Source organism: Bacillus daqingensis, assembly GCF_042654445.1.
Lineage (GTDB): Bacteria > Bacillota > Bacilli > Bacillales > Salisediminibacteriaceae > Alkalicoccus > Alkalicoccus luteus.
Map to the genome: position 1 here is coordinate 115,344 of NZ_JBHSGK010000011.1, position 168,811 is coordinate 284,154.

At 50.9% G+C, this 168,811-nt stretch carries 160 protein-coding genes, 1 other RNA gene, 1 pseudogene and 4 riboswitches (1 of these 166 running past the window's edge); of the genes and pseudogenes, 136 read left to right on the forward strand and 26 right to left on the reverse strand.

All coding sequences use genetic code 11. The features are described 5' to 3' along the window. The 15 genes from ACFO4L_RS10165 to ACFO4L_RS10235 all read left to right on the forward strand — a co-directional run. Positions 1 to 276: the 3' portion of a TIGR03826 family flagellar region protein gene (locus tag ACFO4L_RS10165; protein ID WP_377909564.1), read on the forward strand. The gene continues 159 nt to the left of window position 1, outside the view; the window shows 276 of its 435 coding nt (coding positions 160–435); its start codon lies beyond the left edge, outside the window; it ends in the stop codon at positions 274 to 276. Between the two features lie 106 nt (positions 277 to 382). After that, positions 383 to 637, forward strand: coding sequence for a flagellar biosynthesis anti-sigma factor FlgM (flgM, locus tag ACFO4L_RS10170; protein ID WP_377909565.1), 255 nt, complete (start codon positions 383 to 385; stop codon positions 635 to 637). Between the two features lie 12 nt (positions 638 to 649). After that, positions 650 to 1,138, forward strand: a complete 489-nt coding sequence (locus ACFO4L_RS10175; RefSeq protein WP_377909566.1) for a flagellar protein FlgN — start codon at positions 650 to 652, stop codon at positions 1,136 to 1,138. Between the two features lie 36 nt (positions 1,139 to 1,174). Next, the gene (flgK, locus tag ACFO4L_RS10180; RefSeq protein ID WP_377909567.1) at positions 1,175 to 2,806 is read left to right on the forward strand and encodes a flagellar hook-associated protein FlgK; all 1,632 of its coding nucleotides are present in this window, start codon (positions 1,175 to 1,177) and stop codon (positions 2,804 to 2,806) included. Positions 2,807 to 2,830: 24 nt separating this feature from the next. Continuing rightward, positions 2,831 to 3,982, forward strand: coding sequence for a flagellar hook-associated protein FlgL (gene flgL, locus ACFO4L_RS10185; RefSeq protein WP_377909568.1), 1,152 nt, complete (start codon positions 2,831 to 2,833; stop codon positions 3,980 to 3,982). Between the two features lie 6 nt (positions 3,983 to 3,988). Continuing rightward, entirely contained in the window at positions 3,989 to 4,552 is a 564-nt protein-coding gene (locus ACFO4L_RS10190; RefSeq protein WP_377909569.1) for a DUF6470 family protein, read from the forward strand. A 154-nt stretch (positions 4,553 to 4,706) separates the two neighbouring features. Then, entirely contained in the window at positions 4,707 to 5,150 is a 444-nt protein-coding gene (gene fliW / locus ACFO4L_RS10195) for a flagellar assembly protein FliW (protein ID WP_377909570.1), read from the forward strand. Next, positions 5,151 to 5,381: a carbon storage regulator CsrA gene (gene csrA, locus ACFO4L_RS10200; protein WP_168005357.1), complete on the forward strand. Its 231-nt coding sequence runs from the start codon at positions 5,151 to 5,153 to the stop codon at positions 5,379 to 5,381. A gap of 199 nt (positions 5,382 to 5,580) precedes the next feature. Then, on the forward strand, positions 5,581 to 6,279 hold the full coding sequence (locus ACFO4L_RS10205) for a response regulator transcription factor (RefSeq protein WP_377909571.1): 699 nt from the start codon (positions 5,581 to 5,583) through the stop codon (positions 6,277 to 6,279). Positions 6,280 to 6,841: 562 nt separating this feature from the next. Next, positions 6,842 to 7,720, forward strand: coding sequence for a flagellin N-terminal helical domain-containing protein (locus ACFO4L_RS10210; RefSeq protein WP_377909572.1), 879 nt, complete (start codon positions 6,842 to 6,844; stop codon positions 7,718 to 7,720). Between the two features lie 89 nt (positions 7,721 to 7,809). Further along, positions 7,810 to 8,850, forward strand: a complete 1,041-nt coding sequence (locus tag ACFO4L_RS10215) for a flagellin N-terminal helical domain-containing protein (RefSeq protein WP_377909573.1) — start codon at positions 7,810 to 7,812, stop codon at positions 8,848 to 8,850. A gap of 286 nt (positions 8,851 to 9,136) precedes the next feature. Beyond that, positions 9,137 to 9,283 carry a carbon storage regulator gene (locus tag ACFO4L_RS10220; RefSeq protein WP_377909708.1) on the forward strand — a complete coding sequence of 49 codons (147 nt, stop codon included), beginning with the start codon at positions 9,137 to 9,139 and terminating at the stop codon, positions 9,281 to 9,283. Positions 9,284 to 9,421: 138 nt separating this feature from the next. Continuing rightward, positions 9,422 to 9,634: a carbon storage regulator gene (locus ACFO4L_RS10225; RefSeq protein WP_377909574.1), complete on the forward strand. Its 213-nt coding sequence runs from the start codon at positions 9,422 to 9,424 to the stop codon at positions 9,632 to 9,634. A 168-nt stretch (positions 9,635 to 9,802) separates the two neighbouring features. Further along, positions 9,803 to 10,960, forward strand: coding sequence for a flagellin N-terminal helical domain-containing protein (locus ACFO4L_RS10230; protein WP_377909575.1), 1,158 nt, complete (start codon positions 9,803 to 9,805; stop codon positions 10,958 to 10,960). A gap of 133 nt (positions 10,961 to 11,093) precedes the next feature. After that, entirely contained in the window at positions 11,094 to 11,777 is a 684-nt protein-coding gene (locus tag ACFO4L_RS10235) for a hypothetical protein (protein WP_377909576.1), read from the forward strand. Here the strand turns inward: ACFO4L_RS10235 and ACFO4L_RS10240 are convergent. After that, positions 11,774 to 12,463 carry a helix-turn-helix transcriptional regulator gene (locus tag ACFO4L_RS10240; protein WP_377909577.1) on the reverse strand — a complete coding sequence of 230 codons (690 nt, stop codon included), beginning with the start codon at positions 12,461 to 12,463 and terminating at the stop codon, positions 11,774 to 11,776. The genes ACFO4L_RS10235 and ACFO4L_RS10240 overlap by 4 nt on opposite strands. A 220-nt stretch (positions 12,464 to 12,683) precedes the next feature. Here ACFO4L_RS10240 and ACFO4L_RS10245 point away from each other — a divergent pair, with 220 nt between their 5' ends. The 6 genes from ACFO4L_RS10245 to ACFO4L_RS10270 all read left to right on the forward strand — a co-directional run bounded on the left by ACFO4L_RS10245 (position 12,684) and on the right by ACFO4L_RS10270 (position 21,070). Continuing rightward, the gene (locus ACFO4L_RS10245) at positions 12,684 to 13,451 is read left to right on the forward strand and encodes an STAS domain-containing protein (RefSeq protein WP_377909578.1); all 768 of its coding nucleotides are present in this window, start codon (positions 12,684 to 12,686) and stop codon (positions 13,449 to 13,451) included. Positions 13,452 to 13,747: 296 nt separating this feature from the next. Beyond that, the gene (locus ACFO4L_RS10250; RefSeq protein WP_377909579.1) at positions 13,748 to 15,067 is read left to right on the forward strand and encodes an exo-beta-N-acetylmuramidase NamZ family protein; all 1,320 of its coding nucleotides are present in this window, start codon (positions 13,748 to 13,750) and stop codon (positions 15,065 to 15,067) included. Between the two features lie 59 nt (positions 15,068 to 15,126). Continuing rightward, positions 15,127 to 16,440 (forward strand): serine hydrolase domain-containing protein, encoded by a 1,314-nt coding sequence (locus ACFO4L_RS10255; protein ID WP_377909580.1) that lies wholly within the window; start codon positions 15,127 to 15,129, stop codon positions 16,438 to 16,440. A 2-nt stretch (positions 16,441 to 16,442) separates the two neighbouring features. Further along, complete coding sequence (locus tag ACFO4L_RS10260; protein ID WP_377909581.1) at positions 16,443 to 18,530, forward strand: glycoside hydrolase family 3 protein; 2,088 nt, start codon at positions 16,443 to 16,445, stop codon at positions 18,528 to 18,530. 269 nt (positions 18,531 to 18,799) lie between these two features. Then, complete coding sequence (locus tag ACFO4L_RS10265; protein WP_377909582.1) at positions 18,800 to 19,405, forward strand: YusW family protein; 606 nt, start codon at positions 18,800 to 18,802, stop codon at positions 19,403 to 19,405. Between the two features lie 60 nt (positions 19,406 to 19,465). Further along, complete coding sequence (locus ACFO4L_RS10270; RefSeq protein ID WP_377909583.1) at positions 19,466 to 21,070, forward strand: glycoside hydrolase family 127 protein; 1,605 nt, start codon at positions 19,466 to 19,468, stop codon at positions 21,068 to 21,070. A 338-nt stretch (positions 21,071 to 21,408) separates the two neighbouring features. Here ACFO4L_RS10270 and ACFO4L_RS10275 read toward each other — a convergent pair whose 3' ends face one another. From ACFO4L_RS10275 to yyaC, 3 genes are all read right to left on the reverse strand, one after another. After that, a complete protein-coding gene (locus ACFO4L_RS10275; RefSeq protein WP_377909584.1) occupies positions 21,409 to 23,508 on the reverse strand; it encodes an ATP-dependent Clp protease ATP-binding subunit in 2,100 nt (699 codons plus the stop codon). Between the two features lie 191 nt (positions 23,509 to 23,699). Then, a complete protein-coding gene (locus tag ACFO4L_RS10280; RefSeq protein ID WP_377909585.1) occupies positions 23,700 to 24,038 on the reverse strand; it encodes a hypothetical protein in 339 nt (112 codons plus the stop codon). Positions 24,039 to 24,290: 252 nt separating this feature from the next. After that, positions 24,291 to 24,917, reverse strand: coding sequence for a spore protease YyaC (gene yyaC / locus ACFO4L_RS10285; protein ID WP_377909586.1), 627 nt, complete (start codon positions 24,915 to 24,917; stop codon positions 24,291 to 24,293). A 425-nt stretch (positions 24,918 to 25,342) separates the two neighbouring features. Here yyaC and ACFO4L_RS10290 point away from each other — a divergent pair, with 425 nt between their 5' ends. Both ACFO4L_RS10290 and ACFO4L_RS10295 read left to right on the forward strand, forming a co-directional pair. Further along, positions 25,343 to 25,612, forward strand: coding sequence for a hypothetical protein (locus ACFO4L_RS10290; protein ID WP_377909587.1), 270 nt, complete (start codon positions 25,343 to 25,345; stop codon positions 25,610 to 25,612). A 143-nt stretch (positions 25,613 to 25,755) separates the two neighbouring features. Further along, the gene (locus ACFO4L_RS10295) at positions 25,756 to 26,121 is read left to right on the forward strand and encodes a DUF4870 domain-containing protein (RefSeq protein WP_168005377.1); all 366 of its coding nucleotides are present in this window, start codon (positions 25,756 to 25,758) and stop codon (positions 26,119 to 26,121) included. Between the two features lie 43 nt (positions 26,122 to 26,164). Here ACFO4L_RS10295 and ACFO4L_RS10300 read toward each other — a convergent pair whose 3' ends face one another. Continuing rightward, complete coding sequence (locus tag ACFO4L_RS10300) at positions 26,165 to 27,052, reverse strand: sulfurtransferase (protein ID WP_377909588.1); 888 nt, start codon at positions 27,050 to 27,052, stop codon at positions 26,165 to 26,167. A 122-nt stretch (positions 27,053 to 27,174) separates the two neighbouring features. On the opposite strand from ACFO4L_RS10300, the gene ACFO4L_RS10305 reads away from it, so the two are divergent. The 11 genes from ACFO4L_RS10305 to ACFO4L_RS10355 all read left to right on the forward strand — a co-directional run bounded on the left by ACFO4L_RS10305 (position 27,175) and on the right by ACFO4L_RS10355 (position 36,486). Next, positions 27,175 to 27,393 carry a hypothetical protein gene (locus tag ACFO4L_RS10305; protein ID WP_377909589.1) on the forward strand — a complete coding sequence of 73 codons (219 nt, stop codon included), beginning with the start codon at positions 27,175 to 27,177 and terminating at the stop codon, positions 27,391 to 27,393. A 167-nt stretch (positions 27,394 to 27,560) separates the two neighbouring features. Then, positions 27,561 to 29,135: a flagellar hook-associated protein 2 gene (locus ACFO4L_RS10310; RefSeq protein ID WP_377909590.1), complete on the forward strand. Its 1,575-nt coding sequence runs from the start codon at positions 27,561 to 27,563 to the stop codon at positions 29,133 to 29,135. 650 nt (positions 29,136 to 29,785) lie between these two features. Next, the gene (locus ACFO4L_RS10315; RefSeq protein ID WP_377909591.1) at positions 29,786 to 30,355 is read left to right on the forward strand and encodes a TetR/AcrR family transcriptional regulator; all 570 of its coding nucleotides are present in this window, start codon (positions 29,786 to 29,788) and stop codon (positions 30,353 to 30,355) included. A 13-nt stretch (positions 30,356 to 30,368) separates the two neighbouring features. Continuing rightward, positions 30,369 to 31,286 carry a cation diffusion facilitator family transporter gene (locus ACFO4L_RS10320; protein WP_377909592.1) on the forward strand — a complete coding sequence of 306 codons (918 nt, stop codon included), beginning with the start codon at positions 30,369 to 30,371 and terminating at the stop codon, positions 31,284 to 31,286. Positions 31,287 to 31,431: 145 nt separating this feature from the next. Continuing rightward, on the forward strand, positions 31,432 to 33,210 hold the full coding sequence (fliD, locus tag ACFO4L_RS10325) for a flagellar filament capping protein FliD (RefSeq protein WP_377909593.1): 1,779 nt from the start codon (positions 31,432 to 31,434) through the stop codon (positions 33,208 to 33,210). A 23-nt stretch (positions 33,211 to 33,233) separates the two neighbouring features. Next, positions 33,234 to 33,587 carry a flagellar protein FliT gene (fliT, locus tag ACFO4L_RS10330; RefSeq protein WP_377909594.1) on the forward strand — a complete coding sequence of 118 codons (354 nt, stop codon included), beginning with the start codon at positions 33,234 to 33,236 and terminating at the stop codon, positions 33,585 to 33,587. A 66-nt stretch (positions 33,588 to 33,653) separates the two neighbouring features. After that, positions 33,654 to 33,998: a flagellar protein FlaG gene (locus ACFO4L_RS10335; RefSeq protein WP_377909595.1), complete on the forward strand. Its 345-nt coding sequence runs from the start codon at positions 33,654 to 33,656 to the stop codon at positions 33,996 to 33,998. Positions 33,999 to 34,120: 122 nt separating this feature from the next. Beyond that, the gene (gene fliS / locus ACFO4L_RS10340; RefSeq protein ID WP_377909596.1) at positions 34,121 to 34,564 is read left to right on the forward strand and encodes a flagellar export chaperone FliS; all 444 of its coding nucleotides are present in this window, start codon (positions 34,121 to 34,123) and stop codon (positions 34,562 to 34,564) included. Between the two features lie 110 nt (positions 34,565 to 34,674). Further along, entirely contained in the window at positions 34,675 to 35,076 is a 402-nt protein-coding gene (locus ACFO4L_RS10345) for a DUF8042 domain-containing protein (protein WP_377909597.1), read from the forward strand. Next, complete coding sequence (locus ACFO4L_RS10350) at positions 35,063 to 36,031, forward strand: alpha/beta fold hydrolase (protein WP_377909598.1); 969 nt, start codon at positions 35,063 to 35,065, stop codon at positions 36,029 to 36,031. The genes ACFO4L_RS10345 and ACFO4L_RS10350 overlap by 14 nt, the downstream gene beginning before the upstream one ends. 140 nt (positions 36,032 to 36,171) lie before the next feature. Further along, positions 36,172 to 36,486: a DUF3243 domain-containing protein gene (locus ACFO4L_RS10355; RefSeq protein ID WP_377909599.1), complete on the forward strand. Its 315-nt coding sequence runs from the start codon at positions 36,172 to 36,174 to the stop codon at positions 36,484 to 36,486. 181 nt (positions 36,487 to 36,667) lie between these two features. Here the strand turns inward: ACFO4L_RS10355 and ACFO4L_RS10360 are convergent, their stop codons facing one another. Then, positions 36,668 to 38,440: a glycoside hydrolase family 13 protein gene (locus ACFO4L_RS10360; protein ID WP_377909600.1), complete on the reverse strand. Its 1,773-nt coding sequence runs from the start codon at positions 38,438 to 38,440 to the stop codon at positions 36,668 to 36,670. 203 nt (positions 38,441 to 38,643) lie between these two features. Here ACFO4L_RS10360 and manA point away from each other — a divergent pair, with 203 nt between their 5' ends. Beyond that, a complete protein-coding gene (gene manA / locus ACFO4L_RS10365) occupies positions 38,644 to 39,600 on the forward strand; it encodes a mannose-6-phosphate isomerase, class I (protein WP_377909601.1) in 957 nt (318 codons plus the stop codon). A gap of 68 nt (positions 39,601 to 39,668) precedes the next feature. On the opposite strand, the gene ACFO4L_RS10370 is transcribed toward manA, so the two are convergent. The 3 genes from ACFO4L_RS10370 to fdhF all read right to left on the reverse strand — a co-directional run bounded on the left by ACFO4L_RS10370 (position 39,669) and on the right by fdhF (position 44,480). Then, positions 39,669 to 40,952 (reverse strand): L-lactate MFS transporter, encoded by a 1,284-nt coding sequence (locus tag ACFO4L_RS10370; RefSeq protein ID WP_377909602.1) that lies wholly within the window; start codon positions 40,950 to 40,952, stop codon positions 39,669 to 39,671. Positions 40,953 to 41,035: 83 nt separating this feature from the next. Beyond that, positions 41,036 to 41,527: a helical membrane plugin domain-containing protein gene (locus ACFO4L_RS10375; RefSeq protein WP_377909603.1), complete on the reverse strand. Its 492-nt coding sequence runs from the start codon at positions 41,525 to 41,527 to the stop codon at positions 41,036 to 41,038. Further along, positions 41,520 to 44,480 carry a formate dehydrogenase subunit alpha gene (gene fdhF / locus ACFO4L_RS10380; protein WP_377909604.1) on the reverse strand — a complete coding sequence of 987 codons (2,961 nt, stop codon included), beginning with the start codon at positions 44,478 to 44,480 and terminating at the stop codon, positions 41,520 to 41,522. Before fdhF ends, ACFO4L_RS10375 begins: the two co-directional genes overlap by 8 nt. A gap of 191 nt (positions 44,481 to 44,671) precedes the next feature. Between fdhF and ACFO4L_RS10385 the strand changes: the two genes are divergently transcribed. Both ACFO4L_RS10385 and ACFO4L_RS10390 read left to right on the forward strand, forming a co-directional pair. After that, positions 44,672 to 45,118, forward strand: coding sequence for a DUF2243 domain-containing protein (locus ACFO4L_RS10385; RefSeq protein ID WP_377909605.1), 447 nt, complete (start codon positions 44,672 to 44,674; stop codon positions 45,116 to 45,118). Then, positions 45,108 to 45,548, forward strand: a complete 441-nt coding sequence (locus ACFO4L_RS10390; RefSeq protein WP_377909606.1) for a hypothetical protein — start codon at positions 45,108 to 45,110, stop codon at positions 45,546 to 45,548. Before ACFO4L_RS10385 ends, ACFO4L_RS10390 begins: the two co-directional genes overlap by 11 nt. Before the next feature lie 107 nt (positions 45,549 to 45,655). On the opposite strand, the gene ACFO4L_RS10395 is transcribed toward ACFO4L_RS10390, so the two are convergent. Together ACFO4L_RS10395 and ACFO4L_RS10400 are read right to left on the reverse strand one after the other, a co-directional pair. Beyond that, the gene (locus ACFO4L_RS10395; protein ID WP_377909607.1) at positions 45,656 to 45,898 is read right to left on the reverse strand and encodes a hypothetical protein; all 243 of its coding nucleotides are present in this window, start codon (positions 45,896 to 45,898) and stop codon (positions 45,656 to 45,658) included. A 6-nt stretch (positions 45,899 to 45,904) separates the two neighbouring features. Further along, positions 45,905 to 46,300 carry a single-stranded DNA-binding protein gene (locus tag ACFO4L_RS10400; RefSeq protein ID WP_377909608.1) on the reverse strand — a complete coding sequence of 132 codons (396 nt, stop codon included), beginning with the start codon at positions 46,298 to 46,300 and terminating at the stop codon, positions 45,905 to 45,907. Positions 46,301 to 46,669: 369 nt separating this feature from the next. Here ACFO4L_RS10400 and ACFO4L_RS10405 point away from each other — a divergent pair, with 369 nt between their 5' ends. Then, positions 46,670 to 46,867 (forward strand): cold-shock protein, encoded by a 198-nt coding sequence (locus ACFO4L_RS10405; protein ID WP_377909609.1) that lies wholly within the window; start codon positions 46,670 to 46,672, stop codon positions 46,865 to 46,867. A 197-nt stretch (positions 46,868 to 47,064) separates the two neighbouring features. After that, positions 47,065 to 47,619, forward strand: coding sequence for a ribosome hibernation-promoting factor, HPF/YfiA family (gene hpf, locus ACFO4L_RS10410; protein WP_377909610.1), 555 nt, complete (start codon positions 47,065 to 47,067; stop codon positions 47,617 to 47,619). Positions 47,620 to 47,742: 123 nt separating this feature from the next. Here the strand turns inward: hpf and ptsG are convergent, their stop codons facing one another. Together ptsG and glcT are read right to left on the reverse strand one after the other, a co-directional pair. Next, positions 47,743 to 49,770: a glucose-specific PTS transporter subunit IIBC gene (ptsG, locus tag ACFO4L_RS10415; RefSeq protein WP_377909611.1), complete on the reverse strand. Its 2,028-nt coding sequence runs from the start codon at positions 49,768 to 49,770 to the stop codon at positions 47,743 to 47,745. A gap of 173 nt (positions 49,771 to 49,943) precedes the next feature. Next, positions 49,944 to 50,792 carry a glucose PTS transporter transcription antiterminator GlcT gene (glcT, locus tag ACFO4L_RS10420; protein WP_377909612.1) on the reverse strand — a complete coding sequence of 283 codons (849 nt, stop codon included), beginning with the start codon at positions 50,790 to 50,792 and terminating at the stop codon, positions 49,944 to 49,946. A 224-nt stretch (positions 50,793 to 51,016) separates the two neighbouring features. Between glcT and secA the strand changes: the two genes are divergently transcribed. From secA to ACFO4L_RS10565, 29 genes are all read left to right on the forward strand, one after another. Beyond that, complete coding sequence (secA, locus tag ACFO4L_RS10425) at positions 51,017 to 53,557, forward strand: preprotein translocase subunit SecA (RefSeq protein ID WP_377909613.1); 2,541 nt, start codon at positions 51,017 to 51,019, stop codon at positions 53,555 to 53,557. 54 nt (positions 53,558 to 53,611) lie between these two features. Beyond that, positions 53,612 to 54,713, forward strand: a protein-coding gene (prfB, locus tag ACFO4L_RS10430; RefSeq protein ID WP_377909614.1) for a peptide chain release factor 2 whose coding sequence is annotated in 2 segments (ribosomal slippage) — positions 53,612 to 53,683 and positions 53,685 to 54,713 — 1,101 coding nt in all. Because the reading frame shifts where the segments join, the coding sequence is not laid out codon by codon here. Between the two features lie 190 nt (positions 54,714 to 54,903). After that, positions 54,904 to 55,800 carry a YitT family protein gene (locus ACFO4L_RS10435; protein WP_377909615.1) on the forward strand — a complete coding sequence of 299 codons (897 nt, stop codon included), beginning with the start codon at positions 54,904 to 54,906 and terminating at the stop codon, positions 55,798 to 55,800. Positions 55,801 to 55,879: 79 nt separating this feature from the next. Next, a complete protein-coding gene (locus tag ACFO4L_RS10440; RefSeq protein WP_377909616.1) occupies positions 55,880 to 56,254 on the forward strand; it encodes a c-type cytochrome in 375 nt (124 codons plus the stop codon). Positions 56,255 to 56,491: 237 nt separating this feature from the next. Beyond that, complete coding sequence (gene ftsE / locus ACFO4L_RS10445; protein WP_377909617.1) at positions 56,492 to 57,178, forward strand: cell division ATP-binding protein FtsE; 687 nt, start codon at positions 56,492 to 56,494, stop codon at positions 57,176 to 57,178. Beyond that, positions 57,168 to 58,061 (forward strand): permease-like cell division protein FtsX, encoded by an 894-nt coding sequence (ftsX, locus tag ACFO4L_RS10450; RefSeq protein WP_377909618.1) that lies wholly within the window; start codon positions 57,168 to 57,170, stop codon positions 58,059 to 58,061. The genes ftsE and ftsX overlap by 11 nt, the downstream gene beginning before the upstream one ends. Before the next feature lie 34 nt (positions 58,062 to 58,095). Then, entirely contained in the window at positions 58,096 to 59,670 is a 1,575-nt protein-coding gene (locus tag ACFO4L_RS10455) for a peptidoglycan DD-metalloendopeptidase family protein (protein ID WP_377909619.1), read from the forward strand. A 151-nt stretch (positions 59,671 to 59,821) separates the two neighbouring features. Next, on the forward strand, positions 59,822 to 60,190 hold the full coding sequence (locus ACFO4L_RS10460) for a DUF2500 domain-containing protein (protein WP_377909620.1): 369 nt from the start codon (positions 59,822 to 59,824) through the stop codon (positions 60,188 to 60,190). 188 nt (positions 60,191 to 60,378) lie between these two features. Beyond that, positions 60,379 to 61,869: a S41 family peptidase gene (locus ACFO4L_RS10465; protein WP_377909621.1), complete on the forward strand. Its 1,491-nt coding sequence runs from the start codon at positions 60,379 to 60,381 to the stop codon at positions 61,867 to 61,869. A gap of 235 nt (positions 61,870 to 62,104) precedes the next feature. Further along, on the forward strand, positions 62,105 to 63,379 hold the full coding sequence (locus ACFO4L_RS10470) for a hypothetical protein (RefSeq protein ID WP_377909622.1): 1,275 nt from the start codon (positions 62,105 to 62,107) through the stop codon (positions 63,377 to 63,379). Positions 63,380 to 63,575: 196 nt separating this feature from the next. Then, positions 63,576 to 65,570, forward strand: a complete 1,995-nt coding sequence (gene uvrB, locus ACFO4L_RS10475) for an excinuclease ABC subunit UvrB (RefSeq protein WP_377909623.1) — start codon at positions 63,576 to 63,578, stop codon at positions 65,568 to 65,570. 7 nt (positions 65,571 to 65,577) lie between these two features. After that, on the forward strand, positions 65,578 to 68,445 hold the full coding sequence (gene uvrA, locus ACFO4L_RS10480) for an excinuclease ABC subunit UvrA (protein ID WP_377909624.1): 2,868 nt from the start codon (positions 65,578 to 65,580) through the stop codon (positions 68,443 to 68,445). Positions 68,446 to 68,589: 144 nt separating this feature from the next. Next, positions 68,590 to 69,699 carry a DUF4097 family beta strand repeat-containing protein gene (locus tag ACFO4L_RS10485; protein ID WP_377909625.1) on the forward strand — a complete coding sequence of 370 codons (1,110 nt, stop codon included), beginning with the start codon at positions 68,590 to 68,592 and terminating at the stop codon, positions 69,697 to 69,699. A gap of 15 nt (positions 69,700 to 69,714) precedes the next feature. After that, positions 69,715 to 69,915, forward strand: coding sequence for a PspC domain-containing protein (locus ACFO4L_RS10490; protein ID WP_377909626.1), 201 nt, complete (start codon positions 69,715 to 69,717; stop codon positions 69,913 to 69,915). Further along, positions 69,912 to 70,268: a phage holin family protein gene (locus tag ACFO4L_RS10495; RefSeq protein WP_377909627.1), complete on the forward strand. Its 357-nt coding sequence runs from the start codon at positions 69,912 to 69,914 to the stop codon at positions 70,266 to 70,268. The genes ACFO4L_RS10490 and ACFO4L_RS10495 overlap by 4 nt, the downstream gene beginning before the upstream one ends. A gap of 137 nt (positions 70,269 to 70,405) precedes the next feature. Beyond that, complete coding sequence (hprK, locus tag ACFO4L_RS10500; protein WP_377909628.1) at positions 70,406 to 71,344, forward strand: HPr(Ser) kinase/phosphatase; 939 nt, start codon at positions 70,406 to 70,408, stop codon at positions 71,342 to 71,344. A 42-nt stretch (positions 71,345 to 71,386) separates the two neighbouring features. Further along, on the forward strand, positions 71,387 to 72,175 hold the full coding sequence (lgt, locus tag ACFO4L_RS10505) for a prolipoprotein diacylglyceryl transferase (RefSeq protein WP_377909709.1): 789 nt from the start codon (positions 71,387 to 71,389) through the stop codon (positions 72,173 to 72,175). A gap of 31 nt (positions 72,176 to 72,206) precedes the next feature. Beyond that, entirely contained in the window at positions 72,207 to 73,166 is a 960-nt protein-coding gene (locus ACFO4L_RS10510; protein ID WP_377909629.1) for a nucleoside recognition domain-containing protein, read from the forward strand. 15 nt (positions 73,167 to 73,181) lie between these two features. Next, positions 73,182 to 73,832, forward strand: coding sequence for a pyrophosphatase PpaX (ppaX, locus tag ACFO4L_RS10515; protein ID WP_377909630.1), 651 nt, complete (start codon positions 73,182 to 73,184; stop codon positions 73,830 to 73,832). A 13-nt stretch (positions 73,833 to 73,845) separates the two neighbouring features. Next, entirely contained in the window at positions 73,846 to 74,343 is a 498-nt protein-coding gene (locus tag ACFO4L_RS10520) for an acyltransferase (RefSeq protein ID WP_377909631.1), read from the forward strand. Positions 74,344 to 74,555: 212 nt separating this feature from the next. Next, positions 74,556 to 75,746 (forward strand): ATP phosphoribosyltransferase regulatory subunit, encoded by a 1,191-nt coding sequence (locus ACFO4L_RS10525; protein WP_377909632.1) that lies wholly within the window; start codon positions 74,556 to 74,558, stop codon positions 75,744 to 75,746. Then, on the forward strand, positions 75,743 to 76,390 hold the full coding sequence (hisG, locus tag ACFO4L_RS10530) for an ATP phosphoribosyltransferase (RefSeq protein ID WP_377909633.1): 648 nt from the start codon (positions 75,743 to 75,745) through the stop codon (positions 76,388 to 76,390). Before ACFO4L_RS10525 ends, hisG begins: the two co-directional genes overlap by 4 nt. Continuing rightward, on the forward strand, positions 76,387 to 77,667 hold the full coding sequence (hisD, locus tag ACFO4L_RS10535; RefSeq protein ID WP_377909634.1) for a histidinol dehydrogenase: 1,281 nt from the start codon (positions 76,387 to 76,389) through the stop codon (positions 77,665 to 77,667). Before hisG ends, hisD begins: the two co-directional genes overlap by 4 nt. Then, positions 77,664 to 78,254: an imidazoleglycerol-phosphate dehydratase HisB gene (gene hisB / locus ACFO4L_RS10540; RefSeq protein WP_377909635.1), complete on the forward strand. Its 591-nt coding sequence runs from the start codon at positions 77,664 to 77,666 to the stop codon at positions 78,252 to 78,254. Before hisD ends, hisB begins: the two co-directional genes overlap by 4 nt. Continuing rightward, on the forward strand, positions 78,251 to 78,877 hold the full coding sequence (gene hisH / locus ACFO4L_RS10545) for an imidazole glycerol phosphate synthase subunit HisH (protein ID WP_377909636.1): 627 nt from the start codon (positions 78,251 to 78,253) through the stop codon (positions 78,875 to 78,877). The genes hisB and hisH overlap by 4 nt, the downstream gene beginning before the upstream one ends. Beyond that, positions 78,870 to 79,601, forward strand: a complete 732-nt coding sequence (hisA, locus tag ACFO4L_RS10550) for a 1-(5-phosphoribosyl)-5-[(5-phosphoribosylamino)methylideneamino]imidazole-4-carboxamide isomerase (protein WP_377909637.1) — start codon at positions 78,870 to 78,872, stop codon at positions 79,599 to 79,601. Before hisH ends, hisA begins: the two co-directional genes overlap by 8 nt. 2 nt (positions 79,602 to 79,603) lie before the next feature. Beyond that, positions 79,604 to 80,362, forward strand: coding sequence for an imidazole glycerol phosphate synthase subunit HisF (hisF, locus tag ACFO4L_RS10555; protein ID WP_377909638.1), 759 nt, complete (start codon positions 79,604 to 79,606; stop codon positions 80,360 to 80,362). Further along, entirely contained in the window at positions 80,359 to 80,994 is a 636-nt protein-coding gene (gene hisIE / locus ACFO4L_RS10560; RefSeq protein ID WP_377909639.1) for a bifunctional phosphoribosyl-AMP cyclohydrolase/phosphoribosyl-ATP diphosphatase HisIE, read from the forward strand. Before hisF ends, hisIE begins: the two co-directional genes overlap by 4 nt. Before the next feature lie 384 nt (positions 80,995 to 81,378). Then, positions 81,379 to 82,170 carry an ion transporter gene (locus ACFO4L_RS10565; RefSeq protein ID WP_377909640.1) on the forward strand — a complete coding sequence of 264 codons (792 nt, stop codon included), beginning with the start codon at positions 81,379 to 81,381 and terminating at the stop codon, positions 82,168 to 82,170. 48 nt (positions 82,171 to 82,218) lie between these two features. On the opposite strand, the gene ACFO4L_RS10570 is transcribed toward ACFO4L_RS10565, so the two are convergent. Both ACFO4L_RS10570 and ACFO4L_RS10575 read right to left on the reverse strand, forming a co-directional pair. Next, positions 82,219 to 83,730, reverse strand: coding sequence for a phytoene desaturase family protein (locus tag ACFO4L_RS10570; RefSeq protein ID WP_377909641.1), 1,512 nt, complete (start codon positions 83,728 to 83,730; stop codon positions 82,219 to 82,221). Positions 83,731 to 83,828: 98 nt separating this feature from the next. Continuing rightward, positions 83,829 to 84,380 carry an isoprenylcysteine carboxylmethyltransferase family protein gene (locus ACFO4L_RS10575; protein WP_377909642.1) on the reverse strand — a complete coding sequence of 184 codons (552 nt, stop codon included), beginning with the start codon at positions 84,378 to 84,380 and terminating at the stop codon, positions 83,829 to 83,831. 217 nt (positions 84,381 to 84,597) lie between these two features. Here ACFO4L_RS10575 and ACFO4L_RS10580 point away from each other — a divergent pair, with 217 nt between their 5' ends. The 7 genes from ACFO4L_RS10580 to ACFO4L_RS10610 all read left to right on the forward strand — a co-directional run bounded on the left by ACFO4L_RS10580 (position 84,598) and on the right by ACFO4L_RS10610 (position 90,539). Then, entirely contained in the window at positions 84,598 to 85,596 is a 999-nt protein-coding gene (locus tag ACFO4L_RS10580) for a tetratricopeptide repeat protein (RefSeq protein ID WP_377909643.1), read from the forward strand. Between the two features lie 138 nt (positions 85,597 to 85,734). After that, on the forward strand, positions 85,735 to 86,694 hold the full coding sequence (gene trxB / locus ACFO4L_RS10585; RefSeq protein ID WP_377909644.1) for a thioredoxin-disulfide reductase: 960 nt from the start codon (positions 85,735 to 85,737) through the stop codon (positions 86,692 to 86,694). Between the two features lie 214 nt (positions 86,695 to 86,908). Then, positions 86,909 to 87,388 carry an NUDIX domain-containing protein gene (locus ACFO4L_RS10590; RefSeq protein WP_377909645.1) on the forward strand — a complete coding sequence of 160 codons (480 nt, stop codon included), beginning with the start codon at positions 86,909 to 86,911 and terminating at the stop codon, positions 87,386 to 87,388. Between the two features lie 12 nt (positions 87,389 to 87,400). Continuing rightward, complete coding sequence (gene rapZ / locus ACFO4L_RS10595; RefSeq protein WP_377909646.1) at positions 87,401 to 88,297, forward strand: RNase adapter RapZ; 897 nt, start codon at positions 87,401 to 87,403, stop codon at positions 88,295 to 88,297. Continuing rightward, positions 88,294 to 89,238 (forward strand): gluconeogenesis factor YvcK family protein, encoded by a 945-nt coding sequence (locus ACFO4L_RS10600; RefSeq protein ID WP_377909647.1) that lies wholly within the window; start codon positions 88,294 to 88,296, stop codon positions 89,236 to 89,238. Before rapZ ends, ACFO4L_RS10600 begins: the two co-directional genes overlap by 4 nt. A gap of 26 nt (positions 89,239 to 89,264) precedes the next feature. Continuing rightward, on the forward strand, positions 89,265 to 90,206 hold the full coding sequence (gene whiA, locus ACFO4L_RS10605) for a DNA-binding protein WhiA (RefSeq protein WP_377909648.1): 942 nt from the start codon (positions 89,265 to 89,267) through the stop codon (positions 90,204 to 90,206). Positions 90,207 to 90,281: 75 nt separating this feature from the next. After that, positions 90,282 to 90,539: an HPr family phosphocarrier protein gene (locus tag ACFO4L_RS10610; protein ID WP_168005468.1), complete on the forward strand. Its 258-nt coding sequence runs from the start codon at positions 90,282 to 90,284 to the stop codon at positions 90,537 to 90,539. 218 nt (positions 90,540 to 90,757) lie between these two features. Here the strand turns inward: ACFO4L_RS10610 and clpP are convergent, their stop codons facing one another. Further along, entirely contained in the window at positions 90,758 to 91,348 is a 591-nt protein-coding gene (gene clpP / locus ACFO4L_RS10615) for an ATP-dependent Clp endopeptidase proteolytic subunit ClpP (protein WP_377909649.1), read from the reverse strand. A 215-nt stretch (positions 91,349 to 91,563) separates the two neighbouring features. Between clpP and rpoN the strand changes: the two genes are divergently transcribed. The 15 genes from rpoN (at position 91,564) to ssrA (ending at position 107,188) form a co-directional block, all read left to right on the forward strand. Continuing rightward, positions 91,564 to 92,868 (forward strand): RNA polymerase factor sigma-54, encoded by a 1,305-nt coding sequence (gene rpoN / locus ACFO4L_RS10620; RefSeq protein WP_377909710.1) that lies wholly within the window; start codon positions 91,564 to 91,566, stop codon positions 92,866 to 92,868. A 21-nt stretch (positions 92,869 to 92,889) separates the two neighbouring features. Beyond that, complete coding sequence (locus tag ACFO4L_RS10625; protein ID WP_377909650.1) at positions 92,890 to 93,129, forward strand: glutaredoxin family protein; 240 nt, start codon at positions 92,890 to 92,892, stop codon at positions 93,127 to 93,129. 153 nt (positions 93,130 to 93,282) lie between these two features. Continuing rightward, complete coding sequence (locus ACFO4L_RS10630; RefSeq protein WP_377909651.1) at positions 93,283 to 94,308, forward strand: sugar-binding transcriptional regulator; 1,026 nt, start codon at positions 93,283 to 93,285, stop codon at positions 94,306 to 94,308. Between the two features lie 78 nt (positions 94,309 to 94,386). Then, a complete protein-coding gene (gene gap / locus ACFO4L_RS10635) occupies positions 94,387 to 95,394 on the forward strand; it encodes a type I glyceraldehyde-3-phosphate dehydrogenase (protein ID WP_377909652.1) in 1,008 nt (335 codons plus the stop codon). 246 nt (positions 95,395 to 95,640) lie between these two features. Continuing rightward, a complete protein-coding gene (locus ACFO4L_RS10640; protein WP_377909653.1) occupies positions 95,641 to 96,825 on the forward strand; it encodes a phosphoglycerate kinase in 1,185 nt (394 codons plus the stop codon). Between the two features lie 24 nt (positions 96,826 to 96,849). Then, entirely contained in the window at positions 96,850 to 97,608 is a 759-nt protein-coding gene (tpiA, locus tag ACFO4L_RS10645; protein ID WP_377909654.1) for a triose-phosphate isomerase, read from the forward strand. Then, positions 97,601 to 99,136, forward strand: a complete 1,536-nt coding sequence (gene gpmI, locus ACFO4L_RS10650; protein ID WP_377909655.1) for a 2,3-bisphosphoglycerate-independent phosphoglycerate mutase — start codon at positions 97,601 to 97,603, stop codon at positions 99,134 to 99,136. Before tpiA ends, gpmI begins: the two co-directional genes overlap by 8 nt. 109 nt (positions 99,137 to 99,245) lie before the next feature. Continuing rightward, positions 99,246 to 100,529, forward strand: coding sequence for a phosphopyruvate hydratase (gene eno / locus ACFO4L_RS10655; protein WP_377909656.1), 1,284 nt, complete (start codon positions 99,246 to 99,248; stop codon positions 100,527 to 100,529). Positions 100,530 to 100,861: 332 nt separating this feature from the next. Next, on the forward strand, positions 100,862 to 101,905 hold the full coding sequence (locus tag ACFO4L_RS10660; RefSeq protein ID WP_377909657.1) for a Gfo/Idh/MocA family protein: 1,044 nt from the start codon (positions 100,862 to 100,864) through the stop codon (positions 101,903 to 101,905). A 98-nt stretch (positions 101,906 to 102,003) separates the two neighbouring features. Further along, complete coding sequence (gene secG / locus ACFO4L_RS10665; RefSeq protein ID WP_168005481.1) at positions 102,004 to 102,234, forward strand: preprotein translocase subunit SecG; 231 nt, start codon at positions 102,004 to 102,006, stop codon at positions 102,232 to 102,234. Positions 102,235 to 102,368: 134 nt separating this feature from the next. Then, a complete protein-coding gene (locus ACFO4L_RS10670) occupies positions 102,369 to 103,133 on the forward strand; it encodes an alpha/beta hydrolase (protein ID WP_377909658.1) in 765 nt (254 codons plus the stop codon). Continuing rightward, positions 103,099 to 103,845, forward strand: a complete 747-nt coding sequence (locus tag ACFO4L_RS10675) for an alpha/beta hydrolase (RefSeq protein WP_377909711.1) — start codon at positions 103,099 to 103,101, stop codon at positions 103,843 to 103,845. The genes ACFO4L_RS10670 and ACFO4L_RS10675 overlap by 35 nt, the downstream gene beginning before the upstream one ends. Positions 103,846 to 103,885: 40 nt before the next feature. After that, a complete protein-coding gene (gene rnr, locus ACFO4L_RS10680; RefSeq protein WP_377909659.1) occupies positions 103,886 to 106,201 on the forward strand; it encodes a ribonuclease R in 2,316 nt (771 codons plus the stop codon). 75 nt (positions 106,202 to 106,276) lie between these two features. After that, positions 106,277 to 106,744 (forward strand): SsrA-binding protein SmpB, encoded by a 468-nt coding sequence (gene smpB / locus ACFO4L_RS10685; RefSeq protein ID WP_168005485.1) that lies wholly within the window; start codon positions 106,277 to 106,279, stop codon positions 106,742 to 106,744. A gap of 76 nt (positions 106,745 to 106,820) precedes the next feature. Then, positions 106,821 to 107,188: a transfer-messenger RNA gene (gene ssrA, locus ACFO4L_RS10690) on the forward strand. Between the two features lie 414 nt (positions 107,189 to 107,602). Here ssrA and ACFO4L_RS10695 read toward each other — a convergent pair. Further along, on the reverse strand, positions 107,603 to 108,964 hold the full coding sequence (locus ACFO4L_RS10695; protein ID WP_377909660.1) for a dipeptidase: 1,362 nt from the start codon (positions 108,962 to 108,964) through the stop codon (positions 107,603 to 107,605). Between the two features lie 194 nt (positions 108,965 to 109,158). Between ACFO4L_RS10695 and ilvD the strand changes: the two genes are divergently transcribed. The 10 genes and pseudogenes from ilvD (at position 109,159) to ACFO4L_RS10745 (ending at position 123,394) form a co-directional block, all read left to right on the forward strand. Further along, entirely contained in the window at positions 109,159 to 110,859 is a 1,701-nt protein-coding gene (gene ilvD, locus ACFO4L_RS10700) for a dihydroxy-acid dehydratase (protein ID WP_377909661.1), read from the forward strand. 58 nt (positions 110,860 to 110,917) lie between these two features. Then, a riboswitch (SAM riboswitch) is annotated at positions 110,918 to 111,025 on the forward strand. Positions 111,026 to 111,205: 180 nt separating this feature from the next. Beyond that, positions 111,206 to 111,322: riboswitch (SAM riboswitch) on the forward strand. 143 nt (positions 111,323 to 111,465) lie between these two features. Further along, positions 111,466 to 113,247: a PLP-dependent aspartate aminotransferase family protein gene (locus ACFO4L_RS10705; protein WP_377909662.1), complete on the forward strand. Its 1,782-nt coding sequence runs from the start codon at positions 111,466 to 111,468 to the stop codon at positions 113,245 to 113,247. A gap of 66 nt (positions 113,248 to 113,313) precedes the next feature. Further along, entirely contained in the window at positions 113,314 to 114,297 is a 984-nt protein-coding gene (locus ACFO4L_RS10710; RefSeq protein ID WP_377909663.1) for an aliphatic sulfonate ABC transporter substrate-binding protein, read from the forward strand. Between the two features lie 15 nt (positions 114,298 to 114,312). After that, positions 114,313 to 115,158: an ABC transporter permease gene (locus ACFO4L_RS10715; protein WP_377909664.1), complete on the forward strand. Its 846-nt coding sequence runs from the start codon at positions 114,313 to 114,315 to the stop codon at positions 115,156 to 115,158. 13 nt (positions 115,159 to 115,171) lie between these two features. After that, entirely contained in the window at positions 115,172 to 115,921 is a 750-nt protein-coding gene (locus ACFO4L_RS10720; RefSeq protein ID WP_377909665.1) for an ABC transporter ATP-binding protein, read from the forward strand. Further along, positions 115,918 to 117,585, forward strand: a complete 1,668-nt coding sequence (gene acsA / locus ACFO4L_RS10725) for an acetate--CoA ligase (protein WP_377909666.1) — start codon at positions 115,918 to 115,920, stop codon at positions 117,583 to 117,585. The genes ACFO4L_RS10720 and acsA overlap by 4 nt, the downstream gene beginning before the upstream one ends. After that, the gene (locus ACFO4L_RS10730) at positions 117,582 to 118,739 is read left to right on the forward strand and encodes a homoserine dehydrogenase (RefSeq protein ID WP_377909667.1); all 1,158 of its coding nucleotides are present in this window, start codon (positions 117,582 to 117,584) and stop codon (positions 118,737 to 118,739) included. The genes acsA and ACFO4L_RS10730 overlap by 4 nt, the downstream gene beginning before the upstream one ends. A 113-nt stretch (positions 118,740 to 118,852) precedes the next feature. Then, a pseudogene (locus tag ACFO4L_RS10735) lies at positions 118,853 to 119,392 on the forward strand (DsbA family oxidoreductase); the annotation flags it as partial. Between the two features lie 247 nt (positions 119,393 to 119,639). Then, the gene (gene secY / locus ACFO4L_RS10740; RefSeq protein WP_377909668.1) at positions 119,640 to 120,941 is read left to right on the forward strand and encodes a preprotein translocase subunit SecY; all 1,302 of its coding nucleotides are present in this window, start codon (positions 119,640 to 119,642) and stop codon (positions 120,939 to 120,941) included. 416 nt (positions 120,942 to 121,357) lie between these two features. Further along, positions 121,358 to 123,394 carry a bifunctional 2',3'-cyclic-nucleotide 2'-phosphodiesterase/3'-nucleotidase gene (locus tag ACFO4L_RS10745; protein WP_377909669.1) on the forward strand — a complete coding sequence of 679 codons (2,037 nt, stop codon included), beginning with the start codon at positions 121,358 to 121,360 and terminating at the stop codon, positions 123,392 to 123,394. A gap of 429 nt (positions 123,395 to 123,823) precedes the next feature. Here ACFO4L_RS10745 and ACFO4L_RS10750 read toward each other — a convergent pair whose 3' ends face one another. After that, on the reverse strand, positions 123,824 to 124,957 hold the full coding sequence (locus ACFO4L_RS10750) for a YibE/F family protein (protein WP_377909670.1): 1,134 nt from the start codon (positions 124,955 to 124,957) through the stop codon (positions 123,824 to 123,826). Between the two features lie 217 nt (positions 124,958 to 125,174). On the opposite strand from ACFO4L_RS10750, the gene ACFO4L_RS10755 reads away from it, so the two are divergent. Genes ACFO4L_RS10755 through ACFO4L_RS10765 form a run of 3 tightly spaced genes read left to right on the forward strand, consistent with a single transcriptional unit; the run spans position 125,175 to position 130,557 of the window. After that, the gene (locus tag ACFO4L_RS10755; protein ID WP_377909671.1) at positions 125,175 to 127,559 is read left to right on the forward strand and encodes a 3-hydroxyacyl-CoA dehydrogenase/enoyl-CoA hydratase family protein; all 2,385 of its coding nucleotides are present in this window, start codon (positions 125,175 to 125,177) and stop codon (positions 127,557 to 127,559) included. Between the two features lie 18 nt (positions 127,560 to 127,577). Next, entirely contained in the window at positions 127,578 to 128,759 is a 1,182-nt protein-coding gene (locus ACFO4L_RS10760) for an acetyl-CoA C-acetyltransferase (RefSeq protein WP_377909672.1), read from the forward strand. Between the two features lie 19 nt (positions 128,760 to 128,778). Beyond that, positions 128,779 to 130,557: an acyl-CoA dehydrogenase family protein gene (locus ACFO4L_RS10765; protein ID WP_377909673.1), complete on the forward strand. Its 1,779-nt coding sequence runs from the start codon at positions 128,779 to 128,781 to the stop codon at positions 130,555 to 130,557. 122 nt (positions 130,558 to 130,679) lie between these two features. On the opposite strand, the gene ACFO4L_RS10770 is transcribed toward ACFO4L_RS10765, so the two are convergent. Beyond that, complete coding sequence (locus ACFO4L_RS10770; RefSeq protein WP_377909674.1) at positions 130,680 to 131,813, reverse strand: FAD/NAD(P)-binding protein; 1,134 nt, start codon at positions 131,811 to 131,813, stop codon at positions 130,680 to 130,682. A 141-nt stretch (positions 131,814 to 131,954) separates the two neighbouring features. Between ACFO4L_RS10770 and ACFO4L_RS10775 the strand changes: the two genes are divergently transcribed. The 20 genes from ACFO4L_RS10775 (at position 131,955) to ACFO4L_RS10865 (ending at position 152,193) form a co-directional block, all read left to right on the forward strand. Next, positions 131,955 to 132,311 (forward strand): arsenate reductase family protein, encoded by a 357-nt coding sequence (locus ACFO4L_RS10775; protein ID WP_377909675.1) that lies wholly within the window; start codon positions 131,955 to 131,957, stop codon positions 132,309 to 132,311. A 91-nt stretch (positions 132,312 to 132,402) separates the two neighbouring features. Further along, a complete protein-coding gene (gene gcvH, locus ACFO4L_RS10780) occupies positions 132,403 to 132,786 on the forward strand; it encodes a glycine cleavage system protein GcvH (protein WP_377909676.1) in 384 nt (127 codons plus the stop codon). Positions 132,787 to 132,954: 168 nt separating this feature from the next. Then, a riboswitch (SAM riboswitch) is annotated at positions 132,955 to 133,063 on the forward strand. Between the two features lie 156 nt (positions 133,064 to 133,219). Continuing rightward, entirely contained in the window at positions 133,220 to 134,245 is a 1,026-nt protein-coding gene (locus tag ACFO4L_RS10785) for a methionine ABC transporter ATP-binding protein (RefSeq protein WP_377909677.1), read from the forward strand. Between the two features lie 7 nt (positions 134,246 to 134,252). Beyond that, on the forward strand, positions 134,253 to 134,921 hold the full coding sequence (locus ACFO4L_RS10790; protein WP_377909712.1) for a methionine ABC transporter permease: 669 nt from the start codon (positions 134,253 to 134,255) through the stop codon (positions 134,919 to 134,921). 19 nt (positions 134,922 to 134,940) lie between these two features. Next, the gene (locus tag ACFO4L_RS10795; RefSeq protein ID WP_377909678.1) at positions 134,941 to 135,891 is read left to right on the forward strand and encodes a MetQ/NlpA family ABC transporter substrate-binding protein; all 951 of its coding nucleotides are present in this window, start codon (positions 134,941 to 134,943) and stop codon (positions 135,889 to 135,891) included. Between the two features lie 675 nt (positions 135,892 to 136,566). After that, positions 136,567 to 136,698, forward strand: coding sequence for a hypothetical protein (locus tag ACFO4L_RS17580; RefSeq protein WP_465251174.1), 132 nt, complete (start codon positions 136,567 to 136,569; stop codon positions 136,696 to 136,698). Positions 136,699 to 137,087: 389 nt separating this feature from the next. Continuing rightward, on the forward strand, positions 137,088 to 137,867 hold the full coding sequence (gene sufC, locus ACFO4L_RS10800; protein ID WP_377909679.1) for a Fe-S cluster assembly ATPase SufC: 780 nt from the start codon (positions 137,088 to 137,090) through the stop codon (positions 137,865 to 137,867). Positions 137,868 to 137,892: 25 nt separating this feature from the next. Beyond that, on the forward strand, positions 137,893 to 139,200 hold the full coding sequence (gene sufD / locus ACFO4L_RS10805) for a Fe-S cluster assembly protein SufD (RefSeq protein ID WP_377909680.1): 1,308 nt from the start codon (positions 137,893 to 137,895) through the stop codon (positions 139,198 to 139,200). Positions 139,201 to 139,202: 2 nt separating this feature from the next. Beyond that, on the forward strand, positions 139,203 to 140,426 hold the full coding sequence (locus ACFO4L_RS10810) for a cysteine desulfurase (RefSeq protein WP_377909681.1): 1,224 nt from the start codon (positions 139,203 to 139,205) through the stop codon (positions 140,424 to 140,426). Continuing rightward, positions 140,413 to 140,859 carry a Fe-S cluster assembly sulfur transfer protein SufU gene (gene sufU, locus ACFO4L_RS10815; RefSeq protein WP_377909682.1) on the forward strand — a complete coding sequence of 149 codons (447 nt, stop codon included), beginning with the start codon at positions 140,413 to 140,415 and terminating at the stop codon, positions 140,857 to 140,859. Before ACFO4L_RS10810 ends, sufU begins: the two co-directional genes overlap by 14 nt. Before the next feature lie 129 nt (positions 140,860 to 140,988). Next, positions 140,989 to 142,386, forward strand: coding sequence for a Fe-S cluster assembly protein SufB (sufB, locus tag ACFO4L_RS10820; protein WP_377909683.1), 1,398 nt, complete (start codon positions 140,989 to 140,991; stop codon positions 142,384 to 142,386). Positions 142,387 to 142,510: 124 nt separating this feature from the next. Next, a complete protein-coding gene (locus ACFO4L_RS10825) occupies positions 142,511 to 143,377 on the forward strand; it encodes a DUF72 domain-containing protein (RefSeq protein ID WP_377909684.1) in 867 nt (288 codons plus the stop codon). A gap of 32 nt (positions 143,378 to 143,409) precedes the next feature. Next, positions 143,410 to 144,234 (forward strand): sulfite exporter TauE/SafE family protein, encoded by an 825-nt coding sequence (locus ACFO4L_RS10830; protein ID WP_377909685.1) that lies wholly within the window; start codon positions 143,410 to 143,412, stop codon positions 144,232 to 144,234. A gap of 14 nt (positions 144,235 to 144,248) precedes the next feature. Next, entirely contained in the window at positions 144,249 to 145,622 is a 1,374-nt protein-coding gene (locus ACFO4L_RS10835; RefSeq protein WP_377909686.1) for a bifunctional metallophosphatase/5'-nucleotidase, read from the forward strand. A 13-nt stretch (positions 145,623 to 145,635) separates the two neighbouring features. Then, positions 145,636 to 146,430, forward strand: coding sequence for a thymidylate synthase (locus tag ACFO4L_RS10840; protein WP_377909687.1), 795 nt, complete (start codon positions 145,636 to 145,638; stop codon positions 146,428 to 146,430). Beyond that, positions 146,427 to 146,930 (forward strand): type 3 dihydrofolate reductase, encoded by a 504-nt coding sequence (gene folA, locus ACFO4L_RS10845; RefSeq protein ID WP_377909688.1) that lies wholly within the window; start codon positions 146,427 to 146,429, stop codon positions 146,928 to 146,930. The genes ACFO4L_RS10840 and folA overlap by 4 nt, the downstream gene beginning before the upstream one ends. Before the next feature lie 45 nt (positions 146,931 to 146,975). Beyond that, positions 146,976 to 147,146: riboswitch (Lysine riboswitch) on the forward strand. Between the two features lie 74 nt (positions 147,147 to 147,220). Beyond that, positions 147,221 to 148,795 (forward strand): Na+/H+ antiporter NhaC family protein, encoded by a 1,575-nt coding sequence (locus ACFO4L_RS10850; RefSeq protein ID WP_377909689.1) that lies wholly within the window; start codon positions 147,221 to 147,223, stop codon positions 148,793 to 148,795. A 390-nt stretch (positions 148,796 to 149,185) separates the two neighbouring features. After that, positions 149,186 to 150,538: a sodium-dependent transporter gene (locus ACFO4L_RS10855; RefSeq protein WP_377909713.1), complete on the forward strand. Its 1,353-nt coding sequence runs from the start codon at positions 149,186 to 149,188 to the stop codon at positions 150,536 to 150,538. A gap of 411 nt (positions 150,539 to 150,949) precedes the next feature. Then, on the forward strand, positions 150,950 to 151,834 hold the full coding sequence (gene lipA, locus ACFO4L_RS10860; RefSeq protein WP_377909690.1) for a lipoyl synthase: 885 nt from the start codon (positions 150,950 to 150,952) through the stop codon (positions 151,832 to 151,834). Between the two features lie 47 nt (positions 151,835 to 151,881). Continuing rightward, positions 151,882 to 152,193 (forward strand): YutD family protein, encoded by a 312-nt coding sequence (locus tag ACFO4L_RS10865; protein ID WP_377909714.1) that lies wholly within the window; start codon positions 151,882 to 151,884, stop codon positions 152,191 to 152,193. Between the two features lie 43 nt (positions 152,194 to 152,236). Here the strand turns inward: ACFO4L_RS10865 and glpX are convergent, their stop codons facing one another. Further along, positions 152,237 to 153,208, reverse strand: a complete 972-nt coding sequence (gene glpX, locus ACFO4L_RS10870; protein WP_377909691.1) for a class II fructose-bisphosphatase — start codon at positions 153,206 to 153,208, stop codon at positions 152,237 to 152,239. A gap of 168 nt (positions 153,209 to 153,376) precedes the next feature. Between glpX and ACFO4L_RS10875 the strand changes: the two genes are divergently transcribed. From ACFO4L_RS10875 to ACFO4L_RS10885, 3 genes are read left to right on the forward strand one after another with little or no spacing between them, the layout of a single operon-like run. Next, a complete protein-coding gene (locus tag ACFO4L_RS10875; protein WP_377909692.1) occupies positions 153,377 to 153,832 on the forward strand; it encodes a DUF86 domain-containing protein in 456 nt (151 codons plus the stop codon). Next, positions 153,829 to 154,602, forward strand: coding sequence for a TIGR01457 family HAD-type hydrolase (locus ACFO4L_RS10880; RefSeq protein ID WP_377909693.1), 774 nt, complete (start codon positions 153,829 to 153,831; stop codon positions 154,600 to 154,602). Before ACFO4L_RS10875 ends, ACFO4L_RS10880 begins: the two co-directional genes overlap by 4 nt. Next, complete coding sequence (locus ACFO4L_RS10885; protein WP_377909694.1) at positions 154,599 to 155,579, forward strand: 2-hydroxyacid dehydrogenase; 981 nt, start codon at positions 154,599 to 154,601, stop codon at positions 155,577 to 155,579. Before ACFO4L_RS10880 ends, ACFO4L_RS10885 begins: the two co-directional genes overlap by 4 nt. A 56-nt stretch (positions 155,580 to 155,635) precedes the next feature. On the opposite strand, the gene ACFO4L_RS10890 is transcribed toward ACFO4L_RS10885, so the two are convergent. Continuing rightward, a complete protein-coding gene (locus ACFO4L_RS10890; protein WP_168007589.1) occupies positions 155,636 to 155,872 on the reverse strand; it encodes a NifU family protein in 237 nt (78 codons plus the stop codon). 129 nt (positions 155,873 to 156,001) lie between these two features. Between ACFO4L_RS10890 and ACFO4L_RS10895 the strand changes: the two genes are divergently transcribed. Then, complete coding sequence (locus ACFO4L_RS10895; RefSeq protein ID WP_377909695.1) at positions 156,002 to 156,304, forward strand: YuzD family protein; 303 nt, start codon at positions 156,002 to 156,004, stop codon at positions 156,302 to 156,304. A gap of 98 nt (positions 156,305 to 156,402) precedes the next feature. Here the strand turns inward: ACFO4L_RS10895 and ACFO4L_RS10900 are convergent, their stop codons facing one another. Continuing rightward, positions 156,403 to 157,485, reverse strand: coding sequence for an NAD(P)/FAD-dependent oxidoreductase (locus ACFO4L_RS10900; protein ID WP_377909696.1), 1,083 nt, complete (start codon positions 157,483 to 157,485; stop codon positions 156,403 to 156,405). A gap of 239 nt (positions 157,486 to 157,724) precedes the next feature. On the opposite strand from ACFO4L_RS10900, the gene ACFO4L_RS10905 reads away from it, so the two are divergent. Together ACFO4L_RS10905 and ACFO4L_RS10910 are read left to right on the forward strand one after the other, a co-directional pair. Beyond that, positions 157,725 to 157,961, forward strand: coding sequence for a YuzB family protein (locus ACFO4L_RS10905; RefSeq protein ID WP_168007583.1), 237 nt, complete (start codon positions 157,725 to 157,727; stop codon positions 157,959 to 157,961). 18 nt (positions 157,962 to 157,979) lie between these two features. Then, complete coding sequence (locus ACFO4L_RS10910; RefSeq protein WP_377909697.1) at positions 157,980 to 158,222, forward strand: hypothetical protein; 243 nt, start codon at positions 157,980 to 157,982, stop codon at positions 158,220 to 158,222. A gap of 47 nt (positions 158,223 to 158,269) precedes the next feature. Here the strand turns inward: ACFO4L_RS10910 and mqnE are convergent, their stop codons facing one another. Then, a complete protein-coding gene (gene mqnE / locus ACFO4L_RS10915; RefSeq protein ID WP_377909698.1) occupies positions 158,270 to 159,364 on the reverse strand; it encodes an aminofutalosine synthase MqnE in 1,095 nt (364 codons plus the stop codon). Positions 159,365 to 159,547: 183 nt separating this feature from the next. Between mqnE and ACFO4L_RS10920 the strand changes: the two genes are divergently transcribed. Further along, positions 159,548 to 159,898, forward strand: a complete 351-nt coding sequence (locus ACFO4L_RS10920) for a HesB/IscA family protein (protein WP_377909699.1) — start codon at positions 159,548 to 159,550, stop codon at positions 159,896 to 159,898. Positions 159,899 to 160,034: 136 nt separating this feature from the next. Here the strand turns inward: ACFO4L_RS10920 and ACFO4L_RS10925 are convergent, their stop codons facing one another. Then, complete coding sequence (locus ACFO4L_RS10925; protein ID WP_377909715.1) at positions 160,035 to 161,030, reverse strand: NAD(P)/FAD-dependent oxidoreductase; 996 nt, start codon at positions 161,028 to 161,030, stop codon at positions 160,035 to 160,037. Positions 161,031 to 161,388: 358 nt separating this feature from the next. Here ACFO4L_RS10925 and ACFO4L_RS10930 point away from each other — a divergent pair, with 358 nt between their 5' ends. From ACFO4L_RS10930 to ACFO4L_RS10940, 3 genes are all read left to right on the forward strand, one after another. Then, on the forward strand, positions 161,389 to 162,597 hold the full coding sequence (locus ACFO4L_RS10930) for an NAD(P)/FAD-dependent oxidoreductase (protein ID WP_377909700.1): 1,209 nt from the start codon (positions 161,389 to 161,391) through the stop codon (positions 162,595 to 162,597). A gap of 339 nt (positions 162,598 to 162,936) precedes the next feature. After that, positions 162,937 to 163,062, forward strand: a complete 126-nt coding sequence (locus ACFO4L_RS10935; RefSeq protein WP_377909701.1) for a YuiA family protein — start codon at positions 162,937 to 162,939, stop codon at positions 163,060 to 163,062. Between the two features lie 71 nt (positions 163,063 to 163,133). Next, on the forward strand, positions 163,134 to 163,454 hold the full coding sequence (locus ACFO4L_RS10940) for a YuiB family protein (RefSeq protein WP_377909702.1): 321 nt from the start codon (positions 163,134 to 163,136) through the stop codon (positions 163,452 to 163,454). 54 nt (positions 163,455 to 163,508) lie between these two features. Here the strand turns inward: ACFO4L_RS10940 and ACFO4L_RS10945 are convergent, their stop codons facing one another. Continuing rightward, positions 163,509 to 163,988 carry a divergent PAP2 family protein gene (locus tag ACFO4L_RS10945; RefSeq protein ID WP_377909703.1) on the reverse strand — a complete coding sequence of 160 codons (480 nt, stop codon included), beginning with the start codon at positions 163,986 to 163,988 and terminating at the stop codon, positions 163,509 to 163,511. A gap of 452 nt (positions 163,989 to 164,440) precedes the next feature. On the opposite strand from ACFO4L_RS10945, the gene ACFO4L_RS10950 reads away from it, so the two are divergent. The 3 genes from ACFO4L_RS10950 to ACFO4L_RS10960 all read left to right on the forward strand — a co-directional run bounded on the left by ACFO4L_RS10950 (position 164,441) and on the right by ACFO4L_RS10960 (position 167,575). Further along, positions 164,441 to 165,019: a TRAP transporter small permease gene (locus ACFO4L_RS10950; RefSeq protein ID WP_377909704.1), complete on the forward strand. Its 579-nt coding sequence runs from the start codon at positions 164,441 to 164,443 to the stop codon at positions 165,017 to 165,019. A 29-nt stretch (positions 165,020 to 165,048) separates the two neighbouring features. Then, complete coding sequence (locus ACFO4L_RS10955; RefSeq protein ID WP_377909705.1) at positions 165,049 to 166,323, forward strand: TRAP transporter large permease; 1,275 nt, start codon at positions 165,049 to 165,051, stop codon at positions 166,321 to 166,323. A gap of 64 nt (positions 166,324 to 166,387) precedes the next feature. Beyond that, positions 166,388 to 167,575 (forward strand): DctP family TRAP transporter solute-binding subunit, encoded by a 1,188-nt coding sequence (locus tag ACFO4L_RS10960; protein WP_377909706.1) that lies wholly within the window; start codon positions 166,388 to 166,390, stop codon positions 167,573 to 167,575. A 45-nt stretch (positions 167,576 to 167,620) separates the two neighbouring features. Here ACFO4L_RS10960 and ACFO4L_RS10965 read toward each other — a convergent pair whose 3' ends face one another. Next, the gene (locus ACFO4L_RS10965; RefSeq protein WP_377909707.1) at positions 167,621 to 168,202 is read right to left on the reverse strand and encodes a biotin transporter BioY; all 582 of its coding nucleotides are present in this window, start codon (positions 168,200 to 168,202) and stop codon (positions 167,621 to 167,623) included. Positions 168,203 to 168,811 lie beyond the last annotated feature (609 nt).

The window sequence follows — 168,811 nt, forward strand, 5'->3', positions numbered from 1 at the left end:
GTCGAGAGTACGGGCGTCACGAAGGAACGCATCTTTCAGTTTATCCGGGAAGGACGCATTTTACTTTCCCAGTTTCCGAATTTAACGTACCCGTGCGACGCCTGCGGGAAAGATATCCGCGAAGGAAAGCTTTGCTCAACGTGCCGGTCGAGGATCGAATCAGGCATCGAGCAGTCAAACCGCGAGAAGGATTTCAGCGACCGGAAGGCCGTTCGCGAAAAAAGCCGTTACACGACCTACCATTCCCTAGAAGGAAAAGTACGCAAAGACCGGTAAACATGCGTGCGCTTTCTGCCGATACTAGCCGTAGAAGCACGGAAGCGGATGACATGCTATCATGGAGGAAATGACTCTGCTGCGAGCAGAAGGAGGTGGCGCCCGAATGAAAATCAATCCGATGCACTCGGTTCAGGCTTATAAAAGCCAGCAGAACGTGCAGCGTCAGCAACAAGAGATCGTGAAAAAAGCGGATCAGCTGGAAATTTCCGCGCAGGCAAAAGAGCTTGCGAAGGCCCGTGAATTTACAGAAGCCCGTGAGCAGAAGGTGCAGGAGCTGAAAGCGCAGGTGCAGAACGGCACGTATAAGCCGGACGTAAATGAAACCGCGCGGAAACTATACGACTACTGGAATAAGTAAGGGGAGGCCTGTATGAAGGATAATTTATACACCATTCTGCAGGCACAGCTCAGCGTGCACGAAGAGCTTCTGACAGCTGCGGAAGAAAAGACAGCAGCCGTTCAGCAAAACGATACGAAAGCACTCGATGACCTCGTGCGTCAGGAAGCAGGACTCGCTGCCAGGCTGTCAAAGCTTGAAACGGCAAGGCGCACGCTGACAGCAGGGCTGCTGCGGGCAGAGAACCTGCCTCCGAAGCAGGCGACGCTGAGTGATCTCGCGCCGCTGTTAACAGAAGATGAGAAAGAAGCGTTCGGCGCGATGCGTACGAAGCTGATCGATGTCGTCGACAGGCTGCAGGCGCAAAATGACTTAAACCGGCAGCTGTTGGAGGATTCGCTTCGCTTTGTAAGCGTGAGCCTCGATACGATGAAGCCGAACCGGCAGTTCAGCAGCTATTCCGGCAGCGGCCGGGAAGAAGAGGAACAGAACGGGCGGTCCCTGTTTGATTCAAAAGCCTAACAGGGGCGGCCTTTTTCTGCAGGGAGGAGTAACGCAATGGTTTCCACGTTCAGCGGACTTGAAACAGCGCGCCGCGCGCTGAGTGCCAACCAGTCAGCACTGATGACGGTCGGCCATAATATCGCCAATGCCAATACGGAGGGCTATTCCCGTCAGCGGGTGAATTTTACCCAGACGGAAGCCTTCCCGAGCCCGGCCTTCAATAAGCCAGGTATTCCGGGACAAATGGGCACCGGTGTGAAAGCAGGGGAAGTGCAGCGGGTCCGGGAATCGTTTCTTGATATTCAGTACCGCGAAGAAAATCATAAAAACGGCTACTGGGGCGCCCGGCTTGATGCACTGACGAAAATGGAGGACATCATGAACGAGCCGTCCGATGACGGGATTTCCCAGGCGATGGACCGTTTCTGGCAGTCGCTCCAGGACTTGTCCGTTAATCCGGAGGACGCCGGAGCTCGATCCGTTGTGCGTCAGAACGGCGAAGCGCTTGCTGACACAATCGGCACGAATTACAGCGCAATCCAGGCGATTCAGCGCGACTACTTGAACGAAGTGGACGTCACAGAAAACAAGGTCAATTCCCTCATCCGCCAGATCGACGGCCTAAACAAGCAGATCGCATCCGTCGAACCACACGGTATGCTGCCAAATGACCTGTACGACCAGCGCGACGTGCTGCTGGATGAGCTGTCGGCCTATGTGAACATTAAAGTTGACCGCGTGCCGAGCGGCGGAAATGCGAAACAGATGGCAGACGGAAAAGTGACGGTGACGCTTGCCAATGAAAACGGCCGTGCGCTTACCGGCGCAGACGGCCAGCCGCTCACGCTCATCAACGGAACGGACCTTACATACGAGCAGATCTCGATGAACACCGTTCCGTCCGAAAGCGACGAGCTGGAGGACCCGCTCTATTCTATTTCCATCGGCGGTGAGGAAATCCGTTTAAGTGAATTCAGCTCTCCGGGCAAGCTGTTCGGTATCGCGGAAGCGTACGGTATTTATACAGGCGCAGCCGATAATCCGGCATCCGCTGCGGCAGCCGACATCCGCGGCATTTATCCGGATATGCTCAGAGAGCTCGACATGATGGTGAGCCAGTTCGCAAAAGCGCTGAACGACGTGCATAACAGCAACGCGAGCCTGAGTGAAATCGACTCCGGAGAAAATCAGGACATTGACTTTTTCGGAACCGGATCTGACGTGCGCTTTGCCAATCTCGGCGACGGGGAATACTTCGTCGGCGCAGCGAAAAACTTCCGCGTCAGCGACGAGGTCAGAAGCAGCCTCGATAACATTGCTGCCTCAAGCTTTGACGGTGGCCAGGCGTTTGCCGGAGACGGATCGGGAGCGCTTGCGCTTGCAAACGTCAAGGATGCGCGCCTGAACTTTGGCGGCAGTACGACGAACGTGCAGAGCTTTTACCAGTCGGTGATCGGCGAAATGGCCGTGGAAACGAGTGAAGCTGGCCGGCTCGAGCGAAACACGGCTTCGCTGCGGGAATCGGTGGAAAACCGCCGCCATTCGGTGAGCAGCGTGTCGCTGGATGAAGAGATGTCGCTCATGATTCAGTTTCAGCATTCCTATAACGCAGCGGCACGAAGCCTGACGAACATGGATGACATTCTCGACCGCGTCATCAATGGCATGGGCCGCGTCGGTCTGTAAGAAACGACTAGAGGAGGAAACGGCATGCGAGTAACCCAGTCAATGATGACTGCCAATTCGATGAAGCATTTATCCAGCGGGTACGGACAGATGATGAAATACCAGGACCAGCTTTCAAGCGGGAAGAAAATTTCCCGCGCCTCCCAGGATCCGGTCGTGGCGATGAACGGCATCCGCTACCGGACTCAGGTGACGGAAACCGGCCAGTTTAAGCGCAACCTGTCTGAAGCGCACAACTGGATGGATACGTCGGATGCGACGCTTGATAAAGCGACGAACTCGCTCCACCGCATCCGCGAGCTGACCGTGCAGGCGTCCAATGACTCCTACGAATCCGGACAGCGCTCCAATATCGCAAAAGAAGTCGCCCAGCTGCGCGAGCACCTGGCGTCGCTTGCGAACACGCGCAACAACAATAAATACATGTTCAACGGCACGGATACGACGAACGCTCCGGTTGATACGAGCCGCATGGATATCGGCTTTAACGGCCTGAGCGGCGTGTTGGAGGGAGATCTCCCAGAGGAAGCCGAGGACTTTCCGCTCGACGTGATGTATAAAGGAAACGCCTATACCTTTCAAGGCATGGAAGGAGACAGCGCGGTCTTCACAGGACCGGATAACGAGACGATTTCGTTTACGATCGAGGACGGCAGCGTAACGGGAGCCGTGCGCAGCTTTACCGAGGACGGCACGACCCGCACGGAATCGCTTCCTGAGCGGAGCGTCATCGTCTCTCATAAAGATGCTGTATCGACGAATGGGCGCACGGTGAGCGTGGAGCTGATGAAGGGCACGAACGTGGACATTAACGTGAATCCGCAGGCCGTCTTCGGCAACCAGCTTTTTGCGGATTTAAAGGCGCTGGAGAACGCGCTGGAGCATCCGGATACAACAGCCTCGGAGCTTTCCGCCATGCTAGACGTGCTTGATAAGCACGTGAACAATTCCGTTAATGAACGCGCGGAGCTCGGCGCGCGCATGAACCGGGTCGAGATGATCGACCGCCGCGTGCAGGAGCAGGAAGTGATCGCCAAGCGGATCATGTCCGACAACGAGGACGTGGAAATGGAGGAAGCGATCATGAACTTAATGGCCGCTGAAAACATACACCGCGCAGCACTCTCCTCCGGGGCACGCATCATGCAGCCGTCGCTCATGGATTTTCTCCGGTAACAGCTGATGCAGATTCAAATTGAGGTAACCCACGCGAAAACGGGCATGACGCATCACCGTCCGCCGATGCAGATTACGCAGCGGCCGGCAGAGCTGTCGATTCAGCAGAATCCGGGCAGCGTGCAGATGAGTAAGACGGACGGGAAGCTGACGATTGATCAGACCGAAGCGTTTGCAGATGCCGGATTAAAAGGCATTCTCCGCCGCAACAACGAAATGGCCGCTAAAGCGAATCAGCAGGTGCTCGCCTATATCGCGAAGGTGGCCCGGGACGGGGAGCAGCTGAAGCGGATTGAAGAGCCAGGTAATAAAATCGCCATGCTCGCCAAAGAGCGCGGCCGCATCTTTGAGCACGAGCTCGCCTACCGTCAGGTTCCGTCCGGGACGGAGAAGGTGCGCATATCCTATGAGCCGTCGCAGCTGTCGGTAACGGTCACTCCGGCTGACGTAGCCGTTAACGTGACGCCGCACCGGCCGCAGATCGATGCGCCTCGTTGGAGTGTTGACACATACGTCACACAAAAGCCGGACGTGCGAGTCACGGCCCCGCGTCTTGACCGGACTATATAATAGTAGAAACTGGGTGTTCCATTTGTCAGGGGACGCCTTTTTCATTATCACGAATCGCTACCAACATTTAGTAGATATAAGCCAAATTCCTTATCGAAATGCAGAAGCTTAATGCGGTACACTAAACGAAGTGAAGAAAAACAGGGGGATGATTATGCAAATTGAAACGAAGTATAGCGGCACAGTGGACATCAACGAAGCGAACATTACCGTCTTCCCGTCCGGTATCCCAAGCTTTGAAGCGGAAAAGCAGTTTGTGCTGCTCCCATTCGCAGAAGAAACGGGGCCGTTTTACATTCTGCAGTCCATCGCGACAGCGGAGCTTGCTTTTATCGTTATGAATCCGTTTACGTTTTTTCCGGATTATGAAGTGGAGCTGAGCGATCAGACGTTGGAAGCGCTCCACGTAAGCGCCGAAGAGGACGTGTCGCTGTTCGTCATGCTGACGCTGAAGGATTCGTGGCAGGACTCCTCTGCGAATCTGCGCGGACCGATCGTGATTAATCATGAGACACGTCTTGGACGGCAAATCGTACTGGCAGAAAGCAGCTATTCGACGAAACATGCGCTGCCGGTGCCGGCAAAGGAGGGGAAGTAAATGCTCGTTCTTTCCCGAAAGCAGAATCAGTCGATTAAAATCGGCGATGATATCGAGCTCACGGTCGTTTCGGTTGAAGGCGATCAGGTGAAGCTCGGCATTAACGCACCGAAGAACGTCGAGATCCACCGCAAAGAGGTGTACCTTGCGATTCAAGAGGAAAACGCAAGCGCTGCTTCTTCCAGTATTGATGTGCTGACAGCCTTCGCAAAAAATGATTCGAGTCACTAAAAACATCCAATAAGTGGAATAAACATGCAGGTGCGCCCGCAAGGCATCGATAATTGTCTTAGAATTGTCTGCGTCTTTTGCCTCTATAGCAAGCCTTTTGTGAACCGATGACTGACTGGAAAATACCTATCGAATCTTGTCGTTTTTTTTCTCAACGTGTATTCTTATGAGTAGACCAATAAAGGGAGGATCTTCATTCATGCAACAATCGTATACACCGACCCACACTGCAGCGAACGGCCAGGTCCTCGTCATCGATCATGACCGCTATCTCACCGGCAACTCGGAGAAGCGCCTGCAGGAAACCCTGCCGGGAGAGCGTGTCATTGTCGAACAGGGGGATGTCCAATCGTTTGATGACGCCTCCCATGTGTTTCTGCTGATCGAATCCCTGACGTCGGAAACGACAGACTGGATCGACGACGTGTTGGAACGGACGGGGGATGCCAAAGTGCTGCTTGTGACAGTCGGACGTCCGAGCAGTTCACTGATTCCATATTTGTCGAATCATCTGAGCGGTCTGTTGTCGTTACATAGCTTTTATACGTACGGAAAAACGATTATCAGCACCGTCGACGAATTCGGCTGCTACCTCGAGCAGGGCATGCATGACGACCTCGTCCGCCACCTGCACGAGCAGAAGCTGCGCGACCGGCCGATCAAGCGGCTCGTTCTGAGGCAGGAGGACGTACAGTACCAGCTCACGAAAAACGAGCGCGCCGTTCTTCAGCACATTTTGGACGGCCACAACAACCGTAAAATTGCCGAACTTATGTACCTTGCCCCATCCACCGTCAGCACCGTTATCAGCCACCTGCTGAAAAAGCTCGGCGCTAACGACCGCACCGACGCCATGGTGCGCATTATCCGCAACGGCTGGGTCGATGCAATGAGGTAAAGGTTTTGAAGCTCTCCGAATAGGAGGGCTTTATTTTGTGTACAAAGAAATGGGTCGTTCTCCGCTTTCGATCGAACGCTTTCCGGAGGGCCGGCCTCAGCTAACTGGCTTTGTGAAACAAAGCCAGTGGATCTTCGGCTCGTCCTAATCCTCCCGGAGTCGTCGATCTTCGCTACGAATAAAACGTTTGGCGGTTTTCAAGACTATTTATAGTTTATTGTTAAAGCTAATGGAATAAAGCCCAGTCCGAAAGTTTGCGACCGTTCTGTTTTACGGAAGGTATAAACACTTGAGCTCAGTCGGTTGCATAAGGGTAATTTATTATTTATCGATCATATCTGTTTGTACACAGCATACATTATTAATATGAGCGTATAGCCCTCCATACTGGAAAGCTTTTAATTTCAAAAGAAAAGTGACCTATTTCCTAAACATTAATTAACTTCCTCCGATATTAACCATGCAGGGCAGAGGAACCGGCGGCCGACGGAACCAACGCCCTAACTACGTACTTCCATCACAAGGATGTGACCGGGAGTTAAAATCAGGGAGGATACTTTTTATGATTATTAACAACAATATTTCAGCACTGAACACGCACCGTCAGATGGGTATGAACCAAAATGCAATGCAGAATTCCATGGAGAAGCTTTCTTCAGGACTTCGTATCAACCGTGCAGGAGACGATGCAGCAGGACTTGCGATCTCTGAGAAAATGCGCGCACAGATTAATGGTTTGGATCAGGCGAGCCGTAACGCTCAGGATGGAATTTCCATGATTCAGACCGCGGAAGGTGCTCTGGATGAGACTCATTCTATTCTACAGCGTATGCGTGAATTAGCAGTTCAATCTAGCAATGATACAAACACATTGACAGACCGTGTAGAAATTCAAAAAGAGGTCAATCAACTTATTTCTGAAATTGATCGTATTTCAACTGACACAGAATTTAATACGCAAAAGTTACTTGATGGTGAGGTTGATGTTAAGTTTCATATTGGTGCTAACGCAGAACAAAACATCGAAGTACAAATAGCAGATATGAGTGCTACTGGAGATATACTATCTCTTGAAGGTTTAACGGTGGATGATGAAGACTTTGCAGGTTTCATTAGTGATCCATCGACAGTAACGGTTGGTGACGGAATTCTTCATCAAGAGGGTGCAGATGCAGCTATTACAACCATTAATGACGCTATTGAAAGAGTTTCCGCAGAACGTTCGATGCTAGGAGCGGTTCAAAACCGTTTAGAACATACAATTTCTAACTTGGATAATGCGTCTGAGAATTTATCAGCTGCAGAATCACGAATTCGTGATGTTGATATGGCTGCGGAAATGATGGAAATGACTAAATCTAACATTCTTTCACAAGCATCTCAATCTATGTTAGCGCAAGCAAACCAACAACCACAGGCGGTCCTTCAACTATTAGGATAATACGTTAGGCATTGATTAATTCAATGCCTTATTTTAATAAAAATGCACACATGGATGTGTGAGGCTTTATAATTCAAGGAGGATATTAAATGATTATTAATAATAATATATCAGCATTAAACACACACAGACAAATGGGAATCAATCAAAACCAAATGCAAAATTCTATGGAGAAACTTTCTTCAGGATTGCGTATTAATAGAGCTGGCGATGACGCAGCTGGCTTAGCAATTTCCGAGAAAATGCGTGCTCAGATTAACGGTCTAGATCAGGCAAGCCGCAATGCACAAGATGGAATATCGTTAATTCAAACTGCGGAAGGTGCGCTTGACGAAACGCATAGCATCTTACAAAGGATGCGTGAACTAGCTGTTCAATCGTCCAATGACACAAATACTGACTCAGATCGAGCTGAAATACAAAAAGAGGTCGATCAACTAGCTCAGGAGATCACCCGAATTGCAGACAATACAGAATTTAATACTCAAAATCTTCTTGGGGGAGATTTTGAAGGTAAATTTCATATCGGAGCTAACGAAAATCAAAATATAACTTTGAATATTGGCGCTATGGATGCTCAATCACTGGGTGCCGGTATTGCTTATGATACTAATGATGATGGCGACACTATTACTTACGGACCGGAAGGGGAAACTTCTACTGCAACTTGGCAAGAAGCGATTTCTGAGGGAGACCTAATTTCTGGAACAGAAGGAGAAACCGATGCGGTTTATGCTGAGGCCGATCAAGTCGCAGGTTATTATGATGAAGAAGAACTTATTTTAGCTGCTTCAGAAGCGTTAGGTACAGAAACAGTTGGCGTAACGGGAATTAACGTTTCTACACAAGGTAATGCTGATGAGGCAATTACATCATTAAACAATGCTATTGAACAAGTGTCTGCTGAGAGATCTATGCTAGGCGCAACCCAAAATCGTCTTGAGCATACAATTTCTAACTTGGATAACGCTTCTGAAAATCTTTCTGCTGCAGAATCTAGAATCCGCGATGTAGATATGGCTGCTGAAATGATGGAAATGACTCGTGCTAACATCCTTTCTCAGGCTTCCCAATCTATGCTGGCTCAAGCTAACCAACAGCCACAAGCTGTACTTCAGCTTCTAGGATAATTGAATTCAGTATTAAAGGTTCCAGCTTAAGCTGGGCCTTTTTTATTAATTTTGATTTTATAAAGATTATATTATCAATAAAAGCTAAACAGCCGGAGGTAAGCGCCGATATATACATCAGAACAGTAAAAACCTCAAAAGACGGTAAACTCAGGACGAGTTTCGTGTGTTATTTATTGCAGGAGGCAATGGATGTTCATTCGTATCTCGTCTTTTTCGTACCAGCTTTTCCTGTGTCAAGCTGTTCGTTATCTTCCATGGAAGGAGGAGCTGTCCCGTGCTCGTAATGCAATGTAAAGCAGGAGACTGCATTGTAGTGGGTGACAACGTCACTCTGCGGGTCGTTCAAGGCAAACAAGGGCAGTTACGACTGGCGTTTGACGCGCCAAAAGAAATCGCCATTAAGCGCCAAGACACGAAGCAGACCGGTTAGTAAATGGTGTTTTAGCAGGAAAAGAATCGAATAAAAAAAGCTCAGGACGAGCAGACAAGCGAAACGCGCTGCAGGATGCAGTAGACGGTTTCTTAGTCTGCTCGTTTTTTGTTTTTTACATGCCAAGGAGGGTATAACATGCTGGTATTAGGAAGGAAGCCTGGGGAATACGTCGTTATCAATGAGGAAATCACAGTCAAGGTTGTTCGAGGTGCTGGAGGTCAGCTGAGACTCGCCATCGACGCACCTAGACATATGAGCATCACCCGCGGAGAAGTATACGAAGAGCAGCAACAGACGGCTGCATTCTTAGCTGCGCAGCAGGATACAAATCAACAGCTTCAAGCATAAAAAACACGAATGCTCAAGGACGAGCGGAGGAAGCTTCAGAACGGTACACGTTCTGACCCTTCCTCTGCTCGTACAAAAAAGTAAGAGCAGAATAGTTGACTGTTACTCTGACACGTTCGGCATAAACGGATGTATGCCAAAATACTATTACACGGAGGTCATGTAATCATGATTATCAACAACAACATTTCAGCGTTAAACACTCACCGTCAACTTGGAATGAACCAGAATGCAATGCAAAATTCAATGGAGAAACTTGCTTCAGGACTTCGTATTAACAGAGCCGGTGACGACGCAGCAGGCCTAGCGATTTCTGAAAAGATGCGTGCACAGATTAATGGTTTAGATCAGGCTAGCCGAAATGCCCAAGATGGCATATCTTTAATTCAGACTGCAGAAGGAGCGCTTGATGAAACTCATAGCATCTTACAACGAATGCGCGAGCTTGCAGTTCAATCTGCAAACGATACTAACGTAGAGAAAGACCGAGAAGAAATTCAAAAAGAAGTAGATCAACTGGCTCAGGAAATCAGCCGTATTTCTGGTAATACTGAATTTAACACGCAGAATCTATTAGGTGGGGATTTTCAGGCTAAGTTTCAAATTGGAGCTAATGCGAACCAGAATATATCATTAGGTATTAATGATATGAGCGCCACTGCTCTAGGTGTTATCGGTACAGAACCTGGGGCAGTAGTAGCGGTTGATGGATTTGATGTTCAGAACCTTACTCAAAATGAAATAACGATTAATTATACCCCTGCAAATACGGAAACTGACGGCGCTGCGAGAGAGACAACTGCTGTATTTGATGCAGAAGCTAATACAATTACAGTGACTCTTGGGCAAGCAGCAGGGGACAATACTGTTGCAGGAGCTATTACAGCAACAAAAAATGATGTTATTTCAGCATTGAATGCTACGGGAGCAGTAAGTGCTGTTGAAGGAGGAGCTACTGGTACAGATCTTGCTGCCGTAGCTACACCTGCCACAGTTGCAGCGGGTACTGAAGACGCTTCAAAGGGAATTAACGTTTCTACACAGGAAGCAGCTAACGCGGCAATCACAACAATCAACAATGCGATTGAAACTGTTTCAGCAGAGCGCTCCAAGCTTGGAGCTACTCAAAACCGCTTGGATCATACAATTTCTAACCTAAATAATGCCTCCGAAAACCTCTCCGCTGCGGAATCTCGTATTCGTGACGTGGATATGGCGAAAGAAATGATGGAAATGACGCGTGCCAACATTCTATCTCAGGCTTCCCAATCTATGCTGGCGCAAGCTAACCAGCAGCCACAAGCTGTACTTCAGCTTCTTGGTTAATACCTTCTCAAGACCTGTCCTTCGGGATGGGTCTTTTTTGTTTTTGACTTTCGAAAGTCCTTGTTTTACTCGCTATTAGCTGGTTATTATAGTGAAATATACATAGTTATTTTTATGCAGGGGAGTCGGTGTGATGAGGCGTCGGAAAAAGGAGCGGTACGTGATGCTTGGCGCGGTCGTTGTGCTGCTCGGGTTTAATGTGTGGTTTATGCCGCAGTTTCTGGATCGGGTGTACGGCGAGCCGGAGGAAGCGCTGGCGAACGAGGAGCTCGATGCAGAAGTGGAAATAGACATAGAAGAACCGCTGTCATCATTTGAAACGGACATCGGTGAAGAGGTTCCTGTTGAGGAACCGGAGTCGCAGACCGCTGCGGAGCGTGAGCCGGATCAGTTGCTTGCGGAAGCCGACGAGTGGGAGGCTGAGGTGTTGGTGACAGAAGCGGACGACCGGTTTGAGGTTGAAGTGAACGGAGCAGTGCTCTATGCGGGTATGGCGGAGGCTTCGCTCACAGAGGCGCTTGGCGCTGCGGAGTCGCAGACGCTGCATCACGATTTTCAGCCGCCTGGTCAGGAGCTGATCGTGAGCGCGGTGCATCACGCTTATGAGGATGTGGATGTGTACGTTCGCTCGCATACGGGCGACGTGTATACGATCGTCGTACAGCTGCCTGTGGAAGAGCTTGCCGAGAGCGACTGGGAGGAGCTGGACGGGACAGCAGACCGCCGGCTGGAGAACGACGGCGGCCTGCTGTTGCTGGATACCCGCCGTGCGGATGAAGGCTGGGTGACGCTCCTATTAACCTCGTCGGTGCGCTAGCGCTCCGGCAGGCGGTGAACGCTCGTCACCCAGTGGTGGCGAATCGCGTAGACGATGCAGCTCGTACGCTCGGTGCAGCCGGTTCTTCGCATCAGATTGCCGATGTAGCGCTTGATGGTTTTGAGCGAATAGTGCATCTCATCGGCGGTTTTCTGGGTGGAGTAGCCGTTAATCAAGTAGTAGAGCACGAGGCGCTCCTGTTTCGTAACCGATTCGGGGATCTGCTCGTGGTTCAATTCAAACGATTCGATCGGGCGCTGTGAAAATTTATATTGAAAGTTATGCTCGGCTATTTCAAAGCTGAGGCCGGGATCGGCGATAAAGTCGTATTCCTCAAGCTGCTGCAAATACAGCTCCGGGCGTTCGCTCATCGATTCGACCGAAATGAGTCCTTTAATCGGGTACTCGAGCAGCGTACGTGCTTCAGCCAGGTGTGCTTCATCGGTGAGGATGACCGGCTCGAGATCGTTCATGATAGTGGACGATTCTTCCGGAAAGTGTTCCAGCATGCGCGCAGCTCGCGGGTGGTAAACGAAAATATGATCAAACCGGGCGGCTTCTTTCGGATCAAAGCTCGTTAAAAATGAGCAGGAAATCGGTTCTGGAAAGCGGATCTGCTTCATTCTCTCGGATGTTGCCTGGGGGGCGTGCAAAATTGCAACGTCTTTTTCGGTCAGCATCGTCATAAACAAACCTGCCTTTTCGAATTGTGTCTATTTATATATGTATCATATTCAATTTGTAATATCTATGTAATATTCCGAAAACATTCCGATACTAGAAAGATTGATACTTTTGAAATAGGTCTTCGTTTAATAGATTATTCATGAAAAATCGGTCCTAACTCCCTTTTTGAACGTGGTGAATATGATATGATGATGAAAACAATCAGAAAGAGTGATCAACGTGCCCGCAATCGGAAATCTTCCGGACCAGATAACGTTACTGAATGCAATCGACAGCATTGGGGAAAACATTTTAATTGCAGATACAGACTACCGCATCACCTGGATGAATACCGAGGCAGTAAAGCTGTTTAACGAAATCGCCTTGCTATACGGATATGGGAGCGCTGAGGATCTGATCGGGATGCAGATGAATCACTTTCACGAGCAGCCGGAGCATCAGCAGCGTATCATGGCGTCACTTGAAAAAGGCCACCGGACCCGTATCACGATTAAGGATCAAATCATCACCGATATTGTCATCACGGCAATTCAGGCGAAGGACGCCCCGATTGAAGGATACGTTGTCATGCTGCAGGACGTGACACGCACCGCAGAACGGGACGCGGAGCGGGAGAAAATGCTTGAGGACCTGTCTGTTCCGATCATGCACGTCTGGGAAAACACAATCGCCGTGCCGATGGTCGGCAGCATGACCGAGGAGCGCAGCAGCCGGCTCGTATCGGCGGTACTGGAAGCGTGCACGGATTCCGAGACGGATTACGTGATTGTTGCGCTTTCCGGGATTCACACGTTCGACGAAACGCTTGCATCCGCAATCCGCCAGCTGTGCGAATGCCTGCAGCTGATCGGCACCGAATGCCTCGTCGTCGGCATCGGACCGTCGCTTGCGATGTCCTTTCGCGCGCTCGATCAGGATTTAAAAACGTACCAGACGACCCATCAGGCGCTGGAACAAATTATGGCGTCGCAAAGCGTCTATAAATAAGAAACACGGCCGTCCGATTCCGATCGGGCGGTTTTTTGCTGCGGACAAAAAGGCACCTGAATCTGTCCTGTTTTGAAGACTCGCAGACAGCAGGCGAACGAACCATACCAGTGAGGGGCACGTAAGCGGAAAGAAGGGATCTGGGATTTTTTACATAGTTCATTCCTATAAACCGTATGAAAAAGGGTGGTCAGGAAAAATCTAAAATGATAGATTGAAAATTATAAATAGTTGTAAAATTTTATTTCAAAAACAGGTTTGTTGTAAGCGCTTTATTAAATGAGGGAGGGGTTACGATGAAAAAGAAGGTGTCGATTTTACTGTCTGCAGCACTTGTGGCATCCGTGATGACGACTGCCGGCGCAAGTCCGGGAAACGCACCGGACAAAGGCGAGGACTTTAAGCTCGGCGTGGACGTGCTGATGGAGGATGAGCTGGAGCTTGTGGAAGGAAAAAATGTCGGACTGATTACGAATCCGACCGGTGTCGACCAGGAGCTGAACAACATTGTCGACGTGCTGTTTGAGCATCCGGATGTGGAGCTGACCGCACTTTACGGCCCGGAGCATGGCATCCGCGGCGATGCGCAAGCGGGTGAATACGTCGAGTCCTACATCGATGAGCAGACGGGTCTCCCGGTCTACAGCCTTTATGGTGAGACGAGACAGCCGACCGAAGAGATGCTGGAAGATGTGGACGTGCTGCTGTATGACATACAGGACGTCGGGACGCGATTTTACACGTACATTTATACGATGGCCTACGTGATGGAAGCGGCAGAGGAATATGACATTCCGGTCGTTGTGCTCGACCGGCCGAATCCGATCAACGGGGAGGCAGTGGAAGGGCCGGTGCTCGACCCGGACTTTGAATCGTTTGTCGGGCTGTATCCGATTCCGCTCCGGCACGGGATGACGAGCGGGGAGCTTGCTTACTTCTTTAATGAGGAGTTTGATATTAACGCTGATTTATCCGTCGTCGAGATGGAAGGCTGGGAGCGCTGGATGTACTACGACGATACGCCGCTGCATTGGGTGCTTCAGTCACCGAACATGCCAACCTTGGATACGGCACTTGTCTATCCGGGAGCGGCACTGATTGAAGGGACGAATGCATCAGAGGGGCGCGGTACGACGAAGCCGTTTGAGCTGCTCGGGGCGCCGTTTGTCAATTCGACAGAGCTTGCGGCTGAGCTGAATGCACTGGAGCTTCCGGGTGTGACATTCCGGGCGGCATCGTTTACGCCGACGATTTCCAAGCATCAGGGCACGCTATCAAACGGGGTTCAGATTCATATTGAAGACCGCGATGCGTTCCAGCCGGTCGAAACGGGACTTCATATCGTGCAGACGATGCTCGAGCTGTACCCGAATGAGTTTGAATTCCTTGGAACGAACTTCTTTGATAACCTGATCGGCAACAGCTACGTGCGGGAGAATCTCTTAAACGGCGTGCCGGCAGACGAGATCATTTCGAAGTGGCAGGATGAGCTGGACGACTTCATGGATGTGCGTGCGGACTACCTGCTCTATGAATCAAACGACGCACCGGGACGATCGCCGGGAAGCCCGGATCACCCTGGACGCGGAAATAACCCGCCGGGACACGGGAACTAAGCACGGATGACGGCGGGCTTTCAATGAAAGCCTGCCGCTGTTCTTAGAGGAGGAGCGCGATGAAGAAAACAGTGATCACAGCCGTTACGCTGCTGGCAGCGGGATCCGCGGCAGGAGCAGCGGAGCTGACCCCGTCGATGGAGCCGGAGCTCACGGAAGAGAGCCAGCTGGAGGGTCTGCCAGAGCAGGCAAATGCGCCGGACTGGGTGCCTGCCTGGGAACGAGCAGGCGAACCGTCCGTCACGCTGCAGGAAGGACCAGCGCAGCGCGTGCAGATGGATCCGCGAGTGCTTGAACAGATGGATGAGGAGCTGGAAGCAGGCATCGCCGAAGGATTCTTTCCTGGCGCTGTCGCCCTCGTTGCGAAGGAAGGAACGATCGTCAAGCATGACGCATACGGAGAAGCGCTTCGCTACGATGCGGCGTCAGCGCTTCTGCCGGAAGCAGAGCGGATTACAGCGGAAACCGACACGATTTATGATCTCGCTTCGCTCACCAAAACGTTCACCTCCACAGCCGCGGTGCAGCTGATCGAAGCAGGTGAGCTCGCACTGGATGATGAGGTGGCCGACTACATTCCGGAAGTGGAAGATGCGTTTACGATCCGCCAGCTGCTCACGCATACGAGCGGGCTGCCGGCCTGGATCCCGCTTGCCTTTTTAGAAGACGAGCAGACGAGATGGGACGCGATTTATAACACGGCACCGCAGGAGGAGCCGGGTGAGGCGTACATTTACAGCGATCTGAATATGATTTTGCTCGGTCAGGTGATCGAAGCGGTGTCCGGAGAAACACTTGATACGTACATGGAAGAAGCGATTTTTGAACCACTTGGCATGGAGGATACGATGTTTAATCCGCCGGCAGCGCTGCAGGAGCGGATTGCCGTAACAGAGCCACAGCCGGCACTGGACCGCGGACTCGTCTGGGGCAGCGTGCATGACGAAAATGCTTATTCACTCGGCGGAGCAGTCGGCCACGCCGGTCTGTTCAGTACGGCGAGTGACCTTGCGGTTTTCTTACAGGCGCTGTTAAATGGCGGCGTATATGACGGAGAACGGATTTTGGAAGCAGACACGGTCCGTGAGATGCTGACGGATCAAACCGGCGGCGATTTGGAGCAGGGCTTCGGCTTTAACGTCAACCGGGACTGGTTTATGGGAGAATTTGCCCCAACAGCCGCAGGTCACACCGGCTTTACCGGCACATCGTTTGTCATTGATCCAGAAACGAATATGATTGCGATTTTACTGACGAACCGCGTGCATCCGACACGTGACGGCGGGTCAATTAATCCGTGGCGGCTTGGACTGATGGATGCCGTGAGCGACTCGATCAACGCACATCCAGCAAATAGAAGGGGAGGAGAATAGCGATGAAAAAAGCAGCACTTTCCGTACTGGCAGGCACGATGCTACTCACGCACGCAGCGCCTGCCGCTGTGGCACAGGAATCAGACGGGGACTTGATTTTGTATCAAAACGTACCGGGTGTTGAAACGGATCTGGAGGAAGGACTGGATCTCCGGGCGCTCGCCGTGCATGAGGACGGACATTTCACCGAACGGGCAGATGGGCTTGAATGGAGCTCGACGAATGAGAACGTGGCAACCGTTGACGACAGCGGCATCGTTGAGATGACCGGCCAGCGCGGCCGTTCGTTTATTTCGGTGACGGACGGGGAGTACACCGACCGGATCGCAGTGGACTATAAGCCGAATCCAGATGCGCGAGACGGGGGAGGTCCGCCGCCTGTTGAAGCCCAGCTTGTCCCGCAGACCGGTGAGCGCTACGACATCGTGGACGGGGCAGTTGAAGGCATGACACTTGAAGAAAAAGTCGGACAGATGATGATGCCGGACTTCCGTCATTACGATGGTCAGGAAGTAACGGAAATGCTGCCGGAAATTGAGCAGCTCGTTGAAGACTATCATTTAGGCGGCGTGATTTTATTTGCAGAAAACGTCGTGGAAACGGAGCAGACGTACCAGCTCGTTCATGACTATCAGGAAGCAGCAGAAAAGTTCGGTATGCTCGTAACAATTGACCAGGAAGGCGGGATCGTCACCCGCTTACAGACAGGCACAGACTTGCCGGGCAATATGGCGCTCGGTGCAACCCGGAACCTGGAGCTTGCAGAAGCAGCAGGTGACGTCATCGGAGCGGAGCTGTCCTCACTCGGCATTAACACGAACCTCGCTCCGGTTGTGGACGTGAATAACAATCCGGATAACCCCGTTATCGGCGTGCGTTCCTTCGGGGAAGATCCGCAGCTGGTAGCGGACATGGGCGTCTCCTATATCAACGGCCTGCAGCAGAACGGTATTGCAGCGACGGCCAAGCATTTCCCGGGGCACGGTGACACCGCGGTTGATTCGCATCTCGGTCTGCCGGAAGTGCCGCATGATTTAGACCGGCTCATGGATGTGGAGCTGTATCCGTTCCAGCAGGCGATGGATGCAGGATTGGATGCGGTGATGACGGCACACGTCACGTTCCCGCAAATTGACGGAGATAAAGCAATTTCGGAAAAGGACGGAACGGAAATTTCGATTCCGGCGACGCTTTCCCGCACCGTGCTGACGGACCTGATGCGCGGCGAGCTTGGCTATGACGGTGTTGTCATGACCGATGCGATGAACATGAATGCGATTACGGATCACTTCGGCCCGGTGGATGCCGCGATTCGGGCGATTGACGCTGGTGCGGATATCATTCTCATGCCAGTCGGTCTGGAAGAAGTTGTCGACGGTGTGCTGGATGCAGTAGACGGCGGTGACCTTTCAGAAGCGGAGCTGGATGAATCCGTCGAACGAATTCTGACGCTAAAGGTCGAGCGCGGTATTTTCAAGCAGGAATCCCCGCAGGACCCTGCAGAAGGAAAGCAGGGTGCACTGGATACGATCGGACAGGACTCCCATCTGGCTGTCGAGCAGACGATCGCCGATGATGCGGTGACGATGCTGAAAAACGATGACGTGCTCCCGCTCACGCCGGATGCGGAAGAGCGCATTGCCGTCGTCGGAACGACCTATTTGAACAGCCTGGTTTCAGCTGTTGGCGAGCATCATGAGCACGTCGATGCAGTGAACCTTTCCGGGCAGAGCAGCCTGACAGATGAACAGCGCAGCACGATTGAAGCGGCAGACCACGTTGTGATCGGCTCCACCACAGCGACTGTTGCCCAGCGAAGCGCAGACAATGCGGTGATGCAGATGTATGCTGAGGTGATGGACATGAAGGACGATGTGGCGGCCGTTGCGATCCGCAACCCGTATGACATCATGGCCTACCCGGACGTCGATGCGTACCTCGCTCAGTACGGCTTCCGCGACGCGAGCTTCCACGCAACCGCAGCCGTTCTGTTTGGCGAAGCGAATCCAACTGGCACCTTGCCGGTCACGATTCCGGATCCGGACGGCGGCACGCTGTTTGAATATGGAAGCGGTATTTCTTTCGAATAAGCACACCAAGCCACGGTCGATACCCCCTCGGCCGTGGTTTTGTTTGATTGCACGAGGTAGGTCAACGTTTCACAGCGTCTCTGTCCATGATCAAAGGCTGGAAATGATGCGAAAGAATTTACCGAGGAAGCAGACAAAGTGTGATGATGGATACCAGGAACATGCATTGAACCATTCGCGCTTTATCCATCGACCTGGGTCATATGTTTACAACTCCCTCTTTCAGGAAATAATGACTGTGACTTAGTTATTTTGAGGAGGAAGCGATTATGAAAAAGACACTGCTGACAACTGGAACACTAGCTGCAGCGCTCGTATTGAGTGCGTGCGGAGAAGATAATAATGGACTAGATATTTCAGAGAACGAAATGGATGCGACAAATACGGGTCAGACCGATGACAACAGCCCGCAGAGCCAGACGGAAACTGAGGATGACGAAGAAGATGAGAACGACTTCGTAGGTGAAGGAAACGACGACGTCGACGGCGAGGTGGAAGATAACGAGGAAGAAAGCGATGAGGGAAATGAAGAAGCGGCCAGTGACTGGTACGAAGATCTGAATTTCTATGAATTTGATCTCGATGTCGACTACGGTGATCAGGAATATGAAGCCGAGTACGAATATAATGACGGAAATCCGGAAGCGCAGATCGAAGACAGCCGTGACGGTGATGAGCTGAGCCTGACCGGGGAAGGTGCGCTTGAAGAGCTGGAAGGTCCGCTGACAGAGCTTGATCTTGATGCAGACAGCTCGGATGATGAAGTTATGGATCAAGTCATGAACGCCTTCGGCATTGAAGAAGGCTACGAGGAGTTTGAAGTGGAAATTGAGTTTTTTGATGACGAAGAACTGGAAGTAGAAGACGAAGAATAAACGAGCAGCCGGTCCGGTTATTCCGGACCGGTATTTCTGCGTAGAGAAGGAGCGGGTTTTGTGAGCTGGGAAAAGCTGAAGCAGGTCGTACAGAAAGAAGCAGCGATCCAGGAGGACTCCGTCGTCCTCGTGTCGACGGATCATGGGGCGGGGCGGGCCAGCGTGCAGCCGTTCCGCGGACAAGCGTATCAGAAAGCGGCAGGGGCTGAAGCGATGAGAATCGACGTCGTTAAAAACGTGAAGCCGGCTTCCGGGGCGCAGGCGCTTACCTCTGTATCAAAAACGAAGATCATCTACACTCCGAGAAAGCACGGTCTTTTGATTGGCGAAGATTTGTATGTTCTCCCGGACGAAGTGGAAGCCTATGGCATGATCGTCAAAGGAAAGCTGAACCGCGAGGCGCTGCTCCATGCGCTGCCACGGCACGGCCGGGCAGAGGACTGGCATACATATAAAGAGCTTGTTACAGAAGAGTGGCTTCACGTGCACGTGTTTGAAACGGATGCATGGTACGGTGGCAAAGATGGCGTGCGTCCGCTGTTTCGCGGCAGAAGAACGCATGAAGAGCTGACTGAATCGGTGCTGGAAGACGCAGTGAGAGCGGCTGCGACGCATTACTTTCAGCACGCGGTGAGCAGTCAGGGACAGTTCGTCTACGCATTTAATCCGGTGACGAACGAGGTATCAACTGCTTACAATATGCTGCGGCACGCGGGGACCGTTTATGCGATGCTGCAGACGTATGCCCATACGAATGATGCCGGTGTCCTCCGGCACGCAGAAAAAGCGGTGCGCTTTCTTGCCCGGCACGTGGAGCCGATGACCGTATACGGACGAAGCGTGATGGCACTCGTTCATAAAGACGAAATCAAGCTGGGCGGGCACGGTCTTGCACTGCTCGCGTTAAGTCAGTATATCGATGTGACAGGAGACAAACAGTTCCTTCCTGTTATGCAGGGGCTGGCGGAATGGATGATTGCGACGCAGGATGAAACGAAGAAATTTGCCGTTCATAAGATGTCCTTTAAGACAGGGAAGGCTTCACCGTTTACGTCGGACTACTATCCTGGTGAAGCGATTCTTGGCCTGGTGCGCCTTTATCACCATGACGGCGATGAACGCTGGCTCGATGCAGCGGAAGACGAAGCACATTACTTAATCAACGACCGCGATCGTGACGCGGACAAACAGTCGATTCCGCACGATCACTGGCTGCTCTATGCGTTAAATGACCTGTATCCGCTGCGCCCAAAGCTGATGTACGTGGACCACGCGTATTTTATCGGAGAAGCGATCATGGATGCACAGCGGCTGAAAAAAGACGAAGACCCGGAGTGGCACGGGTCCTATGAAATGAAAGGGACCCCTCGTTCCACGCCGACTGCCTGCCGCAGCGAAGGCTTATCCGCACTGGCAGCACTCGCCGAACGCGTTAGAGATACGGACATGCAGCGGCGCTGCATAGAGGCAGCGAAGGCCGGCATCCTGTTTCAGCTGCGCATGCAGTATAGACGTGAGAGCGTCATGTTTTACGACTATAAGCCGCTCTGCATCGGAGCAGTGCACACGAGTCTCGACAGCTACGAAATTCGCAATGATTTTACGCAGCACAGCGTCTCCAGCTTTTTAGGCCTGCTGAAGCAGATGCATAACGGAAGGCAGTAGAAGCAGCTCGCACCGGGCTTTCGCGCATCAAAACGGCCCAGGTTCAGGCTGTAGACGGTTTTTGTGTATGTGAAGCTGCTGGAAGCTGTTTCTTCTAACACAATAGCGAGCGGTTAAAATGATTGAAGCAACTTAGCAGATAAAGCAACTTAAGACCTTGCAATTGTAACGTAACGCAGGGCAAAATGAACAATCGACTTGCATGCGCGAGCGAAGCCGGGCAGAGCTTCTCACGGGAGGTGGGTGCTGAAACGAAAAGCCCCCGGCTGGTCTGATCAGCGAAAAAAATAAATCATAAAGAAATGCCCCGGGTTTGATTTCAACCCGGGGCGTTTTGGCTATGCTTTTACGACGGTGATCGCCTCGTCTTTCACATCGACGCGGATTGTTGTCAGATCGTCGTGATCCAAAATCAGATCGGTGATGCGGTCTTCGACTTCGTGCTGAATCGTTCTGCGAAGCGGTCGGGCACCGAACGCGCGGTTGTAGCCCATCTCCGCAAGCTTCCGTTTTGCTTCGTCGCTGATTGTAAGCGTCAGCTCCTGGTCGGCGAGCGTTTCGTTCAGCTCGCTGATCATCAAGTCGACGATCGACACGAGGTGCTCCTGCTCCAGATGGTTGAACGAAATAATCGCGTCAAACCGGTTCAGGAACTCCGGCTTGAAGTAGCCGGACAGCTTTTCCATGAGGTTCTGCTCGCGGACAGAGTCGCTTTCTCCGAAGCCGATCGGCTCCTGCTGGGAAGCACCCGTTCCAGCGTTGCTCGTCATGATGATCACGGTATCCTTGAAGCTTACGGTGCGTCCCTGGCTGTCGGTAAGACGCCCGTCTTCCATGATCTGCAGGAACATATGCTGCACGTCCGGATGCGCCTTTTCAATCTCATCCAGCAAAATAATGGAATACGGATTGCGGCGCACTTTTTCGGTCAGCTGACCGGCTTCTTCGTGGCCGACGTAGCCGGGAGGAGAGCCGATCAGTTTAGAAACGGCGTGCTTTTCCATGTACTCGCTCATATCAAGACGGTGCATCGCCTCTTTCGTGCCGAACATTTCTTTCGCTAAGGTTTTTGTCAGCTCAGTCTTTCCGACACCGGTCGGACCGACGAACAGAAACGAACCGATCGGCCGGTGCTTGGATTTAAGACCGGCTCTGGAGCGGCGAATGGCTTTTGCCACCTGCTGCACCGCTTCTTCCTGGCCGATAACGCTGCCGCTTAACGATTCGGCGAGGTGCTTCATTTTGGACGCTTCGTTATCCTGAAGCTTGCCGACTGGAATACCGGTTTTTTCCTCAATAATATGCTGAATCACATCGGCGGTGATCGCTGTTTTTTCATCCGGCTCGGCCTGTTTCACGTGTTTTTCAAGCGCTTCCTCTTCGTCGCGAAGCTTGGCAGCCGTTTCGTAATCCTCTTTTTTCAATGCCTTCTCCTTTTCAGCTGCCAGCTGAGTGAGTCGTTCTTCGGCTTCGCTGAGCGTTATGCCGCCGTTCTGCAGGTTTGTTCTTGCGCCGGCCTCGTCCATCAGATCGATTGCTTTGTCCGGCAGGAAGCGGTCCTGAATGTAGCGGTCGGACAGCTTTACGCACGCCTGCAGTGCCTCATCGGTAAAGGAAACGGCGTGGTAATCTTCGTATTTTTCTTTTAACCCTTCTAAAATGGTCAGTGCTTCCTCCAGCGACGGCTCATTGACCATCACCGGCTGAAAACGGCGCTCCAGCGCACCGTCTTTTTCAATTTGACGGTATTCTTTCAATGTTGTGGCGCCAATAACCTGCAGGCCGCCGCGGGCGAGGGCCGGTTTTAAGATGTTTCCGGCATCCATAGAGCCTTCAGCTTTGCCTGCTCCGGCCACCTGATGAATTTCATCAATAAACAGGAGCACATCCTGGCGTTCCTGCACCTCATTGATCAGCTGCTTCATCCGCTCTTCAAACTGACCGCGGATGCCGGTATCAGCTACGAGCGATGCCATGTCGAGCAGGTACACCTGCTTGTTTTTCAGCTTAGCCGGGACATCGCCGGAAGCAATTTTTAACGCAAGACCTTCGGCAACGGCCGTTTTACCGACACCTGGCTCACCGATCAGCACCGGGTTGTTTTTCGTACGGCGGTTTAAAATTTCTGCGACTCGCTTCACTTCTTTGTCCCGGCCTATTACCGGGTCAATCAAACCGGCGCGGGCAGCGTCAGTGACGTTCGTTCCGAGCTCATCGAGCACACCCTGATCTTTCGCGGGTGCTTCCGGAGGCGCCTGAAATCCGGCGTCTGCCGGACCGCTGCCGGAAAACCCTCCGCTCATAGTAGGTGACTGAGGAGCCCGGGACCTCAGCTCCTGAAAGCAAACGTGGCAAAGGCGCATATCCTGAACGTTTTCGTTATGCTGTAATCTTACGTGAATGGCAGCTTGACGCTGTTGGCAGTGTTGGCATTTCATAATCGATAACCTCCTTCTAATATCATCAAAGTCTGACTTTGACTATCTTTGACTATATTATAGTTTGACTATCTTTGACTTTCAAGTATTTTGTTTGTTTTTACCCGTATTTTTTTAGTGACAGGTGACAACAGTGGATGACATAAAAAAAGCACGCCGGAAGTTCCGGCGCGCCTGGCTGGTGAAGCTGCTTACATATCATCGTCGTCATCGTCATCGTCGTTCATCATGTCGTCGTCATCATCGTCATCGTCGTTCATCATATCGTCGTCATCATCGTCATCATCATTCATCATATCGTCGTCATCATCGTCATCGTCGTTCATCATGTCGTCATCATCATCGTCATCGTCGTTCATTGCATTGTTATCGCCAGCATCGTTATCGATATCTGCGTTTTCTTCTGTACCGTTGTTGTTCAATCCATCACCGTTGTTGTCGATTCCGTTGTCGACATCGTTTCCGCAGCCTGCGAGTACCCCTGCTGCGATCATGCCTGTTGCTGCTGTAAGTTTAAGTGATTTTTTCATAAATAATACATCCTCCTAGTAATAAGTAATGATAGCACTTACGACAGGCTATTTCACTCTCACGGAGTCACTAAACATAAGTTGGTACTTTCTCATAGTTTTTCATATTTCAGCAGACAGCGATAGGATGCCATGCGATTAAACGGTAGCGTTATCTACGTAGTGATCAGCACAGAAAAAAGCCCGCGATGATTCTGCAATGATGACAGAATGATCCGGGCTTCATCAAGCTGTTAATACTGCAGCCGTTTGTTACACCTCGGCTGTTTTTTCGTTCCGTTTAAACAGAACGACGTTCGTATGCTCCTCGTGGACCGCTTCGCTTTCCCGGTGAAGCTTCCAGTCGGTATATTTGATCGCAGAGGCAATCAGCTTTGCGATGTTCATCACCGTGTGCAGCCGCGTATTTTGGAGCACAGACAGCTCCATAAAGCCGGCGACATTTACGATTCCGGTGATGTGCATGTTGCCGACCGGCGGCAGCTCTCTGCTCAGCGCCGAACCTGGATACAGCGGGCCGTCTCCGACCACGACCGTTCCTACATTTTGACGGCGGCCGAGACAGGCATCAACGGCGATGATAAAAGGGTCGTCGTATTCTGCTTCAATCCCGGCAATGACGCCATGCAGATTTTTGGCATGGACCGGTTCATCGAGCGTGCCGTAGACGTTCATTTGCTTTAAGTATCGCTCTTTCAGCAGCGTTCCCGTAAGCGGACCGAGTGAATCTCCGGTGGATCGGTCTGTCCCGATACAAACGAGAACGACAGGCCTGGTGCTTCCTGCAAGGCGGCGGATGAGAAAATCCGTCATTTCACGAAGTGCAGTAGGTGAATCCCATAAGTAGCGCATTTGTTCCCTGTGCAGATGTTCGCTCATTCGTACTCCTCCGTTCGTTATAAAGAATATGATTTAGTTCATTATAACGCACAGGTGAAAATAATCAAGTGTTTTCTGCAGAGAAAAAAAGAAGTGAGGAAATTACGCCTGCCGGTCTGGACGCAGTGTCCGGCGTGATCTGTATATATGGCGCCTGATAGTAGGTCTATGGTGTTGATCTGCGGCAGAAAATACGTTTTCCGATTAATTGTGTGCGTATCTATTACATACCTTTTTTGCAGAAAAGAAAACGCTGAATCCTGAAACATAATAGATTGTGTTCGTTTTAAAGAATAAATAAATGCAGCAGCACCGCGTTTCAGAGAAACAGGTCTATCCTTGTATTCTTTTTGATGAACATCTTTAGTATGATAAAGATGCGGTTCAGGCCGCACGGACGATTGTCCGCGAAAGGAGGGCTTATGTTGGATGTAGGGAGAATGTCGCTTGCCGTCAATCAGCTTCAGACGCAGCAGCAGGTAGAATCCATACAGCAGCATCAGCTTTTAGACAAGGCAGGGGAAGAACGGTCGGTTCTCCCGGTGGACGGGGCAGAACTGCCTGCGGAAGCCGGCAGCAGCCGGGAGGATGAAGCGGCGCGGGAGCAGCAGCGTCATTTGCTGCAGCAGCAGGTGGATGAGCAGCTTCGCAGCGTGCAGCCGTATCTTGGCGGTGTCGTAGACGTCCGGATTTAACCCCGCAGGTGGAAGAGGTGGCAGCACCTCTTTCTCTTGTTATCTGAATAGTCAAAATATAAGTGACAGTAGCGTTCGTTATATGATAAAATACAAGTAGCAACATGGTTTGCACGGAATCCAATTAGTTGGAGGGATCGATCATGTCCGAGAAAAATTCTCCTCCCGTCAGCAGCTCCGGCCTTACGCAAAACACAGCCGCAACGCTCAGCTATGTACTCGGGTTCATCACTGGTCTGATCTTTTTGTTTCTGGAAAAGGATAATAAATTTATCCGGTTTCATGCGATGCAGTCGATTGTCATTTCCGTTGCATTTCTCATTTTGAACACCGTCTTAAGCTTTATTCCGATTATTGGCTGGATTTTGGCACCGCTGCTTGCACCGGTCGGGCTTGTGATTTGGATCCTTTGTATGGTGAAGGCGTATAAAGGCGAATGGTATGAGTTTCCGTGGGCCGGCAAATTTGCTCGTGAACAAGTAGATAAAATGTCCGCACAAGGGCAGTAATCATGAAAGCCGTCCGAATTCGCCGGACGGCTTCTTTTTACATTCAGCTGTCTTCCGGCAGTGTCAGCGGATTGGCGTCATCACTCGTCCATTCCATCAGCGAACCGTCGTATACGGCAGGTTCACGGCCGAGTGAAGTAAGCACGAGTGCGTTCCATGTCGCGGCTACACCGCCGCCGCAATATGTGATCACGCGCTTATCCGCATCGAGCACGCCAGATTCCCGGAACTGTTCGTGCAGTCGTTCCGGGAGCGGCAATGTCCCGTCTTCACGGCTTAAGTCCCCAAAAAACACGTGAGTGCTTCCCGGGATGTGACCTTTACGCGGATAGCGGCCGGACTCCCCACGGAAATCCTCCAGCGACAGACAGTTCATGATAACGGTCTGGTCATCGTGCATCGCCCGTCTGACGTCGTTAATATCAGCGAGCAGCTCCGGACGATGGGATCCGGTAAATGTGCCGGCAGCAGCAAGCGGAATCTCATCGGTAAGTGGTCCGGCCTGCTTTTTCCACTGCGGCAGGCCGCCTGCAAGAACGTACACGTCTTCGTGGCCGGCCAGCCGGAACTGCCACCAGAGCCTCGAGGCCCAGTCGGAAGCGGTAAACGACGCATTCACGAGCGGTCCGCGGTCGTAAATCACAACGGTCGTATCATCGTGAATCCCGAGTCCACGGGCCAGCGTGACAAATGCTTCGTGACTGACAGCCGTGAGTGGAACGGTGGCTTTCGTGTCGGAAAAAACAGTCAGAAGATCGGCGAAAAATGCGCCGGGAATATGCTCCTCCTGATACGCCTCGGCGCCGGGATGGACACGGAATTCATCGGGTGTTTCCTCCGCCAGTACGCTGGCATCGAGAACGCGCACGTTGTCATCGTCCAAATGCTCCAGCAGCCAGTCGGCCGTTACAATCGGATGGTAAGATGTCATCTGATCAGCTCCTTTGTCTGATCGTATCATGTTTTCCGTGATGTTTTCCTTAAATTGGTCCTGCTCCTTAACGAGAAGGCGATCAGCGCCGATACGAGGAAGGAGGGAGAGGGGAGATAGCTGTGGAAAAAGAAATGCTCGAGATGCAGCTTGAAGAAGTAAAGCGTCTGGACCGCCACTATGAACAGCTGGAGCAGATGCTGTTGTACATGCGCTGTCTCGCTGAACAAGCGGCAGTTTCCGTTACATCAGCAGAACGGCAGGAACTGCAGCAGGAGTTCAACCAGGCGCTGGCGGCTTATGAGCAAATGGTGGAAGGTGCAACCGGGACTATTCATTGAATCACCCGCAGATGGTCAACGTTTCGTGAAAGAAACCGATAGAAGCACAAGCAGGGAAAACAGAAGACGGTGCCGGAAAGAGGCCTCGTGTTCTGTTTTTTTATTAAATGGAGCGGCTGATAGGCGCTTCTCGTTATGAATCTGGAAAGGGTGAGCAGATGGATGGCATGAACAGGATGACAGGCTTTGCTTCCGGCATGGATATCAATCAAATGGTGCAGGATTTGATGCGGGCAGAGCGGCAGCCGCTCGAGCCGATGCAGCAGAACGCAGCAGAGCTTCAGCTGAAAATTGATGAATACCGGACGATAAACCGGAGTTTTTCCGAGTTTCGAAACAACACGTTCGACGGCGTCCTGCGCAGCTCGAACATGCGCGCCATGGAAGCGGCAAGCTCCAATGAAGCAGCGGTGTCGGTTTCGGCAGGAGCCGGTACGCCGGAGGGTACCTACACGCTTTCCGATATTTCACTTGCCAGAGCTGAAACGCAGGCATCGTTTCTGGAAGGAAGCACGGACGGGTCGTTTATTCGCGAAGGGGGTTCTCTGGACCGGCAGCTTGCACTGGCAGATCAGGCAGAGGAACTCGCAGCCGGCTTTGAGACAGGTGCGTTTGCGATTGCCGTGACGGATGCGGAAGGAGAGGAGCATGTCCGCTCGTTCACGATTGACGATACGACGTCACTGGATGACCTGCTTCAGGATATCAACGGATCGGGGATCGGCGTGCAGGCGTTTTATGATGAGTTCTCCGGCCGGATGTCCATGCAGCGGACCGATACAGGCGTCTACAACGAAACAGGGGCGGAAATCAGGTTTGGTACAGGGGATGAAGAGACGTTTACAGAAACGGCTGAGAACGCCTTTTCCTCGATGTTCGGCTTTGATCCGGCACACGTGGTTATGGAAGAAGCGGAGAACGCCGTATTTACGATGAACGGACTGACGGAAATGGAGCGGCAGAGCAATCAGTTTGATATCAACGGCGTGCAGTTTTCGCTTCAGAACGAGACCGCAGGACCGGTGACAGTATCGGTCGCTTCTGACGGAGAGAAAATGTTTGATACCGTGATGGCATTTGTCGATGATTACAATGAAATGGTGGCAGGCGTGCAGGAAAAAACGTCCGAAGAGTATTTTCGGGACTACGCGCCCCTTACGGACGAGCAGCGCCGAGATATGACGGAATCGGAAATTGAGATGTGGGAGGAGCGCTCCAACAGCGGTCTCCTGCGCCGTGATTCGATTTTAACCGGTGCGCTCAGTCAAATGCGAATGCAGTTTTACGAGCCGGTGGAAGGCGGCGGGGAGCTGACCCAGATTACGGAGATCGGCATTACGACCTCGTCGGATTACCAGATGGGCGGACTGCTGGAAGTGGACGAAGAGCAGCTGCGCCGTCAGATTGCTGAAAATCCGGAGGGCGTGCAGCAGCTGTTTGCCGCAGACGGCGAAACGAATGAAGAACAGGGCATAGCCCGCCGACTCCGCGACACGCTGAGCGGGACAATCGGACAAATCGGTGAACGCGCCGGCCGAACTGACATTTCGTCTAACCAGACGTTTACGTTAGGGCGAGAGCTGGAGCAGCAGGGAGAGCAGATTACCAACTTCGAACGCCGCATGCAGCAGGTGGAAGAGCGCCACTGGAGACAGTTTACAGCGATGGAACAGGCGATGGCACGAGCCAACGCCCAGGCCGAGCAGCTGATGTCGTCACTCGGCGGCATGCAGATGCAGTAAATGAGAGTTTGCTGATTTTTGAAAACGATACGGATAAGATGAAACTATCTAAATGGTAGAATAGTTCAGTAGAGTTTGTATTTGCGGCAAAGATATTGAAGGATCTTGTAAAACGATAGCGAATCCTAAATGACTTTCAGTTGTTCGACGGTCATTTAGGGTTTGTTTTTTTTGCATTGTAATAACTGTAAATATCCCTCAATTAAATTTAGGATGAAGGGCAGTTTCGCGTGAAAATATTTCAAATGAAACGTAAGCCTCATTTGTAATGAAGCAATAGTAAGAGAACGTTAGATTCTAATTTAAAGCTTAGGTGCGATTCGTGTTTAGTTTGAGTGTAGTCGAGTGGAATTTATTAGCATAGAATTTCGAAGCGAAGGTCGTCGACTCCGAGAGGGTAAGAACGTGGCGAAGATCCAGCGCTCCCGACGTCAGGAGGAAAAGCCGGGCGCGTTCCCTCCGGAAAGCGTCCGACCGTAAGCGTAGAATATATACGTAACTAGAAACCGGGTTATTATTGCAAGCTTCTCTGAAGTTTGCATATAAACCATGCGTAGGATCGTTTGACGAAAAAATTGCGCCGTGCTACACTATAAACAGAAAGTGACTGACAGTCAGTCATTTATTCGGTTGAAAATCAGGAGGCGGATATGAAGCAGACAACCTATGACCAGCTGCTCGAAGCGGCGATGAATGTGATCCGCCGCGAAGGCTTTGATAAAGCGTCGGTGTCGCGCTTTGTGAAAGAAGCGGGCGTCGCTCAAGGCACCTTTTACAATTACTTTGCTTCGAAAAATGAGCTCGTGCCGGCGATCGCAGCACGCATTCTCGATGAGCAGCTTGCCCGCATGAAGGAGCGAGGGGATGCAGAAACGCTGGAGATGCTGATGGACACGATGATTGATGTGACGTTTACAATTACAGAAGAATTCCGGGATTATATCAGCTTTTGCTACAGCGGGATCTCGCTGTACTACTCGTTTGAGCGGTGGGATGAGATTTACCGGCCTTATTATGTTTGGCTCGAATCGCAGTTCTTAAGATTGCAGCAGGCCGGCAGCATCACGACAGAGCTGGAGCTAAAGGCGGCTGTTAATAATATGGTCGGCCTGATTGAGCATGCAGCAGAAGCCCACTACTTATCCCGGGCAGTAACAGAAGACCGGACGACTGCAGAAGCGGAACTGAAGCGGATGCTCGTTCGTGCGCTTACAACTTAATGAGGTGAAAAACGTGAGTTTGAAACAAGAAAAGAAGATTCTCTGGATGTCTGTGGCTGCAGCCATCCTTTTTTCTGGTGCCGGCATCGTACTTGGTATGCTGTTTCAGTCCCAGATGATTTTGTTTGACGGACTATACTCTTTAATCAGCGTGGCGCTTTCCTACGTGTCGCTCATGGCGGCAGCATTTATGGCAAAAAGCGACTGGAAGCGGTATCCGTTTGGGAAAGATATTGTGGAGCCGCTCGTCGTCCTGTTTAAATATACGGTCATTCTAATCCTGATCGCAGGCTCCGCTGCGGCATCAGTGACGGCGCTGTTTCAGGGAGGGCGTGACATGCAGGTTGGTCCGGCATTTGCGTATTCGTTTGTCGGGCTGCTCGCCTGCGGTGCGGTTACGATGTATTTGCAAAAGCGTGCGAAGCGGTCGGAGTCTGCTTTGTTGAAGGCGGAATCGAACCAGTGGCTCATGGATACGCTCGTGAGCACCGGTGTGTTTGCCGGATTTCTCGTCGCGTTCGTACTGGACCTCTTCCAGTGGTTTCCTGCTGTTATTCCGTACGTGGACCCGCTGATGGTGCTGCTCGTCTCACTCTACTTCCTGAAGTTTCCGCTGAAAGAAATGCGTGCAGCGCTGAAAGAAGTACTTGAGATGAGTCCGGACGGCGCGGTGCGCAGCCGGATGGAGGAGACACTCAAGGAGCTGGCCGACGAATACGGTGTGGAAGAAAGCTTTCTGCGAATGACGAAGGTAGGGCGCACCATCTGGGTAGAGATTGACATTGTTGCACCGGAAACGAGCCCCTTGAATTCGTTGACGAAGCAGGATGAAATGCGAAGCAAGCTGTCCTCGGTTTTGACCGGAGCTGCCCCGAAAAAATGGCTTACCGTTTCGTTTATGGCCGATCGTCACTGGGCACTTGATGAATAAAGGGCAGATAGTCCTGTTTTTACGAGAAGCGCTGAACGCGCTTCTTTTTTTATCCGATATAGTTAGAAGAGGATCGTACTGACAACAGTATAACAACAGCATAACAACCAAATAACAACCGAATAGAACATGAGGAGTGAGGCATATGCGGCTCAGCGGCTTTGCAACGGGGATGGATATCAATCAGATGGTACAGGATTTAATGAAGGCGGAACGAATGCCGCTCAATAAATTAGAGCAGCGTAAAACGCAGACGCAGTGGCGAATCGATCAATTCCGGGAGATTAACGTGAAGCTTGATCAGTTTCGCAACAATACGTTTGATAACGTGATGCGCCGCTCGACCATGATGGCGAATAAAATCGTCAGCTCGCAGCCGTCGCTCGTGACGGCAACGGGTAGCTCATCCACGATGGAAGGCTCCCTGAGGCTTACCGAAGTGAAATCATTGGCGACTGCAGCATCAAACGCCAGCACAAGCCGGGTAGGCCAGCAGCTGTCTGTTTCGGGAAAGCTGAGCGAGCAGCAGCTCGATGCAGGAGACGTGTGGACCCGGGGCGTCGTCAACCGTGAAACGATTACGGTTCAGCAGTCTCAGTCGTCGATCAGCCTGAACCGCGAGCTCGGAAATCCGGAGTCTACGGTCGTTCGGGTAAACGGTGTTTCATACAAGGTAGTGGAGGAAGACTTTGACGGCGAGCTGACCGCCACACAGGTCATGCTTGACCGGGAGACGAATACGCTCGTGTTCGGCCAGGAGCTTGCCCGGAACGCCCGTGTAGAGGTCGTTACTGCGCGCGAGGACGAGAACGGTACCGATCTGTTTTCTATGAACAGCATCGAAACGAAGGCGAAGGACGGCTCGACGGTGACGGACCGTTTTCTCATCACCGGTGACCAGTCGATGAACGACGTGATGCAGATGATGAACCGGTCAAAGGTCGGCGTTAGTGCCTTTTATGATACTGGTACAGACCGGGCGTCGATCGTCCGGGATGAGACCGGTATTTATAACGAGGGCGGCGCTGAAATGACGTTCAGCGGATCTTTCTTCCGCGAAGCGCTCAAGCTCGATGAAGCGAATGAGCGTGCCGGAACGAACGCTGTTTTCACGATCAACGGCCTGGAAACGCACCGGCAGTCCAATACATTCAGCGTAAACGGCATGGCGATCACACTTCATGAAACGTTCAGCGGCAGAGACGTGAGTCTAACCGTTCAGCGTGACACGGATGAAGTCATGGATACGATAAAAGCCTTTGTGGAAGAATACAATAACCTGATTGATCTCGTGCAGGGGCGTATTTCGGAAGAGGCATTCCGTGATTTTCCGCCGTTGACGGAAGAAGAGCGCCGCGATTTAACCGAGCGGGAAGCCGAGCTTTGGGATGAAAAAGCGATGAGCGGACTGCTGCGGAACGATTCTATTCTGCGTGGGGGGATGGATCGATTCCGAGTGCAGATGTATTCCAGCGTGCAGGGGACCGGCTCCGATTTCAGGCAGCTGGCGCAAATCGGCATCACAACAACATCCGATTTCCGCAGCGGCGGCAAGCTGGAAATCAACGAGGACCGTCTGCGGGCAGCGATTGAACAGGATGCAGAAGGCGTGTACCAGCTCTTTGCGGCAGATGGTGCGGCTGAATCGGAGAAGGGGCTTGCGCGGCGGCTGCGGGACAGTGCCAACGGCATGATTGAATCGATTTCAAGACGGGCCGGCGGACTGCGGGGCCGGACGGTGAATCAGCAGTTTACGCTCGGCCGGGAAATCAACAACATCGAAGACCGGATGTCCGCTTTTGAGCGCCGCATGCAGCAGGTGGAGCAGCGGTACTGGTCTCAGTTCACTGCAATGGAAAAAGCAGTCGCAAAAGCGAATGCCCAGGCAGAGACCTTCTTTGCGCAAATGTTTAGCGGCATGTAAACGGAAATAAAGGAGAGAAAGAGATGGCACAGCTGCGCAGCTTGTACGAAACATCAAAAGCACTTTACGATCACGTCCAGGTGCCGATGCCAAAGGACGGGGAAGCACGTGACACGTATATTGATACGGTCAACGATCTGCTGGAGCGACGGGAGCAGTTTACAAACGGTGTGAGACCGCCGGAAACAAAAGCAGAAACTCGTATTGCCCGGGAAATAATCCGGCTTTCCAAGCAGATTGCGAAGGAGCTGGAATCGGGCAAAGCAGCAATTCAAAAGGATATCCGCTCCCATGAACAGCGAAAGCGGGCAGTGCAGTACGAGAACCCATACAGTGGTCCCACTCCGGACGGTGTTTTCGTCGACTCTAAGAAATAACCCTTCACATATGAGCCTTTCGTCCGATATAAACGATGTACCATCGGAAAAGTGAGGTGTTGGCACATGGAAGTGCACACAGGCCGAAGCGCGGTGCCGGACCGCTCTGCCCTGATACATCAGGAGAAACAGCTGCCGCAGCAGCCCGTATCTGCTCCACAAGGACGTACAGAAGCAGGGCAATGGTCTCAGGAAAACCTGGACCGCAGCCTCGAGGGCATGAACGAGCTTTCGATCATGAAAGAGCGTTCCTTAAAGTTTGAACAGCACGACACGCTGGACAGGACGATGGTCAAAATCATTGACCGGGAAACAGATGAAATTGTCCGGGAACTGCCGCCGGAGGAATTTCTCGATATGATCTCCTCCATGCTGGAGTTTGCAGGCCTTTTATTTGACCGGAAAGTGTGAGGACAGGGGAGACTGCGGCTCCTCTTTTTCTTTCTGACAGGCAAATACATTAAACCTTTCCGCCGGATGTACCGATATGAACAGTGGAAGTCTATTACCAGAAAGAAAGGGTGTCATACTGTATGGCTACAAACAATCCATATGCTGCATATAAACAAACATCGATCGAAACAAAATCACCGGGAGAACTGACGCTCATGCTGTACGACGGATGCTTGAAGTTCATCAGGCGAGCCGATGCCGCGATGGAAACAGGCAGCACAGAGGACCGCCATACGAATCTGGTAAAGGCGCAGAACATTATCCGCGAACTGATGGTGACGCTCGATCAAAGTGTTAACGTCAGTCAGGGTATGATGCAGCTGTACGATTTTATTCTGGCGAGGCTGATTGATGCCAATACGAAAGACGACCGCGAGGCGCTCGCAGAAGCTGCAGGATTAGTGACGGAGTTCCGCGACACGTGGAAGGAAGTTATTCAGATGGACCGCCGTGCACGGCACGGATCCGGCGGTGTTTCAAAAGCAGCCGGCAATGCGTATGCAGCTGCAGGAGCAAAACGATAACCAGTACAAGCTTACAGAACACAGCCGCTCAGCCGGTTCGTGTTCTTTTTTTCTTACAAGGCAAGGCGTGCTAAACTGAAGAAGATGATGTCTGAAAGGGGAGACTCTTTATGCCAGCTCAGCTGAACGAGAAGCAGAAAGTGTTTTTAAAGCAGTATACGAGCCTGCTTCAGGAAGTGCAGGAATCGGCTGTGTACGCAGGAGAATGCTACATTCAAGGGGATGACGATATCGCAGACAGGCTGCTCGCCTCTGTGAGTACGGGACTGATCCCGTACAATCCGGAAAACATGACGATGTTCTCCATATTCGGATCTGAGGAGACCGCGCTCAGCCGGCTGACCACATTTCATCATGCGGTTACGGAAGCGGCGGCGATGACGGAAAACGAATGGACGACAGCTGAAAAAATGCATTTTTTACACGAGCAGTTTATCCCGGCGCTGAAAATGTGGCAGGATACAGCAGCTCTTTATTCTATTTCAGGAGATGATAGCGATGCCGGTCATTGATATGCCGCTTGAGGAGCTTTATACCTATCAGGGAAGAAATCCGAAGCCCGCTGATTTTGATGAATACTGGGAGCGGGCACTCGCAGAGCTTGACGCCATTGAGGCGGACGTAAAAGATGAAGAGGCAGCATTTCAATTTCCATTTGCCTCGTGCCGGCATTTGACGTTTACGGGCGTGCGCGGGGCGCGGATTCACGTGCAGGCGGTCATTCCGCATCAGCCCCCGGCTGGGTCAGAAAAGCTGCCTGCTGTTTTGGAGTTTCATGGCTACGGCATGAACGCAGGTGACTGGACGACGAAAGCAGCGCTTGCAGCTGCGGGACATGCCGTCTTTTCAATGGACATCCGCGGTCAGGGCGGACTGTCGGAGGATGCCGGCGGCGTGAGCGGTAACACGCTGCAGGGTCATATTACGAGAGGCATGCAGGACGGAGAGGACGAGCTGTTGTTCCGCCATATCTTTCTCGATACGGTGCAACTTGCCCGTCTGGTGATGGCGCGGGACGATATTGATGAAATAAACGTGTCGGTAACCGGCTGGTCCCAGGGCGGGGCGCTGACGATTGCCTGTGCAGCGCTGGAGCCGCGTGTGAGGCGGGCAGCGCCGGTGTACCCGTTTTTATCTGACTACCTGCGCGTCTGGGAAATGGATTTGGACGTGGAAGCCTATCAGGATGTCCGCCGCTACTTTCGCCGCTTCGATCCTACCCATAACAGCCGTGATGCGTTTTTCGAACGGCTCGGGTATATTGACATTCAGCATCTGGCTGACCGGATTCAAGCACCTGTCTTAATGGGAACCGGATTGATTGATCCGGTTTGTCCGCCGTCGACTCAGTTTGCTGCCTATAATAAAATCACGTCGGAAAAAGAGATTGTGCTCTATCCTGATTTTGCTCACGAAGCGCTTCCCGGCATGCGGGACCGGATTTTCACGTTTTTAACTGCAACGTAAAAGGAAGAGACAACAAGGGAGAGTGAGCGTCATCTTTTGGACTATGAAAAAGTTTTACATAAAATCCTGATTATGGGGTTTAGATTGTTTCGATTTGTGAAATAGTCTTCGTATACACTATATAGAGGAGGCGTTTTCACATGGATCCGAAACAACAGGCAGAAGAAAAGCTGGAGCATACGTCCGAAGAGAAGAAGCAGGAAATTCTCGACAGCTTCCAAGGGTTCCTCGACTATCTAAACAAGCAGGTCAATCGCGGTGAAAAGATTGGTCTTGGAGAAGAGCAGCTCGCAAAAGGTGCTGAGCGCGTCGCAGAATACTTGAAGAACCATGAAGAGCCGCGTAATTCGGAAGAGAAGCTGCTGCAGGAAATGTGGCAGGTCGCGGAAGAAGAAGAAAAGCGGCACATCGCCCGCACGCTCGTCCGTCTCGCGCAAAAAGAAGGCAACGCATAAAGCAGGAAAAAACTCCGGATCAATGCGATCCGGAGCTTTTTTTTCATGGAATGCTTTCGGTAATGGCATCCGTAATTTTACTTACGATCTGCAAACCGGACATCCAAACCAGCCAGTTGGGATCCAGGCTGATTCTGCTAAAATATCCGCATCTTCGTCAACGGAAGATGCGGATCAGTGGTTACTGCTCTTTCAGCACGACCGCCTGCAGCGGTTCTAGTGTGATGGTCAGCTTTCCTTTTTTAAGTTCGTAAAGCGTGTCGTCCTCCAGGCTTCGGAACGTTCCTTGACCGAGTCCATTTAACTCGATTTTCTCCTGCTTTGTGCCGGCGTTCGCTGCGATAACGAAGCGTGACATGTCATCTGAACGTTCATAGGCAGTGACGCTGCTGCCGGATTCCGCGGAGAGAAAGCGGAAGGAGCCGTCACGAAGCGCGCGGTGACTGCGCCGCAGTGAAATGAGCGTCTGATAAAACGAAAGCAGCTCCTGATCCTGGTGCTCTTCTTCCCAGACCATCGGACGCCGGCAGCCTGGATCAGCCCCGCCGTCCATGCCGACTTCATCACCGTAGTAAATGCACGGCGCTCCCATATACGTCAGCTGGAACAAAGCAGCGAGCTTCATCCGCTCTTTGTTGCCCTCTGCGATACTTAGAAGACGAGGAGTGTCGTGAGAATCGAGCAGGTTAAACGCAGCTTCATTTGCCTGGCGCGGATAGGAGATCAACATGGCGTCAAGCCGGCCCATAAAGTGCGCAGCGTCGATTTCTTCTTTCACAAAGAAATCGAGAATCGCGTTGGTGACCGGGTAGTTCATAACGGCATCAAACTGATCGCCGCCGAGCCAAGCGAGTGAATTATGCCAGATTTCACCGAGAATATAGGCATCCGGATTCGCCTTCTTCACTGTATCCCGGAACTCCCGCCAGAAGCGGTGGTCGACTTCATTGGCGACATCAAGGCGCCAGCCGTCTGCGCCGATATCCTCCACCCAGTAGCGGGCGACCTCCAGCAGATACGCTTTTACCTCTGGATGCTCGGTATTCAGCTTCGGCATTTGGGCGACGAAACCGAACGTATCGTAGTTGAGCGGATCGTCGGCTAGCGGATAGTCACGAATGTGGAACCAGTCGCGGAACCGTGATTTTTCTCCATTTTTCAGCACATCCTGAAACGGCGGGAAATAGTAGCCGGAATGATTGAACACTGCATCGAGCATGACGCGGATGCCGCGCGCATGTGCTTCATCGACCAGTCGTTTTGCCGTTTCGTTATCGCCAAACTGCGGGTCTACCTTTAAGTAATCGATCGTATCGTATTTATGATTGGAAAACGCTTCGAAAAACGGTGTGAAGTAAATGCATGTCACGCCCAGCTCTTCCAGGTAGTCCAGCTTGTCGATGACCCCCTGCAGATCGCCTCCGAAAAAGTTATCGCGTGTCGGAACAGCGTCCGGAGTCCAGGCTTCTGTTCCCGGCGGATTTAATGATTCGTCACCATTAGCAAACCGCTCCGGAAAAATTTGATAAAAAACGGCGTCCTTGACCCATTCAGGCGGCGTGAAAACATCAATGGTATTCAAGAACGGAAATTCGAACATGCCGGACGGCGACCAGAGCATGCCGACACCGCCAGAGTGCAGCGAGTCTTCTTTAAAGCCGGTCTCGTTCCAAAACACGGTTCTGTCGCCTTTCTCAAACTTAAAAGCGTAGGCAAAGCGTCGAAACGGCGGTTTGATTTCTACTTCATAATAGTCAAACATCGTATCCCGGGCAAAAACGTGCATAGCGGAAGTCCGGATCGTTTCTTCGTGGAAGTCGTATTTGTCTCCCCAGACGACCGAAACCCGGTCCATATCATCTTTCTTCGTGCGAACTCGAATGTGCAGTGTTTCATGATCGTACGCGTACGCATATTGCGATTTTGGCTGGTGGTAGATTGCTTCAAGCAGCATATCGGTTCCTCCCTGTCCGCAGAGCGGGTAGGCAGCGCCTCCCGGATCCGCTACAATAAGTGTCAGTGCACCTCGTCGTGCCGTTCATACACAACAAAATGAGTGCAATCGTTTGCACAAAAGCACGAATAAAAAAGCGATTGCACCGCCAGTATAGCATGGGTACAAAGGTGTGTCCATGGACATTCAATCAGGAGGCTGTTATGACACAATTGCTGAAGATGAAACCAGTATTTAAAGAGAAGGTATGGGGCGGATCTGCGCTAAAAGACCGTTTCGGATATGAGCAAGCGAAAGACAATACAGGAGAGTGCTGGGGCATTTCCGGGCACACAAACGGAGCAACAGAAGTGCAGGGAGGTCCTTATGACGGGATGCCGCTGTCTGTACTTTGGAGCGAAAAGCCGGAGCTGTTCGGTCATCCGGAAGGGACGTTTCCGCTGCTTGTCAAGCTCATCGATGCGGCAGATGATTTGTCGGTTCAGGTGCATCCGGATGACGAATATGCCAAGGAAAAGGAAGGCTGGCCTTACGGTAAAACAGAGTGCTGGTACATCGCGCATGCAGAGCCTGGAGCGGAGCTGGTGCTGGGGCACAACGCCAATTCCCGTGAAGAACTGCGAAAGCTTGCAGAGCACGGAGAGTGGGAGGAGCTGTTTCGCCGTGTTCCGGTGAAAGCAGGGGATTTTGTCTACGTGCCGAGCGGAACCGTGCACGCGATCGGCGGCGGAATCACGCTGCTGGAGGTCCAGCAAAGCTCTGACATTACGTACCGCTTCTACGATTATGACAGACCTGACCAAAACGGGCAGATGCGGGAGCTGCATCTGGAGGATTCGATCGCCTGCTCGATGGTGCCTCATGAGGATCAAACCCCTCCACGTACGACGGAACAGACAGCCGGCGCCACGATGGAAACGCTGATCGAAGCTCCGTACTTTACTGTTCGCCGAGTCCTGGTCGAAGCAGAAACTGCGCTGGCCAAAAAAGCGTCGTATCAGCTGATCTCGGTCATTGACGGAGAAGGCTATGTCCTGTTGAACGGCGGGAAAACGCCCGTCCAAAAGGGAGCTCACTTCGTCGTCACAGCAGGGGAGGAGCAGCCTGTTTTTACCGGTACGCTTGAGCTGATCGCTGCTGAGCCTGGTGAATCAGCCTGAGCAAGTAAAACGCTGCACGAATAAGAAGAGGTGCCTGGATCAGAAATTGATCAGGCACCTTTTTCGTATCAGCTGCTGCTTCCAGACGCTTCTGCGTACTCTTCGTTTTCCTGTTTTTCCTTCAGTTTCTTTATGTCTGCGCGGATGAGGATCGAGGCAAACAGCGCGACAACAAACATGCCGCCAAAAATGTACATCGTCAGCGCGTAGCTCTCCGTCACTTCACGGAGCCAGGAAACAACGACCGGCCCGACGAGACCTGCCGCGGCCCAAGCAGTGAGTATATAGCCGTGAATGGCACCGAGCTGCTTCGTACCGAAAATGTCGCCAATGTATGCCGGGATCGACGCAAATCCGCCGCCGTAGCACGTCATGATCAGGAACAGGACAGCCTGGAAAATAAGCGCATCGGTTAAGCTCGGAAGCGCAATGAATGAGACGATCTGAATCGCAAAGAAAGCGGTGTAAACGTTCGGACGGCCGATATAGTCGGATATACTCGCCCAGGCAAGACGTCCTGCTCCGTTAAAGAAGCCCATAATCCCGACCATCGTGGCAGCCGCTGCTGCAGAAAGACCGGCAATTTCCTGACCCATCGGCGAAGCAACGGACAGGATGGCAATTCCGCAGGTGACGTTAATAAACAGCATCACCCAAAGCAGGTAAAAGCGCCGTGTTTTAACCGATTCGTTCGCAGTGAGAAAGGCAAGGTCTTTTTTCTCAGACTGCTCGCCGCTCTCTTCTTTTTCCCGCATCGCCTTTGGCTTCCAGCCTTCCGGCGGTTTGGCGAGATACAAGGACGAAATAAGCATGATCACAAAATAAACGACACCGAGAATATAAAAGGTTGCCGCGATGCTGAAGGCACCAATTAAGTATTGCATAACGGGGCTTGCAATCAACGAAGCGAAACCAAAGCCCATAATCGCCATGCCGGTCGCAAGTCCGCGGCGGTCCGGAAACCATTTGACGAGCGACGATACCGGCGTGATATAGCCGACACCCAGACCGAAGCCACCCATTGCCCCATAAAAGAAATAGAGCATCCACAGCGATTCGAGCTGGACGGACAGACCGGATCCGATCATGCCGACTCCGAAAAAAGCGGTGGAAACAAGCCCGGAAACACGCGGTCCGTACTTTTCCACGAAGTGCCCCATGAAGGCGGCCGACAGACCTAAAAAGGCGATCGCAATACTGAAGGTAATCGAGATCGCCGTCAGGCTCCAGCCAAACGTTTCGTTCATCGGATTGGAGAAAACACTCCATGAATAAACGGAACCGATGGAAATATGAATACCTACTGCCGCGGCTGCGATGAGCCAGCGGTTTTTAGATGTTTCTGCTGCCATACTTATTCACTCCTTTGAACGGATTGACGAAAAAAGAACGAGCGGAAGGGAACGCGGTGTCCCTCCGCTCGAGATGTGCTGCTTTAATTGCGTTCCTGATCTTTTGTCTCCCGGCCCATGCCTTCCAAAAAGCGCATCAAAATGGTCAGAGAGCGGTTGATCTGCGGATCTTTCAGCTTCTTAGCGAGATCGAAATAGCCTGTTTTTTCATTCGGATCCGGATCTTCGGCCACGCGCTCGATACCATTGTTCAGCTTGAGCAGCAGCGGCTCGATTTTACGCATGTCGATCGTACCGAGCACGCCGACCATCAGCAGCATGTTGCGTAGTGCGTTCGTATTTTCATCTTTTGAAATCTCCTGCACGATGATCTCAAGAACTTTATCGCCTTCTGACACAAGACCGTTGGCGATCCGGGTGATGCCGTTTTTATGCAGATTATTCATTAAATCAATCGCCCCGAGGACGGCCTCCTTGTTATCGGCGAGCGCCTGTTCGACCTCCTCCAGGTCCTTTTGCCGCTGCGTTTCAGCTGAGAGCGGAGCAGGTTCAATGTCGCGGATCGGTCTAGCCATTCGGTTTCGCCCCTTTCCTTCTCACTATATCTCCAGGAAACACGTAGTCTTTACGCTGCCATTTGGCTTCAACATTGACCCCAATCTGCGGCTGAGGATTGCCGTAGCGGTGATTCGTGCGCGGAAGCGGGCTAGCGCCCTTCGGCTTCAGCACCTCCATTTTCGCAGACAGCTCCTTGTAGGCAGGCGTATCGGTATCCTTGTCGGCGTAACTGCTCGTAAGCTGGTTGACGGCCGCTTCACCGGAATCATTCATCGGCAGATACAGCTCCTTACCTTGCACGCGCTCCGTTACGATACAAGATACCTTCACCTGTCCATATGGAGACGTCAGTTTGACGAACGAACCGTCTTCAATCCCGCGCTCCTCTGCAAGCTCCGGAGAAACTTCAAGAAACGCGCCAGGCGTTTTGCTCGTAATGCCTTCCGCTTTGTACGTCATATTGCCTTCGTGAAAATGTTCGAGCAGTCTTCCGTTGTTAATGTGCAAATCATATTCCTCGCCGAAATCAAGCGGAACCGTCCAGTCTACCGGGAAGAGGCGGGCTTTTCCGTCCGGGAACGGGAATTCTTCCTTAAATAGAAGCGGCGTATCGGTGCCATCTTCTGCCACCGGCCACTGCAGGCTGTTATAGCCTTCCAGGCGTTCATAGGAGACACCGGCAAACAATGGCGCAAGAGAAGCGGATTCTGCCATGATTTCGGACGGATGGGAATAGGTCCAGCCCGCACCGAGCTCGTTCGCGAGCTCCATGATAATTTTCCAGTCCGGCTTCGAGTCTCCGAGCGGTTCCAGAACCTGATACAGACGCTGCACACGCCGTTCGGTATTTGTAAATGTACCTTCCTTCTCAAGACTCGGGCTTGCCGGAAGCACAACGTCTGCGAACTCAGCCGTTTTCGATAAAAAGACGTCTTGGACGACGAAGAAGTCGAGCTTTTCAAACGCTTCGTGCACGTAGTTAATATTGGAGTCGACGATCCCCATGTCTTCGCCCTTCAAATACATTGCTTTGAGCCTGCCGTCATGAACCGCTTCTACCATCTCGTGGTTGTTCCAGCCGGCTTTCTCCGGAAGAGAGGTGCCCCAGCCTTCTTCATATTTACGGCGGATCACGCTGTCCTCTACCGATTCATAACCCGGGAATTTATCTGGCATGCTGCCGAAGTCACTGGCACCCTGCACGTTGTTATGACCGCGGAGCGGATACGTTCCGGCGCCCGGCTTCATGTAGTTGCCGGTGATGAGCATCAAGTTGGAAATAGCGGTGCTCGTATCGCTTCCGCCGAGGTGCTGAGTGACGCCCATGGCCCAGAGAGAACAGACAGTGTCTGCTTCTGCAATCATCTCGGCCGTTTTCACGAGCTCGTCCTGGCTGAGTCCGGTATACTTCTCTGCATACTCAAGTGTGTACGTTTCGAGCGATTGGCGGAATTCATCAATGCCGTTCACATGTTTCTCGATGAACGTTTTGTCTTCCATGTTGTTATCCAGAATATATTTGGATACAGCAGAAAGCCAGACGAGGTCAGAGCCTGAGCGCGGATGAATAAACAGATCCGCACGTTCTGCCATTTCGTGGCGACGCAGGTCTGAGACGATAAGCTTTTGACCGTGAAGCTTTTGGGAACTCTTCACCCTGGTGGCAAGCACCGGATGGGATTCGGCCGTATTGGAGCCGATCACGAGTACGAGATCCGCCTGCTGAATGTCGGTGATGCTGCCGGAATCTCCGCCATAGCCAACGGTGCGGAACAATCCCTTCGTTGCCGGCGTCTGGCAGTAGCGGGAGCAGTTATCCACGTTGTTCGTTTTGAAAATACTGCGCGCGAGCTTCTGCATCAGGTAAGACTCTTCGTTTGTCGTTTTGGATGAACTGATGAAGGCAAGCGCATCGTTTCCGTGTTCTTTTTCGATCGAACGCAGGTTTTCAGCGATCAGCTTGTAGGCTTCCTCCCACGTTCCTTCTCTGAAGCGGGATCCTTCACGGATGAGCGGCTTCGTAATCCGTTCTTCGCTGTTCACGTAATCCCAGCCAAACTTTCCTTTCACACATGTGGAAATCCCGTTTGCCGGGGCCTCCTCCTGCGGCTCTACCTTTAGAATGTCTCTTCCCTGCGTCCATACATCAAATGAACAGCCAACACCGCAGTAGGTACAGACAGTTTTCGTCTTTTTGATTTTAGCGTCACGCATGGAAGCTTCCATGTCAGAGATTGCAAGAATGGAGCCATAGCCGGTTTCCACATTTTTCGTCAGCTCGATCATCGGACGAAGGGTTTTCTGATCCATCCCGGTCATATAGCCTGCTTTGCCTTCCATGCCTTTTTCCATCATCGCATTACATGGACAGACGGTCGAACAGTGGCCGCAGGACACACAGGAGGACTCATTGATGGCCACATCGTTATCCCAGATAACCCGAGGACGGTCCCGTTCCCAGTCAATGCGGAGCGTTTCTGTCACCTGCACGTCCTGACACGCTTCGACGCAGCGGCCGCACAAAATACACTGATCCGGGTCATAGCGGTAATAAGGGTGAGAATTGTCTTTTGGTTCCGGTTTCGGTTCAAACGGGATGGACTGATGCTCAATCTTCATGTCCTTAACGGCATTATGGACTTCGCAGTTACCGTTATTATAGTCGCACACTGTGCAGTACAGCTCATGGTTATGTAGAATGCGGTCCATTGCAATGACCTGGGCATCCTTCACATCCTGCTGAACCGTATCGATCCGGGAACCTTTCTTTACTTTCGTGTCACAGGAGCGGACGAGCTCGCCGTCGACCTCCACGATACAGGCATCGCACGTTTTAATTGGCCCGAGGGCTTCATGGTAGCAGACTTGAGGGACTTCCACTCCGCGTTCGTTCAAATGCTGCAGCACCGTCTGCTCTTCAGAAGCCTGATGGAGCTTTCCATTCACTTGTACGCTGACTTGCTTCGACAATGCAGATTCCTCCCTTAAAACAGAATTGTATGAAATTTTCAGATACTTACACAATTCCCCAGTCAGCGCTTGCAGGAAACCTCTTTTTCAACCGAATATATAACGTTTATAATAGTTCTTTCGATGACGTTTCGGAAATCGAAATCTCGTGTATAGAAGGACAACGAATTTTCTGGAGAGGAGATGGAGGTATGAAGGATCAAAAGAAGATGTATATCGGAAGTTTCCTGCTCGGGTTCGGATTTCTAGGAGCATTGGACGGCATCGTTTTTCACCAGCTGCTGCAGTGGCACAGTGTGATTCATGAAGCTCCGACGACGATTCAGATTATCAGCGACGGTCTGTTTCACTTTGCAGTAACGCTGACGATTATAGCAGGAGCCGTGCTGCTTTGGTTGAGTGGAAAGCCGCAGGAGCCGAAAAGCGCGTGGAAGTCCGCAGGCGGCTTGTTTCTAATCGGAGGGGGGACCTTTAATTTGCTGGAAGGGATCATCAATCATCATATTCTTCAGATTCACCGTGTGCATCCGGAAGCTGAAAACCCGCTTTTGTTTGACCTGGCTTTTCTTGCAAGCGGTGTGATCCTGCTCGGAGCAGGCTGGTTGCTGTTAAGGACGGTGAAGCAGCTTGATGTATAGGTCGATCAGCTTTGTGCTCATTTTCGGAACAGCAGCGCTGATGCTCTACGGTCATCTGGTCAACAGCCATTTTACTGGACATCTGACAGGGAGCCATGACCACGGATCGGTGGAAGCAAAGGAGCCCGCACCAGAGCTTGCCATTCGCTTAAAGGATACGGAAGGCGAATGCCTGCTCCATGCGGAAGCCGAGCATTTCCGCTTTACGAGAGAGACAGCGGTGACACGGGGAGGACACGCCCATTTATATGTAAACGGGGAGCGGGAAGCAAGAATCTATGACTTTCCATACGCTCTCAGCGAGCTTGAACCTGGAACCGAAATCAAGCTAGTTCTTGCTAATCACGAGCATCGTATCCTGACAACCGGCGGAAATGAAATCAGCAGCGCGATTACGGCAGAGAAGTGCACGAATGGGGAAAGAAGCTGAGGGCTTGTCTGCTGCATCGAAAGCCGACGGATCTGACACAATACGAAAGAAGCCGCGTGGGCGGCTTCTTTTGATTTTCCTGCGAACGGGTGGAAGGCAGGATTGTATCAGCTTCTGTCTGAGGTTTGCAGAATCGAGCGGAGCAGAACATCGTCTGAGTTGACGTTCTCCATATGATGGGAATCGACGAGTCCCTTCATTTCAGCCATGCTGTCGTGCAGATGACGAATGGCATCTGACTGATGATCAAGCTGTTCCGTAATCAGCTCCATATCATCCTTCGACGACAGCAGGTTTTCAAGACGCGACAGCCGGCGGATGATCACTTTCAGCAGGTCCAGTTCTGTCACGGCCGATCACGCACCCGTCTGTTCCTGCACAGCTTCCTCGGAAGACCCGTCCATCGTCTCTTCCTCGTATGTGCCGTCGAGTTTATTCAGCTTCAAAAACGTGACGGTGTCTGCAATCACGTCCGGCACCCATACTTGTTTTTCGTCATTGACGACGAGCTGGCGCATCTGAATTCGACCTTTTACAGACAGGAGGGAGCCCGTGCCGCAGTAGTCGGCGACACGATCAGCGAGCTTGTTCCAGCAGGCAATCTGTACAAAGTCTGTGTCGTAGCTGCCTTTGCTGTTGCGAAATGAACGTCTGACAGCGAGCGTGAAGCGGGTCAGGGAAGCACCGTTAGCAGTTGTTGTATGATGAGGCGTTTTAGCCACTCTTCCGATAAAAATAAATTGATTCAGCATAATAGTCGCTCCTTTAGCTTGGTTGATGTAGTAGGTTAGGATGCTGGATTGAAAACTGCGATTTGCGACTGCCCTCCTTTGCATATGGAATGTAACAGCATACGGGATGCCGTTTTACGCACCATAATGAATACTGAATCAGAAGTAAAATAATGGATCAAAATACGTACTAAAATAATAATATGACAAATGAAAGAGAGAAAAATGAGTCTAAAGAACCAAAAATGATAACGCTTTCTGAAAAATAAATCATCTCCCAAAAGATGATGAAATTATCTGACAAATAGCATTGACGAAGCGGAGGGAGGTTGATATATTGTAGGTGACGGAGCAGCCGCTCACTTTTTACGAAGGGAATGGGATCATTCTATGCTCGGAAAAGTAAAATGGTTTAACGCCGAAAAAGGATTTGGATTTATTGAAGTGGAAGGGTCGGAGGACGTGTTTGTTCACTATTCGGCCATCGATGAGGAAGGATACAAATCGCTGGATGAAGGCCAGGAGGTCGAGTTCGACGTTGTCGAAGGGGCCAGAGGGCCGCAGGCATCCAACGTTGTGAAAAAATAACGTATATAAGCAGACGTCCCGTAAAGCTTCTTTGACGGGGCGTTTTTTACCAGATGAACCTGCGGAAAGGAGGGCGGACCCGCTTCGGCGCCCAGCAGGTTTTTGTTAATTATTTATGAAGAAAATGAATGTTTCAGCAGGAGAAGCGCGAGGGTACAGCGAATAATGTACGTATAACCGAAAGGAGTTGTTAGCTTATGAATTTTAATATTCGTGGCGAGAACCTGGAGATTACGGATGCGCTGAGAGACCACGTGGAGAAAAAAGTCAGCAAGCTGGAGCGCTATTTCGATACAACACCATCCTCTGACGTACACGTGAAAATGAGCGTTCTTAATCAGGAGCAGAAAGTGGAAATTACGATCCCAATGCCGAAGCTCCTCCTTCGGGCAGAAGAAAAGCATGCGGATATGTATGCTGCCGTCGATCTCGTAATCGAGAAGCTCGAGCGGCAGATTCGTAAGCATAAAACGAAAGTAAACCGTAAATACCGCAACGGCGATGACAGCTTGAAGTTCATGTTTAAAAATGAACTGGAGCCGCTCGCAGAAGAAGAATTCCCGGACGACGATTTTGAAATCGTTCGTACGAAGCGCTTTGACCTGAAGCCGATGGACGCAGAAGAAGCGATTCTGCAGATGGACATGCTCGGGCACAGCTTCTTTGTCTTCTCCAATTCGGTTAATGGAGACACCAACGTTGTGTATAAACGGCGAGACGGCCGCTACGGCCTGATTGAACCAGAATCTTGATTGAAAAACGAGCAGAAGCTGCCTCCTAAGGGGCAGCTTCTTTACATTTAGAACCGATATTGATGGAGCGTGCCGGCAATTCGTTTGGAATCGCCGGTTTTTTCCAGCAGCGGATGCTTCTGATCAGTCAATTCGAACGGCGTCGGTGTCTCCACGGCGAACCGTGCCTTCCCGCAGAATCGCAATATGCTGCTTGTCGCTTAAGTTTGTAAAAATAACAGGAGTGATCGATGCTTTTGCTTCTTTTCTTACTTTCTCCAGATCAAAGCGGATCAGCTCGTCGCCGACGCGGACCGTATCGCCCTGCTCCACGAAAGCTTCAAAGCCCTCTCCTTTCATATTGACCGTGTCGATTCCAATATGAATGAGAATTTCTGTACCATCCTCAGCTTCAAGGCCGACAGCGTGCTTCGTATGGAAGAGCTGTACGACTTTCCCGTCAACAGGGGAGACCACCGTACCGTCAGATGGCTCGATTGCAAACCCGTCGCCCATCATTTTTTCAGCGAACATGTCATCCGGCACTTCTTCGAGCTTTTTCAGCTCGCCGTTCAGCGGCAGCGCAACGGCGGCACTCGAAAGAACAGGACCGCTTGAGGCTTCCGGAGCCGTTTCCGGTTCAGCAGGCGTTTTGCCGCTGATGATATCTTCCATCTGACTCTTAATTGTTTCCGAACGCGGGCCGAAGATCGCCTGAATATTTTTATCAACCTGCATGACCCCTGACGCGCCAAGGTTTTTAAGTTCATTTTTATCTACCTGATCGACGTCTTTTACGGTGATCCGCAGACGGGTGATGCAGGCGTCCAGGTGGGAAAGATTTTCTTTACCGCCAAAAGCCTTCAACACGGAATAAGGCAGTTCACTGACCGAACCGGACTTTTGCGTGTCGCCATTATCCACATTCTTTTCGCGGCCAGGTGTCATCAGGTTGAACTTCTTGATCATGAAAGTGAACAGGAAGTAATAGATGACAGCAAACACGAGGCCGACGATAATGACGATCCACCAAGGTTCACGTCCCGGCACAACCCCGAACAGGAAGAAGTCGATCGCACCTCCGGAGAAGGTGTAGCCCATGTTTATATTCAGCCAGTAAAGAATCACAAATGATATCCCGTCGAGCACCGCGTGAATAAAGAAGAGAAGCGGGCTGAGGAACAGGAACGAAAATTCAATCGGCTCCGTGATTCCGGTTAAGAAGGAAGTCAGGGCTGCGGAACCAAGCAGACCGCCGACGACTTTTTTGTTTTCCGGACGTGCCTGATGATACATCGCAAGTGCTGCAGCAGGCAGTCCGAACATCATGATCGGAAATTCACCGGCCATAAAGTGTCCAGCAGTCAGCTCCGTTTGATCCTGGAGCTGGGCGAAGAAAATGTTCATGTCACCGCGGACAACGTTGCCTGCGGCGTTCGTATACTGCCCGAATTCAAACCAGAACGGCGCATGGAAAATGTGGTGCAGACCGAACGGAATCAGGAGACGCTTAATGAAGCCGAAGAAAAAGACGGCAACGGTCATGGCTTCTTCCATTAAGAACTGGGACGCCGAGTTCATGCCTTCCTGAATCGGCGGCCAAATAAAGAACAGGGCGATCCCGACAAAGAATGACGCAAACGCGGTTACGATTGGAACGAAGCGTTTACCGGCAAAAAAGCCGAGAAATGCAGGCAGTTCGATCGTGTAATAGCGGTTATATGCCCAGGCAGCTAGTGCCCCCATAATGATCCCGCCGAACACCCCGGTCTGCAGCGTCGGAATGCCGAGGACGAGCGCATGCGCCGGGTCATCGGACTGAAGAACGCCTTCAACAGTCAACCCGCCCATAACCCCCATCGTCACGTTCATCACGAGGAAGCCGACGAGAGCTGCGAGTGCGGCAACACCGGCCCCATTGGCGAGACCGACGGCGACACCGAGTGCAAAGATTAACGCAAGGTTATCAAATACGATACCGCCGGCGTTTTCCATCATCGTTGCGAGACTGATGAAGAAGTCGCTCTCTAAAAACGGCATCAGATTGATCATGTTCGGGTTGCGCATCGCGTTACCGAACGCCAGCAGCAGACCTGCTGCCGGAAGAATCGCAACGGGCAGCATGAGCGATTTACCAATCCGCTGCAGCTGTCCAAAAAAACGTTTAAACATAGCAGGAAACCTCCTAAAAAGAATAATGAACTGAGAAAGCAGACAGCTGAACGCAAAAAAGGCATGAGAAAAAAGGAACCGAACCTCCGTCAGAAGATAGTCCTCCCCTGCCGAAGTGTTTCAGTCGTCCTTTTCTCTCATGCCTGCATCACCAGTAACACGGAAAAAGCCGATCAGCGTATGGAATTGGATTGGGCGCCGGATATCCGCTGAATGTGAAGCGTCAGATAGACGGCTTCTGCATCCGGTACGTGTTTATTCAGGCGCTGCTGCATCACTTTCATCAGTTTCCAGCTCAAATTATAGCAGAGCGGATACTCCGTTTGCAACACGTTTAACAATGGATCCTGATTTTCTGTATACGTTTCCGTTTCCACTCGTTCGATCGCATGATGCAAATGTCGGACGAGGCGCAGGTAATTGACATCCCGGCGGTCAAGCTCAAAGCCGAGAAACGTTTCGATCCGGCGCACAAGCTCGCTGACAAGCTGCGTATGGCGGTTTACTGCAGATAAATCACGGTTCGTCAGTGCACTGTGAATATGGAGCGTAATGAAGCCGATTTCACCCTCCGGAAGACGCACGTCAAGCTTGTTTCCCACCCGTTCCGCCATGGCAGCCGCCGCCTGATATTCCTTCGGATAGGCGAGCTCCGTCTCTTTTAGAAATGGATTCGTGATCCCATGACCATCCTGAATCCGTTTGACGGCAAAGTACAGGTGATCCGTCAAGCCGACGTGGATATGCTCATTCAAACTTGAAGAAAAGGTGACTTCAAGCCTCGAAATCTCTTCTTCCATCAAGCCGACGAACTCTTCATCGATGTAGGTCAGCAGCTGTTTATACTGTTCGCGTTCCGTTTCGTTCCGGAGTACGAAGAATTTTTCTGCCTGACTGCCGGCGATCTCGTCGCCGGGGCTGCGCCCGAATCCGAGTCCTTTGCCGATCAGCACAACCTCCTCATGATCCGGATGTGTAGCGATGACGACATTGTTGTTCAGCACTTTTTTTACCGCAAGCACCAGGAGCCCTCCTTCCTTCTAAAGGTATATCGCTGTGACGTTAGTGTTCCTATTATAGTCGTATCCGTTTTCAGGAATCAACCTGCAGCTTCTTCCGCATCCTGCCGCTCCTTGTAAGCTTATCAGCAACCTGATAAAATGAATAGCAGCGTGTAACAGCGGATCCTGCCCGGCACGGCTTTTTTGTGCAGGGAAGGAATTTAGCAGAAAGGGAGCAATGCCCGATGATTGGATTACTCAAAAAAGTGATCGGTGACTCAGATGCCCGCCATCTGAAAAAGCTGGATAAGCTTGTAGCCGAGATTGACGAATACGGAGAAAAAATAAAGCAGCTGAGCGAGAATGAGCTGCGAGGAAAAACGGTTGAATTTAAAAAGCGCCTGGCAGATGGCGAAACGATCGACGACCTTCTGCCGGAAGCATTTGCGGTCGTACGCGAAGCGTCGACGCGAGTGTTCGGCATGACGCATTTCCGCGTGCAGCTGATCGGGGGGATCGTACTCCACCGCGGCGATATTTCAGAGATGAAAACCGGGGAAGGGAAAACTCTTGTCGCAACACTCCCGGTTTATTTGAACGCGCTCTCGGAAAAAGGCGTTCACGTTGTCACGGTCAACGACTACCTCGCCCGTCGTGACGCAGAAGAAATGGGCAAGCTGTATAACTATCTCGGGCTGACAGTCGGCTTGAACGCGTCCGGCATGACGAAGGAAGAGAAGCGTGAAGCTTACGCAGCAGACGTCACGTACGGCACCAACAACGAATTCGGCTTTGATTACCTGCGAGATAACATGGTGACCTACAAGAGAGACATGGTGCAGCGCGACCTGCATTTTGCAATCGTCGATGAAGTCGACTCCATCTTGATCGATGAAGCACGTACACCGCTTATTATTTCAGGCGCTGCCAACCGGACGTCAGAGCTTTACAGCACGGCGAACCAGTTCGTGAAAATGCTTAAACTTGATGATGATTTCACGCTCGATGAGAAAACGAAGTCTGTCCAGCTGACGGAGAACGGTGTCGCAAAGGCAGAACGAATCTTTAACATCGACAATCTGTTTGATTCCGATCACGTGCAGCTGAACCATCACATTAATCAGGCGCTGAAAGCTCACAAAGTGATGATCCGCGATGAGGACTACGTTGTAGAGGATGACCAGGTTGCGATCGTTGACCAGTTTACAGGGCGTTTGATGAAGGGCCGCCGATTCAGCGACGGATTACATCAGGCGATTGAAGCGAAGGAAGGCGTCAAAATCAAGCGCGAAAGCATGACGATGGCGTCGATTACGTTCCAGAACTACTTCCGTATGTACAAGAAGCTTTCCGGGATGACCGGTACAGCGAAAACAGAGGAAGAGGAATTCCAGAACATTTATAACATGAATGTGTACGCAGTGCCGACGAATAAAGATATCGTACGGATCGATAAGTCCGATTTGATTTACAAATCGCTTGCGAGCAAACAGCGTGCGATCGTGGAGAAAATTGAAGAGCTTCACAAGGCAGGCCAGCCGGTGCTCGTGGGCACGGTCAGCGTGGATAATTCGGAGCTGATTTCCCAGCTGCTGAAGAAAAAGCGCATCCCGCACAATGTGTTGAACGCGAAAAACCACGCTCGCGAAGCGGAAATCATTGAAAATGCTGGCCAGAAGCATGCGGTGACGATCGCAACAAATATGGCAGGCCGCGGGACGGACATTAAGCTTGGCCAGGGCGTCTCTGATCTCGGCGGACTGTTCGTACTCGGTACAGAGCGGCACGAGTCCCGCCGGATTGACAACCAGCTGCGCGGACGAGCGGGACGTCAGGGAGACCCTGGTATGTCCCTTTTCTTCCTGTCACTGGAAGATCCGCTGATGCGCCGCTTCGGCTCTGAGAACATGAGTAAAATGATGGAACGGCTCGGCATGGAAGAAGACCAGCCGATTGAGAGCAAGATCATTACGAAAGCCGTTGAGCAGGCGCAAAAGCGCGTGGAAGGAAACAACTTCGATGCGCGGAAGCAGCTTCTGCAGTATGACGATGTCATGCGCGAGCAGCGCGACGTGATTTATGAGCAGCGTAATGAAGTGCTCGATTCCGATAATCTGCGTCCCGTCGTGGAAGATATGCTTCATAACACAGTAGAGCGTGTCGTCAATTCGTATACACCGGAAGAAGAGGTGCCGGAGGACTGGAACCTCAGCGGACTGGCAGAGTATATGAACATGACCGTCTTTGCTTCTTCGGAAGTGTCTGAGGATGAGCTGAAAAACCTCGATCCCGAAGAGATGACAGAGCTGATTGTCGAGCGCGTACAAAAGGATTATGATATGCGTGAAGAAGAGTTCACGCCGGAGCAGATGCGTGAGTTTGAGCGGGTTATTCTGCTTCGTACCGTCGACCAGAAGTGGACGGCTCACATTGACCAGATGGACCAGCTTCGTCAAGGGATTCATCTGCGTGCCTATGCACAGAACGATCCGCTGCGGGAGTATAAATTTGAAGGCTTCGAAATGTTTGAAACGATGGTAGCTTCCATTGAAGAGGAAGTATCCCGCTATATTATGAAAGCACAGATTCAGTCGAACCTGCAGCGACAGCAGGTAGCAGAAGGAAAAGCGGTTCACCGCACGCCGGGTGAACAGCAGCAACAGCAGCAACAGCAGGAGCAGGGGAAGACCCAGCCTTACGTTAAAGGCGATACGGTCGGGCGCAATGATCCTTGCCCGTGCGGATCCGGTAAAAAGTATAAAAATTGCCACGGAAAAGAAGAATAGCCGGCACCCCGCCGGCTTTCGCCGTGACGGGAATAACTAATGGAGTGATACACAATGGAAATGGCAGAAATCAGACAAAAGCTCGAAAATATGGCCGGTACGCTGGCGGACTTCAGGGGGTCTCTTTGACCTCGAAGAAAAGGAGACCCGCGTAGCAGAACTGGAAGAACGAATGGCTGATCCGTCCTTTTGGGACAACCAGGAGGAAGCGCAAAAGGTCATCGCGGAAAACAATGCGCTGAAGGCGATGACGGAAACGTACCGTGACCTGGCGGAAAAGCTGGATAACATGGACGTCTCCTACGAGCTCGTCAAAGAAGAAAACGATGAAGAGCTGAAAACAGAGTTAGTAGACGATGTGAAGGCCGTCGAACGTGACCTGCAGAAGTTCGAGCTGCAGCTGCTGCTATCCGAGCCGCATGATGCGAATAATGCTATTTTGGAGCTGCACCCTGGTGCCGGCGGAACAGAATCTCAGGACTGGGCATCGATGCTGCTTCGCATGTACACCCGCTGGGCCGAAGCGCAGGGCTTTCAGGTGGAAACGCTCGACTATCTGCCAGGAGATGAGGCCGGCGTGAAAAGCGTCACGCTTCTGATAAAAGGGCATAATGCCTTCGGCTATTTAAAGGCAGAAAAGGGCGTGCATCGTCTCGTGCGTATTTCTCCATTCGATTCCTCCGGCAGACGTCATACGTCGTTCGTGTCGTGTGACATTATGCCGGAGTTGGATGACAATGTAGAAATCGACCTTTCACCGGAAGATATTCGCGTCGACACCTTCCGATCAAGCGGAGCAGGCGGTCAGCACGTGAACACGACGGATTCTGCCGTGCGGATGACGCACATTCCGACGAATACGGTTGTGAGCTGTCAGTCCGAGCGCTCACAGATTAAGAACCGGGAAAAAGCGATTAAAATGCTGAAAGCAAAGCTCTATCAGCAGGAGCTGGACCGCCAGCGCGCAGAAGCGGAAGAAATCCGCGGCGAACAGTCTGAAATCGGCTGGGGCAGTCAAATCCGCTCCTACGTCTTTCACCCGTACAACATGGTAAAGGACCATCGAACGGATTCAGAAACGGGCAACACGCAGGCCGTTATGGACGGTGATCTGACGCAGTTCATCGATTCCTACCTGCGCTCGCGTATTCAATAAGCAAGCAGGAGAGCACCGGAGCAGATCGTTCCGGTGCTTTTTTATGTGCGCAGGATTTTTTAATAAGCAATTGAGCGCCTCTGATAACAGGCGCTGCTACAACGTGGTAAAGCGTTAGCGGAGCCGCGTTTACAAGCATTTCCACTGGTGATATACTACGGAAGGATTTTTCTGACGGGGGCGTTTACATATGATGAAAAAAATGAACCGGCGCGGTACTGCCAAGCCGGGAACTCCGTTTACAAGAGCGGTGTTCGAAATTGGCCACGTATTAGTCGGAGCGGCAATCGTCGCGATTGCGTTTAACTTATTCCTGCTGCCGAATCAGATTGCATCCGGCGGCGTAGCCGGTATTTCCACCTTGTTTCTGCACGTTTTCGGCTTTGAGCCTGCTTATACGCAGTGGGCGTTCAACATCCCGCTCTTTATTGCAGGCGTGCTTCTGCTTGGCGGGAGCATCAGCGGAAGTCTGTTTTACGGAGGCAAAACGCTGATCGGGACGTTATTTTTACCGTACGTCGTTTACTTAACGAGAAACTGGGAGCCGACAACAACGGATCCATTGCTCGCATCGATTATGGGGGGCGTCGGCGTCGGCGTCGGACTTGGCATCGTGTTCCGGTCGAATTCATCGACCGGGGGAACGGATCTTGCGGCTCAAATTATCAATAAATACACCGGGATGTCGCTTGGGGCGTGCGTCTTTGTTATGGACGGCCTTGTCGTTACATCGTCCGCGTTTATATTCGGATTTGAGTTTGCCCTTTATGCGCTGATTGCGCTGTTCATTACAGGGAAGACAATCGACATCGTGCAGATCGGCTTCGGCTATTCGAAGATGGTCATGATTATTTCTGAATATGAGGAAGAGGTCAAACAAGGATTGCTCACGCAGGTCGACCGTGGAGTGACTAAGCTTGCCGGTTACGGGGGATATACAAACCACGATCGTCCTGTACTCCTCTGTGTCGTCGGTCGCAATGAAATAACGAAATTGAAGCAGCTCGTACGGACTATCGATCCCAGTGCGTTTGTAATCGTAAGTGATACGTCGGAAGTTCTTGGAGAAGGTTTCAAAAGACGGTGAATCGGTTATAATGGTTAAGACGGGATTTCTATATCCTGCCAGTTCTTTTATGTATTTTTTAATTCGAGGAGGGGAATGTATGAAGAAAATGGTTGCAGGTCTTTTTGCTGCTTCTCTGCTGCTTGCAGCATGCGGAGATAACGGTGGAGACAACGAGCCTGCCAACGACCCGGCAGACAACAACGCGAACAACACGAATGAGGAAGCTGCTGACAACAACAACGGCGGAGACGATGGAGAGTACGATCTCGCAAACGGGGAAGAGCTCTACCAGGGTAACTGTGCTTCCTGTCACGGCGGTGAGCTGGAAGGCGGAACAGGTCCAGCACTTGAAGGATATTCCTTCGATGAGGTACTTAGTGCGATTCAGGAAGGCCCTGGAAGCATGCCGGCTGACCTCGTTGAAGGCGATGACGCTGAAGACGTAGCAGCATGGGTAGAAGACCAAGGATAATACAGGAGTCTGCAAACACATATGTGAAGAGAGCATCTGATTCAGGTTATTTAACCATGTCAGGTGCTTTTTTTCTTGCGTTTTGAAATGAAATTGTAAACTTTCTGTTGCTTTTTTTAAAAACGCTTCGTGGTATAATAGCAAAGTTGACGATTCGAGAAAATCGACAAAGAACGACAATCGTAGTGTTTTGTGATAGGGGAAAATGGGACTTTTTATAGTGGGAAGTGATGCATTTTGATCGAAATGAAAGACGTCTGGAAAACATATCCGAACGGCGTCATGGCGGTCAACGGATTAACGGTATACATACAAAAAGGCGAGTTTGTTTATGTAGTGGGACCGAGTGGCGCAGGAAAATCAACCTTTATTAAAATGATGTACCGGGAAGAGCGGCCTACCCGGGGAGATATTGTAATCAACGGCCAGAATCTGCGATTGATGAAGGAACGTCATGTTCCGTACTTAAGACGTGACATCGGCGTTGTGTTTCAGGATTTCAAGCTGCTTCCATCGATGACGGTGTTTGAGAACGTGGCGTTCGCGATGGAGGTTATTGAAGCGGGGCGCGACGATATCCGCAAGCGTGTCATGAGCGTTCTCGATATCGTACGGCTGAAAAACAAAGCGCGGTTTATGCCGCATGAGCTTTCCGGCGGGGAACAGCAGCGGGTCGCCATTGCAAGAGCAATTGTGAACAGCCCGGCCGTTCTCATTGCAGACGAACCGACGGGGAACCTGGACCCGGATACCTCGTGGGAAATCATGCACATTCTTGAGGAAATCAACGAGCGCGGCACAACGGTTGTCATGGCTACACATAACCGCAGCATCGTAAACAACATGCGAAAGCGTGTCATTGCGATCGAAGGCGGCCGCATCTCCCGTGATGAAGTAAGGGGGGCATACGGCTATGAAAGCTAGAACAGTCGGCCGGCACATGAAAGAAGGCGGAAAAAACATCGTCCGCAACGGCTGGATGACGTTTGCATCTGTCAGTGCCGTAACGGTCATGCTGCTCGTTGTCGGCGCCTTTCTCATGGTGATATTAAACGTAAATCATTTTGCAGATTCACTGGAGAGTGACGTGGAAGTCCGCGTCTTTGTTGACAGAGAAGCAGAAGAAGCCGAACAGGAAGAATTGGAGGCTTCGATTGGCACCATTCATCAAGTCGAGGACGTGGAATTTATTCCGCGAGATGAGGGGCTGGACAACTTCATTGAAAGCCTCGGCGAACAAGGTGATTATTTTGAAAACCTCCGGGATGAAAATCCGCTGAATGATGTGTTTGTCGTACAAGCTGTGGATCCTCAGGATACAGAACTTGTAGCTGAGGAAATTGATTCGTTAAGCTATGTAGATGATATTGAATACGGATCCGATATTTTTGAACAGCTGTTTGCAGCGACAGACTTTGTTCGTATCGTCGGTTTGGTACTGATTGTCGGGCTGCTCTTTACAGCCGTTTTTCTTATTGCCAATACAATTAAGCTGACGATCATGGCACGTAAGACAGAAATACAGATTATGAAGCTTGTAGGAGCGACGAACAGCTTTATCCGCTGGCCATTCTTTATAGAGGGTCTGCTGCTGGGCGTCTTCGGTGCAGCGATACCGATTATTCTGCTTACTTACGGTTATCAGCGCTTCTATGATTCAATCGGAACAGCGACCGGGCTGGAGTTTTTCAACTTCCTTCCGGCTAATCCGCTGATTCTGCAGACATCGATCCTCCTGCTCGTGATCGGAGCGGTCGTCGGTGTTTGGGGAAGCCTGATGAGTGTAAGAAAATTCCTTCGTATTTAATGCATACAATCTACTAGTGAAAGGGGCAGTGCAGATGTCGATTCGGAAGACACTGCTTGGTTTCTCTGCAGGCCTGCTCCTCCTCTCTCCCGGTGTTGCCTTCGCGGACAACACCGGTGATGAGCTGGAGGAACAGATCGAGGAGTACCGGGAACAGCAGCAAGAAACAGAACAGGAAGCGGAACAAACGGAAGAGGAATTGGATGAAGTCGAACGTGAAATCGGCGAAGTGCAGACAGACATTCGGGACCTCGATGAACAAATGAGTGAAACTGCAGGTAAGATGAACGAGAAGCAGGGAGAAATTGATACGACAACCGATCGGACAGAGGAGCTTCGGGAAGAAATCGAAGAAACCGAAATCCGGATTGACGAGCGGGATGACGTGCTCAAGGAGCGCGTACGCTCCATGCATCAGTCCGGCGGTTCTGTCCGCTACATTGAAGTGATTTTAGGCGCACAAAGCTTTGGCGATCTGCTTGAACGGGTGTCGACGCTTCATAACATAGCCTCCCAGGACCGGGAGATTCTCGATGAACACATAGCAGATATGGAAACGCTGGAACGTGCCACAGCAGAGCTGGAGGAGCAGCTGGAAGCGTTAGAAACGCAGATGGCAGAGCTTCAGTCTCTTCAGGCTTCATTGGAAGCACAGACAGCGGAGAAAGATACGCTTTTAGAAGAACTGGCAGAACGAGGGTATGTGTTGGAAGACAGTCTGTTCTCACTTGAAGAAGAAACAGAATTTCTTGCTGCCCAGGAAGCCGCTGCCGAGCAGGAGCTGGCAGAATGGGAAGAAGAGCAGCGTCGGATCGAAGAGGAACGACGCTTAGAAGAAGAGCGACGCGCACGTGAGGAAGAAGAGCGGCGCCAGCGCGAAGAAGAAGAGCGTCAGCGAGCTGCTGAGGAGCAGCGCCAGGCAGAAGAAGAGGAAGAAGCAGAACGCCAGCGCGAGCAGGAACGTCGTGAAGAAGAAGAGCGTCGCCAGCAGGAAGAAGAGGAAGAAACACAGGTAGCTGCTTCATCCGGTTCTGAAAGCTCGTCTAGCAGTTCAAGCAGTTCAAGCAGTTCCGGCAGTTCCAGCAGCTCAAACAGCTCAAACAGCTCCAATTCTTCTGAGAGCAGCTCTGAAAGCTCGTCCGGCTCTGGCTCTTCGGAAAGTACTTCATCGGAGCAAGCTGCACCATCATCCGGATCAGCGACGTTCCACCGCCCGGCAGACGGACGTGTTACATCAGGATTTAATCCAAACCGGCGCCATCCGGTGCACGGAGATGTCCGGCCGCACCGCGGAATCGATTATGGCAGTGACGGCGGCACAAATATTTATGCTGCAGAAAGCGGAACCGTATCTTCTGCAGGATGGATGGGCGGTTATGGAAACACCGTTGTCGTGACACATGTCATTAACGGACAGACGTACGCGACGCTTTACGCACATCTGGCTTCGATGAACGTGTCGGCAGGGGACCGTGTCGGCCGCGGCGAAGTGATTGCCACAATGGGAACTACCGGAGTTTCAACTGGTGTACACCTGCACTTTGAGGTTCACCCCGGGGGATATGCCGGCGGTTCATCTGCCGTCAATCCGGCATCGTATCTTCCATAACTAAACTTGAATCCACTATTTCGCCGTCCGGCTCTCATGCCGGGCGGTATTTTGTTGATTCTCTTCTTTCATTTCAAAGGGGCTCCCTTTTGTGTAAGCTGGTGAAACGTTAAAAAGCAGCTTTACGTAAATGTACGAAGGAGGGATATGCATGGATGGTATAATCATTGCCTTACTTGCTGCCATTTTCGCAGGAGTTGCTTTGATTAGGAATGGGAGTCGGCTGAAAGAGTGGCTGGAAAACAATAAACAGCCCGAAGAATCCTGGAACGTCCGCATAGTATCCAAACGAAAGGAATCGAAACGTCGATCAAGTCCGGGCCGGAGTGGAGGCGGTTTCTCAGTTGGAAGAAGCCAGGTGAAAAGAACGTATTTTGTCACATTGCAATTCAGTGATGAGAGCAGGCAGGAATATCGTGTAAGCAGCAGGCTCGATGCTCAAATGAAAGAGGGAGAGAAAGGAACGGCAGTTCTTCAAGGAACAAGAGTCGTTTCGTTCATGCATCATTTCTCTGCTTGATTCAGCTGAGAACGTCCCGATTATGGGATGTTCTCGTTTTTTAACATATGATTGCTTGCTTTCATCGCTGTGAAATATTATGTAACGGTTTTTGCTTTCTTTCAATTTTTAAGTGGATTCTGTTATGATTGTAGACAATACCTGATCGATCAGGGGGAAGACATTTTCGCTATGAATGGGGTGGGAATATGAACAATCGAATATTTCTGCCGGTCGTATTTGTTCTCGCACTGTTAATCGGTGCGGGCGGTATGTTTGCATATCTGTCTGTTTCAGACAATCAGGAAGCGGCACCGCAGGAAAATACATCCGAGCAGGCATCTGCCGAAAGTGATGATGACAGCAGCCAGGGCAGCACCGAAAGCACCGGTTCCGAGCCGGATGATGATCAGATACAGCGTGCGATGGAAATGATTCTTGACACATATCTGGAAGATGTAGATGAGCAGCAGCTTATCGAAGGGGCCATCTCCGGAATGATTGAAACGTTAGATGATCCTTTTTCTGACTTTATGAATGAATCAACCGCTGAGGAATTTATGAACTCACTGGAATCGTCATTTGAAGGGATTGGGGCAGAAGTCAGCATGACAGACGGCCGTGTTACGATCGTGGCACCATTTCGCGATTCGCCGGCGGAAGATGCAGGACTTCGGCCAAATGATCAGATTATCGAAATTGATGGAGAAGATATAGAAGGACTTTCGCTTTATGATGCCGTACTGAAAATTCGCGGGGAAAAAGGAACGACGGTCACGCTGACGATAGACCGTCCCGGAATGTCGGACTATATGGACGTCGATGTTGTGCGCGATGAAATTCCGGTGGAAACAGTATACGGAGACATTGTGGAACAGGACGGCCAGAGCATCGGAGTTCTTGAAATCCGTTCTTTCTCTGAAAATACAGCTGAACGGTTTGAAGAAGAGCTTGGTGAGCTTGAGTCAGAAGGCATCGATGGCCTGATGATCGATGTCCGCGGTAATCCCGGCGGATATCTGCAAAGTGTTGAAGACATTGGAGACCTGATTATTCCTGGTGGAGAAACAGTCGTTCAGATCGAGGACCGGGAAGGAGACAGAACCCGGCACGTTTCCAATCTGGAAGAAGAAAAGGATTATCCAATTGTTGGATTAATTAATGAAGGAAGTGCCTCTGCATCTGAAATTCTGGCAGCGGCTCTGCAAGAAGCAGGCGGCCACGATATCGTTGGTACGACGACGTTCGGCAAAGGTACCGTTCAGCAGACAATGCCGATGGACGACGGCAGTCAGCTCAAGCTGACACTTTTCCGTTGGCTTACATCAGACGGCAATGACATCAATGAGGAAGGTGTCAGTCCGACCGTAGAAGTTGAGCAGCCTGATTATTTCTACAGCACGCCGATTGATGCGGAAGAACCGCTCGTACTCGATATGTTCAGTGAGCATGTCGAAAGTGCACAGGAAATGCTGACAGGCCTCGGTTACGAAACCGATCGGACAGACGGCTATTTTGATGAAGCAACAGAAGACGCCGTCCGCTCGTTCCAGGAGGATGAAGGACTTGATGCAAGCGGCGAGATCAACGAAGAAACTGCTGATGCGATTCAGGAACGGATCATTGAATCCGTTCAGGATCAGGAAAACGATCTTCAGTATCAGGAGGCACTCAACCTGTTGCTGGAACAGGCTCAGTAAATAATTGTAAGGGAGACTCCGGATCCGCTTCCGGAGTCTCTTTTTCATGAACACATCACGTTGTGTCCCCGAATATCATGCGTTTGTTCACCTGATCGTATAAAGCGGACTATTATTGATAAAATATATGGGTATAATGGTGAGAAATGATACGAAAAGTTAATCGAAAAATGCTGTTCTTTTCCAATAATTCCTTTAGAATAGAATATACAGGTTTGTTTAGGAGGGAATCACCATGGGATCCGTTTTGCTTGAAGCGTTAACGGCGGTTGGCAGACTGTTTCTGCATCCGCTGACATACATATTTGTGCTTGGGCTGTTTCTTTATCATATAAAACGTGTAAAGCGGGAGAGGCGTCATTTTCATACGAAGGTGCATGACGTTGTCAGTGCGCTGCTTTCACCGGTACCTAAAGCACTGATCGCCGGATTCACTGCAGCGGTTGTTTTTGTCGTAACCGGGGTCGAGCTGTCCTATGCACTTCTGCTGCTGTTTACAGCAGTTTGGCTGCTTCAGCTTCCGCTCCGCCATGCTTCCTGGTACAGCTTTACGGTAACCGCAGCTGTTACCATGCTTCTACTGCCCTTTTTACCAGCCGGGGGCACCGATTCTGCCTGGCTGAACGGTATGCTTGCGTCTCTTCAGGAAGTGAATATGCTTCACTTGGGCGTGCTGCTCGTAACGCTTATGCTGCTTGAAGCCGTTTTATTCCGAACGGCGGCTTCTTCTTCTCCGCTTTTGCAGAATAGTCCTCGCGGCAAAATGGTCGGGGCTCACACCGTATCGAACCTTTGGCTGATGCCTGCGGTGGTGCTCGTTCCAGCGGGAGGAGCTGTTTCACAGGGATGGTGGCCGCTGCTGGACGGAGGGACCGGAACGTTTGGCTTTATGCTGATTCCGTTTCTGCTCGGCTATCAGGTGAAGGCGCAGTCTAGTTATCCAGATGTCGCATCGGAGCGAGTTGGAGCGAGACTGTTTGTGACGGCTCTTCTTGCCGGTGCTTTCTTCGCAGCCTCTTTCTTTATGCCGGTAATGATTTACGCAGCCGCCGCTGTTGTTCTCCTCGGCCGTGCGAGCGCCGGATGGGCGTTTGAGGCAGCAGACCGAAGAAGTGTCAGCATTTATACCGCACGGGAAAACGGGCTGACGGTGCTTGGTGTACTGCCGGGATCGACTGCTGAGAAGCTGAACATTCTGCCGGGCGAAACCATCGTCAAGACAAACGGTGTGCAGGTGGAAACGCAGGCCGCATTTTACGAAGCGCTGCAACAGAGTTCTGCGTATGCGAAGCTGGAAGTAGTAGACCGCGACGGCGAAAAGCGAATTGCGCAGGCGTCGATTTATGAGAACGATCATTATTTAATCGGATGCCTGTTTATTCCGGATGACGAGAACACAAATTTATCGCTGCGCGGACTCCGTTCTCTTGTCGTCCTTCGTCAGGATCGCAGAGAAACCGCAGGTGCTGACGAAGAGAAGGAAAATACTCACGAAGAAAAAAGCAGCTGACTGTGCTGCGCGGCTGTTCCGGAACATTTCCGGAACAGTTTTTTGACGTATAAGACCGGACGGACTGCTTCCAAATCAGGAACAGAATGTATGTTCGCACGGAGCTGCATTTCGTGATATAATGGGTGAATCAGGATAAAATCGGGTATTAGATGAGGAGAATAAAGTTTAATGAGGGAAGGCAAGGTGACAGAACGTGGCTGTTGAAACCTATCCATTTAAGTTAGAATCCAAATACAAGCCTGCAGGCGATCAGCCGCAAGCAATTGAAAAGCTCGTAGAAGGCATTCAGCAGGGAGAGAAATTCCAGACCTTGCTGGGGGCTACCGGAACAGGTAAAACATTTACGATGTCCAACGTGATCGAACGGGTGAAAAAGCCGACGCTGATCATTGCTCACAACAAAACACTTGCCGGACAACTGTACAGCGAGTTTAAAGAGTTTTTCCCGGAAAACCGGGTCGAATATTTCGTCAGCTACTATGACTATTATCAGCCGGAAGCATATATTCCGCAGTCGGATACGTTTATCGAAAAAGATGCCAGCATAAATGATGAAATTGATAAGCTGCGCCACTCCGCGACGAGTTCACTGTTTGAACGCGACGATGTCATCATCGTGGCCAGCGTTTCCTGCATTTACGGCCTGGGTTCCCCGGAGGAATACCGGGATCTTGTTGTGTCATTAAGGACCGGCGATGAGCGTGAACGCAATGACCTGCTGCGACAGCTCGTCGATGTGCAGTATACGAGGAACGATATCGACTTTCAGCGGGGAACGTTCCGTGTGCGCGGAGACGTCGTGGAGATATTCCCGGCTTCCCGCGATGAACACTGTTTACGAGTGGAGTTTTTTGGTGATGAAATCGACCGGATCACTGAAGTAGATGCGCTGACTGGAGAAGTGTTAGGCGAACGGCAGCACGCTGCTATCTTTCCGGCTTCCCACTTCGTTACACGGGAAGAAAAGCTGCAGCGTGCAATGAAGAACATAGAGGCGGAGCTTGAGACCGTTTTAAAGGATATGCATGACAGAGGCAAGCTGCTGGAGGCTCAGCGGCTGGAACAGCGGACACGCTACGATCTGGAGATGATGCAGGAGCTCGGATACTGTTCCGGAATTGAGAACTACTCGCGGCATCTGACGTTCCGGGAGGCCGGGGCAACTCCGTACACACTGCTTGACTATTTCCCGGAGGATTCCCTCATTATTATTGACGAGTCCCACGTGACGCTGCCGCAGGTCCGAGGCATGTACAATGGCGATCAGGCCCGTAAAAATGTACTGGTTGACCACGGCTTCCGGCTTCCTTCGGCAAAAGATAACCGTCCGCTAAAGTTTGAAGAGTTCGAAAAGCACATCCGGCAGATCGTGTTTGTATCTGCTACACCAGGTCCGTATGAGATTGAGCATACAAAAGAAATGGTAGAGCAGATCATCCGGCCGACCGGACTGCTCGATCCGACGATTGATGTGCGGCCGATTGAAGGACAGATTGATGATCTGATTGAAGAGATCCGGCTGCGGCGCGAGCGCGGTGAACGTGTGCTTGTCACGACGCTGACGAAAAAAATGTCGGAGGACCTGACGAGCTATTTAAAAGAGGTCGGGATTAAAGTGCAGTACCTTCATTCAGACATTAAAACGCTGGAACGCATTGAAATTATCCGTGAACTGCGTCAGGGAGAATTCGACGTCCTTGTAGGGATTAACCTGCTTCGGGAGGGACTCGACATTCCGGAAGTGTCACTCGTTGCGATTCTGGATGCGGATAAAGAAGGCTTCCTCCGGGCAGAGCGTTCGCTGATTCAGACGATGGGACGGGCGGCTCGTAACTCGAACGGTCACGTTATTATGTACGCAGATAAAATGACGAACTCCATGCAGGTGGCGATCGATGAAACGACACGCCGCCGTTCCATACAAAAAGAGTATAACGACAAGTACGGAATTACACCTACGACGATTCAAAAAGCAATTCCGGAGCTGATAAAGGCAACATTCGCTGCTGAGGAAGACGAAACATACGAAGCGCTTGAAAAAGCACCGAATAAAAAGCTGACGAAAAAGGAACGTGAAAAAGTAGTGGAGCGTATGGAGCTTGAAATGAAGCAGGCTGCTAAAGACCTCGACTTCGAGCGAGCTGCTGAACTGCGTGACGTCATCTTAGAATTGAAAGCGGAAGGATGAGACAAACATGGCTTTAGATAACATTGTTGTGAAGGGGGCCAGATCCCACAACCTGAAAGATATTGATGTGACGATTCCGAGAAACAAGCTCGTTGTCATGACCGGTCTCTCAGGGTCAGGGAAATCTTCGCTCGCTTTTGACACGATTTACGCGGAAGGGCAGCGGCGCTACGTGGAGTCCCTGTCTGCTTACGCCCGTCAGTTTCTCGGCCAGATGGATAAACCGGACGTTGATTCGATTGACGGACTGAGCCCGGCTATTTCCATTGATCAGAAAACAACGTCGAAAAATCCAAGGTCGACAGTGGGAACCGTTACGGAAATTTACGACTATCTTCGCCTGCTGTTTGCGAGAGTCGGAACGCCGATCTGCCCGGTTCACGGAGTGGAAATCACTTCACAGACGGTAACGCAGATGGCAGACCAGCTCATGGCATACGAAGAGCGCACAAAAATGCAGATTCTCGCACCGGTTGTTTCCGGACGCAAGGGAACGCATGCGAAAGTACTGGAAGATATAAAGAAACAGGGTTATGTCAGAGTCCGCGTCAATGGAGAGATGCGTGAAGCGGCAGAAGAGATAACACTCGATAAGAATAAAAAGCATAATATCGAAGTCATTATCGACCGGATCATGATAAAGGAAGGAATTGAAACACGGCTCACGGACTCGCTTGAGACGGCACTGAATTTTGCTGAAGGTCAGGTCATTGTCGATGTAATTGACCAGGAAGAGCTGCTGTTTAACCAGCACCACGCCTGTCCGCACTGCGGCTTTTCCATAGGCGAGCTGGAGCCGCGGATGTTCTCCTTTAACAGCCCGTTCGGCGCATGCTCGAGCTGTGACGGTCTCGGCCATAAGCTTGAGGTGGATGAGGAGCTGATTATACCTGATCCGTCGCTGACGCTGAACGAACATGCGATTGCGGCTTGGAAGCCGACAAGCTCCCAGTATTACCCTTCGCTCCTTGCAAGCGTCTGCGCTCACTATAAAATTGATATGGACAAGCCGTTTAAAAAGCTCTCAAAAAAGGAAAAAGCGATTATACTTGATGGAAGCGGCCGCGAAAAAATCCACTTTCGCTACGAGAATGAGTTTGGACGCGTCCGCGAGAAGGATATTTACTTTGAAGGCGTGCTGAAAAACGTCGCCAGACGCTACCGGGAAACTGGATCAGACTATATCCGCGAACAGATGGAGCAGTACATGGCTCAAAAACCATGTCCGTCCTGCGATGGGAACCGTCTGCGCGAGGAATCGCTGGCGGTAAAAATAGACAGCCGGCATATTGGGGAAGTAACCGATATGTCGATCTCCGAAGCAGATCAGTTTTTTGACAGCCTGACGCTGTCGGAAAAGGATATGACAATTGCCCGGATGATACTTCGTGAAATTAAGGAGCGGCTCGGGTTCCTGGTAAATGTCGGTCTTGAGTATTTGACGCTGTCACGTTCGGCAGGAACGCTTTCCGGCGGAGAAGCGCAGCGAATCCGGCTCGCTACTCAAATCGGATCTTCTCTCATGGGCGTGCTTTACATTCTCGATGAACCATCCATCGGGCTGCATCAGCGGGACAATCACCGGCTGATCAGCACGCTCGAAAGAATGAGGGATCTCGGCAACACGCTGATCGTTGTTGAACACGATGAGGATACGATGCTAGCGGCCGATCATCTGATTGATATCGGACCTGGGGCCGGAGTGAACGGCGGCAGCATTTGTTCAACCGGCACTCCTGAGGAAGTGATGAAAGACGAAAAATCGCTGACAGGCAAGTACTTGTCCGGTGAAAAGTTTATTTCCCTCCCCACTGAACGACGGAAGCCGACGAAACGCCGTCTGCAGATTAAGGGAGCGTCAGAAAATAACCTGAAAAACACAGACGTGTCTATTCCGCTTGGACTGCTCAATGCCGTGACCGGGGTATCGGGATCCGGGAAAAGTACGCTGATTAACGACATTTTGAAACGTTCCCTGTCTTTAAAGCTCACAACAGCGAAGGCGAAGCCTGGCAAAGTGAAGGAAGTAAAAGGAATCGATCAGCTGGAAAAGGTGGTCGACATCGATCAGTCGCCGATCGGCAGAACGCCGCGTTCAAATCCAGCCACGTATACAGGCATGTTTGATGATATCCGCGACGTGTTTGCAATGACGAACGAAGCGAAGGTGCGCGGCTATAAGAAGGGACGCTTCAGCTTTAACGTGAAAGGCGGCCGCTGTGAAGCCTGCCGCGGTGACGGGATCATTAAAATCGAGATGCATTTCCTTCCTGATGTCTATGTCCCGTGCGAGGAATGCCACGGAAAACGGTACAATCGAGAAACGCTTGAAATAAAATACAAAGGCAAAAATATCGCGGATGTACTCGATATGACGGTGGATGAAGCAGTCGATTTCTTCGAAAATATCCCGCGAATTAAGCGAAAGGTGACAACGCTGCAGGATGTCGGTCTCGGCTATATTAAGCTCGGCCAGCCGGCAACGACGCTTTCCGGAGGGGAAGCGCAGCGGGTTAAACTGGCTTCGCAGCTGCACCGGCGTTCCACCGGGAAAACCTTCTATATACTGGACGAGCCGACAACCGGGCTGCACGTTGCAGACATTGAGAAACTGCTTCACGTGTTGCAGCGCCTTGTGGAGAACGGGGATACGGTCGTCGTCATCGAACACAATCTTGACGTGATTAAAACGGTCGACCACGTCATTGATCTCGGTCCGGAAGGCGGAAACGGCGGCGGGGAGCTGGTGGCCGAAGGAACGCCGGAAGAAGTTGCTGAAGTAGAAGCCTCCCATACCGGACGCTTTTTGAAGCCGATCCTGGAGCGTGAGCGCAAGCGAATGAATGAGAAAGCAGAACCGGCAACCGCGAGATGAAACATCTGCGGCGCTGATCCGTAATACACCCGAATGCCGATGGAGAATACGCCTCCGGACGGAGGGAACTCTGTGGAGGCTGCTGTATTATGAAGGCAGGGGCGGGAAACTGGACCTGCCGACTATGGAAAGGGGCGTTTGATCATGCAGGAAGAACGGAAAATGATTCTGAAGATGATCGAGGACGGGAAAATTTCTGCCGAGGAAGGTATGCGTCTGCTGGAAACGATTAATGAGCGTGAAAAGCAGGCAGAGCCGGAACCGGAGCAGACTTCTTTTGAAGACGATTCTGCGCATTCGGACAGAAACAGCCAGGAGAGCGGCGATTGGAGCTATCGCCGTGCAGAAGAAAAGATGACGAGCTTTGCCAATAAGTTTTCCGGCTTTGTTGATGATGCTGTGCACCGGCTGAAGGAGTTTGATCTTGATTTTAACTTCGGAACCGCTGAGAAAATCGATCATGTGTTTCAGCAGCGCGATGTGTATGTAAAGGAAGCCGATATTCACGTGGAGAACGGTGCGGTTGAAATTCGTCCTTCCGACGAGAAGCAGGTGCGGATTGAATGCGACGTCCAGGTGTTTCGCGTGAAGGATGCAGAAACGGCCAGACGTGAATTTTTACGCGAAGCCCAGTTCAGCATTTCCAACGGCCGGCTCCGCTTTGATGTCCGTAAAAAATCGATGAAAGTGAATACGGTGGTGTATCTGCCGACCGGCGATCTGGAAAAGCTGAAAATATATGCGTTCAACGGACGTATAAATGCCGGGAGCCTGCCGGTTCATAAACTCGATATCCGGGGCGTCAACAGTAAGATCGCCGTTGAACGGATCGATGCAAAAGAAGCCAGAATTGAAACGACGAACGGCTCGATTACCGTGCGCCAATTTAATGCGATGGATGGAGAATTGAAATCCATGAACGGGACGGTAACAGTGGATGCCGGACGAGGCGACTTTCATCTGGAATCAGTCAATGGCACGCTGCATTTCCGTCTTTCGGAAGCGTCCCAGTCCAAGGCATACTTGAAAACGGTGATGGGCAGCGTCTATGTGGCAGTTCCGGACGGCGTAAAAGTGGAAGCAGACGTGAAGACCACTGTCGGCGGTCTGCATTGCCAGCTGCCGAATATGAGCGTGATTGAAGAGAAAAAGGATTATGCTCAGAAGCGGCAGACGTTTCTTGCGAACAAGGATGGAGACGGCCATTTCTATATTGAGGCCGAATCCACTACAGGTTCGATTCACGTTAAATAACCGGAGGTGTCATGCATGAAACAGCTGTCCCGGACGATTGAAGACCGCAAGCTGGCAGGAGTGTGCGGAGGACTCGGCAAGTATTTTGGAATTGATCCGACGGTCGTGCGTATTGCAGCGATTGTTCTGTTTTTCCCGTTTTCCCTGCTTGTCGTGTCACTCTATTTGATCGGAGTATTTCTCATGCCGAATGAGGGGGATGTGAGAGGACTATGAGCTGGCTGATACAGCTGATTGTGAACGCAGTCGTTCTCCTGATTATCGCGTATTTCTTCAACGGTATCGAGTTGACAGGCTTCGGTGCGGCTGTGATTGCCGCCCTGATCCTCGCCGTTGTGAACGTCATTGTGAAGCCGATTCTCGTCGTACTGACGCTGCCGATTACGATTTTGTCACTCGGATTGTTTTTATTCGTCATCAACGCCATTACGCTCATGCTGACCGCATGGTTTATGGGAGACAGCTTTGTCATTGACGGCTTTTTCAACGGTCTGCTTGCAGCGGTGATCTTTGCGCTGCTGAATGCGATCATATCGAACTTTATCATCGATCCGCTCACGAAGCGGTAGCGATGGACGTCTGCAGCGGTCCGGCATCAGCCGGACCGTTTTTTCGTGCGGAGAGCGGAGGCGCTTTCCGTCCGGGAGCTCCTCTGGTATGCTAGAATGGAAAAAGATGAAGCGAGCAGGAGAGGAGCAGATGCAGCATGGCAGAAGTGACAGCAGATCGACTGATGGAGGAATTTGACCTGACGCTGATGAATGACGAAGAAGCGGTGACCTACCGTCCTATTACAACAAGTGATATTTCGCGACCGGGCATGGAAATGGCTGGCTTTTTTACATACTATCCGGCGAAGCGGATTCAGCTGTTAGGGAAAACAGAGATGTCGTTTTATGAGCAGCTGGCGGAAGAGGACCAGGTGGACCGGATGCAGCGTCTTTGCACGTATGATACTCCGGCGATCATTCTTTCCAGGGGAATCGAAGCACCCGATACGTTAAAAAATGCGGCTAACGAAGTAGGCGTGCCCGTCTTCTCCGCTGAGATTGCCACGACGAGACTCAGCTCCAAGCTGACGACCTATTTGGAAAGCAGGCTCGCACCGATGACGGCGATGCACGGCGTGTTGATCGATATTTACGGAATCGGCGTGCTGATCACCGGCTCGAGCGGTGTTGGTAAAAGTGAAACAGCGCTGGACCTTGTCAGGCGCGGGCATCGGCTCGTAGCCGATGATTCCGTTGAAATCCGCGAAGAGCAGGACGGCGTGCTAGTTGGGCGTTCGCCGGATTTAATCCGTCACCTGCTTGAAATAAGGGGGCTTGGCATCATCAATGTGATGACGCTTTTCGGCGCCGGCTCTGTGCGAAATGAAAAACGGCTTGGACTTGCCATTGATCTCGAGGCGTGGGATCAGAAAAAACAGTACGACCGGCTCGGACTGGATGAGGATTTTATTCAAATATTCGAAACGAACCTTCCTAAAATTACGGTGCCGGTGCGACCAGGCCGGAACCTGGCCGTTATCATTGAAGTAGCGGCGATGAACTTCCGCCTTAAGCGGATGGGTATTAATGCAGCCGAACAGTTTTCCGAACGGCTTGCGACCGTGATTGAAGAAGGCGATCACGATCATGACTAAACAACAGTTGAGGTGACCATGTTGCTATATTCGATACAACCTATGAATCCAATCGCATTTGAAATTGGTCCAATCTCGATCCACTGGTACGGCCTGCTGATCGGACTCGGTGCCTTTTTAGGTTATCTGATTGCCAATCGCGAAGCGAAAAAACGCGGGATGCCGGATGATTTGCTAGCGGACTTGCTCATGTGGGCGCTACCGGCAGCAATCATTGGAGCGAGATTGTACTACGTGATTTTCCGGTGGGAACAATTTGCGGAAGATCCAGTGCGCGTCTTCTTTATTTGGGAAGGCGGGCTTGCGATTCACGGCGGTTTGATTGCAGCCGTGCTGACCGCTTATTTATTCTGCCGCGTGAAAAATGTTTCTTTTTGGAAGATGGCGGACATCACAGCGCCGAGTATTTTGCTCGGACAGGCTGTAGGCCGCTGGGGAAACTTTGTGAATCAGGAGGTTTATGGAGGGGAAGTCTCCCGTCAGTTCCTCGAATCTCTGTTTCTGCCGACGTTTATTATCGATCAAATGTACATTAACGGCAGCTATTATCACCCGACCTTTTTGTATGAATCGCTTTGGAGCCTGGCCGGGGTGGCGCTGCTGCTCTATTTACGGCGTGTCAACCTGCGCCGTGGCGAGCTGTTTCTGACATACGTGATTTACTATTCAATCGGACGATTCTTTATAGAAGGAATACGTACCGACTACCTCCTGCTCTTTGGAACCTTCCGAACCGCGATGGTGCTGTCTGCCGTCCTGATTGCAGGTAGTATTGCGTTGATTATCTACTGGCGCAAAGCAGGATATACGAAGCGTTATTTAGACGATTGACCGTCAAACGGGAAAGGATGCTAGTTTTCTTATGCAGACATTAAAAAAAGGCCTGCTCGCCGGACTTGCAACGACGTGGAAGCTCGGTAAAATAATCTTTCCGATCACGCTGATTGTGACGATGCTCAGTCAGACCGTTGTCATGGACTGGCTGACGCGGGTCCTTTCTCCGATGATGGGCTTGATCGGTCTTCCGGGAGAGGCAGCTATTCCGCTTGTCCTTGGCAATGTGCTGAATTTGTATGCGGCGATCGGAGCCATGCTGACAATGGACTTGACGGTAAAGCAAGTATTTATTCTTGCCGTTATGCTGTCGTTTTCACATAACTTGTTCGTAGAATCTGCTGTCGCAAAGCAGGTCGGCTTGCGGATCAGCGTTGTGCTTGCAGTGCGAATCGGGCTGGCGCTTGTGTCTGCCTGGGTGATTCATCTCATTTGGCGCGGCGGATCAGAGCAGGCGAGCTACGGCTTTGTGCCGGCGAGCCCCGAGGAAGTAAGCGGTACGGCCGATATCTTTTTCTACGGGGTGGAAGCTGCCTTTATCGGAATTCTGCAGCTGGCTGCGATTGTCATTCCGATCATGTTGTTTGTACAAATTATGAAGGACCTCGCCTGGCTGCCTGTGTTCTCAAGGTGGATGACGCCGTTTACCAAGCTGCTCGGTGTGAAACCGAACACATCGACGACGCTGGCATCCGGACTGCTGTTCGGGCTCGCGTATGGAGCAGGGGTCATGATCCAGGCGGCAAAAGAAGACGGCGTATCGAAAAAGGATTTGTATCTGGTGTTTATTTTCCTCGTTGCCTGCCACGCAGTGATCGAAGATACGCTGATTTTTGCACCGCTGGGTATTCCGCTGTGGCCGCTGCTGCTAGTCAGATTGGTAACAGCGATTCTGTTGACAGCCGCTGTGGCGTTTATCTGGAACAGGCTTGAGCGGCAGGAGCAGGAAGAAGAGCAGCCGGCTGCAGCCGCATCGTCAGACCGGTAGAAAGGACGAATCGACATGAAACAGAACGAACTGAATACCGTGCTGTTTGATCTGGACGGTACGCTGATCAATACGATTGACCTCATTGTCGCCTCATTTGAGCATACGTTGAACCAGTATTTCCCGGGAGTATACGGAAGAGAGGACATTGCCGGGTTTATCGGTCCTCCTCTATCGGAGACGTTCACGAGGCTGAATCCGGACTACGCTGACGACATGATCAGCGTTTACCGCCGCTTTAATCACGCGCACCATGATGAGCTGGTAAAAGGCTATGACGGGGTACATGAAACGCTGGACTATTTGCAGCGTCACGCTTATTCACTTGCAGTTGTCACAACGAAGCGAAGTGATACAGCACGAAAAGGGCTGAAGCTGATGAACATGGAGCAGTATTTTCCAGTTGTCGTGGCGCTCGATCACGTATCGAAATGGAAACCGGATCCGGAGCCGCTGCTAAACGCGCTTGGACAGTTGAACCGCCGGCCTGCGCAGGCGGTGATGGTCGGCGACAGCGAGCACGATATTCTCGCCGGAAAAAACACGGGAACGCGTTCAGCCGGTGTCTCCTGGTCTATTAAAGGCCGCGATCATTTGCAGCGGTTTGAGCCGGATGCGATGCTGGAGCAGATGACTGATTTGATTTCCTTTGTGGAAAAGCACTGAGAGGAGGAGCGCCATGCCCCGGAACACGACAAGCTACCCGGTGGAGACCGCCAACTCACTCTGGCACATCTACAAAACTGTTCCGTTCTGGAAGGTGGTGCGGAACTTTGCTGTTATTCAAACGGCGCGGTATACACCGTTTTTGCCTGTGAAAAACTGGCTTTACCGTACGTTTTTGCGAGCTAAGATCGGTCCGGAAGCTGCTGTTGCGCTGATGGTCATGTTTGATGTGATGTTCCCGGAGCGCATCTCAATCGGCCGGAACAGTGTAGTCGGCTATAACACGACGATTTTGGCACACGAATATTTGATCAGTGAATACCGGCTGGGTGATGTGATCATTGGCGACAATGTCATGATCGGAGCGAACTGTACGATTCTGCCCGGTGTTACGATCGGAGACGGGGCGGTAGTATCCGCGGCAACACTTGTGCATAAAGATGTACCGCCTGGAGCGTTTGTAGGCGGGAATCCGATGCAGCTGATCCGTCCAGGCGAGACGGAAAAATGAACAGAGCCGGAGAGGCGGTACTGATAGGGGATGCTCTGTCAGGCCGCTTTTTTAATCGATTCCGTTCCGGTTGACGGAGGCAGGGATGGCGTGTAATATATGTCATAAGATCTTTATTGCTCTATCACGTTAGCACATTAAAGTGAACGGAGAACAGGACGGTTCCGGGACCCGGAATCAATCGATACAGACAGGAAAGGAAGACTGATGACATGACGAAGCTGTTTATGTTTGAAAAACCGCAGGGAATGCGGGATACACTGCCTGAGCTATATCAGCTGAAGCAGCAGATTAAGCGGGGGGTGACGCAGGAAGTCACACAGTGGGGCTATGAGTTTGTGGAAACTCCCGCTGTTGAATTTAACGAAACGGTCGGCAGTGCATCTGCCATTCTTGACCGACAGCTGTTTAAGCTGCTGGATCAGGAAGGCAATACGCTCGTTTTGCGTCCGGATATGACAGCACCGATCGCGCGGATCGCTGCTTCTACGATGAAGACAGCGGAGCGCCCGCTGCGGCTGACCTATGATGCTCCCGTTTTTCGGGCACAGCAGTATGAAGGAGGACGTCCGGCTGAGTTTGAACAGGCAGGCGTCGAGCTGATCGGAGATGATTCGGTCAGCGCAGATGCGGAAGTGATCTCGCTGATGGTTTCCTCTATGAAAGCAGCTGGTCTTCCGACGTATCAAGTGGCAGTCGGTCACGTCGGTTTTGTAAATGCTCTTTTGAAGGAAGTTCTCGGCAACGAGGAGCGGGCTTCCGAATTCCGGCGTTATTTGTATGAGAAAAATTATGTCGGCTTTCGCAAAGCAGTTGAACAGCTTCCGCTTTCTTCGCTTGATAAGCGGCGGCTGCTGGAACTGCTTCGTCTAAAAGGGGACGCCTCCATTATTGAGCGTGCCCGCAGCATTACCGAATCACGTGCCGGTCAGAAGGCGCTTGATCAGCTGGAGAGCCTGCTTGATGTGCTTGCTGATTTTGACGTAGAGGACTGTCTCATTCTGGACTTGAACCTCGTCATGCACATGAGCTATTACACCGGTGTCGTCTTTGAAGCGTACAGCGAAGGACTCGGGTATCCGCTTGGAGGCGGCGGGCGTTACGACCAGCTGCTCGGTCGGTTTCATCACGAAGAGCCGGCAACGGGCTTCGGTCTGCGCGTCGACCGCATGACAGAAGCACTCGGCCAGGCGAAACAGTCGGTGAAAAAGGATGTCTGCGTGATTTACAGCAGAGAAAGACGGAAAGAAGCGTTCGCTGAAGCGCAGCGTCTCCGTTCCGAAGGCCGTTCCGTTGTGATTCAGGAAATCAGCGGAATTGCTAATATTGATGCATATTCCAAGCAGTTCGACCGCACGGCGTACTATGTTGGATCTAATGGAGAGGGGGGAGCGCAGTCATGAATCAGGAGCTCTTGACCGTTGCGATGCCAAAAGGACGGATATTTGAAGAAGCCGTCGGGCTTCTTCGCAAAGCAGGATATGATCTGCCTCCGGAATTCGATGACTCCCGCAGACTTATTTTGGAAGTGCCGGAGTCCGGCATGCAGTTTATTCTGGCAAAGCCGATGGACGTGCCGACATATGTGGAGCATGGGGTAGCGGACGTCGGAGTTGTAGGCAAAGACGTGATGATCGAAGAAGAACGTGACGTTTACGAAGTGCTGGATTTAAAAATCAGCGCCTGCTATATGGCCGTTGCGGCCCTCCCGGACTACAGTCCCGAACTCGATGTCGCACCGAAAATCGCTTCCAAGTATCCAAAGCTGACTTCCGACTATTTCCGTGAACAGGGAGAGCAGGTCGAAATAATTAAGCTGAACGGATCGATTGAGCTGGCACCGATAGTCGGTCTTGCCGACCGGATTGTTGATATCGTCTCCACTGGTCAGACGCTGAAAGAAAACGGGCTGGTAGAGCTCGAGACGATGATACCAATTACGTCGCGCTTCATTGTAAACCCGGTCAGCTACCGCACGAAAGCCGACCGGATCGATGACATGGTCGACCGGCTTGCAGAGGTCATCAACGGGGAGGAACAAGCATGAAACTGGAAGCACTAACGAGCGGCATGTCCCTGAAGCGTTCAATTGATCAGGGCACATCGGAGCAGCGCAGAGCGGTGGAGCAGATTTTAGAGGACGTCCGCACACGCGGAGACGAGGCCGTAGCTGAACTGACAAAGCGGTTTGATGGCGCGGTCATGGACAGCATGCGCGTGACACCTGAAGAGCTGGAAGCCGGCGCAGCAGCCGTTTCAGAAGAGACGCGCAGCATTATCCGGGAAGCAGCGGCAAATGTCCGCGATTTTCACGAACGGCAGCGACGGGAAACGTGGATCACTACGAAGGCAGACGGGACGATCCTGGGCCAGCGCATTCTGCCTCTCGATGCAGCAGGCGTCTACGTACCTGGCGGGAGAGCTGCTTATCCGTCCTCTATCATCATGAACGTCGTCCCCGCTCAAGTGGCAGGAGTCGATCGAATCGTCATGGTGAGTCCCCCGGATTCAGATGGAAAGCTGGCGCCGGTCGTTCTGGCTGTGGCGCATGAGCTGGGCGTTAAGGAAATCTATAAAGTCGGTGGCGCGCAGGCGGTTGCTGCGCTGGCGTTTGGGACAGAAACAATCGCACCGGTCGATAAGGTCACCGGACCGGGCAACATCTTTGTGACGCTTGCGAAGCAGCTCGTTTTCGGCCATATCGACATCGATATGCTGGCAGGACCGAGTGAAATTGTCATTTTAGCAGATGAATCGGCACATGCAGATTTCATCGCAGCCGATATGCTGAGCCAGGCTGAGCATGATCCGATGTCATCAGCTGTGCTTGTCACAACGAGTCAGGAGCTGGCTGAGGAGACGAAGCAGGAAGTGGAGAAGCAGCTGCAGACGCTTCCGAAAAAAGAAATTGCCGGTCCGTCGATCGACAATCACGGCGCGATCTACGTTGCGGCCGATTTGGATAAAGCATGTGCAGCTGTGAATGAACTTGCTCCGGAGCATCTCGAGCTCCATACTGCCAAGCCGTGGGACGTGATGGCTAAAATTCGCCACGCCGGCGCTATTTTCCTTGGAGAAAACAGCTCAGAACCGGTAGGTGACTATTTTGCCGGACCGAATCACGTGCTGCCGACGAACGGCACGGCACGCTTTTCAAGTCCGCTGAACGTGGATGACTTTACGAAGAAAACGAGCATTTTATCATACAGCGAACAGGCGCTGAAAGACAACGGCGCTAAAATTGCCGCATTTGCAAGGCTGGAGCAGCTTGAAGCACATGCACGAGCCATTGAGATTCGCATGAAGAAGGGAGACCGACCATGAGCCGGACTGCAGAACGAAAACGGGATACGAAGGAAACACAGATTGAGCTGGAGCTGAACCTCGATGGAAGTGGAGAAGCAGACTTGCACACGGACGTACCGTTTATGACGCACATGCTTGATCTGTTTACGCGGCATGGGCTGTTCGATCTGAAGCTGACAGCACGTGGTGATACGGAAATTGACGATCACCACACGACTGAGGACATCGGTATCGTGCTCGGGTCTGCACTTCAGGAAGCGCTCGGTGATAAACGGGGCATCCGCCGCTACGGCTCTGCATTTGTACCGATGGATGATGCGCTTGCTCACGTGGTAATTGATTTGAGCAACCGGCCTCATTTTGAGCTGAAAGGCACCATCCCGCATCAGAAGCTGGGGACATTTGATACCGAGCTGATCGAAGAATTTCTGTGGAAGCTCGCGCTCGAGGCCCGCATGAACCTGCATGTGAACGTACACTACGGAACGAACGCGCATCACATCATCGAAGCGGTATTTAAGGCGCTGGGCCGTGCGCTGGATGAAGCGGTTCAGCTGGACCCGCGTGTGAAGGGAATTCCATCCACGAAAGGAAGTTTGTCATGATCGGTATCATCGACTATGGAATGGGGAATCTGCACAGCGTCACAAAAGCGCTGGAACGAATCGGCCACGATCCCTTTCTGTCGGAAGATCCTGCCGAGCTGAAACAAGCAGACATGCTGATTCTTCCTGGTGTAGGTTCGTTTCGTGATGGGATGGCGGAGCTTGCGAAACGAGGGCTCGATACGTTTGTTATAGAATGGGCTCGTGACGGCAAGCCGCTGCTTGGTATCTGTCTCGGCATGCAGCTTCTGTTTGACGAGAGCGAGGAAAACGGATCGACAAAGGGGCTCGGCCTGCTGCCGGGCAAGGTCGTCCGTTTTCGGGAGAACGGTGTGAAAGTACCTCACATGGGCTGGAATAAGCTCCATTTTAAACAGCCCGCACACCCGGTGCTGTATCAGGTTGAAGAGGGGCACGTCTATTTTGTGCATTCCTATTACGTGGAGGCAGGTTCGGATGAGGTACTGGTAGCCGTAACCGATTATGCAGATGCAGAAGTGCCGGCAGTCGCAGCATCCGGATCGGTCTGGGCCACACAGTTTCATCCGGAAAAAAGCAGCAGTGTCGGGATGAGCATGCTGAAAAACTTTGTAGAGCAGAAGGGAGGCGTTGAAGTTGACTGATTTCACTATTTATCCGGCGATTGATATCCGCGGCGGCAAGTGCGTCCGTCTTTTGCAGGGAGACTACGATCAGGAAACAGTGTACGGCGATTCGCCGTTCGATATGGCAGCGGCTTTTGCAGAAAAAGGCGCTTCCTGGATTCATATGGTGGATTTGGACGGGGCAAAAGCAGGTAAACCGGTGAACGATGCACACGTTATTCGTGCTGCTAAAGAGCTGGACGCAAATATTCAGATCGGCGGTGGAATCCGTACAGAAGCAGACATAACCCGCTATTTGGGAGCCGGGGTTGCACGTGTGATTCTTGGCAGCTCGGCTGTCGCCGATCCAGAGTTTGCTTCAGAAATGCTGGAGAAATACGGGAGCCGGATTGCAATCGGAATTGATGCGCGTGACGGATACGCTGCTACACACGGCTGGCTGGAAACGTCACAGGTGAGAGCAGATGAGCTTGGTAAGCGGCTCGCTGAGGCAGGCGCAGAGACGTTTATCATGACAGACATTTCGAAGGATGGCATGATGTCCGGACCGAACGTCGAGGCCATTGCTTCTCTTGGACGGGCAACCGGCAAGCGCGTGATTGCATCGGGCGGAGTCAGCAGCATGGATGACGTAAAGGAGCTGGCCTCGCGCAGCGGAGACGGTATTTCCGGAGCGATCATTGGTAAAGCGATTTATACCGATGCTCTTACCTTGGAGGATGCGCTGAAGGAGGAGTCGTAAGCATGCTGACAAAACGAATCATTCCGTGTTTAGACGTAAAAGAAGGCCGTGTCGTCAAGGGGGTTCAGTTTGTGAACCTCCGCGACGCGGGTGACCCGGTTGAGCTCGCATCGTTTTACGATGAGCAGGGGGCCGATGAGCTTGTTTTCCTCGATATTTCCGCTTCCCACGAAGGAAGGGAAACGATGGTGGATGTCGTCGAAGAAGTGGCCGGAAAGCTTGCGATTCCGTTTACCGTCGGCGGCGGCATCAATTCTCTGGAAGACATGAAGCGGATCCTGCGGGCCGGGGCTGATAAAGTGTCGCTTAACACGGCGGCCTTAATGCGGCCGGAGCTGATCAGAGAAGGCGCAGACTTTTTCGGAAGCCAGTGTATCGTGCTGGCGGTGGATGCCAAATGGGATGACGAATTAGACTCATGGCGAGTGTACACGCACGGTGGTCGAAAGCCGACGGAGCGGGACGTCATCTCCTGGGTAACCGAGGCCGTCCGTCTCGGTGCAGGGGAAATTCTGTTGACGAGCATGGACGAGGATGGAGAAAAGAGCGGCTTTGCAGAAGAACTAACGAAAGCAGTCAGCGAAGCAGTTTCGGTGCCGGTAATTGCATCCGGAGGAGCCGGCAGTGCCGCTCACTTTGAATCTGTATTTGTAAATGGAAAAGCGGATGCAGCGCTTGCGGCTTCCATTTTTCATTACCGCGAAACATCTGTGGCAGAAGTAAAAGCGTATCTTAAAGAAAAGGGGATTCCAATCCGATGACAGCAGTCGAAGAACTAACGTTTGACGATCAGGGGCTGATCCCTGCGATCGTTCAGGATCAGGCAACGAAAGAAGTTCTCACGCTTGCCTATATGAATAAAGAATCATTGGAGAAAACGCTGGAAACACGTGAAACGTGGTTTTACAGCCGTTCCCGCCAGGAGCTTTGGCACAAGGGAGCGACATCCGGCAATACGCAGCGAGTGACAGATGTCCGTTTTGACTGCGATCAGGACGCTCTCGTTGTACTGGTGGAACCGGCTGGACCAGCCTGTCACACCGGTGCGGTGAGCTGCTTCAGCAAAAGCATGCTGCAGAAAGCGCCGGCAGCCAATCGCTTTGCCGTCATTGAAGAGCTCGAGCGGCTCCTGGCAGAACGGGAGCAGACGATGCCGGAAGGCTCTTATACGACGTACTTATTTGAAGAGGGAATCGATAAGATCCTCAAGAAGGTCGGCGAAGAGGCGTCTGAGATTATTATTGCGGCGAAAAACGGCGATAAGCAGGAGCTCGTTTGGGAAAGCGCAGACTTTCTTTACCACTGGCTCGTTCTTCTGCAGGAGCAGAAGCTTTCCGTCGACGATGTACTCAAGCGTCTTGAAGAACGGCACAGCGGCAAAAAAGGTGTCTAGTTAACAGAGCACTGAAAAAGGGGGAAAGCCTCCTTTTTCAGTGTTTTTTATAATCGGAGAGCAGGAAACCGGCTGTGAACGAAAGCTCCGCTTATGCGAACGTCTGCCGCTTTCCGGAGTTCTAAAGTCGTGTTTCAGCAGCTGAAGGGTTATCTCGATTTTGCTGCGTCAGGTATCGTTGCCCGCGCTTACGTGACCTGCGCTGGACGTTACGTAGTGTTCACAGGCCGGCGATTCACTCAGGACCCCTCGCTGGTTCCGTAGACTGCAGGTTGCGAAATTCGGGCTGATGGAGCCCCTTTAACGCTGTAAGATCGAGTCAAACAGCAGCATTCATGCTATAATCAGGAGCGTGATTATTTTAAAGAAGGACGGATTACATATATGCAGTCATCATTTCGTGATACCATCAGACGGCTGGTCGAGCACCGCCTGTTTCAGCCTGTCGTTATAGGGGTCATTCTGTTGAATGGTCTTGTCATTGTAGCGGAATCATATCGGCCGGGAGATTCAATTCTGCTGCTGCTCGATACGATTATCGTCTGGATCTTTGTCGTCGAGCTTGTGCTCAAGATAATCGGTCTCGGGGTTCGCGGTTATTTTTCTGAACGGTGGAACATTTTCGATTTTACGATCGTCGCCCTCAGCCTTATCTTTTATAACACACCGCTCGTCAGCGTGCTTCGTCTGATCCGCGTGCTGCGCTTGATCCGCATGATCCCGGCTATACCGGCTCTGCGGAAAATCATTGATTCGCTCATGCGCTCGCTGCCGGCATTGACGGGTATTCTTGGTCTGACGGCCCTGATCTTTTCGATTTATGCGATTATCGGAACGACGTTTTTCCGTGGAGTGCTGCCGTATGAATTTTTCGGAAGCTTTCATACGTCTTTGTTTACTCTGCTTCAGGTGGTAACGTTTGAATCGTGGGCGAGTCAGGTAGCGCGGCCGGTTATTGCCGAAATTCCATGGGCCTGGTTCTACTTCGTCTCCTTCATCGTCATCGGGGCCCTCGTGATTCTGAACCTTGTCGTTGCTGTCATTCTCGATTATCTCGGGCACGAAGACGAGGAAGCGCAGAAGGAAAACATGGAGCGCCTGTACAGAGAAAACGAGGCGTTGCGCCAGGACATTCAGGAAATCAAGGATATTTTGCTGCGCGATAAGGACCGATAACACGAAAAAAGACCGGTACGAGAATGCCTTGTACCGGTCTTTTGGTAGTTACTGTGCTTTTTTAGCCTTTGCTTTTTGGTCTTCTTTGATCAGATCAGCTGTCAGCTGGCCGGATAGGGTAACCATCGGCACTCCGCCGCCAGGATGAGTGGATCCGCCGCTGAAGTAGAGATTATCATACAGCTGGCTGCGTGCCGGAATTTTAAAGCCGCCGTTCGTATCCTTGTTGGCGGCGATCCCGTAAATGGATCCGCCGTTGGCACCGTAAAGCTCTTCCAGCGTATCCGGATTGAATTCATATTCGAATTCAATAGAACTGCGCAGTCCGGTCAGCCCCATTCGCTCCAGCTTGTCGAGGACGACTTCCCTGTAGCGGTCCCAGTCTCCTTTTTTCTTCATCGCGGTCTTTGGCGGGACGTGGGTGAGAACGAAGAGGTTTTCCTTCCCTTCCGGAGCCTGCGAAGGATCGGTTTTAGAAGAAACCCCAATATAAATCGTTGGATCATCAGCCGGCACCCCTTTTTCAAAAATTTGTTTGAATTCCTTCTCCGGATCTTCTGAGAAGAAGAAATTGTGATGCTCAAGCTGCGGGAACTCGCGGTCGGTGCCCAGCAGCAGGACAAGTCCGGAAACGGTCGGTTCATATGTTTTCGAGAGTGATTTCACTTCCTTTTTCGTGCGCCCGTTTTTCGGAAGAAGCGTCTCATAGGCCGGAATGACTTCCAGATTGGAGACGACGATATCAGCCGGAACGTAGTCGCCGTCTTCCGTAACAACGCCGGTAGCCGCATCATTCTCCAGGTGGATATGGGAAACGGGTGTATCGGTGCGGACGTCGACGCGCAGTTCGTCCAGCACGTTTTTCATGCCGCGTGCGATGTTGTACATGCCGCCCTTTACGTAATGAATGCCGAGTCCAAGCTGAACGTAAACGAGCTGGTTCAAAATGGCGGGCGACTGGTACGGATTAGAGCCGACGTACATAACGAAAAAGTTGAACAGCTGCTCCAAGTATTTGTTGTCGAAATGCTTTTTCGTGCTGTCAGCAACGGTATTAAATGGATCCATGGAAAGCAGCTCCTTCAGCGTATGCTGCTGCTTTAAATCTTTTAACCCCGTGATGCTCGTTTTGTAAAAGCTTTTCATACAAAGATCGTACATGTCCTGGGAATAGCTGAGGAACTTCATAAAGGAGTGTCCCGGATCGGGCTTCACTTTCTTCATTTCATTCAGCATATCCGGTATATCGGACAGCACGTTCAGTGTCGTACCGTCCTCGAAAAATGTTTTCCACTGCGGCTCGATACGGACAATGTCCATGTAATCATCGACATTGCGGTGGACGCTGTTAAACAGCTGCTCGAGCACCCAGGGCATCGTCAGAATGGAAGGTCCCGTATCAAACGTAAACCCCTTTCCGCTGCGCTGGTTCAGCTTGCCACCGATCCGCTCGTTTTTTTCGAGGATTGTTACGTCATAGCCGTCTCCGGCCAGTCTCATTGCTGCTGAAAGGCCGCCGAGTCCGGCCCCGATCACCACTGCTTTTTGTTTCACTGTCATCTTTCCCGCACCTCCATATTTACTAGTGTAGTCTGTCGATCGTGGATGTCTGCAAAAGCCGCCGTGCAGGGGACGTACCCAGCTGCTGCAGCCTAAGTTTAATAAATAAACGGTAAAATTCGATAGCGGCCTTCCAGCCACTCCTGATACGTGCTGCCAAACGAGCGTGTAAGCGCCGCTTCCTCATCGCGAATCCGCTTAAGCAAAAGCGGCAGAAACACAAACAGCACGATAGCAAGTCCGGGCAGGCTCGTCATGAACAGGGCAAAACCGGCTAACAGCAGAAGCAGGCCGGTATAGAGCGGGTGGCGGAGCAGCCGGAACGGCCCGTGACTGACGAGCTGATCGCCCTCCCGGACTTGTACACCGCGTGTGAACTGCCTGCCGAGCGCAAGAATGCCCCAGTAGCGGAGCGCGATCCCGGAAGCATAGAGAATGAGTCCAGCTGTCAGTACACCTGCACCGCCGAACGTAAGAAGACCGGCCTCGCGGCTCACGATGGATAAAATGACAGCAGAAACAGCAGCTGTCATGATCCACGGAAACGATCCGCGTTCTGACCGGTCAGTATTTCTGCGGCTTTTAAATAAGAGAAATTCGAGCACCCAGATAATCGAAAGGGCAGTGAAAATAATGTCATAAAGCGGCATGCGTCCCAGCTCCGTTCTGCCTGATATATGTAGGAAGCCAGTTTGCGGCTCTTTCCTCCCATACCCGTTATACAACGTGTCTAACCCATCTGCACCAATATTCAGAAAAAAATCCCAACCGCGAGAAAGAGTGGAAAATCACATTGTCCGCGTGTGCCGTGCATGTTATACTTCTTAAAGAAAAATGACCGATTTTCTGAACGGAGGACGTGTCTCCATGACGCAGACGAGAAACGCGCAAGTCATCCCTTTCATGAGGGATGGTAGTTTTTTTTATAAAAAGGGTATTGAAGCGTACCAGAATAAACAGACAGCTAAATCCATTCATCTGATCAAGCGTGCTGTGGACATGGACCCGGAAGAGCCCGTATTTCTTTGCCAGCTCGCCATTCTGCTAGCGGAGGAAGGCGACTACTCGTCCTCCAACCGATGGCTGCGGCAGATTATTGAAGACGTTGATCCGTCGATGAGCGAAAGCTACTTTTTCCTTGCGAACAATCTGGCACACAGCGGGGAGTTTGAAGAAGCGAAGGCCTATTTGGAAATGTACATGGAACTGGACTGCACGGGAGATTTCCGGGAGGATGCCGATGCCCTGCACTATTTGCTGAAAGTAGAGCTGGGCCAGGAACATACGGACCGGCACCGTACGGATCCATTTACCGCACACGCTGTTATGCTGCTGCACGAGGGGCAGTTCGCAGAAGCAGAGGAAGAGGCGCTCCGCTTCACAGCCGAACAGAGCCGCTGCTGGTTCATGTACGGTGTGCTGGCGGAAGCACAGATTCGGCAGGGGAAATTTGAAGAAGCGGCCGATATCCTGAACAACTTAATGGAAAAAGAAGGTGCGGATACGAGTGCGCGATGCCTGCTGGAGCTTGGGACGCTTATGCAGGGAAGCCGGACGAAAGAAGAGCTGGAAGCAGATCTTGCCGGTCTTTATCCGATGGATCGCTGGGAGCGCTACGTGCTCGCAAAAGTGCTGTTTGCGGCAGGGTGCTTCAAGCGGGCGTATCACCTGCTCCGCGAATCCGTGCCGGTCGAACGGGCGGTTTACCTGCATCAGCTTGCTGCAGCCGCAAAATATGCGGGCTATGAGAGCCGGGCGTCAAGACTTTGGGAGCAGGCGGCTTCGATGCAGCCCGAAAAACGGGAGCGGTTTATGAAGCTTCGTTCTGTAGAGGCAGATGCCTGGATGGAGGATTGGACGTATTAAAAACCTTGTCATGATCACGTTTTGTATGCCTGTGGGGGTATATGAGCAGATAAGTGGACACGCATCTGCAAATTCTTTAGGATGAAGACAGTTCATCAGAAATCCAGGGGAATTAATTACGTATAGGAGAGTGAAACAATGAGTGAAGAAACCATTTATGATGTAGTGATTATCGGTGCAGGACCTGCCGGTATGACGGCTGCCGTCTATACGTCCCGTGCAAACTTGTCCACTGTCATGCTTGAGCGCGGCATGCCTGGAGGTCAAATGGCCAATACAGAAGAAGTCGAAAACTATCCGGGCTACGATCATATTCTCGGACCGGATCTTTCAAACAAAATGTTTGAGCATGCAACAAAGTTTGGTGCGGAATACAAGTATGGGGATGTCCAGGAAATTAAAGATGGACGCGAGTACAAAACAATTGTTCTCGGAAACGGTGAAATTAAAACACGTTCCATTATCATTTCTACTGGTGCCGAATATAAAAAAATCGGTGTGCCGGGTGAAGAAGAACTCGGCGGACGCGGTGTTTCCTATTGTGCCGTATGTGACGGAGCTTTCTTCAAAGAGAAAGAGCTCTTTGTTATCGGCGGAGGAGATTCAGCGGTTGAAGAAGCCGTCTATCTGACGCGTTTTGCGAGCAAGGTTACGGTGGTGCACCGCCGCGACGAGCTGCGGGCACAGAAAATACTGCAGGACCGGGCCTTTAATAACGAAAAGATCGACTTTATCTGGAGCCACGTGTTAAAAGAAATTCACGAGGAAAACGGAAAAGTCGGCAGTGTGACGCTGATTAATAAAAAAGACGGGTCCGAAAAAGAGTATAAAACGGACGGCGTGTTCGTCTATATCGGCATGCTGCCCCTGAACAAACCGTTTATTGATCTCGGCATTACGAATAAAGAAGGGTACGTTGTCACAGACGGCGACATGCAGACTGACATTCCGGGCATTTTTGCAGCAGGCGACATCCGTGATAAGATGCTCCGCCAGATCGTCACCGCAACAGGGGACGGCAGTATTGCAGCACAGTCTGCCCAGCATTATATTGAAAACCTGATGGAAGAGCTGCAAACGGAAAAAGAGTCTGTCTAAATCGTAATGACTCTTTAATTGAGCTGTAACCAATGTGCAACAATGATTCGTTATACTAGGGATTGTAATTGACCCCCTTTTATATTGTTTTTCGGCACGGACGACCGCAGTCCGTGCCCTTTTTTTGTTTTCGAGGCCGGACCGGCTCAGCTGATTGCTTTTTAATCCGTTCGAATTTTGTAGTATACTGGAAACAGCTTAGGAAGTTTCGGAGGTGGAGACGTTGCAGCGGATTACGAATTGTATGATTGAGTATGAAGGACGGCTTCTCATGATCAAAAAGCCGAAGCGCGGCTGGTGGTATGTGCCGGGCGGTAAAATGGAGCATGAAGAACTGGCGCCGGAAGCGGCTGCCCGGGAAGTATACGAAGAAACCGGACTTACGATCAGACGTCCGGAGCTGCGCGGTATTTTAACGCACCTTGTGACCGATGGCGAAAGCTACGTGGAAAAACGCACGATGTTTCTGTTCTACGCAAAAGGATTCAGTGGCACGCTGCGCAGCCGGTCGCCTGAAGGAGAGCTTGATTGGATCCCGGTATCGGGATTAAGCGATATTCCGATGGACGAAGCGGACCGGAAGGCCGTCAGCGCAGTTATGAACGAACCGGGGCTCTTGTATGGCACGCTGATTTACAATCATCACCGGGAGCTGCAGGAAGCAGTGTTTGAATTGAATGGGAGACGACTTTAGAGGCAGAAGGGAATGGAAGACGTGGCTAAACATAATGAACTCGAACTTGTCATCATCACCGGCATGTCCGGTGCAGGGAAAACCGTCGCTGTACAGAGCTTTGAGGACATGGGGTATTTTTGTGTCGACAACCTTCCCCCTGCGCTGATACCAAAATTCATTGATCTTGTCGACAGTTCAGCGGGAAAAATGCAAAAGGCGGCGCTTGTGATTGACCTGCGCGCCCGTGAGTTTTTTGATCAGCTGTTTGAAACGATGAACCGGATCGGCGCAGAATCCAAGGTGACGCCGAAAATTCTTTACCTGGATGCGGATGATGAAACACTCGTTAAGCGCTACAAAGAAACCCGCCGTTCACACCCGCTGTCTGAACAGTCGTCTCCGCTGACCGGAATTCATGCGGAACGAGAGCTTCTGGATGAATTAAAAGGTGCTGCACAGGTGATTCTCGATACGACCGGTCTGAAGCCGCTGCAGCTGCGGGAACGAATTTTGCAGCAATTTTCATCGGAGGAGAAAGATACGTTTCAGGTAAACGTGCTTTCTTTCGGATTCAAGCACGGACTGCCGATTGATGCAGATCTCGTGTTCGATGTACGTTTTCTGCCGAATCCGCACTACATTGACCATATGCGGCCGCTGACCGGTCTCGATCAAGAAGTGTCCGACTACGTACTCAAGTGGGATGAAACGAAAAAATTCGTAGAAAAGCTGGACGATTTGCTTCAATATATGCTCCCCCACTATAAGCGGGAAGGAAAGAGCCAGCTCGTGATTGCGATCGGCTGTACCGGAGGCAAGCACCGTTCCGTTACGCTGGCGGAGTATTTTCAGAAGAGGCTCACAGAGCTCGACTACCAGGCGTATGTGTCGCACCGCGACGTGGAAAAAGGACGGCGCGAGAAATGAAACGGGCGAACGTCTGCGTGATCGGGGGAGGCACCGGTTTGTCTGTGCTTCTTCGCGGTCTAAAGACATTTCCAGTTGATATTTCAGCGATTGTAACGGTAGCGGATGACGGCGGCAGCTCAGGCAGACTGCGGGAAGAACTTGATATCCCGCCTCCTGGAGATGTGCGGAACGTGCTCGTAGCACTGTCAGAGGTAGAGCCGCTTGTAGAAGAATTGTTTCAGCATCGCTTCACCAACGGCGCTGGGCTTACCGGCCATTCGCTCGGGAACCTGCTGCTGGCGGGGATGAGCAGCATTACAGGAGACTTTGCCCAGGGTGTTCAGGAAATCAGCCGGGTTCTGAATGTGAAAGGGAAAGTGATTCCTGCTTCCAATGAGCATTTAACGCTCGTAGCTGAATTCACAGATGGAACCGTCTGCCGGGGAGAGTCAAATATTCCCACCGTCGGCAAGCCGATCAAGCGAGTGTACCTGGAGCCGGAGTGGCCGCGCCCGATGGCAGAGGCTGTTTATGCCATTGAGCAGGCGGATTTGATCGTTCTCGGACCCGGAAGTCTGTATACGAGCATTATTCCGAACCTGCTCGTGCCGGGCATGAAGGAAGCATTGATCCGGTCGGACGTGCCGAAGGTGTACATCTGCAACGTGATGACGCAGCCAGGTGAAACAGACGGGTATTCGGTTGCCGATCATGTCGAAGCGATACATGCTCATGTTGGCACAAACGTAGTAGATGCGGTATTATTAAATACACAGGAAATTCCCGAGACGTTTGCGGAAAAGTATAAAGAAGAAGGCGCATCGCACGTCGCTGTTGATGAAAACAGACTGAAGGACATGGATGTTACCATCATTTCCGACAGGCTGCTCACCATCTCGGGCAGCCTGCTGCGCCATGATGCAATGAAGGTCTCCCAGCGGCTTTTATCCCTGCTGTAGAGACTTCCCGAGGGGAGGGATGAAGCATGTCATTTGCATCTCAGACGAAAAAAGAATTAACCCAGCTTGAGGCCGACGCGTGCTGTTCGAAGGCTGAGCTTGCGGCGCTGGTTCGCATGAACGGAGCTGTATCGCTTCGCAACATGCAGATGTCACTTGATATTCAAACAGAAAATGCAGCAATTGCAAGACGAATTTACACGCTGCTCAAGAAGATTTTCGAGGTTCACGTGGAGCTTCTCGTCCGCAGAAAGATGCGGCTTAAGAAAAACAACGTGTACGTCGTCCGTATTTCAAAAGATGCACGGCGGCTTCTCGAATCGCTGAAAATTGTCGATGAAACGTTCAGCTTTACGCGATCGATCGACGAGGATCTGATCCGTGAAACGTGCTGCAAGCGGTCCTACCTGCGCGGCGCGTTTCTAGCCGGAGGATCGGTCAATCATCCGGACACCGCTTCCTATCATTTGGAGATATTCTCCTTCTACGAGGAGCATACCCGTTCGCTGATGGAGCTGATGCAGGAGTTTTATCTTCCCGCTAAAATGATCGAACGCAAGAAGGGCTTCGTGCTTTATTTGAAAGAAGGAGAGAAAATCAGTGACTTCTTAAACGTGATCGGTGCCCATCAGGCGCTGCTGCGATTTGAGGACACGCGGATCATGAAGGACATGCGAAATTCGGTGAACAGGCTAGTGAACTGTGAAACAGCGAACTTGAACAAAACCGTAGGAGCCGCCATGCGTCAAGTCGAAAACATCCGTTTTATCCGCGATGAGATCGGCCTGGAGGCGCTCCCGGATAAGCTGAGAGAAGTGGCCGAGCTTCGGATTGAGCATCAGGATATTTCCTTAAAGGAACTTGGCGAAATGCTGAAGGGTGGATCGGTCAGCAAGTCCGGAATCAATCACCGGCTTCGCAAGATCGAAGAATTTGCCAACAAGCTTCGTGCGGGGGAAAAAGTATAATCCCCCGCTTCTTTCTTACTCAGCGATGTAAGCGTTTGTAATGATCCCGATATGAATCAAAGGAGGAATCAGCCAATGATCGAAAAAAATGTAACAGTAAAACGAAAGACAGGTCTTCAAGCCAGGCCCGCTGCCCTGTTCGTGCAGGAAGCAAATAAATTTCACGCAGATATTTTTATTGAAAAAGACGGAAAAAACGTGAACGCAAAAAGCATCATGGGAATTATGAGTATTGCCGTAGGAGCAAACAAGGATATTACGATTAAAGCCGACGGTCCAGATGAAGAAGAAGCCCTCAGCGCCCTCAGCTCCTTTGTTGAAAAAGAAGAGTAGTCAAAAGCCGTCCAGCAGGGCGGTTTTTTTGTTGCTGCGAGAACAAAACGTGTTCCATTGGACGGGTTATCGTGAAAAAGCGCCCTAAGCGAATAAAGGCGGAGCTCCTGACGAGCAGAGTAAGGTGATGTCGGCGTTCAGACAGAACGTCACGCTTTCGCGGAGATGGTTCTCCATAAAAAAAAGCTGCCCCCCCTGTTAAGGAAGCAGCATGATCATTAAACCTTTTGAGATTTGTCCATTACTTCATCAATGAGGCCGTATTCTTTAGCTTCAACAGCGCTCATGAAGTTATCGCGGTCTGTGTCACGGCTGATCGTGCTGATATCCTGACCGGTACGCTCCGCCAGAATTTCATTCAGCTTTTCACGCATGCGCACGATACGCTTCGCGTGAATCTCAATGTCCGATGCCTGTCCCTGCGTTCCGCCGAGCGGCTGGTGGATCATGACTTCACTGTTTGGCAGCGCATAGCGCTTGCCTTTCGCGCCTGCAGCAAGCAGGAATGCTCCCATTGATGCAGCCATCCCAATGCAGATTGTCTGAACGTTTGGCTTGATGAACTGCATGGTGTCGTAAATTGCCATTCCGGCCGTGATAGATCCGCCCGGGCTGTTAATGTAAAGCGAAATGTCCTTATCCGGATCGTCTGCCGTCAGGAACAGCAGCTGACTTACGATAGAGTTCGCCACGTTATCATCGATCCCGGAACCGAGCATAATAATACGGTCCTTTAGAAGGCGGGAGTAAATATCATATGCGCGTTCCCCGCGGTTCGTTTGTTCAATAACTGTAGGTACTAGATTCATTACAATTCCTCCTTTAAAAATAATGATACTACGGGACGCTTGTTCTTCCGTATGTACCCATCTTACCGCTAAGGTCAATTAAGGTCAAACAATTCGCGTCATCATCCATTTCAGTATATCACTACTTTCCATTACCGTTCATCGGAAAACTCAAACACGATGGATTATGATAAAATAGACTGCAGAGTAAAGCGAAGGAGGAATGCCCGGTGAACATGGATTTTAGTATGATCCAGCAGCAGTCCATGAAGCTTGTCATGACGAATGAACTGCGACAAGCGATCACGATGCTGCAGTATTCGGTGCAGGACCTTCATGATTATTTACAGGAACAGCAGCTGGAAAATCCGTTGATCGAACTTGATGTCAGCAAAGCGGAAAAAGATTTTCACCGGCCTGTCAGCAGTGACGATGCTGGAATCTCCGCGCTGGACTTTGTTGCGGCTGGAGAAGAGGGGCTGCAGGACCACCTGCTCAGTCAGCTGCGGGAGCAGCAGCTGGATGCAAAGGAATACGCAGCTGCATCGTATCTGGCACTTAATGTCGACGAAAATGGCTACCTCGCCGGCAATGCTGCGCAGTTTGCAGAGGAGCTGAATGAGCCGGAAGAGCTTATTGCGGCTTGCCTTCGTTTGCTTCAATCGCTTGAGCCGGCCGGTGTCGGCGCAGGCTCGCTGCGCGAATGTCTGCTGCTTCAGCTCGAGCGGATGCCTGTACGTGACAGACTCGCAGAGGCGGTAGTCGACAGGCATCTGGACCGGCTGGCTTCAAGGCAGTTTAAGCAAATTGCCAAAGATGAAAACGTGACGGCTGCCGACGTGCAGTCAGCAGCCGATTTTATCGTAACGCTGAATCCAAAGCCAGGGGCAGCTTTTTATCAGGAGCCTGCTGAATATATAACCCCCGATGCAACGGTCACATTAAAGGACGGGGAATGGCTTGTCCAGCTGAACAACGATGCGCTGCCGGTTATGCGGATCAACCGCAGCTACGAGCAGCTTTACCGGCAGGACGAGCAGGAGGTCCAGTCTTATTTGAAACAGAAGCAGGAGCAGTTTCTCTGGATTCAGCGCAGCATTGCCCAGCGTCAGGACACGATCCTGCGCGTTACAAAAGCAGTTGTCGAGCACCAGCGTGCGTTTTTGGAACACGGGCCGGAACACTTGAAGCCGCTGACGCTGAAGACTGTTGCAGAAAAGCTGGATATTCATGAATCCACGGTCTCTCGTGCAGCAACGAAAAAATACGTACAGACACCGCGGGGGTTATATGAGCTAAAATTTTTCTTTAAATCCGGTGTCGTAACGGAAAGCGGGGCAGATCAGTCTGCAGACAGGGCGAAGATCTATCTGAAGAAAATGATTGACGGCGAAAATAAGCGAAAACCGTTGTCGGATCAAAAACTGTCACAGCTGCTCGCTGACGAGCACGGCATTGAGCTGAAGCGGCGGACTGTCGCTAAGTACCGTGAGGAAATGCACGTCCCGTCATCTTCAAAGCGGAAGCGGTATGAATCATAAAACAGAATCGGAGGGACGGTCATGAAGCTGTACTTTTATACAAAAGAAAATTGTCCGCTCTGTGATGAGGCAGAGGAAAAGCTCGAAATGGCGGCAGAGGAGACGGATATCAGCTGGGAAAAACGTGATATTTATCAGCGGGATGAATGGCTGGAAGTTTACCAGCTGCGCATACCGGTTATAGAAACGATAGACGGTAGGGTGCTTCAGGAGGGGATGGTCAGCTACGGCGAACTGCTGGCTGCAATGAAAACTTCCTAGTTGCGCACGGAAAAGGATACTGCTACAATAAAGGCGTAAGCGGGAGTATTCTTACGCCTTTCAAAAAGGTGATTTTTTTACACCTTGGTGGGACACAATTTGTCTACTAGGGACTACATATGTCCCGCATGTCTGGGTAAAAGGAGAATCCGCATGAATATGCTGCTTGATCTGCAGAAAAAACTGCTTCCTGATCTCGTGGAAGTCATGGGGCTCCGCTACAGGGTGCTCCGTTATATCCGGCTCATGCAGCCAATCGGCAGACGAACATTAGCTGCAAGCCTCGAGATGTCCGAGCGGGTGCTGCGTGCCGAGGTAACATTTTTAAAAGATCAGGGCCTTGTTGAATTTCATGCCACCGGAATGCTGCTGACAGATGAAGGTCAGACGCTGCTCGGTCAGCTGGAAGCTGTCATGAAAGAAGTATTCGACACGAGAACGATGGAAGAAGAGCTTCAAAAGCGTCTTAACGTGGAGGAAGTACATGTCGTTCCCGGCGACAGTGATGAATTCAGCTGGGTAAAAAAAGAGCTTGGCCGCTCTGCAGTCAGCGTAATGAAGCGGAAGCTGCTTCCAGATAACAACGTGATTGCGGTAACCGGCGGTACATCGATTGCAGCTGTTGCCGAAATGCTGGTGCCGGATGCAGACTTAAAAGAAGCACTGTTCGTTCCAGCTCGGGGCGGACTCGGTGAGCAAGTGGAGAATCAGGCGAACACGATCTGCTCCACGATGGCCCGCAAGGCAATGGGGTCGTACCGGCTGCTTCACGTACCTGACCAGCTGAGCCAGGAAGCATACGATTCCCTCATCAGCGAACCAAATGTACAGTCCGTGCTGAAGCTGATCCATGCAGCAACGATGGTCGTACACGGCATCGGAGACGCAAAGACGATGGCTGAGCGGCGGGATACACCGCCGGACGTATTGAAAAAGCTGGAGGACGGCAAAGCAGTAGCAGAAGCATTCGGTTATTATTTTGACGCAGACGGCGGAATCGTTCATAAAGTCACGACGATCGGCCTGCAGCTGGAAGAGCTGACGACGATCCCTGCAATCATTGCAGTGGCCGGCGGTTCATCCAAGGCAGATGCGATCGAAGCCTGTATGAAGCGGGCGCCTGGACAGGTGCTCGTCACCGATGAAGGAGCAGCAAGGCGGATATTAAACCGCGGCTGATCACCGGAGGAGATGACTACGGGATTTCAAGGGGAAGCCTTGAACTATATTTTACCTACTTTAAGGAGGAATTTTATCATGGCAACGAAGATTGGTATTAACGGGTTTGGACGTATCGGGCGAGTTGTATTCCGTCAGGCGCTTGAGAGCCCTGAAGTGGAAGTAGTAGCTGTAAACGACCTGACAGACGCTGACATGCTGGCACACCTGCTGCAGTACGATTCCGTACACGGCAAGCTGGATGTCGACGTTTCTGCAAAAGGCGACAACCTCGTCGTTGACGGCAAGGAAATTATCGTTACCTCTGAAAAGGATCCAGCTCAGCTGAAGTGGGGCGAGCTTGGTGTAGAAGTAGTAGTAGAATCTACTGGTATCTTCACATCACGCGACGCTGCTGCTAAGCACATTGAAGCTGGCGCTAAGAAAGTTGTTATCTCTGCACCTGCTTCAGGTGAAGATGCAACATTCGTTGTAGGTGTAAACGAAGATAAGTATGATCCGGAAAAGCATCACGTCATCTCCAACGCGTCCTGCACAACGAACTGCCTGGCGCCATTCGCTAAAGTACTGAATGACAAGTTCGGTCTGAAGCGCGGCATGATGACAACGGTTCACTCGTACACGAATGACCAGAACATTCTGGACCTGCCGCACAAAGACTACCGTCGTGCACGTGCAGCAGCAGAAAGCATCATCCCGACATCTACTGGAGCTGCAAAAGCAGTAGCACTCGTTCTGCCTGAACTGAAAGGCAAGCTGAATGGCGGCGCAATGCGTGTACCAACACCTAACGTTTCTCTTGTAGATCTCGTAGCAGAGCTGGACAAGAACGTAACAGCTGAAGATGTTAACAACGCATTTAAAGAGGCTGCTGAAGGCGAACTGAAGGGCATCCTCGGCTACAGCGAAGAGCCGCTCGTATCCAAGGACTACAACGGCAACACGTATGCATCTACGGTTGACGGACTGTCCACAATGGTTATGGAAGACAACATGGTTAAAGTAATTTCCTGGTACGATAACGAAACAGGCTACTCTCAGCAGGTTATCAACCTCGTTGAGTACATCGTATCTAAAGGACTTTAATCTGCTTATGCAGTAAACACCATCCTGAAACACCCTTTAGGAGGCGGGCCCGTGTCCTGCCTCCTTTTTACATGGTGCCGGACCGTGAATCTCTGTCAGAAAGAGTTGCGCAAAGGCAACGTGTTTAAAAAGGAACTCATAAGAAAAGCTGCTGAAAAGCAGGACTTTTCTCGGAGGCAGCGAAATGTAAGCTGACGTGCTTTTTTGACGCTGCCTGTCACATAAGTCTGAAGGAGGTTATATGCGATGAACAAGCAATCTGTGCGTGACATCGATGTAAAAGGAAAGCGTGTGTTTTGCCGAGTGGACTTTAACGTTCCAATGAAGGACGGGGAAGTGACGGACGATACGCGAATCCGGGCGGCTCTGCCGACGATTAAAATGCTGGCCGATCAAGGCGCAAAAGTGATTCTGGCAAGCCACCTCGGACGTCCTAAGGGAGAAGCGGTAGAAGAGCTGCGCCTGGACCCAGTCGCAAAACGTTTGAGCGACCTTCTGGAGCGGGAAGTAGTCAAAACGGATGCCGTATACGGCGATGAGCCGAAGCAGGCAGTGGAGCACATTGACGAAGGCGGTATCGTGCTGCTTGAGAACGTTCGTTTTGAAGCTGGAGAAGAAAAGAATGACGGCGGTCTGGCGAAGCAGTTTGCAGAGCTTGCAGACATCTACGTCAACGACGCTTTCGGCGCTGCACACCGTGCGCACGCTTCTACCGCAGGTATTGCCGAGCATCTGCCATCCGTTGCAGGACTGCTCATGGAAAAAGAGCTCGACGTGCTTGGTAAAGCCCTCGAATCACCGGAACGGCCGTTTACTGCCATTATCGGCGGCGCAAAGGTGAAGGACAAAATCGGTGTCATTGACAATCTGCTTGACAAAGTGGATAACCTCATCATCGGCGGCGGACTTGCGTATACGTTTGTGAAGGCGCAGGGCAAAGAAATCGGTAAATCTCTGCTTGAAGAAGACAAAATTGATCTAGCGAAGCAGTTCATGCAAAAGGCAGAAGAGAAGGGTGTCAACTTCTACATGCCGCAGGATGTGACAGTAGCGGATGACTTTGGTGAAGATGCGAATAAAAAAGTCGTTTCCATCGACGATATTCCGGCAGACTGGGAAGCACTCGATATCGGACCGGAAACGATTAAAACGTATGCAGATGTCATCAAGAATTCAAAGCTTGTCATCTGGAATGGTCCTATGGGTGTGTTTGAACTGGATTCATTCGCCAAAGGAACGATCGGTGTTGCAGAAGCGCTCGCAGATGCGGCTGATACGTATACCGTGATTGGCGGCGGCGACTCTGCGGCAGCTGTTGAGAAGTTTGGCTATGCAGATAAGATGGATCATATGTCCACAGGCGGCGGAGCTTCTCTTGAATTTATTGAAGGAAAAGAACTGCCTGGCGTTGCTGCACTGAACGACAAATAAGCTTAATTCAGGAGGAATGTCTCAATGCGTAAACCGATCATTGCAGGAAACTGGAAAATGAACAAAACGAAATCAGAAGCTGTTTCATTCGTACAGCAAGTAAAGAACAGCATTCCGTCAGCGTCTAAAGTTGATGCGGTCGTCTGCTCTCCGGACCTGTTTCTGGATGCACTCGTACAGGAAGCACAAGGCACTGACCTGAAAATTGCCGCGCAGAACATGCACTTTGAAGACAACGGTGCGTATACCGGAGAAACAAGCCCGGCAGCACTTAAGGATCTGGGCGTAGAGTACGTGGTCATTGGGCATTCGGAGCGCCGCGACATGTTCGGCGAAACGGATGAGTCTGTCAACAAAAAGGTAAAAGCTGCTCTCAGCCACGGTCTGACACCGATCATCTGTGTCGGAGAAACGCTTGAGGAACGCGAAGCCAACAAGACGAACGATGTCGTGACGACCCAGGTAAAAGGTGCCCTTGAAGGTCTTTCCGAAGCGGACGTGCAAAAAACAGTCATCGCCTACGAACCGGTATGGGCGATCGGAACAGGCAAAACGGCTTCATCTGAGGATGCCAACGAAACGTGCGGCGTGATCCGCGAAGTTCTGTCTAATACGTTTTCTGCTGATACAGCAGACGCTGTACAGATTCAGTACGGCGGCAGCGTGAAGCCTGCCAACATCGAAGATCTCCTCGGTCAGCAGGATATCGACGGTGCGTTAGTCGGCGGAGCAAGCCTGGAAGCAGATTCTTTCTTAAAACTTGTGGAGGCTGGAAATGAGTAAAGCACCAAAAGCATTGATCATTCTGGACGGCTTTGCCCTCCGGGACGAAACGAAAGGGAATGCGGTCGCCCAGGCAAATACGCCGAACTTTGACCGCTACTGGAATACGTATCCGCACGCCACTTTGCAGGCAAGCGGCCTGGCTGTCGGTCTTCCCGAAGGTCAGATGGGAAACTCGGAGGTTGGACATTTGAACATCGGTGCAGGCCGTGTCGTGTACCAAAGCCTGACGCGCGTCAACCTGTCGATTGAAGACGGCTCCTTTTTCGATAACGAGGAGTTCCAGGAAGCAATGGATCACGTCAAGCAAAACGGAACGGCCCTGCATTTGTACGGCCTCGTTTCTGACGGCGGGATTCACAGCCACATCAAGCATCTGTTTGCCCTTCTTGAAATGGCTCATCGTGAAAAGGTCGAAAAAGTGTACGTACACGCATTTTTGGACGGTCGTGATGTCGGACCGACGACAGCTCTGCAGTACCTAGAAGAGCTGGAGGATAAAATGAAAGAGCTCGGTACCGGACAGCTTGCGACGATTCAGGGCCGCTACTATGCAATGGACCGCGATAAGCGCTGGGACCGTGTGGAAAAAAGCTACCGGGCCATGGTGTATGGGGAAGGTGAGAAGTTCGCAAGCACGAAGGAAGCGATTGACGCTTCCTACGAAAAAGAAGTGCACGATGAATTCTTCCTTCCGTCCGTTATTACAGAAGACGGCGAAACGCCGGTCGGCACAATTCAGGATAATGACGCGATCATTTTCTTCAATTTCCGTCCGGACCGTGCGATTCAGCTGTCAGAAGTGTTTACGAAAAACGACTTCGATGACTTTGATCTCGGCGAACGTTTTCCGAAAAACCTTCATTATGTCTGTCTGACACAGTTCAGCGAATCGATTCAGGGCAAGGTTGCATTTAAGCCGACGAGCATGAAGAACGTGCTCGGAGAAACGGTATCTGACGCGGGCTTAAAGCAGCTTCGCATTGCGGAAACAGAAAAGTATCCGCACGTGACGTTCTTTTTCAGCGGCGGCCGCGAAAAGGAATATCCCGGTGAAGAGAGAATTCTGATCGATTCGCCAAAAGTGGCGACGTACGATCTGCAGCCTGAGATGAGCGCGTATGAAGTAACCGACGCGCTGCTGGAAGAAATCCGCAACGATAAGCACGATATGATCATTCTCAATTTTGCCAATCCGGATATGGTCGGCCATTCCGGCAAGCTTGAACCGACCATCAAGGCAGTGGAAGCCGTTGATGAGTGTCTCGGCAAAATTGTTGATCTGATCGAAGAAAAAGGCGGTAAAACGATCATCACCGCCGATCACGGCAACGCGGACGTTCTGGAAATGGAAGACGGATCTCCAATGACCGCTCACACGACGAACCCGGTGCCGGTGATCGTGACGGATAAAAACGTGACGCTTCGCGAAGACGGCATTCTTGGCGATTTGGCACCGACGATGGTCGAACTGCTTGAAATTGACCAGCCTGAAGAGATGACAGGCAAGAGCCTCATTAAAAAGTAAGCTGTGATTGACAAGCCGGCGAAACGCTCTGCTTCACCTTGTCCTGATCAGGGCGGCAGCCGGCAGCAAGTCTTCATTCAGTATCTAATTAAAAGGAGAGAATGCAACGATGACAATTATTACAGATGTATATGCACGACAAGTTCTCGATTCCCGCGGGAACCCGACAGTAGAAGTAGAAGTACACACAGAAAGCGGCGCATTTGGCCGTGCAATCGTGCCAAGCGGTGCGTCCACTGGTGAATACGAAGCAGTAGAGCTCCGTGACGGCGGCGACACATGGATGGGCAAAGGCGTTACGAAGGCAGTCGACAACGTCAACGATGAGATCGCTCCGGAACTGGTCGGCTTTGACGTTCTCGATCAGCTTGGCATCGACCAGCTGATGATCGACCTTGACGGCACGCCAAACAAAGAGAAGCTTGGCGCAAACGCGATTCTTGGTGTATCCATGGCAGCTGCACACGCAGCAGCTGACGCACTCGGCGTACCACTTTACGTGTACCTCGGAGGATTCAATGCGAAGACGCTGCCGACACCAATGATGAACATTCTGAACGGCGGCGAGCACGCAGACAACAACGTCGACATTCAGGAATTCATGATCATGCCTGTCGGCGCGGGCACGTTCTCCGAAGCGCTGCAGATGGGTGCGGAAATCTTCCACAACCTGAAGAAAGTACTGAGCTCCAAAGGCTACAACACAGCTGTAGGAGACGAAGGCGGATTTGCTCCTGACCTCGGTTCCAATGAAGAAGCACTGTCTACGATCATTGAAGCGATTGAAAAGGCAGGATACAAGCCGGGTGAAGAAATTCAGCTAGCTATGGACGTGGCTGCTTCTGAAATTTACGAGGACGGCAAATACAACCTGAAAGGTGAGGGCGTTGTAAAAACGTCTGAAGAAATGGTCGAATTCTACGCAGAGCTTTGCGATAAGTATCCGATCGTTTCCATTGAAGATGGACTGGATGAGAACGACTGGGACGGCTTCAAGAAGCTGACCGAGCGTCTCGGCGACAAAGTCCAGCTCGTAGGGGACGATCTATTCGTGACAAACACAGAAAAGCTTTCCCGCGGTATTGAAGAAGGCATCGGCAACTCCATTCTGATCAAAGTAAACCAGATCGGTACGCTTTCTGAAACGTTTGAAGCGATTGAAATGGCAAAGCGCGCAGGCTACACGAACGTGATCTCTCACCGTTCCGGTGAAACAGAAGATGCAACGATCGCGGACATCGCAGTTGCGACAAACGCTGGTCAGATTAAAACGGGTGCTCCTTCCCGTACAGACCGCGTCGCGAAGTACAATCAGCTTCTCCGCATTGAGGACGAGCTGCAGTACGTTGGCAAATACGCTGGTAAAACAGCATTCTACAACCTGAACAAATAAGTATGAGATAAAACGCCGCTCCAGAGTGACCTGGGGCGGCGTTTTTTTGGTGGATGTCAGCAGCCTGAAGGGGGATGGGTGTTATATGCAGAAAGCTGGACTTGGCTGGGTGAAATGAAAGTGTTCAACTTTTGACTTGAAATGATTAACTTGGCTAATGATGATTTACGGCGGGAAAACGTTCAACTTACTCCAGAAAACGTTCATCTTTTTTTGTACAAATTGATGTGCCATCCTATATTCATTTAGAAAGAGGAATTTCCAGCTTATAAAGCGAATGGTATTGAAAAGACTGTCTCAGGTTCCGCACCTGAAAGAAACGGAGGAACTCCATGACTTATCGTATCGGTATTGTTGGTCCGGGAATGATTGCGACATCTGCACACATTCCAGCGCTGCTGAAGGATTTCAGAGCGGAAATCGCTGCTGTCACATCGCGAACGCATGAAACAGCTCAGAAGGCAGCCGAGCGCTTCCATATTCCTGGTGTCTACACGTCGGAAGCAGACATGTATGAGAAGGAACAGCTTGACCTCGTTCTGATCTGTGTGCCAAATGCGTATCATGCGGCGTCGGTGCGGAGAGCGTTTGAAGCAGGTGTGCACGTGTTTTGTGAAAAGCCGCCGGCTATGAATGCTGCCGAGGCATCGCTGATGGAAACAGCTGCGGCAGACGCGGAGCGTCATTTGATGTACGGATTTCATCACCGGTTTCAACTGGAGACGATCGTCTTAAAAAAAGCGGTCGACAGCGGCGAGCTTGGCGACATCTATCATATGAACGTGCAGGCGGTGAGACGGCGCGGGATTCCCGGCTGGGGATCGTTTACGGACAAGGAAAAGCAGGGCGGCGGCCCGCTGATTGATGTCGGCGTGCACATGCTGGACCTTGCTGCCTACATCAGCGGGTTTCAAACGCCGGTGGAAGTGATGGGGGTGACGCATCAGCGGCTCGGGAGGAAACCTGGAGTCGGACTGCTCGGTGACTGGGATCCGCACACGTTCAGCGTCGAGGACTTCGCCTCCGGCATGATCCGGTTTGAGAACGGCAGCTCACTCGTGCTGGAAACGTCTTATGCGGCGAATACGGCTGAAGAGGAGCGGCTGAACGTTTCCTTTTTTGGTGATGAAGGCGGAGCGGATACATCACCATTTCGGATGTACGGGGAGAAATACGGTGCGCTGCTTGATACAACACCGGTCTTTCTCGATAAAATGGAAGAACGGGATGCCTACGATAGGCAGCTTGCGCATGTTCTTGATGTACTCGATAAAAAAGCTGCTCCTGCACCGGCCTCTCAGGGAACGTATATCCAGCAGCTGGTGGATGCTTTTTATGAGTCAGCAGCCACGGGCAGGGCCGTATCGTTCCGTTGAGCGAATACTGGCAGTTTCCGGGAAGCTCTTGCGCGAATCGACAGTTCGTGTTATATTTTCACAAGGTATTCATGTACGTTTAACAAGGGGTGTATTCCGTGGAACAACTTCTGTCAGTAGCGTTAGTCATTACATCGATTCTGCTCATTGCAGTCGTCCTGCTTCAGTCAGGCCGCAGCGCCGGTCTTTCAGGGGCTATCTCAGGCGGTGCCGAGCAGATGGTCGGCAAGCAGAAAGCAAGAGGACTGGAAGCAGTGCTCAGCCGTGCAACGGTTGTGCTTGGTATTCTTTTCTTCGTGTTTGCTCTCTGGCTCGGTTATTTTATGTAAACGCAAGGACAGAGGCTGTTCCGGAATTGAACCGGACGGCCTCTTTTTTTGTGGGGCCCGGGTTAACAGAGCCTTTTTTCGGGAATAACTGCTCATAACAGCAGGAAAAGACGAACCCGGGAAGGTGACGCATCATGATAGGCTGTCTGATTATCCATGGATTTACTGGAACACCAAAAGAAGTTGAAGATATACAACATTACATGAGGCAGAACAACTGGCTCGTATACACCCCTGAACTCCCAGGCCACGACGGGACCAAAAACGGCTTGAAAGAAGCGGACCACCGCGAGTGGATTTACAAAGCCAAGGTAGCATTGGAGGAACTGATGAACCGGTGTGACAAAGTGTATGTCATTGGTTTTTCCATGGGCGGTGTGATTGCAGGCTACCTGGCGGCTCATTATCCGATCGATAAGCTTGTGCTCGTCTCTTCTGCCGTCTTTTACTTAAATCCGCGTCAAATCGCGGAGGATGTAAAAGGATGGGTCATGGAAGGCATAAAGGGAGAACTTGACGGAAACGACATATACCATTTTTACCGCAATAAAATAAAGCGGACCCCGGCAACAGCTACACTGGAATTTGCACGTCTTGTCAAAAAGCTGCGCCATGCGCTGGCTGATATTACAGTGCCGACGCTCATCGTCCAAGGAGAGAAGGACGGGCTCGTACCGGCAAGAAGTGCTGACTATATTTATGAAAATATCCGTTCAGAAGATAAGGAAATATTCTTTTTTGAGGATGCTAAGCACTATATCTGGTTTGGCGATCAAAAAGAGGCATTTTTAAACAAGCTCGGCCATTTCCTGAACAATCCTGAGCTTGCAGGAACGGAAGACAAAAGGAGTAGAAAGACAGATGATGAAGATCGCTCAACCGAAACCATTCACGTTTAAAGGCGGACCGAGGGCGGTGCTGCTGCTGCACGGCTTTACCGGCAACTCAGCGGACACCCGCATGCTCGGCCGCTACCTGAATAAACGGGGCTATACGTGCTACGCGCCGCATATGACAGGACACGGCGTGCCTCCCGAAGAGCTGGTTAAATCCGGACCGGAAGACTGGTGGAAGGATGTACAGGCAGCTTATCAAAAGCTGAAAGACGACGGCTACGAAGAAATCGTGGCGGGCGGGCTGTCTCTCGGAGGCGTTTACTCCTTAAAGCTCGGCTATACGGTGCCGTTAAAAGGTATTTTTACGATGTGTTCACCAGTGGAAATACAAAGTGACGAAAAAATGTACAAGGGCGTGGAGGAATATGCACGCAAGTACAAGCGAAACGAGCAGAAGCCGGAAGAAGAAGTAGAAGCAGAAATGAAGGCATTTGACGGGACGCAGACAGAAACAATCAGCAAGCTGAGAGGCTTGAACAAAGAAGTAAAAGATAATCTCGATCAGATTTATACGCCGACATTTGTTGCGCAGGGCAAGAAGGACCAGATGATTGACATCAACAGCGCCAACATCATCTATGAAACGGTGGAAACAGACCATAAAGAACTGAAGTGGTACGAAGAATCAGGCCACGTTATTACACTCGATAAAGAACGAGACCAGCTGCATGAAGACATCTACGCGTTCCTTGAATCGCTGGACTGGACAGAATAATAACTCATGAGTGGTCTCGCATCATGAAAGGAGACCAATAATGCAGGATATAACAAAAGACCTCATTATGGACGAAATTAAACAGGCGGATAAACCGCTTGGAATGAAAGAATTAGAAGAGCTACTACAGCTCGAAGAAGCAGACCGGTTTAAAGAGGCAGTGAAGCTGTTGAACGAGCTGGAAGAAGAAGGACACCTCGTGCGTACGAGAACGAACCGGTACGGACTGCCTGAGCGGATGAATCTGCAGCGGGGCAGTGTGATCATGCATCCAAAAGGCTTTGCGTTTATTAAAACGGAAGGCGAAGGAGATGACATCTACGTCGCGCCGCGTGAAATGAACGGAGCAATGAACAGCGACGAGGTGCTCGTCCGCGTTCAGCCGGAATCTGGAGGAGACCGGCAGGAAGGCACGATCGTGCGTATTTTACGCCGCGGAACGACCCAGACTGTCGGCACGTATCAGGAGCAGAAGGGCTTTGGATTTGTCGTGCCGGATGATAAACGGATTCCTGCGGATATTTTTATTCCGCAGAATCAGGCGCTCGGAGCGGTAGACGGCCATAAAGTTGTCGTCGAGATCACTCGTTACGCGGAAGGGCGGGCGAGTGCGGAAGGGCACGTGACGAGAATCATCGGTCATAAAAACGACCCGGGTGTCGATATTATGTCGATTATTCACAAGCACGGGCTGCCGGGAGACTTTCCGGAGGAGGCCATTCGCCATGCAGAAAACGTACCGGATGAAATTGATCCGGAAGATTTAGAAGGCAGACGAGATCTGCGTGAAGAAACGATTGTCACGATTGACGGCGCAGATGCAAAGGACCTTGACGATGCCGTTCAGGTGAAGCGACTGGATAATGGCAACTACATGCTGGGTGTCCACATTGCGGACGTCTCGCACTACGTAACCGAACATTCGCCGATCGATAAAGAAGCATCTGACCGTGCCACGAGCGTCTATCTCGTTGACCGAGTCATCCCGATGATCCCGCACCGTCTCTCAAACGGTATCTGCTCGTTGAACCCGCAGGTGGACCGTTTGACGCTCTCTTGTAACATGGAGATCAACCCGTCAGGAGAAGTCGTGCACCACGAGATTTTCGAAAGCGTGATTCGTACGAATGAACGTATGACCTATACGGATGTGCGAAAGATTCTTGAAGACGAAGATGAAGAAGTCATGAATCGCTATAAAGAACTCGTCCCGTTCTTTAAAGACATGGAAGAGCTCGCTGCTGTTCTCCGTAAAAAGCGGTTTCAGCGCGGTGCGATTGATTTTGATTTTAAAGAAGCACAGGTTCACGTTAACGACGAGGGCCGGCCGACGGATGTGACAATTCGGGAGCGGAGCGTGGCGGAAAAGCTGATCGAAGAATTTATGCTTGCCGCAAATGAAACCGTCGCTGAACATTTCCACTGGCTGAAGCTGCCCTTTGTGTACCGGATTCACGAAGATCCGGATGAGACAAAGCTGGCGCAGTTCCTCGAAACCGTAGCCGGATTTGGCTATGTCATTAAAGGAACGGCTAACGGCGTACACCCGCAGGCGCTGCAAAAGCTGCTGAGAAGTGTGAAGGGTGAAGCAGAAGAGCCTGTGATCAGCACGATGCTGCTCCGTTCTCTGAAGCAGGCGAAATATGATCCTCAAAACGCAGGCCACTTTGGACTTGCTGCAGATTTCTATACGCACTTCACATCGCCAATCCGCCGCTATCCGGATTTGATTGTACACCGGTTGATCCGCACGTATTTGATCGAAGGCAAAACGGACGATCAGACCGTCGACCACTGGCAGGAGAAGCTTCCCGATCTGACAAAGCATTCTTCTGAAATGGAACGCCGTGCAGAGGATGCCGAGCGCGAAACGGATGACCTGAAAAAAGTGCAGTATATGGAGGATAAGATCGGAGAAGAGTTTACCGGTGTGATCAGCGGTGTCACGAACTTCGGGCTGTTTGTCCGCCTGCCGAACACGATCGAAGGGCTGGTCCACGTCAGCTACATGACCGACGACTATTATCATTTTGATGAAAAGCGTCTGGCGATGGTCGGCGAACGGAGCAAAGCCACGTTTCAAATCGGTGATGAGCTTGAAGTCCGGCTGGCGAATGTCAACGTCGATGAGCGGATTATTGATTTTGAAATCATCGGCATGAAAAAGCGTCGTCCGAAGCGGAAGGATACCGCTCAGGTGATTGACTCGTCCAAAAAGCGTGGCAGAAAGCCGAAGCGGGAAGGCGGACCAGCGCAGGATGATAAAAAAGGCGGCAAAAAGAAACGCGGCAAGAAAAAACCGTTTTATGAAAACCTGCCCAAAAAACAACGCCGTAAAGCAAAAAAGAAATCATAGCAGTCGTCATGCCGGAGCAGTGATGCTCCGGCTCAGCGGCAGTTTTGAAAGCAACGAAGAAAGGATGCACTGCCAATGTCCGATTTCAACAAACCAATTGCACAAAATAAAAAAGCCAATCATGATTACGCCATCGAAGAAACGTATGAAGCCGGCATGGTGCTCACCGGTACCGAGATTAAATCGATCCGCAACCGCCGGGTCAACATGAAGGATTCCTTCGCGCGAATTTCCAATGGAGAAGCCTGGCTGCACAATATGCATATCAGTGAGTATGAGCAGGGCAACCGTCATAACCATGAACCAGAGCGTCCGCGGAAGCTTCTTCTGCACCGCAAGCAGATCAATCAGCTGATTGGTCTGACAAAACAGAAGGGCTACACGCTTGTGCCGCTGAAGGTGTATATTAAAAACGGAGTCGCGAAGGTATTGATTGGACTCGGTAAAGGGAAGAAGAAGTTCGATAAGCGCGAAGACTTAAAGCGGAAGGACGCCAAGCGTGAAATTCAGCGCGCCTTCAAAGACGAGCAGCTCGGTCGCTGAACTTGACTATACAGCTGACTGTGTTATAATGGAAGTTACCGTTAAGGTCCACACTCCTTAACGTTCTCTCAAGCATGGGGACGTTCTGGATTCGACAGGGATAGGTCGGATTTGCGTGGCGAGTCGAGCTGAGTGTCCTCGTAAAAACGCTCACCTTGCCTATAGTTGGCAACAAAGAAGAAAACTTCGCACTAGCAGCGGCGTAAAAACCCTGCTTGCGGTTCCGCCCTTCATCGCCCATGTGAAGGATCCGGGACTCACTCTAAGTGGGCTACGGTCGTTTTCCTCCACCTGAGGAAAACGGCAGGAGATTAATCAGGTTAGCCCTGCGGAAGCCTGTTGATTGGCTGAAGCAGCGGCGAAATTCTAATAAATCAACTACACTCGTAGAAGCGTAAGTTGCGTTATCCCTGGACGCGGGTTCGATTCCCGCCGTCTCCACCAAATACATATTTGGTGGTTTTTTATTGGGTATTTTTAAGCAGGCTGCTTTCCCTGGAAGGAGAGCAGCCTGCTTTTTGCTTGGGATCGGTCTTTATAACAGGCGGAGTTGAAGGGAGATTAAAAGCGCCAGCCTGATTTCTGGAAACGTCAACGGTACCGGTAATGGCAGGCTGACTCAAACGTATCATCCGCAGCCCTGACGTTATTATCCTCGAACGTAATGTTTTCATTCTCATGCTGAATCTTTTCATTCTCGGGTCAAATCTTATTATTGTTATCATTCAGCGTACGTTATAACGAAAATCTTTTCATTCATGCGCCCGAACGTATCAACCGCAGCAGTCAAGTTATCATGCTTCCTTGGCAAAAAAACAAGCCGGTGCTCCCATGATGGATGCGCCGGCCTGTGCTCATTTATTCTGCTGCTTTCGTATAAAAATCGGCGAGGACTTCCATTCCTTTGGAGAAATGCTCGACTGGAAAGCTTTCATTCGGCGAATGGAGGTTATCCTCCGGTGTACCAAAGCCGAGCAGCACGACGGGAATGCCGAAGCCGCTGTCGATCGATTCGACCACCGGAATCGAGCCGCCAAGGCGTACGAAAACCGTTTCGCGCCCGAATGCGGCCGAGTAGCTTTCAGCAGCCTTCTGCAGAAGCGGGTGATTCGGGTCCACTTTGTACGCTTTCGCTGAAAGAGCCTCCCGTTTAATGTGAGCGCGTACGCCTTTCGGTACGTGTGCTTCAATATGGCGGACGAGGGCATCCTGAATCTGCTTCGGATCCTGACCGGGAACGAGGCGGCACGTCAGCTTGGCCGTTGCTTCAGATGGAATAATCGTTTTAGTGCCAGCACCCTGGTAGCCGCCGAACAATCCGTTTACCTCAAGCGTCGGCCTGGCCATTGTATGCTCTTTTGCCGTATAGCCTTTTTCCGGTGTTGTTTCCGGAACTCCTGTCGTCTCCGGGTAGTGTTCGCCCGGTGCTTCGTTCATGAGCTTTCGCTCTGCTTCCGGGAGATCCTCTGCGCTTTCATAAAAGCCGTCCACGGTCACTTGTTCATCCGTGTTTTTCATCGTGGCTAGCAGCTGTGCCATCGCCATCGCCGGATTTTTCACAGCGCCTCCGTAAAGACCGGAATGCAGATCGCGGTCTGGTCCTGTGAGCGTGACCTCAAGGCCGGTGAAGCCTTTCAGACCGTATAAAATTGTTGGAACTCCTTTATCGACCATGCCGGAATCGGAAATGAGGGCAAAATCACTCGCGAGTTCTTCTTTATTATTGTCCAGATACGTATACAGGTGTTCGCTGCCGATTTCTTCTTCGCCTTCGATCAGGACTTTTACGTTTACAGGCAGACGGCCTTCCGTTTTCATCATCGCTTCAAAGACGGCAAGGTGCATAAACACCTGTCCTTTGTCGTCGCTTGCACCGCGGGCGAACAAACGGCCGCTTCGGATTTCGGGACTGAACGGGGCGCTGTCCCATAGGTCATACGGATCGGCCGGCTGTACGTCATAGTGGCCGTAGAAAAGCGCAGTCGGTGCTCCTTCCGCACCGGTATATTCGGCGTAAACGAGCGGATGACCGCCGGTTTCACGGCGCTCAACTTTATCGAAGCCTATTTCTGTCAGATACTTCGTTAGAAAAGTGACCGCTTCTTCCATCGCTGGTTTCTTTTCAGGATCTGTACTGATGCTCTCAATGGCGAGAAACTGCTGAAGCTGCTCCAGCAGGCGCTCTTCATGATCCTGCAAATATTGCTTAACACGTTCCATATGTAATCTCCTCCTCCAGGTTAGGATGCTTCTTTAGTTTACTCCTTCTGCTGCTGAACGCGCAAATACGCGTGCCTTTCAGAATAACGGCTGAATTCTGAAAACTCATTGCAGAAACGCGGGAAAGTCGTTAAGATAAAGGTTATAGTTTTCGCGTGACAGGCGCAGAGGTATAGAAGAGAGGATGACAGGACATGAGTGAAGAAAAAGATTTGCGTATACGCAGTAAAGTAATCAGTGAAGGGGCAAACCGGGTGCCAAACCGGTCGATGCTGAGGGCGGTAGGATTTACCGATGACGATTTCAAAAAACCGATGATCGGCATCGCGAGCACGTGGAGCGAAGTGACGCCGTGTAACGTACATATTGACAAGCTTGCTGTGAAGGCGAAAAGCGGGGCTGCCGCGGGCGGCGGTGCACCGATGATTTTTAATACGATTACGGTAGCGGATGGAATTGCAATGGGGCATGAAGGGATGAGCTTTTCCCTGCCGAGCCGGGAAGTGATCGCAGACTCGATTGAAACGGTTGTCGGAGCAGAGCGGCTTGATGGCATTGTTGCAGTCGGCGGATGTGATAAGACGACTCCTGCCTGTCTGATGGCAATGGGACGGTTGAACCTGCCGGCTGTTTATGTGTATGGAGGAACGATTGCGCCGGGCAAGCTCGACGGCAGGGATATTGACATCGTATCGTCGTTTGAAGCGGTTGGGCAGTATCAGGAAGGCATCATCGACGATGAGCAGCTGCATAAAGTAGAGTGCAGCGCTTGTCCAGGAGCCGGTGCATGCGGCGGCATGTACACGGCGAATACGATGGCGTCTGCCGTGGAGGCTTTAGGCATGAGTATTCCTGGCTCCTCTTCGACGCCGGCAGTCAACGATTATAAAGAAGAGGAGTGCCGCCAGGCTGGCGAACTCGTTGTCGATCTGCTCCGAAACGACATTTATCCTCGGGATATCATGACGAAAAAAGCATTCGAGAATGCAATTACGGTCGTGATGGCGCTCGGCGGCTCCACAAATGCATTTTTGCATCTGACGGCTATGGCTCACTCTGCTGGCGTAGAGCTCGATTTCGACGATTTTGAGCGTATTCGCAAGCAGGTTCCGCATATCGCAGATCTGAAGCCGAGCGGCCGTTACGTTATGCAGGACCTGTATGAAGTCGGCGGCGTGCCAGCCGTGATGAAAGAGCTGCTGGAAGCAGGTCTGCTGCATGGGGACTGCCTGACTGTAACGGGAAAGACGATGGCGGAAAATCTCGCTGAAGCGCCTGCCCTGAAAGAAGGCCAGGACGTTATCCGGCCGCTCGACAACCCATTCAAGCCGACAGGACCGCTCGTCGTGCTGAAAGGAAACCTTGCGCCGGAAGGATCCGTTGCGAAGATGTCCGGTCAGAAAATCAGCCGCTTTGAAGGAACAGCGAAAGTGTATGATTCAGAGGCAGAAGCAACGAAGGCGATTGAAGCGGGTGAAATTGTAGAACACGATGTGCTCGTGATCCGCAATGTCGGTCCGAAAGGCGGACCGGGCATGCCGGAAATGCTGTCCATCACGGCGATGATCGTCGGGCGCGGACTGAACGGGAAAGTGGCGCTTATGACAGACGGTCGTTTTTCCGGCGGCTCACACGGATTCGTTATTGGTCATATTGCACCGGAAGCGGCAATGGGAGGTCCGATCGGTCTGCTTCAAACAGGTGACAAGGTGACCATCGACAGTGACACGCAGGAAATTAACATGCACGTCGATGAAGCAGAGCTTGCAGCACGAAAAGCGAATTGGAAGGCGCCTGAACCGCGTTACAAAACTGGCGTGCTCGCTAAATATGCGGCGCTTGTATCTTCTTCTGCCAAAGGGGCAGTTACAGATGCCGGACTCGATAAATTCTGATTCTGCTTTACAGACGGGAACGTCCCGTGATATGATACGTTCAACCAACTGAACAGATTACTTATCCAGAGTGGTGGAGGGACTGGCCCGATGAAACCCGGCAACCATCAGCGTATGCTGAAAGGTGCTACTTCCTGCAGAGAGGCGACTCTTTGGGAGATAAGTCCGTTTATTTTAACGAACTCTCCCGTGTCCTTTCTGCTAAGCAGTCAGGCCGGGAGTTTTTCTTTTTTCTGAAACCAGTTGACGGCGTATCAGAAGCGTGGTAAGATTCAAACTAATTCAATTTATCAGATTAATCAAAGTGAAAAACTCAAGATTAATCCTAACTTCATAATAACGATATCTCTTATCCAGAGAGGCGGAGGGACTGGCCCGATGAAGCCCGGCAACCATTCGGATCTGATTGACAGATTCGGGAAGGTGCCAATTCCACAGAGCATAAAGCTCTGAAAGATGAGAGAGAACAGACTGACTTCCTGTATCTCTCTATCTTTTTCAGATAGGGAGATTTTTAATGGCTTCAGGAGGGCAGAAGAAAGAGCTTTGCAAGCTTAAAACTAAGTTTTCCAATTGATTTACTTATAATAACAGGAGGAATGCATCATGAGTGAAAAATCATTTGCGACATATAATCCGGAAACGGTTATTTTACACGGAGGTCAGTCCCCTGACCCGACGACAGGGTCCCGAGCGGTACCGATTTATCAGACGACATCGTATTTGTTTCACGATACAGAGCATGCAGAGAGCCTGTTTTCCCTTGATGAGCCGGGCAACATTTACAGCCGTATCGGCAATCCAACTACGGATGTGCTCGAAAAGCGGATCGCGCTGCTAGAGGAAGGTGTGGCGGCTGTTGCTACCTCTTCCGGAATGGCTGCTATTTCGCTGTCAATTCTAAATCTCGCAAGTGCCGGTGATCATATCGTTGCGGCGACGAATTTGTACGGCGGCACGTATAACCTGTTTTCTGTTACGCTTCCGCGGTACGGGATCGATGTCACATTTGTTGACCCGCAGGAGCCGCAGCATTTTGCCGATGCGATTCAGGACAATACGAAAGCGGTTTTTGCGGAGACGATCGGCAACCCGAGCCTGCACGTGCTCGATATTGCGGCTGTCTCCGAGGTGGCACACGAAGCGGGTATTCCGCTTATCATTGACAATACGTTCGCGACGCCTTATACAGCGCGCCCGATTCAGCAGGGAGCTGACATCGTCGTTCATTCTGCGACGAAATGGATCGGCGGACACGGCACCTCCATCGGCGGACTCGTCGTGGACGGGGGCCGCTTTAACTGGCAGTCGGAGAAATTTCCGGTCTTCAATGAACCGGACCCAAGCTACAACGGCATCGTATACGCGAAAGATTTCGGCACGCTCGCCTTCAGCACGAAGCTGCGCGTACAGCTGCTCCGCGATTTTGGTTCTTGCCTGAGCCCGTTTAACGCATTTCAGCTGCTGCAGGGACTTGAGACACTACATTTGCGTATCGTCCGTCATAACGAAAACGCATTGGAACTGGCCCGCTATCTGGAAGTTCACCCGGCAGTCGACTGGGTTTCCTATCCGGGGCTTGAGAGTCATCCCGCTCATGAAAATGCGAAGAAAGTACTCGACTATGGTGGCGGAGCGGTTGTGAATTTCGGCATCAAAGGCGGAAGGGAAGCGGGAAGCAAGCTGATAAACTCGGTTTCTCTCTGGTCTCATCTTGCGAACGTCGGCGACGCAAAAAGCCTGATCATCCATCCCGCTTCGACGACGCACCAGCAGCTTACAGGGGATGAGCTCGAAAAGACAGGCGTTTTTGAAGATCTGGTCCGCTTATCTGTCGGAATTGAAAATGCGGAGGACTTGAAAAAAGATCTCGATCACGCCTTACAGATTGCTACAGGTGAAGGAACGTCAGAAGAAAAAACGGTCATTAATGACGAAGGCGTGATTCGCTGGGCGCTGGACCGTGCAACGGTGGATGACAATGGAGCAGTTCGTCCGAAAACGATCGCCGTCGTAGGACTGAGCGGCAAAGAGTCACGGCCAAGTTACCGGCTGGCACGAAAGATGCAGCGGCTCGGGTACCGCATCATCCCGGTTAATCCGAGGGAAACCGAGATTTTAGGCGAAAAAGCATATCCGGACATCACGTCTGTACCAGGTCCGATCGACATCGTGCAAGTGTTCCGAAGTCCGGAAGCGGCGATTGAGATTGCCGAGGAAGCAGCATCGGTTCAGCCGAAAATCTTTTGGCTGCAGGAAGGCGTCATTTCCGAAAAAGCAGCCGTGATTGCGAAAGAAGCAGGTCTTGAAGTCGTCCACAATCGCTGCACCTATAAAGAAGCCCAGCGCCTGCGCGGAACCATTTCTACGTTTGCGTGCGAGCTGTAACGACACGAGAAGCAGGGAGAGGCGCCTGTACCAACTGCCAATTTACATGAAAACGGAGTGAAGGTCATGAACAACTATTGGAAACTTGGAAGCATTGCAGCAGCGGCTCTTTTCGCCGCTGGCTGCTCCTCAGAATCAGAGGCAGACGGGTCTTCACCCGATACGATTACAGTGGACTACGCGTACTACTCCCCAACAAGCCTCGTATTAAAGGAAAAGGGATTTTTGGAAGAGGCGTTCGCAGATGAAGGAACGGAAATTGACTACGTGCTGAGTCAAGGCAGCAACAACGCGCTGGAATTTTTGTCCGGCGGCAGCGTAGACTTCGGCTCTTCAGCCGGAGCGGCGGCCCTTATGGCTAAGGGCAATAACGCTCCGATCAAAAATGTGTATATTTACTCACAGCCCGAATGGACAGCGCTTGTTACGGCGGAAGACAGTGATATCGATTCGGTGGAAGACCTTGCCGGTAAGCAGGTCGCCGCGACGCTCGGAACAGATCCGTATATTTTCCTGATTCGCGCACTTGATGAAGCTGGTCTTTCCGAAGAGGATATTGAAGTCGTGCCGGTTCAGCACAACGATGGCGCGAACCTGCTCGCAAACGGAGAGGTGGATGCCTGGGCTGGACTCGATCCGCACATGGCGAGACAAGAGCTGGAAATAAACGCTGATCTGTTCCACCGTAACAAAGACTTTAATACGTACGGCTTTCTGAACGTAACGGAAGATTTTGCTGAAGCGCATCCGGAAGCTGTGGAAACGGTCATCGAAGCATACGAGGAAGCTAGACAGTGGACGCTCGAAAACCCGGAAGAAACAGTGGAAATTATGGTGGAGGAGGCAGGCATCGATCCAGCAGTAGCAGAACTGCAGCTGGAGCGGAACACGTTTGATAATCCGGTGCCCGGTCAGGAGCATATCGACAGCCTAACCGCAGCAGGAGAAGTGCTGCAGAAATCAGGTAATCTGGACGATGAGCTGGAGGTGTCGGATCTGCTGGATGAGCTGATTGATCCGTCCTTTGCTGAGAATGTAATCAACGATTAACAAGGAGGAACTACGATGGCAGTAACGCATGATACAACCGCAGACAGAGCCTTGGCAGAGGTGCCGGGCCGTATAAAGAAGGAGCAGCGTGCGCTGCCGTCGTTTTTAAAAACAACCGGATTGGCCCTGTTATTCCCAGTGCTGCTGCTCCTTATCTGGGAAGGGACCGTCCGTTTTGAGCTCGTTGCAGGCCACCTGCTGCCGGCGCCCACTGAGGTTCTCGGCACGATCGGGGCCATGGCGGCAGACGGTTCGCTCTGGGGACACATCGGCATCACATTGTACCGGCTGCTCTGGGGCTTTTTCTGGGGCACGCTTGCAGCTGTGATTCTTGGCTCTGTTGTAGCGATGTCCCGTAATGCAGAAACAATGTTTGATCCGCTGATACAGGCATTCCGGGCGATCCCGTCCCTCGCCTGGGTCCCGCTCTTCATACTCTGGCTCGGTATCGGCGAGCCTTCCAAAGTGACGCTGATCGCACTTGGTGTGTTTTTCCCGGTTTATCTGAATGTCGTCGGCGGCATTCAGTCCGTGGATCGCAAATTAATTGAAGTCGGCAAAGCATACAGCCTGTCACAGTTTCAACTCGTGCGGCGCATCATTTTGCCTGCCTCGCTTCCGTCCTTTATCACCGGCCTGCGCAGCGGTCTCGGTCTCGGATGGATGTTCGTTGTGGCAGCAGAGCTTCTCGGTGCAAGTCAGGGCCTCGGCTATCTGCTAGTGTTGGGACAGAATACGCTGGCACCAAACGTGATTCTCGCGAGCATTGTCTTATTTGCGATCATGGGCAAGCTGACGGACTATGCGCTCAAAAAAATCCAGACACGCGCCCTGCATTGGCAGGACAGCCTGAAAACGTAAGGAGGATACCCGCATGAGCATACAAGTTGAACGGTTTGGACGTTCGTTTGACGGCGTTACAGCTGTAGAAGATATTTCGTTTCAGGCAGAACCGGGTGAAATCATCGGGCTGCTTGGTACATCCGGATGCGGAAAAAGTACCATTCTCCGCGGAGTAGCCGGACTGGACACCGATTACAACGGCACTATTCGCATCAGCGGAAAGGAAGTAAACGGTCCCTCCGGAGAACTCGGTATTATTTTTCAGGAACCAAGGCTGATGCCGTGGCTGACCGTACTGGATAACGTCTGCTTCGGCCTGGAAGGGCCGAAAGAGGAGCAGAAGCAAAAGGCACTTGAGCTGTTAAAGGTCGTCGGTCTGGAGGATTTTACAGGCCACTATCCGAAGCAGCTTTCAGGGGGAATGGCGCAGCGGACAGCCATCGCCAGAGCGCTTGTGACAGAGCCATCCACCCTGCTTCTGGACGAGCCGTTCAGTGCGCTGGATGCGTTTACGAAGCTGCAGCTGCAGGATATGGTACTGGAGCTTTGGGAGCGCTACAGCCCTACGATGATCATCGTCACGCACGATATCGACGAGGCGCTCACGCTCTGCGACCGGATTGTTATCTTAAAAGGGCAGCCGGGCGAGCTGCATGACAATGTAAAAGTGACTCCGGCCAAGCCGCGCCGCAAAAGCGATCCGCAGCTTGCTGAACTGAAGGAATATATTCTTGAGAGTCTCGATATGACGAGAAACGTACAGAGGGAGGTCCGTGCATGAACGTGTTGAATCCTTCTCCGCTTACGGCGGCGAATGCAAACATTACGATTGACCGGCAGCAGGGAAAAACGAGCTGGGAGGACGCCGTAAACCGTCTCGGTAAAGTACCGGAGGGAAAATGGAACGCAGCATATGAATGCATTGACCGCCACGTCGACGACGGCTACGGAGACAAGACGGCGCTGCTTTACACCGACGGAACAGAAGAAGCTATTTACACGTTTGAGCAGGTGAAGAATATCACCGATCACTATGCGCGCGTTCTGAAGGCGGAAGGAGTGCTGCCTGGGGACCGCGTATTTATTTTTCTGCCGAAGTCGCCGGACTGCTACTTTGCTGTACTGGCGGCTATTAAAGCTGGAGCAGTCGCCGGACCTCTGTTTGAAGCGTTTATGGAAGAAGCGGTCAAGGAGCGGATGCACGACTGTGAAGCGCAGTATCTGATTACCGACGAGGAGCTCGGCAAACGAGTTCCGGCAAGCGAATTGCCGCACTTGAAAAAAACGTGGCTGATCGATGAACTGCAAGCAGCAACGGTTCACGAGAACGAAGAAGAACCGGTCGTGTGGCGCGGGGAACAGGACGGGATGCTGATTCACTATACGTCCGGCTCTACCGGCAAACCAAAAGGCGTGCTGCATGCGCAAAAGGTGCTGCCGCATCATGTCATCAGCGGACGGTGGGTGCTTGATATTAAGGAAGATGATGTATACTGGTGCACCTCCCATCCGGGATGGGTGACAGGCAGCGTGTACGGCGTGTTCGCACCCTGGCTGAACAGGGCATCTGTCGTGATCCACGGCGGCCGCTTTGATGCCGCCGAGTGGTACCGTCTGATTGACCGCTTCGGGGTGACGATCTGGTACAGTGCTCCGACAGCGTTTAGGATGCTGATGAGTGAAGGGGATCTTCACAGGCAGTACAGCCTGAAAAGCCTGCGCCATATTCTGAGTGTGGGCGAGCCGCTGAATCCGGAAGTGATTCACTGGGCGTACAGAGAGTTTGGGGTCCGTATTCATGATACGTGGTGGATGACCGAAACGGGCGGACATCTGATCGTGAACCTGCCGTCTGATACGATTAAACCAGGATCGATGGGAAAAGCGTTCCCTGGTATTGAAATTGGGATTCTGGATGAAAACAACGAGCCGCTTCCTGCCGGCAGACAAGGGAAGCTTGCCGTGCGTTCCCCGTGGCCGGGATTAATGAAAGAGATATGGAAAAACGAGGCGAAGTTCCGCTCGTATTTCACGGAAAACGGCTGGTACTTATCCGGTGATACGGCACTGCAGGATGAGGATGGCTACGTCTTTTTCCAGGGGCGTGACGATGATTTAATTAAAACGGCCGGCGAGCAGGTCGGCCCGTTTGAAGTAGAGTCGAAGCTGATTGAGCATGAAGCCGTAGCGGAAGCCGGCGTGATCGGCAAACCTGATGAAATTCGAGGCCATATCATCAAAGCATTTATCACGCTTCGCGCAGGATATGAGGAGCGGGAAGGGCTGTCAGAAGAAATCCGGCAGTTTGTGAAACGGAATCTCGCGGCACACGCCGCTCCTAAAGAAATTGAAATTGTCGAGGAGCTGCCGAAGACAAAGATCAGCGGGAAAATATTACGGCGGGAATTAAAGCGCCGTGAGCTGGAGAAGGAGGCTGCAACATGAGTACGAGAAAATTAGGAATCCTTGGATTTGGAACGGTCGGGAGCGGTGTTTATGAAAGCCTGGAGAAAGAACGAAAGCGCGTTGAAACACTCGCTGGTTTTTTCACGATTCCAGTCGTCGTAGTTAAAGACGCGTCAAAAACCCGCACAACCGGACCGGAAACGCTCGTGACCGATCGGCTCGAGGCGCTGTTTGAAGCAGGGGTGGACACTGTGGTAGAGGCGGTGACGGATGCGGAGGAGGCCTATCCAGCCGTTCGGAAGCTGTTGCAAAAGGGGATCTCAGTGATTTCCGCCAATAAGGAGCTGATTGCCCGGCACGGGGAAGAGCTGCATCTGCTTGCTGCAGGCTCCGGCAGCAGATTATTTTATGAAGCGGCTGTCGCGGGCGGCATCCCAATCCTTTCCTCCATCCGCCATACGCTGAAAACAAACCGCATCCTGCGCGTAGAGGGAATTGTAAACGGCACTTCCAACTTTATTTTGACGAAAATGAGGGAGGAAGGTACCGCATTTGAAGCAGCACTGGAGGAAGCAACCGCACTAGGCTACGCAGAAGCGGTGCCGGATAAGGATATTGATGGGTGGGATGCCTGGTTTAAAACGACGATCTTGAGTTTCTGGATCAACGGCGCGGGACCTGAATGGACGGAAGAGCGTCCGCAGGGGATCCGCGGTATGGATGTACGCGATTTGCATTTAGCAGAAAAGTTAGGCGGACGAATCAAGCACGTTGCTTCATTAGAAGGAACGAAAGCCTTCGTCGGTCCGAAGCTCGTCTTAAAGGATCATGCCCTTTACGGCGTAGAGGATGTGAACAACGGCGTCTATGTGGAAGCATCCTTGAGTGGACCGCTGTTGTTTCAAGGACCGGGAGCCGGAAAATTTCCGACGGCAGGTGCGGTGATCGAGGACGTGATCAATCATTGGACGAATACGGCAGAGGAAGAGCCGCCGTTCACTGAGTCGGCTCCTTCTGAGGAGGAACCGTTCCCGTACTGGTTTATTACCGGCAGCGCCATTTCAGATGAACTGGAGCCTATCAGCCGGATTGTCGAGTCCGACGGCAAGTACGGAGCAGTCGTCCGCCGCAGACCGGAAGGGAAGGCGCTTGCTGTACTAGGCTGTCCCGAAGAAGTGCTGCAGCCGGTCTAAATTGCTGGCTGTCCCAGCCGCCTTCTGCTACACTACGTTCAAAAGCTGAAGGAGGCTGAAAGATGAGTATAAAAGTCCGTATTTACAGCGATTTCGTTTGACCTTTCTGCTATTTAGCGGAGGCTCCGCTTTTTCGTGCAATGGAAGGAAAAGATGTAGATATAGAATGGCTCCCGTTTGAACTGCGGCCGTATCCGCAGGAAACGCTGAGTCCGCACAGCGATTATATTCAGCAGGCATGGCACCAGCGCATACTGCCGATCGCCGACCAGCTCGGTGTTACGATGAATCTCAATATGACGGATCCGCAGCCGCACACCCATCTTGCTCATGAAGGACTGCTGTTTGCGAAGGAGCAGAACCTGGGCAACGCGTATGCGCACCGGCTGTTTAAAGCATTTTATGAAGAAGGACTCGATATTGGTGATCCGGATGTGCTGGAATCTCTGGCCAGGGAAACCGGCCTGGAGCCGAAAGCGTTTCGGGAAGCACTGGAGAAACGAGTGTATTCCGATGAGCGCGAAGCATCGCAGCGCCGTGCCTATGAAGAGGGAGTTCAGGCAGTGCCGACCTTTTTCATTGGCGGCCAGAAGTTAACCGGCCTGCAGGGGCAGCAGGCGTACGAGCAGGCACTGGCTGAGGAGATGGATTAGTTTTCCATAAAAGGAGGAAATCGTTCCGTTTTCGGGACGATTTTTTGCTGTTTTCTGCATTTTTTTTCGGTTCTAAGTAAAATTGTCCGCGCGCGGTCCGCATGAATATGATAGACTGATAAGGCAGTAATTTTGACGTGGAACGATTGTTTTTTGATAGGGGATGCACGACCAGCACAGCATCAGGATGCGTAGGCGTTTACGCAGGCATCTGAGATTTTTGAGATGAACAGAGGTGTTTAAGCGTATGTTTAGTACTTTAAGAGGGATGTTTAAGGCAGGCGATCTGCGGAATAAAATTTTGTTCACGCTTTCGATCCTTGTCGTTTTCCGTATTGGCGCTCATCTTCCCGCTCCGGGAGTGAACGCGGATGCGCTCAGCTTCGACGGACTTGCCGCACTAGGCTTTCTGAATACGTTTGGCGGCGGGGCGCTCGAAAACTTTTCGATATTCGCAACCGGAATCATGCCGTACATTACGGCTTCCATTATCGTCCAGCTCCTTCGCATGGACGTTGTGCCGAAGTTTGCAGAGTGGGCGCGTGAAGGGGACGCAGGCCGAAAAAAACTGGCCAACGTGACGCGGTACGGAACGATCGCTATCGCGTTTGTACAGGCGCTTGGGATGTCCATCGGGTTCAATAACCTGATGCCGGGTCTCGTACCGAATCCGTCTGTTTCTACTTACCTGATCATTGCGATCACCCTTACCGGGGGCACGGCCTTCCTGCTGTGGCTCGGTGAGCAGATTACGGCTAAAGGTGTCGGAAACGGTATTTCGATATTGATCTTTGCCGGTATCGCAGCAGGAATTCCGAACGGCGTGATGCAGCTGTATACGATCTATATTGCCGATGCAGGGGACCAGCTCTTCTTAAACATTGTCATTGTGGCCCTGATCGTACTGGCGATTCTGGCAGTAGTCGTATTCGTTATCTTTGTCCAGCAGGCTGAACGGAAAGTACCTGTTCAGTACGCGAAGCAAATCGCAGCCGGCGGCCGTGCAACCGGCGGACAGTCATCTCACCTGCCGATTAAGGTAAACGCAGCAGGGGTTATCCCGGTCATCTTCGCGATGTCGCTGTTTATCTTCCCGCCTACAGTAGCGAACTTTGTGGGGGAAGGCAGTCCGATCTCAACGTGGATCGTGCAGACATTTGACTATACGAACCCGATCGGCATGGTCTTTTATGCGCTGCTCATCATCGCCTTTGCGTATTTCTATACGTTTGTGCAGATGAATCCGGAGCAGATGGCGCAGAACCTGCAGCGACAGAATGGATTTATTCCAGGCGTTCGTCCGGGTAAAGCAACACAGGACTATATCGTCCGCCTGCTTTACAGACTGACATTCGTCGGCTCGCTCTTCCTGGCAACTGTAGCGATTTTACCGCTTATTTTCGGTACACTTGCCGGCCTTCCGCCAGCGGTGCAGATCGGCGGTACAGGTCTTCTCATCGTCGTCGGGGTTGCACTTGATACGATGAAGCGAATTGAAAGTCAGCTGATTGACCGGCGCTACACAGGATTTATGCGCCGCTCCTCTTAATAGCATTACAAAGAACGCATCGGCTGAGCGCCGGTGCGTTTTTCAGGTTGTCGATAACGTTTTACGGATGAATAACTTTGCATCTGCCTGTCGTGACGTCATTCTCCAATAAACAAACCTGTTTCCACCTTCGTCTCCGGCAAACTTTCACAGGTGTGTTTTTTCGACGTCAACACAATTTCAAAAATCTGTCAGACGTCTGATGTTTCAAAAGTCGCACAAAAAAAGTTAGAGTTCTGAAGAAAGTCTCATAATCGCACCAACTCCCTGCTGGTACTATCAATCGTTTTTGAAGCGATTTCACATACAGACGTATAGCACCAGCTGATTATGGTAAAATCTCAAACGTAACCCTTTTTCTGACTGTACGCTAAGCTGGTAAAAGGGGCCACATACTTCAGGGGAGGTAATACATAATGGCAAAACAGTTCTCAACTTGGATGAAGCGTTCGGCGCTTGCCGGGGCTGCGGGGATGATCATGTTTCCGGCTGCAGTGTCTGCAGAGGAACAGCACGACCTGACGATCATGACGACGACCGACATTCACTCGTACCTGATGCCGTACGATTACATGAATGACGAGGCGGTAGATGACTACGGCTTCGTGAAAACAGCGTCGCTGATTGAACAGGTTCGGGCTGAGAAAGAAAACACGATTCTGTTCGACAACGGGGATATTTTTGAAGGAAGCATGCTCGGGGAAATGGAAATTTTGATCGAGCCGGTTGAAGAAGGCGACACGATGTCTGTCATCAAGGCGATGAACGACCTCGACTATTCAGCAGCCGCAATCGGAAACCATGAGTACAATTTCGGTCTCGATTACCTGGATAACGTGATCGAATCAGCAGACTTCCCGATTTTAAGTGCGAACGTTTACAAAGCTGGCACGGACCGGGAAGAGCACTATCATGAGCCGTACACGGTCATTGAGCATGAAGTAGACGGAAAGCCGATTGATATCGGCGTTATCGGTTTTGTGCCGCCGCAGATCATGCAGTGGGACAACCTCCACCTGGAAGGCAATATTGAAGTGCGTGATATTGTAGAATCTGCTCAGCGCTACGTTCCGGATCTCGCGGAGCAGTCAGACGTAGTCGTTGCTCTGGCACACACGGGGGTTAATACGAGCGACCGTGAAACAGAGCATGCAGCCGTCTCGCTCGCTGAGTCTGTAGACGGTATCGATGCCCTTGTCATGGGACACGCACACCAGACGTTCCCTGGAAACTCCGGCTATGATGAAGTAGAGGGCGTTGATGACGAGGCTGGTACGATCCACGGAATTCCAGCTGTTATGGCAGGGTCATGGGGGAGCCACCTCGGAACAATTGACCTCAGCCTGACCGAATCCGATGGGGAATGGTCAATTCAATCCTCTGCTTCTGAAGTCATCGGGGTGGAAGGCGTTGAATCAAACGACCGCATCGTTGATTTAATTATCGACGTTCATGAGAAAACAGTCGACTACATCAATGAAGTCGTCGGCTCGTTCTCGGAAGGCATGAACAGCTTTTTCTCTCTCGTCATGGATAATGAAGTGACGCAGCTCGTAAACGATGCCCAGCTGTGGTACACCGAGGACTACCTGGAGGGCACCGAGTATGAAGAAAAGCCGCTTCTCTCCGCAGCAGCGCCATTCCGGGCCGGATACCGCGGCGGATTCACGGAAGTGGATGCCGGCGAAGTAACAATTGGTGACTTGGCGGATATTTACGTATATTCCAACACGCTGCAGGTCGTAGACATTGATGGCGCAGAGCTTGAGCAGTGGCTGGAGCGTTCTGCCGAAAACTTCGAACAGATTGATCCTGCTGCAACAGAGGATCAGGATCTGCACGCGAGCTTCTCCGCATTTAACTTTGACGTCATTGAAGGTGTCGACTATTATCTGGACGTGACGCAGCCGGTTGGCGAGCGCGTTACCGATCTGATGTATGAAGGCGAGCCAGTTACAGAAGATATGGAATTCCTAGTTGTGACAAATAACTATCGTGCAGGCGGCGGTGGCGATCACCTGGAAGACGCTGCGCTAGTTGAAGAACTTGTAGATGCGAACGTACAAAACCGACAGGTGATTGCTGAATATCTGCAGGCTCACGGTACGTATCATCCACACGCGACGTTTAACTGGGCACTGCTGCCGCAGGATATGGCAGGAGATGTTCTCTTTACGAGCTCTCCGGATGGAGTCGATCACCTGGAGCGTCTTGGTATTGATCAGGTGAGCTTCACGGGTGACTACACGGATGATGGAGACGGCGCTTACTTTGCCTACAATTTTGACGTAGACGGCACCGAATCCGATATCTATGCTGATCATCCAGGACAGACGGAAGGCGATGAAATGCCTGCTACAGCAACCGCTTATCCGTACTTGATCATTCTTGGTCTGACAGCAGCAGCAGCAGGTGCTGTGCTTCTGACCGTGCGCAGACGCGCAACCGTTTAATAGAGAACATCATGAGAGCCCTCCGGTGATGCCGGAGGGCTGTTTTATATATTGTCTGAAAAAAAAAACGGCTTAGCAGGGTCCTGCTTCTCGTTAACTGGAGACTGCCTTTAAAAGAAATGATGTTTTTACGTGAAAGTGTTCAACTTTTGAAGCAAAAGCATGAACACCATCTGTAATAAATTCAACTTTTTTCTTGAAAGGTTCAAGACTCTCTGTCATATGTTTACGAGCTTCAACTTAGAGCTGATATAACGAATAAACGTTCATCCTGTTCCGCCAAATCATTAACTTCTCAGGGAAAACGTTCAACTTTAGTCGAGTTCAGCTTTCTGTTTATGTGCCCGTGCTCCATCCCCAAGTCACCTGACGCAGCTATTGCAATGGCAATCAAAAACCCGCCGAACGCTGCCGGCGGGTGTTGGATCGTCATCCTTTTTTACGAAGCAGAACTCGTTTCCAAAGCGGCAGTTTTGCAGCCTGCTGCTCCAGTTTTTCAGAGTCAGCACGGCTGTAAAGAATACCAGCAATCACAGCGGTTAATGGAATCGCATAGATAAGTCCGATGCTTCCAGCAAGGATCCGTATAATCTCTGTTGCCATCGCTTCCATGTTGATAACTCGGTTAAACGAAACGTTATGTGCATTCAACACGAGCAGCAGCGTCATGGAAGCCCCGGTGTAGGCGAGAATTAACGTGTTCGCCATCGTCCCCATGATATCGCGGCCGAGGTTCATGCCGGATTTGATCAGCTGTCTGGCCGTTGCGGCCGGATTGGACCGCTTCACTTCATCTACGGCTGAAGCAATCGACACGCCGACATCGAGCACCGCTCCGACAGCTCCGATGATCATGCCTGCAAGGAGCAGCCCCTGAAAGTCGAATGATGTATTCGGCACGTACATAAGCATCTGGGCGTCATCTGCACCAAAGCCCGTCAGTCTCGTCACACGCGTCATCACCGAAGCGAGTACGCCCGCAAGGATGACCCCGCCGATGGTACCGAGGACGGCTGCCGCCGATTTCCGGTTCCAGCCGCTGATCAGCAGGACGGAAGCAACGGTAATAATAGAGGCAATGACGATCGTCGTAAAGACTGGCGGCATCCCGCCCAGGATCAGTGGAATGAGCAGCTGCATGATCAGAAAAATAGTAAAGGCAAGGGAAATGACGGTTTTTATGCCCTTCAGCCCGCCAATCAGCACGAGCGACAGAGCAAAAAAGATGCCGAGATACATTAAATAATGATCCCGCGCGAGCTCTCGAACAAGCGAGCGGGTGATCGTACCATCTTCGCTTTCTATGTATACGAGCACGCGGTCGCCGGTGCTGTAATAAAAATCCTGTGCAGGGTTGCCAGATAACGTCTGTTCTACCGTCACTGTTTCTCCGGAAAACTCGCCTTGGTCAATCAGGATTTCCATCCGCTGGAACCCGGGTGATTCTTCTTCCATCACGATGATTTCCCCGCGGACAGTCTCCGCTTCCTGTGCGTTCGTTTCAGCAGGCCAGACGGCAAATGCTGTTAAAAAAGCAAGTACGATAAGTAACGAATGTTTCAAACGTATCACGCTCCAACTTACGGCTGCTGTTATTGTATCATAGAGCTTGGCGGAACAGGAGGAGCTGGCGATTGAAAAAGAAAACAGACTTTTTTCAATTTTTAGTTGCATAAACGCCAATTATTTACTATAGTAAAAGTAGTGAAAGCGCTTCTTTTTTTTCATGTAAAAATGAATGAGTATTCATTCAAAAAAAGAGTATCCAGGGAGGTAGCTTATGACCCGTCATATTAAAAAGGCAGCAGTACTCGGATCCGGCGTAATGGGTTCCGGGATCGCTGCTCATCTCGCCAATATCGGCATTCCCGTGCTGCTGATGGACATTGTACCGAAAGATGCGGAGACGTCAGGAAGCCAGGTAGCCACATTAGAGAGAAAGAAAGTGCGCAATCAGCTGTCGCTTGAGGCGATCAAAAAGCTTAAAAAGCAAAAACCGGCACCACTTGCTCGTCATGAAAATGCGGATCTCATTGAAGCAGGCAACTTTGAGGATGACATGAACCGGCTGTCAGAAGTGGACTGGATTATTGAAGTAGTCGTTGAGAACCTCGATATCAAACAAAAAGTGTTCAGCCAGGTGGAAGAGCACCGTCGTCCAGGCACGATCGTCAGCTCGAACACATCCGGTATTTCGATTGAAGCAATGGCAGAAGGACGCTCCGAAGATTTCAAGCGCCACTTTCTGGGCACCCATTTCTTTAACCCGCCGCGCTACTTGAAGCTGCTGGAAGTGATCCCGACACAGCAGACGGATGAACAAGTGACATCGTTCATGAAACAGTTTGGGGAAGACGTGCTCGGTAAAGGCGTTGTGGAAGCAAAGGACACGCCTAACTTCATTGCGAATCGCATCGGCACGTACGGACTGCTCGTAACCGTACGGGAAATGATGAAACAGGGCGTGAGCGTTGGTGAAGTAGACTCCGTTACAGGTCCTGCTCTCGGGCGACCGAAAAGTGCGACGTTCCGTACGCTGGATGTAGTCGGACTTGATACATTCATGCACGTAGCGAAAAACGTGTACGATCAGGTTGAAGGAGATGAAAAAGACGTCTTTGACCCGCCGGCCTTTATGAAAAAAATGATTGAAGAAAACATGCTCGGCAGCAAAAGCGGAAAAGGTTTTTATCAGAAAGTAAAGACCGATTCCGGAAGTGACATTCAGGAGCTCAATTATGAAACGATGGAGTATGAGTCCCGCCGGAAAATGAAAGCGCCTTCCGTTCAGCAGAGCAAGCAGGCAAAAGGCAAAGCAGCCAAAATGCAGGCGCTCGTTTATGCTGACGATCAGGCAGGAAAGCTCGTCTGGAATATCCTGAAACCAACGCTTTTATACGCTGCTGAGAAAGCCTATGAAGTGGCTGACTCAATTTATGATGTTGATCAGGCAATGAAGTGGGGCTTCGGCTGGGAGCTTGGTCCTTTCGAAACTTGGGATGCCATCGGGCTTGAAAAATCCGCAGCGCGTATGAAAGAGGAAGGTGAAACACTGCCGGAATGGGTAGAAGAGATGCTTTCTTCCGGGAAAACGAGCTTCTACGACGGGCATGCGACTTACTACGAGAACGGCAGCTATCAAAAAGCTGCGATTAATGAGAAAGTGATTCATCTGAAGTCGTGGAAAAATGACAACACGGTGATCATGAAAAATACCGGTGCTTCTCTGATTGATATTGGAGATGACATAGCAGTACTCGAATTTACGTCGCCGAACAACTCGATTGGACTTGACGTCATGCAGATGATCAACAAGTCGATTGAAGAAGTAGAGAAAAACTACAAAGGGCTTGTCATTAACAACCAGGGTAAAAATTTCTGTGTCGGCGCGAACCTGATGATGATTTTGATGGAAGCACAGGACATGAACTACCCGGAAATTGATCTCGTTGTCCGCCAGTTCCAGCAGTCGATGGCCAACATCCGCTACTCGGAAAAGCCGGTCGTAACGGCACCGTTCCAAATGACGCTCGGCGGCGGAACGGAGATTGCACTGCCTTCAGCAGGACTGCAGGCGTCAATGGAGACGTACATGGGACTTGTAGAAACGGGCGTCGGACTTATTCCAGGCGGAGGCGGAAACAAAGAGCTGTACCTGCGCCACCTGAAGGCGATTCCAGAAGGTACGAAAGTCGATTTACAGGCTGTCAGCAACAATGTGTTTGAACTGATCGCAATGGCGAAGGTCAGCACGAGTGCTCATGAAGCACAGAAATACGGTTTTCTGCGTCCGCAGGATGACATCAGCATCAACGACGACCACCTGCTGCATGACGCGAAGCAGAAGGCGCTCTACCTGTATGAACAGGGCTACCGCGCACCGAAACGGGAGAAGATTCCTGTTGTCGGCGAGCGAGGATATGCGACGATGCTGCTCGGTGCAAAAACGCTGCAGTACGGCGGACATGTATCCGATCATGACGTGAAAATAGCACAAAAGCTGGCGTTTGTGCTCGCAGGAGGACGAGTTCCTTACGGTTCAGAAGTAGATGAACAGTACCTGCTTGATCTGGAGAGGGAAGCATTCCTGAGCCTCGTCGGCGAAGCGAAGACACAGCAGCGTATGCAGCATATGCTTACAAAAGGGAAGCCTTTGCGCAACTAGTCAAAAGGAGGGGTCGGAGTGAACGAAGCAGTGATTGTGGCAGGCTCGAGAACGCCTGTCGGTAAAGCAAAAAAAGGAACATTTGCCAGCGTGCGGCCGGATGATCTGGCTGCCGTTACGATAAAAGAAACATTGAGACGCGCTGGAGATTTTGATGCCTCGCGGATTGAAGATGTCATCATTGGCTGTGCGATGCCGGAAGCAGAGCAGGGCATGAACATGGCCCGCAATATCTCTGCTTTGGCAGGACTGCCGGACCACGTACCGGCGATTACGATTAACCGTTACTGCTCATCCGGGCTGCAAAGCATCGCCTACGGTGCGGAACGCATTATGCTGGGACACTCAAGTGCAGTGCTTGCAGGCGGTGCAGAATCGATGAGCCTGATTCCAATGGGCGGACACGTGATTGCCCCGAATCCGCATCTTGTTGAAGAAGCGCCTGAATACTATATGGGAATGGGCTTCACAGCAGAGGAAGTCGCCAAGCGATTCGGCGTTTCACGCCGTGATCAGGATGAATTTGCTGCAGAAAGCCACAAGCGTGCGGCAGCAGCAATTAAAGGCGGTAAGTTTGAAGATGAAATCGTGCCGGTACCCGTGACACTCCGCGGTGTTGATGAAAATCACAAGCTCGTTGAACGAGAAGTGACGCTTGCCCAGGATGAAGGCGTCCGGGAGGATACGACAGCGGATACGCTGGCAAAGCTCCGGCCTGCGTTCAATCAGCAAGGCGGCACGGTTACAGCCGGAAACGCATCGCAGATGAGTGACGGAGCAGCCTCTGTTCTCGTGATGGACCGGGCAGCAGCAGAGCAGGACGGCCTGACTCCGCTCGTGAAATTTCGCTCCTTTGCGGTTGCCGGCGTCGCGCCGGACATTATGGGAATCGGACCGGTGGAAGCCGTGCCGAAGGCTGTTAAGCAGGCAGGCCTGCAGATGGAGGATATCGGTTTGTTCGAACTGAATGAAGCATTTGCCTCGCAGGCTCTGCAGGTGATCCGGCATTTAAACCTGGATCATGACAAAGTAAACGTAAACGGCGGAGCAATTGCGCTTGGACATCCGCTTGGCTGTACAGGAACGAAGCTTTCGCTCAGCCTTATTCACGAAATGAAGCGCCGCGGTGAACAATTTGGTGTCGTAACGATGTGTATTGGCGGAGGTATGGGAGCTGCAGGAGTATTTGAGCTAGTCTAATCCAGAAAGGATGATCATCATGGCAACAACGGAAAAGGTAAAAGGCGGCGGATTTCTGCTCGACAGCCAGACAGCAGAAAACGTATTTACACCGGAGGATTTCAGCGAAGAGCATAAGATGATTGCGAAAACGACAGAAGATTTCGTAAAGAACAAAGTAGTGCCGGAAATCGAGCACATCGAGAACCACGAGTTTGACCGCTCCGTCAGATTGCTGAAGGAAGCTGGAGAATTAGGCCTTCTCGGTGCCGATGTACCGGAAGAATTCGGAGGCATTGGCCTCGATAAAATCAGCTCCTCGCTGATCACGGAAAAATTTGCGCTTGCAGGCTCTTTTTCCCTGACGCAGGGAGCACACGTCGGGATCGGCTCTCTGCCAATCGTGTTCTTCGGTAATCAGCAGCAGAAAGAGAACTATCTGCCTGCACTGGCTTCCGGTGAAAAAATCGCTGCTTACGCGCTGACAGAGCCGACTTCCGGCTCCGACGCGCTGAGCGCGAAAACGACGGCAAAGCTGACAGAAGACGGCAGCCACTACGTGCTTACAGGTGAAAAACAGTGGATTACGAACGCTGGTTTTGCGGATGTGTTCGTCGTATATGCTAAAGTCGACGGTGAACACTTCAGCGCATTCATTGTAGAGCGCGATTACGAAGGAGTATCGGTCGGACCGGAAGAGAAGAAGATGGGGATTAAAGGGTCCTCTACCCGGACGTTGATTTTAGACGAAGCAAAAGTACCGAAGGAAAATCTGCTCGGTGAAGTCGGCAAAGGCCACGTGATTGCTTTCAACATCCTGAACGTTGGCCGCTATAAGCTCGGCGTCGGCTGTATCGGCGGCGCAAAGCGTGCGATTGAGCTTTCAGCAAAATACGCGAATGAGCGCAAGCAGTTTAAAATGCCCATTTCCAAGTTCACGCTGATTCAGAAGAAGCTTGCGGAAATGGCAGCGAAAACGTATGCGATGGAATCGACGATCTACCGCACAGGCGGCCTGATTGACCAGGCGTTCGAAAACCTGTCCGAAGAAGAACAGAAGGACGGCGGCGCAATCGGAAAAGCGATCAGTGAATATGCGATTGAGTGCTCATTAAATAAATTCTTCGGTTCAGAGGTTCTGGATTTCGTCGTAGACGAAGCGGTACAGATTCACGGCGGATACGGCTTCATGGCCGAGTACGAAGTGGAAACGATGTACCGGAACTCCCGAATCAACCGTATTTTTGAAGGAACAAACGAAATCAACCGCATGCTCGTTCCGGCTACGATTATGAGAAAAGCAATGAAGGGCGAACTGCCGCTTCTGGAGCAGGCAGCAGGTCTTCAGGAAGAGCTCATGATGATGATGCCTCAGGAAGTCGGCGATGAGCCGCTTGAGCAGGAGCGTTACCTGCTGGAGAACGCGAAGAAAGTGTTCCTCATGATTGCAGGCACCGCTGCACAAAAGTACGGTGAAAAGCTGCAGAAGGAACAGGAGCTGCTTGCGAACGTAGCAGATATCGTGAACGAAGTATTCAACATTGAATCGATGATTCTGCGTACAGAAAAAGCAATGGCCCGCGATGGTGAAGACAAAGCGGCTCAAAAGCTTCTCATGACGCAGATTTATGCACAGGAAGCATTCAATAACATCGAAGCAGTAGCGAAGGAATCCCTTGTAGCACTTGAAGAAGGGGACAGCCTGAGAACGATGCTGTCTATTCTGAAAAAGCTGACGCGCCACAATCCGGTGAACCTGATCGCGAAAAAGCGTGAGCTTGCGCAGAAGATCATTGCAGAAGAGCGTTACGTCGTATAACTGTTAGCTACTTTAGGGCGGGATGCCGCCCTAAAATAATTATAATCTTCTTTCTGGCAGCAGAAAGACATTCTCTCAGAAAACCCCGGTCCTCCTGTCTCCCCACAGGCGGACCGGGGTTTTCACATGCAGACAGATGCAGCGATCCTTCTGGCTGCGCGCTGGGCACCGGCGATGTTTCTCGCTGACGGGCCGATTTCCAGCTCGGCGAGGGCACCGGTGACGTAAAGACGATCTGTCCACATAAGCGATGGGGAAAGCTTTGGATACCCGCAGTCTGCACAAGGAAGCGAATAAGCGTCAATCAGCGGCTGAATCCAGGCGGACCCGGGAAGCTCCTTGGAGAAGCCCGTGCACGCCGTTACGGAATCTGCTGACAGAAGGCTTCCGGACGCGAGCTCAAGCTCGACCATGCCGTCTTCGCAGCGCCGGGATCCGGCAGCTTCATCCTGCATCATCTTCAGTCGTCCATCCCGTTCGAGCTTTCTCAGCTTAAACAGCAGCTCGCGCGTCATCGTGCCAGTCCGTCTTTCTGTGTGAATACAGCGGCGCCGTCTTCGGTGATCCATACGGCTGAATGCCTGCATCCGTTTCGGTCCGAGCCAGCCGGGATCGCTGTCAAACTGGGAAACGCGAAGCGGTTTGCGATGCAGCAAAACGGTTTCGGTGTGACGTTGTTCGGCGAGATAAATCGCCGTATGCGCAGCAGAAATACCTCCTCCAACGACAACGGCGCGTCCGGTAACAGCAGAAGGGTCAAAGGACGGGTCGTAAACGTGCACTGCCTCAGGCTGGAGGGCAGCGGGAATCACAGGGCGGCTGCCGCCTCCGGGAGCTAACAAGAGATTGGCTGTCGTCAACGTGTTCTTTTTTCCATAAACGGTCCAGCCGGGTTGACTTTTTTCCACGTGAACGACCGTATCCTGCAGCCAGCTGTCAGCAATGCCTGTTTCCTGCAGCAGCTCTTTAGACGTGTCATAGAACATAGAACGGGAGGGACGCTTGTAGCGGCCGAGAAAGCTGTCGCCCCGCTTCACCAGCTCTAATGGATCCGGCGACAAATGGTGAACGAACGTGGAGCGTAAATAGGGCATTCTGATTTTTTCTGTACGTTCTTTCCAAACAGCAAGCGGCTCTGGATGAGGGTCTACCACAGCAATATCTGCAGCGGAGATGCCGGCCTGTCTGCAAAGATGAACCGCTGCCGTCATCCCTTGTATGCCGCCTCCAACGATGAGCCATGAAACGTCACGCATCTAAATCAACTCCTGAAAGAAATTGTAAAACGAAATAATTACGATTTATCGAAAGTATATCGAAATTGCTTCACCGGCGCAACAGAAGATAGAACAATGATGCGAGATGCGGTAAACTGAATGAGGAAAGGAGTGAGAGCGATGAGCGTAACGTTTTATCATTATCCGAAATGCACGACGTGTAAAAAAGCAAAAAAGTGGTTGGAAAATGAAGGGGTCGCATTAGAAGAGGTACATATTGTTGAACATCCGCCTTCTAAAGATGAGCTCAAAAAACTTCATGAACAGAGCGGGCTGCCGCTGAAGCGGTTCTTCAACACGAGCGGACAGAAATACCGCGAGCTTGGCTTAAAGGATAAGCTTGGGGATATGCCGGAAGAAGAGCAGCTGGAACTGCTTGCGTCAGACGGTATGCTGATCAAGCGTCCGATTGCTGCAAAAGATGGACATGTCACAGTCGGCTTCCGCGAAGCAGACTACGAGAAAACCTGGAAATAAGCTTCCGCCGGTTGCGGTGCCAGCAGCTGTTATATTATAGTGGAAGAGGAAGTGTTTGTTTACTTACTACGCAGATGGAGGGATCCGGAGCATGAGCCTGCCAAAGGATTATAAGTATTCAGAAGAGCACGAATGGGTAAAAGAGGAAGATGGAAAAGTACGAATCGGCATCACTGATTTCGCACAGAGTGAATTAGGCGATATCGTATTCGTAGAACTGCCGGAGGTTGGAGATGAGCTGAAGGCAGACGAACCATTTGGAAGTGTGGAATCGGTTAAAACGGTTTCCGAGCTTTACGCGCCAGTCAGCGGAAAAGTGGTGGAAATCAACGAAGAACTGGAGGATTCTCCAGAGCTCGTAAACGAGTCCCCATATGAGCAGGCGTGGATGGTTGTCGTAGAAGTGTCCAGCCAGGACGATGTCGACAAGCTGATGGACGCGGATGCCTACCAGAACATGATTGATCAGGAATAGAACAGCAATCTGAAACCGTTCGGCTTATCAAAAGCTGAACGGTTTTTTCTGGACAGGTGACCAGCGTCATGAACGTCATTGGCGGCTTTCAAGAAGCAGATCGTTTTTTGTTGACAAGCTTAAATCGCAGTGATAATATCCATATCAGACGAAAAAAAACGAATACTCTTCTTATCATGAGAGGTGGAGGGACTGGCCCGATGAAACCCGGCAACCACTGTACACGCGTACAGAAGGTGCCAATTCCTGCGGATGACGAACGTCCGGCAGATGAGAAGAAAGCTTTTCTTTTTAAACAAGAAAGCCTTTCTGCTCATCTGTATGGCAGAAGGGCTTTTTTCGTACGTTATATTTTTTTGCATGAACGCTTCTGTGCGTTAAATGGACTAAAGAGGTATGTTTAATTGCAAATAGATGGAAAGGAGTTTCTCTGTTGATTACGCTCTCGAAGCTAGCGAAAATTTTCCACACGAAAGACGGCGACGTCCGGGCAGTGGATGATATTGATCTGACAATTGATAAAGGAGAAATATTTGGAGTAATCGGGTACAGTGGTGCTGGTAAAAGTACGCTGATCCGCATGCTTAACATGCTGGAAGCACCGACTTCAGGAGAGGTCGATGTCGCCGGACGGCCAATGCACAGCTTATCTAAAGGAAAGCTGAGAGAGGCCCGGCAGGAGATCGGCATGATTTTTCAACATTTCAATCTGCTCTGGTCCCGAACGGTTGCGGAAAACATTGCATTTCCGCTTGAGATCAAAGGGGTGCCGAAGGAGGAGCAGAAGAAACGAGTCGATGAATTAATTCAGCTCGTCGGGTTAGACGGACGGGGCGGTTCCTATCCATCTCAGCTGAGCGGCGGTCAAAAGCAGCGTGTCGGCATTGCCCGTGCGCTGGCAAACGATCCGAAAGTGCTGCTCTGTGACGAAGCGACGTCCGCACTTGATCCTAAGACGACGGATTCGATTCTCGATCTGCTCGTCGACATCAATGCAAAGCTTGGGCTGACGATCGTTCTGATCACGCACGAAATGCATGTGATCCGGAAAATATGTCACCGGGTTGCTGTAATGGAAGCCGGGAAGATCGTGGAGCAGGGAGACGTTCTCGATATTTTCCGCCGCCCGCAGCAGGCGATGACGAAGGAATTCGTGAAGCAGGTGACTGAGCCGGAAGAGACAGAAGAGGCACTGAACCACCTGCTGGACCGCGAGGGCATCGGTCATGTTCTGCAGCTGACGTTTGTCGGCGGCGATACGCAGCGGCCGTTGATCACAGACGTTGTACGTAAATTCGACGTCGATATCAGCATTTTGCAAGGAAAGATTTCGCAGACGCAGCACGGGTCCTACGGCTCCTTGTTCGTCAGTATGAACGGGGAAGCTGATACCGTTCAGCAGGCGGTCGCCTATATCCGCGAACAGGAAGTTGAAGTGGAGGTGATCCACGGTGGATAACGTTATCATTCAGGCAGCGTTCCTTGGGGATGTAAACTGGGACAACATGTGGAATGCCACTGTCGAAACACTTTACATGTCTGTTGTAGCACTCGTGTTTACGTTTGTCTTCGGGATTGTTCTCGGACTGCTTTTATTCCTAACCGATCGCAAGCAGCTTTGGGAAAATAAAGCGGCGCACTTTGTTATCGGGGCGTATGTAAACATTTTCCGATCGATTCCTTTCATTATATTAATTGTACTGCTTATCCCGTTTACTCGATCGATCGTCGGCACATTTCTTGGACCATCGGCTGCTCTTCCGGCATTAATTATCGGAGCTGCACCTTTTTACGCTCGAATGGTAGAGATTGCGCTTCGTGAAATCGATAAAGGAGTTATTGAAGCATCGAAAGCTATGGGGGCCACAAACGGACAGATTATTCGTAAAGTTCTGCTTCCGGAATCGATGCCGGCACTTGTTTCCGGGATCACCGTTACAGCCATTGCGCTTGTCAGCTACACGGCAATGGCAGGTGTCATCGGTGCAGGCGGACTTGGTGACCTGGCCTTCCGGGATGGGTTCCAGCGAAACAATCCGGAAATAACGCTCACTGCAACCGTGATTATTCTGGTAATTGTATTTGCCCTTCAGTTCATTGGCGATATGATTACGAATAAAATAGATAAACGATAAATCAGGAGGAATGAATCAAATGAAACGTACCATTCAACTTGCAGGAATAAGTGCTTTATCACTGGCCTTTCTCGCAGCATGCGGCGAAGGAGAAAACAATAACACGACGGAGATCAACAGCGGCGATAATGCTGACAACGTCGAGGACGTAGAAAATAACAGTGAACCGGCTGACAATAACGCCGATGAAGCAGGTAACGAGGAAGACAATGAAGCAGATGAAGAAGCAGCTGGTGATTTTGAGCCGCTCACTGTTGGAGCGTCCAACATTCCACACGCTGAAATTTTGGAATTTGCTGCTCCTATGCTTGAAGAAGAGGGCATTGAACTGGAAATCGTAACATTCAACGACTACATCCTTCCTAACCAGGCACTGGATGAAGGAGAGCTGGATGCGAACTATTTCCAGCACGTGCCGTATCTTGAGTCTCAAATCGATGAATTTGGCTATGACTTTGTGAACAAAGGCGGTATTCACATCGAGCCGATCGGTCTTTACTCTCAGGACTATGATACGCTGGAAGATCTGCCGGAAGGCGCGGATATTATTATGAGTGACTCCGTAGCTGACCACGGCCGAATTTTGACCATGCTTGAAGAGGAAGGTCTGATTACGCTGGAGGAAGGCGTCGGAATTGAAGCAACGGTTGATGACATTGCAGAGAACCCGAATGACTTTAACTTCCAGGCAAACGTAGAAGCGGCTCTGCTGCCAACTGCTTATGAGAACAACGAAGCAGATGCGATCCTGATCAACTCGAACTACGCGCTTGATGCAGGTCTTAATCCACAGGAAGATGCGATCGCACTTGAATCCGCTGAGGACAATCCGTATGCCAACGTCATTGCGGTCCGCGGCGAAGATGAAGACGATCCACGCGCTGACATTCTTGTAGACGTGCTATTGTCTGACGATGTCCGTGACTTTATAGAAGAAGAATACGAAGGCGCCGTTATTCCAGCTGAGTAATGACGTCATTCACCGGGACCGTCCTTCACGTGAAGGGCGGTCTTCCGTTTGTTCATTGCATCGTTTCTCTTTCCGGATGAACCGTTTGCGGCTTCGGATAAATGCCCGGCCGCCGGCATATATATTAAAAGGAGCGTAACTGGCAGGCAAAGGTACACGGCGCCGTGGCAACGCAATTCAATGCCGCCTGAATAAATCCATCAGAATCTAAAAATGATTGACACAATAAAACAAATCGGCAAAACGAATAAATAACGTAAGCCGCCGCAAAGGTTATATTGCCTGAAGGAAATCGATCAATAATACAGAACTGGTCCCGCCGTCAGGCGATTATTTCAGCTTCAATTTTTGCTGAAAAACACAAGGCGTCAGCGAGCTGGAAACCTTGATACGAAAGGGGTAGACAAGTCCATCACTATGTAAGCGCTTCATTTGTGAAAGGTAGAGCAAATGGGAGAAAATGTCCCAAAATGTACAGATAGAAGACTTGAAATAAGCAAATGGACAAGGAGAGTGAATTGTCAGATAATATAACGCTGCATGCGCATTGGTTCACAAGCCGTTCCATACTATACTTACATCATCCCTTGAACAAAGAGGACAAATTATCTGGAAGGAATGTGATGAGCTATCCATCTTATTACGACGAAACACACTGTAGAAATGGAAAAGGCAATGCAGTCGTCCCACGGAATGTGCTACGGGGAATACAATTCCAAACTTGAGAACAGAATGCAGGTAGAAACTGCAAGGGATCAGGAATATGCAGAAAGCCAGAAAATTGTACAGCAGTTTCTTCACGGATAGAACAAAACACTCAGCCTATACATGACTAAAAAGCATGCCGGGACGAAATGTCCTTCAGGCATGCTTTTTCCGTTCTGCTCAATCTGTAGAAAGGTTAATTAAGATTTATTCTCAATTAAAACAAAAAAAGCCCATTCTATTGAGAATGAACTTGAAGAAGCTGTTCGGTGAAGCGGACACGATAGAAGATGACAATGTACTGATACCGCTGACTCTTTATTAAATTATCTCTTTTCCTTGAACTCAGTTAATAGATAAGATAAGATTAGAATGAAAATAATTAGAGAATCTATTGAAGGTTCCTGTGTTATGATAGAAACGTGCTACGGCACAACGACTATTATAACATGTATATAAACTAACTTTCAAAAAATATGGAGGTATCATTCATGACTAAGCCAAGCCTGAGTGTGAAAGATCTGCACGTATCCATCGAGGATAAGGAAATTTTAAAAGGATTCGGCATTGAAGTAAAAGGTGGCGAAATCCACGCGATTATGGGACCAAACGGTACAGGGAAGTCGACGCTTGCTTCTGCACTGATGGGGCACCCTAACTATGAAGTAACGAGCGGCGAAGCGACATTTAATGGGGAAGACCTGTTTGAGATGGAAGTTGACGAGCGTGCACGCGCAGGACTTTTCCTTGCGATGCAGTATCCAAGCGAAGTATCCGGTGTAACAAACGCGGACTTCATCCGCTCTGCTATGAACGCAGATCGCGACGAGGATGACCAGGTTTCTCTCATGCAGTTTATCCGTAAAATTGACGAGAAGATGGGTGCGCTTGAGATCGACCAGTCGTTCCAGCACCGTTATCTGAACGAAGGGTTCTCCGGCGGTGAGAAAAAGCGGAACGAAATTCTTCAGCTTCTCATGCTTGAACCGAAAATTGCGATTTTGGACGAGATCGATTCCGGCCTCGATATTGATGCACTGAAAGTAGTAGCAAAGGGTATCAATGAAATGCGCAACGAAGACTTCGGCTGCATGATTATCACGCACTATCAGCGTCTCCTCAACTACATCAAGCCGGACTTTGTCCACGTTATGATGCAGGGCCGCATTGTGAAATCCGGCGGACCTGAGCTTGCTCAGAAGCTTGAAGAGCAGGGCTATGACTGGATCAAGGAAGAGCTTGGTATCGAAGACGAAACTGTTGGGCAGTAATTACTGCAGGAGGAGGAGTTAGATTATGACAACGGAACTGACGTTTCCAGTTACAGAGCAGCAGCTGCAAAGCTTTTCTGAGAATCGGGAAGAACCTCAGTGGTTTAAGGATCAGCGTCTTGCAGCGCTTGATAAGGCAGGGAAGCTCGAGCTTCCAAAGCCGGATAAAACAAAGATTACGAAGTGGAACTTCACTTCTTTCTCATATGATGCAGCAACAGAAGCAACTTCTTCTTACAGCGGACTGTCGGACGCCGTTCGAACGCTTGTAGGGGAAGAAGCGAAGATCGATAACCTGCTGACGCAGAAAAACGGCGTGACGCAGTTCAGCTCCGTACAGGATGAACTTGCTGCCAAAGGTGTTATTTTTACTGATATGGCAACTGCAGTAAGCGAACACGGCGAGCTTGTGCAGAAATACTTCATGCAGGATGCTGTATCTGTTAACGAGCACAGCCTTACAGCAGTCCATGCAGCGCTCGTAAACGGCGGTACATTTATTTATGTGCCGGAAGGTGTGGAAGTAGAAGCACCGCTGCAAGCTATTTTTGCTCATGAAGGAAGCTTCGGCTTGTTCAACCACGTCCTGATCGTGGCAGAAGCAAACAGCCGTCTGACGTATATCGAAAACTACTTGAGCGAAGGATCTGGTGACGCAGCAGTGGCCAACATCATTTCCGAAGTGTATGTCGGTGACGGAGCAGTTGTGCGCTATGGAGCTGTTGATAACTTGACAGACAGCGTGACAACGTACGTAAACCGCCGCGGTTATGTCAGCGGTGTGGATGCACAGCTTTACTGGGCACTCGGTCAAATGAACGACGGTAACACCGTCTCGGAAAATACAACGTATCTGCACGGACAAGGCTCCTACGGCGATACAAAAACGGTCTCCATCGGCCGCGGCAAGCAGATTCAAAACTTCACAACAAATGTGATTCATTTCGGCAAAGATACAGACGGCCAAATTTTGAAGCATGGTGTTATGAAGGAAGCTGCCACCTCGATCTTTAACGGTATTTCTAAAATCGAACATGGTGCAACGAAAGCAAACGGTGAACAGACAGAACGTGTTCTCATGCTCAGCGAAAAAGCCCGCGGTGACGCGAATCCGATACTTTTGATCGATGAGGACGATGTAACAGCAGGGCACGCTGCCTCTGTTGGTAAAATTGACCCGCTGCAGATGTTCTATCTGATGAGCCGCGGTCTCAGCCGTACGGAAGCAGAGCGGCTGATCATTCACGGTTTCCTTGAGCCGGTTGTAGGCGCACTTCCAATCGACTCAGTCAAAGAGCAGCTGTTCGACGTTATCGAAAGGAAAGTGTACTGATTATGAATGTGCAGGACGTCCGCAAACGTTTCCCGATTTTGGACCAGGAGGTTAACGGGCATCCGCTCGTTTACCTCGACAGCGCAGCGACTTCACAGAAGCCTTCTTCTGTCATTGAAGCAGTAGAGGACTATTACAACCGCTACAATTCGAATGTCCATCGCGGCGTCCACACACTCGGTTCGATGGCTACAGATGGCTATGAAGGAGCTCGTGAGAAAGTTCGGCGGTTCATCGGTGCTTCCAGCATGGAGGAGATCGTTTTTCTTCGGGGCACAACGACTGCCATTAACCTGATTGCCTCCAGCTATGGCAAGGAAAATGTCGGACCTGGAGATGAAATTGTGATTACGCCGATGGAGCACCACAGCAACATCATTCCGTGGCAGCAGCTCGCCAAGGCTGCAGGTGCTGAATTAAAGTACATTCCGCTGCAGCCGGACGGCACAATTTCCATGGAAGATGCTGAGAAAACGATCACGGATCGTACCAAGATCGTATCGGTCATGCACGTATCAAACGTACTCGGTACCGTTAATCCGATCAAAGAGCTGACGGAAACGGCTCACCGCCATGGTGCGGTGATGGTCGTCGACGGTGCTCAGTCCGTTCCGCATATGAAAGTGGACGTACAGGATCTGGATGCCGATTTTTATGCTTTCTCCGGTCATAAGATGTGCGGTCCGACCGGTATCGGTGTGCTTTACGGGAAGAAGAGCCTGTTAAAGAAGATGGAGCCGGTGGAGTTCGGCGGTGAAATGATCGACTTCGTGGGCCTTTATGACTCTACGTGGAAAGAGCTTCCGTGGAAGTTTGAAGGCGGCACACCGATCATTGCCGGTGCGATTGGGCTGGCCGCAGCCATTGATTTTCTTGAAGAAATCGGTCTTGATCACATTGAGGCACATGAGAAAAAGCTCGCACGCTATGCGCTTGATCAGTTAAAGGATGTAGACGGTGTAACGGTTTACGGCCCGGAGGAACGGGCGGGAATCGTGACATTTAATGCCGACGATGTGCATCCGCATGACCTTGCCACTGTGTTGGATTCCGAAGGTGTAGCGGTGCGTGCGGGACATCACTGTGCACAGCCGCTGATGAAGTGGCTGGATGTGACAGCGACAGCAAGAGCCAGTTTCTATCTTTATAATACGGAAGAGGATGTTGACCGCTTCGTCGCGTCTCTTCACAAAGCAAAGGAGTATTTCGGCGATGTCTTTGGGTAATCAGCTGGACACACTCTACCGTCAGGTAATTATGGATCACTACAAAAATCCGCGTAATAAAAAAGAGCTCGAAGGCGATACGCTGTCGGTTGATATGAATAATCCGACTTGCGGTGACCGCATTCAGCTGCAGATGAAGGTGGATGACGGACACATTGCCGAAGCTGCCTTTACCGGCGACGGATGTTCGATCAGCATGTCCTCTGCGTCCATGATGACACAGGCAGTCAAAGGACTTCCTGTTGACGACGCGCTGCGCATGTCTTCGCTTTTCTCCGACATGATGCTCGGGAAAGACATCGATACAGCTGGACTGGATCTTGGCGACATTGAAGCGCTGCAGGGAGTTGCAAAATTTCCAGCACGGATTAAATGCGCTACCCTTGCCTGGAAAGCAATGGAGCAGGGGCTTGAAGAAGAGGACCAGTCATAGTCGTTTTTTGTAAGTGATGCCGATATGATGTAAAATGGATATACAGCGTCAAAAGGCGCCTAAGTTGTACAGGAACGAACAGACCGTCAGTGCTGTTTTTGCAGATAGATTTACAAGGAGGGTTTCACCATGGCGAAGAAAATGCCGGAAATGGAAGAGTATCAGTACGGCTTTTCGGACAAGGACGTATCGATTTTCCGTTCGAAAAAAGGTCTGACCGAAGAGATCGTGCGCGAAATCTCCAAGATTAAAGATGAACCTCAGTGGATGCTTGATTTCCGACTGAAGTCACTGGAACAATTTTATAAGATGCCGATGCCTCAGTGGGGCGGCGATCTGTCCGAGCTGGACTTTGATGAGATCACGTATTACGTGAAGCCGTCAGAACGTTCCGAGCGTTCTTGGGACGAGGTTCCGGAAGAAATTAAAAATACGTTTGACAAGCTGGGTATTCCAGAAGCAGAGCAAAAATACCTCGCAGGTGTTTCTGCGCAGTATGAATCTGAAGTTGTGTATCACAACATGAAGGAAGAGCTGACCGAGCAGGGTATCATTTTCAAGGATACGGATACAGCGCTTAAAGAAGATGAAGAAATCTTCCGCGAGCACTTCGGTAAAGTGATTCCTCCATCCGACAACAAGTTTGCTGCACTGAACTCTGCCGTATGGTCCGGCGGTTCATTCATTTACGTGCCAAAAGGGATTAAGACGGATACGCCTCTCCAGGCCTACTTCCGTATTAACTCAGAGAATATGGGTCAGTTCGAGCGTACGCTCATCATTGCCGATGAAGACAGCTCCGTGCACTATGTAGAGGGCTGTACTGCTCCAGTTTATACAACGAACTCGCTTCACAGTGCCGTTGTTGAAATCATCGTGAAGAAAGATGCGTACTGCCGCTACACGACGATTCAAAACTGGGCGCCGAACGTATTCAATCTCGTAACAAAGCGTGCCGTTGCAGAAGAAAATGCTGTAATGGAATGGGTCGATGGAAATATCGGCTCGAAGCTGACGATGAAGTATCCGGCTGTCGTGATGAAAGGCCGCGGTGCACGCGGAAACGTTCTTTCCATTGCGATTGCAGGGAAAGGCCAGCATCAGGACGCTGGTGCCAAGATGCATCACCTTGCGCCTGACTGTTCTTCTTCGATCGTATCGAAGTCTATTTCCAAGCATGGCGGTAAAGTAACGTACCGCGGAATCGTGCACTTCGGGCGTAAATCAGAGCGTTCCCGTTCCAACATTGAGTGTGATACGCTCATCATGGACAATGAGTCAACGTCTGATACAATCCCGTACAACGAAATATTGAACAACAATATTTCGCTTGAGCACGAAGCGACTGTTTCCAAAGTTTCGGAAGAGCAGCTCTTCTATCTGATGAGCCGCGGTGTTTCCGAGCAGGAAGCAACGGAAATGATCGTAATGGGCTTCATCGAGCCATTTACGAAAGAGCTTCCAATGGAATATGCGGTTGAAATGAACCGTCTCATTAAGTTCGAGATGGAAGGTTCAATCGGGTAATACGCATTTGCTCTGAAGCGGATCTGCCTTTCGGCGGGTCCGCTTTTTGTTTCGACTTCTCTTTTCCGGGGGAAAGGAAGTTCAGAGCGAATAAGCGAAAAAGCACTTGAAAGGAGCGGGTATCATGGGCAGAATAGATATAGGACTGACAGGCTGGGGAGACCACGATACTCTTTATGAGGATCTTCCTTCGAAAGCGTCTAAACTGGAGGCATACGCCAGGCATTTTCCGGCAGTAGAGCTCGACTCCTCTTTTTATGCCGTCCCGCCGGCTAAAAATATTCAAAAGTGGCTTGGAGAGACGCCTGAAGGGTTTCAATTTATTCCAAAAGCGTATCAAGGGATGACCGGTCATCAGCGCGGCAGAAGCCCATTTGATTCACGGGAGGAAATGCTGGAGGCCTTTCGGCTTGCCTTCACGCCGATGCTGGAAGCTGGAAAGCTGTCCTACGTCCTGTGCCAATTCCCGCCCTGGTTTGACTGCACACAAAAGCATGTGCAATACATAAAGTGGCTCCGGGAAGAGCTGCGTCGTTTTCCGGCAGCGCTCGAATTCCGTCATTCCTCGTGGTATACAGAGGCATACAAAGAAAAAACGCTCGATTACATGAAGCAGGACGACTGGATTCACAGCGTCTGCGATGAGCCTCAGATCGGTGAACGATCCATTCCATGGGTCGGAGAAGCCACACACAAGGAGCATACGCTTGTGAGGCTTCACGGCCGGAATAAAGCGGCCTGGCAAAAGCCGGCCTCGGGGCAGAAGTGGCGCGAAGTCCGCTATTTGTACGATTATAACGAAGAAGAGCTCCACGACATACTCGAAAAAGTGGAGAAGCTTACGAACCAATCACGCGCGGTGACAGTCGTGTTTAACAACAATTCAGGAGGTCACGCAGCCGGCAATGCAAAGCGGCTGCAGGAAATGGCTGGTCTGCCGGTAAAGGGGCCGGCTCCGAAGCAGCTTGGATTATTTGATAACGAAGACTGACCTCCGCTGCTTTTCAGAGGAGTACATGACGAATGGAATGGATTGCCCTTGCCTTCCTCGGCCTTGCAGCTGCGATTGTCGGCAGCGTTATGGGACTTGGAGGAGGAATAATTATCGTCCCGGCACTTATGGTGCTCGGAGGCTATACAGAGCTGTTAAGCGGCATTACGCCGCAGACAGCGGTCGGAACATCGCTGCTGGTGATGATTTTTACCGGTCTCTCGTCGACGCTTGCTTATATGAAGCAGAAAGTCGTTGATTTAAAAAGCGGGCTGCTCTTCTTTGCAGGGAGCGGTCCTGGAGCCCTGTTCGGCGTCTGGCTGAACAGCGGCATTGATGTCGCAAGTTTTTTAATCGCATTCGGCGTCTTTATTATTATCGTATCGTTTATCCTGCTGATCCGGCACCGAATTAAGCCGATTCCCCTTCGGCCGGGCGGAATCAAACGGACTTTCCGCGAGCCGGACGGCACGATCCGTGAATATGGCTATGAAGCGTGGCTTGGCATTTCAATTGCCTTTTTTGTCGGCATGTTTTCCGGCTTGTTCGGCATCGGCGGCGGCTCGCTTATGGTGCCTGCTATGATCATTCTCTTTGCCTTTCCGCCGCATTTTGCAGTAGCAACGTCCATGTTTCTCGTCTTTCTCTCTGCGCTTGTAAGCTCTGCATCCCACGTCGCACTTGGGAATGTGGACTGGGTATACGCAGCAGCTCTCATTCCGGGAGCTTGGTTCGGCGGGAAGATAGGGGCATGGATCAATCGCCGGCTGAAAAGTGATACACTCGTGCTCGCGCTGCGAATTGTGCTGCTCTTGATCGGCATCAGGCTTATCTATGAAGGAATAACCGGATTATAAAAGGAGGTCCCGGCGTGGCAACAGTAACGATTCTGCATACAAATGATCTTCACAGCGAGCTGGACCAGTGGCCTGCTGCTGCTGCCCTGCTGAAGGTGAAACGGAAAGCAGCAGAAGAGCGAGGTGAGCATGTCCTCCTTTATGATATAGGCGATCACTGCGACCGGGTGCACCCGTTAACAGAAGGCCTGATGGGTCGTGGAAACACGGAGCTGTTAAACGAGATGCGCTATGACGCAGTGACCATCGGTAATAACGAAGGCATCACACTGCCGAAAGCGGCACTTGAATCTCTCTATGAACGAGCAGAGTTTGATGTACTCGTAGCCAACCTGTACCATCCGGATGGTAATCGTCCATCCTGGTGCAAGCCGTGGGAGCTTTACATACTCCCGGATGGCTACCGGCTTGCGGTCGTTGGATTAACCATTCCGTTTTATCAGTTTTATGAGGAGCTCGGATGGAAAGTGGAAGACCCACTGCAGGAGATGGGCGAGCTTCTCCCTGAGATGAGCCGGCATGCTGACGGCATCATCTGTTTATCCCACCTCGGACTTCGGCTTGACCGCGAACTAGCAGAGGCGTTTCCAGCTATCTCGGTGATACTCGGAGCCCATACGCATCATGTTCTGGAGAATGGCGAGCTGCATCATCAAACGTGGATTCACCAGTGCGGACGTTCCGCTTCCCATATTGGCGAAATTACGATCGAAACAGAAAGCGGCAGTCCGGCGCGTGTCAAGCATATTCACACTCATGAAGTAAAGGGCATCCGGGGGGATGGCGAAACCGGGCGTCATCTGGAGCGGCTGGAAGCAGAAGCACTGCCTCAGCTTTATCATCCGGTCGCTGAACTGCCTGAAGCGCTGCACGTTTCCTGGTATGAACCGTCCTCGCTTACCGCACTTGCCGCAGAGGGCCTTCGTGAGTGGTGCAGCGCAGATGCAGCTATGTTCAATGCCGGACTGCTGTTAAACAGCCTGCCTGCAGGCCAGGTCACGCGGCATCATCTCCATCAAATCTGTCCTCATCCAATCAACCCTGCTGTCGTAAAAATCGAGGGAACCGATTTAAAGAAAATCATCCGTCTTTCCAATGAAGAAACGATGATTCACTACCGTCTGCGAGGCTACGGCTTTCGCGGAAAAGTGCTTGGAATGACATCTTTTTATGGCAGGGAGGGCCTCATAAATGGAGATGCCGAGCGGCTGATTGAAGACCGCCGTATCTACAGCCTGGCTGTTCCGGATCTATTTACGTTCAGCCATTTATATCCGCTGATGAATGATCTCCATTCAAAACAGTACTTTATGCCGGAATTTTTGCGGGATGTACTTGCCTGGAAGCTGGAAAAGACGTACGGCAAGGCATCGCCGGTGACGAAATAAAAGGAGGATTCTCATGAAAACCTATCTCGATCTGTGCAGACACGTTTTAGAGAACGGAACTGCTAAAGAAGACCGGACCGGTACAGGAACGATCAGCACATTCGGCTATCAGATGCGCATGAATTTAGAAGAAGGCTTTCCACTTGTGACGACAAAGAAAATGGCCGTAAAGGCGATGATCTATGAGCTGCTCTGGTTCATTAAAGGTGATACAAACGTGAAGTACCTGCAGGAGAACGGCGTACGAATTTGGAACGAGTGGGCTGGTGACGATGGGGACCTTGGTCCCGTCTACGGCCGGCAGTGGAGAAGCTGGCCGGCGCCGGATGGCAGACAAATCGATCAACTGCGGAACGTGATTGACACGATTAAGTCGAATCCGGATTCACGTCGAATGGTCGTGAACGCTTGGAACGTAGGAGAGCTTGATGAAATGGCGCTTGCACCATGCCACTGCCTGTTTCAATTTTATGTGGCAGACGGCAGACTTTCCTGCCAGCTGTATCAGCGGTCGGCGGATGTGTTTCTGGGGGTGCCGTTTAACATCGGTTCCTACTCGCTCCTGACAATGATGATCGCTCAGGAATGCGGCTTGAAGCCAGGGGATTTTGTGCATACGTTTGGCGATGTGCACATTTATAATAATCATGTAGAGCAGGTAAAAGAGCAGCTTTCGCGCGATCCGCGCCCGCTGCCAATCATGAAGCTCAACCCGGATGTAAAGCGAATCGAAGATTTTACGTTCGAGGACTTTGAGCTGTCCGGATATGATCCGCACCCTGCGATTAAAGGGAAGGTGTCGGTATGATTTCGATGATTGCGGCCATGGATCGGGACAGGGTCATCGGTAAGGACGGGGGCATGCCGTGGAAGCTGCCGGGCGATCTAGCTTTTTTCAAGCAGACGACGCTGCATAAAACGGTCGTGATGGGGCGTAAGACGTTTGAATCAATCGGCAGACCTCTCCCGAAACGGCGTAACCTCGTGCTGACGCGCAACGCTTCTTTTTCGCATGAAGGAATCGAAACGATCAGCGATATGAATGACATATTGGCACTCGCAGCGGAAGACGAAGAAATCGTCATTATGGGGGGAGCAGAGCTGTACGAAATGTTTCTTCCTTATGCCGCACGTATGTATTTGACACGCATCGATGCTTCGTTTGAAGGCGATACGTTCTTTCCTCCATTCGACGAAAAGGAATGGGCCGTTACAGCGGAGATGAACGGTCAAATGGATGAGAAAAATCAGCATCCTCACACTTTTCAGACTTTGGAGAGAGTGGTTGAAGACGGTCAGAATCTGTGATATGATTCCACAGTCATAATGAATAAATGGTAGATACCTCACGTCATGTGAGGTGGAGGAGCAGCTGCGATCAGTACCGAATCCGAGTCCGGCAGGGCAGGGACGATTCGGGAAAGGCAATGCTGCCGAAGCGAATGGACAGCCGGTTCATTCAGCTGGGGCTTTATTGAACAGATAAAGCACTGTCACAGGGAACTGTGGAGAGCTGCCTGACGGAGGAATCAACTGTGATACAACGAGCAGGGGCTTCCCCTGCTCTTTTTGTATGGATAAAAGGGAGGATGACGAACGTGGAACATGGAATTTTATCACTGCTGCCGCCGGTGCTCGCACTCGTACTTGTACTGATTACAAAGCGTGTGCTGCTGTCACTCGGAGCAGGGATTATTGTCGGTGCGCTGATGGTGCATCAGACAGAGGATATGTTTGTAAATGCGGCCATTGCCGATATAGCAGGAACCGTCACGTCGATTTTCTGGACAGCTGACGGGGTGAATACGTGGGAATTTTATATTATTCTGTTTCTCTTTCTGCTGGGGATGATCGCAGCTCTTATCACGATCACCGGAGGTGGCCGTGCATTTGGGGAGTGGGCGCTTGCGCGTGTGAAAACCCGGGCAGGAGCACAGTTCACTGCTGGCTTCCTTGGCATCATCATCTTTATTGATGATTATTTCAACAGCTTAACGGTCGGGAACGTCAGCAGACCGTTGACGGACAGGCATCGTATTTCCCGGGCGAAGCTTGCTTACGTCGTCGATTCGACAGCAGCGCCGATGTGCGTTATATCACCGGTTTCCAGCTGGGGTGCGTACATCATCACGATTATCGGGGGGATTCTGGCCACTCATGGCGTAGCCCAGTATGGATCGCTGCAGGCATTTCTGATGATTGCACCGATGAATTTCTATGCGGTATTTGCGATCATTGCCGTATTTGCCGTCGCCTACTGGAAGCTGGATATTGGACCGATGCGTAAACATGAACACCGGGCAATCGAAACAGGTGAACTGGTAGACCGTTCCCGCGGGGCTATACCTGGCGAAAACGAAGAGACTGTTCCGCAAACGGATGGGAAGGTTGCCGATCTAGTTATCCCCATTTTAATTCTTATCGGAGCAACCGTTCTGTTTATGGTCATCACCGGCATTCAAGGAACGGAAGGGGAAGCCAGCATCCTGGCTGTGTTTGAAAACACAGACGTCGCTGCTGCACTGCTGTACGGCGGGTTAATCAGCTTTGCATCTGCGCTCATCCTCGCTTTCGTCCGCCGTATCCGTGTTTCTCAGATCGGACTCGGACTCTGGAGCGGCGTGAAGTCGATGCTTCCGGCTGTATATATTCTCGTGTTTGCATGGACGATTATTGAAGTCATTGATGCGCTCGGAACAGGGGAGTACCTGGCATCACAGGTGGATACCTTTATTCCAGCGGCGCTGCTTCCAGTTCTGCTGTTTGTACTTGCAGGATTTATGGCATTCAGCACAGGAACTTCCTGGGGCACATTCGCCATCATGCTGCCGATTGCCGGAGATATCGCTGCGGCTGTTGATATTACGCTCATGCTGCCAGTGTTGGCGGCTGTTCTGGCCGGATCCATTTTTGGAGATCACTGCTCACCGATTTCGGATACGACCATTCTGTCCTCAGCAGGTGCAGGGAGTCATCACATCGATCACGTGCTCACGCAGCTGCCGTATGCGCTTCTAATCGGTGTCACGGCATCCGCCTCATTCCTCGTGCTCGGCCTTACGGGCAGCACGCTGCTTGGGCTCGCTGCCGGAGCCGGGATGCTGGTGCTGCTGCTGTTCGGCATTCGTATCTACACGAAGCGGTTAGATGATCGTTCTGCCGCAATATCATAAAACCGAAACCCTGAACGAGTGTTTTTCCGTGTTCCTGCGGAAAGACACTCGTTTTTTTCATGAAGGTTGGCTCGTTACGATACAGTCCTCGTATAACGGTGTTTATACGCGCTTGTATACATTATGAGAAAAAAATAATTAATTTTCCATGAGGATACTGCAAAACGTGTAGAAACCCGTCGAAAACGTTGATATACCAACGATAATTTCAATTTTCTACATAAAAGAAATATTCAGAAAAGTCTTTGACAATTTTCCATTATATAATTATAATGAAATAGCAAAGAAGCCTTTTTTGATTAATTATGGAAATCGATAAGGAGGGAAGTATCAGGGGGAGATCATACGAATAGCGTACCATGGTTCGATAAATAGAGAGGGAGGGATTTCATCGTGGTTACCAATCAACGAGAACAATTTGCAACGAAACTTGGCTTTATCCTTGCGGCAGTTGGGTCCGCCGTCGGACTCGGAAATATCTGGCGCTTTTCCTATGTTGCCGGCGAAAGCGGGGGTGCCGCTTTTCTGCTCATTTATGTGCTGTGTATCTTCCTGATCGGGCTGCCGGTCCTGCTTGCGGAATTTTCCGTCGGACGCCGCGGACAGTCTGATGTAGTCGGATCCTACAACAATATTGCACCAGGGAAACCTTGGGTCATCGGTGGTATTCTAGGGGTGCTGACGTCCTTTTTAATCTTGTCCTTTTACGGCGTTATTGCCGGCTGGGTTGTTTACTATTTCTTCGCCTATCTGACTGGACAGGCAACTGGAGTAGGGGAAGGCAACTACGCTGACTTCTTCGTGACCTTTATCGGCGGAGCTGCAGCACCGGTTGTCTGGCAGGTCATCTTCATGGCCCTTGTACTCGGAATTGTCTTCTTCGGCGTTAAGAAGGGGATTGAGCTATCGAATAAAATCTTCATGCCGCTCCTTGCCATCATCCTTATTTTCTTAGCTGTTTACAGTCTGACCCTTGACGGCGCAGGCGAAGGTCTTGCCTTCCTGTTCACACCGGACTGGTCCGCGTTTGCAGAGCCTGGGGTATGGTCCTCTGCTGTTGGACAAGCATTCTTTACGCTCTCACTCGGTATGGGTGCAATGATCACCTACAGCAGCTATCTGTCTCGTGAAGCGAATTTGACGACGGCAGCGGGTAGTGTTGTGACGCTTGATACACTGTTTGCGATCGTCGCAGGTATCGTGATTTTCCCTGCGGTATTCACGTTTGCAAACGTAGAGCCGGACGCAGGCCCTGGTCTGATCTTTATCGTACTTCCGGAAGTATTCAACCAGATGGGCGGAGCAGGTACGATCTTTGCGATTTTCTTCTTCTTCCTGGTCGCAATCGCTGCACTGTCTTCTGCGATTTCCCTGCTGGAAGTAAGCGTATCGTATGTGATGCGCCAACTGAACTGGAACCGTCGTAAAGCAACGCTTCTTGCAGGTATTGCGGTTACCGTATTCGGTATCCCGTCAGCACTCAGCCAGGGCGGACCGCTCACGTTCGAATTCTTCGGACTGCCATTCCTTGATCTGATCGATACGATCACGGACCAGTATACGCTTCCTCTAGCTGGAATGATCGTAGCGCTGTTCGTCGGATGGGGCTGGAACCAGGTTGATGCACTGAAGGAAACTGGTCTGACGAACTCGCCATTCGGCGTTCTCTGGCTCTGGATGCTTCGAATCGTTGCCCCAATCGGAATCGCCTGGATCTTGTTCCAAAATATTTTCGGAGCCTAAAAAAAGCCTGGACTAAATCAGCATATTTCAAAAGAGCGGCCCTTCTTCAGGGGCTGCTCTTTTCAGGCTGTTGACAAAGTCTATCAGCTATCCTGATTATTCGTCTGGTTGTATTCCTCTTTGCTTACCTAGCCTGCCTAGGGCTTCTCTTCGGTTCTTTCTCAGGGTGACCGCTGTAAACGCTCTTAAAAGAGAAGCAGTTCCAGCAGCTTTGTACGTTTAAAGAGGTTTCAGGTGGGAAAGGCTTATTTTGACCAAGAACGTTATCTTCTATGAACGGATGGATCAGCTGCCGGAGGATGGTGCAGGAAAAAGGAACGAGTTCTCAAATAAATCACACTCCTCGCCTTGGAGAAGAATGCATTATTATGGTAAAGTAATAATGAATCTAATGAAGGGGCGTGAGCTTCTATGGCCAAGCAGGAGGAGTATCTGCGTAAGCCCGAGTGGTTGAAGATAAAGCTGAATACGAACGAGTCGTATAAAGGATTAAAGAAATTAATGAGAGAGAAGCGCCTGCATACAGTGTGTGAAGAGGCGAAGTGTCCGAACATTCACGAATGCTGGGCAGAGCGTAAAACCGCAACGTTTATGATTTTAGGGGATGTGTGCACGAGAGCATGCCGCTTCTGTGCAGTAAAAACAGGCCTGCCGAATGAGCTTGACTGGGATGAGCCGCAGCGAGTAGCAGAGTCTGTTCAGGTCATGGGACTCAAGCACGTCGTCATTACAGCTGTAGCGCGCGACGATCTTCGTGACGGCGGGGCAGCAGTGTTTGCGGAAACCGTGCGGCAGGTGCGTGCGATGAACCCGAATACGAGCATTGAAGTGCTTCCTTCTGATATGGGCGGTAAAGAAGAGAACGTCAAAACGCTGATTGATGCGAAGCCGGAAATTTTCAATCACAACATTGAAACGGTCCGCAGTCTGACGCCGCGCGTGCGTGCTCGAGCTACGTATGACCGAACGCTCGGTGTGTTAAAGAAAGCAAAGGAGCTCAATCCGGCGATTCCAACGAAATCCAGTCTTATGATTGGTCTCGGTGAAACGAAAGAAGAAATTATCGAAGTGATGGACGATCTGCGCGCAGCAGATGTGGATATTATGACGATCGGCCAATATTTGCAGCCGACAAAGTCTCACTTAAAAATCAAAAAATACTGGACTCCGGAAGAATTTGCAGAACTGAAAGAAATCGCACTTTCCAAAGGATTCAAGCACTGTGAAGCAGGACCTCTCGTTCGCTCTTCCTACCATGCAGATGAGCAGGTAAATGCAGCACAGGCTAATGCTTAATCACTGGTGCCCAGGCAGCAGAAAGGCAGGTGAAGCCGTTGATTACCATGTCAGGCAATACGTATGAAATCGTAGAAGACGTACGGGACGGTTGGGATGAAGAAGCTTTTAAAAACCGCTACAGCGATATTTTAAACAAATACGATTATATCGTAGGGGACTGGGGCTACGAGCAGCTTCGACTAAAAGGTTTCTTTGAGGAACAGCATCGTAAATCGTCACCTGATACGAAAATCAGCTTTTTACAGGAGTACATTTATGAATACTGTAATTTCGGCTGCGCCTACTTTGTGCTGAAAAAAACGAGCGCTAAGCAGCAGGAAAGCCGGGAGAATAAGCAGGAAGCAGAGCAAGCATAAAACAAGCACGTCCGGATCAGCTGATCCGGACGTGCTTGTTCGTTTATTCCGTTTCCTGAAGGTGAGGCTTACGGTTAAGACGGTGATGGGCTTTAATAAAGCGCACCGTCCCCGTCTTTGCCCGCATAACGATCGTATCGGTTTCAACGAGATCCTGTCCCAGAAAGCGTACTCCTTCCAGCAGTTCCCCGCTTGATACACCTGTTGCGGCAAAGATGGCGTCTTCTCCCTTTACGAGGTCGTCCAGTCCCAGCAGGCAGCGGGGATCCGCAAGACCCATGCTCACGCAGCGTTCAAATTCGTCGTCATTGTGCGGAACAAGCCGTGCCTGCATGTCTCCGCCTAACGCTTTGATCGCCGCAGCAGAAATCACGCCCTCCGGTGCGCCGCCGGTTCCAACAAATAAATCGATACCTGTCCTAGGCATAACGGTGGCGATCGAGGCTCCCACATCGCCGTCTCCAAACAGCTTTACCCGAGCTCCTTTTTCCTGTACGCGCCGGACAAGGTCGGCATGGCGTTCCCGCTCCTGAATAATTACGGTGACGTCACGAACCCGTTTATCGTTCATTTTCGCAACGATGTCAATCGTCTTCTCAATCGGATCGTCCAATCTGACCAGGCCTGCTGCTTCCGGACCGACGACGAGTTTTTCCATATACATATCCGGTGCATGAAGCAGCGTACCGCGGTCTCCGACAGCAATCACGGCCATAGCGTTCGGATGTCCTTTTGCCACGATATTCGTCCCCTCAAGCGGATCGACGGCAATGTCAACCTCAGGCCCGTTTCCGGTGCCGAGCTTTTCGCCAATATACAGCATCGGTGCTTCGTCCAGTTCGCCTTCCCCAATCACAACGGTTCCATTCATGTTGACGGAATCAAACATATCTCTCATCGCTGTCGTTGCTGCGTCATCTGCTTCGTTTTTCAGTCCTCTTCCCATCCATTGAGCCGATGCAAGTGCCGCTGCTTCAGTAACTCGTACGACTTCCAGTGCCAGTTCCCTGTCCATTCTCATTCCTCCAAATCATTCATGAAAACATGTATAATAGAATCGTTATGTAAATCCTTATTTATAGTATCAAACAATACATACAATTAAAACGATAATCAGCCAATAAATGATGAATATTTCGATTTAGCGCTTTCAATGTGACATACTAATTAGGAGGTCAACGTTATGTATTTTGTCGATCGCAAGCTAATAGAAGAACGGCTTCAGTACATGGAAGAACTAACCGATTACCTTTACAGCGACTCGAGAGCGGACACCATCGAAGGGAAGCTTGCATTTGAGCGGGCGGCTCATATGATAGTGGAAACGATGATGGATGTGGGCAATCAAATGATTGACGGCTTTATTATGCGCGATCCGGGCAGCTTCGAAGACATTGTGGCGATCCTGCTGGATGAGAAAGTGGTGAATCAAGAAGAAGCAGACAGCATCGAAAAGCTGCTGCCGCTCCGGAAGCAGCTGCTGCAGGAATATACAAGAACAAATCTGGACGAGCTGACGAAAAAGGCAGATGCCGGTAAACGGGCGGTTGAATCGTTTCCCGGTCGTGTCCGGACGTATTTGACGAACGAGCTGGGTCCGGTTTCCGCCTTCCTGCCTGAGGAAGAGGATCGCTCATGAGGCAGTTTGACGGATACCTGCTCGACCTCGACGGGACCATGTATCGGGGCACAGAGCGTATTGATGCAGGAAAACAACTGGTAGACAGACTTGTTAACGCCGGGATTCCTTATTTGTTTGTCACAAACAATTCCTCCAAAACACCGGAACAAATTGCAGAAAAGCTGCAGGAAATGGAGATTCAGGCAAAAGCTTCCCAGGTAATGACATCAGCAGAAGCATGTGCTTCTTATTTAAAGCGAAAACACGGAGCTCTGAACGTCTATGCGATCGGAGAACACGGTCTGCTCTCCGCACTAGATGCTGCAGGACACAGCAGGGTATCGGAACGCGCCGATGCTGTCGTTATGGGAATCGATCGACAGATAACCTATGAAAAGTTGGCTGCAGCCTGTTTAGAGGTTCGAGGCGGAGCGATGTTTGTTTCAACAAACGCAGATAAAGCTGTGCCGACAGAGCGCGGGATGCTTCCGGGTAACGGGTCACTGACCTCTGTCGTTCACGTGTCGACAGGTGTGGAGCCGACGTTTATCGGGAAACCGGAAGCGATTATTATGGAAGAGGCTATGAAGCGTCTCGGTACGCCTCCTGCCGCGACAGTCATGGTCGGGGATAACTACGAGACGGATATCATGGCGGGGATACGTGCCGGGATTGCGACACTGCTCGTATTTTCGGGTTTCACCCGTCCTGAAGATCGGGCATGGCAGAAGCAGCGGCCTGATTTTACCGTAACAACGCTTGATGAATGGAGTGTGGAAACGAAATGACAAAGCCGTATGTGTACGTGACGAGAAAGCTGCCGGATGAACACCTGCAGGAGCTTCGAAAGCATGCCAGGGTGGAATGCTGGGAAAAAGCTGACGAACCGGTGCCACGCGATGTTCTGCTGGAGAAAGCCGCTTCAGCAGACGCATTGCTGACGATGCTGAGTGACCGTGTGGATAAAGAGCTGCTGGAGAACGCGCCCCGCTTAAAAGCAGCAGCTAATCTTGCGGTCGGGTTTGATAATATTGACGTTGAGGCATGCAGCAAACGAGGGGTTGCTGTCTGCAATACCCCGGATGTCTTAACGGAAGCGACAGCCGATCTGGGCTTTGCGCTGCTGATGGCTTCGGCGCGCAGGGTGACAGAAGCAGAGCGCTACATCAAAGACGATAAATGGACTCAGTGGGGCCCGTATATGTTTGCAGGAGCGGATGTATACGGAGCGACGCTCGGTATTATTGGAATGGGGCGTATCGGGGAAGCCGTCGCAGCCAGAGCATCAGGCTTTCGCATGAAGGTAGGCTACCACACACGCTCACGTAAACAACAGGCGGAGCAGGAGCTCGGCGTCGTGTACCGGGAGAAAGAGGACCTGCTGCGAAACAGCGATTTTGTTGTACTGACAGCACCGCTGACACCGGAAACGAAACATATGATCAGCCGTGAAGAGCTTGCCATAATGAAGCCGACGGCCCATCTGATCAATATCGGCAGAGGTCCGCTCGTTGATGAAGAGGCCCTGTTTGACGCGCTCCAGCATCACGAGCTGGCAGGTGCGGGGCTGGATGTATTTGAAGACGAACCGATTCGCTCCTCACATCCGCTGCTGACACTGCCTCAGGTCACCGCTCTGCCGCATATCGGGAGTGCTACGACCAGCACGAGAAACGAGATGATTCGACTGGCCGCCCGAAATATTGCAGGCGTTTTGAATGGCGCCGGAGCTGTCACACAGGTTAATGAGCCGGAGAGTCCCTGACAACCAATGAAAAAACGCTGCCTGAACCGGCAGCGTTTTTCTATGCGGTATGTGATTTAGAATACCTGTTCAAGCTCAGTAAAGCCAGGCACTTCTTCAAGAAGGGCACGCTCAATACCAGCTTTCAGTGTGATTGTTGAACTTGGGCATGAACCGCAGGCGCCCATAAGACGTACTTTAACCACACCTTCTTCAATATCTACGAGCTCTACGTCACCGCCATCACGGAGAAGGAACGGACGCAGTTTATCGAGTACTTCCTGAACTTGTGACTCCATTGTATCTGTTGTCATAACATACACTCCTTTCCTTTGTTCCCATTATAGTATTAGTCGGTTTAAAAATCTATGTATGAGGCTTAAAATCTTTCCGGGTTGTTTTGGGAAATGGTAAAATGAAGGCAGGAAAGGGAGTGGGAAGGCATGAAAGTAACTGTGTATGGTGCTGAACAGAAATGCGCCAGCTGCATCCACCTGCCGAGCGCGAAAGAGACGATGGAATGGCTCGAGGCCGCTGTGTCGAGAAAGTATCCGGACCGGGAGATACATTTTCGTTACGTGGATATAGAAGCACCGGAATCCGATGAAGAAAAATCGTATGCTGAACGGATTTTGGACGACGAATTTTTCTATCCGCTCGTCGTATTAAACGGAGAAGTCATTGCAGAAGGTGATCCGAGGCTGCCGCAGGTGTACCAATCAATCGAACAAGCACAGCCCGAATAAAAGAAGGCAAAAACGCACCGGCATGGAGCCGGTGCGTTTTTGGTCAATAGACTGCTTCATTCTGCTGGCAGGCTTGTGCCTGTTATAGAGCTTACGTATCAGGAGCCTGAATGGTGTTTATACATCCAAAGGACACCTGATTTCAGTACGCGGGGCACCCGGCCGATCAGCTGACGTTCGCCCATGAGGCCGAAGCCGTGCTTTTTTCCGAGCGAGCCGAGGACGCCTTTAAGCTTCATCTTCGGCATCGTTTCCGGATAAGGCTGACCGTTCCACTTGTGGCGGAGCAGAACAGCAATCTGATCTCCCTGTGCTTCGGCGAGCTGTGCGCTCGGTGCATGATCAGAGGCAGCGCAGTCTCCAACCATGAAGACGTTATCAAATCCGGGGATCGTATGATACTTTGTCACTTGAACACGTCCGATCCGGTCTGTCTCCAGATGATGGCGCTCTGAAATATCACGTACAAGCTTATTCGGCTGAATACCGGCAGTCCAGATGATGGCATCGAGTTCTTCCGGCTCTCCGTGGTTATACAGCGTTTTCCAGTCTACCTCTGTGATGTTGGCTCGATTGATAATCGTGATGTTGTTATCAATAAACCAGTCTGTTACGTAATTGTACAGCTTGGGAGGAAACATGGATAAAATGTTCTCGCCGCGGTCATAAAGACGAATGTCAAGATCGGTCCGGCTCTCGCGCAGTTCACTTGCCGTTTCCACACCGCTTAATCCGCCGCCCACAATAGCGACTCTTCCGCCATGCGGTACATTTTGAATGATCTGATTTGTTTTGCGCGCGCGGCGCATGCTTTGAATACTGAGTGTTTTTTCCTGGGCTCCGGGAACACCGTGATGCTTATCTTCGCATCCGAGCCCGATGAGGAGGTCATCGTAGGAGAGGACATTACCGGATTTGAGCTCTACCTGCTGCGCCTCAATATCAATTGAGGTGACAGTTTCACAAATATGCTCTACACGGTCGTCGTCCGGAAAAGGAATTCGCAGGTGTCTGTCTGCCACTGTACCTGCTGCCAGTGCATAAAACTCGGTCTTCAAACTATGATACGCTTCCCGCTCGACCAGAGTTATTTTAACATCGTTCACTTCTTTATCGGCTAATAATCTCTGGATGACGCGAAGCCCTCCGTAGCCACCACCTAATACAACAAGATGATGCACGGGATCACCCCTTTCCATCGTGCAAAAGGAGAAAAAACGGCTGCACATCGCTTCTCTCTTCTGAACTTAGTTAATTATTTTCAACACCAGTTTCAATATACCAGTTTTTAAGGGGAACTACAATAAATAGTGAAAGCGTTTAACCTGCCAATCCTGCAGTGATAAAACGTGATTGTTGACAAATGACAGGGCAGGGACGTAGCATATACAAAGATACAACAGCTGTGAGGTGAGAAAGAATGAAACCAATCATAGAATTTTGCGTCAGCAACCTCGCCAGCGGGACCCAGCAAGTAATGGAGGAGCTCGAAAAAGACCCGGATCTCGATGTGATCGAATATGGATGTCTCAGCTACTGCGGGATGTGCGCACGTAACCGCTATGCACTTGTGAACGGCGATATGGTCGTTGGTGATACAAATGATGAACTCCTGCAAAATATTTATCAGCACCTCGAAGAAAACCCGATGTTTTAATGAGGGGGGAGAACACTGGTGAAAGTAATTCCGTTCGACCATACGTGGCCATACGAAATTCAAATGGGAGACGTGTACGTGGATGAGTGTCCTTACTGCGGCGCATCGAGCGTGTTAACGCACATGAAACAGTCGACATTGAAACGGGCTCGTGAAGGGGTCAAAACAAGGCTGAATTTGCCTTGCTGCCGCAGCACCATGGTGATTCTGGAGGCTGATGACGACTACTTTTGGGCGGATGAACCGTTGCGAAAAGCATAAAACACGCGGAAAGACCGGCGCTGGAAAGAATCCAGGCCGGTCTTTTTTTAGTACGTTTTAATAACGTTATAGAAGGTATCGCGCTCTACAGGTGTTTTTCCTGCCCCTTTGATCATGTGAACGAGCTCACTGCGTGTCAGGCTCTGAGACGTCAGGGCACCAACGGAGTGAGAAATCCGTTCTTCGATCAGCGTGCCGTGAATGTCGGAGCTGCCGAAGGTGAGGGACATCTGCGTGAGCTGAACCCCAATGTTAATCCAGTACGCTTTAATGTGGTCGAAGTTGTCGAGCATCAGACGGCTGATTGCGACTGTACGCAGATCATCGTAAGCAGACGTGCGTCGTTTCAGACCGGCTGTTGCTTTACGAGGCTGCATGGCCAGCGGAATAAATACCATAAAGCCGTTCGTTTTATCCTGCAGCTGACGCAGCCGGTCCATGTGAATCAAACGTTCTTCTTTCGATTCGATTGAACCGTAAAGCATGGTAGCATGTGTCTTCATTCCGAGATCATGGGCAATTTCGTGCGCCTCCAGCCATTGATCTGTAGAAGCCTTGTCCGGGCTCATCTTTGCACGATAGTTCTCTGTAAGAATTTCAGCGCCGCCGCCTGGAAGGGTATCAAGACCGGCTTCCTGCAGCTGTTCAAGAACCTGGCGCATCGTCTGGTTGGAGTGACGCGCAAAGAACTCAATCTCTGCACCGGTGTAGGCTTTGATCGTGACGTTCGGGTAATGCTTTTTCAGTGTACGAACGGTGTTCAGATAATAATCGAACGGAACGTCGGTGTTGTGGCCTCCGACAATATGAAATTCCTGAATATTATCATTCCAGCGCTTCTGCACGTAGTCCAGCAGTTCTTCCTCATGCATTGTATAAGCGCCTTCTTCACCCGGCTTACGCTTGAAGCCGCAGAACGCACAGCTTGCTTCACAGACGTTGGTCGGATTAATATACAAATTCTCGATAAAGTAAACGTTGTTTCCGTTAATTCGGTCATTCACCATATTTGCCATCTGGGCAACGCCGAGAAGATCCGGCGTTTCATACAGCTTCAACCCGTCCTCGATCGTCAAACGTTCTCCGCGCTCTATCTTTTCCCGTATCTCATGCAGCTGATCATCCACTATGATGGTACTCATTATCTCAATCCCCTGCCTTTAGTAAAGTAACACGTACATGCGCTTCGCAGTACGAAACTGCCTTTATTCTATCACCTTCTGTTGCGGGTTGCCAAACAGAACCGTTGAACGGCACATTTGCGGGTGAGGGGGGACAGCTGATATACTAAAGACACAAACCAGCTTTTAGAAGGAGGAATCCGCATGATTACCATTACGGAAGCGGCAACTGCTCAAATCAAAACGATGATGGAGCAGAACGATGAAGCTAACTACATGCGTGTCGGCGTTCAAGGCGGAGGATGCACAGGTCTGTCCTACGGAATGGGTTTTGAATCTGATGTTCATGATGATGACCAGACACTTGAAGTAAATGATATTAAGCTTGTTGTAGATAATGAAAGTGCACCAATGCTCGATGGTGTCACGATCGATTATAAAACGAACATGATGGGCGGCGGATTTACGCTCGACAATCCGAATGCCATTGCCAACTGCGGCTGCGGTGCATCATTCCGTACAGCAACGAACGCCGGAACGCCGGAAAATTGCTAATAGATCAATAAAGAAGCGGTCCTGTTAAAGGGGCCGCTCTTTTTAGACAGGTAACGCCACGTTTTCATCCTGCATGGAAAAGCTCCTGGAAAGGAAAACAAGCGCTCTCTTCTTGAAAGAAGGGAGCGCTTGTTAATTAAAAGAGGCTCGTGCTGTGGCCCGCGGTTGCTTTTGCTTTCGGATCAATCAGAACCTTCGCTTTGTTTACGGCAGTTGGAGCTTCACCGAAGCCGGTCGCGATCAGTTTCGCCTTGCCGTCATACGTGACAATATCACCGACACCGTAGATGCCTTCAATGTTTGTCTCTGTGTTGGAATCAACGACAATTGAATTCTTCTCAATATTGAGCCCCCACGTTTTGATTGGACCGAGGTTTGAAACGAATCCGTAGTTGACGATGAGCGAATCAATATCGACCTGCTCCGTAACTTCGCCATCCTTGTGTTTAAGCGTAACGCTTTTGATCTTGCCGTCTTCTACATGCAGCTCTTCTACGCTGAACGGTGTCTTGATGTTGATTTTCTCGGAATCTTCCATCTGGCTGACGCTGTGCTCGTGCGCCCGGAATTTATCGCGCCGATGGACAATCGTGACCTCCTCAGCGATATCTTCAAGCATCAGCGTCCAGTCAACGGCTGAATCTCCGCCGCCTGCAAGAACAACGCGGTCACCTGCAAATTGGTTGATGTCGTTCACAAAGTAGTGCAGGTTGGCGTCCTCAAACTGTTCAGCACCTTCAATTTTCAGACGGCGCGGCTGAAATGCACCGACGCCTGCGGCAATCACGACTGTTTTCGTGTAATGCTCATCTTTATCCGTACGAAGCGTAAAAACACCTTCTGCGTCCTTCTCAACGTCCTGAACAGACTGATCCAGTATGACTTCAGGGTCAAACTGCATCGCTTGATCGGTCAAGTTGTCGACCAGCTCCTGGGCCCGCACCTTCGGATACCCGGCAACATCATAAATGTATTTCTCCGGATAAAGTGCGGAAAGCTGTCCTCCGAGCTGAGGCATAGCTTCAATGATTTTCACCTTCATTTGACGAAGTCCTGCGTAAAATGCCGTATATAATCCGACGGGCCCGCCGCCGATTATCGTAATATCATATACTTCCCGTTCGTGTGACACGTTCATCAGCACCTCCGTGTTATTGATTGTACGAACCTATTATAGACGCTATGCGGAGGAAAGAAAAGGCGCCTGCCTGTAAAACAGCGCTTTTCTTGTACGAGCGACCCGAAAACGTTAGAATAGACACTATAGATGAAATAGTTCAGACAATGTTCAAAAAGTAGTTGAAATGCAGCTTTAAACGTCCTATGATTGTAGAGGGTTTTACCTTAACATGGATGAATCACGTGCAGCTCATCTTCAACTGCGTTTCTTTTTGCCATAGTACGTGAATAAAATCACATTCTATTGATCTTCTTCTCTTACTTGCAGAGCGGGAGATGAAGCTGTAAATTATTCGACTGGAGTGAGTGGAATGAAGAATAAGCCGAAAATAGTCATTCTCGGTGCCGGTTACGGCGGTATGATCGTAGCAGCCCGCCTGCAGAAGTCAACGGTCGTCAAAGATGCGGAAGTTACTCTTGTGAACAAGCACAACTACCATTATCAGACGACGTGGCTGCATGAGCCGGCAGCAGGAACGATGCATCATGACCAGACGCGCATGAAGATCGATGACGTTATTGATACGAAAAAAATTAACTTCATTAAAGACTCTGTAGTAGAGATCAAGCGCGACGAGAAAAAAGTAGTGCTGAAGGACTCTGTGATCGATTACGATTATCTGGTACTCGGCCTCGGATCGATTCCGGAAACGTTTGGTATCCCAGGTGTTCAGGAGCATGCCTTTTCTATCCGCAGTGTAAACTCTGTCCGCCTCATTAAAGAGCATATCGACTATCAGTTTGCCAGCTACAATAAGCAGGATGAGAAATTCGATGAGACGCTGACGTTTGTCGTAGCAGGTGCAGGCTTTACAGGAATTGAGTTCGTTGGGGAAATGACCGACCGCATTCCTGAGCTGTGCGAAGAATATGATATTCCGCGTGAGAAGGTCCGCCTGATCTCAGTAGAAGCAGCACCGACTGCACTCCCGGGCTTTGACGAAGAGCTGGTAGAGTATGCGATGAACGTGCTGGAGTCCCGCGGTGTAGAATTCATGATTAATACACCAATTAAGGAAGTTCGTGAAAACAGCGTTGTGTTAAACGATGATTCTGAAATTAAAACGAATACGATCGTATGGACAACGGGTGTGCGCGGCAATCCGGTTGTCGACAAGTCCGGGTTTGACGCGATGCGCGGACGCATTAAAGTAACCGATGATCTGCGCAGCCCGGAAAATGACGATATTTTCGTAATCGGCGACTGTGCACTTATTATTAATGAAGAAACAGAGCGTCCGTATCCTCCGACAGCTCAGATTGCGATTCAGCAGGCATATACGACTGCCAACAATCTGAAAGCACTCGTCGAAGGCAAAAAAGAGCTTGAAACGTTCAAGCCTGATATTAAAGGAACTGTTGCTTCCCTTGGCGGCAAAGAAGCAATCGGCGTTGTCGGTAAACGCAAGATTTACGGCAACTCAGCTTCTGTTGTCAAAAAGATGATCGACAACCGCTATTTGTTCCTTCTCGGCGGCATGCCGCTCGTCATTAAAAAAGGAAAGCTGAAAATGTTTTAAAATACGTTTCTATTAAAGAGGCTGTCCGTCTGACGGGCAGCCTCTTTTTAGAGTGTCGGCAGATCAATATCTTTACATCTGCCTGTATGTGCAGATGCTCGCTTTCCTCCTGCTGTCTGCTGGAACTTCGCAAGATGCTCCGATTTGGCAGAGGCATAGAGTTAAAATTCCCCTGGGCAAAAAAGAAGTGAAAACGTGCGAAAATACTACAATATAGCAGGAAACACGTCATGATGACGCTTACATGAACGCTTTTAAGCGATAAAGAAGTTTTGCCTTTGTCAGATAATCTGATATATTATCAGAAATATCAGATAATTATAAAGGGAGAGATAAAGCATGTATCAGCGTAAGCATACGAAAAGAACACAGTGTCCGTATTGTTCAGGGAAAGGGTATCATCAGCTTTTACTCGGTGGCACGGAAACATGCCCGGCTTGCGGGGGGTCCGGAAGACCTCAATAAATAGCAAGTGATTGACGTTTCGCTTTCTATTCAGTACACTGATTTTGACTGAAAGAAAGGGGAACATCACCGTGCTATCCATTCCACAGCTCATTATTGCTGTTCTGCTCTACTTTGTTTTATTTTTTGGCATCGGCTTTATTTTGAATATGCTGCTCCGCTCCACGTGGGTGATGGCTGTGCTCTACCCGCTCGTCATCATCTTTCTCGTTACGGATATCGGCTTCTTCAGCGTATTCACGTCACCGGTTAACACCTTTTCAAACGTCGGCAGCAGTCTGGCATCTCTTGCGATCTCCGACATCGTCATCCTGTCTGCAGGCATGATCGGAGCTATCTTAGCCGGCATTGCGATCCGTATGCTGCGTGTAAGAGGCTATCAAATGTTTTAGAACGTCGAAAACGGACCAGGCGGAATGCCGGTCCGTTTTTTTGTTCGAGCCCCTTTAAACGGGAAATAACATATAAAATGTAATCGCAATAACGACACCCAGCAGGCCGCCAAAGAATACTTCAATCGGCTGATGCCCGAGAAGCTCTTTTAATTCGTTGCGCTTTTCTTCAGCCTGTTTATCCGGCCAATGCTTCATTTCCTCGCTAAACTTATTAAAATCGGTTACGAGCTGATTCACGACAGTAGCCTGATAGCCGGCATGCCGGCGGATGCCTGTCGCATCAAACATTACGATAATCCCAAAGATCGCTGAGATAGCAAAGTAAGGCGAGTCGAACCCGTATTCAATCGCAAGTGCCGTAGCCAGGGCTGTTACAGCTCCGGAGTGAGAACTCGGCATGCCGCCGGTGCTCGTTAAGAGCTCCCACTCGACTTTTCGTGTCGCAATGTACTGCAGAGGTACTTTAATAAACTGGGCAAACCCGATTGTAAATAATGCAATTAACAGCGGGATATTTGCAAAAAACTCCATCGGTCGGATCGTCCTTTCTCCGTTTCAGCATCGTTGGACTTTGTACAGTTTAGTATACCACAAGGGTCCCGTGCAAAAACGGGGCTTTCTTCTGTTGGATAAAAAACGAAGATTGCGGAACAAATGTTTAAAAAAATGTCAGATCGGGAATTTGGCAATCAAGGCGGCATGTGCCTGAATATTGCGTTGTGGACAGATGTCCCATCGTAAGTCGTTCTGAGCAGGTATTTTGGCTGAAAAAGAGGGCATACCGTTTTTGAGGTGTGGCGTGCCTTGTATTATCCTATTTAATAGGAGTACTGACGGTACTTTTGAGCATGCTCTACATACTATATAGGTACCGTGAGTGAAAAGGAAACAACATCAAACTTGTTTCCTTTCTTCTTTTTAGAAGGATATATAAAGCATGAAAGCGAAATACTATCATGAACAATAGAAGGGGGGATGGGCATTTGAAAAAGGGTATGCAATGGCTCGGGGCTGCACTTATCGCGGTGTGGGGTATCGTGCGGAAGGTCTTGCTCTTTCTGGACTCTGCGCTCCATTCGGTTGAACTGTTCATTTTGAAGTGGTCAATTATCGCAATCTCCGTCCTGACATTCGGAAATGTTATTTACCGGATGATCACAGGAGACAGCTGGTTTTTTGCGGCTGAGCTCAGCAGATTGTCTGTTATCGTGGCAAGCTTTATCGGGATCAGCTATGCAGCTCGTAAGGGACGGCACATCAGTATGTCAGCGTTTTTCGACCTTTCACCTCGGAAAGTGAAAAAAACACTGGCGATCATTATTCCGTTTGTCACCGCAATTGTTCTGTTTGCTGTCGGCTACTACGCGGTACTGTACACGCACGGTATTTACGTCAGCGGGAGAACGACTGCAGCAATCGGATTTCCTTTCTGGCTGATGGTAGTCGCTATTCCAATCGGGTGCTTCCTCGGAGGAATTCAGTTTTTACGGAATATGTGGATCAATCTCGTTAACAAAGAAATTTATCTTGCTCAGGACAAAAAAGACTATAGTGAACAGTAAAGCCGCATAGAGGCAGAGAGGAACATGCTATGCTTTGGACATTATTAGGGGTCATGGTGCTTCTGCTCCTGCTGGGCTTTCCAATGATGATACCGCTCATTGCAGGACCGCTCATCATCATCCTCTTTTTCATGGATGGGCTTGAGCCGACCATTATGATCCAGCAGATGGTGGAAGGGATATCTTCCTATGTACTGATTGCCGTCCCGCTGTTTATCTTCGCGGCCGACATCATGACGTCGGGGCGCACCTCCCAGAAGCTTCTGGACTTCGTTGGCGCCTTCGTCGGACATCTTCGCGGCGGGTATGCGATTACCACGGCTGCAGCTTGTACAATGTTTGGTTCTATTTCAGGTTCCACGCAGGCTACCGTTGTAGCAATTGGTAAGCCAATGCGTGAACGATTGTTAAAAGTAGGTTATAAGGATTCAAGCGCAATCGCTTTGATTATTAACTCCAGCGACGTCGCACTGCTTATTCCGCCGAGTATCGGAATGATTATCTATGCGCTTGTAGCAGACGCTTCAGTTGGAGACTTGTTTATCGCAGGTATCGGCCCTGGTGTACTTATTTTTATCTTTTTCGCTGTTTACTCTTATATTTACGCGAAGATTCTTAACATACCGCTTGCGCCAAAACTGCCTTGGAAAGATAGAGGGGACGTGACCCTAAAAGCACTTCTGCCTCTTGGGTTTCCGATCATTATTATCGGCGGTATTTATACAGGTCAGTTTACGCCGACTGAGGCCGCCGGAATTTCCGTGCTGTATGCGCTGATTCTGGAAGTATTCATTTTCCGCTCGATTAAATTAACAGAAATACCGAATATTGCATTGTCATCGGGAATCGTAACAGCAGCCGTTTTCGTACTCGTTGCAGGAGGCCAGGCGTTCTCGTGGGTCATCTCGTTTGCCCGTATTCCGGGGATGCTGACAGACGCCGTTCTGCCGGCGGATCCGACTGCACTCAACGTGCTGATTATCGTTGCAATCTTTTTCTTTATCGGGTGTATGTTTGTCGATCCGATCGTCGTCATTCTCATTTTGACACCAATTTTTGCGCCAATAGCAACAGCTGCAGGAGTCGATCCGATTCATCTCGGTGTCGTCATCGTTTTCCAGGCAGCACTGGGTTCGGCAACGCCGCCGTTCGGGGTGGATATCTTCACCGCCAGTGCGGTGTTCAACAAGTCCTATTTGGACGTTATCAGGGGGACGCCGCCTTACATTATCATGCTGCTGATTGTTTCGGTGCTCGTTATACTGTTTGAAGATATTTCTCTCTTCCTGCTGAATATCTTTTAATCAGCAGGAAGAGCAGGAAGTATTTTTAAAATATTAATTACATTTTATTTGGGGGTATTACTTTATGATGAAAAAGACTGGACTGATTACAGGTGCTCTGTCGCTTAGTCTCGTGCTTGCTGCCTGCGGCGGCAATGACGAAGGTAATGGAAACGAGGGCAATGACGGCGCAGACAATAATGCCGGCGGAAACGAAGAAGCAGCAGATGGGGAAGCAGCTGACGTTGAGCCGCAGCAGTGGCGTTTTGTTGTAGAAGAAACACAAGGACAAGTGCAGTACGTCTATGCAGAAGAATTTGCAGAACTTGTCAGTGAAAAATCAGATGGCGCGCTGGAAATTGACGTGTATGAATTTGGTGCACTCGGAAGTGAGGTCGATCAGGTTGAACAGCTGACAGACGGTATTGTTGAATTTGCGATTATCTCTCCAGGCTTTACTGGAACACTTGTACCGGAAGGAAATATTTTCGCTCTGCAATTTCTCTTTACCGACGACCAGGAAGTGAATCAGGACATCCTGAACGAATCAGAAGCGATCAATGATCACCTTGCAGCCCGTTACGAAGAGCAGGGTATTATGCCGCTGTCGTTCTGGACGGAGGGTGCGATGCAGTGGACGGGTAATTCAGAGCTGCGTACACCGGATGATTTCCAGGGCTTCCAGATGCGCACGCAGGAATCCCCACTCATTCTGGAATCTTACCGCGCGTACGGAGCAAGCCCGACTGCAATGAGCTGGGGTGAATTGTATACAGGTCTCCAGCAGGGAGCAGTAGATGGACAGGAGAACCCGATCTTCTTTATCGCGGATGCAAACTTTAACGAGGTTCAGGATCATATGACGATATCCAACCACAACATGTACGTCACGATGACTACGGTAAACCCGGATTTCTACAACGGTCTGGATGATGCTACTCGCGGGGTTATTGATGAAGCAGTAGAAGAAATGCGTCAGCGCGGCTTTGATATTCAGGAAGAGCAGAACGAAGAGTTCCTTGCTCAGATCGAAGACGATGAAGAAAACCCGACGGAAATTTACGAACTCTCTGAAGATGAGCGTGATGCATTCCGTGAACTCGCGATCCCGGTTCGTGACATCTATCGAGATGAAGAAGGCGGCGAAGAAGGGGAAATGATCCTCGACATGCTTGAAGAAGAGATCGCTGAAATGTCCGGCGAAGATCCGACGGAAACGGACGGCGATAATGAAGCAGACAACGCAGATGCGGAAGATAACGAAGACGAATAACAAAAAAACTCGCAGTCCCTCAACGGACTGCGAGTTTTTTTTCAATTAAGCTGCTTTCCGCAGAGCGGGTCTCGAAGAATGATGAGGCTTCAGCTTCAAGGCAAGCGCCGCTGTGAAAAAGACAAGAATGAAATCCTTTATAAAGAAAGGAGTCATCCCGGCAGCAACCGCCCAAAATGCAAGATCCGGAACGCCAAGAATAATGGTGGAGTGCAGGTAAACGTATGGTACTCCAATGCCGTAGTTTGCTGCGAGCCCGGCTAAGCCTGCCGTGAAGTAGACTGCCTTCGTGCTAGAAGCCGAACGTTCTGAGATCATTCCTGTTACAAAGGCGATAACCGGGAAGGATAAGATAAAGCCGAACGTAGGAGAGGCGAGCGCAGCCATGCCGCTCGAGAAGCCGGCGAACACCGGTGCGCCTGCTGCACCAAGCAGGATGTAACCGAGCATGGCGAATGTTCCAAGCCTTTTGCCCAGAATGAGACCGGCAAGGACAGCCACAACGGTTTGAAATGTGAGCGGGACAGCTCCGATTGTTACGACAGCTGCCATATTGGCTCCAATTGCCATCAGCGCAATGAACATAGCAGCAAAAGTGATCGCTCGTGCTTTTGAATAATGTTTCAATGTAAACACTCCTTCATTTCGATTTGTTAACCAGTTTAACTATGTAAGGTTAACAAAATCGTAAAATGAAAGCACAGTTTTGTCAATTCTTTCTTTATTTCTAATTTATAAAGATGTAAAGCGGACCTCGCTGGCGATTATCGAAGCTACTAGAACAAGGAGATTTAAAAAGAGGTGAGGAGCAGTCGAGTAAAGAAATCACGGAGCATCATGAATACAAAGCATTTATCCTCTACTGAAAGGTGTATTGATCGGACGGCAAATTGTTAAGTAAACAGTAGTAATGATAAACACGAATCAGAAGTGAATTTATTTTGAATGGTGATTGACTTTCCTTCAGGCAGCAATTAAAATATGAAAGGCCGTCAACGAGACGCGCTTTTTTCTTTGTAAAAAAGAGATACAAAAAATGAAATAATCTATTGCGAACCATTTATTATCGTGATATATTATTAAATGTCGCTTGAGAGAAGCCGCAGTAAACAAAGCGCTTTTCTTCCAAAAAAGTTATTGACGACGAAACATCATAAATGCTATGATTAAAAAGTCGCCAAAACGAGCGACGCCGAGCAACACGGCCCTTTGAAAACTAAACAAAAGACAAGAAGA

Coding starts and splice junctions, on each gene's coding strand:
- flgM (WP_377909565.1), top strand. CDS start 383: ATGAAAATCAATCCGATGCACTCGGTTCAGGCTTATAAAAGCCAGCAG.
- ACFO4L_RS10175 (WP_377909566.1), top strand. CDS start 650: ATGAAGGATAATTTATACACCATTCTGCAGGCACAGCTCAGCGTGCAC.
- flgK (WP_377909567.1), top strand. CDS start 1,175: ATGGTTTCCACGTTCAGCGGACTTGAAACAGCGCGCCGCGCGCTGAGT.
- flgL (WP_377909568.1), top strand. CDS start 2,831: ATGCGAGTAACCCAGTCAATGATGACTGCCAATTCGATGAAGCATTTA.
- ACFO4L_RS10190 (WP_377909569.1), top strand. CDS start 3,989: ATGCAGATTCAAATTGAGGTAACCCACGCGAAAACGGGCATGACGCAT.
- fliW (WP_377909570.1), top strand. CDS start 4,707: ATGCAAATTGAAACGAAGTATAGCGGCACAGTGGACATCAACGAAGCG.
- csrA (WP_168005357.1), top strand. CDS start 5,151: ATGCTCGTTCTTTCCCGAAAGCAGAATCAGTCGATTAAAATCGGCGAT.
- ACFO4L_RS10205 (WP_377909571.1), top strand. CDS start 5,581: ATGCAACAATCGTATACACCGACCCACACTGCAGCGAACGGCCAGGTC.
- ACFO4L_RS10210 (WP_377909572.1), top strand. CDS start 6,842: ATGATTATTAACAACAATATTTCAGCACTGAACACGCACCGTCAGATG.
- ACFO4L_RS10215 (WP_377909573.1), top strand. CDS start 7,810: ATGATTATTAATAATAATATATCAGCATTAAACACACACAGACAAATG.
- ACFO4L_RS10220 (WP_377909708.1), top strand. CDS start 9,137: ATGCAATGTAAAGCAGGAGACTGCATTGTAGTGGGTGACAACGTCACT.
- ACFO4L_RS10225 (WP_377909574.1), top strand. CDS start 9,422: ATGCTGGTATTAGGAAGGAAGCCTGGGGAATACGTCGTTATCAATGAG.
- ACFO4L_RS10230 (WP_377909575.1), top strand. CDS start 9,803: ATGATTATCAACAACAACATTTCAGCGTTAAACACTCACCGTCAACTT.
- ACFO4L_RS10235 (WP_377909576.1), top strand. CDS start 11,094: ATGAGGCGTCGGAAAAAGGAGCGGTACGTGATGCTTGGCGCGGTCGTT.
- ACFO4L_RS10240 (WP_377909577.1), bottom strand. CDS start 12,463: ATGACGATGCTGACCGAAAAAGACGTTGCAATTTTGCACGCCCCCCAG.
- ACFO4L_RS10250 (WP_377909579.1), top strand. CDS start 13,748: ATGAAAAAGAAGGTGTCGATTTTACTGTCTGCAGCACTTGTGGCATCC.
- ACFO4L_RS10255 (WP_377909580.1), top strand. CDS start 15,127: ATGAAGAAAACAGTGATCACAGCCGTTACGCTGCTGGCAGCGGGATCC.
- ACFO4L_RS10260 (WP_377909581.1), top strand. CDS start 16,443: ATGAAAAAAGCAGCACTTTCCGTACTGGCAGGCACGATGCTACTCACG.
- ACFO4L_RS10265 (WP_377909582.1), top strand. CDS start 18,800: ATGAAAAAGACACTGCTGACAACTGGAACACTAGCTGCAGCGCTCGTA.
- ACFO4L_RS10275 (WP_377909584.1), bottom strand. CDS start 23,508: ATGAAATGCCAACACTGCCAACAGCGTCAAGCTGCCATTCACGTAAGA.
- ACFO4L_RS10280 (WP_377909585.1), bottom strand. CDS start 24,038: ATGAAAAAATCACTTAAACTTACAGCAGCAACAGGCATGATCGCAGCA.
- yyaC (WP_377909586.1), bottom strand. CDS start 24,917: ATGAGCGAACATCTGCACAGGGAACAAATGCGCTACTTATGGGATTCA.
- ACFO4L_RS10295 (WP_168005377.1), top strand. CDS start 25,756: ATGTCCGAGAAAAATTCTCCTCCCGTCAGCAGCTCCGGCCTTACGCAA.
- ACFO4L_RS10300 (WP_377909588.1), bottom strand. CDS start 27,052: ATGACATCTTACCATCCGATTGTAACGGCCGACTGGCTGCTGGAGCAT.
- ACFO4L_RS10310 (WP_377909590.1), top strand. CDS start 27,561: ATGAACAGGATGACAGGCTTTGCTTCCGGCATGGATATCAATCAAATG.
- ACFO4L_RS10315 (WP_377909591.1), top strand. CDS start 29,786: ATGAAGCAGACAACCTATGACCAGCTGCTCGAAGCGGCGATGAATGTG.
- fliD (WP_377909593.1), top strand. CDS start 31,432: ATGCGGCTCAGCGGCTTTGCAACGGGGATGGATATCAATCAGATGGTA.
- fliT (WP_377909594.1), top strand. CDS start 33,234: ATGGCACAGCTGCGCAGCTTGTACGAAACATCAAAAGCACTTTACGAT.
- ACFO4L_RS10335 (WP_377909595.1), top strand. CDS start 33,654: ATGGAAGTGCACACAGGCCGAAGCGCGGTGCCGGACCGCTCTGCCCTG.
- fliS (WP_377909596.1), top strand. CDS start 34,121: ATGGCTACAAACAATCCATATGCTGCATATAAACAAACATCGATCGAA.
- ACFO4L_RS10345 (WP_377909597.1), top strand. CDS start 34,675: ATGCCAGCTCAGCTGAACGAGAAGCAGAAAGTGTTTTTAAAGCAGTAT.
- ACFO4L_RS10350 (WP_377909598.1), top strand. CDS start 35,063: ATGCCGGTCATTGATATGCCGCTTGAGGAGCTTTATACCTATCAGGGA.
- ACFO4L_RS10355 (WP_377909599.1), top strand. CDS start 36,172: ATGGATCCGAAACAACAGGCAGAAGAAAAGCTGGAGCATACGTCCGAA.
- ACFO4L_RS10360 (WP_377909600.1), bottom strand. CDS start 38,440: ATGCTGCTTGAAGCAATCTACCACCAGCCAAAATCGCAATATGCGTAC.
- manA (WP_377909601.1), top strand. CDS start 38,644: ATGACACAATTGCTGAAGATGAAACCAGTATTTAAAGAGAAGGTATGG.
- ACFO4L_RS10370 (WP_377909602.1), bottom strand. CDS start 40,952: ATGGCAGCAGAAACATCTAAAAACCGCTGGCTCATCGCAGCCGCGGCA.
- ACFO4L_RS10375 (WP_377909603.1), bottom strand. CDS start 41,527: ATGGCTAGACCGATCCGCGACATTGAACCTGCTCCGCTCTCAGCTGAA.
- ACFO4L_RS10385 (WP_377909605.1), top strand. CDS start 44,672: ATGAAGGATCAAAAGAAGATGTATATCGGAAGTTTCCTGCTCGGGTTC.
- ACFO4L_RS10400 (WP_377909608.1), bottom strand. CDS start 46,300: ATGCTGAATCAATTTATTTTTATCGGAAGAGTGGCTAAAACGCCTCAT.
- ACFO4L_RS10405 (WP_377909609.1), top strand. CDS start 46,670: ATGCTCGGAAAAGTAAAATGGTTTAACGCCGAAAAAGGATTTGGATTT.
- hpf (WP_377909610.1), top strand. CDS start 47,065: ATGAATTTTAATATTCGTGGCGAGAACCTGGAGATTACGGATGCGCTG.
- ptsG (WP_377909611.1), bottom strand. CDS start 49,770: ATGTTTAAACGTTTTTTTGGACAGCTGCAGCGGATTGGTAAATCGCTC.
- secA (WP_377909613.1), top strand. CDS start 51,017: ATGATTGGATTACTCAAAAAAGTGATCGGTGACTCAGATGCCCGCCAT.
- ACFO4L_RS10435 (WP_377909615.1), top strand. CDS start 54,904: ATGATGAAAAAAATGAACCGGCGCGGTACTGCCAAGCCGGGAACTCCG.
- ACFO4L_RS10440 (WP_377909616.1), top strand. CDS start 55,880: ATGAAGAAAATGGTTGCAGGTCTTTTTGCTGCTTCTCTGCTGCTTGCA.
- ftsX (WP_377909618.1), top strand. CDS start 57,168: ATGAAAGCTAGAACAGTCGGCCGGCACATGAAAGAAGGCGGAAAAAAC.
- ACFO4L_RS10455 (WP_377909619.1), top strand. CDS start 58,096: ATGTCGATTCGGAAGACACTGCTTGGTTTCTCTGCAGGCCTGCTCCTC.
- ACFO4L_RS10460 (WP_377909620.1), top strand. CDS start 59,822: ATGGATGGTATAATCATTGCCTTACTTGCTGCCATTTTCGCAGGAGTT.
- ACFO4L_RS10465 (WP_377909621.1), top strand. CDS start 60,379: ATGAACAATCGAATATTTCTGCCGGTCGTATTTGTTCTCGCACTGTTA.
- ACFO4L_RS10470 (WP_377909622.1), top strand. CDS start 62,105: ATGGGATCCGTTTTGCTTGAAGCGTTAACGGCGGTTGGCAGACTGTTT.
- uvrA (WP_377909624.1), top strand. CDS start 65,578: ATGGCTTTAGATAACATTGTTGTGAAGGGGGCCAGATCCCACAACCTG.
- ACFO4L_RS10485 (WP_377909625.1), top strand. CDS start 68,590: ATGCAGGAAGAACGGAAAATGATTCTGAAGATGATCGAGGACGGGAAA.
- ACFO4L_RS10490 (WP_377909626.1), top strand. CDS start 69,715: ATGAAACAGCTGTCCCGGACGATTGAAGACCGCAAGCTGGCAGGAGTG.
- ACFO4L_RS10495 (WP_377909627.1), top strand. CDS start 69,912: ATGAGCTGGCTGATACAGCTGATTGTGAACGCAGTCGTTCTCCTGATT.
- hprK (WP_377909628.1), top strand. CDS start 70,406: ATGGCAGAAGTGACAGCAGATCGACTGATGGAGGAATTTGACCTGACG.
- lgt (WP_377909709.1), top strand. CDS start 71,387: ATGAATCCAATCGCATTTGAAATTGGTCCAATCTCGATCCACTGGTAC.
- ACFO4L_RS10510 (WP_377909629.1), top strand. CDS start 72,207: ATGCAGACATTAAAAAAAGGCCTGCTCGCCGGACTTGCAACGACGTGG.
- ppaX (WP_377909630.1), top strand. CDS start 73,182: ATGAAACAGAACGAACTGAATACCGTGCTGTTTGATCTGGACGGTACG.
- ACFO4L_RS10520 (WP_377909631.1), top strand. CDS start 73,846: ATGCCCCGGAACACGACAAGCTACCCGGTGGAGACCGCCAACTCACTC.
- ACFO4L_RS10525 (WP_377909632.1), top strand. CDS start 74,556: ATGACGAAGCTGTTTATGTTTGAAAAACCGCAGGGAATGCGGGATACA.
- hisG (WP_377909633.1), top strand. CDS start 75,743: ATGAATCAGGAGCTCTTGACCGTTGCGATGCCAAAAGGACGGATATTT.
- hisD (WP_377909634.1), top strand. CDS start 76,387: ATGAAACTGGAAGCACTAACGAGCGGCATGTCCCTGAAGCGTTCAATT.
- hisB (WP_377909635.1), top strand. CDS start 77,664: ATGAGCCGGACTGCAGAACGAAAACGGGATACGAAGGAAACACAGATT.
- hisH (WP_377909636.1), top strand. CDS start 78,251: ATGATCGGTATCATCGACTATGGAATGGGGAATCTGCACAGCGTCACA.
- hisF (WP_377909638.1), top strand. CDS start 79,604: ATGCTGACAAAACGAATCATTCCGTGTTTAGACGTAAAAGAAGGCCGT.
- hisIE (WP_377909639.1), top strand. CDS start 80,359: ATGACAGCAGTCGAAGAACTAACGTTTGACGATCAGGGGCTGATCCCT.
- ACFO4L_RS10565 (WP_377909640.1), top strand. CDS start 81,379: ATGCAGTCATCATTTCGTGATACCATCAGACGGCTGGTCGAGCACCGC.
- ACFO4L_RS10570 (WP_377909641.1), bottom strand. CDS start 83,730: ATGACAGTGAAACAAAAAGCAGTGGTGATCGGGGCCGGACTCGGCGGC.
- ACFO4L_RS10575 (WP_377909642.1), bottom strand. CDS start 84,380: ATGCCGCTTTATGACATTATTTTCACTGCCCTTTCGATTATCTGGGTG.
- ACFO4L_RS10580 (WP_377909643.1), top strand. CDS start 84,598: ATGACGCAGACGAGAAACGCGCAAGTCATCCCTTTCATGAGGGATGGT.
- trxB (WP_377909644.1), top strand. CDS start 85,735: ATGAGTGAAGAAACCATTTATGATGTAGTGATTATCGGTGCAGGACCT.
- rapZ (WP_377909646.1), top strand. CDS start 87,401: ATGGAAGACGTGGCTAAACATAATGAACTCGAACTTGTCATCATCACC.
- ACFO4L_RS10600 (WP_377909647.1), top strand. CDS start 88,294: ATGAAACGGGCGAACGTCTGCGTGATCGGGGGAGGCACCGGTTTGTCT.
- whiA (WP_377909648.1), top strand. CDS start 89,265: ATGTCATTTGCATCTCAGACGAAAAAAGAATTAACCCAGCTTGAGGCC.
- ACFO4L_RS10610 (WP_168005468.1), top strand. CDS start 90,282: ATGATCGAAAAAAATGTAACAGTAAAACGAAAGACAGGTCTTCAAGCC.
- clpP (WP_377909649.1), bottom strand. CDS start 91,348: ATGAATCTAGTACCTACAGTTATTGAACAAACGAACCGCGGGGAACGC.
- rpoN (WP_377909710.1), top strand. CDS start 91,564: ATGGATTTTAGTATGATCCAGCAGCAGTCCATGAAGCTTGTCATGACG.
- ACFO4L_RS10625 (WP_377909650.1), top strand. CDS start 92,890: ATGAAGCTGTACTTTTATACAAAAGAAAATTGTCCGCTCTGTGATGAG.
- ACFO4L_RS10630 (WP_377909651.1), top strand. CDS start 93,283: ATGAATATGCTGCTTGATCTGCAGAAAAAACTGCTTCCTGATCTCGTG.
- gap (WP_377909652.1), top strand. CDS start 94,387: ATGGCAACGAAGATTGGTATTAACGGGTTTGGACGTATCGGGCGAGTT.
- ACFO4L_RS10640 (WP_377909653.1), top strand. CDS start 95,641: ATGAACAAGCAATCTGTGCGTGACATCGATGTAAAAGGAAAGCGTGTG.
- tpiA (WP_377909654.1), top strand. CDS start 96,850: ATGCGTAAACCGATCATTGCAGGAAACTGGAAAATGAACAAAACGAAA.
- gpmI (WP_377909655.1), top strand. CDS start 97,601: ATGAGTAAAGCACCAAAAGCATTGATCATTCTGGACGGCTTTGCCCTC.
- eno (WP_377909656.1), top strand. CDS start 99,246: ATGACAATTATTACAGATGTATATGCACGACAAGTTCTCGATTCCCGC.
- ACFO4L_RS10660 (WP_377909657.1), top strand. CDS start 100,862: ATGACTTATCGTATCGGTATTGTTGGTCCGGGAATGATTGCGACATCT.
- ACFO4L_RS10670 (WP_377909658.1), top strand. CDS start 102,369: ATGATAGGCTGTCTGATTATCCATGGATTTACTGGAACACCAAAAGAA.
- ACFO4L_RS10675 (WP_377909711.1), top strand. CDS start 103,099: ATGAAGATCGCTCAACCGAAACCATTCACGTTTAAAGGCGGACCGAGG.
- rnr (WP_377909659.1), top strand. CDS start 103,886: ATGCAGGATATAACAAAAGACCTCATTATGGACGAAATTAAACAGGCG.
- smpB (WP_168005485.1), top strand. CDS start 106,277: ATGTCCGATTTCAACAAACCAATTGCACAAAATAAAAAAGCCAATCAT.
- ACFO4L_RS10695 (WP_377909660.1), bottom strand. CDS start 108,964: ATGGAACGTGTTAAGCAATATTTGCAGGATCATGAAGAGCGCCTGCTG.
- ilvD (WP_377909661.1), top strand. CDS start 109,159: ATGAGTGAAGAAAAAGATTTGCGTATACGCAGTAAAGTAATCAGTGAA.
- ACFO4L_RS10705 (WP_377909662.1), top strand. CDS start 111,466: ATGAGTGAAAAATCATTTGCGACATATAATCCGGAAACGGTTATTTTA.
- ACFO4L_RS10710 (WP_377909663.1), top strand. CDS start 113,314: ATGAACAACTATTGGAAACTTGGAAGCATTGCAGCAGCGGCTCTTTTC.
- ACFO4L_RS10715 (WP_377909664.1), top strand. CDS start 114,313: ATGGCAGTAACGCATGATACAACCGCAGACAGAGCCTTGGCAGAGGTG.
- ACFO4L_RS10720 (WP_377909665.1), top strand. CDS start 115,172: ATGAGCATACAAGTTGAACGGTTTGGACGTTCGTTTGACGGCGTTACA.
- acsA (WP_377909666.1), top strand. CDS start 115,918: ATGAACGTGTTGAATCCTTCTCCGCTTACGGCGGCGAATGCAAACATT.
- ACFO4L_RS10730 (WP_377909667.1), top strand. CDS start 117,582: ATGAGTACGAGAAAATTAGGAATCCTTGGATTTGGAACGGTCGGGAGC.
- secY (WP_377909668.1), top strand. CDS start 119,640: ATGTTTAGTACTTTAAGAGGGATGTTTAAGGCAGGCGATCTGCGGAAT.
- ACFO4L_RS10745 (WP_377909669.1), top strand. CDS start 121,358: ATGGCAAAACAGTTCTCAACTTGGATGAAGCGTTCGGCGCTTGCCGGG.
- ACFO4L_RS10755 (WP_377909671.1), top strand. CDS start 125,175: ATGACCCGTCATATTAAAAAGGCAGCAGTACTCGGATCCGGCGTAATG.
- ACFO4L_RS10765 (WP_377909673.1), top strand. CDS start 128,779: ATGGCAACAACGGAAAAGGTAAAAGGCGGCGGATTTCTGCTCGACAGC.
- ACFO4L_RS10770 (WP_377909674.1), bottom strand. CDS start 131,813: ATGCGTGACGTTTCATGGCTCATCGTTGGAGGCGGCATACAAGGGATG.
- ACFO4L_RS10775 (WP_377909675.1), top strand. CDS start 131,955: ATGAGCGTAACGTTTTATCATTATCCGAAATGCACGACGTGTAAAAAA.
- gcvH (WP_377909676.1), top strand. CDS start 132,403: ATGAGCCTGCCAAAGGATTATAAGTATTCAGAAGAGCACGAATGGGTA.
- ACFO4L_RS10795 (WP_377909678.1), top strand. CDS start 134,941: ATGAAACGTACCATTCAACTTGCAGGAATAAGTGCTTTATCACTGGCC.
- ACFO4L_RS17580 (WP_465251174.1), top strand. CDS start 136,567: ATGCAGTCGTCCCACGGAATGTGCTACGGGGAATACAATTCCAAACTT.
- sufC (WP_377909679.1), top strand. CDS start 137,088: ATGACTAAGCCAAGCCTGAGTGTGAAAGATCTGCACGTATCCATCGAG.
- sufD (WP_377909680.1), top strand. CDS start 137,893: ATGACAACGGAACTGACGTTTCCAGTTACAGAGCAGCAGCTGCAAAGC.
- ACFO4L_RS10810 (WP_377909681.1), top strand. CDS start 139,203: ATGAATGTGCAGGACGTCCGCAAACGTTTCCCGATTTTGGACCAGGAG.
- sufU (WP_377909682.1), top strand. CDS start 140,413: ATGTCTTTGGGTAATCAGCTGGACACACTCTACCGTCAGGTAATTATG.
- sufB (WP_377909683.1), top strand. CDS start 140,989: ATGGCGAAGAAAATGCCGGAAATGGAAGAGTATCAGTACGGCTTTTCG.
- ACFO4L_RS10825 (WP_377909684.1), top strand. CDS start 142,511: ATGGGCAGAATAGATATAGGACTGACAGGCTGGGGAGACCACGATACT.
- ACFO4L_RS10830 (WP_377909685.1), top strand. CDS start 143,410: ATGGAATGGATTGCCCTTGCCTTCCTCGGCCTTGCAGCTGCGATTGTC.
- ACFO4L_RS10840 (WP_377909687.1), top strand. CDS start 145,636: ATGAAAACCTATCTCGATCTGTGCAGACACGTTTTAGAGAACGGAACT.
- folA (WP_377909688.1), top strand. CDS start 146,427: ATGATTTCGATGATTGCGGCCATGGATCGGGACAGGGTCATCGGTAAG.
- lipA (WP_377909690.1), top strand. CDS start 150,950: ATGGCCAAGCAGGAGGAGTATCTGCGTAAGCCCGAGTGGTTGAAGATA.
- ACFO4L_RS10865 (WP_377909714.1), top strand. CDS start 151,882: ATGTCAGGCAATACGTATGAAATCGTAGAAGACGTACGGGACGGTTGG.
- glpX (WP_377909691.1), bottom strand. CDS start 153,208: ATGGACAGGGAACTGGCACTGGAAGTCGTACGAGTTACTGAAGCAGCG.
- ACFO4L_RS10875 (WP_377909692.1), top strand. CDS start 153,377: ATGTATTTTGTCGATCGCAAGCTAATAGAAGAACGGCTTCAGTACATG.
- ACFO4L_RS10880 (WP_377909693.1), top strand. CDS start 153,829: ATGAGGCAGTTTGACGGATACCTGCTCGACCTCGACGGGACCATGTAT.
- ACFO4L_RS10885 (WP_377909694.1), top strand. CDS start 154,599: ATGACAAAGCCGTATGTGTACGTGACGAGAAAGCTGCCGGATGAACAC.
- ACFO4L_RS10890 (WP_168007589.1), bottom strand. CDS start 155,872: ATGACAACAGATACAATGGAGTCACAAGTTCAGGAAGTACTCGATAAA.
- ACFO4L_RS10895 (WP_377909695.1), top strand. CDS start 156,002: ATGAAAGTAACTGTGTATGGTGCTGAACAGAAATGCGCCAGCTGCATC.
- ACFO4L_RS10905 (WP_168007583.1), top strand. CDS start 157,725: ATGAAACCAATCATAGAATTTTGCGTCAGCAACCTCGCCAGCGGGACC.
- mqnE (WP_377909698.1), bottom strand. CDS start 159,364: ATGAGTACCATCATAGTGGATGATCAGCTGCATGAGATACGGGAAAAG.
- ACFO4L_RS10920 (WP_377909699.1), top strand. CDS start 159,548: ATGATTACCATTACGGAAGCGGCAACTGCTCAAATCAAAACGATGATG.
- ACFO4L_RS10930 (WP_377909700.1), top strand. CDS start 161,389: ATGAAGAATAAGCCGAAAATAGTCATTCTCGGTGCCGGTTACGGCGGT.
- ACFO4L_RS10935 (WP_377909701.1), top strand. CDS start 162,937: ATGTATCAGCGTAAGCATACGAAAAGAACACAGTGTCCGTATTGTTCA.
- ACFO4L_RS10945 (WP_377909703.1), bottom strand. CDS start 163,988: ATGGAGTTTTTTGCAAATATCCCGCTGTTAATTGCATTATTTACAATC.
- ACFO4L_RS10955 (WP_377909705.1), top strand. CDS start 165,049: ATGCTTTGGACATTATTAGGGGTCATGGTGCTTCTGCTCCTGCTGGGC.
- ACFO4L_RS10960 (WP_377909706.1), top strand. CDS start 166,388: ATGATGAAAAAGACTGGACTGATTACAGGTGCTCTGTCGCTTAGTCTC.